189 protein-coding genes, 4 pseudogenes and 1 riboswitch are annotated in these 210,733 nt (G+C 44.8%); of the genes and pseudogenes, 100 read left to right on the top strand and 93 right to left on the bottom strand.

Annotated elements, in window-relative coordinates; genetic code table 11:
- The 4 genes from ACU01J_RS10685 to ACU01J_RS10670 all read left to right on the top strand — a co-directional run.
- On the top strand, positions 1-2,604 hold a 2,604-nt coding region (locus ACU01J_RS10685), incomplete at its 5' end, for a Tn3 family transposase (RefSeq protein ID WP_481084707.1).
- A gap of 195 nt (positions 2,605-2,799) precedes the next feature.
- The gene (locus ACU01J_RS10680; protein WP_481085686.1) at positions 2,800-4,002 is read left to right on the top strand and encodes an OFA family MFS transporter; all 1,203 of its coding nucleotides are present in this window, start codon (positions 2,800-2,802) and stop codon (positions 4,000-4,002) included.
- A gap of 303 nt (positions 4,003-4,305) precedes the next feature.
- Positions 4,306-4,965 (top strand): NAD(P)H-dependent oxidoreductase, encoded by a 660-nt coding sequence (locus tag ACU01J_RS10675; RefSeq protein ID WP_481085685.1) that lies wholly within the window; start codon positions 4,306-4,308, stop codon positions 4,963-4,965.
- A 32-nt stretch (positions 4,966-4,997) separates the two neighbouring features.
- Positions 4,998-5,288 (top strand): putative quinol monooxygenase, encoded by a 291-nt coding sequence (locus tag ACU01J_RS10670; protein WP_481085684.1) that lies wholly within the window; start codon positions 4,998-5,000, stop codon positions 5,286-5,288.
- 114 nt (positions 5,289-5,402) lie between these two features.
- On the opposite strand, the gene ACU01J_RS10665 is transcribed toward ACU01J_RS10670, so the two are convergent.
- Positions 5,403-6,251 carry a pirin family protein gene (locus tag ACU01J_RS10665; protein ID WP_481085683.1) on the bottom strand — a complete coding sequence of 283 codons (849 nt, stop codon included), beginning with the start codon at positions 6,249-6,251 and terminating at the stop codon, positions 5,403-5,405.
- A gap of 145 nt (positions 6,252-6,396) precedes the next feature.
- Entirely contained in the window at positions 6,397-6,981 is a 585-nt protein-coding gene (locus ACU01J_RS10660) for a CatB-related O-acetyltransferase (protein WP_481085682.1), read from the bottom strand.
- 192 nt (positions 6,982-7,173) lie between these two features.
- Between ACU01J_RS10660 and ACU01J_RS10655 the strand changes: the two genes are divergently transcribed.
- The 3 genes from ACU01J_RS10655 to ACU01J_RS10645 all read left to right on the top strand — a co-directional run bounded on the left by ACU01J_RS10655 (position 7,174) and on the right by ACU01J_RS10645 (position 9,975).
- Complete coding sequence (locus tag ACU01J_RS10655) at positions 7,174-8,469, top strand: alpha/beta fold hydrolase (protein WP_481085681.1); 1,296 nt, start codon at positions 7,174-7,176, stop codon at positions 8,467-8,469.
- Positions 8,470-8,746: 277 nt separating this feature from the next.
- Positions 8,747-9,244 carry a fasciclin domain-containing protein gene (locus ACU01J_RS10650; RefSeq protein WP_481085680.1) on the top strand — a complete coding sequence of 166 codons (498 nt, stop codon included), beginning with the start codon at positions 8,747-8,749 and terminating at the stop codon, positions 9,242-9,244.
- A 71-nt stretch (positions 9,245-9,315) separates the two neighbouring features.
- Positions 9,316-9,975, top strand: a complete 660-nt coding sequence (locus ACU01J_RS10645) for a flavin reductase family protein (protein ID WP_481085679.1) — start codon at positions 9,316-9,318, stop codon at positions 9,973-9,975.
- A gap of 6 nt (positions 9,976-9,981) precedes the next feature.
- Here the strand turns inward: ACU01J_RS10645 and ACU01J_RS10640 are convergent.
- Positions 9,982-10,212: pseudogene (locus ACU01J_RS10640) on the bottom strand (dihydrofolate reductase family protein); the annotation flags it as partial.
- Between the two features lie 101 nt (positions 10,213-10,313).
- Between ACU01J_RS10640 and ACU01J_RS10635 the strand changes: the two are divergent.
- The 3 genes from ACU01J_RS10635 to ACU01J_RS10625 all read left to right on the top strand — a co-directional run bounded on the left by ACU01J_RS10635 (position 10,314) and on the right by ACU01J_RS10625 (position 12,038).
- Positions 10,314-10,880 carry a TetR/AcrR family transcriptional regulator gene (locus ACU01J_RS10635; RefSeq protein ID WP_481085678.1) on the top strand — a complete coding sequence of 189 codons (567 nt, stop codon included), beginning with the start codon at positions 10,314-10,316 and terminating at the stop codon, positions 10,878-10,880.
- 40 nt (positions 10,881-10,920) lie between these two features.
- The gene (gene arfB / locus ACU01J_RS10630; RefSeq protein WP_134836501.1) at positions 10,921-11,334 is read left to right on the top strand and encodes an alternative ribosome rescue aminoacyl-tRNA hydrolase ArfB; all 414 of its coding nucleotides are present in this window, start codon (positions 10,921-10,923) and stop codon (positions 11,332-11,334) included.
- A gap of 62 nt (positions 11,335-11,396) precedes the next feature.
- The gene (locus ACU01J_RS10625) at positions 11,397-12,038 is read left to right on the top strand and encodes an START domain-containing protein (RefSeq protein ID WP_481085677.1); all 642 of its coding nucleotides are present in this window, start codon (positions 11,397-11,399) and stop codon (positions 12,036-12,038) included.
- Positions 12,039-12,119: 81 nt separating this feature from the next.
- Here ACU01J_RS10625 and glgB read toward each other — a convergent pair whose 3' ends face one another.
- From glgB to ACU01J_RS10610, 3 genes are all read right to left on the bottom strand, one after another.
- Positions 12,120-14,297 carry a 1,4-alpha-glucan branching protein GlgB gene (gene glgB / locus ACU01J_RS10620; RefSeq protein ID WP_481085676.1) on the bottom strand — a complete coding sequence of 726 codons (2,178 nt, stop codon included), beginning with the start codon at positions 14,295-14,297 and terminating at the stop codon, positions 12,120-12,122.
- A gap of 214 nt (positions 14,298-14,511) precedes the next feature.
- Positions 14,512-16,692 carry a 4-alpha-glucanotransferase gene (malQ, locus tag ACU01J_RS10615; protein ID WP_481085675.1) on the bottom strand — a complete coding sequence of 727 codons (2,181 nt, stop codon included), beginning with the start codon at positions 16,690-16,692 and terminating at the stop codon, positions 14,512-14,514.
- A gap of 102 nt (positions 16,693-16,794) precedes the next feature.
- Complete coding sequence (locus tag ACU01J_RS10610; protein WP_481085674.1) at positions 16,795-19,248, bottom strand: glycogen/starch/alpha-glucan phosphorylase; 2,454 nt, start codon at positions 19,246-19,248, stop codon at positions 16,795-16,797.
- Between the two features lie 525 nt (positions 19,249-19,773).
- Between ACU01J_RS10610 and malT the strand changes: the two genes are divergently transcribed.
- Positions 19,774-22,482, top strand: coding sequence for an HTH-type transcriptional regulator MalT (malT, locus tag ACU01J_RS10605; protein WP_481085673.1), 2,709 nt, complete (start codon positions 19,774-19,776; stop codon positions 22,480-22,482).
- A 64-nt stretch (positions 22,483-22,546) separates the two neighbouring features.
- Here the strand turns inward: malT and napH are convergent.
- The 3 genes and pseudogenes from napH to ACU01J_RS10590 all read right to left on the bottom strand — a co-directional run.
- Positions 22,547-22,749, bottom strand: a pseudogene (gene napH, locus ACU01J_RS10600) (quinol dehydrogenase ferredoxin subunit NapH); the annotation flags it as partial.
- Positions 22,750-22,765: 16 nt separating this feature from the next.
- Positions 22,766-24,553, bottom strand: a complete 1,788-nt coding sequence (locus ACU01J_RS10595; protein WP_481085672.1) for a cation:proton antiporter — start codon at positions 24,551-24,553, stop codon at positions 22,766-22,768.
- A 169-nt stretch (positions 24,554-24,722) separates the two neighbouring features.
- On the bottom strand, positions 24,723-25,475 hold the full coding sequence (locus tag ACU01J_RS10590; protein WP_481085671.1) for a phosphatase PAP2 family protein: 753 nt from the start codon (positions 25,473-25,475) through the stop codon (positions 24,723-24,725).
- A 384-nt stretch (positions 25,476-25,859) separates the two neighbouring features.
- On the opposite strand from ACU01J_RS10590, the gene ACU01J_RS10585 reads away from it, so the two are divergent.
- A complete protein-coding gene (locus ACU01J_RS10585) occupies positions 25,860-26,051 on the top strand; it encodes a hypothetical protein (protein WP_481085694.1) in 192 nt (63 codons plus the stop codon).
- Positions 26,052-26,085: 34 nt separating this feature from the next.
- On the opposite strand, the pseudogene ACU01J_RS10580 reads toward ACU01J_RS10585, so the two are convergent.
- Positions 26,086-26,313: pseudogene (locus tag ACU01J_RS10580) on the bottom strand (thiaminase II/PqqC family protein); the annotation flags it as partial.
- A gap of 16 nt (positions 26,314-26,329) precedes the next feature.
- Positions 26,330-27,160, bottom strand: coding sequence for a bifunctional hydroxymethylpyrimidine kinase/phosphomethylpyrimidine kinase (thiD, locus tag ACU01J_RS10575; RefSeq protein WP_481085670.1), 831 nt, complete (start codon positions 27,158-27,160; stop codon positions 26,330-26,332).
- Positions 27,161-27,261: 101 nt separating this feature from the next.
- Positions 27,262-27,371: riboswitch (TPP riboswitch) on the bottom strand.
- A gap of 152 nt (positions 27,372-27,523) precedes the next feature.
- Between thiD and ACU01J_RS10570 the strand changes: the two genes are divergently transcribed.
- Positions 27,524-28,414, top strand: coding sequence for a LysR family transcriptional regulator (locus tag ACU01J_RS10570; RefSeq protein ID WP_481085669.1), 891 nt, complete (start codon positions 27,524-27,526; stop codon positions 28,412-28,414).
- Between the two features lie 49 nt (positions 28,415-28,463).
- Here the strand turns inward: ACU01J_RS10570 and ACU01J_RS10565 are convergent, their stop codons facing one another.
- From ACU01J_RS10565 to ACU01J_RS10545, 5 genes are all read right to left on the bottom strand, one after another.
- Positions 28,464-28,616: a hypothetical protein gene (locus ACU01J_RS10565; RefSeq protein WP_481085668.1), complete on the bottom strand. Its 153-nt coding sequence runs from the start codon at positions 28,614-28,616 to the stop codon at positions 28,464-28,466.
- Positions 28,617-28,990: 374 nt separating this feature from the next.
- On the bottom strand, positions 28,991-30,910 hold the full coding sequence (mrdA, locus tag ACU01J_RS10560) for a penicillin-binding protein 2 (protein ID WP_481085667.1): 1,920 nt from the start codon (positions 30,908-30,910) through the stop codon (positions 28,991-28,993).
- Between the two features lie 201 nt (positions 30,911-31,111).
- Positions 31,112-32,989, bottom strand: coding sequence for a PhoX family protein (locus ACU01J_RS10555; RefSeq protein WP_481085693.1), 1,878 nt, complete (start codon positions 32,987-32,989; stop codon positions 31,112-31,114).
- 475 nt (positions 32,990-33,464) lie between these two features.
- Positions 33,465-34,298, bottom strand: a complete 834-nt coding sequence (locus ACU01J_RS10550; protein ID WP_481085666.1) for an arginase family protein — start codon at positions 34,296-34,298, stop codon at positions 33,465-33,467.
- A 5-nt stretch (positions 34,299-34,303) separates the two neighbouring features.
- Positions 34,304-35,029, bottom strand: a complete 726-nt coding sequence (locus tag ACU01J_RS10545) for an IclR family transcriptional regulator (protein ID WP_481085665.1) — start codon at positions 35,027-35,029, stop codon at positions 34,304-34,306.
- Positions 35,030-35,311: 282 nt separating this feature from the next.
- On the opposite strand from ACU01J_RS10545, the gene ACU01J_RS10540 reads away from it, so the two are divergent.
- Positions 35,312-35,680, top strand: a complete 369-nt coding sequence (locus ACU01J_RS10540; RefSeq protein ID WP_481085664.1) for an MmcQ/YjbR family DNA-binding protein — start codon at positions 35,312-35,314, stop codon at positions 35,678-35,680.
- A 39-nt stretch (positions 35,681-35,719) separates the two neighbouring features.
- Here the strand turns inward: ACU01J_RS10540 and ascB are convergent, their stop codons facing one another.
- The 4 genes from ascB to ACU01J_RS10520 all read right to left on the bottom strand — a co-directional run bounded on the left by ascB (position 35,720) and on the right by ACU01J_RS10520 (position 41,488).
- Positions 35,720-37,111: a 6-phospho-beta-glucosidase gene (gene ascB, locus ACU01J_RS10535; RefSeq protein ID WP_481085663.1), complete on the bottom strand. Its 1,392-nt coding sequence runs from the start codon at positions 37,109-37,111 to the stop codon at positions 35,720-35,722.
- Between the two features lie 114 nt (positions 37,112-37,225).
- Positions 37,226-38,329 (bottom strand): sulfate ABC transporter permease, encoded by a 1,104-nt coding sequence (locus ACU01J_RS10530; protein WP_481085662.1) that lies wholly within the window; start codon positions 38,327-38,329, stop codon positions 37,226-37,228.
- Positions 38,330-38,332: 3 nt separating this feature from the next.
- Entirely contained in the window at positions 38,333-38,794 is a 462-nt protein-coding gene (locus tag ACU01J_RS10525) for a hypothetical protein (RefSeq protein WP_481085661.1), read from the bottom strand.
- 33 nt (positions 38,795-38,827) lie between these two features.
- Positions 38,828-41,488 carry a hybrid sensor histidine kinase/response regulator gene (locus ACU01J_RS10520; RefSeq protein ID WP_481085660.1) on the bottom strand — a complete coding sequence of 887 codons (2,661 nt, stop codon included), beginning with the start codon at positions 41,486-41,488 and terminating at the stop codon, positions 38,828-38,830.
- A gap of 200 nt (positions 41,489-41,688) precedes the next feature.
- On the opposite strand from ACU01J_RS10520, the gene ACU01J_RS10515 reads away from it, so the two are divergent.
- Together ACU01J_RS10515 and ACU01J_RS10510 are read left to right on the top strand one after the other, a co-directional pair.
- Positions 41,689-42,108 (top strand): universal stress protein, encoded by a 420-nt coding sequence (locus tag ACU01J_RS10515; RefSeq protein ID WP_481085659.1) that lies wholly within the window; start codon positions 41,689-41,691, stop codon positions 42,106-42,108.
- A 207-nt stretch (positions 42,109-42,315) separates the two neighbouring features.
- Positions 42,316-42,810 carry a peptidylprolyl isomerase gene (locus ACU01J_RS10510; protein WP_481085658.1) on the top strand — a complete coding sequence of 165 codons (495 nt, stop codon included), beginning with the start codon at positions 42,316-42,318 and terminating at the stop codon, positions 42,808-42,810.
- Positions 42,811-42,813: 3 nt separating this feature from the next.
- On the opposite strand, the gene manA (ACU01J_RS10505) is transcribed toward ACU01J_RS10510, so the two are convergent.
- From manA (ACU01J_RS10505) to malX, 3 genes are all read right to left on the bottom strand, one after another.
- A complete protein-coding gene (manA, locus tag ACU01J_RS10505) occupies positions 42,814-44,001 on the bottom strand; it encodes a mannose-6-phosphate isomerase, class I (RefSeq protein ID WP_481085657.1) in 1,188 nt (395 codons plus the stop codon).
- 1 nt (position 44,002) lies between these two features.
- Positions 44,003-45,205 (bottom strand): MalY/PatB family protein, encoded by a 1,203-nt coding sequence (locus ACU01J_RS10500; RefSeq protein ID WP_481085656.1) that lies wholly within the window; start codon positions 45,203-45,205, stop codon positions 44,003-44,005.
- An 84-nt stretch (positions 45,206-45,289) separates the two neighbouring features.
- Positions 45,290-46,861 carry a maltose/glucose-specific PTS transporter subunit IIBC gene (malX, locus tag ACU01J_RS10495; RefSeq protein WP_481085655.1) on the bottom strand — a complete coding sequence of 524 codons (1,572 nt, stop codon included), beginning with the start codon at positions 46,859-46,861 and terminating at the stop codon, positions 45,290-45,292.
- Between the two features lie 236 nt (positions 46,862-47,097).
- Here malX and malI point away from each other — a divergent pair, with 236 nt between their 5' ends.
- Complete coding sequence (gene malI / locus ACU01J_RS10490; RefSeq protein ID WP_481085654.1) at positions 47,098-48,120, top strand: Mal regulon transcriptional regulator MalI; 1,023 nt, start codon at positions 47,098-47,100, stop codon at positions 48,118-48,120.
- Between the two features lie 30 nt (positions 48,121-48,150).
- On the opposite strand, the gene manA (ACU01J_RS10485) is transcribed toward malI, so the two are convergent.
- From manA (ACU01J_RS10485) to ACU01J_RS10465, 5 genes are read right to left on the bottom strand one after another with little or no spacing between them, the layout of a single operon-like run.
- Positions 48,151-49,338, bottom strand: coding sequence for a mannose-6-phosphate isomerase, class I (gene manA, locus ACU01J_RS10485; protein WP_481085653.1), 1,188 nt, complete (start codon positions 49,336-49,338; stop codon positions 48,151-48,153).
- Positions 49,339-49,347: 9 nt separating this feature from the next.
- Positions 49,348-49,944, bottom strand: a complete 597-nt coding sequence (locus ACU01J_RS10480; protein WP_481085652.1) for a fructose PTS transporter subunit IIA — start codon at positions 49,942-49,944, stop codon at positions 49,348-49,350.
- Positions 49,945-49,956: 12 nt separating this feature from the next.
- Complete coding sequence (locus tag ACU01J_RS10475; protein WP_481085651.1) at positions 49,957-51,660, bottom strand: alpha-amylase family glycosyl hydrolase; 1,704 nt, start codon at positions 51,658-51,660, stop codon at positions 49,957-49,959.
- A gap of 11 nt (positions 51,661-51,671) precedes the next feature.
- The gene (locus ACU01J_RS10470; RefSeq protein WP_481085650.1) at positions 51,672-54,293 is read right to left on the bottom strand and encodes a glycoside hydrolase family 38 N-terminal domain-containing protein; all 2,622 of its coding nucleotides are present in this window, start codon (positions 54,291-54,293) and stop codon (positions 51,672-51,674) included.
- Positions 54,294-54,353: 60 nt separating this feature from the next.
- The gene (locus ACU01J_RS10465; RefSeq protein ID WP_481085649.1) at positions 54,354-55,757 is read right to left on the bottom strand and encodes a PTS fructose transporter subunit IIC; all 1,404 of its coding nucleotides are present in this window, start codon (positions 55,755-55,757) and stop codon (positions 54,354-54,356) included.
- Positions 55,758-55,933: 176 nt separating this feature from the next.
- Here ACU01J_RS10465 and ACU01J_RS10460 point away from each other — a divergent pair, with 176 nt between their 5' ends.
- The gene (locus tag ACU01J_RS10460; RefSeq protein WP_481085648.1) at positions 55,934-56,581 is read left to right on the top strand and encodes a MurR/RpiR family transcriptional regulator; all 648 of its coding nucleotides are present in this window, start codon (positions 55,934-55,936) and stop codon (positions 56,579-56,581) included.
- On the opposite strand, the gene ACU01J_RS10455 is transcribed toward ACU01J_RS10460, so the two are convergent.
- Positions 56,578-57,423 (bottom strand): DMT family transporter, encoded by an 846-nt coding sequence (locus ACU01J_RS10455; protein WP_481085647.1) that lies wholly within the window; start codon positions 57,421-57,423, stop codon positions 56,578-56,580. The genes ACU01J_RS10460 and ACU01J_RS10455 overlap by 4 nt on opposite strands.
- Before the next feature lie 68 nt (positions 57,424-57,491).
- Complete coding sequence (locus ACU01J_RS10450; RefSeq protein ID WP_481085646.1) at positions 57,492-58,157, bottom strand: DedA family protein; 666 nt, start codon at positions 58,155-58,157, stop codon at positions 57,492-57,494.
- 225 nt (positions 58,158-58,382) lie between these two features.
- Here ACU01J_RS10450 and ACU01J_RS10445 point away from each other — a divergent pair, with 225 nt between their 5' ends.
- The 4 genes from ACU01J_RS10445 (at position 58,383) to nifW (ending at position 61,590) form a co-directional block, all read left to right on the top strand.
- Positions 58,383-59,543 carry a winged helix-turn-helix domain-containing protein gene (locus ACU01J_RS10445; protein ID WP_481085645.1) on the top strand — a complete coding sequence of 387 codons (1,161 nt, stop codon included), beginning with the start codon at positions 58,383-58,385 and terminating at the stop codon, positions 59,541-59,543.
- Positions 59,544-59,681: 138 nt separating this feature from the next.
- Positions 59,682-60,581, top strand: a complete 900-nt coding sequence (locus ACU01J_RS10440; protein ID WP_481085644.1) for a homocysteine S-methyltransferase family protein — start codon at positions 59,682-59,684, stop codon at positions 60,579-60,581.
- Positions 60,582-60,693: 112 nt separating this feature from the next.
- Positions 60,694-61,308 (top strand): 3'-5' exonuclease, encoded by a 615-nt coding sequence (locus tag ACU01J_RS10435; RefSeq protein WP_481085643.1) that lies wholly within the window; start codon positions 60,694-60,696, stop codon positions 61,306-61,308.
- A 6-nt stretch (positions 61,309-61,314) separates the two neighbouring features.
- A complete protein-coding gene (gene nifW, locus ACU01J_RS10430; protein WP_481085642.1) occupies positions 61,315-61,590 on the top strand; it encodes a nitrogenase-stabilizing/protective NifW family protein in 276 nt (91 codons plus the stop codon).
- 5 nt (positions 61,591-61,595) lie between these two features.
- Here nifW and ACU01J_RS10425 read toward each other — a convergent pair whose 3' ends face one another.
- From ACU01J_RS10425 to ACU01J_RS10350, 16 genes are all read right to left on the bottom strand, one after another.
- Entirely contained in the window at positions 61,596-63,275 is a 1,680-nt protein-coding gene (locus ACU01J_RS10425; protein WP_481085641.1) for a DUF342 domain-containing protein, read from the bottom strand.
- 120 nt (positions 63,276-63,395) lie between these two features.
- Positions 63,396-65,093 (bottom strand): ATP-binding SpoIIE family protein phosphatase, encoded by a 1,698-nt coding sequence (locus tag ACU01J_RS10420; RefSeq protein WP_481085640.1) that lies wholly within the window; start codon positions 65,091-65,093, stop codon positions 63,396-63,398.
- Positions 65,094-65,109: 16 nt separating this feature from the next.
- Complete coding sequence (locus ACU01J_RS10415) at positions 65,110-65,409, bottom strand: STAS domain-containing protein (RefSeq protein ID WP_053439357.1); 300 nt, start codon at positions 65,407-65,409, stop codon at positions 65,110-65,112.
- Between the two features lie 34 nt (positions 65,410-65,443).
- Positions 65,444-66,610: a methyl-accepting chemotaxis protein gene (locus ACU01J_RS10410; protein WP_481085639.1), complete on the bottom strand. Its 1,167-nt coding sequence runs from the start codon at positions 66,608-66,610 to the stop codon at positions 65,444-65,446.
- A gap of 28 nt (positions 66,611-66,638) precedes the next feature.
- Positions 66,639-67,688 (bottom strand): protein-glutamate methylesterase/protein-glutamine glutaminase, encoded by a 1,050-nt coding sequence (locus ACU01J_RS10405; protein WP_481085638.1) that lies wholly within the window; start codon positions 67,686-67,688, stop codon positions 66,639-66,641.
- On the bottom strand, positions 67,688-68,338 hold the full coding sequence (locus tag ACU01J_RS10400; RefSeq protein WP_481085637.1) for a chemotaxis protein CheD: 651 nt from the start codon (positions 68,336-68,338) through the stop codon (positions 67,688-67,690). The genes ACU01J_RS10405 and ACU01J_RS10400 overlap by 1 nt, the downstream gene beginning before the upstream one ends.
- 9 nt (positions 68,339-68,347) lie before the next feature.
- Positions 68,348-69,205 (bottom strand): CheR family methyltransferase, encoded by an 858-nt coding sequence (locus tag ACU01J_RS10395; RefSeq protein ID WP_481085636.1) that lies wholly within the window; start codon positions 69,203-69,205, stop codon positions 68,348-68,350.
- Positions 69,190-71,586 (bottom strand): aerotaxis transducer Aer2, encoded by a 2,397-nt coding sequence (gene aer2 / locus ACU01J_RS10390; protein WP_481085635.1) that lies wholly within the window; start codon positions 71,584-71,586, stop codon positions 69,190-69,192. The genes ACU01J_RS10395 and aer2 overlap by 16 nt, the downstream gene beginning before the upstream one ends.
- A 70-nt stretch (positions 71,587-71,656) precedes the next feature.
- On the bottom strand, positions 71,657-72,127 hold the full coding sequence (locus tag ACU01J_RS10385) for a chemotaxis protein CheW (protein ID WP_481085634.1): 471 nt from the start codon (positions 72,125-72,127) through the stop codon (positions 71,657-71,659).
- Positions 72,124-72,672, bottom strand: coding sequence for a chemotaxis protein CheW (locus ACU01J_RS10380; RefSeq protein ID WP_481085633.1), 549 nt, complete (start codon positions 72,670-72,672; stop codon positions 72,124-72,126). Before ACU01J_RS10380 ends, ACU01J_RS10385 begins: the two co-directional genes overlap by 4 nt.
- A 9-nt stretch (positions 72,673-72,681) precedes the next feature.
- On the bottom strand, positions 72,682-74,757 hold the full coding sequence (locus tag ACU01J_RS10375) for a chemotaxis protein CheA (protein ID WP_481085632.1): 2,076 nt from the start codon (positions 74,755-74,757) through the stop codon (positions 72,682-72,684).
- Positions 74,758-74,802: 45 nt separating this feature from the next.
- A complete protein-coding gene (locus ACU01J_RS10370; RefSeq protein WP_481085631.1) occupies positions 74,803-75,162 on the bottom strand; it encodes a response regulator in 360 nt (119 codons plus the stop codon).
- Positions 75,163-75,166: 4 nt separating this feature from the next.
- Positions 75,167-75,448, bottom strand: a complete 282-nt coding sequence (locus tag ACU01J_RS10365) for an STAS domain-containing protein (RefSeq protein ID WP_481085630.1) — start codon at positions 75,446-75,448, stop codon at positions 75,167-75,169.
- Positions 75,449-75,795: 347 nt separating this feature from the next.
- Positions 75,796-77,784, bottom strand: a complete 1,989-nt coding sequence (locus ACU01J_RS10360; RefSeq protein ID WP_481085629.1) for a tRNA(Met) cytidine acetyltransferase TmcA — start codon at positions 77,782-77,784, stop codon at positions 75,796-75,798.
- A 92-nt stretch (positions 77,785-77,876) separates the two neighbouring features.
- On the bottom strand, positions 77,877-78,848 hold the full coding sequence (locus tag ACU01J_RS10355) for a ParB/RepB/Spo0J family partition protein (RefSeq protein ID WP_481085628.1): 972 nt from the start codon (positions 78,846-78,848) through the stop codon (positions 77,877-77,879).
- 7 nt (positions 78,849-78,855) lie between these two features.
- A complete protein-coding gene (locus tag ACU01J_RS10350; protein ID WP_481085627.1) occupies positions 78,856-80,073 on the bottom strand; it encodes a ParA family protein in 1,218 nt (405 codons plus the stop codon).
- A gap of 1,230 nt (positions 80,074-81,303) precedes the next feature.
- On the opposite strand from ACU01J_RS10350, the gene ACU01J_RS10345 reads away from it, so the two are divergent.
- Positions 81,304-83,274: a replication initiator protein RctB domain-containing protein gene (locus tag ACU01J_RS10345; protein WP_481085626.1), complete on the top strand. Its 1,971-nt coding sequence runs from the start codon at positions 81,304-81,306 to the stop codon at positions 83,272-83,274.
- A gap of 332 nt (positions 83,275-83,606) precedes the next feature.
- Here the strand turns inward: ACU01J_RS10345 and ACU01J_RS10340 are convergent, their stop codons facing one another.
- From ACU01J_RS10340 to ACU01J_RS10330, 3 genes are read right to left on the bottom strand one after another with little or no spacing between them, the layout of a single operon-like run.
- Positions 83,607-84,095 carry a transcriptional regulator gene (locus ACU01J_RS10340; RefSeq protein WP_481085625.1) on the bottom strand — a complete coding sequence of 163 codons (489 nt, stop codon included), beginning with the start codon at positions 84,093-84,095 and terminating at the stop codon, positions 83,607-83,609.
- Entirely contained in the window at positions 84,092-85,024 is a 933-nt protein-coding gene (locus ACU01J_RS10335) for an ATP-binding cassette domain-containing protein (RefSeq protein WP_481085624.1), read from the bottom strand. The genes ACU01J_RS10340 and ACU01J_RS10335 overlap by 4 nt, the downstream gene beginning before the upstream one ends.
- Positions 85,021-85,869 (bottom strand): ABC transporter ATP-binding protein, encoded by an 849-nt coding sequence (locus tag ACU01J_RS10330; protein ID WP_481085623.1) that lies wholly within the window; start codon positions 85,867-85,869, stop codon positions 85,021-85,023. The genes ACU01J_RS10335 and ACU01J_RS10330 overlap by 4 nt, the downstream gene beginning before the upstream one ends.
- 358 nt (positions 85,870-86,227) lie before the next feature.
- On the opposite strand from ACU01J_RS10330, the gene ACU01J_RS10325 reads away from it, so the two are divergent.
- Positions 86,228-86,425, top strand: coding sequence for a PA3496 family putative envelope integrity protein (locus ACU01J_RS10325; protein ID WP_053439339.1), 198 nt, complete (start codon positions 86,228-86,230; stop codon positions 86,423-86,425).
- 129 nt (positions 86,426-86,554) lie between these two features.
- Here the strand turns inward: ACU01J_RS10325 and ACU01J_RS10320 are convergent, their stop codons facing one another.
- The gene (locus tag ACU01J_RS10320; protein WP_481085622.1) at positions 86,555-87,286 is read right to left on the bottom strand and encodes a substrate-binding periplasmic protein; all 732 of its coding nucleotides are present in this window, start codon (positions 87,284-87,286) and stop codon (positions 86,555-86,557) included.
- Positions 87,287-87,538: 252 nt separating this feature from the next.
- On the opposite strand from ACU01J_RS10320, the gene ACU01J_RS10315 reads away from it, so the two are divergent.
- The 5 genes and pseudogenes from ACU01J_RS10315 (at position 87,539) to ACU01J_RS10295 (ending at position 90,068) form a co-directional block, all read left to right on the top strand.
- A complete protein-coding gene (locus ACU01J_RS10315) occupies positions 87,539-87,748 on the top strand; it encodes a DUF3283 family protein (protein WP_053439338.1) in 210 nt (69 codons plus the stop codon).
- A 93-nt stretch (positions 87,749-87,841) separates the two neighbouring features.
- Positions 87,842-88,558 carry a YebC/PmpR family DNA-binding transcriptional regulator gene (locus ACU01J_RS10310; protein WP_481085621.1) on the top strand — a complete coding sequence of 239 codons (717 nt, stop codon included), beginning with the start codon at positions 87,842-87,844 and terminating at the stop codon, positions 88,556-88,558.
- Positions 88,559-88,914: 356 nt separating this feature from the next.
- Positions 88,915-89,182, top strand: a pseudogene (locus tag ACU01J_RS10305) (SDR family NAD(P)-dependent oxidoreductase); the annotation flags it as partial.
- A gap of 147 nt (positions 89,183-89,329) precedes the next feature.
- Positions 89,330-89,485, top strand: a complete 156-nt coding sequence (locus ACU01J_RS10300; RefSeq protein ID WP_004418246.1) for a hypothetical protein — start codon at positions 89,330-89,332, stop codon at positions 89,483-89,485.
- Positions 89,475-90,068 carry a Fic/DOC family protein gene (locus ACU01J_RS10295; protein ID WP_481085620.1) on the top strand — a complete coding sequence of 198 codons (594 nt, stop codon included), beginning with the start codon at positions 89,475-89,477 and terminating at the stop codon, positions 90,066-90,068. Before ACU01J_RS10300 ends, ACU01J_RS10295 begins: the two co-directional genes overlap by 11 nt.
- A 6-nt stretch (positions 90,069-90,074) precedes the next feature.
- Here the strand turns inward: ACU01J_RS10295 and ACU01J_RS10290 are convergent, their stop codons facing one another.
- The 3 genes from ACU01J_RS10290 to ACU01J_RS10280 all read right to left on the bottom strand — a co-directional run bounded on the left by ACU01J_RS10290 (position 90,075) and on the right by ACU01J_RS10280 (position 92,116).
- Complete coding sequence (locus ACU01J_RS10290; protein ID WP_481085619.1) at positions 90,075-91,322, bottom strand: leucine-rich repeat-containing protein kinase family protein; 1,248 nt, start codon at positions 91,320-91,322, stop codon at positions 90,075-90,077.
- A 107-nt stretch (positions 91,323-91,429) separates the two neighbouring features.
- Entirely contained in the window at positions 91,430-91,801 is a 372-nt protein-coding gene (locus tag ACU01J_RS10285) for a hypothetical protein (RefSeq protein ID WP_481085618.1), read from the bottom strand.
- A gap of 9 nt (positions 91,802-91,810) precedes the next feature.
- Positions 91,811-92,116: a monooxygenase gene (locus ACU01J_RS10280; RefSeq protein ID WP_481085617.1), complete on the bottom strand. Its 306-nt coding sequence runs from the start codon at positions 92,114-92,116 to the stop codon at positions 91,811-91,813.
- A gap of 127 nt (positions 92,117-92,243) precedes the next feature.
- Between ACU01J_RS10280 and ACU01J_RS10275 the strand changes: the two genes are divergently transcribed.
- The 3 genes from ACU01J_RS10275 to ACU01J_RS10265 all read left to right on the top strand — a co-directional run bounded on the left by ACU01J_RS10275 (position 92,244) and on the right by ACU01J_RS10265 (position 94,487).
- Positions 92,244-93,140 (top strand): LysR family transcriptional regulator, encoded by an 897-nt coding sequence (locus ACU01J_RS10275; RefSeq protein ID WP_481085692.1) that lies wholly within the window; start codon positions 92,244-92,246, stop codon positions 93,138-93,140.
- Between the two features lie 172 nt (positions 93,141-93,312).
- Positions 93,313-93,870, top strand: coding sequence for a sugar O-acetyltransferase (locus tag ACU01J_RS10270; RefSeq protein ID WP_481085616.1), 558 nt, complete (start codon positions 93,313-93,315; stop codon positions 93,868-93,870).
- A 107-nt stretch (positions 93,871-93,977) separates the two neighbouring features.
- Complete coding sequence (locus ACU01J_RS10265) at positions 93,978-94,487, top strand: DUF2301 domain-containing membrane protein (protein WP_481085615.1); 510 nt, start codon at positions 93,978-93,980, stop codon at positions 94,485-94,487.
- A gap of 52 nt (positions 94,488-94,539) precedes the next feature.
- Here ACU01J_RS10265 and ACU01J_RS10260 read toward each other — a convergent pair whose 3' ends face one another.
- A complete protein-coding gene (locus tag ACU01J_RS10260; protein ID WP_481085614.1) occupies positions 94,540-95,439 on the bottom strand; it encodes a DMT family transporter in 900 nt (299 codons plus the stop codon).
- Between the two features lie 120 nt (positions 95,440-95,559).
- On the opposite strand from ACU01J_RS10260, the gene ACU01J_RS10255 reads away from it, so the two are divergent.
- Complete coding sequence (locus ACU01J_RS10255; RefSeq protein WP_481085613.1) at positions 95,560-96,042, top strand: MarR family winged helix-turn-helix transcriptional regulator; 483 nt, start codon at positions 95,560-95,562, stop codon at positions 96,040-96,042.
- 71 nt (positions 96,043-96,113) lie between these two features.
- Here ACU01J_RS10255 and ACU01J_RS10250 read toward each other — a convergent pair whose 3' ends face one another.
- Positions 96,114-96,551, bottom strand: coding sequence for a GlcG/HbpS family heme-binding protein (locus ACU01J_RS10250; protein ID WP_481085612.1), 438 nt, complete (start codon positions 96,549-96,551; stop codon positions 96,114-96,116).
- Between the two features lie 56 nt (positions 96,552-96,607).
- Complete coding sequence (aceB, locus tag ACU01J_RS10245) at positions 96,608-98,236, bottom strand: malate synthase A (protein ID WP_481085611.1); 1,629 nt, start codon at positions 98,234-98,236, stop codon at positions 96,608-96,610.
- 313 nt (positions 98,237-98,549) lie between these two features.
- Between aceB and gcl the strand changes: the two genes are divergently transcribed.
- The 9 genes from gcl to ACU01J_RS10200 all read left to right on the top strand — a co-directional run bounded on the left by gcl (position 98,550) and on the right by ACU01J_RS10200 (position 109,189).
- Positions 98,550-100,325 (top strand): glyoxylate carboligase, encoded by a 1,776-nt coding sequence (gcl, locus tag ACU01J_RS10240; protein ID WP_481085610.1) that lies wholly within the window; start codon positions 98,550-98,552, stop codon positions 100,323-100,325.
- A gap of 22 nt (positions 100,326-100,347) precedes the next feature.
- The gene (gene hyi / locus ACU01J_RS10235; RefSeq protein WP_481085609.1) at positions 100,348-101,124 is read left to right on the top strand and encodes a hydroxypyruvate isomerase; all 777 of its coding nucleotides are present in this window, start codon (positions 100,348-100,350) and stop codon (positions 101,122-101,124) included.
- A 48-nt stretch (positions 101,125-101,172) separates the two neighbouring features.
- Positions 101,173-102,072, top strand: coding sequence for a 2-hydroxy-3-oxopropionate reductase (locus tag ACU01J_RS10230; RefSeq protein WP_481085691.1), 900 nt, complete (start codon positions 101,173-101,175; stop codon positions 102,070-102,072).
- Positions 102,073-102,417: 345 nt separating this feature from the next.
- On the top strand, positions 102,418-103,560 hold the full coding sequence (locus tag ACU01J_RS10225; protein ID WP_481085608.1) for a sugar diacid recognition domain-containing protein: 1,143 nt from the start codon (positions 102,418-102,420) through the stop codon (positions 103,558-103,560).
- 137 nt (positions 103,561-103,697) lie between these two features.
- Positions 103,698-104,963 carry a GntP family permease gene (locus ACU01J_RS10220; protein WP_481085607.1) on the top strand — a complete coding sequence of 422 codons (1,266 nt, stop codon included), beginning with the start codon at positions 103,698-103,700 and terminating at the stop codon, positions 104,961-104,963.
- A 9-nt stretch (positions 104,964-104,972) separates the two neighbouring features.
- Positions 104,973-106,109, top strand: a complete 1,137-nt coding sequence (locus ACU01J_RS10215) for a glycerate kinase (protein ID WP_481085606.1) — start codon at positions 104,973-104,975, stop codon at positions 106,107-106,109.
- Between the two features lie 405 nt (positions 106,110-106,514).
- Positions 106,515-106,658, top strand: a complete 144-nt coding sequence (gene tnaC / locus ACU01J_RS10210) for a tryptophanase leader peptide (protein ID WP_481085605.1) — start codon at positions 106,515-106,517, stop codon at positions 106,656-106,658.
- Positions 106,659-106,900: 242 nt separating this feature from the next.
- The gene (gene tnaA, locus ACU01J_RS10205) at positions 106,901-108,325 is read left to right on the top strand and encodes a tryptophanase (protein WP_481085604.1); all 1,425 of its coding nucleotides are present in this window, start codon (positions 106,901-106,903) and stop codon (positions 108,323-108,325) included.
- 249 nt (positions 108,326-108,574) lie between these two features.
- Positions 108,575-109,189, top strand: coding sequence for a TetR family transcriptional regulator C-terminal domain-containing protein (locus tag ACU01J_RS10200; protein WP_481085603.1), 615 nt, complete (start codon positions 108,575-108,577; stop codon positions 109,187-109,189).
- A gap of 19 nt (positions 109,190-109,208) precedes the next feature.
- Here the strand turns inward: ACU01J_RS10200 and ACU01J_RS10195 are convergent, their stop codons facing one another.
- Entirely contained in the window at positions 109,209-110,108 is a 900-nt protein-coding gene (locus tag ACU01J_RS10195) for an AraC family transcriptional regulator (protein WP_481085602.1), read from the bottom strand.
- Between the two features lie 160 nt (positions 110,109-110,268).
- Positions 110,269-112,257 (bottom strand): U32 family peptidase, encoded by a 1,989-nt coding sequence (locus ACU01J_RS10190; RefSeq protein WP_481085601.1) that lies wholly within the window; start codon positions 112,255-112,257, stop codon positions 110,269-110,271.
- Between the two features lie 194 nt (positions 112,258-112,451).
- Between ACU01J_RS10190 and ACU01J_RS10185 the strand changes: the two genes are divergently transcribed.
- From ACU01J_RS10185 to ACU01J_RS10175, 3 genes are read left to right on the top strand one after another with little or no spacing between them, the layout of a single operon-like run.
- A complete protein-coding gene (locus tag ACU01J_RS10185) occupies positions 112,452-112,823 on the top strand; it encodes a GntR family transcriptional regulator (RefSeq protein WP_134834898.1) in 372 nt (123 codons plus the stop codon).
- Positions 112,820-113,689 carry an ABC transporter ATP-binding protein gene (locus tag ACU01J_RS10180; RefSeq protein ID WP_481085600.1) on the top strand — a complete coding sequence of 290 codons (870 nt, stop codon included), beginning with the start codon at positions 112,820-112,822 and terminating at the stop codon, positions 113,687-113,689. Before ACU01J_RS10185 ends, ACU01J_RS10180 begins: the two co-directional genes overlap by 4 nt.
- The gene (locus ACU01J_RS10175; RefSeq protein ID WP_481085599.1) at positions 113,689-114,516 is read left to right on the top strand and encodes a hypothetical protein; all 828 of its coding nucleotides are present in this window, start codon (positions 113,689-113,691) and stop codon (positions 114,514-114,516) included. Before ACU01J_RS10180 ends, ACU01J_RS10175 begins: the two co-directional genes overlap by 1 nt.
- A gap of 93 nt (positions 114,517-114,609) precedes the next feature.
- On the opposite strand, the gene ACU01J_RS10170 is transcribed toward ACU01J_RS10175, so the two are convergent.
- The 5 genes from ACU01J_RS10170 to ACU01J_RS10150 all read right to left on the bottom strand — a co-directional run bounded on the left by ACU01J_RS10170 (position 114,610) and on the right by ACU01J_RS10150 (position 119,194).
- The gene (locus ACU01J_RS10170; RefSeq protein ID WP_481085598.1) at positions 114,610-115,392 is read right to left on the bottom strand and encodes a helix-turn-helix domain-containing protein; all 783 of its coding nucleotides are present in this window, start codon (positions 115,390-115,392) and stop codon (positions 114,610-114,612) included.
- Between the two features lie 22 nt (positions 115,393-115,414).
- Positions 115,415-115,948, bottom strand: a complete 534-nt coding sequence (locus ACU01J_RS10165; RefSeq protein ID WP_481085597.1) for a YbhB/YbcL family Raf kinase inhibitor-like protein — start codon at positions 115,946-115,948, stop codon at positions 115,415-115,417.
- A gap of 269 nt (positions 115,949-116,217) precedes the next feature.
- Positions 116,218-116,805 carry a sugar O-acetyltransferase gene (locus ACU01J_RS10160; protein WP_481085596.1) on the bottom strand — a complete coding sequence of 196 codons (588 nt, stop codon included), beginning with the start codon at positions 116,803-116,805 and terminating at the stop codon, positions 116,218-116,220.
- 151 nt (positions 116,806-116,956) lie between these two features.
- Entirely contained in the window at positions 116,957-117,820 is an 864-nt protein-coding gene (locus tag ACU01J_RS10155; RefSeq protein ID WP_481085595.1) for a MurR/RpiR family transcriptional regulator, read from the bottom strand.
- Positions 117,821-117,931: 111 nt separating this feature from the next.
- Positions 117,932-119,194: an amino acid deaminase gene (locus ACU01J_RS10150; RefSeq protein ID WP_481085594.1), complete on the bottom strand. Its 1,263-nt coding sequence runs from the start codon at positions 119,192-119,194 to the stop codon at positions 117,932-117,934.
- 180 nt (positions 119,195-119,374) lie between these two features.
- Here ACU01J_RS10150 and ACU01J_RS10145 point away from each other — a divergent pair, with 180 nt between their 5' ends.
- The 8 genes from ACU01J_RS10145 to ACU01J_RS10110 all read left to right on the top strand — a co-directional run bounded on the left by ACU01J_RS10145 (position 119,375) and on the right by ACU01J_RS10110 (position 130,210).
- Positions 119,375-120,808 carry an N-acyl-D-amino-acid deacylase family protein gene (locus ACU01J_RS10145; RefSeq protein WP_481085593.1) on the top strand — a complete coding sequence of 478 codons (1,434 nt, stop codon included), beginning with the start codon at positions 119,375-119,377 and terminating at the stop codon, positions 120,806-120,808.
- Positions 120,809-120,874: 66 nt separating this feature from the next.
- Positions 120,875-121,267 (top strand): RidA family protein, encoded by a 393-nt coding sequence (locus tag ACU01J_RS10140; RefSeq protein ID WP_053439282.1) that lies wholly within the window; start codon positions 120,875-120,877, stop codon positions 121,265-121,267.
- 216 nt (positions 121,268-121,483) lie between these two features.
- Positions 121,484-123,004, top strand: coding sequence for a sodium:solute symporter family protein (locus tag ACU01J_RS10135; protein ID WP_481085592.1), 1,521 nt, complete (start codon positions 121,484-121,486; stop codon positions 123,002-123,004).
- 59 nt (positions 123,005-123,063) lie between these two features.
- Positions 123,064-124,005: a sugar kinase gene (locus ACU01J_RS10130; protein ID WP_481085591.1), complete on the top strand. Its 942-nt coding sequence runs from the start codon at positions 123,064-123,066 to the stop codon at positions 124,003-124,005.
- A 21-nt stretch (positions 124,006-124,026) separates the two neighbouring features.
- A complete protein-coding gene (locus ACU01J_RS10125) occupies positions 124,027-124,656 on the top strand; it encodes a bifunctional 4-hydroxy-2-oxoglutarate aldolase/2-dehydro-3-deoxy-phosphogluconate aldolase (protein WP_481085590.1) in 630 nt (209 codons plus the stop codon).
- A 36-nt stretch (positions 124,657-124,692) separates the two neighbouring features.
- Positions 124,693-127,140, top strand: coding sequence for a beta-N-acetylhexosaminidase (locus tag ACU01J_RS10120; RefSeq protein ID WP_481085589.1), 2,448 nt, complete (start codon positions 124,693-124,695; stop codon positions 127,138-127,140).
- Positions 127,141-127,213: 73 nt separating this feature from the next.
- Positions 127,214-128,296, top strand: a complete 1,083-nt coding sequence (locus tag ACU01J_RS10115; RefSeq protein WP_481085588.1) for a lactonase family protein — start codon at positions 127,214-127,216, stop codon at positions 128,294-128,296.
- A 309-nt stretch (positions 128,297-128,605) separates the two neighbouring features.
- Positions 128,606-130,210: a BCCT family transporter gene (locus tag ACU01J_RS10110; RefSeq protein WP_481085587.1), complete on the top strand. Its 1,605-nt coding sequence runs from the start codon at positions 128,606-128,608 to the stop codon at positions 130,208-130,210.
- A 75-nt stretch (positions 130,211-130,285) separates the two neighbouring features.
- On the opposite strand, the gene ACU01J_RS10105 is transcribed toward ACU01J_RS10110, so the two are convergent.
- The 3 genes from ACU01J_RS10105 to ACU01J_RS10095 all read right to left on the bottom strand — a co-directional run bounded on the left by ACU01J_RS10105 (position 130,286) and on the right by ACU01J_RS10095 (position 132,232).
- The gene (locus tag ACU01J_RS10105; protein ID WP_167489417.1) at positions 130,286-130,438 is read right to left on the bottom strand and encodes a hypothetical protein; all 153 of its coding nucleotides are present in this window, start codon (positions 130,436-130,438) and stop codon (positions 130,286-130,288) included.
- Between the two features lie 157 nt (positions 130,439-130,595).
- The gene (locus tag ACU01J_RS10100) at positions 130,596-130,814 is read right to left on the bottom strand and encodes a hypothetical protein (RefSeq protein ID WP_481085586.1); all 219 of its coding nucleotides are present in this window, start codon (positions 130,812-130,814) and stop codon (positions 130,596-130,598) included.
- A 26-nt stretch (positions 130,815-130,840) separates the two neighbouring features.
- Positions 130,841-132,232, bottom strand: a complete 1,392-nt coding sequence (locus ACU01J_RS10095) for an MATE family efflux transporter (protein WP_481085585.1) — start codon at positions 132,230-132,232, stop codon at positions 130,841-130,843.
- A gap of 302 nt (positions 132,233-132,534) precedes the next feature.
- Between ACU01J_RS10095 and ACU01J_RS10090 the strand changes: the two genes are divergently transcribed.
- Entirely contained in the window at positions 132,535-133,962 is a 1,428-nt protein-coding gene (locus tag ACU01J_RS10090; RefSeq protein ID WP_481085584.1) for an NAD-dependent succinate-semialdehyde dehydrogenase, read from the top strand.
- Between the two features lie 65 nt (positions 133,963-134,027).
- Here the strand turns inward: ACU01J_RS10090 and speB are convergent, their stop codons facing one another.
- Together speB and speA are read right to left on the bottom strand one after the other, a co-directional pair.
- Positions 134,028-134,954, bottom strand: a complete 927-nt coding sequence (gene speB, locus ACU01J_RS10085; protein ID WP_481085583.1) for an agmatinase — start codon at positions 134,952-134,954, stop codon at positions 134,028-134,030.
- The gene (gene speA, locus ACU01J_RS10080) at positions 134,955-136,865 is read right to left on the bottom strand and encodes an arginine decarboxylase (protein WP_481085582.1); all 1,911 of its coding nucleotides are present in this window, start codon (positions 136,863-136,865) and stop codon (positions 134,955-134,957) included. It abuts the gene before it with no gap.
- A 286-nt stretch (positions 136,866-137,151) separates the two neighbouring features.
- Between speA and ACU01J_RS10075 the strand changes: the two genes are divergently transcribed.
- Entirely contained in the window at positions 137,152-137,673 is a 522-nt protein-coding gene (locus tag ACU01J_RS10075; protein ID WP_481085581.1) for a DUF2058 domain-containing protein, read from the top strand.
- A gap of 156 nt (positions 137,674-137,829) precedes the next feature.
- Here the strand turns inward: ACU01J_RS10075 and cspE are convergent, their stop codons facing one another.
- Together cspE and ACU01J_RS10065 are read right to left on the bottom strand one after the other, a co-directional pair.
- Entirely contained in the window at positions 137,830-138,042 is a 213-nt protein-coding gene (cspE, locus tag ACU01J_RS10070; protein WP_004744614.1) for a transcription antiterminator/RNA stability regulator CspE, read from the bottom strand.
- 269 nt (positions 138,043-138,311) lie between these two features.
- Positions 138,312-140,168, bottom strand: a complete 1,857-nt coding sequence (locus tag ACU01J_RS10065; protein ID WP_481085580.1) for an ABC transporter ATP-binding protein — start codon at positions 140,166-140,168, stop codon at positions 138,312-138,314.
- Between the two features lie 312 nt (positions 140,169-140,480).
- Here ACU01J_RS10065 and ACU01J_RS10060 point away from each other — a divergent pair, with 312 nt between their 5' ends.
- Positions 140,481-141,458: an arginine deiminase-related protein gene (locus ACU01J_RS10060; protein WP_481085579.1), complete on the top strand. Its 978-nt coding sequence runs from the start codon at positions 140,481-140,483 to the stop codon at positions 141,456-141,458.
- Between the two features lie 94 nt (positions 141,459-141,552).
- Here the strand turns inward: ACU01J_RS10060 and ACU01J_RS10055 are convergent, their stop codons facing one another.
- Together ACU01J_RS10055 and ACU01J_RS10050 are read right to left on the bottom strand one after the other, a co-directional pair.
- Positions 141,553-142,050 (bottom strand): hypothetical protein, encoded by a 498-nt coding sequence (locus ACU01J_RS10055; RefSeq protein ID WP_481085578.1) that lies wholly within the window; start codon positions 142,048-142,050, stop codon positions 141,553-141,555.
- The gene (locus ACU01J_RS10050; protein ID WP_481085577.1) at positions 142,038-142,907 is read right to left on the bottom strand and encodes a winged helix-turn-helix domain-containing protein; all 870 of its coding nucleotides are present in this window, start codon (positions 142,905-142,907) and stop codon (positions 142,038-142,040) included. Before ACU01J_RS10050 ends, ACU01J_RS10055 begins: the two co-directional genes overlap by 13 nt.
- A gap of 846 nt (positions 142,908-143,753) precedes the next feature.
- Between ACU01J_RS10050 and ACU01J_RS10045 the strand changes: the two genes are divergently transcribed.
- The 7 genes from ACU01J_RS10045 (at position 143,754) to ACU01J_RS10015 (ending at position 150,902) form a co-directional block, all read left to right on the top strand.
- On the top strand, positions 143,754-144,359 hold the full coding sequence (locus ACU01J_RS10045; RefSeq protein ID WP_481085576.1) for a fimbrial protein: 606 nt from the start codon (positions 143,754-143,756) through the stop codon (positions 144,357-144,359).
- 5 nt (positions 144,360-144,364) lie between these two features.
- On the top strand, positions 144,365-146,710 hold the full coding sequence (gene pefC / locus ACU01J_RS10040; RefSeq protein ID WP_481085575.1) for a PefC/AfrB family outer membrane usher protein: 2,346 nt from the start codon (positions 144,365-144,367) through the stop codon (positions 146,708-146,710).
- Complete coding sequence (locus ACU01J_RS10035) at positions 146,700-147,404, top strand: fimbria/pilus periplasmic chaperone (protein ID WP_481085574.1); 705 nt, start codon at positions 146,700-146,702, stop codon at positions 147,402-147,404. Before pefC ends, ACU01J_RS10035 begins: the two co-directional genes overlap by 11 nt.
- 25 nt (positions 147,405-147,429) lie before the next feature.
- A complete protein-coding gene (locus ACU01J_RS10030) occupies positions 147,430-147,930 on the top strand; it encodes a DUF5462 family protein (protein ID WP_481085573.1) in 501 nt (166 codons plus the stop codon).
- Between the two features lie 116 nt (positions 147,931-148,046).
- Positions 148,047-148,922, top strand: coding sequence for a hypothetical protein (locus tag ACU01J_RS10025; protein WP_481085572.1), 876 nt, complete (start codon positions 148,047-148,049; stop codon positions 148,920-148,922).
- 206 nt (positions 148,923-149,128) lie between these two features.
- The gene (locus tag ACU01J_RS10020; protein WP_481085571.1) at positions 149,129-149,890 is read left to right on the top strand and encodes a F4 family fimbrial subunit; all 762 of its coding nucleotides are present in this window, start codon (positions 149,129-149,131) and stop codon (positions 149,888-149,890) included.
- A gap of 37 nt (positions 149,891-149,927) precedes the next feature.
- Positions 149,928-150,902, top strand: coding sequence for an OmpA family protein (locus tag ACU01J_RS10015; RefSeq protein WP_481085570.1), 975 nt, complete (start codon positions 149,928-149,930; stop codon positions 150,900-150,902).
- Positions 150,903-150,996: 94 nt separating this feature from the next.
- On the opposite strand, the gene ACU01J_RS10010 is transcribed toward ACU01J_RS10015, so the two are convergent.
- Complete coding sequence (locus ACU01J_RS10010; RefSeq protein ID WP_481085569.1) at positions 150,997-151,917, bottom strand: polyprenyl-phosphate transporter; 921 nt, start codon at positions 151,915-151,917, stop codon at positions 150,997-150,999.
- A 642-nt stretch (positions 151,918-152,559) separates the two neighbouring features.
- Between ACU01J_RS10010 and gltS the strand changes: the two genes are divergently transcribed.
- Positions 152,560-153,786 carry a sodium/glutamate symporter gene (gene gltS / locus ACU01J_RS10005; protein WP_481085568.1) on the top strand — a complete coding sequence of 409 codons (1,227 nt, stop codon included), beginning with the start codon at positions 152,560-152,562 and terminating at the stop codon, positions 153,784-153,786.
- 61 nt (positions 153,787-153,847) lie between these two features.
- Here the strand turns inward: gltS and ACU01J_RS10000 are convergent, their stop codons facing one another.
- Positions 153,848-154,585 carry a flagellar brake protein gene (locus ACU01J_RS10000; protein ID WP_481085567.1) on the bottom strand — a complete coding sequence of 246 codons (738 nt, stop codon included), beginning with the start codon at positions 154,583-154,585 and terminating at the stop codon, positions 153,848-153,850.
- Between the two features lie 321 nt (positions 154,586-154,906).
- Between ACU01J_RS10000 and ACU01J_RS09995 the strand changes: the two genes are divergently transcribed.
- The gene (locus ACU01J_RS09995) at positions 154,907-155,878 is read left to right on the top strand and encodes a phosphotransferase (RefSeq protein WP_481085566.1); all 972 of its coding nucleotides are present in this window, start codon (positions 154,907-154,909) and stop codon (positions 155,876-155,878) included.
- A 36-nt stretch (positions 155,879-155,914) separates the two neighbouring features.
- Here the strand turns inward: ACU01J_RS09995 and ACU01J_RS09990 are convergent, their stop codons facing one another.
- The gene (locus ACU01J_RS09990) at positions 155,915-156,412 is read right to left on the bottom strand and encodes a GNAT family N-acetyltransferase (protein ID WP_481085565.1); all 498 of its coding nucleotides are present in this window, start codon (positions 156,410-156,412) and stop codon (positions 155,915-155,917) included.
- Positions 156,413-156,628: 216 nt separating this feature from the next.
- Between ACU01J_RS09990 and ACU01J_RS09985 the strand changes: the two genes are divergently transcribed.
- The 3 genes from ACU01J_RS09985 to ACU01J_RS09975 all read left to right on the top strand — a co-directional run bounded on the left by ACU01J_RS09985 (position 156,629) and on the right by ACU01J_RS09975 (position 159,211).
- Positions 156,629-157,807, top strand: coding sequence for an MFS transporter (locus tag ACU01J_RS09985; protein ID WP_481085564.1), 1,179 nt, complete (start codon positions 156,629-156,631; stop codon positions 157,805-157,807).
- A gap of 238 nt (positions 157,808-158,045) precedes the next feature.
- Complete coding sequence (locus ACU01J_RS09980) at positions 158,046-159,047, top strand: Gfo/Idh/MocA family protein (RefSeq protein WP_481085563.1); 1,002 nt, start codon at positions 158,046-158,048, stop codon at positions 159,045-159,047.
- 5 nt (positions 159,048-159,052) lie between these two features.
- Positions 159,053-159,211, top strand: coding sequence for a hypothetical protein (locus tag ACU01J_RS09975; RefSeq protein ID WP_481085695.1), 159 nt, complete (start codon positions 159,053-159,055; stop codon positions 159,209-159,211).
- A gap of 166 nt (positions 159,212-159,377) precedes the next feature.
- Here ACU01J_RS09975 and ACU01J_RS09970 read toward each other — a convergent pair whose 3' ends face one another.
- Positions 159,378-160,289, bottom strand: coding sequence for a LysR family transcriptional regulator (locus ACU01J_RS09970; protein ID WP_481085562.1), 912 nt, complete (start codon positions 160,287-160,289; stop codon positions 159,378-159,380).
- A gap of 98 nt (positions 160,290-160,387) precedes the next feature.
- Here ACU01J_RS09970 and ACU01J_RS09965 point away from each other — a divergent pair, with 98 nt between their 5' ends.
- The 4 genes from ACU01J_RS09965 (at position 160,388) to ACU01J_RS09950 (ending at position 164,410) form a co-directional block, all read left to right on the top strand.
- On the top strand, positions 160,388-161,602 hold the full coding sequence (locus ACU01J_RS09965) for an argininosuccinate synthase-related protein (RefSeq protein ID WP_481085561.1): 1,215 nt from the start codon (positions 160,388-160,390) through the stop codon (positions 161,600-161,602).
- A 10-nt stretch (positions 161,603-161,612) separates the two neighbouring features.
- Positions 161,613-162,356, top strand: a complete 744-nt coding sequence (locus tag ACU01J_RS09960) for a 2OG-Fe dioxygenase family protein (RefSeq protein ID WP_481085560.1) — start codon at positions 161,613-161,615, stop codon at positions 162,354-162,356.
- Between the two features lies 1 nt (position 162,357).
- On the top strand, positions 162,358-163,263 hold the full coding sequence (locus ACU01J_RS09955; RefSeq protein WP_481085559.1) for a DMT family transporter: 906 nt from the start codon (positions 162,358-162,360) through the stop codon (positions 163,261-163,263).
- A gap of 148 nt (positions 163,264-163,411) precedes the next feature.
- Positions 163,412-164,410, top strand: coding sequence for a succinylglutamate desuccinylase/aspartoacylase family protein (locus tag ACU01J_RS09950; RefSeq protein ID WP_481085558.1), 999 nt, complete (start codon positions 163,412-163,414; stop codon positions 164,408-164,410).
- A 63-nt stretch (positions 164,411-164,473) separates the two neighbouring features.
- Here ACU01J_RS09950 and ACU01J_RS09945 read toward each other — a convergent pair whose 3' ends face one another.
- The 4 genes from ACU01J_RS09945 to ACU01J_RS09930 all read right to left on the bottom strand — a co-directional run bounded on the left by ACU01J_RS09945 (position 164,474) and on the right by ACU01J_RS09930 (position 170,014).
- Positions 164,474-165,508, bottom strand: coding sequence for an FAD-binding oxidoreductase (locus ACU01J_RS09945; protein WP_481085557.1), 1,035 nt, complete (start codon positions 165,506-165,508; stop codon positions 164,474-164,476).
- Positions 165,509-165,581: 73 nt separating this feature from the next.
- Positions 165,582-167,243 (bottom strand): hydroxylamine reductase, encoded by a 1,662-nt coding sequence (gene hcp, locus ACU01J_RS09940; protein WP_481085556.1) that lies wholly within the window; start codon positions 167,241-167,243, stop codon positions 165,582-165,584.
- A gap of 188 nt (positions 167,244-167,431) precedes the next feature.
- Entirely contained in the window at positions 167,432-168,961 is a 1,530-nt protein-coding gene (gene norR, locus ACU01J_RS09935; protein WP_481085555.1) for a nitric oxide reductase transcriptional regulator NorR, read from the bottom strand.
- 114 nt (positions 168,962-169,075) lie between these two features.
- Entirely contained in the window at positions 169,076-170,014 is a 939-nt protein-coding gene (locus tag ACU01J_RS09930; RefSeq protein WP_481085554.1) for a helix-turn-helix domain-containing protein, read from the bottom strand.
- A 124-nt stretch (positions 170,015-170,138) separates the two neighbouring features.
- Here ACU01J_RS09930 and ACU01J_RS09925 point away from each other — a divergent pair, with 124 nt between their 5' ends.
- From ACU01J_RS09925 to ACU01J_RS09890, 8 genes are all read left to right on the top strand, one after another.
- Positions 170,139-170,561 carry a rhodanese-like domain-containing protein gene (locus ACU01J_RS09925; protein ID WP_481085553.1) on the top strand — a complete coding sequence of 141 codons (423 nt, stop codon included), beginning with the start codon at positions 170,139-170,141 and terminating at the stop codon, positions 170,559-170,561.
- A gap of 81 nt (positions 170,562-170,642) precedes the next feature.
- Entirely contained in the window at positions 170,643-170,822 is a 180-nt protein-coding gene (locus ACU01J_RS09920) for a hypothetical protein (protein WP_481085552.1), read from the top strand.
- 9 nt (positions 170,823-170,831) lie between these two features.
- Positions 170,832-172,043, top strand: a complete 1,212-nt coding sequence (locus ACU01J_RS09915) for an MFS transporter (protein WP_481085551.1) — start codon at positions 170,832-170,834, stop codon at positions 172,041-172,043.
- Between the two features lie 100 nt (positions 172,044-172,143).
- On the top strand, positions 172,144-173,400 hold the full coding sequence (locus tag ACU01J_RS09910; protein ID WP_481085550.1) for a DASH family cryptochrome: 1,257 nt from the start codon (positions 172,144-172,146) through the stop codon (positions 173,398-173,400).
- 20 nt (positions 173,401-173,420) lie between these two features.
- Positions 173,421-174,965, top strand: coding sequence for a cryptochrome/photolyase family protein (locus tag ACU01J_RS09905; protein ID WP_481085549.1), 1,545 nt, complete (start codon positions 173,421-173,423; stop codon positions 174,963-174,965).
- 103 nt (positions 174,966-175,068) lie between these two features.
- The gene (locus ACU01J_RS09900; protein ID WP_481085690.1) at positions 175,069-175,797 is read left to right on the top strand and encodes a sulfite exporter TauE/SafE family protein; all 729 of its coding nucleotides are present in this window, start codon (positions 175,069-175,071) and stop codon (positions 175,795-175,797) included.
- 35 nt (positions 175,798-175,832) lie between these two features.
- Positions 175,833-176,126 carry an antibiotic biosynthesis monooxygenase family protein gene (locus ACU01J_RS09895; RefSeq protein ID WP_481085548.1) on the top strand — a complete coding sequence of 98 codons (294 nt, stop codon included), beginning with the start codon at positions 175,833-175,835 and terminating at the stop codon, positions 176,124-176,126.
- Between the two features lie 20 nt (positions 176,127-176,146).
- Positions 176,147-176,575: a YccF domain-containing protein gene (locus ACU01J_RS09890; RefSeq protein ID WP_481085547.1), complete on the top strand. Its 429-nt coding sequence runs from the start codon at positions 176,147-176,149 to the stop codon at positions 176,573-176,575.
- A 57-nt stretch (positions 176,576-176,632) separates the two neighbouring features.
- Here ACU01J_RS09890 and ACU01J_RS09885 read toward each other — a convergent pair whose 3' ends face one another.
- The 3 genes from ACU01J_RS09885 to glgX all read right to left on the bottom strand — a co-directional run bounded on the left by ACU01J_RS09885 (position 176,633) and on the right by glgX (position 181,484).
- Entirely contained in the window at positions 176,633-177,499 is an 867-nt protein-coding gene (locus ACU01J_RS09885; RefSeq protein ID WP_481085546.1) for a glycerol kinase, read from the bottom strand.
- A 116-nt stretch (positions 177,500-177,615) separates the two neighbouring features.
- Positions 177,616-179,319: a sensor domain-containing diguanylate cyclase gene (locus ACU01J_RS09880; RefSeq protein WP_481085545.1), complete on the bottom strand. Its 1,704-nt coding sequence runs from the start codon at positions 179,317-179,319 to the stop codon at positions 177,616-177,618.
- A gap of 215 nt (positions 179,320-179,534) precedes the next feature.
- Positions 179,535-181,484, bottom strand: a complete 1,950-nt coding sequence (gene glgX, locus ACU01J_RS09875) for a glycogen debranching protein GlgX (RefSeq protein WP_481085689.1) — start codon at positions 181,482-181,484, stop codon at positions 179,535-179,537.
- Positions 181,485-181,929: 445 nt separating this feature from the next.
- On the opposite strand from glgX, the gene lamB reads away from it, so the two are divergent.
- The 4 genes from lamB (at position 181,930) to ACU01J_RS09855 (ending at position 186,292) form a co-directional block, all read left to right on the top strand.
- Entirely contained in the window at positions 181,930-183,153 is a 1,224-nt protein-coding gene (lamB, locus tag ACU01J_RS09870; protein ID WP_481085544.1) for a maltoporin LamB, read from the top strand.
- Between the two features lie 149 nt (positions 183,154-183,302).
- Positions 183,303-184,136: a MalM family protein gene (locus ACU01J_RS09865; RefSeq protein ID WP_481085543.1), complete on the top strand. Its 834-nt coding sequence runs from the start codon at positions 183,303-183,305 to the stop codon at positions 184,134-184,136.
- Positions 184,137-184,458: 322 nt separating this feature from the next.
- Positions 184,459-185,469 (top strand): porin, encoded by a 1,011-nt coding sequence (locus ACU01J_RS09860; RefSeq protein WP_481085542.1) that lies wholly within the window; start codon positions 184,459-184,461, stop codon positions 185,467-185,469.
- Positions 185,470-185,677: 208 nt separating this feature from the next.
- Complete coding sequence (locus tag ACU01J_RS09855) at positions 185,678-186,292, top strand: fumarylacetoacetate hydrolase family protein (protein ID WP_481085541.1); 615 nt, start codon at positions 185,678-185,680, stop codon at positions 186,290-186,292.
- A 180-nt stretch (positions 186,293-186,472) separates the two neighbouring features.
- Here ACU01J_RS09855 and ACU01J_RS09850 read toward each other — a convergent pair whose 3' ends face one another.
- The 3 genes from ACU01J_RS09850 to ACU01J_RS09840 form a co-directional block, all read right to left on the bottom strand.
- Positions 186,473-186,781 carry an AzlD domain-containing protein gene (locus ACU01J_RS09850; protein WP_481085540.1) on the bottom strand — a complete coding sequence of 103 codons (309 nt, stop codon included), beginning with the start codon at positions 186,779-186,781 and terminating at the stop codon, positions 186,473-186,475.
- Positions 186,778-187,497 (bottom strand): AzlC family ABC transporter permease, encoded by a 720-nt coding sequence (locus tag ACU01J_RS09845; protein ID WP_481085539.1) that lies wholly within the window; start codon positions 187,495-187,497, stop codon positions 186,778-186,780. The genes ACU01J_RS09850 and ACU01J_RS09845 overlap by 4 nt, the downstream gene beginning before the upstream one ends.
- A gap of 90 nt (positions 187,498-187,587) precedes the next feature.
- On the bottom strand, positions 187,588-188,412 hold the full coding sequence (locus ACU01J_RS09840; RefSeq protein ID WP_481085538.1) for an AraC family transcriptional regulator: 825 nt from the start codon (positions 188,410-188,412) through the stop codon (positions 187,588-187,590).
- Positions 188,413-188,634: 222 nt separating this feature from the next.
- Here ACU01J_RS09840 and ACU01J_RS09835 point away from each other — a divergent pair, with 222 nt between their 5' ends.
- The 6 genes from ACU01J_RS09835 (at position 188,635) to ACU01J_RS09810 (ending at position 193,617) form a co-directional block, all read left to right on the top strand.
- Positions 188,635-189,267 carry a LysE family translocator gene (locus ACU01J_RS09835; protein ID WP_481085537.1) on the top strand — a complete coding sequence of 211 codons (633 nt, stop codon included), beginning with the start codon at positions 188,635-188,637 and terminating at the stop codon, positions 189,265-189,267.
- A gap of 79 nt (positions 189,268-189,346) precedes the next feature.
- Positions 189,347-189,766, top strand: a complete 420-nt coding sequence (locus ACU01J_RS09830; RefSeq protein WP_481085536.1) for a GNAT family N-acetyltransferase — start codon at positions 189,347-189,349, stop codon at positions 189,764-189,766.
- A gap of 72 nt (positions 189,767-189,838) precedes the next feature.
- The gene (locus ACU01J_RS09825) at positions 189,839-190,213 is read left to right on the top strand and encodes a hypothetical protein (protein WP_481085535.1); all 375 of its coding nucleotides are present in this window, start codon (positions 189,839-189,841) and stop codon (positions 190,211-190,213) included.
- Positions 190,214-190,298: 85 nt separating this feature from the next.
- Complete coding sequence (locus ACU01J_RS09820; RefSeq protein ID WP_481085534.1) at positions 190,299-192,407, top strand: protein-disulfide reductase DsbD family protein; 2,109 nt, start codon at positions 190,299-190,301, stop codon at positions 192,405-192,407.
- Positions 192,407-192,907 (top strand): protein disulfide oxidoreductase, encoded by a 501-nt coding sequence (locus tag ACU01J_RS09815; protein ID WP_481085533.1) that lies wholly within the window; start codon positions 192,407-192,409, stop codon positions 192,905-192,907. The genes ACU01J_RS09820 and ACU01J_RS09815 overlap by 1 nt, the downstream gene beginning before the upstream one ends.
- Positions 192,908-192,918: 11 nt before the next feature.
- Positions 192,919-193,617 carry a DsbA family protein gene (locus ACU01J_RS09810; protein WP_481085532.1) on the top strand — a complete coding sequence of 233 codons (699 nt, stop codon included), beginning with the start codon at positions 192,919-192,921 and terminating at the stop codon, positions 193,615-193,617.
- 94 nt (positions 193,618-193,711) lie between these two features.
- Here ACU01J_RS09810 and aqpZ read toward each other — a convergent pair whose 3' ends face one another.
- Both aqpZ and ACU01J_RS09800 read right to left on the bottom strand, forming a co-directional pair.
- Positions 193,712-194,407, bottom strand: coding sequence for an aquaporin Z (gene aqpZ / locus ACU01J_RS09805; RefSeq protein ID WP_481085531.1), 696 nt, complete (start codon positions 194,405-194,407; stop codon positions 193,712-193,714).
- Positions 194,408-194,650: 243 nt separating this feature from the next.
- Positions 194,651-196,357, bottom strand: coding sequence for a phospho-sugar mutase (locus ACU01J_RS09800; protein WP_481085530.1), 1,707 nt, complete (start codon positions 196,355-196,357; stop codon positions 194,651-194,653).
- A gap of 373 nt (positions 196,358-196,730) precedes the next feature.
- On the opposite strand from ACU01J_RS09800, the gene coxB reads away from it, so the two are divergent.
- Genes coxB through ACU01J_RS09780 form a run of 4 tightly spaced genes read left to right on the top strand, consistent with a single transcriptional unit; the run spans position 196,731 to position 201,009 of the window.
- On the top strand, positions 196,731-197,855 hold the full coding sequence (gene coxB, locus ACU01J_RS09795; protein WP_481085688.1) for a cytochrome c oxidase subunit II: 1,125 nt from the start codon (positions 196,731-196,733) through the stop codon (positions 197,853-197,855).
- Positions 197,852-199,516 carry a cytochrome c oxidase subunit I gene (gene ctaD, locus ACU01J_RS09790; RefSeq protein WP_481085529.1) on the top strand — a complete coding sequence of 555 codons (1,665 nt, stop codon included), beginning with the start codon at positions 197,852-197,854 and terminating at the stop codon, positions 199,514-199,516. The genes coxB and ctaD overlap by 4 nt, the downstream gene beginning before the upstream one ends.
- Before the next feature lie 9 nt (positions 199,517-199,525).
- Positions 199,526-200,128, top strand: coding sequence for a cytochrome c oxidase assembly protein (locus ACU01J_RS09785; RefSeq protein ID WP_481085528.1), 603 nt, complete (start codon positions 199,526-199,528; stop codon positions 200,126-200,128).
- Positions 200,125-201,009: a cytochrome c oxidase subunit 3 gene (locus ACU01J_RS09780; RefSeq protein ID WP_481085527.1), complete on the top strand. Its 885-nt coding sequence runs from the start codon at positions 200,125-200,127 to the stop codon at positions 201,007-201,009. The genes ACU01J_RS09785 and ACU01J_RS09780 overlap by 4 nt, the downstream gene beginning before the upstream one ends.
- Before the next feature lie 16 nt (positions 201,010-201,025).
- Here the strand turns inward: ACU01J_RS09780 and ACU01J_RS09775 are convergent, their stop codons facing one another.
- Positions 201,026-201,277 carry a DUF2909 family protein gene (locus ACU01J_RS09775; protein ID WP_481085526.1) on the bottom strand — a complete coding sequence of 84 codons (252 nt, stop codon included), beginning with the start codon at positions 201,275-201,277 and terminating at the stop codon, positions 201,026-201,028.
- On the opposite strand from ACU01J_RS09775, the gene ACU01J_RS09770 reads away from it, so the two are divergent.
- The 4 genes from ACU01J_RS09770 to cyoE are packed head-to-tail and all read left to right on the top strand — an operon-like array spanning position 201,276 to position 204,501.
- Entirely contained in the window at positions 201,276-202,013 is a 738-nt protein-coding gene (locus ACU01J_RS09770; protein ID WP_481085525.1) for an SURF1 family protein, read from the top strand. The two genes, ACU01J_RS09775 and ACU01J_RS09770, sit on opposite strands and share 2 nt — an antisense overlap.
- Complete coding sequence (locus tag ACU01J_RS09765; protein WP_481085687.1) at positions 202,013-202,561, top strand: hypothetical protein; 549 nt, start codon at positions 202,013-202,015, stop codon at positions 202,559-202,561. Before ACU01J_RS09770 ends, ACU01J_RS09765 begins: the two co-directional genes overlap by 1 nt.
- 15 nt (positions 202,562-202,576) lie before the next feature.
- Positions 202,577-203,608, top strand: a complete 1,032-nt coding sequence (locus ACU01J_RS09760; RefSeq protein WP_481085524.1) for a COX15/CtaA family protein — start codon at positions 202,577-202,579, stop codon at positions 203,606-203,608.
- A complete protein-coding gene (cyoE, locus tag ACU01J_RS09755; protein WP_481085523.1) occupies positions 203,605-204,501 on the top strand; it encodes a heme o synthase in 897 nt (298 codons plus the stop codon). Before ACU01J_RS09760 ends, cyoE begins: the two co-directional genes overlap by 4 nt.
- 24 nt (positions 204,502-204,525) lie before the next feature.
- On the opposite strand, the gene ACU01J_RS09750 is transcribed toward cyoE, so the two are convergent.
- The 4 genes from ACU01J_RS09750 to ACU01J_RS09735 all read right to left on the bottom strand — a co-directional run bounded on the left by ACU01J_RS09750 (position 204,526) and on the right by ACU01J_RS09735 (position 207,874).
- Positions 204,526-205,437 carry an amino acid ABC transporter permease gene (locus ACU01J_RS09750; RefSeq protein ID WP_481085522.1) on the bottom strand — a complete coding sequence of 304 codons (912 nt, stop codon included), beginning with the start codon at positions 205,435-205,437 and terminating at the stop codon, positions 204,526-204,528.
- A 71-nt stretch (positions 205,438-205,508) separates the two neighbouring features.
- Positions 205,509-206,348, bottom strand: coding sequence for a transporter substrate-binding domain-containing protein (locus tag ACU01J_RS09745; RefSeq protein ID WP_481085521.1), 840 nt, complete (start codon positions 206,346-206,348; stop codon positions 205,509-205,511).
- A gap of 11 nt (positions 206,349-206,359) precedes the next feature.
- Complete coding sequence (locus ACU01J_RS09740; RefSeq protein WP_481085520.1) at positions 206,360-207,154, bottom strand: amino acid ABC transporter permease; 795 nt, start codon at positions 207,152-207,154, stop codon at positions 206,360-206,362.
- Between the two features lie 3 nt (positions 207,155-207,157).
- A complete protein-coding gene (locus ACU01J_RS09735) occupies positions 207,158-207,874 on the bottom strand; it encodes an amino acid ABC transporter ATP-binding protein (protein ID WP_481085519.1) in 717 nt (238 codons plus the stop codon).
- A 309-nt stretch (positions 207,875-208,183) separates the two neighbouring features.
- Between ACU01J_RS09735 and aroG the strand changes: the two genes are divergently transcribed.
- Both aroG and ACU01J_RS09725 read left to right on the top strand, forming a co-directional pair.
- Positions 208,184-209,239 carry a 3-deoxy-7-phosphoheptulonate synthase AroG gene (aroG, locus tag ACU01J_RS09730; RefSeq protein ID WP_481085518.1) on the top strand — a complete coding sequence of 352 codons (1,056 nt, stop codon included), beginning with the start codon at positions 208,184-208,186 and terminating at the stop codon, positions 209,237-209,239.
- Between the two features lie 152 nt (positions 209,240-209,391).
- Complete coding sequence (locus ACU01J_RS09725) at positions 209,392-210,723, top strand: IS4 family transposase (protein WP_481084253.1); 1,332 nt, start codon at positions 209,392-209,394, stop codon at positions 210,721-210,723.
- Positions 210,724-210,733: the final 10 nt, after the last annotated feature.

The raw sequence follows: 210,733 nt of genomic DNA, 5'->3' as shown, positions 1-210,733 counted from the left end.
TATCCCAAGTATATTTTTGATGAATGCTTAGCCTTCTTTGGCCAAAAACGCATTGGCTTAGCCGCTTATTCAACATTACAAACCATGATCACGTCCGTCCTAGCCAGTGAGAGGAAGAGGACAGAGTCCATTCTCTCAAGCTCCATGTCAGACACCACTCATATGCAACTTAAAAAAATACTGCATACCAAAGGGCGCTTGAATCAACTTTCTGCGCAGAAAGGCTCAGCGAAAGACTTCACCCCATCGGAACTCATGCGTGAAATTGAAACGCACAATACAATAAGAAGTGTGTATCAGGAGATAAAAGGACTCATCAATGAACTAGGGTTATCGCAAGGAAACTTAACGTACTACGCGTCTATTATTCGACACCAATCTATCTATAAGATCCGCCGTTCTCCTGAATGGCAAGGGATGCTATACATCGTGTGCTACTTGTTTTTTCGTTATCAAGAAACGAATGATAAGTTAGTCACTGCTTTTCAATATGTGACCAGAAAACTAAGGGAATCCGCCTCTGCCGCCGCTAAACAACGGATTGCAGATGAGCTTGAAGTGGTCAGAGACAAGTTGACCCACGCCGGTCACCTCCTTGGACTATTTGTCGATGACTCCGTCAGTGACCAGACTCAATTTGGTGATATTCGGCAAAATGCCTTTGAAAAGCTCTCCAAAGATGAAATCCAGCTCATTAGTCAGCACTTAAATAAGGAAAATTTTGATAAGCGACAATACGAGTGGCAATACATTGACAGCCAATATAGAAAGATCTCAAACTCGATTAGACCCCTTTTTCTAGCGATAGATATTGAATGTGAACCCGGTCAGACATTACTTTCTACGCAATTACAAGTAGCAAAATCAGAGCTTCAAAAAGAAAAGCACCTTTGTACTGCAGACCAAAGGTTACTTCTTAAGCAGGACAAAGACTATATCGTTGATAAGGAAGGCGTTAACTATCGACGTTTTGAACATTACTTGTACCAGAAAGTCTCTCGAATGCTTGATAGCAACCATATATTTGTTAATGAAAGTGCGAAAAACAAACGTCTCGAAGATGATCTTATCCCTATAACTGAATGGAAAAAGAATGAAAATCTTGTTGCCAATACAGGGTTAGATAAGTTGATTGCTCCTATCGAGCAAACCCTTGCGACATTAACAAAATCCGTACGTCACAAAATGTCTCAAGTCAGCCGTAATATCAATGATGGAGCCAATGATTTTGTTATCCATCAACCTCGCACCAACCAGCTCACTTGGAAGTTAGCCAATAAGCGTTGGAAAGACGATCTTGATAACCCGATTTACAACCAACTTCAACATATGGGCATTATCGAAATTATGGATTACGTAAATCAGAGAACCGGTTACTTAGATGCCTTCAAAAGTATCGGAACTAAGAAGCTAGGGAGTAAGGCGAGAGAAGAAGACTTACTCGCTTGTATCTTTGGCAATGGCTCTAATTATGGATTGCATCATATGTCATCGATATCTGATCGAGCCATTGGTGTTCTGAGGGCCGTAAATGATGGGTATATTCGGCCGGAGACGACAAGCGATGCCAATGATGTGATTTCAGATTCGCTGGCAAAACTTCCAATCTTTAAACATTACACAATCAATGAGTCCACCCCCTTTGGTAGTATTGATGGTCAAAAGCATGCCTGCCGTATCAATACATTCAAAGCTCGATTTTCAGCAAAATACTTCCGTAAGGGTAAAGGGGTATCCGCCCTAACGTTGGTGTCAAACCATGTGCCAATCAACACCAAGATAATTTCAGCTAACGAGTATGAAGGACATCATGCTTTTGATTTGCTCTATAACAATAGCAGCGATATTCAGCCTAAAGCGTTAGCAACCGATACTCATGGGGTCAATAATGTCAACTTTGCGATCCTTGACTTATTTGGTTACCAATTCGCTCCACGATACGCCAAGTTTAAATATGTCTTCCATGATTTGTTCGAAATAGAGCATGGAGAGGCCGTATCATTAAAGCTGCGCCGACCGTTTAACACCTCACTAATCAAACGTGAGTGGGAAAATATTCAAAGGATCATTTGCTCGTTAAGTCGTAAGACAACGACACAAAGTACGATCATTACCAAGCTGTCGAATGGTAAACAGAACAGTCGAACATTAGCCGCACTTAGAGAGTATGACCGAATCATTAAGTGCCTTTATGTACTCGATTATGTTGACGATAAAGTCCTGCGACAGTTTGTCCAGCAAGCTTTGAACCGTGGCGAAGCCTACCACCAACTACGTCGAGCTATTGCTTCAATCAATGGAAATCAATTCCGTGGAGGTAATGATTATCAGATAGATCAATGGAATGATTGTGCGAGAATTATTGCTAACTGCATCATTTATTATAACTCGGCCTTGCTATCCAGTCTGATTGATAAGTTTGAGCAAGAAGGTAATCAGGAGGTGGTGAATCTGATAGCGGGTTTATCTCCAGTCGCATGGCGTCATATCCAACTTGCCGGTAATTACACCTTTGGTATTCAGAAAGACAATATTGTTCTAGAGAAACTGCTTGAGAACTTAGAGCCTTGGAGAGAGGAGAGCATGGTCGAACTGGTGGCCTAAGAAGGGTGTTAGAAAATAAGCCATTCCCTACAGCCCTTATAAATAAAGAGCTGTAGGCTCACATTGGACTTTTCGCTGAAATGGGCGCAAAACCCCTAACAGAAGACAATTGATTTTCTATTCACCATAGAGCATTGAAGCTCAGTAGTGAGTTCCATAAATTAGCGGGCAACGTTAATTTATAAGGCACTCAATATGAGCACAACTATTCGACCTTGGGACAAATGGTCTACTCTAATCGGCACAGTTTTAATCGAGTTTGCACTCGGCTCGGTTTATACATGGAGCCTGTTCAACGCCCATTTGGCCGACAAGTTAGACCAACCAGTAAAGCAAGTCGCCTTCTCTTTTGGTCTATTGAGTTTGGCTCTTGCTGTTGCTTCATCTTTATCTGGTAAATTGCAAGAAAAGTTTGGTGTCAAAAAGGTCATTGCATTCTCTGGATTACTATTAGGAGCGAGTCTTCACTTAACCTCAACCGCATCAAGTTTGACCACTTTGTATATTTTTGCCGGATTTTTAGTTGGTTTTGCCGACGGCACCGGTTACCTATTAGCACTGACTAACTGCATTAAGTTTTTCCCGAAAAACAAAGGAATTGCGTCCGCATGTGCCATTGGAGCCTATGGTTTAGGTAGCCTGGGTTTTAAATACATCAACATGTATTCCTTAACGCATTTGGGGCTGACAGACGCATTTGAGCTTTGGGGGGCGGTATCAATGGTGCTGGTACTCATTGGTGCGATGTTAGTAAAAGAAGCACCTAAGCAAGAACTGCAAGTAAGTGAACACGTTCAAGCTGTACAAAACTTCACCTTAAAACAAGCGATGAGTAAACCTCAGTTTTACATGCTGGCACTGATGTTTACAACTGTATGCATGTCAGGCCTGTACGCTATCGGGATCGCCAAAGATATCGGTCAAAACTATGTAAACCTCTCAGCTGAAATCGCCGCAACTGCGGTATCTGTAATCGCAGTCGCAAACCTCGGAGGTCGAATCGTACTCGGCGTACTATCAGACAAGATTGCCCGTATGCATGTTATTACCATCGCACTCGTGATTTGCCTTGCTGGTGTCAGCGCACTGCTGTTTATCCCACCCACACTGTATAGTTTTTATCTATCTCTGGCCTGCATCGCATTTAGTTTTGGAGGCACCATCACCGTCTATCCATCTCTTGTGAGTGACTTCTTTGGTCTCGAAAACGTTGCGAAGAATTACGGTACTATCTATTTAGGCTTTGGGATTGGAAGTTTCGCAGGCTCGCTGATCGCTTCGTTGTTTGGTGGCTTCTTGGCTACGTTCCACATCATACTTGCACTGATCCTGGTTTCAATTGTGCTGTCCGTCGTAATAAAAAAACCTAGCCAATCTTTCGTCGCTCAACCACTGTAATCGTCTCTCTCGCTCATTCTCTGATTAAACGAAATCATTGTTCTGTCCCACATATAAGCCCTAGACTAAAAAGCCTAGGGCATATCTGCAGATCTATATATTGGAGAAGCGATTTAATTATGGACATTTACTTCCATAGTCATTGGTGTAATCTGCCATTTTTTTTCGTCTACGAAATGTTTACATTGGCGCCATAGACACGCACTACAATCGATACTAGCCGAAAGACACGCTCTGTTATGCTTTGAATAACCGAGTTTTGCCCTTCTGTTATTCACTATCATTATATCGTTAGGTATTCATATGACTCATCCAATTATCAAAGACTTAAACACTCGTTATACAACCAAAAAGTACGATGCAGAAAAGCGCATCTCTGCTGAAGATATGGATGTTATCAAACAAGCACTGCGCCTATCAGCTTCTTCAATCAACTCTCAGCCGTGGAAGTTTATTATTGTAGAGAGCGATGAAGCGAAACAAAGATTCCATGACACTTTTGCCAATAAGCACCAATTCAACCAGCCTCATGCAAAAGAAGCGTCTCATACCATTTTGTTTGCCTATGATCCTAAGTTTACTAAAGAGAAATACGCAAAACGTGTCGATGCAGAAGTGACATCTGGCCATTTACCGGCAGAACGTTACGACATGATGCTCAATGGTGCGTATGGATTCGCAGAAGCAAATACCGATGAAACAGGCTTTAATGGTAACTGGACTAAAGCTCAGACCTACATTGCACTAGGTAATATTCTGCACACTCTTGCTCGACTAGGTATTGATTCAACACCGATGGAAGGTGTCGATGGTGAGCTTATCGGCAGCATTTTCTCTGAAGAGCTGGAAGGCCATGTTTGTGAGTTGGCATTGGCAATCGGTTATCACAAAGATGGCGATGACTACAATCACGGTTTGCCTAAGGCACGCCTAACACTTGACGATGTTGTTACGACGCTTTAAGTCCACGTCATTCAACCAGTTGAGGAAAATAAATGAGTAAACTAACGATTTTTGCCAATATCATTGCCAAAAAAGACAAAATCGACTTAGTCCAAGCAGAACTGATTAAATTGATCGAAAAAACGCGTGCTGAAGATGGTTGTATTAATTATGACTTACACCAAGATAACAGCAACCCAGCTCATTTTGTTTTCCATGAAAATTGGCAATCAGAAGCGGCACTCAATGCGCACCTTGCCAGCGAACATATCGCTGATTACATTGCTGCAGTTGAGGGGGCTGTTGAAACATTCACTATCAATCGAATGACTCACATCGCCTAACTAAATTTCAATTCATTGCCTTTCAAGCCCTGCTTTCCCACAGGGCTTTTTTCGATCTGAAGACTCTGTGGAGTTTAACCACTATGATCAAGCTCCATAACCCTCCTCACAGAATCAATAGGTTTCAAACACACCAGAGTTGTAATCTTGAATCGTCTGCTCGATTTCCTGCATACTGTTCATCACAAAGGGACCATAGTGCACCACAGGCTCGTCAATCGGTTGACCAGAGAAGATCAGCGCACCACTTTGCTCCTGTGCCTCTAATGTCAGTAGCTCGCCTTTGCTTAGCAGTGCCAATTCACCTCGCTTTAGACGCTGCTCACCAATAACCAACTCCCCTTTATATGCATAAACCATAACGTTAAATTGTCCCGGCAGTTCTAGGTTTGTTGTTTGGCCTTGATTCGCCCGCCAATCAGAGACACTGAGATCTACACCAGTTTTATCAAGTGGGCCACGTAGCACTTGTGCATCAGTAATGATTGATCCTGCTAAAACACGCAAAAGACCAAGCTTGTCTGAGGAGTACTCTGTGATAGTTTCTGGCTGGAAATCGAAGTACTGTGCAGGTTTCATCTTGTCGCGCGCTGGCTGATTAATCCAAATCTGAAAGCCATGCAATTCGCCCTCTTCCATGATTGGCATTTCGCTATGAATCACGCCTCGCCCTGTTGCCATCCATTGCGCACCGCCTGAGCGAAGCTCACCAACATTGCCCATGTGGTCTTTATGCTGGAAGTGTCCTTTCATCATATAAGTGAGCGTTTCAATACCACGATGAGGATGCGGAGGAAAACCACCAACGTAATCTGCTCGTTGATCCGATTTTAGCTCATCAACCATCAAGAATGGCGAAAACTGGGCGTTATTGAAGCCCGCTACTCGTTGGATTTTTACGCCATCACCATCAGAAGTCGCATGCGCTCGGATGATTTGATTAATTGTTCTCACATTGCTCATAACAAAGCTCCTTGGTGTCACTCTTGACTGAATGAACTCAGTTTAGCGCTTTGATTGAGCAATATGAGCGGAGGGATTAGAGCTAGTCGTTCGAAAAAATTGAATGAGTCAATATTACTCTTGCCTCGGCAATAATATGCACTAGTTAACCAATCTTCTGTTGCCAATAATCATATAACCCATCGATGTCAGCACTACTCAGCAGCTTCATCGCTCCGGCAAGCTGTTCATCAGACCAATGCCACCACTGCATTTCACTGAGCTTGTCGATCTGCTGTGGGGAGAAGCGAAATTTAATGTGTTTGGCTGGGTTAGAGCCAACAACCTCATACGACTGCACATCTTTGGTCACTCCGGCCATGATCATTGCCTCTGAACCAATCCAGACATCATTGCCGATTACCGTATCGCCTGAGCGCTGAAAGCCATCTTCTGCGCCCACAAAATGTTGGTTATCTTGATAGAAAAATGGGAACGTGGTTATCCAATCAGAGCGGTGGCCTTGGTTGCCTGCCATCATAAATACCGCGCCTGAACCAATTGAACAGAAGTTGCCAATGATGAGTTTATCGACATCATCTCTGTCTGGAGTCAAGTAGCGAGCGCAGTCATCAAAGCAGTGACCGTGATAATAGCCCGAGTAGTAACTGTGGCGTCCGACAATAATATTGGGGTTGGTCACTTGCTCAACCAAAGGTTTGCCAGCAAATGGCGATTCAAAGTAGTTCATAGTTTCATTCTTTTAGTTAGTCTCTTTGAGGTCTAGCGACCTAGCTATTTAGGATATGCCTAAATTTGAGACTCGTCACTCTACTTTCTCTGCCTCTGCACCAAGCCCACACAACATAAAACTTACGTTGGTCTCAGTATGTCATCAGGTTAAGATAAGCCGTCTAATAGTCATGGAAGTTAAAACATAAAAATGAACGCTCAAGAATTTATTGATGCGGGCGTCAAATACACCCCGCACACTTTCCAGTTGCCGCTGGACTATAAAAACAAAGATGCCGCTACCATTGAAGTGTTTGCCCGCGAGCTATCGCTGGTTGCCGATGATGATAGCAACAAGCCTTGGTTGGTCTACTTTCAAGGTGGTCCGGGCTTTCCGTCACCGCGCCAAAACGGCCACAGTGGTTGGGTGAAACGTGCCCTGCAAGAGTACCGAGTATTGCTACTCGACCAACGTGGTACGGGTAATAGCAGTGTTATCAACCATCAAACACTGGCTCATCTAACTGCCGAGCAACAAGCTGAGTATTTAAGCCATTTTCGCGCGGATAACATCGTGCGTGATGCCGAAGAAATTCGTAAGCAGTTTGGTGTTGAGCAGTGGTCTATTTTAGGCCAAAGCTTTGGTGGCTTTTGCTCGCTGACCTACCTTTCGCTGTTTCCTCAAAGTCTCGCGCGTAGCTTCATCACTGGCGGTGTACCTTCAACGACTCGCCATGCCGATGATGTGTACCAAGCGACGTTTAAACGCACGCTACAAAAGAACCAAGCCTTCTTTCAGCAATTTCCAAAAGCGCAGCAGCTATGTAAACAGATTGCCGATCATCTGATTGAGAATGAAGAACTGTTGCCAAACGGTCAGCGTTTCACAGTCGAGCAGTTCCAACAAATTGGCATCAATTTCGGTATGAGCGATACTTTCTTGCCAACTTACTACGCGCTTGAAAATGCCTTGATTGATGTGAACGGTAAGCCTCAACTTAGCTATGAATTCCTAAATAGCATGTTGATGGAGCAAAGCTTTCAGACCAATCCTATCTACGCGATTTTGCATGAGTCGATTTACTGCCAAGGCTTCGCCTCTAACTGGAGTGCGCACCGCGTCCGTCAAGACAACCCAGCATTCAACTACGACCCAAGTAAGCCGTTCTTGTTTACTGGCGAGATGATCTTCCCGTGGATGTTTGACCAATACCAATGCTTGAAGCCACTCAAAGAGGCCGCTGAATTACTCGCAGCAAAAGAAGATTGGACACCACTGTACGACGACAGCGTACTGGCGCAAAACAAAGTCCCAGTTAACTGCGCCGTCTACGCCGATGATATGTTTGTGGAAATGGACATTAGCCGTGAAACGTTAGCGAAAATTCCAAACTCAAAAGCATGGATCACCAACGAATATGAGCACAACGGCCTGCGCGCTGACGGTGAACGTATTCTCGATAAGTTGATTGCAATGGGTAATCAAACTGCGGTGACTTTGGCGTAGATAAACGCCATCTAAAATGTAAAAGCCCTGGACTTGGTTCAGGGCTTTTTGTATCTGCTGCTCACTTAGGACGAATCACCAGTGATAAACCAATTAAATTCATAACTGCCTTCTTGAAGTTCCCTACTTGCACATTCGTCATCCTAAGAACTGACCACCACTAGAATTAGCGACTGAAAGTTTCAAAAAATGATCTGTTTACAAATCCTTTGCGTAAACATTAGCGAGCAAGACAACAGCTAAATGGAGCACAGCTCCTCACCTAAAGGATGGACTCATGTTTAAATATACAATTTCACTAGCGGTAGCTTTAATCGCATTATTTACGTTTATTTTGCCAGTACAAGCACACAACCACAGTATGAAAGCTGACATTGTTGATGTAGCAGTCGAAAATGGCTCATTCACTACGCTTGTCGCGGCAGTCAAAGCAGCTGGCTTGGTCGACACTTTAAAGGGCGATGGCCCATTCACCGTCTTTGCACCAACGGATGAAGCGTTTGCTAAGTTACCAAAAGGCACAGTGGAATCGTTACTTCTACCAGAGAACAAAGATAAGTTGATAGCCGTGCTTACTTACCATGTCGTTGCAGGAAAGGTAATGGCGGCTGATGTTGTCAAGTTGGACAAAGCAACCACAGTTCAAGGGCAAGATGTGATGATCAAAGTGGTGGACGGTAACGTCATGGTCGACAATGCCCATGTGGTTGCGACTGACGTCAAAGCTAGCAACGGTGTCATTCACGTTATTGACCAAGTTATTCTTCCTAAGTAAGTCTCGAAGCTAATTCGTTATTCAGGGCAGAGCAGAGCTTTGCCCTTTTCTTTAACTGAACGGTAGAAGCCATGCAGCAACACAAAATCAACAGTCAGCAAATCGCTCGGATGGAAAACCGCTATCGCGCGAGATTGATCAACAGTTTGAGCGGATTCAAAAGCGCTAATCTGGTCGGCACTGTTGACACAGATGGGCAGCCAAACCTCGCTATTGTCAGCTCGGTAACACATATCGGCTCTAACCCTCCATTACTTAGTTTTGTAAGTCGCCCCAATTCAGTTCAACGCCACACGTTAGAAAACATTCTCCAAACAGGCGTGTTTAGCTTAAATTCGGTAGAAGCAGATTTTGCTGCTCTCGCTCACCAAACGTCGGCGCGCTATCCTAAGCACCAAAGTGAATTTAATGCCGTCGGCTTGACTCCGCAATTTGAGAGGGGCTTCGCCGCACCATTTGTTCTTGAGAGTAGTATTAAGATTGCTTTGAACCTTAAAGAACATCACATTATCAAGACCAATAATACGGAGATGATCATTGGTCAGATCAAGCAAATTCACCTGCCAGAAAACGTCATCATGCCAGATGGGTATCTCGATATTGAATCGATGGACTGGGTAACGATCAGCGGCTTAGACAGCTATCACGTGACTCAACGACTATTTCGTTTGCCCTACGCCAAGCCAGACAAAATGTTATTTCCTCTTTCAGTGTCGGGACATAAGGTCTAGGTTCGGGGTGTTACTTAGCACAAACACAGGTTTGGAATATGGCCATTCAACGCCGAAGCTGAGCACAACCTCTAAAGTATTGCGTCCCATCACTAAGGCATCAACTCGTTCCATTAACGGCGCAAAGCCCATATCAATATTGTCTGGGTTAGGCACCGACTGTAACCAATCTAAACCACCATTTTTGTCAGCAATGTAGACATCTAAACTGGTTGCGATAAATACGATATTCGCCATCAGGAACTCCTCACATTGAGTATTTGGACTTGGAACAAAACTGGGTTACAATTTAATTCTACACCGTAGAATTTATATTATTAGATTAAAAAGGATCAACCATGTCTGTCAAGGAAAAGCGTCGCGGTCGACCAAAAGGCAGCCAAGTGCAGCTCAGCGCAGAAGCGATCTTAAGCCAAGCTAAAAGCATGATGCTTGAGCTGGGTAAAATGCCGAGTGTGCGTGCCCTCGCCACAGCGTTAGAAGTTGATGCGATGGCGATTTATCACTACTTCGATAACAAAAATGCACTACAAGAAGCGATGGTTATTTCCTTGATTGAAGAGATTTATCAGCCGCAAGAAAAGGGCCAGTGGCAACAAGAACTCAGCCAGCTGTGTTATAGTTATGTCTCGCTGCTTGATCAATATCCGGGGTTACTAGAAACGCTATTGAAGATGGAAACAAGCGGGCCGGCAGAAGTATTCATCGAACGCTTTGATCAGATTGTCGAGCCACTTTCATTAGCAAGTGAAACCAAGAAAAGTGCTATTGATTTGCTCGCGGACTACCTGCACGGTTTTGCATTAGCACTCAACTGTCAGCCCGGATGTGAATTAACCCTTGAGATGATGCAAAAGCCACTCAATTTCTACTTCCAAGCATTTCAGCCCGCGCCGCAAAGCTAAATCGTTTACAATGGGGCTAAGATAGACAAGAGTTACTACAATGCTGAAGATTTCAAACACCGTTACCCTACAAGCTTGGGAGATCCAACTTACGGCAATTCGAGCTCAAGGGGCTGGCGGACAAAACGTCAATAAGGTCTCTTCAGCGATCCACTTACAGTTCGATGTAAAACACTCAACGCTGCCTGCCATCTACAAAGAACGTATATTGGCACTGAAAGACTCGCGCATCTCAAAAGACGGTGTTATCACCATTAAGGCGCAGCAGTTTCGTACTCAAGAGCAAAATAAAGAAGATGCCCTCAACCGCCTAGCAGAGATGATCCAAGCAGCAATGGTCGTGCAGAAGAAGCGTCGTGAAACGAAACCTACCCGAGCCTCTAAGGAACGCCGCCTAAAAGGTAAGAGCATCAAATCTCAGACAAAATCTTTGCGTGGTAGAGTCAGCCACTGACTGTTTTTAATCATCAATTTGTATATGCTAGAGACAAGGATGATTTCAAGATAGGAAAGGAAATGACGAACTTAGGGAAAAGTACGTTACTGATTGGATTAGTGACTTCATTCCCCATTTGGGCAGACGCCTTTACGGGCTGGCAGTTTGAAGGGGATAACGGCGGTATTTCAATCTACTCTCGTGAGCACAGTGACGGGCTTGTCGAAGTGCGCGCTCAGATGTTCACCCCCACCAGCTATGGCGCGTTTCTGACCTTGCTTGAAGACAGCGAAAATGTACCGAACTGGATTGATAACGTCAGTCATAGCCGGGTGCTTACTCAGCTTTCCGCCAATGAAAACATCGTGTATACCCAATTTGCTGCGCCATGGCCTGCCCTCGACCGAGATATGGTCACCTACTCAAAATACACCCTTGATGAGATCGGATTTACACTGCAAATTGAAGATGCCCCAAGCTCTGCTCTGCCCGAGCAAGATGGCTACATTCGGATTCGCAACGTTGACGCGACTTGGTCTCTGCAAAAGCTCACCAATGGCACTACCTTGATTGAATATACTGCTTTCGCCAACCCCGGAGGTATTCTTCCCGATTGGATCATCAATAACCTGACCAAAGAGAGCGCAAGGAATACCTTTGAAAACCTGCGCCAGCAGCTTCCTCAGTATCAGCAATATCGCCACCCGAACATCAGTGAATAATCGCGATAACAAAGGTTTCAGCCAAAGAAAAAGGCCAGCATATTCGATGCTGGCCTTTTCAATTGAGTAGAAACGAGTTCACTACTTAAGTTTGTAGAATACCGTCGCCAGTGGCGGCAGACTTAGTGATAACGACTGGCTCAGCCCTTCACTTTCAACCTGCTGTGATTCGACAACCCCATGAACTTCATAACCACTACCATGATATTTGCTGTCATCAGTATTCAATAACAGTTCGTAGCTACCTTCTAGCGGTACGCCTAAACGGAAATCATCGTGTGGTACAGGTGTAAAGTTGCTCACGACTAAAATGCGTTCACCATTATCACTCAAACGCTCATGGGCCAGAATCGAAGCTTCAGCGGCATCTTGTAGTCGCCATTCAAAACCACGTGGTTCACAATCTAGCTCATGCATTGCCTTTTCTGAGCTGTAGAGCTTGTTCAAGTCACGAGTCAGCGATTGCACGCCTTGATGGCGTTCAAAATCAAGCAAGAACCACTGCAGTTGATCGTCATGATTCCACTCAGCGGTTTGACCAAACTCAGCCCCCATAAAGTTAAGCTTTTTACCCGGCTGCGCGTACATGTAGCCAAGGTAAGCACGTAAGTTCGCAGTTTGCTGCCACTCATCACCCGGCATCTTGTTATGGATAGAGCCTTTGCCATACACCACTTCATCATGGGAGAGCGACAATACGTAGTTCTCACTGTGGGCATAAACCAGCGGGAAGGTAATCGTGTCGTGGTGGTATTTACGATGTACAGGATCTTCTTGAATGTACGACAGAGAGTCATGCATCCAGCCCATATTCCATTTAAAGCCAAAGCCTAAACCGCCCATAAAGGTCGGCGCTGAAACACCAGGGAAAGCGGTTGATTCTTCTGCAATGGTCATCGCGTTAGGGAAGTGTTTGTAAACCTCTTCATTCATCCACTTCAATGTCGCAATCGCATCGTAGTTTTCGTTGCCACCGTCAACATTAGGGATCCATTGGTCATGGCTGCGCGAGTAATCGAGGTACAACATGGAAGCCACCGCGTCGACGCGAATACCATCAATGTGGAATTGTTCAAACCAGTACAAAGCATTCGATACAAGGAAACGGCGTACATGCTCACGACCTAAATCGTAAATATACGAGTTCCAATCTTGATGCCAACCGCGACGCGGGTCTGGGTCATGAAATAGCGGTGTACCATCGAAGTTAGCCAAACCGTGATCATCCGACGGGAAGTGCGCTGGCACCCAGTCCAGTACCACGCCAAGACCTGCTTGGTGACACTGGTCGACGAAGAATTTGAAATCATCTGGTGAGCCAAAACGGCTGGTTGGCGCAAATAGGCCAACAGGTTGATAACCCCATGAACCATAGAATGGGTGCTCAGAGACTGGCATCAATTCAATGTGGGTGTAGCCCATATCGACAAGGTAAGGAATCAACTGCTCTGCAAGCTCACGGTAGTTAAGGAAATCACCATTTTCATTACGGCGCCAAGAACCTGCGTGTAACTCGTAAAAAGAAAGCGCTTGTTTGCCTTTCTCGGTCACTGGGCGTGTTTGCCACTTAGCGTCTTGCCACTGGTAGCGGCTGTGATCGTAAGTCACCGAAGAGAATGAAGGGTATTGCTCAGCGTAAGCGCCCCACGGATCAGCTTTATGTGGTAAGCCTTCGCCATTTGGCCCTTTCAGTTCAAATTTGTATTGTGTGCCTTCTGGCAAGTTCGGGATGAAGATACCCCAGATACCATAATCAAGGCGCTGCATTGGCGTGCGGCGGCCATCCCACTGGTTAAACTCACCCACCAAACTACAAGCAGTCGCGTGTGGCGCGTAGACTAAAAAACGCGTACCGGAGATTTGCTTACCACCACGTTCAAGGGTCATGAACTGAGCGCCCATCTGCTTGTACATCTCTTTTGGTGTATGCAGATCATCATACTCAGCATAGATAGTGTGGTACTGGTATGGGTCATCCACTAGTTGCTCAGTCTCACCCCAGTTGACGGCAAGCAAGTAGTGAGTAAGGTGTAGATCTTGGCCTTGCTTTAAAACGAAGCCCGATGCGTCTTCACGCTCAAGTTCAATGCGCTCATCTTCAATAACTAGCTCGACACTTTCTGCTCCCGGCATCCAAACACGCAGTGCACCTTGCTTAGAATCGATAAATGGACCAATAAAGGAAAATGGGTCAGCAAACGAAGCGTGTGAAAGTTGGTTATATGTCTTAGTTGCCTTATCTAACATTTTGGTTTTCAAGTTAATTCTCTCCCTAACCTCACTTTCTCTAATCCGATTTTCTCGGTTGTTATTCCCTATCAAGACAGTTTTTTGCTCAATGGGTATAGAAGCCAATGACCCCAAAAGCCCGCAATGTGCGGGCTTATACAGTATTGGGTAAGTTTATCGAATTACCGCTCTACTTAGAGTGACCAATTCGATCATTTTCTATGTACAAAATGCAACTTGATGTTTACTTACTCACCTTTGCACGCACCTCGGTCAACTTATGCGCAATGCGGTTAACGCCTGCTTGAGCAAAAACTTCATCAAGGTTCATCGATAGCTTACGACGCCAGTTTGGATACTCATCAACAGTGCCTGGAATGTTGACTGGTTGATCCATCTCTAGCCAATCTTCAAGCTGAACACTAAGCAATGTCGATGAACCCGCCGCAACGTGCATTTGTAGCGCTTCCGCTAAATAGGAATCCATCGGAACATATTGAGCATCACGGCCGACACCTTCTGGTAGGTAGCCATGCCAAGCAACAGAGTCCAAAATACCTTGCTTCGATTCTAAACGGTCAGCAAACAGGCCTTTTAACTGCTCTGCATCAGGGTAGAGGCCTAGTTCTTCACCCATTTTCAGGTCATCACAATGCCAGAAGCCACGCAGTGTCGGCATATCGTGAGTACACAGTGCAGACATGGATTGATCCGCGTAGTGCTTAGGTGAAATGTAACCACCGTCATCTTCTGATGTTTCAAAGAAGAACACCTTGTATGAGTGGACACCTGCATCACGCAGAATATCGACGATTTCGTCAGGCACTGTACCTAAATCTTCACCGATAACACTACATTGATGACGATGAGACTCTAGCGCCAATATTGCTAGCATATCCTCTACTGGATAGTAGATGTAAGCGCCTTTAGTGGCGTTTTCGCCTTTTGGAATCCACCATAAGCGCAGCAAGCCAAGTACATGGTCAATACGTAATGCACCGCAGTGCTTCATGTTGGCACGCAGTAGTTTGATGTACGCATCGTAGCCCGTTGCTTGTAACACTTGCGGGTTGAGTGGTGGTAAACCCCAGTTTTGACCTAGCGGACCAAGTACATCCGGCGGCGCACCAATGCTCGCATCCATGACTAGATTGCCATTGTCTGCCCATGTTTCTGAACCTGAATCAGCCACACCAACGGCAAGGTCGCGATATAGACCAACAGACATGCCTTTCTCTTCTGCGAGTGCCTGTGCTTCTTTGATTTGCACATCAGCTAGCCACTGCAGATACATGTAGAGGTGAACTTTATCTTGGTTCTGCTCGATAAACTTCTGCACCGCACTAGAGTCAAAGCGGCGGAACTCTTCTGGGAAGACAGGCCAGCCCCAGACGCTTGAATCTTCGGCGTGCAGTGCCGTATGTAGGGCATCAAATGCTGCTTGGTGAACTAAGCTTTCACCACCTTCTTCAACGAAAGCAAGGAAGGCTTCAGCACGTTCAGTATTCTTGTCTAAGTGACGCTTTTTAAACTCTTCGAATAGCTGTGGCAACACACTAAGCTTAAGGTCTGCCACTTCGCTGTAATTCACCCAGTGTGAATCACGTGCTTTTTGCAGACGCTGCTGGAACTCCGCACTGCCGACTTTTTGCTGCGCTTCAATGCTCAAAGCAAATTCAGGTACTGAGCTGACATCGATATAAAGAATGTTCAACCAACGACGTGAAGATGGGCTGTAAGGACTCGCCCCTTCTGGGTTCGCAGGGAACAGTGAGTGGATCGGGTTAAGGCCAACAAAGTCGCCGCCGCGTGATGCGATATCAGCCACAAGCTGTTTTAGGTCACCAAAGTCACCAATACCCCAGTTGTGCTGAGTACGCAGTGTGTAAAGCTGGACACTTGGGCCCCACATTTTTTTACCGTTTAAGATGCCTTCTTGCTTATAACACGCTTTCGGTGTCACGATCAGCGTCATCTCATATGGCGCTTTGCGACGCTTACGGGTAATCGTCAGTTTGTGGTAACCCCAAGCGATATCACTTGGTAATGCAAACACTAAAGGGCCACCCTCTTTGCGCTCATCACGTACGATTTGCGACTGAAGATAGCCTTCAAGTACCTCTCCCTGTTCGGTATCTAAACGCCAGTTGAACTCACTTTCGCGAGCGCTTGCGCCAAGGTTCAGTGCAATTTCAACAGGTTCTCCATCTCGAACCACCAGCACAGGATCTAGCACGTCTTTTTTATGCTTTTTCTCTGCTGACTTAAGAAGAGTTTCATCATTGGTTGTGTCATAGCCCAAAGACGCAAGTAAGTGACGGATTGTTTCGTCTTCTACCTTAGCTTCATCTCCCCACGCGCTAACGTAGCTGTCGGCAATTTTCGCCATTTCTGCGACTTGTTTTAATGCGTTATTCTCTTTCATCGCTCTCTCCGAAGGACTGCAATACCTTCAAAATAGTAGGGTTTTAATTGGTTCTTAAAGTATTGAGCCAAGACCCGAAGGCCTTGGCTATTTGTCATGAAATTAGCGTTTAACTGTCTCTAATTTCCAAATATTGTTTACATAATCTCGAATTGAGCGATCCGAGGTAAACTTGCCAACCAAAGCGGTATTAAGAATGGCTTTCTTAGCCCAACCTGCTTGGTCTTGGTACTGCTTGCCCATATCTTCGTGAGCTTGAACATAAGAAGCAAAGTCAGCCAAACATAGGTATGGGTCACCACCATCAAGCAAGCTATCAAATGTTGCTCGTAGTAGGCCCGGTTGACCCGGTGTAAATTCATCACCTACTAGAAGGTCTAATGACGCTTTTAGCAATGGGTCTGCATGGTAGTAATCGTATGGGTTGTAACCTTGTGCTTTCAGCGCTTGTACACCTTCCACGTCTAGACCGAAGATGTAGATGTTCTCGTCACCGACTTCTTCACGGATCTCTACGTTTGCACCATCCATCGTACCGATAGTCAGAGCGCCGTTTAGCGCCATCTTCATGTTACCTGTACCTGACGCTTCTTTACCCGCTAGCGAGATTTGTTGAGAAACATCTGCCGCAGGAATGATGATTTCTGCCATGCTTACACGGTAGTCAGGAATGAAGACCACTTTCAGCTTATTGCCGATGCGTGGGTCGTTATTGATCTTCTCTGCAACCTTGTTCACCGCAAAGATGATCTCTTTCGCTAGATGATAGCCCGGCGCTGCTTTCGCTGCGAAGAAACATACGCGAGGCGTACATTCGAACTCTGGCTCATTGATGATGCGGTGGTACAGAGAAAGAATGTGTAGCAAGTCTAGGTGTTGACGCTTGTACTCATGTAGACGCTTGATTTGAACGTCAAAGATAGCGTTAGTATCCAGCTCGATACCCATGTTCTCTTGAACCCAATCAGCAAGGCGTTGTTTGTTCTGCTTCTTAACTGCCATGAATTCTTTTTGGAATTTCGCGTCAGTTGCAAACTGAGCAATACCTTCTAGCTGCTCTAGTTTTGCTGGCCATTCTGTACCAATCTTGTCTGAGATTAGCTTTGATAGACCCGGGTTACAGAACTTCAACCAACGACGTGGCGTAATACCGTTTGTTACGTTGGTCAGCTTACCTGGGAAGATTTCATTAAATTCAGGGAAAAGATCTTTCTTAACTAATTGAGAGTGAAGCGCCGCAACACCATTCACCTTGTAAGAACCAATCACACATAAGTTAGCCATGCGAACCATGCGGTTGAAACCTTCTTGGATGATAGACAGCTTAGCTTGTTTCTCACCATCACCCGGCCACATCTTACGAACTTCTTGCAGGAAGCGGTGGTTGATTTCAAAGATGATTTCCATATGACGAGGAAGTAGACGCTGGATTAGCGATTCAGGCCAAGTCTCTAGTGCTTCTGGTAGTAGCGTGTGGTTCGTGTAAGCAAAGGTATTTGCACTAATTTCCCACGCTTTATCCCAAGATAGACCTTTCTCATCGATTAGGATGCGCATCAACTCAGGGATAGCAATCGTTGGGTGAGTATCGTTAAGCTGAATCGTTTCTTGTTTTGGAAGATCGGCTAACGAGTAACCTGCGGCTTCGTGACGACGTAGAATATCGCGTACCGATGCAGCTGAGTGGAAGTACTGCTGCATTAAACGCAGAGTCTTACCTTTCTCGTGGTTGTCATTCGGGTAAAGAACTTTAGTAATATTGCCAGCATCGATTAGCGAGTGCTGCGCTTCAAAGTAATCACCGTTGTTAAAGCTTGCTAGTGAGAATGGTGCAATTGCCTGACATTCCCAAAGGCGCAGCGGGTAAACCGTATCTGACTCATAACCTACAATTGGCAAATCCCAAGGCATCGCTTTTACTGTCATGCCTGGTACCCATTTACGTACTTCTTTGCCGTTAACGTATTCAACGTCAACATGACCGTAGAAGCCAATCTCTTGAGCCAGTTCAGGTCGAGCTACTTCCCATGGGTAGCCTTCTACACCGCGCCATGCGTCCGGCGCTTCTTTCTGACGACCTTGTTCGAAAGATTGCTTAAATAGGCCATATTCGTAATGCAGACCGTAGCCCACCGTTGGGAATTCTTGTGCGGCACATGAGTCCATGAAACACGCAGCTAGACGACCTAGACCACCGTTACCCAGTGATGGATCGCGCTCTTCTTCTAATAGGTCAGTTAAGTTGTGACCTAGCTCTTCCATCGCCTGTGTGATTTGCTCGTACAAGCCCATGCTAATTAGGTTGTTACCAGTTAGGCGACCGATAAGGAATTCTAAAGATAAGTAGTTAACGCTTTTTGCGCTTTGAATTTTAGGATCTTGTTCAGTCTTAAGAAGATCTAACGTGGTTAGCTCAGCCAGTGCGCGCCCCATCGCTAAGTACCAATCACGCGGTGTTGCGGTTGCTTCTGTCTTCGCGTAAGTAGTCGATAAGTGTTGCTTTACACTTTCTTGGAATGCAGCTTTATCAAATTTTTTCTGTTGCGTAGGTTTCATCAGAGAAATCTCACTTATTAGTTCTAATCCATCTGTGACATATCGTGCATGGATATAATCTTCGAAACATCCTCCTACCTAGACGGCATATTGGGAGGAGGACACAGGGCGTAGAGGGCGTACAACCCAAGACTCAGTGATCTAACTCTCATTAAATTTTTAACAAGCTTGAGCTTGGGTGATCGAGATCACGCCACCAACGAATTTACCCTACAACTGATGTATTAAAGTTCCGTGTCTTACAAAATACTCAATTGATGAATATGCACACTCGATCACATTAAGATTCACGTTCTGATGAAAATTTCATAACTTTTGGTGCAGGCATGTGTTTAAACCCCATTATCAGACAGCAAAATGAGTGATAGACCTCACATTTATGGGGCGTAGTTCAGCGCAAAATGTGAATTAGTCAAAAATCCCACCCTTGGCCGATAACCGAGGCTTGGCTTCTCAAGTAACATTCCTACCCATCAGCGATTACGGTCGTTTTTTGTACACTATGGTGAAATAGGGAATAGAAATATGTGGATTCCTTCGAAATTGACGCGTCCAGGGCGACTGCATAACGCAATTGTTCGTCCAAGAGTTTTAGATCTACTGCAACAAGCCCCTTGTTATAAGCTCGTACTGTTCCGCTCTCCAGCGGGTTACGGCAAAACAACCATGGCGGCTCAATGGTTATCTGATAAATCACATGTTGGTTGGTACAGTATTGATGAAAGCGATAACGATTCGTTCCGCTTTATGAACTACCTTCTACAAGCCCTCAATAAAGCAGCGGACGGCAGTTGCCCAAACTCACAGAAGCTTGCCGAAAAGCGTCAGTTTTCTTCCCTTCACTCTCTGTTTGGTGAAGTCTTTACCGAAATTTCTAGCTTTCACCAAGAGTGCTACCTAGTGCTGGATGACTACCATCTGATTCATGATGATGAAATCCATGAAGCGATGCGCTTTTTCTTAAAACATATGCCTGACAACTTAACTTTGGTTGTGACGAGTCGTGCAGCACCACCGCTGGGGACCGCTAACCTGCGTGTACGCGATCTAATGATAGAAATTGGCAATGAGTTACTGGCGTTTGATACCGAAGAAACGACGCGATTTTTCAATCAACGCGTCGCCGATGGTATTGATGACACCACCGCAAATAACTTACGCAACTATGTTGAAGGCTGGCCTTCTGCGCTGCAATTAATTGCCCTGCAAGCGCAGCATCAACATAAAACCTTAGCGCAATCTGCTGAGTCGTTCTCTGAGTTCAACCACGCTCACCTTTGGGATTACTTAGTCGAAGAAGTGTTTGATTTACTCGATCAAGAAACACGTCAGTTTTTACTTCAGTGCTCGGTGCTGGACCACTTTAATGATCATCTGGTCTCAGAGCTGACCAAGCGTGAAGATGCACTCAGCATGATTGAGTCATTAAACCGCTTTGGTCTGTTTATTCACCCGCTTGAAGGCGAGCACAACTGGTATCGCTTCCATAATCTGTTTGCAGAATTTTTAGCCCACGAGCGTATTGCTCGTATTCCGCAACAAGAGACTCAACTACATCAGTCTGCGGCAAAAGCTTGGCTGAAACTCTCATCACCACATCAAGCATTGCGCCATGCTCAAGATGCGAAAGATAGCCAACTCACAGCAGATATTTTAACTCAATATGGCTGGAAGATGTTTAACGGTGGCGAGCTGCAATCGCTTGAAAAAGGCATCAACACACTAACGCCTGAGCAACTTTATAGCGAACCTAAGTTGTGTATGCTGCAAGCATGGTTAGCACAAAGCCAACACAGATATAACGATGTCGGCGACTTGCTATCAAAAGCCGACGAGCAGATGTCCAAATTTAATGTCAGCTTGAGCACCAAAGAACAAGGGGAATTTAATGCCCTGCGCGCGCAAGTAGCGATTAACCAAAATGAGCCGGAAAAAGCCCTCGAACTAGCTGAGCTAGCCTTAAGCCAAGTTGATAGCACGGTGTATCGCAGCCGCATTGTCGCAACATCAGTTGTTGGCGAAGTTAACCACGTACTTGGCCATCTAAGCCGCGCTCTACCTATGATGCAGCAGACTGAGAAGCTTGCACGCCAATATCAAGTCTACCATCAGGCGCTTTGGGCGATGCTGCAACAAAGCGAGATTTTAATTGCTCAGGGCTACGTACAAGCAGCGTTTGAGATTCAAGATAACGCCTTTAAGTTGATTGAAGAGCAGCAATTACAACAAGTTCCACTTCATGAGTTCCTGCTACGTATTCGCGCGCAGATTTTATGGTGCTGGAACCGCCTCGATGAGGCGGAAGAGTGTGCTTACAAAGGGTTAGATATTCTTGGCAATCACAGTCCAAGTAAACACCTTCACAGCTATTCAATGCTGGCTCGTATTGCGATTGGCCGCGGAGAACTCGATAAAGCGGGTAAGTTCATCGAACAGATCACTCACTTGCTCAAGCAGTCAACCTACCATGTCGACTGGACAGCCAATGCTTCACTGTCATTGATTCTATTCTGGCAGGCGCGTGGCGAGCATGATGAAATTGCCCAGTGGCTTGAAACCACGGTTCACCCCGAGCAAGCTTGTAATCACTTTACTCAGCTTCAATGGCGCAATATTGCCCGTGCTCAAATCGCACTCGGAAACTACGCCGAAGCGAAAGAAACCCTGACGTTCTTACAGCAGCAAGCGAGCGACAATGAACTGATTACTGATACCAATCGAAACCTGATTGTCGAAGCGATTTTAGCAACTTCTCAAAACGATGATACGTCTGCTCTTCGCTACCTAAAAGAGGCGATTTCTCTGACTAATCAGACCGGTATCATTGGTAACTTCTTGGTTGATGGCAGCAAAGTTGGGCATATTTTAGAGTCACTAAGTAAAAGCAATGAGCTCAGCGATTTAGAGCGCCATCGCACCCAACAACTACTGAAAGATATCTCCATGACACAGCGTAGTAGTTCAGTGCACTTCGATGAGGATTTCATTGAAAAGCTGGTCAATCACCCGAACATTCCTGAACTTGTACGCACAAGCCCACTGACTCAACGTGAATGGCAAGTATTAGGTCTTATCTACTCGGGCTTCAGCAATGAGCAAATTGCACAAGAGCTTGATGTGGCAGGTACTACCATCAAAACTCATATTCGTAATCTGTACCAAAAGCTCAATATTGCCAACCGAAAAGAGGCGGTTAAAACCGCTGAAAACCTTCTTCAATTAATGGGTTACTAACCCTTACCTAGACTCACACCTTGGTGAAAACAAAAAGCCGCGAATAGGTTCGCGGCTTTTTCGTTCAATCGGTCTTAATTCTCAGGATAGTTTTGTACTCAAGAACATCTTCAAGACAAACATCATACAGCGACCACAACTCATGCAATTCTGATCCATCACTCGCCTATCGCCTTCTTTGAGTGGCTGACACAGCACCACAGGCTCTGGGCAGACGTTATAGCAGTCCATACACTTGGTGAATGCTTCTCGGTTGGTGGCCGTAATGCCAATCAGCAAAGCCTTAGCTCTCTTTGACCAAAGAGACGACAATATCACCGCTAGTTGGTGCAGTGTCATCAGCTTGAGCAAGCATTTGAATGTGTTGCTTGCTATTAACCGTAAACAGTGGCACCACTGTTGCCGACTTATACTGCTCTTGGTAATCCTCGTAACCAAAGCTATCACTTAGCTTGGTGTGTTTAATTTCAGCACCCTGACTAATTAGACTCGCTAGCTTTTTGTAACTGGTGCTCCCTCCGAGCAACAAGGAGTAGGTATGTTCCGAATTATGGCTATGCTTATCTAACCTCTCCTGATCCTTTTTATCTTGTAAGCTAAACACCTTACGATGGCCAAATTCATTGGAGAAATGCACACTCGCCACCGAATTTAAGTGCTGATCGGGCGTAACTGCCAACACTTGCCCTATCCCTATCAAATCAAGGTATTCGTCAGCATGGCTTGAAGTGGGGTTACCGTAATAGCTATCAAAACCACCCATTCTCGCTTTACTTACGTAGTCCCAGTTGGTATCTGACATTAGTACGCGGCAATCGTAAGTCTGAATCGCTTTACCTAAGGCTCTGGCGACATCATTCGCGCCAACGATTAAAAAGCCTCTTGGTGCAGGCTCAGCAACTCCAAGTAGATTGGCAATCGGACGAGCCGTAGCACTTTGCAAGACAACGGTGCCGATGATGACCATAAAGATAAGTGGTACCAGTAGATTGGCTTGCTCAACATTTTGCTGCGTTAACTTAATGGCAAATAGAGACGACACCGCTGCTGCAACAATACCTCTTGGTGCTACCCAAGCAAGAAAGGCTTTCTCTTTAACCTCTAGATTGCTGCGCAAGGTGGATAAGAAAATCGAAACAGGGCGCGACACCAACTGAATCACCATAAACAGCGCTAAAGCCGCCCACCCAAGCTGAGCAAAGTCACTCAACTCAACCCTTGCGGCAAGTAAAATGAATAAGCCAGAAATAAACAAGATGGTCAGGTTTTCTTTAAAGTGAAGGATATGGCTGATGTTAACGCCCTTAGCGTTTGCCAACCAAATCCCCATCACGGTTACCGTCAATAGACCTGATTCATGTTCTAAATAATTCGATAGGGCAAACACACCAAGCAAGATAGTCAGCACCGCAAAAGGTTGTAAGTATTCAGGCAACCAGTGGCGACGCATCATGGCCGCGACCAACATACCTGCAGCGATACCAACAGAAAAACCAATCACCACAATCAGACCAAATACCCCCAAGCTGTGAACTTGACTATGGGAGACAATAAACTCGTACACCATCACCACGAACAGTGCGCCCAGAGGATCTATCAGTATCCCTTCCCAACGTAAAATATTGGCAAGCTTGGAGCTCGGTCTGACGGTTCGTAGCAACGGGACGATCACGGTCGGCCCAGTAACCACTGTCAAACTACCGAATAAGAAAGCTAGTGACCAATCTAAACCTAATAGATAGTGCGTCGCGACGGTGGTAATACTCCAAGACACCACAGCGCCAAGCGTTACTATGCTCCAGACACTCTTACTGATCCCTTTAATCTGCTTAAAATTGAGGGTTAAACTACCTTCAAAAAGAATCACTGCAACCGCTAAAGAGATAACTGGAAAGAACAAATTCCCCAGCGCTTCTTGAGGCGAAAACAGACCCAATACAGGCCCCACCAACAAACCTGCGATGAGTAAAAATAAAATAGCGGGAAGTTTTAACTGCCATGCAACCCATTGGCAAATCAAACCGAGTAAGCCAACACTAGCCAAGGTTAGCGCGATCGTCTCCGAAGTCATTGAGTATCCTTATAACGAGCGAAGTAGAATTTCCCACACTAAAAAAGTGGGTAAGAATTGGACAATAATGTCAAATGAAGCCTAACCAAACCATTACTGTTTATTTATAGACAGTTAAATAAAAAAGGGCTCTAAAATTAGAGCCCTTCATAAATATTAATGGCATCGACTAGCGATGAATATGAGCGGGATGTTTTAACTTCTCCATCACCCACAGTCCCAACTGAGAAAAGCTTGGCATCAAAGTATAAACAGCAGCGACAAACAGAATCGAGCCAACAAGATCCATAGGTCTATGCATGCCTAACCATAGACGGCTATAACCGACACAAACCGCCCACAAACCAACCATTAACACCAAACCGTAGCGCTTATGTTGCATAAATAGGCCTCCAAAGAAAGCCAAGCAGATTGAGGCAAAAATGGTGTGTCCCGATGGGAATGAATAATCTTTCTCACCTTGCCAGTGACTCGTGCGCCAAGGTGATACTTGCTGAGAGATTTCGTTAATCACCTCTTCTTTCTGGATCGCATCTAATTTATAGAAATGTTCAGGATTAGGAATCAGAAGTTGATGAGTAAGCAATTCAGTGTAAGGTCTTGGACTTTCTGTTACATGCTTAAGACCGGTCTTAGCCGCGAAGCCGATAACAAGAATCAACCCAAGTTGGAAAAGCTTGGCCAAAAAATCACGGTTGAAACCAATAATTCTCCAGCTAATGCAAACAAGAACAGATAAGGAAATCAGGAAGCCTTTCGAACCTGCAGATTCCGTCATTGCGGTAAAACTAAACCCAACCACGTCACTGACTTCCGAGAGCAGATCGATATGACTGACAAGCAGCGACATAGGCGCAATAATAAGCAAAAAACCTGCGAGTAGCAGTAAACCTTCATGTTTATCTCGTAGTAATGTCTTCACAATATTGATCCACGGCAACAAAAAACTCGATGCAGCATATTAGACGATGAAGTATGGAAAATTTATCAACTTTATGTCAATTTGCTGAAAGATAGCGCACTGAGTTCGCTCAAATCACAAAAATATATTTACTCACAGATCTTTAGCGGCTTGTTCGATTTTCAGTAAGTGGCTGAAATTCTCCGTAGCCCTACTAAGCGAATGCCCAGTATCGCAATAATTTCATTTTTAGTGACTAGTGAAACATCTAAACACAGATGCCTTATTTACACTATAAGTATGATTGTATAACGAGGCTAACTCCTTTAACCTCACAGCAGTAAATAAGCAAGAATGTCGTTTTCGTTGCACCAAAAACCTGATGGCTAGGAGGATGATACTGTGATGAAAGAACATGACTTTGAAAACATTCTTCAGTGCATCCATGAACTGAGTCCGCGACAGAAAAAGCGTCTGTCTTTAAAGTTAAGCGCGCTAACGGGTGAGAATACTACCCATCATGCCTATGAGCTTATCACTCAAGAAGAGTTAGATTTGTTAGCAAGGTGTGGGCTCACCGAAGAAGAAAGGAGCTAACATTCACACGCTGCTAACTCCTTCTATTTGACGCCTATTTATTGGTGTCTAACCCCTGCTGCCAAAACGCCACTTCCATGCGAGTCGCAGTCTTAAACACATGGATTAGATTCTGGCCTCTCTGACTATTAAGATCTACCTCTTCAAGTAGCTGATTAAAGTGCTTTGCGCCCTCAGCCACACCAGACTGAAACTCGTCACTAGCGTAAAGCTCTATCCAGCTTCGATAAAGGTTTCCTTCTAACCGAGTATCAGAACTTGAAGTTGCTGATTGAGTACTAACGGACATTGGTGTGCCCACAAAAGAAGTGGTGCACAGGCCCATGACCTTTGCCCACCTTTAGCTTGTCAGCATTGGCAATAGCCTGAGAAATGTACTGCTTACCAAGATATACCGATTTGTGTAGGCGGTTACCTTGAGCCAAGTACGAAGCGATCGCCGAAGACAAAGTACAACCCGTACCATGGGTGTTATTCGTCACAACGCGTTTAGCGCTAATCAACTCGCTACTTTCAGCCATAATGAGTAGATCATTACTGTTGTCATCTTTCTCTAAATGGCCGCCTTTAAGCAGCACAGCCTTGGCACCTAAAGCACGCAGCTCTGAAATCATTGCTCCCATTTGGTCTTCATTTTGCGGTACTGCGCCACCAATCAAAGCGGCACCTTCCGGCAAGTTAGGGGTGATTAGATCAGCAAGTGGAAGTAACTCTTGTTTGAGAGTAGAGATTGCATTGGTTTCAAGCAGAAGATCGCCGCTGGTCGCCACCATGACAGGGTCAACCACAAGGTGCTTAGGTTGATACTGACGAATTTTGTCGGCAACCACTTTGATGATCTCTGAATCTGCCAACATGCCAACTTTGACAGCAACAATATTGAGATCGGTGAACACCGCATCCAATTGGCTTTCAATATGCTCAAGGGGAATCGGATGAATAGCAGACACACCAAGGGTGTTTTGCGACGTGATAGCGGTAATCACCGAGCATGCATAACCGCCCGTGGCAGAGATTGCTTTGATATCGGCTTGAATGCCTGCACCGCCGCCGCTGTCAGAGCCCGCGATGGTTAATACGATTGGAGTTGTGTCTTGTGAATGTGGCATTGTTGCTCCTACTACAAGACGTACAGGAACTCTCGGCCACGAAAGAAGGGATCAGAAAATGAGGCGATCAATCCATCGAATACGAGTACACCAAACCAAGAGGTTGAGTGCGCATAGTTCCCTACGTCAGTGCTAACTGAATCAGGTTCAACGGGTCTCGCATTGCGATCTCAGCCCTTTCCGTAATGGTTAGGCTCCCCGACTATTTCCCGCTGATGATAACAATAAAATTAACCAAATTGCATCATTTGCTCGCAAAAATACATCTTGAGTCGTTTCAATTTGTGTTTAAAACCTTCTCTTCCTGAATTTTTTGTTATCGTTTAAACTCACTAAGATAATTTTTTCTTATGGTCAAAAGCTATGTTGAATCCAATCTGGTTAAAGACGTTTGTCACTCTCATCGACACATGTCACTTCACCAAAACCGCCGACAAACTATTTATGACTCAGCCAGGTGTCAGTCAGCATATTAAGAAACTCGAACAAGCCTGTGGGCACGCTTTAATTAAAAGGCATAACAAAAGCTTTGAGATTACTGAAGCGGGGAAAACCGTTTACGCTTATGCTAACGAGTTAGAAACTCAACAAACGCAGATGCTGTCATCACTCAATCAAGATGACCCACATTCAGGCGATGTTTCTTTAGCATGCTCAGGCTCTTTAGCCCTATTGCTATACCCTCAACTGCTCGATTTACAATGTAAATACCCCAACCTCATACCACACTTAGAGGCAGCACCTCATCATAAAATCATTGCAGAGATTATTGCTGGAGAGGTCGACTTAGGTATCGTCACAAACGAACCATCAGACCCTAGAGTCGAGTCGGAACAATTTGGACAAGAACCTTTATGTTTGATGATGCCTAAGACAATGGCAACCAAATCACTTAATGAAGAGCAGCTAAAACAGATGGGGCTTATTCGCCACCCAGATGCCGAACACTACTTAGCACTCTACTTTTCTCGCTGTGGAGAACCAACACTGGAATCCATCAATATTCATCAACTTCCAGTTAAGGGTTATATCAATCAGCTCAACCAAATATTACTGCCAGTGGCACAAGGCCTTGGCTTTACCATTCTGCCAAAAAGCGCATTAGACACCTTCCCATACAAAGAAGAGATTGCGATTTACCAACCAAAACAAGAAGTCATCGAGACGCTTTACTTACTCACTAAGCGTCACCGACAACTTCCAGCAAGGCTTGAGACTGTCAAACAAATCGTTAAAATGCAGTTACATGGATAAAAACTAAAAAAGGAGCCAAATAAGGCTCCTTTTTCTTTGTTTTGCGTTGTTATGCTTCTAGAACATCTTCACCAGACATTTCTGAGATGAGTAGTAGATCAGCTTCATCAAGCTTCATACCTAATACCGGTAAACCGTGTTGAACAATCCAACAGCCTACGAATACGAATGCACCTAATGCGAATAAACCTAGTGGTAACATAGCCAAACCTCCTCCATGGTTATCAGACAATGTATCGATAACTAGAAGATGCGACTATTTAAAGAGGGGAAAAGCAAAAGGCCTTTGAAAATACTTAATTCTTATACGTTTTTGATGGCACTCTTAGCGGGTTGGACGCTAAGCCCTGTGTCTCTCTGCGTTCAGTTTGTTCGTATTCACTCTGGGAGTTTACTCAGTCTCTACACCTTAAAGTTATGTGGGATACCCTTTTAATATAGTTATACCGTACATATGAAGCAACTATATTTAGTGCTTAATTGTCTAAAGATCACAAATTTTATGCCTTTGAGCGCATAATTATCCTCAAACCGTCTGTAGAACTAAAAAAATGGGGTACAACACCCCATTTTTATCTACTCAGTCTTTCCTCTCGAGGTGTGAGCCAGTTTCGATTTACTGTCGTTACCTATTTCAAGGTAGTCAAACACCTTTCGTATAAACGGAGCACCAACCCTTGAGCCACCATTACCATGTTCAATCACCACAGTCGCGACATATTTTGGCTGTTCACATGGAGCGAAAGCAGTGAATAAACCATGGTCGAGTAAGTCATAACTCAGTTTTTTGGAGTTGTAGACCTGATCTTTCTTAAGACCAAATACCTGCGCGGTGCCTGATTTTCCCCCACTGCAATAACTCGCTCCTTTAAATGCTCGTCGACCAGAACCACGACTACCCGAGTTCACCAAGCGCATAGCATTGATAGCAATATCCCAAGTAGCGTCACTCACTCCTTCAATCTGACTAACCGCTTTCACCGCTTTAGGCACTTCTTGATGAAAAGGAACTCCGTGCTGCAAAGTATTGCGGAATAGATGTGGAGCGATAACCTCACCATGATTGACCAATACAGATGTCGCTTTAGCGATTTGCAACGGCGTTGCTGTCCAATACCCCTGACCAATGCCAATCGGTACTGTATCGCCCTTGAACCATGGCTGACGATAGCGTGACTCTTTCCACTCCCTTGTGGGCATATTTGCTCGTGTTTCTTCTGGGATATCGATACCAGAAAGACGGCCAAAACCAAACATATTCATCCAGTAGGAAATGCGGTCAATCCCTAAGTCATAGGCAATATGATAGAAAAACGAATCGACAGACTCTTCAATTGCCAAAGTGACATCAACTGGCCCATGCCCCCAACGTTTCCAATCACGCCATACTTTGGTCTGCTTGGTTAAGCCTGGGATGCGCCATACACCGTGGTCATCACGCACAGTATCGGGGTGAATAATACCTTCGCTTAAACCTGCTACCGCCATAAAAGGTTTCACAGTGGAAGCTGGCGGGTAAACCCCTAACGTCGCTCGATTGACTAATGGGTGAAATGGGTCATTAAGCAGCTTGCTGTAAGCTTTACTAGAAATCCCTTCAACAAACAGATTCGGGTCATAGCTCGGACTTGAAGCCATAGCAAGCACACTATTATCGCGTGGATCAAGCACGACGGCACTTCCCTCCCGATGATCCAACAGATTGAAGACAAACTTTTGCAGCTCAATATCAATGTTAAGTACTAAGTCTTGCCCAGCGACAGGAGGAACATATTCGATGGTACGGATAATACGACCACGGCTGTTTACCTCAACTTCTTGATAGCCTTGTTTACCATGAAGAATCTGCTCATAGTACTTTTCGATGCCCAATTTTCCGATGGTTTTGGTCGCACGATAATTTGCCAGTTCACCATTTTCTTCTAGCTGTTTAAGGTCTCGATCATTGATATGTGCAACATAGCCTAATACATGAGTCAGTATCTCGCCATATGGATAGTCTCGCTTCATATCAACATCAATTGAAAAGCCCGGAAGCTCATACTGATGTACGGAAAACTTGGCGACCTCTTGCTCCGTTAGGCCATTTTTTACTACGACCGCTTTGAAGCGTTTACTATGAGGCTTTATCATCTTCTCGACTTGAGAGTCAGATAGCTGCATAACTTGTTTAAGCTTAGCGATAGAACCATTTAGGTCTTTCACCTTTTCCGGGATCATCTCAAGTACGTAAACGGGGAAGTTGTTAGCAAGTACCTTGCCGTTACGGTCGTAGATCAACCCACGAGTAGGGGCGATCGGCAGCACTTGGATACGGTTGTCATTCGCTCGGGTGGTGTAGTAATCAACTTGCTTAACTTCTAGTCGATATAGGTTGGCGATCAACACGCCAAGCAGAACCACCATTCCGATAAACGCTGCAACAGCGCGATTTCGAAATAACTTTGCTTCATGAGCATGATTGCGCATCTTGTGGTTGAGGTGATGATTATTCATAGGTGCTAGCAGTAAAGAGTAACGAGCTTTACTTATTTATATTTAGTTACAGTTAGCACGCACGGTATCAATAACCCGATGCCACTATGTACGAGCAATGTAAACAAAGTCAGAGAAAACCCATCTAAAATAAAAAGCCCCGAACATCTCTGTTCAGGACTCAGCCTTTATCTCTTTATTGTTTTATGCACCAACTATAAATTATGCACCAATCACGCCGCCATCTTCACGAGTAATCGCCATAATGGTTGAACGTGGCTTACTATCACCGCCTGCAGGGAAGTGCGACGGCGCGCCTTTTTCACCCGGGTGCTGCACACCAACAAACATGGTCTTGTTGTCTGCTGAGAAGGTTAAACCGGTAATCTCACAAGCAACTGGGCCTGTTAGGAAACGGCGAACTTCACCCGTCATCGGGTCGCCACACAGCATTTGGTTATTACCCTGCCCTGCAAAATCCCCTTTGTTCGAGTAGTTACCGTCAGTTTGAATCCACAAACGACCTGCCTTATCAAAACCAATACCGTCAGGGCTATTAAACATGTTGTCCGCAGTAATGTTCTCACTGCCCGCGTACAAATTGCCTTTATGCACTTCAGGGTTACCCGCAATTAGGTAAAGGTCCCAGTTAAACTCATCGCTGCTATGGTCATCATTCTGTGGTACCCAACGAACAATCTGACCATAGTGGTTTTCTTTACGTGGGTTTGGTCCACCAACTGGTTGGCCCTCTTTCACGCCACGGTTCTTGTTGTTGGTTAGTGTGCAGAACACATGTTTGTTGTTTGGATGAACTGCAACCCATTCTGGGCGATCCATCGTTGTCGCGCCCACTTGTGTTGCAGCACGACGCGCGAAAATCATCACTTCCGCTTGGTCATTGAAGCCATTTTCTTTGGTTAAGCCATTCTTACCATGAGTCAACTCTAACCATTGGCCTTTGCCTTTTAACTCTTGGCCATCAAACTCGAACTTAGCGACATACAGCGTGCCTTCTTCTAGCAGATCACGATTCGCTTTGTCATTACCCGGCTGGTATTTGTTCTTCGACACAAACTTGTAAAGGTGTTCACCGCGCTCATCATCACCAAGATAAACCACCACATGACCATCGCCATTAACCAGCAATGCTGCATTTTCATGCTTGAAGCGGCCAAGCGCAGTGCGCTTAAGTGGCGTAGATGTTGGGTCATTTGGATCAATCTCAACAACCCAACCAAAACGATGCGGTTCATTTGGGTGTTTAGCGACATCGAAACGTTCGTCGGTGTCATGCCATTGATATTTACTCTTGGCTGCTTTCACGCCATAACGCTTGTGATCGTCAGAAACGTCAGCACTACCACTGGTACCAAAGTAACCGTTGAAGTTTTCTTCACAGGTTAGGTAAGTGCCCCAAGGCGTTTGACCATTGGCACAGTTGTTAAATGTCCCGAGTGGCTTCATACCTGATGGATCAAGTTTGGTTTTCATCAAGTCATGACCCGCCGCTGGACCCGTTAACTGCATTTGCGTGTTAGCGGTGATGCGGCGGTTTAGTTTACCGTTAATATCCAGTTTCCATTGCTCACCAGAGCGAACAATTTCAAATACCGTGACACCATGAGCAGCTTGTGCTTTGACCACGTCATCAGCCGTCATCGCTTTGCCGCCATGGTCAAACAGTAGCTCGTAGTTGGTGTACTCGTTGTTCACTGCGATAACCGCACGATCTTCACTGATTGGGAACAAACTCATACCATCGGTGTTATCACCAAACTGACGAAGTTGAGCTTTAGAGTCTTGTTTTCCACTTGGATCAAATGCTGGCGCATTTGGGAAGATTGGATCACCCCAAGAAAGTAGTGGTGTCGCCTTGTAGCCCTTCGGGACAATAAATGCGTCTGCCGTTGATGCTGGTACTGCTTCAAAATTGAGTAGTGAACTTTCGCTTGGTGCAGCAAAAGCTTTAGTAATGGGGTTTAACGATAAGAATGCACCTGCACTTACCGCCGCTGTACCTGCCAAAAATCGACGACGAGATAATCGAGCATCAATCATTTGACTGAATTCAGAATCTTGCTCATCACGCTTACTGATTGAAACTGGGCACATTGCTGACTCCTTGCTGAGTATTTTTATAAAAATGCTTGCAAATCGTAGAGTCGAAAAATGACAAATACGTTAACTTACTGTTTCAAATGAATTAATTATCTACGACAGAAATAATCCACTTACATGTCAGGCTTATTAAACTGCGCTATAGTTCACTTTTTATGCATATAGAACGACGTACAGGCAAAAAAACGTGATCAAAAACCTAGATCTTTGCGAAATTGATGGCTACATTATTCCCTGTTCATGAGGAACTTAATTCACATAAGCTCAAGAAAGAGTAATTTTCTATAAACGTGAGGGATTATCATGAAGAAAATGAGAAAAGCACAATTGCATCGCGTACGCATTCAGTACTGGAAAGAGTCGAACAAAGACGCAAGCAAAAATTAATTATGTGCAATACAACCGTACTAAGCTGGCTTAATCGCCAGCTTTTGTGTTTTTGGGGACCTGATTTTTAAGCAGCGCAGTTATTTGATGGGAACATTTGTGTTAGCTCATGCAAAACCGCCTGAGTCTGCTTCGAGTAAAGGTGTTTGTCTTTGTAACCAACTAGTTGCACTTGACGCACCTTACCTGAGATCAATAGCTGACGAATCATCCGACTTACCACTTGTACATCAAGCGCGCTACCTCTCTCTAGGCGAGAAACTGGGTATAAGCTCGGCAAATCAATATTTAATACGACTTCATCGCAATGAGACAGGTAATTGGCGAGCTGGTGCTTAACCTGAAAACGCTGGCTAAAACTGCACTCTGATAGCGTCATCCAGTCACAACCTAAATCTTCGGCATATTCGAAAGTACGTTCATCTTGCTGAGCTTGGTCTATCCCTAAGCAAAATAGACGGCTTTCATTGTAGCGTGACAACGCAAAATGAAACGCGCTGCCTTGAACAGGTTCCAGTGAGGCCTTTAACTCAAACTGACGTCCAATATGTATGATACCGAGCTCTTTGTGTTGAGAGTTCAGTAATGGAAGGCTATGCAGCAAAGTTTCGCTGTTGTTGGTCAGCACCACAGGTAAGGCTTCTGAGCCAAGAAAACGACTTAGATGAAGTTGATATTGGCCTGTAGGACTATTGGAAAGATCATAATGGCCACCATTGACCCAACGGTAGCCATCTAAATCAAAAATCCATTCATACATTTCTTCTAAGCTTTGATCGGCCATTTCGAAATCAACTTGTCTCATCGGTTTCAGTTGCTCACTGACACTGAGTAAAACAAGGCGGTGTGACAATACACCAGTGAGACTTTGCACTTTATTGCGTCGAAATAGCCCGAACATATCCGTTACCTTTCTGGGGGCAATGCCCTCGCTGCTTGAAGAACGTGCAGAATGATTTTCTGCTGATTCATTTGAACTCGGTGCGCAGGAGCCATAACTGAAATAGCACCAACCAATTTAGAGCCTTTCATCACAGGAGCACTGATACCTGAAACGCCGGAATCAATCTCTGACGTACTGATGGCGTACCCTTGATTACGAATTTGCTCTAGCTCTTTATGCCATTGCTCGATTCGAGACTCTTCACCGAAATAGCGAAGAATTTTTTCGCATCGTGCGGCAGGCAAATACGCCAACATCACTTTTGATGACGCACCTCTGAGCAGTGGCTGACTTTGGCCCTGCACATAGCTACAACGAAGTGCTTGCATACTTTCTTTGCGGCTCACACACAAGGCTCGATAACCGACAGGCACCATATAGGCTGCCATTTCTCCCGTTTGCTTTTGCAAGCGGTTAAGCACTGAATCGACCATATCGAGATCATGCTGGCTCGTCTCATAGCTGCGCATTAACAGCAAAGCTGCCGGACCTATGATCAAGGTTTTGTCATTTGGACTTTCCTCAATCAAGTTCCACTCTCTCAGTAACTTCAAATGTCGATAAAGGCTACTGATTGGCGTACCTAGCTGCTCACTTAACTGCTTGGCCGTAACAGGTTCATCATTGACGGCCACTTGCATCAAAAGTTGCAGTACTTTCTCATTTACTTGCCCGCTATTTTGCTTCATAGAGTTCACACTAATGTTGTATCGCCATATCAAAGTAACAATCAAATTGTATTCTTATAGAATAGGAATTTATAAACATTTTTAATTTTCAATTCTTATATGTTGAGAATTTCAATTAAATTAAGCTCTCAACAACCTCTATTTCATAGCACTAGATTACCCCCCAAACTGTTCAATAAGCGTCCAAAAAAACCAACCTCAAAAGTCTCATCTTTGGCTATTGAATAGCGCTAGGTTCATTGCGACAATTTCTTTCTCCCGCTTCTCTGAAAGGCGTAATGTATGACCCATGATCAATTCAATCAGTTCTGCGACTCTCTTGCTGCCACGACCTATGTCATGCAATGGGGTAACTCTCATGTTTGGAAGGTAGGAGGTAAGGTTTTTGCGATAGGTACAACCCAAGAAGGTGGTAAAGAGGCCTATACCTTTAAGACATCTGATCGCAATTACGACTTTCTCAACGATAATGACGGTTATCGTCCCGCGCCTTATTTTGCTACGCGAGGTATGAAGTGGATTCAGCAAATCGGAACGGACGGTGAGTTAGCTGATGAACTAAAATACTACCTAACCGAGTCACATCGAATTGTCGCTTTAGGTCTAAGCAAACGAAAGCGTGCAGAATTAGGGCTAACAGAAGCCGACTAATACAACAAAGGAGCCTATTTAGGCTCCTTTGTGATTGCGTTAGACTTCTAAGCTCGCGCCATTGGATTCAATAACATCTTGGTACCAGTAGAAGCTTTTTTTACGTTTACGCTCAAGCGAGCCTGTCCCATCATCATGGCGATCAACGTAGATGTAACCGTAACGCTTGCTCATTTCTGCGGTTGAGTTGGCCACTAAGTCAATTGGCCCCCAACTGGTGAATCCCATCAGTTCAACTCCATCTAAGACTGCCTCTCGCGCTTGTACAAGGTGGTCATTGAGATAAGCAATTCGGTAATCATCAATAATCTCACCATTCTCGTTAACTTCATCACGAGCGCCTAAACCATTCTCCACGATAAATAAAGGCTTCTGATAACGGTCGTACAGGAAGTTGAGCAAAATGCGCAACCCTTTCGGATCAATTAACCAACCCCATTGGCTCTTTTCAAGGTAAGGATTCGGCACACTATCTACAATGTTCCCGACCTCTTTCTGCTTTGGATCCGCGCTTGCACAACCGCTAGCGTAGTAGCTGAACGAAATGAAGTCGACACTTGCGCTGGCTAGCTCTTCAACGTCACCGGGTTGCATCTCGATCTCAATGCCATTTTCACGGAAATAACGCAACATATAGCCTGGATACTTGCCACGCGTCTGTACATCACCGAAGAACAGCCACTTATTGTTTTCGTGCATAGCTGCGATGACATCATCAGGGTCACATGTGTATGGGTAGTTCATCGCCCCTAGCAACATGTTACCAATCTTGGCATCGGGAATGATGTCGTGACATAGCTTCACCGCTTTAGCATTGGCGACCAATTGATGATGAATGGCTTGATAGATTGCTTGTTCGCTCGCTTCCTCTTGCAAACCCACACCAGTAAACGGGGCATGCAAAGACATGTTGATCTCGTTGAAGGTTAGCCACAGTTTAACTTTGTGTTTGTAACGCTCAAAAACCGTTCGCGCGTAACGCTCAAAAAAGGTAATTAATTCACGGCTTGCCCAACCGCCATAGTTCTCCACTAATGCATAAGGCATCTCATAGTGAGAAAGCGTCACAAATGGCTGCATATCGTGTTTAGCAAGCTCATCGAAGATCTTATCGTAATACGCGAGACCTGCTTCATTCGGCTCAAGCTCATCACCATTAGGAAAGATTCGAGTCCAAGCAATGGAAAGACGTAAACAGTTAAAGCCCATTTCGTTAAACAGTTCAATGTCTTCTGGATAACGATTGTAGAAATCGATGGCGAGATCTTTAATGCCGTCGGTGCGCTCTTCACGGGTTTGGTGTGGACTTAAAATCCCATGGGGTAACATATCTGAAGTCGATAGCCCTTTGCCATCTAGAAGAAATGAACCCTCTACTTGGTTTGCTGCGATAGCGCCGCCCCACAGAAAGTTATTTGGAAATGTTTTCATTGTCGATCCCTAAATCAGCTTCGATATCTATTGCTGATTGTAGATCTGAAACGAGGAACAAATGAGGGCCAAACTCCCAGCATATTGTTCCTCGTTTTAATAGGCTAAAGCGCTCTAGAAGACGAAGTTAATCATCAAAGTGTATAAGTGCGCATCATTATCGTCAGGTGTCGTCCCTATTGGGGCTGTCACAAAGGGACCATTGCTTTTCGACACTTCAAAGTATTGCCACTCAGCATTCAATGACAAGTTATCCAGCAAGTCATATCGTGCGCCAATAAGATAGCTATCGCCTTCCTTATGCTCATTGTGGTTAAACTCGATACCATACGTGATGTAAGGTGTTATGCGACCAAAATGATGCTCACCTGTCGCATACAATGAGGAAGATAAATCGTTAATCTGCCCTTCAGCTCGCAACGTAGATTGACCAAACTCATACTCCAGTCCCAAAGACCATAACTCTATATTTTGATCTTTCGTTTCAGTAACAATTTTCGGTATCGTTATTGAACCTCCCGAAGGCAAGCTTTGCACCACATCATACATCGTCAGGGTTTGGTCGTAGTCAGCACTAACATAGGCAAAATGCCAACGGTATCTATCACCAAACAGATTCAGGTCAAGCCCCCACAACCATTTCGATTCAAATTCAAACTCGCTCTGCTGGTTGTAGTCAATTTTATTGGTGTCTTTAAAACCAACAAATGGGGTAACCAAAGCGGTCGATGCATCTGATATTTCGTAATTCCAACTAACACTAAATCCGTTGTACGCGGTGATACCTAACACGCTGTCATACACATCAGATACAGGGCGAGCCGAGGTGTACGCTTGCCCGACATAGTAGTATTCTGAGGCTAAAAATAGTGGCAATCGTAAGCGGCCAGCTTTGAATTCAAACGTCTGCCATCCATAGCCCAAATAAGCCCATTCTAGTTCTGGTTCATTCCAATGATCTTGAGGACGTTTCACTACCTGAACGGATGCTTTAAAAGCATTGTGGAAGTAATCGAGTTGCAGACCAAAGATGGTGTCACAATCATAACAACTCTCATCGGTAACATTGCGATGCACCATTAGTGGATCTTGATTGTCTGACTTGGTCCATGATGTCGATCCAAAGCCACTGACCGAGACATTGTCCGTCACTTCGATCGCTCCTAAAGCAGGCCAAGAGAACACGCTAAGCACGGCCAGAACTTTCATCTTATTCATGCGTTATTTCTCCCTATTGACCACATGCAAAACAGTGGCATTCTCCGGTAGTTGGTTAAGTGGCGCGTAGCCAATTCGATGTGGTTTTTCAGACATCCAAGCCAGAAGTTCTTCAATATCGGAATTCGCTATCTCTTTTGGAGGCCTTGCTTTGCCAGAAAACGATAAGCTCGCCCAATGGGCATTCATTTGCGCGGCATTCTTGCCAAGTAACGCTTGATAGAAGACGGATCGCTCTGCACTATTTTCAGGCCAATCCGCGAGTTCAATGCGCTTTCCATCCAAAAGCTTGGTTTTGCCTCGGTATAATTTGCGCGCTTTCGACTGTGACAGCTCTGAAAAAACAGGGTCTATCGAAAAAATCGCTATAGGTAGATTGTCGGGATCTTGATTCGCATTGATGGGGATTGAAAATAGGCTAAACCCAACAATCAATACACCCACAATGATTTGGCTGAAGTACATGCTAGAAACACCTCTTCACTGACTGATCTGGCATCACGTTACATTGGCAATTTCGTGGAGTAGTTTTTCCTTCTTCACTGGTTTTGCTACATAGGCATCCATCCCTGATTCGAAGCAACGCTGTATATCATCGTCAAGTACACTCGCCGTCAAAGCGATAATTGGTGTTTTAGTTAAGCCAAATTGAGTCTCTATCTGGCGGATTTCTCGAGTTGCGGTAAAACCATCCATCACCGGCATCATGCAATCCATCAAAATCAAATCGTAATGTTCGTCACTTTGGAATTTGTCGAGTGCAATCTGGCCATTATCGGCAATATCAAATTGATAACCCGCATTAGCCAATAGCAAGGAAGCCACTTTTTGGTTCACTCGATTGTCTTCCACAATCAAAATTTTGCAGTTATGTAAGCTCTTGAGGGAATCGGAAAACTTGAAGCTACGTTTAGGTATTACATCACAGGCTTTCACGCCTCTAAGCAGCCTCTGGCCTAATAGTGGTCTAGTAACTAATGAGCGAATTGAGTCCCCAAAATTGTGGCGTTTAGCAAGGAAGTGGCGAACTAAACAGACTTGGAAGCCTTGCTTCTTAGCTTGCTGAAGTTGAGTCTCGCTGACAAATATAGCGTTCTTTTCACACTCAGCGACCAGCAAAATTGGCTTATCTTGTTGAGCAAAGTGACGCTCAAGACCGTTAAGGTTAGAGAACCTTTCCCCGACAGTTAAACCATAGAAGCGCAGCTCATTTTCGAGTAACTCGGCTAGACCGTCATCTTTACAGACCACAGAAATAGGAACGTCAACCTTATCGTCTTCTTTGGTTGGGTAGTGATAAACATCAATTGGCAACGTCAGAGTGAAATAGAATCGGCTGCCTTCTCCTTTTGTCGACGTCAACTCAATCTTACTGCCCATTAGCTCGACCAATTGGGTACTGATCGCAAGGCCAAGTCCTGTCCCACCGAACCGTCTGGTGGTAGAGTCATCTTCTTGTGAAAAAGGTTCGAAAATCTTCTGCTGTTGCTGCTCATCGATACCGACACCGGTGTCTTGCACTGCAAAGGTCATCTCAGTGATATTTTCACCCACATGCTTACTTGATAGCTGCAGCGACACCACACCGCTATTGGTAAACTTCACCGCATTGGACATAAAGTTCATTAACACCTGTCTTAAGCGGTGGTCATCCACCATCACCCGATAAGGGGTTTCAGTGCTGATCGACACATGAAGATCGATACCCTTCTCTTTAGCCTGAGGGGCAACAATAGAAGCAATGTCATAAATGGATTCACGCACACAAGTAGAGTGCGGGCTCACCAACAACATCCCTGATTCAATTTTCGAGAAATCAAGCACATCATTGATCAAACCAAGCAGCAGCTGCGCAGAGGTTTCAATCGTATCAACGTAGTCTTTTTGGCTTGGGTTAAGGTCGGTATCAGCAAGCACCTCAGTTATACCAATAACACCATTCAGGGGGGTTCGAATCTCATGAGACATATTAGCTAAGAAGCTACTTTTTGCTTTGCAGGCCAAAATCGCCGCATCTTTGGCTTTCTCAGCATCCTCTTTGGCTAACGTTAAACGCTCTTGAGCTTGTTGCCTTTCAATCGTGAGTCGTTCAACTTCAACAGCAAACTGGTTTAACTCGTCACTACCTTGAACAGATTTGCTTAAACTTGGTAGCGAAGTGGCGTCATCGTGACTTAAAAACTCTAACACCGCCTTTAAGTTACTGGTGAGGCGCTGAGCAAGTTTAATCGCAAAGACCATAACTAAAATTGTCAGTAAAGAGACTAAACCGAGTGAAATAAGTCGCTGTTTTTCAGCCTGGCTGATCGCATTATCCACCGCAGAGCTTAGTTGCAGTTCGATTGTCGAACCAACTTTTTCCAATAAATTCAACCTAGCAGACAGTGCTGCCAATCCTTGGCTAAGCTCCTGAGCTGAAAGGGTGCTGATAGAGGTTTTATTGGCAAAACGTTGACGAAATTCTTGGCTCTGGCTAAACGCCTTGTCGCTGAATACTTCCAACATCATGCCGACTTGTGCCTCGTCAGCATTTAGGGTCACAAAACGCTCTAAATAGAGTTGCTGATTTTGTACCAAAGCAAGAGTTTGTTCATGAACCTCACTATCAAACTCCTCGTGCTGATTCCATATATCAATCAGCCCCTTAGTGATGCGAGTCTCTTCTGATGACCAAAACATTAACCATTCTAGTTGTAATAAGGCAGACAAATGCAGGGCAACTTCTGGTTTCACTCCGGAAAAACTTACTCGCTCAAGCTTGATGAGCAGTTGCTTATAAACATCTGCACGCCACTCTTCATTGTCTAGCTCGTCATATACATCACTATTTCTTAGTAGTTGTGAGCGAGCATCTTGCAACTCAAAAATGAGATTATTTACCGATATTTCCTGTTCAACACCAAAAACAAAAGGGGATAGGGTTTGCAAAGACTCTGAGGTCGGGATAACGAGATAAGAACCTTCATCAGCTTGATACAACTGACTACTTTTGGCCAAAAAATCCACATATTTTTTCGATTTTTCAAGACTTGCCATCTGTCCAGATAGAAGGTGGACTTGCCAGCCGACAAACACCAACAACAGCAAGACCGGCATTGCAACCAGTATAAAGAGTTTGTGCCTAACAGAAACATTGCGCGCAAATGAAGTCCTAGCCATATGTAACATCCATGTTTTTATTATATGAAAAGCGTAGCACACCATTAAACACTTCATACGCTCAAAACTGTCTACACTTTGAACAAGGCATAAATTAAATAAATAAGTAAAAAACTTATAAGGATTCGCGACCCAGTTAACACCCTTTTGCCCTTGCAATGATTAAGGTTATAACAGGTACTGACAATGAGGACTCGATCATGAGATATACGCACATACTAGTTGCACTTGAACGCACTGATGAAAGTAAGATGCTCATAGACAGGGCATCCTATCTAGCCGAACTTACCAACGCTTACGTCTCTTTTGTGCACATCGACGGCACCCACGGTGAAATTTACCCAGAACTGATTGATATTCAACTCGACAGTGATGAGCACCCCCTCGGTGAAAAAACCATCAAAGAGATCCGAGAGTTTGCAGCCTATAGTGAACGACCGATCAAGCACATCCTAGTTGGTACCGGAGATTTAGCAGAGAAACTGCAAGAAACGATAGAAAAAAATCATATTGACCTGCTTATCTGCGGCCACCACCACGACTTTTGGAGCAAAATCGCATCGTACTCAAAACACCTCGTAGACAAGTCGCCTGTCGACATTTTAGTCGTGCCTATGTAGGGTAAGCGGTCTCACCTCGTCTAGCGGCCCCTTCCCGCTAGACTTTGCTATCCATACTATCGATTCGCCCGCTTTATTATGTGAATTTTGTTCTTATCCGTGTCCTCACCACAAACCCCGATTAACGTTGAGCTAAAGCCAATCTCAGATTAAATCCCATTTAAACCTGCTACAATCACCCGATTAACATACACCCGAGAGAAAACCATGATTATCTTATCCACCACCTATGGCGACATTGAAATTGAACTGAACATGGAAAAAGCACCTGTCAGTTCAAAAAACTTTCTTCGCTACTGCCAAGAAGGCTTCTATGAAGGGACGATTTTTCACCGCGTCATTGATGGTTTCATGATTCAAGGTGGCGGCCATACAGAAGATATGACCGAGAAAGAGACCCATGCGCCTATCGCCAATGAAGCGAATCGTGGACTGAAGAACAAAACCGGAACTATTGCATTTGCTCGCACTGATGCACCTCATTCAGCAACTGCGCAGTTCTTTATCAACTTAGACGACAATAACTTTCTCGATCATACCGCTAAAACCAATAATGGCTGGGGCTACGCCGTATTTGGCCAAGTGACAGCAGGAATGGAAGTGGTCAACAACATCGGTAAAGCAATGACGGGCACCAAAAAAGGCCATGATGACGTACCGCTTGATACCATAAAAATCAATAAAGTGACTATCACTGAATAATAGCTAATTATAAGCACGGGCTAAAATGCCATTGCCTTGGTATTGGTAGACTCCTGAGTCATTACTAATAAATACTGACTCTCCAGGTCGCAGCAGTAACTTTTGCTGCTCGACTTCGATTGTTACCTCGCCCTCAACGCAAAACAGTATCTCAGCGCTGCGCAAGTACTGCTGTTTAGCGACATCGCTCACCGTCACAATGTCAAAGCCAAAATCGTCTACGGGAATCGGGTAACTGAGCTTGCCCTCTTTCTCGATTGGCAACAGTTTGATCTTGTCTGGATTAGTCGATTGAAAGCGCGTGTTATCAATTAACTCATCCACATCAATATGCTTAGGCGTCAGTCCTGCACGCAGTACATTGTCTGAGTTGGCCATAATCTCAAGCCCTGTGCCTTGCACATAAGCATGGGGCGTCTCGGCATGAAGAAACATTGCTTCTCCCGGTGCTAGTTCTACCGTATTCAAAAGCAAAGGCGACAGTAGCCCAATATCATTGGGATAGTGCTTGTTAAACTCCGCCACATATTCAAACACTTCACGCATTAAGGCGGTTTTAGGACCACGAACCAACGCTTGATCGAGCTGTTCTAATGCGCTGGTTTTTCTCTGTTCATCCAAAGACATAATGACAGTGAAAAACTCACGTAAGCCATCACTGTTTGGTTTGCTTTCAAGTGCACTAACCTCCGCCGACAAACTCTCGATACCCGCTTGCTGAAATAGGCTAACAATCTGATTAATAGGGCGAAAGCCATTCATTGCCTTATAAAACGTCAATGCATAGACAAGCTCAGGTTTATGGTTCGGATCTTTGTAGTTGCGGCATGCAGAATCAAGCGCAATACCTTGCTCATTTTCGCGAGCAAAACCAGCCTCGGCTTTGTGTTTACTAGGATGAACCTGAATTGAGAGTGGCGTCTCTGCCGCGAGTACTTTGAATAAATACGGCAGCTCGCCAAAACGTCTTGCCGTATAGTCACCAAACATGTTTTTACTGTCCTGAGCAATCACATCCGACAACAACTCACCTGTTGACGCGACTCGTGAGCAGCCATTCGGGTGTGCCCCCATCCAGAGCTCAGCCTGAGGTTGATGCTCGGAGTTATCGATACCAAACAACTTTGAAATCGACTCTTTGCTGCCCCAAGCGTAATTTTGGATAACGTTATTGAGTTTGAATAAAGACATGTCACTCCCCTCCCAGATTGATGACTGGGCGTTGCAAACCAATCGCTTTGATGAGAGCTGTCAATCCTTGCTCGATTTTGGATCGTGGACAGCCAAGATTGAGGCGAAGATACCCTTTCCCTGTCTCGCCATAAACTTCCCCCGACATAATCGCGACATCGAAGTGTTCGATTAACGCCTGATTAAGCTGCGACATATCGAGGTTCAAAGGGGAAAGATCTAACCAAGCTAGGTATGTTGAATCTGGCACTGTATAACAAAGCTCGGGAAAGGCTTGTTCTAGCACCGCTTTGACATATTCATGATTGGCGCGTACATATTGATTGAGTGCATTGAGCCATGGCTCCCCCTCGTTGTAAGCAGCCATCATCGCCAAAACGCCCAAGATAGAAGGGGAAGAAAGCCCATCAACTTCTTTTAGCTTATGTAGGTACTTCGCTCTGGTATTTTGACAAGGGATCAACGCATAAGCCCCATTTAGAGCAGGTATGTTGAATGACTTCGACGCCGAAGTAACCAATGCCCAATCTGAAGCGTTGCCAAAGCCGGTATACGGCGTATGTGGCTTGAAGCTAACGTCCATATGGATCTCATCAGAGATCACCTTAACCCCATGCTTTTCACATAAGCGCGCTAGCCTCTCTAGCTCATCTCTGCTCCAGACTCTCCCCGTTGGGTTATGAGGGCTGCAGAGCAATAACAGCGTATTGTTGCTATCTGCCAGCTTATGCTCTAAGTCTCGCCAATTGATTTCAAATCGATGCTTCGCTTTAATTAAAGGTGAACGAATACACTTTCTTCCCTGCCCCTCAATCATTTTGTCGAAGGCATCATAAGCAGGAGTGTGAAAGATCACCCCTTGCCCCGGTGTTGACCATTGCTCAATCAGTTTTGAGACGATATAGATAACTGAAGGTCCGTAAACCAAACACTCTTTATCGATTTCGCAATCAAAGCGAGTTTGATACCAATGACTGATTGCACGCTTAAAGTCATCATGATTCCAACGACTGTAGCCTAACACTGGGTGCTCTAGTCTATGTTGCAGTGCCTTAATTACTGATTCAGGGGCCGCGAAATCCATATCTGAAATGGTGAATGGCAACAATCCCGGCTTGCCAAATCTATCTTGAACATAATCCCATTGGGTACAGTAAGTACCAGTGCGATCAATAGGAGTATCAAAGTCAAAGTTCTGAGTCATAACAATTATCCAAGGAGAGAATTCCCTCGGCACTGGGGGAGTTTATTAGTGTGCCGAGGGAGGAGCAAAATATCGAAGTAATGATTAACTTGCTGACATGATGGACTGCATCTCATTTTTAACGAGGTGCACCTGAGTACCGATCACCACTTGCAGGTTATGCTCATCCAACTTCACCACACCTAAAGCGCCGTGTGCTTTTAGTTTGGCGTCATCGACTAAGCTCATATCATTCACTGACATACGTAGGCGAGTAATACAGTTATCTAGTGCGGTAATGTTCTCTTTACCACCAAGCGCTGCTAGCACTGCTGCACCTTTGCCTGATTCATTAATAAATGTCGCTTCGAGCTCTTTATCCACTTCTGCCGTATCAACTTCGCGGCCTGGTGTTTTCAAATTGAACTTAGTGATAGCGAACTTGAATACAGAGTAGTAAACCGCGAACCAAATACCTGCCACAAGAGGAACTAAGTACCACTTAGTTGCAGTGCCTTGCAGAACACCGAAGACTAAGAAGTCGATAATATTACCGTCGGTATTACCAATCGTCACACCCAGCATACCCATTACCATGAAACCAACACCGGTTAAGATGGCATGGATGAAGTAAAGCACTGGTGCAACAAACAAGAACAAGAATTCTAGAGGCTCAGTAATACCACCCACTACACAAGCGACCACACCTGAGATAAGTAACGCTTTGATTTTCGAACGATTTTCAGGTCGAGCACAATGATACATTGCTAGTGCTGCACCCGGTAGGCCACCAAGGAAGGTTGGCATTTTGCCCTGTGATAAGAAAGCCGTCACTTCTGGGGTGAACGCTGTAGTCTCTGGACAAGAAAGCTCTGAGTAGAAAATGTTCAACGCGCCAGAGACCGTTTGACCACACACGTCCATCGTACCACCCGCTTCGGTGAAGCGAATCAGAGCGACTAAGATATGATGAAGACCGACAGGCAGCAGTAGTCGCTCACCAGTACCGAATAGCATTGGGCCAAAAGCACCCGCTCCTTCGATCGCGTAACCAATACCGTTGATGCCAGCCGCGAAGTAAGGCCATACAAACGGAATAAAGACACCAACCACACCCAATACGATTGCAGAAATGATTGGCACGAAACGCGCACCACCAAAGAAAGCCAATGCATCTGGCATTTTAAATGTGTAGTAACGCAGGTGAAGCTTGGCCACGATGATACCCACCATCACAGCGCCTAGGATCCCTGTGTCGATCGATTCAATGCCAATAATGTTTTTCACACCGTACTCTAAACGCAGCGCTTCATCACCTAGTACACCGGCAACGGTTAAGAAAAAGTTGATGGCTAGGTTGAACGCGGCGTATCCGACGAAACCCGCAAAGCCAGCAACGCCTTTTTCTTCACGAGCCAGACCAAGAGGAATCGCGATAGCAAACATCACGGGAAGATAGATAAAGGCAACCAGACCAATCTTGGTCATCCACATGAATAGATATTGAAGCAAAATATTGTCTAAAAGAGGGATCGCTTCTTTGATTGCTGAGCTCGATAATGAGCTGCCGACACCAAGTAAAATACCTGAGAACGCCAGTAGCGCAACGGGCAACATGAACGTCTTGCCGAGGCTTTGCAAGAACTCCCACATAGTTGATTTATTAGTATTGGACATAACACGTCTCCGGAACTTGAGAACTTGTAGGGCTCATACACATCATGATTTGAGTGCATGAATTTCTTTATTTATGTGCTCAATATACGCCGATAAAAAATTGATAAAACGTTTTATCAAAATATCTGTGATCAAGTTAAACAAGTTTTACCGCACTTAATGCAGGGCTTTTAAAATCATGCCAATAGGGGTAAAGTTTCCTGATAAAACGTTTTAATAACCTATAAAGTGAAACTATGTCGTCAAAGAAAGTGACCATTACAAAAGTCGCTAAACACGCTGGAGTCTCTGTCACTACTGTTTCGATGGTACTGAGCAACAAAGGCAGAATATCTCCTGACACTATCGAAAAAGTCACTTCAGCTGTTGAAGAGCTGGGGTATATTCGTAATCGTGCAGCCGCAAACCTACGATCTAATTCAAGCGAAATCATAGGCTTAATTCTTAAGGACATTAGTGACCCTTATTACGCTGAAGTTGCCGCTGGTTTAAGCGAAGAGATTGAGCAACAAGGCTATATGCTGTTTCTCGCGCAAAGTGGTGATAGCCAAGAAAAGTTTGAAAAGTGTGTTCTTACCATGGCCAGGCAAGGTGTAGGAGGGATTGCATTTTGTCCAATAGGTGAAAGCCAACAGTTCAATGTCGATAATCTAAGAGAGCATAAGCTACCGATAGTGTGTATTTCCCGAGCATCCGTCGATAAACAAATTGATTACGTTGGTCCTGATAATATGTATGCGGCCAAGCTAGCGACAGAACATCTAGTTAAGCAAGGGCATCGAAGAATTGCCTATGTGGGCGGTAAAAGTAGTTCTCTTTGTCGAGCGGAGCGCATTGGCGGCTACTGTTCTACACTGATGCAATTTGGCTTACCCTTTAAACCTGAGTGGGTGGTTGAATGCGACAAAAGCCAAGCTTCCGCCGCACAAACTGTTCAGCAATTGTTACTTGAGCATCCTCAAATCACCGCGATTTTATGCCACCACTCCTCTACCGCTTTAGGCGCAGTTTACGGAATAAATCGTACTGGACGTTCAATAGGCAAAGATCAGTTTATTGGCGAACAAGTTTCAGTGATTGGCTTTGACGACGTTGAAGAAGCAGAGCTCACCGAACCATCGCTCACCTTTATCAACTCCAATGCACGAGAGATGGGAAGACAAGCCGCTAAAAGGCTGATTAATCAACTGAAGCAAGAAGATCCTCAGCCTTATAGTTTGATTCTGCCGCCCGAGCTAATCGTACGTGATTCTGCTTAACCTGCAATCCGTTCACAATGCGAGAGTAAGCTAATTATACGCACGTGCTAAGGTGCCATTGCCTTGGTAACTGTACATACCCGAATCATTACTGATAAACACTGACTCTCCCGGTTTTAGTCGCAACGCTTGCTGGTTCACTTCGACCTGAACATCCCCCTCAATACAGAACAAAATCTCAGCACTGCGAAGATATTGATGCTTAATAGCATCATTGGCAGTCAAGATATCAAAACCAAAGTCATCCACGGGAATGGGGTAACTCAACTTGCCTTCTTTACAGATCGGTGTCAGCTTTATTTGCTCCGGATTGGTCGAGACAAACAAGGTGTTATCAATCAACTCATTCACATCAATATGCTTAGGCGTTAAGCCTGCACGCAACACATTGTCCGAGTTAGCCATGATCTCTAAACCTGTACCTTTAACATAAGCGTGCGGCGTTTCAGCGTGAAGGAACATCGCCTCGCCGGGCGCTAACTCAATCGTGTTAAGAAACAGCGGAGAGAGTAAACCAATATCGCTCGGATAGTGCTTGTTAAACTCTGCCACATACTCAAACACTTCGCGCATTAAGGCGGTTTTAGGACCACGTATTAATGTTTGATCGAGCTGTTCTAATGCGCGTTTTGTTTTCTGTTCATCCAAAGACATAACAGCGGTGAAAAACTCACGTAAACCATCACTGTTTGGCTTCGCCTCAAGCGCGCTCACCTCAGCATCTAAGCTTGCAATACCCGCTTGTTGAAACAAGTCAATGATCTGACTAATAGGTCGAAACCCATTCATCGCTTTGTAAAAGGTTAACGCATACACCAGCTCAGGCTTGTGGTTCGGATCCTTGTAGTTACGATGGGCAGCGTTAAGTGCAATCCCCTGTTCATTTTCACGAGTGAATCCTGCTTCCGCTTTGTGTTTACTTGGATGAACCTGAATCGATAATGGCGTTTCTGCCGCAAGCACCTTAAATAGATATGGCAGCTCACCAAAACGCATCGCAGTGTAATCACCAAATATACTTTTGCTGTCTTGGGCAATCACATCCGAAAGCAGCTCTCCCGTCGCTGCGACGCGCGAGCATCCATTGGGGTGTGCGCCCATCCAAATCTCTGCTTGCGGTTGGCAGTCCGAGTTATCGATTCCAAACATTTTAGAAATCGACTCTTTACTGCCCCACGCGTAGTTTTGAATCACGTTATCCAGTTTAAAAACAGACATAACGCACCATTAAAGTAATAGGAAGAGGAATGCTGAAATCAGCACACCCGCCCCAATCACCAGCGGGTAAGCAAAACGACTAAGATCTTGCGCCAACTCTTCGGTTGAATTTGGATCATCTTGAGCAGATTCAACTGGCTTTTCTGCATCTTGCTCTGCACCAAACAACGCCATCACTTGTTGCGTAGAGTTTGCCGCTTGCAGTTGCTCACGGAATTCATCATCCACTAATGAAGAAGTCAGTGTAGTGAGCACTTCCATATGAGTCGAACCCGCTTCTGCTGGCGGTATCGCCAATAGGAAGATCATGGTCACTGGCTCATCGCCATCGAGACCTTTCCACTGCATCTCATCTTTAACAAACGCACAAGCAAACACCGGCTCTTTGACTGCTGATGACTTACCATGTGGCACCGCTAAGTATTCACCGAGGGCTGTTGGGCCTTCGTCTTCACGTTTAAGCACGGCCTCAAGGAACTGATTACGATCAGTTAACTTGCCCTCTTGATCAATTTTGTCGACCAAGGCATTGATTGCGGCGAAGCGTCCATCAAAGGTAGCATCGAGCATGATTAAATTTTCAGACGTTAAGTTAGCTAGTTTCATCATAAACTCCTACTACTGAGCTTGCGGCTGAGTCAGCCATACAAATTGATATGGTTTAAGTGTAAATTGCGCATCGAACTCGCGCTGTGAAATCAGATCCAAACCACCTGTTGCTAGCGACACATCAGCCGCTTGATGCGATAGGTTGACCACAAATTGAATCGCACTTTCACCTTCACCGCGTGTAAGTCCAAACAGTCCATGACCTAGTTCTAGCACTTGCTGAGATGAGCTAGGTGAGAAGGCTTTTTGCTGTTTACGCAGTTGGAGAAGACGATTCATTTCACTGTAAACACGGTGACGTAACGAGCCTTCTTCAGCCAGCTCAGTTTCTAACTTAGCTAAGTCAAACTTCTCACGGTTGATACGACGATTAATGCCCGAATCCAGCATGCCTTGTACATCGTTTTCACTGCCGAGTAAGCTGTGATAGTAAACCGCGGGCACACCGATAAACGAGAGCAAAATAGATTGTGCGGCTAGGAACTTACTCGCTTTTAACTCGTCACTATCATTAGGCTCTGTCACCGCACTCAGGTAGTTGATATTCAACTCATAAGGCGATTGAGTACCGTCACCGTTATTCTTGTAGTTAACTCGTCCACCTTTGCGTTCGACGTGCTGACACATCATCTGACGGTCTTCATCGCTCAAAATGCCTTCTGTTGGTCGCACGCCAATCCCATCATGGCTAGCAAGGAAGTTGAAGTAGGTTGTCTTGCATCCCGCCTTGAGAGACTCCATCGCCTCTGCCGTTAGACCTTTAGCCCAAGTTGTTAATACTTGGCTATCTTGGCTTAAGAAGGCGTGCAAGGTTAATGGTGGCAATGGGAACTGATACACCATGTGCGCTTCATCGCCTTGACCAAAGTAAGATATGTTCTCTTTATGCGGTACATTGGTTTCAGTGATCAGCAGAGAACCCGGCATCACCTCGTCGAGCACAATGCGCCACAACTTAATGATCTCGTGAGCCTGTTCTAAGTGGATACAGGTTGAGTTCAACACTTTCCAAATAAAGCCAATTGCATCTAAGCGAATCGAACGACCACCGTTTGCTGCGTACATCAGCAAGATATCGATGCTTTCTAGCAGGACTTGTGGGCTCTTAAAGTTAATGTCGATCTGATCTTCTGAGAAGGTGGTCCACACATGAGTTGTCTCACCCGAAGCCTTGGTAAACGGAGTTAGGAGCGGCAATGCGCGGGGGCGCGTAACACTCGAATAATCAAGGCTTGGGTCAGACTCAATAAAGTAATCTTGATAGGCTTCATCACCCGCTAAAAAGCGCTGAAACCAGTCACTGCTTTTAGAGATGTGATTAATCACGCAGTCGTACATCAAATCGAAGTTTTCAGCTAGTGCGTTAAGCTCGCTCCAGTCGCCTAAGTTAGGATCGACTTTACGATAATCAACCACACTAAAACCATCGTCTGAGGTGTATGGGAACATTGGCAAGATATGAATATTGCTTAGTGCCCCTTTCAGATACTTATCAGCAAAGATTTTCATCGTCGCTAAAGTTGGCTGGCCTTGCTCTTGTACGCTGTCTCCGTAAGTGATGAGATAAGATGTCGTCTCATCGACCCAGTTGGCGTACTGCGGTGCTTTACCTTGCCACTTTCCAATCAGAGCTAAGATAGCTTGGGTGACACTTTCCGCTTGCTCGTCACCGTAGAGCAAAGCGACTTTTTGGTAAATTTTCTCGTTGTTCATACTCTGCTCCATTAGATTTTAAAGCCAATGCGTAGGTCGATTGAGTTGTTCGGCTTGACTGACCACTCTTGTTCCATGCTCTGCTCGCGGTAGTTCACACGTTCCACCTGAGCAAAATGGACAAACGCCATGGTATCAAGTTGCTGCACATCCTCTGTGGCATTAAACAGGCGCACAATAACGGCATTATCTTGATAGAAGGAGTGACCAATACTTGAAAGCGTCAGTGGCTGATTCACTTCAAATAGGCTGAATGACTTCACCGTTGAACGCGCATCAAAGCGAACTTGGAATCGTTCGAGACGATTTTCAAAGCTGTTGAGTGATTGCTTCTGGTAGCTAAACGGCATATCGAGATATTGGCTTTCTAGGGCTCGCAGCGTTTGATGACTGGCATCTTTCGGCATCGCAATCGAGAAAGCAAAGCTCATCGATTTTTGCAACTGAGCATCTGGCGTGTAAACCACGGTGTTGTTGATACCAGAAGCACGCCCCGGACGCCACAACAGATCATCTTTACCTAGCTTACCCGTCGCCTTAAACAGCGTCAGCGCAATCACATCACTCTTTTCACCTGGCAAAACTTGGAACTCTTTCAGGCCGCGACCATTTACCACAATCGCCTTACCTGCTTGCTCAATAGCAACCGCACCATCAGTGGTTTCAATATCAATCGGGCACTCACGGAAGCGCTCTTTCCAGCCTTCAACGCTCGGTGCAATTGGACGCGTCATCACAGCAAATGGCTGGGTGGCGACAGACTCCTGGCTTTGTACATCGGAGTTAATCAGTACACGAACGCGGTGGTCGCACGCCTGATTTACAGTGTGAATAGACACTTTTAGCTGCTCATCGTTAGCATCTAGTATCAATGTAATTTCAAAACTGGCTTGGATCTGCTCATTGCCTACTTGACGCGACTCTAGATCTGAAGGCACTGGCATTGTTGCTATCAGCGTCATCGTCTGCTTAGTCTCACCGACTTGGCTTGATAGCCAAGTTAACTCATTGAGGTAACGTGGCTCGTCCCCTTCTAAAGGTGAAAAGTCGTAAGAATCCCCATCATCAGCCTGCTCTTCAAAACGTAGCAACTGCTCAATCACGCGACCAGTCACCTTGTTGGTTAAGCTCAGTTCGCCATCTTTCAGCGTGACGGTTAACGCGGCATTTTCAATCGTTTGAACATCACTGTTCTGCGTAAGCATGGCTGACTCTGACGCAATCACTTGGAACACTTGGTAGCCCATTGCAGGCAGGTTGGATACTTTTACATTCAGTTCAAAGCGGTAATAAGGCGGCACGGCAACTTCTTTCTCGCCATCTTTGGTCACTTCAATCACCTTGCCACCATCTAAAGTTTCGCGTGCTATTATTTCGGTCGCAAGCAGGACTTTGCCATCTGAAAGAGCAATCGACGGGTGCTGAGAGAAAGCGGTGACTTTAGCAACACCGTTAAATGGTGTGATTTGGCCGTTAAAGATCATCACTTCATTGTCATCACATGCGCTACTAGCGATCTCTTTCACCACTAGGTTGTATAAGCCGTGACAGATCTCTTCGGCTTGCTTTAGACGATGCATGATGTCAGCGTTGGTGGCATCGCTATTACACCCACCCATACTGTCATGGGCGTGACATTCAAGAATCTTCTTCCAAGCCATATCCACCAGCTCAGTGTGTACAGTGATGCCTTGTGCTTTAGCAATCGCAATCACGACTTCAAGCTTCTTGAGTAAGAACTGCTCAATCTCGAAGTTAAGTTTTTTAATGTCGTAGCGAACAGAGCCAATCGTCTTATGGATACGAGTGTATCGCGGTGCTTTGAACTCACCTTGGTAAGTCTCAAATTCACTGCTGTTGCGGCGAAGAAAATCAACAAAGCTTTCCATCGATGAAATGGTGTAGACATCACCAGCAGGCGAACGCTCACTGGCTGCTAGTAAGGTTTCCGGAAGATTCGGATCAATGTTGACCTGGTCGCCACCTGATGGGATCAGCACTTCATCTAGACCTGACAGCGACTTAATCTTGTCAATCATCGGGAAGATTTTTTTGTCTAGATGGTCTGCATCAGGAACAATGTTTTTCGCCGCGCCGTAACCATGAACTAGGTTGTAAGCGTAGATTGAATCGCCACCTTGCGACTTCCAGAAGAAGTGCGACTTTTCTACGTGTTGATCGTAATCAATGCCACGCCAAAATACGATGTTATCGATCCCCATTCCCTTGAACAGTGTTGGCATTTGCGCGTTATGACCAAAGGTATCCGGTAGGTAACCAACCTTCATGCTGTGGCCGAGTTCTTCTGCGATATGCATGCCGTACTTTAGGTTACGGATAATCGACTCGCCTGCCACATTGTAGGTATCGGTCTGAGTATACCAAGGGCCGATAAAGAGCTTTTTATCGCTCACCAATTTTGCTATGCGCTCACGCATGTACGGCAGCACTTTCAGGAAATCTTCAACAATCGCTGATTGACCATCTAAGTGGTAGCAGCTGTAGCTTGGTTGATTCTCCAACGTTTCAATTACTTTGGTGAAGTTATAAGTTGCCAGAACGTCACTGTCTTGCTGAGTAAAATACCACTCACGATCCCAGTGAGTGTGAGGAATGACATGTACTTTTGCCATGGGGAAACTCTCGATATATTCTTGATAGTTTGGGGAGGCGAACCTCCCCGTTAGACGTGTTTAGGCTTTTGCGTGGTCTGGTTTAGTGCACAGCAGTAGAGCTATAGCGATAAACATTGAACCCGCTATAACAGAAATGGTGTAGCTGATTGGATCAGAAGATAGGAACCATCCCCAAACGGCTGGTAGTGGTAGGCTTTGCCATACGTTGAGAACGACAGCCAGTTGAGTACCGATAATTGAACCCAGAATCATGATTGGAATCATCTTCGGATTTTTCAGAATGAATGGAATCGCACCTTCTGAGATACCGATTAGGCCCAGCATCAGAGAAGTTTTACCGACTGTGCGCTCTTCACTTGAGAACACTGGTTTGCGGAACTTGCCATCTAGCAGCGCTGCGATGCCCACACCGATTGGTGGAATAACGATACCCAACTCACGAGCAATCAGGTCAAACCCTTCACCCATGCCATTCAAACCAAGCGCAACCGAACCTGCCGCTTTGTTGATTGGACCACCTAAGTCAAAGGCTGTACCTGCGGCAATCACCATTGAGTAGATACCTCGCCCGGCATCACCCGCTTGGGTAAACAGCTCAATCATGGCTAGGTTTAGCGCACCGAAGAATGGATTGATCGCATACTCCATGGTCAATACCATCACTACTCCCGTCACTGCAGGGACAAGTAGCATCGTCTTGAGCGTGGTCAGCTCAGTCTTCACCTTAATCACATCATTAAGATAGCGAACCAGATAACCCACAAGGAAGCCAATCGCAATCGCACCAAAGAAGCCAGATGGAGCCCAGCCTTCTAAATCAAAGAAGCGCTTATAAGGCTCATCGGTCATCAAGCCGCCGATAAAAGCAGGGATCAACGCTGGTTTTCCAGCAATCGAATATGCTAGGTAACCGGCAAAGATTGGATACATAAACTTGATGGTCATGAAACCAAGTTTATCTAGGGTTTGGATAGGCGTACCTGAGATATCAATGAACTCACCAGTGATTTTCGCCACTGCCATCAGCAGGCCACCCAGTACCACGACTGGCAGCATGTAGCTGATACCCGTCATGATATGACCGATAGCGACTTGGTAAGCAGAGCGCTTTTCATCATGCACTTCTACACCCCCATCTGATTTCTCTTTGCCACGCAAAAATACAGTTGGAAGCAAATCATCAACGCGTTTAATCAGCTCTTGAGTGCGAACCTTAAGTGGATTAGCGTTATCAAAACGTTCCATGTCCATAATAGGTACATCAACCGCCAGAACAACGCCGTCTGCGGTTGCAATATCATAAGCAGTTAGTTTGTTTTTAACACCATCACTTCCCTGCGTTTCGACCTTCACTTCATAGCCTTGCTTTTCAGCCCAAGCTTTGATTTTTTTAGCCGCCATAAAGGTGTGTGCAATGCCGGTAGGGCAAGCGGTCACTGCAACGAGTTTTTTCTTACTCATGGTTTTTCACCGTTATACTTATCAACTGCGGCAAGTATATTTAGCGGTGATGTATCAAGGTACAGTTTTCTCGTACAAGCCATGTATGACGATACTTTTGTGATAACTATCAAGGTAATTCCCCGCATTTTAACGCCTAATAATAACCATTCTGTTATTAAGTCTTAGTGTAAGCGATGAATACCTTTAAAGGGATCGAACGAGTCATATATGAGTACCTGATCAGCCACGCTAAAGAGCTAGATTCAGTCTCAGCCAAGACGATAGCCAACAAGGCCTTGACCACAACGACATCGGTAAATCGGGTGTGTAAAAAGATGGGGTATGCGAGCTACACTGAGCTCAGATATAAACTTTCTGATGACCTTAATAAAGATGTCGCGCCGACAATTCAGGGGGACGACCAAGCTCAAAGAGTAGACAAGATAGCTCAATCACTGATTCACTCTCCGGTGGTCTATCTATACTCACGTGGGGCGTCGATTGTAAGCGTTTCGTATTTGTCGCGTTTTCTTTCTCTCGCCAATATTCCTCATCTAGTGATCACTGATATTCACCAGTTAGCTCGCGCGGAATCAGGCACCGTAATCCTCATTAGTAAATCAGGAGAGACTCAAGCTGTAGTCGATATGGCCCACAATGCAAAGCGCAAAGGATTAAAAGTTTTTGCAATTAGTCATTTAGGATCAACATTGGCAGGTATAGCAGGTATCAACCTCGACTTGGAAGAACAGGTCGATGGTATCTGTCCATATCATCGCGAATCTCAAATCCATATTTTAGAGCTAGTCGATTTGATCGGACGAGAGCTGTTAGCGGGTTAGTTCTTCACTCGGGCCGTGAAGATTAGCGTAATTCCACCCAAAGCCAGTAATGATGAGATAGCAGCGGTTAGCGTTATCGACTCACCGAGTCCTATACTTCCTGCGGCAAAAGCAATCACAGGCACCGCTAACTGAGAGACCGACGCCTGAAGGACTGAGATATGTTTAACAACTTGATACCACAAAATGTAGCCAAAGCCGGAAGCAAAGACACCCGACAATAACGCCCACAGAACGCCATCTGCTGTGATAGTCTCTATTGAAACAAGTAGTGGGCTAGCAGCAAAAGCCAATACACTTGCAAGCATAAATCCTTGGGTAATAGACACCGAAGCAACACTATTTTGTCGCCCTAACAGGGTAAAAATGCCCCAACAGACGCCAGAAACAAGCATTAGAGCAGCGGCACTCATACTCGGAGCCTCAGCCGACGGTAGCATTAAAACAGTAAAGCCAGATAGAGCCACTCCGATACCTAGCATCTCTTTCGCACTTAAGCGATTGCCTGAAACAACATGAAACACCACTAAGGTCAGCTGCACCATACCAAACAGAATCAAAGCGCCGGTCCCTGTACTGAGCTGGGTGTAAGCATACGAAAAGCAGAGTGCATAACCAAAAAGAGAGATGCCCGACCACCAACTGTGTTTATCAGTAAAGAAGCGATAGCTCATTTGGCCACGCCAACTTTGAATAAGCAGCAGTGTAACCGCACCAGAAACCAGTCGCAGCCATGTGAAAGAACCCGGATCGATAGCGTGATTCGCCAATGCTAGGCGACAAAAAAATGAGTTGGCGGCGAAGGCAATGAGCGCGACGACGAGTAGTGAAATAGTGTGCATGACTCTCCCTTTTAGCAACAAGAGTGTAGTGGGTAATCAAGCGCTTGTAATAGCTTTAATCATTCTGGTTAAGACGGATTAGCTATAAAGAACCAGACATAAAAAAGCCAGTCAATGAACTGACTGGCAAAGGACAGAGTTGCGTCATAAGCCCCCCTTAACAACGTTTTAGTAATCAATTTGTTCACCAGCCACATCAGACACAGCCCCATAGGAATCAATAACCAGCTGTATTGGCTTTGCGCAATCCATTGACTGCTTCCGAGCTGAAAAAATGAACCGAATATCACCGCCGTCCAAAGCGAAGTTGCGGTAATCACGGCGATAAAAAACTGCCATTTGGGTACATCAAGAAACCCACTAAGCGAAAAACCGAGTGTTCTTAAGCCGGGGATAAAGCGAATAATAAACAAGCTCATAAAGGCATTTTGGCGTAGCTGACGCTTTACTCTTCTCGCTCGTTGATAGCGAAACAGTCGATAGCGAAGAAAGCGAATCCGCTGCGCCGCTTTACCAAGAAGATAAAGACCAAAATCACCGCTACTGATGCCGATAAAGATCGCGACTAACGCAAGGCTGGCAGGCATCAGCTGCTCTACTGCAAGCACTGCAGCAGAAACAATCGCAAGATCTTCGAGTAGATAAGAAAGCAAAATGACGCCGATAAACATCATCGACAAAGACGTTCCACTATCAAATAGCCATTCTCTAATCGTCTCTGCTAATTCGATCATCCTACCTACCAAGTTCACCGCAGCGCCGAATTAGCGATGCATTCGTAATATGTATAAAGATAGATTAATCAATAGAAAAATTTCACAGAGGAGATATTTTTATCTTTTCGCCTTAAGAACAACCTAACTGCTATGAACAGTAATGGGATCGCGCTCCCTTGTGCACAAACCGAAGTAATGCAACCCTATAAAACAAGCGCAGCCAGCAAGGAAACAAGCATCAAGATGACATCACTCTCACAGGCACAAGCACAAAAACTGGCGTTGTTTTCTCAGCAGCTTCCAAATGGCATCAGCAAAGGCAACAGTTACGCTAAAACCCTCGCGACATTTGAGCAGCTTGGCTATGTGCAGATTGATACCATTTCAGTAGTGCAACGTGCGCACCACCACACGCTTTGGACCCGCAATCCCAGTTACCAACCCAAACACCTCGATCAACTTGTCGCAAACAAACAGGTTTTCGAATATTGGTCCCATGCTGCGGCCTATTTGCCAATGTCCAACTACCGCCATAGTTTGCCCAGAAAAGCGGCGATCAAATCCGGCCAGCAGCGTCATTGGTACTGTAAAGATAGAGAGTTGATGAAAAACGTCTTTGCGCGGATAGAAACGGAAGGACCACTGATGGCCAAAGACTTTGAGTCCAAAGCAAACAAAACCCAAGGCTGGGGCAGTAAGCCAACCAAGATGGCGTTGGAGAATCTCTACATGCAGGGAGATTTGATGATTGCTGAGCGACGTGGTTTCCATAAAGTCTACGATCTGACCGAACGTGTACTGCCTGATAACATTGATATCTCAATGCCAAGTCGTGAGGAACATGCTGAGCACCTAGTGATGAATTACCTCAAAGCACATGGCTTTGGCAGCTTGCCTGAAATGATTTACCAACTCAAAAACGTCAAATCTGATGTGGTCCACGCGTTGGAAAATCTAACCAGTAACAAACAGATCGAGCTGATAGAAGTTAACGGTGGAGCTTACTACGCCACTAGCCAAGCTTTGAGTTTGTTAGACAAACGCCTCAATCGTAAACAGGCTAAGATCCTCTCTCCATTCGATAACTTACTGATTCAACGTAAACGAGCTAGCGCAGTGTTCGATTTTGATTACTTAATCGAGTGTTACGTGCCTCAGGCCAAAAGACGGTTTGGCTATTTTTGTTTGCCGATTCTTTGGGATGGTAAATTAGTCGCGCGAGCAGACTGTAAGGTAAATAAGCACAGCGCAACACTTGAGGTATTACACCTAGTGACCGAACCTTCAATAAGGCACTCAGATACCTTTATCTCAGCGCTTGAGAAAGAGCTTCAAGCCTTCGCTCAGTTCAATCAATGCGAACAATTTACTATTTTAAAATGCTCTGAAAACCCTGCTAAATAGTCACTACTACTCGACTCAAAGATCATGCATATCAGCTGATGTAGAGGGTTTTGAACTAGGCTATTAAGAACCATTTGATCTCTTTTCTAAGATGGTTAACTATCAGCATAGTTATTGTTGTCGCTTTGAAGTTTAAACATGAATAAATTAACTATTCTCGACGGTGGTATGGGTCGAGAACTAAAGCGCATGGGCGCACCGTTCTCGCAGCCTCTGTGGAGCGCTCAAGCCTTAATCGAATCTCCTGAAGTCGTGACGCTTGCTCATAAAAATTTCATTCACGCAGGTGCAGAAATCATCATTGCCAATAGCTACGCGTGTGTCCCTTTTCATTTAGGCCAAGAGCGGTACGAGTCTGATGGCGCTCGCCTAGCTCAAGAAGCTGCGATACTCGCTCAAGAGGCTGTAGCTCAAACAGCAAAACAGGTTAAAGTCGCAGGCGCGCTGCCACCGGCGTTTGGTAGCTATCGACCAGACCTGTTTGATGCTGTCGAAGGCGAGACAATCTTCCACACTCTGTTTGAAGCACAAGACCCATACGTCGATATTTGGTTGGCAGAAACCATCTCCAGTATTGAAGAGTTTGATGTTATTCAATCAGTTTTATCGCAAACACCGAAAACCTGCTATTACGCATTCTCCTTGCAAGACACGCCAAGTAGTACAGCTTTACTTCGCTCTGGCCAAAGTGTTCGAGAAGCGACTAAGCGAGTGTGTGAGTCTGGTGGTCATGGGGTGTATTTCAACTGCTCAGTCCCTGAAGTGATGGCACAAGCGATTCGAGACGCTAAGCAAGTGATCGATGAGTTAAATGCTGAGGTCGAAATTGGTGTCTATGCTAATAACTTTGCGCCGATTGGTAGCGATCATGAAGCTAACGACACTATGCAAGCAATGCGAGAGCTTTCTCCTCAAGATTACCTAGTCTACAGCAAACAATGGCATCAATTAGGTGCGACAACCATTGGTGGTTGCTGTGGCATTGGACCGGAACATATCCATGCGCTCAGTGACTGGAAACTGAGTCAATACGGATAATCGCGGCGTTGGTTGCGAATCAATGATAAACTTGCGCGCGCCCTAAGGCCCTAAGGTAGGCGCGACGCTTATTCATCTATCTACACCCTCTTTTATCTTTCAGGAATACTTCATGGCGGCAGCAAACTCAGTTATTGTCCTCGACTTTGAGACCACAGGACTTTCTCCGAATATGGGCGATCGCGCGATTGAAATTGGTGCGGTAAAGCTCATTGATGGTGAGGTGGTCGATACGTTCCAGCAACTGATGAATCCTGGGTTTCGCGTCAGTTCATTTATTGAAGGCTATACAGGGATCACCAACAATATGTTGGCGGGCGCTCCAAGCTGTGCGGAAGTAATGGCTGATTTCAACGACTTTATCGGCAGCGACAATTTGGTTGCCCACAACGCCTCATTCGATAAACGTTTTCTCGATGCTGAATTCGAACGCATTAATCGCAGCTATCAAGGGGAATTCGCCTGCTCTTTATTGGTATCACGTCGATTAAATCAAGAGGCTCCGAGCCACAAACTGGGCGATTTAGTTCGTTACATGAACATTGACAATGATGGCGTATTTCACCGCGCTTTAGCGGATTCACAAATGACCGCCAAACTGTGGTTGTTAATGCTTGAAGATATGCAGCAGCAAGGTATCCACCAGCCTTCATTCTCATTGATGCAGAAAGTCAGTAAAACCAGCAAAGCGGCTGTTGGAAAGTTACTTCAGCAACACACGGTATAACCAGGAATGGGCCAAGCTGATATTCAACAAAAGATCGCCAGCTTTACATCCATTGAGCAGGCGTTAGATTATTTTGAGATTGGCTACGACAGTAAGTTTATTGCAGAGTACCGCTCTGAACTGATTAAGCGCTTTAACGGTTACGTAATTCTGGAAAAGCCTGATGATTGGTTTTCGGCTCGTCGTGCGCTGAAAAATGCCTATTGTAAAATCCAGCGCGGGCGACTCGATAAGCACACCCGTTCAGCCTGTCGCGGGTGTACTTCGTGTCAACGTCGGTGAAGTGATTACACTTCTTGTTCTAGATCCTCATCTTCGAACATCGATGAGTATTTGATTTCAAATTGATTAAAGCTGAATACACTCGGGCCATGTGCTCGCTTGGTAATCACTTTTTCTTCCCCATACTGAACCGTCACATGCGTGTACACTTTGCTCTTTACTTCAACGTTACACTCTTCAAGCGCTACCTCTAACTCATGTTCGTGATGGTCACGAGCCTGTTTGACTTTTTCTAGGTGAGCATTGGCTTTCTGCTTATCCGCCTCTAACGCTTGCTCTTGCTCTTCAGTACGCTCTGCTTTTGGTGTCTTTTTGAACTCGAGCTCACGGCGAATAATATCCATGGTCTGTTCTTGAGCTTGCGTATATTGCTCTTTGAGCTTCGCTTGTCGGTCTTTAAACATTTGGAAGCGCGCGAATGCATGCACGTAGGTTGCGGTGTCCCCTTCTACCCCTAAATTAACGCACGTAACTTTACCGCCCACTTTGGCATGACCACCACTCAGTGTGCCTTGCTTTTCCGCCGCGTCTACCACTACAAGGTCATGACCACAACGCAATTCATTATTCAAACAATGGACACTCAAATGGATATCATTAGCCGCTTGTAGTTCTGAAAACTGTGCATAGTTAGCGGTAATTGAACCACCAGATTTCACAATACAGCTTTTCGATTGATCTTCAGACACATTATGTCCGATGATTCCTTTCGCAACCTCAATATCACCTTGCACTTGGACATCAGCAGATTCAATAAAACCACCGACCGTCAATGAACCCGTGACACGAACCATCATATCAGACTCAATATTTCCGAGAACAACCACATTACCTTTGAACTTAACATGACCCGTCGCTACACCAATGGTCGGTAAACAGAGCGCATCTTCCACGTCGACTCCGTGCTCTTTAATGATCGGCATACCGGAGACTTCTGCAATTAACAGGTTTGGATCATCTAGAGAGATTTTTGTCCCTTTGCCCTCTTTGAGCATGGCGTCATTGCCTGGTTTCGGCGGTATTACCTTACCTTGAACAGTCAGACCCGGTGTCCCTTTGGTTGCCGGAATGCGTTTCATCAGAGGAGCATTTTCAGAAACCGTAATGGTTTCACCAAGGTTGAGCATATCAACCTTACCGTCCGGTGCGGATTCTTTCGGAGCAAGCACTTGCTTGGTTGGATCTTTGACCAGTGGGATAAACTTAGCATCGACACCTTGAATAGGGTTTTTGCCTTTCGCGACGGGTTGAGAAAAGGTTTCACCCGGTTTGAGTTGATGACTCATCACCAGAACTTTTTTTAGTGCAAGCTTATTGATGCCTTTGGTCACATACGCCTGAGCCAGCGCATGAACGATTTGTGGACCTTTAAGAGGCGAACCTTTATAAGCCCCAGTCACTACCATACTTGCCAGCATATCATTATCGGAGAGAACAACTTCAACAGACGCGTCCCTAACCTCAGCAATCGTAATGCCAACATACGCTTCGCTTTTCATCTCTTTTGCTAAGTTGATAAAGCGTAATACTTCATCTTCCATCAAGAAGTAATCCTGACCTCCGATAGAAGTTAAAGCGTCGTCAAGCCCTCGCGTATCAAAGTTGCTATCGACTACAATATCTGTGGCCAACTTTGCGATTACTTGGCGACTATCCTCAGAAAAAGCGACAAATTTATCCCACATGCCATTCTGCCTTATGTACATCCTAGAATGAGTGTATATAAATAATTCTAATGGCTGTATCACAAGTATGACAAATTAAGGCGTACATCACTCCCAGACGTTTTTACACTGTAAATAACGTTAGCTAGAACTCGGAAAGTGATGCTCTGCTGCTAATGAGTATACCGCTGTGACACTTCGCCCCTGTTTAGAATATTCCAACGAATCACATAATTCTGAAGCAAGAACGATACCACGCCCATGGGTCAGGGATTTATCAGGAGAGTCATAACGTCTCTGATAATCAAACCCTTCGCCATTATGTTCAAGCTCCATAACCAATTGAGCCCGCTCTGGACAATACTCAAGATTCAATTCGATATACGCAGAATCAGATAACTCTTTAAGTTTTTCTTCTCGCATTTGATAAAACAGAAAGAAACCGTCCGGCTCTTCTTTTATGGATGAGTCCAAGCACAATAATCCATGCTCAATCGCATTAGCAAACAGCTCTGATAACACCGAGCAAACCAAATCTAGGTGCGCTCCGCTGTGCAAAATACCAGTCAAGAACTTACGCACCTCAGTCATGACCGTTACACGTTTAATCACCTCCCCATTGAGTCTTAAGCTAGATTGAATCGGGATCTGATTTAATATTTCTTGATTTGGCGGCACTTCTTGAGCATTGCCATTAGAGATAGGGAAAGTCATCGCCAGTATGGATAAATCATCACCCACCGATTTATGAGCAAAACTACGCACTGACTCATAAAGTGTAGGGATAATCGCCTGCTGGCTATGAAATGCGCTTTCTAGTCGCTCTTGGCCAAACTGTTCACCCTCTTCATTCATCGCTTCTATGACACCATCGGTATAACAGATGATTTGCTGATCAGGTTCGAGTTTAAAGTGCTGTATGTCTGCCTCAAACTCGTGAGTCTTTAATACCCCAAGCGGCATGTGATTCGAAGTTAAACGGCGCACAATGGTGCCGTCACGCTCGATAAGATAACCATCAGGTAAACCACCGCCCCACCATGAGACTTCAAAGCCATTGGCTCGCACTTCAAAAACGCTCGCCGCCAGCATCATTCCCATGGGTAAGAACCGCACCAGCACTTCGTTGATCTCTTGTGCTATTTCACCTAATGACAACCCCTTAGCCGCCATACTGAAAAAAGCCCGAGTAGCAGGAATTGCCGAAATAGCTGCAGGTAACCCGTGACCAGTCGCATCGGCAATCATCACATAGACACCACCATGAGGCCGATTAGCCACTACGATAAGGTCACCATTAAATACGGTAGATGGCGTTGATAAGTAATTAATACCGTAGATATTTTTCACCTGAGAGCTCATTTCAAGCATTAGGTTAGAAAAGATCGATTCTGCTATGGCGTAGTCATAGCGGACCAGCTCATGAAAATGGCTCAACTCATCGCGCTGCTCTTTCACTTCATTGTGCATACGGACAATGCGATAGTGCGCTTGAACTTTGGCAAGTAAAACGCTGCGCTCGACAGGTTTGAGAATAAAGTCGTCACCATAGGTTAAACAGCGCTCAAATGAAGCGTGATCATCGAGTACAGTCAGAAAGATCACCGGAATATGTGCATCCGGAAAGGCTTGTCTTATTTCTTGCGCAGTAGTAATACCGTCTTTAATTGGCATCATCACATCCAGCAAGATCACATCAGGCAGGCTGTCCATCTGAACCATTGCTTCAACGACGCCTTGACCATTTTCAAAGGTTGTTACCGTTTCAGCTAAGTGACTTAGCATAAAGCGGCACAGCTCTCGATTGGTCGCATGGTCGTCAACAATCATTACATGCATAAGAGCTCCTTAGCTATCACTCGATGGCAAACTTCTTATCGAAGCGCGAAATCGTAAGAATTTTGCGTACTTGAGGTAAGGTATTGGTGATACGAATCATGCCATCTTCTTGACCAAGATAATTGTGCATATTGAGTAGCATCCCCAGTCCAGCACTATCAATGTAATCGACCTTACGTAAGTCGATGGTGAATCGAAACTCCTGCCGATCGTTATAGCAACGACGAAACTCTTGTACTAAATTGAAGCCAAACGCTCCTTCAATCAGAATCGTGATATGTTTTGCTGCTGCGTCCATTTGTGCTTCTACAGTCATACTTTTTCCCTCACATTAATCCAGTTTGAAAGAGTTAAAACAGTTCGACCTCTCCTTCATCGATACTTTCTTGGGATGCTGCTGGTGCATCTCGGTTCTGTACTTGGCTTTGCAGTTCAATCACAGCCACTGTAAATTGATCGAGGTCCATATCCCCCTCCCCCCACAACTGACATAGCTGGGCAAATTCTTGCAGGTAGCCAACAGATGTTTTAGCGTATTCCCCTTGCTGTACGATAATGTCCGCAAACTGAAGTGCGCGAATACCGTTATCAACCTGCGAATGTATTAAGTCACCACTAGAGCGAATCTTGTGCACTTCTTGCTCTACTGTCACGTTGACGGCTTGGACGCCACGTAACATGACATCAACTTTCTCTTTCGACTCTATCGCCTCAGTCATATCAATCGACGCCATCTCACCCACGGTTTTATTCGCTTCTTTCACCGTTTGCTGCGCAACATTAATTTCCGTTTCAATCTGGTCATTAAGTTCTTTAGCTTTAACAGAGAGATCGCGAACCTCTTGAGCAACGACCGCAAACCCGCGTCCTGCGTCACCGGCTCTGGCTGCTTCAATAGCCGCATTAAGCGCCAATAGGTTGGTTTGTTCAGACAGACCTCGCACTCGCTCTAATAGCTTAAACACGGTATCAAGCTTATCGGACATATCATGAATACTGTGTACCGCTGAGATACTTTTCTCTGAAACATTAACCAAGGTATCGACAAACTGGCGAATGATAGCCTCGGTCTTAGGCAGCACATGACTAATATCATTACTGCTGTCTTTGTTTCCGAGTAGAGTTTCAACCAACTCTGAAGTGATGTGGTTTTGCTCCTCGGCAAGCTTTTGTAACTCAAAGTAGCTTTCGTTGAGCGTTTCTACTGACTCATCGACAACACTACGTTGGTGATCTAACGGCTCTATTAGCTGATGAGAGATGCTCGATAGCACCGGATAAACTTCTTTCGGCGGGATCTGCTTATCTACGACATGCGTTGGAGCAGTTTCACTTTGATTGTCCCTCACCTTGCGCACGGCTCTCGGTAAAACAAACCAAGGGACAGCTGCAGCCATCACCATCAAAGCGACATGCAATGCTGACGACGACATGCTCATTGCAGTCGATAGTAGAATGATTTGTAAGCCTATCGCGATGAAATATCGGGTATTATTTACGTTTTTTTTAATGTTCATCGATTCTTCCCTGACGTTGTAGGCCTGACTATGAATCAGGAGATAAATAGTGGCATATTTGTCCGGCCACACTATGTAAATCAACCACTGAAAGGGCGGCGCCCATTTCAGTCGCGACACGAGGCATCCCCCACACCACCGATGACGCCTTATCCTGAGCAATCGTCTTGGCTCCAAGTTCCTTCATTCGCAGCATACCTTTTGCTCCGTCTTGGCCCATTCCTGTAAGAATGACACCGATAGCTCTAGCACCGACAGTTTCAGCGACCGTATCGAACATCACATCAACGGAAGGTTTGTGTCTATTGACCGCAGGTCGGTCATCCAATTGACAATAAAGATGCGGCCCGCGACGAACGACAACAAGGTGCTTGTCCCCCGGAGCTAAATAGGCACAACCAGCCACTAAAGGCGCTCGGTTGGCGCTGAGCTCTTTCACTTGAATATCACTATTCTCATTTAGCCTTTGAGCGAAAGAGGTCGAGAACATCGCGCTGATGTGCTGAGTAATGATAATTGGCGGCATGTTAGCGGGTAACATCGACAGCACTTGCTTAACGGCTTCAGTCCCTCCCGTCGATGCGCCAATCGCAACGACTTCAATATGGTTATTGTGTTTGGGTACACTTAACTTGCTTTGAGTGCTCGACTTTGCAACGGCTGTACCTGAAGTCACGTTAGCGCCCGCTGCCATCTTAATTTTTTCAATCACTCGCTTCTTGTCGCTGGCAATCTCACCAGTGCGGTCCACGGATGGCTTAGGAAAATAATCTACTGCACCATATTCTAAGGCAGCGAGGGTTGCCTCAGCACCATGTTGTGTCAACGTCGAAATCATCACGACAGGCATTGGTCTAAGACGCATAAGATTTTTCAGAAACTGGACGCCATTCATCTTTGGCATCTCAATATCCAAGGTAAGAACATCAGGATTATGAACTTTGATCAACTCTCTTGCTTCAAATGGATCTTCAGCCGTGGCAACCACTTCAAGATCGGGGTCAGAGTTGATCAATTCTGATAGCAAAGCTCGATAAACGGGAGAATCATCAACTACCATTACTCTTATTTTTTTCATTAAAATAGCTCCACGCCATCATCATGAGGACGATGACTTTCTCTATCCAACTGACGGGCATATTTTTCTTCTTGATTTTGTAGCAGGTGAACCTCAGTAAAAGGAATTCGCTTACGCCAAGCTTTTCCAGTATATGGGTCAAACATCACCTTGCGCGGTTCTAAACCGCCTAGGTCCTGAGCAACGACATCGAGGCCTTCTTGTTTTACATAGTTAAGAATAAAGGCGACGTTTTTTTCACCGATCATAGATTTACGCCCTAGCATTTGCGCACCTCCAAACAATTTCACCTGTAATGACGAACGCTGTGCGCCTCTTTCTATCATGGCGTTTATCAACATTTCCATGGCATAGCTGCCATAACGAGACGCCGTAGAAATAACTTCTTCTGGATTCCATGATTTGAGCTGGCTTTTGTTATCAAAGGGCAAAAGAAAGTGGTTCATCCCTCCAATATGCTCATGACAATCCCAAACACACGCCGCCACACATGAACCAAGCCCTGTCGCAATAAGCTCATCTTGCTTTGATGAGCAGTAAACCCCACCCGGCAGTACTTTAACGATGTGCTTATCCTTGGTCGGATGGTAAAAGCGATTAAAGTGTTGGTTTTCATATTTTGGAGCAATGCAGCCCCTAACCTCGATCATGCGTGATCCCTATTTCTTTACGTAGATGGTGTGGCCTAAGTGATGGAATAGATCCAAACTAGCAGGCACGCTTTCCGAATGCCCTATGAACAAGACACCACCGGGTTTCAATTGCTGGTAAAAGCGCTTGATTAGTTTTTCCTGAGTGTTTCGGTCAAAATAGATCATCACGTTGCGGCATGAAATCAGATCAAATGGTTTGTCAAAGTTCCACTTTTCCAACAAGTTAAGCTGGCGAAAATCAATAAACCTCTGCAATCCAGATTTACACTTCACATTCCCTGCCTGCTGACCTGCCCCTTTAACAAAACAGGGCTTTAAGTACTTACTTGGAATACTGTTTAGCGCTTCTTCGTTATAAATACCTTGCTCAGCATGCGCCAAAACTTTTGTGTCAAGGTCTGTCGCTGTAATTTGAATACTTTCAAACAAATCAAACGCTTTTTCCCAGTACAACGAGGATACGATGCTATAAGGCTCCTCTCCTGTTGAACAACCAGCTGACCAAATACGCAACTGTTTGAGGTTTTGACTCTTCCATTCAGACATCAATACTTTTTCAATAAACTCAAAATGGTGGTATTCACGGAAAAACTGCGTCTTGTTGGTCGTTAGACAATTAATGAAATTCACCTGCTCTTGCGAGTCGCCTTCCATCAATTGTCGATATTGGCTAAAACGCTTCAGGCCCAGCCTCCTAAGTTGACGGCTGATTCGGCCATACACCATGGTTTTTTTGCGATCAGAAAAGAAAATGCCGACGTTCTTGTGCATGAACCATTGGATAAACTTAAAGTCTTTATCCGTTAGCTCAAACTCATTCGACTCAGGCACTGATCGCTCTGTCCTGGCTAGAACTCTTCCCATTCGTCTCCATCCTCTTCAAGCTTGAAGCTAGAGTTAGCGACTTTTGGGGTGCGAATATCGCGAACGTTATTGCTCGCAACCTTATCCATCGCTTTCGATTCAAACGTAGTCACATTGTTGTCATCGCTGAAGAAGTTCATCAATTGCAGTAGCTGTTTACCTTCATCTCGCAGCGACTGACTCGCAGCAGAGGTTTCTTCAACCAAAGAGGCATTCTGCTGAGTCATTTCATCCATGGTCGCAATCGCTCGGTTGATTTCATCAATCCCCGTTGACTGCTCTAAGCTCGAAGACGCTATTTGCGCAATCAGCTCTGTTACCTTAGCAACGGCATCAACAATTTCATTAAGGGTTTCACCAGACTCATCGACCAATCGAGAGCCTTCATCAACCTTCTCAACACTATCTTTGATAAGTCCTTTTATCTCTTTAGCTGCTGCTGCACTACGTTGTGCTAGGTTTCTTACTTCCCCTGCTACAACCGCAAAACCACGGCCTTGCTCGCCAGCCCTTGCAGCCTCAACGGCTGCATTCAGCGCTAATAGGTTAGTCTGGAAAGCAATCTCATCAATCACACCTATGATGTCTGCAATTTTCTTACTTGCGGTATTGATTTCAGCCATCGCAGATACAGCTTGGCCTACCACTTCACCACCTTTGCTGGCTTTCTTCGTCGCATCATCGGAGAGCTCATTTGCCCCTTTAGCGTTATCGGCATTTTGTCGAACCGTCGCCGTCATTTGCTCCATGCTTGCCGCTGTTTCTTCTAGATTAGAGGCTTGCGCTTCAACACGCTGGCTTAAATCGTTGTTGCCTTCAGCAATTTCCGTTGACGCCGTCGCGACACGAGCAGACGATTGAGTGATCTTATCCACCATATTGCGAATGTTAACAATCGACGTGTTCACCGCATGAGACAGTCTTGCGAACTCACCCGTATTGTCTTCTGGCATGGTGGTATTTAAGTTGCCATCCGCCACTTGACTCATGACATCAATACACTGACCGATAGGTGCTACCATGGTATCAAGCAAGTTGTTAATGCCATCACCAAGCTCTTTCATAAAGCCGTTATAAACGCTGGTGTCGATGCGTTCATTAAGCTCACCGGCAATCGCTTTTTGAATCAGAGCTTCAACTTGACGTTGGCCATCTTGTTGCTCTGTAATATCCACCCACTGCAGGGCAGGGCCGATGTAATTGCCTTGACCGTCTCGCATCGCGATACAGGTTAAATTGAACTCTAAGCCACCAACCGCGATATTCGATGAAAACGGTAGTCGATCAGGGTTGGCAATAATGTTGCGCTGATGACCCGGGTTCTTATGGAACACGTCAATGTTTTTGCCCACTAGGTTACTGGCATCAAAACCCGGGATAGCTTGCTGCAAGTCGCCCTCACGACTTTTTAGCAATGTCGCAAGTGATGGATTTAAATAAGTAATGATGCCATCTTTATCAGCCATCATTAGGTTAGTCGTCATCCCAGAGACCGCTGAAGCTAAGCGACCAATTTCTTCTTCTTTCGCACGCTCTTCTGTCACATCTCGCCACTCTAAAGTATTACCGATATAGTTGCCTTGAGCATCATTGATGGCTGCTACGTTGAGCTCGATCTTCAAATCTTGAATTGAAATATCGGTGCTATACGGCAAGTTACTAGGGTCAGCCAGCAGTTGGCGTTGGTGCGCTGGGTTTCGGTGGAACTCGTCGATACAACGCCCGAGTAGCCACTCTTCGCTGGCAGTAAAACCAGCCCACACACTACGCATCGTCCCTTCATGCTTTCTAAACAGACTAATAGTTTCATGGTTGGCGTAGGTAATATTCAGGTCTCGGTCGATCATGACCATGGCAGTTTGAGCTTGATCAACAGCCGCTTGTAGACGAGTTATTTCATCCTTCTGTTTTATCTCGCTCGTCACATCCGACCATTCCAGTGTATTGCCCACGTAGTTTCCACTCGCATCGATAATAGCGCCAACATTCAGCTCTATCTTGACGTCCTTAACAGTAATGGTTGTGGTATATGGCAAATTAGAAGGATTAGAAAGCATCTGTCTTTGATGACTTGGGTTAGCATGAAACAAGTCTATACAGTAGCCAAGCAGGAACTCTTCCGTGGCTTGAAAATTTGGCCATACCGATCGAAATAACGTCTCATGTGTTTGCAAGAGATCCATCGACTTCTGATTAAGGTAGGTGATATTGAAATCACGATCGATCATCATCAGTGCAGTTTGCGCGGCGTTTAGCGCTGAAAACAGCTGCTCTTTCGTCACTCCCTGCTCTTGCTCTGACTCAACGCTTTCCGTCAGCGTATCTTGCGTTGGTGCTACAAATTGAGCTGAAGGCTCCGTTCTTCTATTCCAAAATGCCATGAGTTTCCCCTCACTGGTTGCTTCATCTGACGTTATCTACCGACACGAAAACACCACGTACGTAACGGTCTTATGCCCAACTCTCTTCCTCTTGGTTGGGTAGAACTAGCTCTGCTGCATCGAACAGAGTTTCAAGATTAATTAAAATGAGATGTCCATTGGCTACTGAGGCAATTCCTCGGACGTAGCTGTGATCGACATCAGCAGAGACATATGGCGATGGTTTAATCTGTTCTTCACTCAGTGGATAGACTTCAGATACACCGTCAACAATGATGCCTAGTGGATGTTTTTGAGCATCATTGAGAACGATCACCACCGTAGTTGCCCCGATATGCGCAGGAGACAAACCAAATCGCATTCTTAGGTCAACAATCGGCACATACTCGCCGCGAATTTCCAGAACCCCTTTCATATACTCAGGGGAGTTTGGAACTTCTCTTACCGCGCTCCAGCCACGTACTTCTCTTACTTCAAGGATCGGAACGCCATACTCTTCCCCTTCAAGGACAAAGCTTAAAAACTCTTGAGTCAGGATCATGAGTGCGCCCTTAATATTCGTTCAATATTGAGTAATTCTTCGGTGTCCAATAACGACATCACTTGTTCACCAACATTAATCAGTCCTTGCAAGTATGGCGTGACAAGCGATTCACCCACCGCAGGGTAGAGTTCATTTTGTCCTTGGCTAACCACATCGCTAACCGCATCGACAACGAGCCCCATCAATCGCTCTTGCTCGCCATCACTAAAGCGCAGCACGATCACGACCGTAGTCGGCAAATACTCTCGAATACCAACAGCAAAACGTAGTCTAAGATCGACCACTGGAACGATCATCCCGCGTAGATTGATCACCCCACAGACAAAATCTGGAGCGCGTGGGATCGGAGTCGGACGCTCCCAAACGCGAATCTCTTCGACATCTTTTATTTCAACGCCATACAGCTCTTCGGCAAGTTGAAAACTTAGAAAGTCGGCACTTTCACTGGCTTCATCACTCATGTTCTCAAGCAAGGCTTCCGCTTGAGCTTCTATATTTTCTCTCGACTGCGCGCCAAATTCGTTTGTTGCTACCACTTCCATATGAGCCCCCTACGCCGCTAGGCCGTTGTTAGAAGAGTCAGAGGCGCGATTTAAGAAGTTGGTAATCAGCCCTTGTACATCAAGAATCAATGACACCGAACCATCTCCCAAGATGGTGGCTCCGGATATACCCGCCACTTTGCTGTAGTTAGACTCCAAGCTTTTAATCACAACCTGTTGTTGATCGAGCAGTTCATCAAGCAGCAAACCAACACGATTTCCCGCAGCTTCAACAAAACATAGGATTCGCTCATCTAAAGCGCCGCTGCTACCCATCTCCAACTCTTCTTGTAAACGTAAGATTGGGATGTTCTCTTCTCTGAGTCGATATAGCTCGATACCTCCAGAAGCAAGCTTGATGCATTGAGGGTCAATCTGAATCGATTCAACAATGGTTAACAATGGAATCACGTAGACTTCCCCTGCGACTCTCACTAACTGGCCATCCAGGATTGCTAGTGTCAGTGGCAAGCTAATGGTAAATCGGCTCCCTTTGCCTAACTCAGATTCCACCTCAATATGTCCACCTAACTCCTCGATGTTTCGTCTCACCACATCCATGCCGACACCACGTCCAGAAATATCCGACACTTCTTCTGCGGTCGAAAAGCCTGGAGCAAAGATGAGGTTCATAATCTGTTTATCGCTATATTCTTCTCGGCGAGAGTCCTGCGATAGCACCCCTTTCTCTAGAGCTTTATTCCACAACTTGTCGCAGTTTAGACCCGCACCGTCATCTCGGATTTCGATAACAATCGCGCCACCTTGATGGTAAGCATTAAGTTCGATGACACCGATTTCTGATTTGCCGCTTTCTAAACGCTGCTCTGGCTGTTCAATACCATGATCAATACCATTTCTTACTAGATGTACTAGGGGATCGACAATTCGCTCCAGAACGGTTTTATCTAACTCGGTTTGCTCACCTTTGATTTGCAGATCAACTTGCTTCTCAAGACGGCTTGATAAATCACGAACCAAACGAGGGAAACGACTAAAAGCAAAGCTCATCGGTAACATGCGAATGTTGAGTACGTTTTCTTGCAAGTCTTTACTGTTTTGCAGCAATTGATCTAAGCCTGATTTAAGTTTCTCAAGCTTATCGATGGAAAAATCATTGCCAATCTCAGTGAGCATAGACTGGGTAATCACCAGTTCACCCACCAAATTGATTAAGCTATCAACTTTGTCGATGTCGACACGAATGGAACTCACGCTTGAGTCAGACTTGGCGACCTTGGTCGATTTTGTTTCATTCTCTGGAGCGGGTTTCGTCTCTGTGGTTGCAACAGTTGTAACAGGTGACGCGATTTGTTGGTCATTTTGAGCGGGCTGCTCTATATCAGGTTGGCTCAACTCAATGGTTAAGTCACACTCATCTTCAACCCATTCAAAGATCTCTTTAATCAGGTCAAGTTCGAGCGCACCAGTTATCGTCGCATTCCAAGATAAGAAGCAAAGTTCAGATTCAATCTCTTGTACTTCAGGCAGAGCGGAGGTATCGATATGGATTTGGCATGAGTCATCTAACTCGCTCAACTCTCTTAATATTCTTAATGGATCATTGCCGCTAAAGAACATATCCTGATGTGGGGCAAAAGAGATATTCCAGACTTGCTCGGAGTTTGGGGAAGAGTCGATGACCGCTTCACTTTGATTGGCGTTTGCATTTTCGTCAGCTTTTGCATCGCTAGATTCACTGCCGAGTAATAGAGCTAGCCTCTCACTGACCTCTTGCTTGAGACCCAGATTCACATCGGTTCCCTGCTCATGCCCTTCAAGCATGCTGTGGATGCAGTCGCCACTCTTAAGCAATAGATCGATACTATCAGCGGTAAGCGTTCGCTCTTGGTTTCGCACCAAATCTAGGTAAGCTTCAACATTATGAGTAAACTCGCTAATGTCGAGAAGGTTAAACGTCCCTGCGCCACCTTTAATTGAGTGTGCAGCTCTAAAAATAGTGTTGATTGACTCATCTTCGATATGAACCACATCTAAATTGAGCAATACCTCTTCTAGCACCTCAAGATTTTCACGACACTCCTCGTAAAACATCTTGCGCAGCTGCTCCATGTCTAAAGCCATATTATTGCCTCACCAATTGACGTTGCAGTGTGCGAAGAAACCGAACTAGATTACGCGTTTTAGTGTTTTTAGTAGCGTATCGGGATTGAACGGTTTCACTAACCAGCCTGTTGCTCCTGCCGATTTACCTTGTTGTTTCTTATCAGTACTGGTTTCAGTCGTTAGCATTAGGATGGGAATAAATTTGTATTGGGGTTTCTCCCTCAAAGCTTTAACTAACTCAAAGCCCCCCATGTTTGGCATGTTGACGTCTGAAATCACAACATCAAACTTTCCAGTGTTCACTTTGGACAAAGCGTCTCGTCCGTCATTGGCGGTCTCAACATCGTAACCAGCATCACGTAATGTGTGGCTAACCATTTGACGAATTGACACCGAATCATCTACAGCCAAAATTTTTGTCATTTTGTCACTCTCCAACTGAGTTGCTCTTTTCAAACTGTTCTTTCAGCCCAAGGGTCGAAATGCCTTCGAGCAGTGAATTGGTTGGGTTGATGAGTTGAACCTCAATCTGATTGCATTTCGCGGTCAGGAATAAAGCGGTGAGTGCTTGAATACCTGCAGCATCAACACGAACCACTTCAGAAGCGTCAATATGGAGTTCGTTAGCTTGGGTAAGCCAATTTTGGTATTGAGTCGTCGTGTCGAGCACAGTCGATATATCAAGAGACTCAGGTAATAAACAGTCCATGTTTTCACCTTGTTAATTATTCCTAGCCGATATTAAGCAAGTTGCTCAATATTGAGTGTAGGAAGGAATCATTAATTCGCAAGGCAGCTCCATACAGATTTTGTATGAAGAGAATAGAAATGCAGTTGGGGAAAGAATGATTATTCTTTATTTATTAGCTAATTAGGAAGTTAAAATATTCCTAGAAAAATACGACTCAGGGGGGGAGTGTTTAACTATCTCTAAGTTTTTCAATATCTTTCAGATCCAATTTACACTGTAAAAGCACCACTCTACTTTACAGTGTAAATTAGCTTAACCAGGTTCTAACTTGTCGTTTTACAGTGTAAATCAACCAAGTATATGATTTATAGAAAAGGCTTTAATGCGTCTCGTAATGCCAGCTCTGTTTGCTTACGACCAGAAAAATTAAACGCCTTAGCACATTGGGCCCAATCCCAACGTTGAATGATTTTTCTAATTAACAGATCATCCATCTCATTAACCAAATGAGGCGATTGTTTCCACCACTCATCAAGAATGTGAGCAACGCTATCGAAGCTTGAACCACCAAGAGAATAGAACTTAACTAAGCTGCCGACGCCACTGTTTTCAACGGAAGCATTATTTTCTCCCAGTAAACTACGGACAAGTTCAATCTCAAGTTGTTGGAATCCGTTACTCAACGCGTAATGAAAACTCTGCTGGAAAAGATTCTGTGCTTGTTCGACCCAATTGTCAGCGCCTAGAATCATCACAAGTGAGTGTGTTCCACTCGCTTGGTCTCGTTGACTACCTAGTCTTACTGGCTGGAATCCGACGCTTTTCCAGAAAGCGACAAGGTCGGAAGTCGCGCCAAAGCTGGTGGAGTAAAAGTCGAAATCGGTCATCTCTTGTAGCTGACGTAGAACCTGCTGACCGTAGCCATTTTTTTGCAGTTGTGGATGAATCGCAATACGCATTACTCTTAAGCTTGATTGAGTGGCCGCTTGCTCAATGCCTAACTGGCCCGCTAACACAATCGGAACAAGATGCCCGCGTGGGCGACGTTTACCAAGCTGAATATCATAGATCAGTTCTGGTGACAGTTTCCCCTCTTCGACAGTCAAAATACAGCCTAAGCATTGCCCGTTCTGCTGCCAAACATAAAGCTCAATTGCCGGGTCGCTCAGCAACAACATAAGGTCATTAGGAGAGGTTTGATAATGGGCATTGACCAGTAGAGCAAAACAAGAACGCAACAGATCGGGTTGTTCAACAAGACTTTTTTTATCAATTCTACTTAGACTAGGTTTGCTCACCGAACTTGGCGCTTCAACCAAATCAGCATTTAGCAGAAAGCTATCAAACAGCCAAGTTTCGAGCGGGTCTGCACTAGCCCAACGAATCGGCTGATCGAGGTGATAAAATACCGAGCCTGGACGTTGCTCTTTAAGCCAAGTTTGGAACTTAACCGTAAACCCTCTACCGCAACCTTCATAACCATGAACCGTGGTAGAAAACACAGCGCGGTGATGCATCTCAACCATTTGCTTGAGCATAGGGATTGGTATGGCAGACGCTTCATCAACAAACAGACAGTCAATCGCTTGGGTGCGTTTTAACAATTCATCAGGCGCAACAAACTCTAATATCGAGTTGTGCCATTCGATCATATTCTTGCCGCACTTAGCGTCAGGCATTATACGACTCGCGTGTTCAAATACAGGAGCAACGGTCGCCGAACTTGGCGCCGTCAACACGATATGAATAGTTCGGCTTTGCATCAACTGAGCGGCGGCAATCCCTAACGCGCTGCTTTTGCCACGGCCTCGGTCAGCAGTCATCACTAAAGGACGCTTACGATGCCCTTCAACCACCTTAATGATTTTCTCGACCGCAGTACCTTGCTGTTCAAACGGTGACATCTCGGCAACGTCGATATTCGGTAATGCTGGAAGCTCACGGCCCTGCTCTATGACCAATAGCTGTTGCAATGCCTTATTGAGCCAAGCAGCGTCGTAACTCGACTCCTGCTTTAGCGCATCAGACAAAATCACAACCAATCCACCGCCCTTAACGCACCCTGTCGCTGCGCTAAAACTGTTAGCATCAAAGCCATCTCTAAAATCACAAACGAGCAACTCGCACTCTTGACCAAGTAGCTGCTGACCTTTGGCAAACTTGACGATTTTTGTTGCTGGCAGCGTTAATGAGCCTCCAAGCTGGTAGAGACTCTCCGACTTAACAGCCTGGCATAATTGCGCAATGGACGCGTCTTGCCAGTCGCTCTCACCTGACAGAACCACACCAAATCGATGGTGACGCTGCGTTGCAATATGGATAAGTTGCTGAAAGTAGTTGTTGATTGCAGCCATGTGAGATCTAAAGCCTAGAGTTACGTTTGTGGCTAACATTATGACATAAAAAAAGCCGCTAATAAGCGGCTTAATCAATTTCGAATTAACGATTAATTGAGTTTGGTTGCAACCAAATCTAAGATTTCTTGCATTAACTCGTCGTCAACTTTCTTAAGATTTAGAGTTAAATTGGAGCCCTTACGAGTATAGTTCGCACGCCCTTTCACCAGTTCTTTCTTAGCCGAAGGCGATTTCTTCGCAGGAGATAACTGCTCAACCCAAGCTTCGATCGTTTCTGTCACTTCTTTAGTGATACGCGCAACACCCTGAGACTCGCTACGTTGCCAAACAAAGCCCTCTTCCGAGCGACACTTCTCAAGCAACTGAGTACGCTTATCTTCCACCAGACCATTAAACTGTTTATGCAACTTAACGATCGTTGGTCGACCAAGCTCTGCAACATTCGGGTACGCTTGAAGAAGCTCTAGTGGGAGATCTGCCGCTTTTAATGCGCCGCTCACCAAGGCTTCACTGCACTGGAACATTTTTGCTAACGCCTTTTGGTCTTCTGCTTCACCACTCTCAAGCTTGGCTTGCATCTCTTTACCCTTCTCATAAAGAGAGAGTGGCTTGTGCGCGTTCGCAACGTCAGAAAGGAACTTAGCGTGTTGAGTGCTAATATTCTCACCGACGTAAATCAGAAACTCTTTATCCGCCAGAATACACGACATGCGACGACGGCTACCATCGAGAACCTCGATTTTGCCATCTTCACGCTTACGGCCGACCGCTGGGTATTGCTGACCACGCTCTTTCAGCGTAACCAGTACATCTGACAGTGCATGCTCATTTAGGAAAGATTGTTCACGTGCGTTCTCTGCAAAAACAACCGTTTGTTCAGTCACTTTATCGGCAGGAATTCGAACTAATTCGAATTGCACTTTTTCCTCACCTGCAACCGAAAGTTCAATAACCTGAGCTTGGTCTTTAGCCGCTTGTTGTGCTTCTTGTGGTGTCGTAACGTGGCGTTTGTTCGCCTTACCAAATAATCTTGCGTTTAAATCTGAAGTCTTAATCGCCATTGTCTAGTTACCCCTGATTTAATGATGTCCAGTGACTATGCAGTACACGCTCAACTTCAAGCGCACTCTTTTGTACTGCATCTTGCGCGGTCGCGAGTGTTTTCTTACCGCCTTCAAAATCACCTGTTGTCAGGTCAAATACCGTACTGTAGGTATCTGCACAGGTTTCAAATGCACGACTACGTGGAATGGTCGCCATTGTTACCTGATCACCAAGTAAATAGTTCATTTCCGTCAATACCGCGACTTGCTTCTTATTGTCATCTTCAAACATGGTTGGCATCAGACGAACGAACTCTAGCCCTTGCCAGTCTTGAGGGAACATCTCATACACTGTCGGTAAATGTTGGAAGAAGTTAACCGTTGATGCCCAGTCCAAACGCTTAGCAGCACAAGGAATTAATAGTGCATTCGATGCGTACATTGCATTCCAAACGAGTGGGTCTACGTGCGGACCCGTATCGATCATAATGATATCAAAATCATCAGCAATCTTATCAATCAGCTTCTCTTTTAGTAGCTTAACAATGTCCAACGATTGATTCTGAGACAGATGTTGCCACGCTTCAGCGTTAAACATCGCATCTTCAGGGAATGCCGACACAGTCTTGAGGTTTGGATACTGAGTTGGCAACAACACATTCTTGTTAAGGAATTCATTGTCGACCTCTACCCCTTCCGGCACGTTATCAAGCATAACGTCAACGGCAGAGTAGATATTTTCATGATCAGTGAGGCTGATTTGCGGATTAAGGAACAGACGCAAAGAGCCTTGTGGATCTAAATCTATCAAACAAATACGGTAGCGCTTATCTAGATTTAGCGCGAGACATGCCGCCAAATGTACCGCTGTCATTGATTTCCCCGTACCACCCTTCTGGTTCTGTACGTTGATAATCCAAGGTTTGTTGTCACCATTTTTCTTACGTTGATGGAATTTAGGGACACCCGCAGCATCCATCAGCATATGCGCTTCTTCTAGAGAAATGGAGTAATGGTTAGCATTGTTCTTAGTGAACTGATGACCTGACTCTTCTAACTTGCTAATTGCATCATCCAGCTTACGTCGCGTTAAACCAGAACGTGTTTCCATCAATGCTTTCGACATCGGTGGGAAATGTTCGTCGCTGCGCTCTTCTAAAACTATCTCAATGCGATCTGCTTGAACCTGAGCTGTTTTTTCAGCGAGTTGAATGAGACTCTCTATCGTATGTTCTCGTTTCATTTGCCAAATTCCGTTATTAATGACTTAGTTACGATTGTACAGCATTTCAAATCATAGACAATAAAAAGGTGCACACTCAGTTATAGATAAACATCACATAAAATTGAGTTTTTACATTAATTTGATTGAATTGAGGATTAAACAAGCAAAAAACTTACTCAAATTTACATTGATAATGCGCGACAAAGTAAAAAACATTAAAAATGTCACAGTGTCACTTATTTACAATGTAAACATAGTTCTCTGTTAATGAACCTCGGAACGATTAAGATAAGCCACTAATTTACGGACAGTGTAATTTTGATTTTAAAAATGAGATTTCGTCACTCGCTTATCTCATCATGAACAGCGAATGAGCCGTACATATATGCGTGGCTGGTGTTTTCGTTAGGAAACATGATCAAGGAAAGCTTCATGATCATGCTTCCATATCAAATCGCCTCTTTAGGAACGATGATCAAGGAAATTTCATCGCATGTCATAGCCTTCATGATAACAAATTGAAAAGATCCAAGATCGGAAAAATGATCAAGTGTAAATAACCACCGGAAGCATGAAGATTTCAGGCTAAATTACGGAAGAATGTATATGGAGTGGGAGATTAGGGCAAATTCAACTAATTAGGTTACCCATATTGGTCTACATAGGAAGAACACGCCTTGCTGCCCCAATCATCATGATCATGCTTTCGAAACTATCGTGACAAGCTTAGGGATGTGGACAAATTCAATCACGTGTAAATTGAATCTTTGATTCGAGTACTATTTCACCACTTATCCGATATCAGACCTTGATCCTTGATCATTCTTTCGGGACAATATCGGTCAGTTTAAGTTTAAATGACTAAACAGAACTTCCTCTTCTCATTCTGCTTGTGGATAAAGTGTTAGAAGATGATGATCATGCTTTCATTAGCTCATTGATCATTGATTCGAGTTCACTATGATCATCGTTCTTACGATTTTTGATCATGCTTTCAATGGTTTATTGATCATGCTTTCGCTTCAGCCATGATCATGCTTTCCAAGCTTAAAAAAAATAACTCTTTATAAACAGTCTATTACAAGCAATCTTACGCCCGGATCAATAGATCATATAATCAATAAAGATCAGATTAATCAAAAAGATCAGTTATTTAAAAGCAATAAATTTTCCTTTATTTATGATCTTTTTTTCTTTATTCTTTCGGAACTATAGCGATATTACGGCTAGTGTGACACGGATCTAATAATGAGCTCAGACGAAAAACTGCTGATCAAAGCGCCAAGAAGCCACAAAGATGGACACTTATTTGAAGTTTCTGAAATGGCGGTGAACTGGATTGAACAGTACCAACACTTCAAAGGCGTTACGAAAAGTATCGTTGAACTTCTCAATCTAATCTCACTTAGAGGCTTTAGCAGCAAAGACGGTTTAGTTTCTACCACAGAGCTTATTGACGCCACTGATGGCCAAGTAACTCGCGCTGCAATCCAGCAACGTTTACGCGCTGCAGTAAATATTGGATTATTTCAACAGGTTCCCGTTCGCTTTGAAGAAGGGCTCGCCGGTAAAACCATGTTGCACCGCTTCGTAAACCCTAATCAGCTTATTTCAGTATTAGGGGCGACGAGCTTAGTTACTGAGACCGTCAAGCAAAACGCTAAACAAAAGCGCTCAAAGGCGTTGGCACAAACACAAGTCAATAAGCGCCTGCTTAACGAATATGGCTTGAATACACCACCCGCTATGCGTGACGAAGCGGATCAGTTTGTTGTATCTCCGACTAACTGGGCGGGCATCATCGATCAAGCATTGGCTCCACCACGTACGCGTAAAAGTTATCAAAAAAGTATGGTGTCAATTTCCGGCACTCGTGCAGTGATCGAGACACGATCTTCCAAAAGCATCATGACCGTGGATGATCTGATGACACTGTTTGCTCTGTTTACGCTTACCGTGCAATACCATGAGCACCACCAACATCAATACCAACTTGATGGCACGCATGTACCGAATAAAACGCCGCTCTACATCACGGATATTCTTTCATTGCGTGGCAAGAAAGACAGTGGTCCTGCTCGCGATTCAATTCGCGATAGTATTGATCGTATCGAGTTTACTGATTTCCAACTTCATGAGTTAACAGGACGTTGGTTAAGTGAGAACATGCCAGAAGGCTTCAAGAGCGATCGTTTTAGATTTTTGGCCCGTACCATCACGGCATCGGAAGAAGCGCCTACAGAGGGTGCTGACGGCGAAATTCGCATTAAACCGAACCTATACATCCTTGTATGGGAACCGTCATTCTACGAAGAGCTGCTTACGCGTGATTATTTTTTCCTATTTCCGCCAGAAATTTTGAAGCAGCACACCTTGGTATTCCAACTGTACAGTTACTTCCGTAGCCGTATGTCTCGCCGCCACAGCGATGTTATGTTGTTGAGCGAGTTAAACCAGAAGCTGGCCCGTAACATCGAATGGCGTCGTTTCTCAATGGATCTGATCCGTGAACTGAAGAAACTGTCCGAGAACAAAGGAACTGAAGAACTTTTCGTTGTGAATTTATGGGGATATCACCTAACGATCTCGAGCATGGTTGAGAACGGAAAGATCAAAGATTATCAATTCGACATCAAGTGTGATGCTGAAGAAGTCTTGCGTTACTCGCGAGCACGAACCACCAATGCGGGCAAGCGCAACATGGCGCCAACTCTGCCGAACCCACTGCGCAATGAAATGGTTTCTAAGAAACAGCTAGAAGAGATGTCGCAGATCATCGATGGTGAGTTTGAGCCAATCCAGCGTAAAGAACGTTCGCCTAAGGGCAATTTGGGCCGTCGAGTGAAGCAACGTAAACACCTAGTAGAGATCAACGCAGACGAAATTACCATTACTCTATCCAAATATACCTCCTCAGAGGCTCTAGAACGCTCTATAACGGCTTTGGCTGCGATGACAGGGCATTCACATAGCCTAATTCAAGAAGAGTGTCTGGAGCTCATAGACAAGCTCGATTTCTTGAGAGTCGGTGAGCAAGTCATCCCTTACGAAACATTAAGTAAGTTGATTGAGCTCTACAACGCTCAAAGTGAGAATAAGCACCTGTCGATTGAGCGTTTGATTGCGGGCTTGGCAGTTCGACGTAAAGTCTGTAAGCAAGTGTTTGAAGGCCATTTGGATGAGACTGTATTCCGGGCGCTGGATGAAGTTGCGGTTTAGCGATAAAAATCATTGAGATCGAAAAAGCCAGCGTGAAAATGCTGGCTTTTTGTGTTTGCCTAGGTTGTTAAATACCCTGTTACATTGTAGTGACAACAAAACAAAGTTACTACATTCCCCTGACAGTTCACTGACATTGCAGATAGGGGAGTTGGATAATATTTATCCCGAATAGACAACCTTTTGTCCTTTCTGATTAATGGGGGATAGGATTGTCCCCGATAGATTGGCTCATATTGTTACATTCATTCTGAATATTTTGCGAGTTCTCTGAACTCGCTTTTTTTTGCCTAAAATTCAGTAGTTATTGCTCCGTATATTAACATTTTGAGCTAATGGAGCGATGATCTACCTTGATCATAGTTCCTAAGATCACTACTTTGAGATTCATTCCATGCGTGGCTCGCCATAAATTGCACATGGCTTTCGATGAGTTGATGGGATTCTTGCTGCCAATGTGAGCGTGTTTGTTGATTACAGAACTCTAGGCTCAGGACAGCAAGGTGTTGTAAGCGTTTCATGCACCAATCTTTTAGCTCCAATTCACTTGCCGGTTTTGATACAACCTGTTGAAGCTTGCTATAGGCTAACTGAAGATATTGGAACGCCTTTTCAGGGTCAATATATTGAGCGTGATGAAAGATACGCAGGCAACCATCTAACCAGCAGGCGATCGCCTTGCTCTGAAGATCAGTGATCACAGGGCCCCATACACTGTCAGGTACAGATAGGATCAATGATTCCAATTGATTACCTTGATCATGCTTTCGAGTTTCATACCACTGACTTATCTGCTCTACCCACGTACCCAGTTCACTCATGCTGCTTTAACCCAATGTTTTACAAAGTGGTTTGGACCAACCTGATCAAATTCTTCTTGTACAATAGCACTCTGCTCACGAATTTGATCAGCATCTAATGAATAGTTTGGTTCACTTTTGACTAAGTTACCAAATGGCAGATCAGGATCGGGTACGGCAGAGATCAGCAGCTGAGTATAGGGATGTTGCGGATCGGTTAAGATCGCTTGGGTGTCACCCCATTCAACAATTTGTCCTTTGTACATCACGGCGGTTTCCTCTGCGATGTAGTGGGCGGTGGCTAAATCATGGGTGATATACAAAAAGCCGATTCCAAGCTCTTTTTTCATCCGCTGCATCAGATTAAGCACACCCAAGCGAATAGAGACATCCAGCATTGAGGTTGGCTCATCGGCTAAGATGACTTCCGCTCCTACCGCCAATGCTCTGGCTAGGTTAACTCGCTGTCTCTGGCCTCCACTCAGTTGATGTGGGAATTTTTCAAGGGTATCGGGGGCAAGTTCCACCAGCTCAATCAATTCTTTCAGTTTAGCTGGAATATCGGCATTACTGGCGACTTGATTGTGGATCTTAAGCGGACGGGTAAGGTGGTGAGCGATGGTGTGAGTTGGATTGAGGGAACCAAACGGGTCTTGGAATACCATCTGAACTTTACTGCGATACTCTCGAAGATCTTTGCGGTTGGTGATCTCATTAATATTTCGCCCATTGAATAGGATCTCGCCTGAAGTTGCCGGGTGAACCTTAGTGATCAATCGAGCGCAAGTGCTTTTGCCACAGCCAGACTCTCCCACCAGCGCAAGCGTACGCCCCTTGTAGAGGTTTAACGTGATCCCTTGCAGAGCTTTGAAAGTATCGACTGAAGAGAACCCACCGCCAATGGTGAACTCTTTAACTACATCGTTGAGTTGAATGATGGGTTCGCTCATGCTGTGACTCCTTGGGTTTGATGCTTAGCTTCATGGATATTTGGGAAAGAGGCCCAAAGCTTCTGTGTGTAGGCGTGCTGTGGGTTATTACGAATGTTATTTGACTGATTCACCTCGACAATCTCACCATTGCGCATGATGGCAATACGGTCACACAGCTGACTCATCAGCGCTAAATCGTGGGTAATGAACAGCACGGAGAAACCAAATTCTTCACGCAACTGGTAAATCTGCTGTAGGATTTCACGTTGAACGACGACATCAAGTGCTGTGGTAGGCTCATCCATGATAATAAGTTTAGGGTTCAATGACAGCGCGATAGCGATGACTAAGCGCTGACGCATTCCACCACTAAACTGGTGTGGGTACTCGGTTAAACGTTCGCGCGGAATATTAACAAGGTCGAGTAGCTTTTCAGCGCGATCTTTTGCCTGTTGGTCGCTCATGCCGCGATGATGACGTAGCACGTCGGCAAACTGTTCTTGAATTGGAAGTACCGGATTGAGTGAGTTCATGGCACTTTGGAACACCATTGCAATTTCACTCCAGCGGATAGCTGCAATCGCTTTGTCCGACAGGCGCAGTAAGTCTTGCCCTTCAAAATGGATTTGCCCCCTAGAGATAAACGCTGGCGGTTTATGAAGGCGGTTAATTGCGAAAGCGATGGTGCTTTTACCGCAGCCAGATTCACCGGCTAGGCCAAAAATCTCACCTTTACCGATATCAAAACTCACCGAATTAACGGCGCGAAAGTCACCTTTGTCTGTAATGTAATCAACGCACAAATCCCGTATTTGAATGATCGGATCCGGGTGAAAAGCATGTTGCTTTGAAAATTCACTCATAACTCTTACCTAAAATATAAAAGAGAATGATTATCATTAATGCTTATTTTGTGAGTGGAAAGAAGTTAGGTTGAAAAGGGTGAACTCACTCGAAAAATCTTGCTGTAACAAAGAAAGCCACTGCGGGGAGAGAGGAATCTTAGTGGAAAAATGAGAGCCGGATCGACTTCATTTGTTAGTGGGTAATCTTTTAAATGTACTTCGCTCCATAGTGCTGCGCAAAAGTTATTTATACAAAAAACAGTAAGAGTTTCGGAACTATTAGCGCAATCACATTCTCGGACTAAAATTCTTAACAAGGGGCGAAGAGTTTTGCTACAGATTAGTCGTCCCTAGCATGGTTTTTTCGGAGGTATTTATGTCCATTAATTCTATTGACCATGATGAAATGAGTAAGATTGCTGGCAAGTGGGACTTCACGGAAGAAGTTGAATCACAAGCGCCAACAAAGGGTGTTAAATCTGCTGAAGCTCGTCGTCGTATCGAAGCGTTAAGAGAGATTCGTGAAAGCGGTTTAAGCATTGAAGAAGCGAAAGAGCTGGGCTTATTACACTAGTCTAGTTTCACGATAGCGATTACCTAAGGGTGGGACAGGAATGCCACCCTTTATTTTGCCTTTCAACCACCGATATTTCTTGATGAATTACTGTATACCATCAAGTTTTTTCAGCACATCTAGCTTTCTCTATTCATATTGCTCAATCAAAACTGAAATACGCCCAGATTCCTGAAGTGATTTCAGTCCAGCATTGAAAGCGGAAATGATACTTTCTTTTCTGGGATGATCTCGACTGATAGCGATGTACAATGGGTTTTCAGCCAGTGGTTGTGTTACCAATTCAAAGTCGTCCATGTTTAGATCATTATTTTTGATAAACCAGCGGAAAAATATCTTATCGACTATCAAGGCATCAATCCGACCCACTTTTAGCTTTTTAATGTTAGTGGCGATATCATCTGCGTCCAAGCGATCAAACTCGTTAGAGTTCATGAAAGCGTCGTCGTAGGCATAATCTCGAAGCACACCGATCCTTTTTCCTTCTAGGCTCTTCAAACCATGGTAATCAAATGAATTGCCATTCAGAGTGACAAAAACCAAAGAGTTGATCAGGTAGGGCTCACTGAAATAGAGATATTCGAGTCGTTCGCTGCTCTTCCATACTGTAAGGGCAATGTCGTAGCGTTGAGTCGACACTTCTCTCAAGGCACGACTCCATGGCTTTATGGTGTGTTTCAACTGGTATCCTTGGGCGGAAAAAGCGGCGGAAACTATTTCGTGGGCGATGCCCTTGTCTTCTTGAGAATCAATGATATAGGGTGGCCACTCATCCTGAATAGCCCAAATGACTTTGGCATGTAGCGTATCATTGAAAGTTGCTAGGTACAGGGTCAACATAAAAAAAATACCAGATTTCATGATCTCAACCTCAATAAAATTACTAGTAAAATTGTAGTCAATAAACGACGAAGCTAAATCTAGATTTGTTTATGGTTCGTAAATAGATCTGGTATCTATGAGCGATAGCATTTTTGTGATTGCGTGCAAACGACGACTTCAATTTGCTATTTTTTTTGCACTATTCCGTCCCACAACCTCGGTTTCTCTCTCTACTTTGCTTTTTGGTGTGGTATATTCCCAAACCATATTTTTACAGATTTGAGCTTTTGCATGTCGATCAACCTATCAACGCTTCCAGCGAGTGAGAAAAACAAGATTGAACTTGATAAACAAGCTTCGTTTTTAGTTTGGAAATTACGTGAAGCCAAGGCCGTGCCTGACGAGATTGATCAGCAAGCCGCTAAAATTGTAGATGACGCAGAGAAAGCCTCATTTTTAGAGTCTGTAGACAAATATAAACGAGTAATGGGCGTAGCTTAATACGTCTCTTTCCTCTGCAAAGGTGAGAAATTGAAAAGCTCACACGTTTTGCTAAAATCCTTCGCAACAAATTGAATTAGAGAGAACATCCCGATGGGAAGAAGTTTTGAAGTGCGCAAAGCCTCAATGGCGAAAACTGCAGGCGCAAAAATTAAAGTTTATTCCAAATACGGTAAAGAAATTTACATGTGTGCGAAAAATGGTGGTTCAGATCCAGATATGAACTTGTCGCTTAAGCACTTGATTACAAAAGCGAAAAAGGACCAAGTACCTGCGCACGTTATCGATAAAGCGATCGATAAAGCAAATGGTGGCGGTGGTGAAGACTACGCACCAGCACGTTACGAAGGTTTCGGCCCTGGTGGTACAAGCGTGATCGTTGACTGTCTAACAGACAACGGCAACCGTACTTTCCAAGATGTTCGCCAATGTTTTGTTAAATGTGGCGCGAAGATTGGTGTTGAAGGTGCAGTTTCTCACATGTTCGATCACCAAGCGGTATTCCAGTTCAAAGGCGAAGACGATGAAGCAATTCTAGAAACGCTGATGATGGACGACGTTGATGTGACTGACGTTGAACTTGAAGATGGTGTGATCACGGTATTCGCTCCTCATACTGAGTTCTTCAAGACTAAGACAGCACTGAACACAGCATACCCAGACCTAACTATGGATGTTGAAGAGATTACTTTCGTACCTCAAACTCATACTCCAGTAGCAGGCGAAGACGCGGAAAAATTCCAGAAGTTCTTGGATATGCTAGATGATTGTGATGACGTACAGCAGGTATATCACAACGCTGAGCTATAATTGACAGCCAAAAATTAGAAAACCGAGCCTTAATGCTCGGTTTTTTTATGCCTGAGAAACAGAGTTAGGTCCGGCAAGCCAGTTGGAGTGCTTACGGCATGTGGCGTCGTGGAGAAAGGTTTAGGGGGCCTCATTACCCTTTTCGACATGTGCATAATGACATGAATATTGTCCGTGTGTTACCGCAATATCAACGCAGCGTTCGCGAAGCACACATTGTTTATAAGCAGAGACAGTATCAACCTAATTCGCTGACATTGTTAGTAGAACGGATACTTGAAAGTACAGAAAAAATGAAAGAGCCCACGAGTTTTACAGTGTAAAACGCTACTCAAACTAAGGGAGAAAGCATCAATATGGGAAAAGTGGTCATTGTGACAGGGGCCAGTCGAGGTATCGGCGCTGAAACGGCCAAATTATTAGCCTCGCAAGGCTATCGCGTATGTGTCAATTACCTCAGACAGCATCAACGTGCCGCGCAAGTCGTCGATGAGATTGCCACCGTTGGCGGTGACGCATTTGGTTAATAATGCAGGTATCCTCTTCACTTAGTCGAAATTATGCGATATTGGTTTAGAACGTTTTCAAACCGTCATAAATGCCAATGTGACGAGCTGCTTTCTGATCTGGCCTCTTATGTGACTGGTAGTTTTATCGAGTTAGCGGGCGGGCGATAGCTCCCTCGCTGAGGTATGAGCTGCTCTTTGCGTAAAGTAGAAGCGGCTCATATTGTGGGTTACACTTGAGACAGATTAATAAGCAGAGGTAAGCATGTCCAACTCATCTTCTGAATCGGTGACTCGAACAAAAAAAACGTTCGTCCCTAAAGCGGATAACTTTAAAGTGAGCCTTAAGTACGAGGGGATGTCACTCAAAGAAGACAAACGTCATTCTATTGAAGAACTGAAAAGGAAATATGCACGATAAGTATGGTGTCTTTCATGATAAATACTGTTACGCAGGCACGGATGTTTTAATTAACCGATTAAACCTACGTGATGGTGAGGAGCTGATAGAAGCGGAAATCGCTTTTACGGCGGAGCGCTATCGTACTTATCAAAGTCACGCCACTAAGATCGAAGACTTTACCCTTTCTCATTTTAAGTACCTTCATTTCTATCTTTTCCAAGACCTTTTTGAATGGGCAGGCGACATTCGAGAGGTTGATATCTCCAAAGGGAATACTCGTTTCTGTACTGTACCAAGAATCGAAGTGGAAGCGGAGAAACTGTTCCAGCTAATCCCCAAATTGAAGTTAATCCAAAATCGTGATGAGCTGATTAATCAGGTCGCATCACTGTTTTGTGAAATGAATTTGATTCACCCTTTCCGCGAGGGAAACGGGCGAGTACAACGGTTTTTCTTTGAAGAAATGCTGTTTGTGCTTGGGTACGATTTGAATTGGCCGAACATCACTCAACAGCAGTGGGTAGAGGCGAATATTGCTGGTGTCTATCTTGATCTTGAACCACTCAAAACCATTTTTCGCCAAGCAATATCCGAACTTTAGTCTAGTTTAACGAGCCATTAAGGCTAAATTGCGTAAGGCTTTGTAAGCGGCCGTTTGCTGCTCTATTGGCTTACAAACCGACAGTAAGTCATCAATAAAGTGAGACAGAGCGCGAGCTTCGACTTTACGCACGCCACGTTGCTGCGCTTCGCTTAGGTAGTCATACACTGACGCTGCCCCGAAATCACCAAAAATCATTTCACCTTGATCATTGATCAAAACATTATGCGCGTATAAGTCGCCATGACAGACCTTATTGGTGTGCAGGTGATTAAAAACATCCATCATTTGATCAACGATCTTTTCAATTTGCGTCACTGACAGCGTAAAGTCTGGTTTGAACACATCACGAGTGCAGGTTTCCAGTGTCGGTGGCAAACCTAGATTAAAGTAATTGTCTGGGATGAGTTCCATCACCAATGCTAGGTAATTCTCTTCATTCACTTGGCCAATCGATTTAACCAAATTGTTGTGTTCGCCCGTTTGCAAACACGCTTGTAGCTCATCTTGTGGATAGCCATCGCTGGTCACTTCGCCTTTAAAAACTTTAATCGCCACTTCGCTCGGAAAATCAAAGTATTGATTGGTCCAGTTTGCATGAGAGATCACCCCAGATGCGCCTTGACCCAATACTTGGTTCAGTTGGTAGCTATCAGACAACACCATCGGCACCGAACTGTTGTGCGTTAAGCGTTCACAGAAAGGATTACCGGCAAAGGCCATCCACGCAAGCTTAGGTAGCTCAAGCAGCACCTCAGGGAATTGTTCCAATTGGTTAGCCGATAAACGCACAAGCTCAAGGTTCACTAGGTTAGCGAAGCTCTTAGGTAGCGCCTTAATCTTGTTACCCGCTAAGGCAAGTTTTTGTAAACGTGGGCGAAGGCCTAGTGATTCTGGCAGTGTTTCAATTTGGTTGTCGGTTAAAATCAGCCAGCGAAGATGCTCGGGCAATGACTCTTCTGCCACACGAACAATCTGGTTACTTTTAAAACCGACCATTTCCAATGCACGACAGCGACCTAGAACCAATGGCAGACGAGTAAAGCGGTTGTTGGAAGCAAACACTATCTTAAGTTTTGGTAACTCAGTGAGCCATTCAGGCAGGTCTGTCAGCAGGTTATCTGACAAATCTAATATCTCTAACGAATCGGCTAAAGTTAGAATCTCGCGTGGAAGCTCCGTTAACTGCTGTGAAAGCTTCAGGCGCTGAATACCCTTGAGCTCACCATTGTTAAGTTGTTCTAGTGTGTGCAAACCGTCTGCCTATCTCTACTCGTAGATGAAAAAGAGAGCGCATTCTACTTAGGTTGGCTGAGAAAGGCGAGGGGGGATTTTGCGCTTCAAAGGGGAAGCGCAAAACATTATTGTTGTTTGAGCTGACGATAACTCAGCAGGGTTAATAGGGCGAAGAATGCCGGATCGCTCCATCCGAAACCGACGAAAATTCCGGTGATTCCTGCGTACCCGGTAATGATCACGCCGAGCCCGTTGGCGACAATTAGGGCTTTGAGTAACTGCGTTACTGTCTGTGAGTGCTGTATATCTCTAACAAACAGGCTTATCGCCGCCATGCCACCGAGAAAGATACTGGTGTGCTGCGACAAGAAGTAAGCGTACTGATCATTAATTTCTACGCCGTACATTGGCCACATCAAGCTCGGAATGAAAAACAGTGCGAAGGCAAACACGGTGTAGATACTGCCATGCAATGTAAAAAAGGTTTTGTTGGTCATGGTCGCTCCTTAACGTCCGATTGGACCTTGGTTGATTGCCGTCAGTGGTTGGTTTACATCAAAGATAATCCCTCTTACCTCAGATACTCCCATCGCTTTAAGTCGAGTGGCGTGCATCTCTAGATAGTTTTTTGCACTCACTTCATCTTCAAATAGGTAGATACCACCGCCTAATTTTTCTGACTCGCTTTCAGTCCAAATTTTCCACACTAAACCGGGCTCGTGGTTGATGGACTCAGCCAGCTCAACTAGTGCGCTAGACATCTCTTCACCCATAGGACCGTGATATTCAAAATCGACTTGTAGTAGTTTCATTTCATCTTCTCCATTGTTTGTCGTGAACGCGTATTGCTGTTCAATGGAGAGATTATTACCTGTATGAATTGAACAAAAAAGTTCATAATATTGCGTATATATGTCTAAAAAACTGACAGGTTTAGCGATGAGATTGAAAAGCACGCTAGAGCAATGGTTGACGCTTCAAGAGGTCGACAGCGAGGGGAGTATTCAAGCGGCAGCGGCTGCACTGAATAAAAGCCATACCACACTCATCTACGCGATTAAAAAGTTGGAAGAGCAGCTAGGGGTCAAGCTGGTGGAAGTGAAGGGTAGGCGAGCAGTGGTCACTGAGCATGGTAAGTCTTTACTTCGCCGCGCGAGCAGTATGCTAGATCAAGCCAGAGAGCTAGAGGAGCTGAGTAAGCAAATCTCTGCTGGTGTGGAATCAGAGATCACCGTTGCGATGGATCACTTATGTAATCCGAGCCTGCTGTATCAACCGATGGCGCAATATCTACAAGGTAACAGCATTACGTCCATTCAAGTAGTTGAAACCTCACTCAGCAAAACTACCGAGATGGTCACTAACGAACAAGCCGATATTGCGATCATTACGTTACCAGTGACCAACTACCCAGCACAGGCGTTTGCGATGACGAGCATGGTGCCTGTTGTTTCAAGTAAGCACCCACTTGCGCAGCAAAGCAATGTATGCATGGCTGATTTTGCTACGCTCAGTCAGATTGTGGTGCGAGATCTTGGCGCAAGCAGCTTAGACAGCCGCGAACAAAATGTAGGTTGGTTAAAAGCAAATCAACGAATTACCATCGACAACTTTGACCATGCATTTAGGGCGGTTGAGCAAGGCGTTGGCTTTTGTCGCCTTCCTGAGCATATCATCGAGCAAAGGAACCGTGGTCAACTGACGGTGTTAAAGGTAGAACAAAATGGCAAATATCAAGTACCTTTGCATATCACTCTGCCTAAAGGCGCTAAAACCGGCCCAGCTGCCAAATGTTTTTATGAGCTACTGCTAGAAAATGTAAAGCAATCACAATAGAAACTGCACCAATCATAGAAGTGAGTAATTACTGACAACCCTCTATTTACGATTGAACTGCGCAAAAAGTGATGGACCACACGAGACAATCATTTAGTTGTTTTAGGCGAACACAAAACGAGATTGATATGCGATATTCGCCCCCAAATAGTCAATATTTTTGGTAACAGTGATGAGAACTGAAAAAGAGAAGATGCTAGCAGGTGAGCCTTATGACGCGTGGGATAAGCAACTGTATAGCGAGCGTATTCAATGTCGCAAGACGTTACAACAGCTTAATAACAGTATTCCTGATAGCGATGAGTGGCGAGCTGCCATTGATCGCTTAATGCCGGATTCGCAAGGCGCTTATCTTGAGCCGCCATTTCGCTGTGATTACGGCTCAAACATCAAGGTAGGCAAAAACTTCTACGCCAACTTCAATTGTGTTGTCCTTGATGTGGCAGAAGTGCATATTGGTGATAACGTGCTGTTTGCACCTAACGTACAGATTTATACTGCGGGTCACCCGTTAGATGTAAAAGGCCGAGTAGAGGAAGGTGTCGAGTTTGGCACACCAATAACCATAGGTAACAACGTATGGTTAGGTGGCGGCGTAATGGTTTGCCCAGGTGTCACCATTGGTGACAATAGTGTGATTGGTGCAGGTAGTGTGGTGACTAAAGATGTGCCAGCTAACGTAGTCGCAGCTGGGAACCCATGCCGAGTGATTAAGCCTATCGAGCAATAAGCTTGTCTGAATGGTATGGGCTAGCGACTGAATATTAGACGCGCGAGCTTTACAGTGTAAAACGACAATTTAAGCTTAGTGAAAATAGACATACGTAAGGAATTGTAATGGCTGACCCACATATTAAATCCCCCATGGATGCACTGGATCATGTTACGGTCATCGTATATCGACTTGGCTTTACACTCGCGTTTCCTGTTATTGCACTGCTTCCGTGGAACCTTGATTTCCCGATTGAGAAGCTTGTCTTTTTGAGTGCGGTAATGTGCGCCTCATCGTTGCATGTCTATAGCAAACCGTTTCGTTTATTACTCCAGTTCGCAACTTGGATAGGTATACTTTGTTTTGTGTTTGGTTGGACAGCGATCGGTATAGGCGGCGCTTTTATTACCTTAGGTGGCCTCTGTTATAAAGAGTACTTCTGCTTCAAGGTTCCTGGCTTACAGCTGCAACCTCTGATCCTTATGGGGCTATGGTTTTGCATGATGTTTGATGCCGATGTTGCTGCAAAGATACTCGGCGCAATATCAGCTCTGCTTTTCTTGGTCACGAGTGTTTATAAATGGAGAATGCCACGCTATTTCGATATTGGTGATAAAGCAAAATATGATGTCTAACAAAAGAATTTAAACGATAAGAGAGCCGCACTAATGAGTGCGGCTTAGTTGTTTACTGGGTCTGACATTCGGCTGGAGCGGGTCGGTTTTGTCTCAGAGCAAGTATCGCCTGCGGCAGTAATGACATCACAATCATGCCAATCATCAAGCTGTACTGGAATGGGGTGAATGACTCTCCAAGTAAAACCAAACCAGTGACAATTCCCGCGATTGGGTTAGCGATGCCGCCGAACGTGAAATCAACTACTGACATACGTTGTAGTAGCCACACATACATGCCGTAGCCAAGTGCAGTGTTCAATCCGACCACCCAAAGTAGGCCAGATAAGTTTCTCATCGAGAAGTTGTCTGCGAGCGCTAGGTAAGTAGCTGGTTCTGATATCGCTTGTACAGAGGCTGCGATCGACAGGATTACGCCACCTAAAATCAGCTGCCAAGTCAGTACCGTCCACCAGTGCATACGATCGCCAAGTGACTTGGTAATCGAACTGCCCACTACAATACACATGATTGCGGCGAGCATTGCGCCTAAGCCAATAGGATTTAGGCTGATAGAGCTCGGATCAAACAGCATCCACGCTAGGCCAATGAGTGCAGCCCCACTGACTGCTTGAATAATGCCTGGGCGATGCTTGTTGATCAGCCAGTTATAAAGCATGGCGAACACAGGTACTGAGATCATACCGACACCAGAAATCGCTGAAGGCAGTGTCAACGCCATCACAAAGATCAAACCAAAGAAGGTCGCGATGTTGATCAAACCTAGGGTAAAGAGGATTTGCCAATCGCCCTTTTTCGGTAGGCTTGGTCTAAATGCCAATAGCAGCAGTCCCGCTGGCAGTGCACGAATTGCGCCCAGCAGTAGGGGAGGCCAGTCCGCAAGAGTGTATTGCGTGACAGCATAGGTGGTTCCCCAAAAGAACGCCGGTATCATGGCTAATAAAATATTCATAGCTACTTATCTTTACGTTAAGATACTTTTGTGGTGAATGTACGCCTAAAATCGATGTTTGTAAAGTATCTTTATGTTAAGGTACTTAGAACGACATTTTGTTACTGGAGACAAATTTTCATGGACGCTATTGAAAGAGTAGTTGAGCAGTGGGCTAAGGAAAAGCCAGAGTTAGATACTGAGCCAATGGCCATTATGGGCCGTTTGATGCGTATCGCTAAGTATATGGAGACGGAAGTTGCTCAGTTACACAAGCGTTATGATTTGAAGCTAGGGGAATTTGATGTCCTGGCGACGTTGCGTCGTAGCGGAGAGCCTTTTTGTCTTACCCCATCAGAATTGATTAATTCGATGATGCTGACATCGGGCGCAATGACCAATCGACTCGATAAGCTGGAAAAGAAACAGCTGATTGTCCGTGAACACAGTAAAGAAGATCGCCGCAGTGTGACCGTTCAACTGACTCAAGATGGTTTCATTCTGATCGATAAGATTATTGAAGAGCACGCCGCTGTGCAGGCCAAGCTTGTTAAAGGAATGAACGCAAACCAGAAAAAGCAGATCAATACCTTACTAAAGGGTTGGTTGACTCAATACGAGTAACACGGAATCAAGATTAATAAAACGCCCTCAATTGAGGGCGTTTTTGTTGGTCGGTAGACACTAGGAAGTTACTAACAGAGCGTTTCATCGCAATAGAGCTCAGCATGGTCGATGCCACCAAGCGCGCAGCTCTCATCAATATCAGATAGATCGCCACTTACCCCCACGGCACCCAAGATGTTTTGCTCGGCATCTCGAATCAATAAGCCTCCCGGAACAGGCACCATATTACCGTGTGCGAGAACATTAACAGCAGAGATGAATGCTGGTCGGTTATCGGCATCTTGCGCCAGTTTACGTGAAGAACAGCCAAGTGCGAGTGCTCCCCAAGCTTTGGCGATAGCGATATCTGGGCGCATCATACTGGAACCATCTTGACGTTGGAGAGAGATGAGCTTTCCGCCACTATCAAGGACAGCAACTGTCAGTGGTGCGCTTTTGGTTTTTGAACCCGCTTGAAAGGTGCCGTCAATGACGGACAGTGCTTGTTCTAGAGTTAAACTTCCCATGTTATCTCCTGTTAACGTTTACCCGTCTGGCTCACACGGCGCAAGGCAGTAAGGTATTACTCAGCTCCTTGAAGAAGCTGATAGCTTGGTAAGGTCAGGAAGGTGGCGAACTCTTCTGCGGTAGACAACTCGAAGAAAAGGTCAGCAGTTTGTTCAAAGCGGCCTGCTGCATAACGAGTATCACCCACTTCCTGTTTGATAGTGTCGAGCTCTTGGTATAACCAAGTGTGGAACAGCTCTTTAGTAAAGATTTGGCCATCATCGAGAGCCACATTATGGTGGATCCACTGCCAGATGTTGGCGCGCGAAATTTCTGCGGTAGCGGCGTCTTCCATTAAGCCGTAGATAGGTACGCAGCCGTGACCTTGAATCCAAGCCTCGATGTAGTAAAGCGCGATACGTATGTTCTTACGTACGCCCGCTTCATCACGAGTACCATCACAAGGTTTGAGTAGAATGTCGGCGCTAATTTCATGTGAAGGGCTGACAAAGTCTAATTGGTTTGGCTTGCCATCAAGGTTCTTCTCAAACACCGACATAGCTAAGTCAACCAACGCTGGGTGCGCGATCCAAGTACCATCGTGACCATTGCGAGACTCGCGCTCTTTGTCTTCGATAACTTTGGCGATCACTCGCGACATTTCAGCGGGCTCTTTAGCCGGAATAAATGCCGACATACCACCCATTGCGAGAGCGCCGCGCTGGTGGCAGGTGCGAACTAGCAGTTGGCTGTAGGCATTGAGGAACTCTTTATCCATACTGACCACATGACGGTCAGGCAGAATACGATCGGCATGATTTTTCAACGTTTTAATGTAGCTGAAGATGTAATCCCAACGACCGCAGTTCATCGCGACAATATGATCACGCATGGCGTAAAGCATCTCATCCATTTGGAAAACTGCTGGCAAGGTTTCGATTAGTACGGTCGCTCGGATTGTGCCGCGTTGAACGCCAAAGTAGTCTTCGGTAAACGAGAAAACATCATCCCACCACTGGGACTCTTCCATGCTTTCTAGTTTTGGAATGTAGTAATACACGCCCAACCCCTGCTCAGCGCGGGTCAGGTAGTTGTGATAAAAGTAGAGCGCAAAATCCATCAAACAGCCTGGAATAGGCTTGTTTGCGTACTGAATTGATTGCTCCGGCAGGTGCAGGCCTCGTGGACGGGCAATCAATAGAGCTGGGTCATCACTAAGCTGATAATGTTTGTTTTTCGCTTGGTCGTGATAACTGATGGTTCTTGCATTGGCATCGCGCAGGTTGATCTGTCCCTCAACCATATTCTCCCAAGTCGGAGAAGAGGCATCTTCGAAACAGCACATAAATACTTTCGCGCCAGAGTTAAGCGCATTGATCACCATTTTACGGTCAACAGGACCGGTGATCTCTACGCGGCGATCCAGTAACTCAGTTGGTGGTGTTGCTACTTTCCAGCTTTTGTTGTCACGAATCGCTTGGGTATCAGAGCGAAAGTTAGGTAATTCACCCGCATCATAGCGTTGTTGTTGTTCTTTGCGGGCTTGTAGTAGGGCATCTCTACGCGGGGCAAACTTCTCGACCAGTTTGGTTAGGAAAGAGAGTGCCTCTTTAGATAGGATGGTTTGGTATTTTGGGTTGTCCATATTACCGACTACGCGCAGACAAGCAGTTTCTTCTTTTTCTGCTACATCGTTCAGACTCATTGTTCGTCTCCTTTAAACAATACCGAATGATTTTGTGTACAAAATCTACCTTTCGCGAATACTTATATTTCAATTTATGTAAACAATCAAAGGGTATTTAACATTTATTTTTCATTTGTTCTTCTGGGAAATTATTTTTACGTGAAGATATTTTATGTAAAGCAATGATTTCTAGGGTTTTCAGGGTTAGTGATCACTTAGAGTAACTATTCGATGTTGAAAAAATGTTGCATTTAGGGGTTGCCAAATTCTGAATATAATTCATAGTACACAAAGTATCTTTGAATTGTATACAATCGAAATGGAGGTTCACATGGCAAAGATGAAGGCAATTGAAGCAGCGGTAGAAGTGTTGAAAAAGGAAGGTGTAGACATTGCCTTCGGCGTCCCTGGCGCAGCCATTAACCCTATGTACGCAGCAATGAAAAAGCTTGGTGGTATTGATCATGTATTGGCGCGTCACGTTGAAGGTGCGTCGCACATGGCGGAAGGTTACACCCGTACAAATCAAGACAATATTGGTGTTTGTATCGGTACATCGGGCCCTGCAGGTACCGATATGATCACGGGTTTGTACTCAGCGTCGGCTGACTCAATTCCAATCTTATGTATTACCGGTCAGGCGCCGCGCGCTCGTTTACATAAAGAAGATTTCCAAGCGGTAGACATTGAATCTATTGCTAAGCCTGTCACTAAGTGGGCAACAACTGTTCTAGAACCCGCTCAGGTACCACGCGCATTCCAGCAAGCGTTTCATTTGATGCGCTCAGGTCGCCCTGGCCCTGTACTTATCGACCTTCCGCTTGATGTTCAGCTAACGGAAATCGAGTTTGATATCGATACCTATGAACCACTAGAAGCGTATCAACCAAAAGCGACTCGCGCTCAAGTTGAGAAAGCGCTGGAAATGATGTGTGAGTCAGCCAACCCACTGATTGTTTCAGGTGGTGGTGTCATTAACGCTGGCGCTGAAGAGCTGCTGCAACAGTTCGCTGAAATCACGGGCGTACCTGTTGTACCGACTTTGATGGGGTGGGGTTCTATCGCGGATGATCACGAACTGATGGCAGGTATGGTTGGTCTGCAAACGTCGCATCGTTACGGTAATGCGACCATGTTGGAGTCTGACTTCGTATTTGGTATTGGTAACCGCTGGGCGAACCGTCATACCGGTTCACTGGATGTGTACACCAAAGGGCGTAAGTTTGTTCACGTTGATATTGAACCAACGCAAATTGGTCGCGTGTTCTGTCCTGATTTAGGCATCGTGTCTGATGCTAAAGCAGCACTAGAGCTATTAGTCGAAGTGGCGCGTGAATGGCGTGACGCCGGCAAGCTACCAAACCGTAGCGCGTGGGTAGGTGAATGTCAGCAGCGTAAAGCAACCATGCTACGTAAAACGCATTACACAGATGCACCAATCAAACCAATGCGTGTTTATGAAGAGATGAACAAAGCGTTCGATCGCGATACGTGTTATGTCAGCACCATCGGTCTATCACAGATTGCCGCTGCGCAATTCCTACATGTCTACAAGCCTCGTCACTGGATTAACTGTGGTCAAGCAGGTCCATTAGGTTGGACGACACCTGCTGCACTTGGTGTGCGTGCCGCAGATCCTAATCGTGACATCGTAGCAATTTCAGGTGACTACGACTTCCAGTTCATGATTGAAGAGCTAGCGGTCGGTGCGCAGTTCAACCTGCCTTACATCCACGTATTGGTGAACAACTCTTACCTAGGTCTGATTCGTCAAGCGCAGCGTCAGTTCGATATTGATTACTGTGTTCAACTGGCATTTGAAAACCAAAACGCCCCAGAGCTAAACGGCTACGGTGTTGACCACGTAACGGTTGTTGAAGGCTTAGGTTGTAAAGCGATTCGTGTCACTGACCCTGAGCAGATGCAAGCGGCGTTTGCAGAGGCGAAAGAGCTGATGAACAAGCACAAAGTACCAGTAGTAGTTGAAGTGATTCTTGAACGTGTAACCAACATTGCAATGGGTGTTGAAATTAACGCAATCAATGAATTTGAAGCATTGACTGAACACGCAGATGACGCGCCAACCGCACTGATTCATCGTAGCTAATTAGAAATTAAAGGAAATCACAATGGCAAAGTTTGCAGCAAATTTATCCATGTTATTTACCGAACTGGAATTTGAAGAACGCTTTGAAGCCGCAGCAAAAGCGGGCTTTCAAGGTGTGGAGTACCTGTTCCCTTATGCGCTGGATGCAAAGCAAATTAAGGAGAAGCTAGATGAAAACCAACTTACCCAAGTACTGTTCAACCTTCCGGCCGGGGATTGGGAAGCGGGCGAGCGCGGAATCGCTGTGGACCCAAAGCGAATTGAAGAGTTCCAAGCAGGGGTCGTCAAGGCGATTGAATACGCCAAAGTATTGGGTAATACCCAAATCAACTGCCTCGCAGGGATCGTTCCACAAGGGGTGAGTGAGCATGATGCCCACGCTGCGTTCGTCATCAACTTACGTTATGCCGCACAAGCGTTGCAAGAAGCGGGTATTCGCTTGGTGATTGAAGCGATCAACACCCGTGATATTCCGGGTTTTTTCCTCAATACCACAGAGCAAGCCAAAGCAGTGATTAATGAAGTCGGCAGCGATAACTTGTTTATCCAGTATGACATCTATCACATGCAGATCATGGAGGGGGACCTTACCCCAACCATGACGGCAAATATCGACCAAATTGCGCACGTTCAATTGGCCGACAACCCAGGTCGTCATGAGCCGGGTACGGGTGAAATCAATTACCCGTTTGTTCTAAAGCATTTAGATGACCTTGGTTATCAGGGCTGGGTGGGCTGTGAATACAAGCCAAAAACCACCACGACTGAAGGTCTAGATTGGATCAACCTATACCGCTAATGCGGTGAATGCCCATCGACAGAGGTGGGCAAACGTTACGGAGAACAGATTATGAAAATTGCATTTATTGGTACAGGTATCATGGGCCGCCCAATGGCCGCTAATCTACAAAAAGCAGGCTATGAACTGGTGCTGTCTGACCACTTTAACCCAGCGCCACAAGATCTTGTTGCTGCCGGTGCTCAGGTGGTGAATTCTGCTCAAGCTGCAACAGAAGCGGCGGATGTAGTTATTTTAATGGTACCAAACACGCCACAAGTTGAAGATGTGTTATTTGGTGACAACGGTGTCGAAGCGGGCCTGGCATCAGGTGGTGCGCAAGGCAAACTGATTATCGACATGAGCTCTATCTCACCAATGGCAACCAAAGCGATTGCAGCTCGCGTTAATGAAAGCGGCGCACAGTACCTTGATGCACCGGTATCTGGTGGTGAAGTTGGTGCGATCAATGCGGCACTAAGCATCATGGTTGGTGGTTCACAACAAGCATTCGATAAGGCTCGTCCACTGTTCGAGGTGATGGGGAAAAACATCACACTAGTGGGTGAAAACGGTGCGGGTCAGACGTGTAAAGTCGCTAACCAAATCATCGTAGCGCTAAACATCGAAGCGGTATCGGAAGCATTAGTCTTTGCTTCGAAAGCAGGTGCTGATCCAGCACGTGTTCGTCAGGCGCTATTGGGTGGCTTTGCAAGCTCTAAGATTCTAGAAGTACACGGCGAGCGTATGATTGAAGGAACGTTTGATCCTGGCTTTAGAATCTCTCTTCACCAGAAGGACCTTGATTTGGCCCTAACTGGCGCCAAAGAGCTCGAAGTCGCACTACCAAACACGCAAACGGCACAAGAGCTGTTTGAAGATTGTGCAGCGCTAGGTGGCCAAGATTGGGATCACTCTGCGCTTATCAAAGCAATCGAGAAGCGTTCAAACCACTCAATACGAGACTAAGGTTTGGGCGCTGAAATTAACTGTTGAGGTTAGTTTCCGTCTGGGGTGGTTAGGACTCCTCTCCCTACCACCTCAATAACTGTATCAATCATAGTGACTCCACTGTAGGAATGTTCGTTAGGTTGATATCAAATCGCGTAGTTTTTCGTCTCCTTTTGTACGCGTTCCCGTTGTAAGACAATAGGTAGGGGTATCCTCGGGCTCCGTCTTAGCAGGCACCTAGCGGGCTTACTTCGGGATTTTTTCTTCGTTACTCTAAGCCATACCCTGTTGGCGCAATAAAACGCTTGGGCAGGTGTGCTATGTTAACCCTAGTGAAGAGTAGGGCTCCGAGAAATAAAAGAGATGCAGTTAAATACATTAATCGCAAGACAGATCGTTGAGCGTGCGACAAAGATAATCCAGTTTCCCGTCAACGTGATGGATGAAAATGGACAGATAATTGGTTCAAGCGACCCCACTCGTTTACATCGCACTCATGAAGGGGCATTGCTAGCGATTCATGATAACCGCACGGTTGAAATTAACCATACGGTTGCGAGTACTTTGATTGGGGTAAAAGAAGGTATTAACTTACCAATTTTGCATCAAGATACCGTCATTGGTGTGGTCGGTATTTCTGGCAAACCAGAAGATGTTAGGCGTTACGGTGAACTTGTTAAGATGACGGCTGAATTGATTGTCGAGCAAGCTGATTTAATGGCTCAAATTCAGTGGAACAAACGTCATAGGGAAGAGTTACTGCTTCAGCTAATACAGGGCTCTACATTAAATGAGACCCAGCTATTGTCGATTGCCGAGCGATTGGATTTGGATTTAGCTCAGCCAAGAATTGCTGCTACAGTCAAGGTTATACCTAAACAGGGTCAACCTTTGACCTTAGAGCAATTACAAAAGTTGGTGCACTTATTGGAATACCCTGAGCGAGACAACATCGTTGGTATTGTTTCGGTTTCTCAGAACGAAGTTGTGGTCCTCAAGCCTGTGACTTTAATTGACAATACTTGGAGCAAAACCGAAGAGAGAAAGCGGGTCAAACGCTTGTTTAACCGGATCGCTCAAGAGGCCGACTTCAGCGTCAAAATAGCCATGGGTGAGTACTTCCCAGGTCTTGCTGGATTATCGCGCTCCTATGAAACGGCTAAAGCGACCTTAGCTTGTAGTGATGAAACGAAAGAGGCGATTTTGTTTTATCAGGAACATAAGCTATCTGTTTTGATTGATAACTTAAAACAAGATGAATGGCGACGAAAGCAAATAAGCCATCCTATTGAGGTTTTGCAGCAGCATGACAGTAAAGGTGTTTTGGTTAAGACATTAATAGAATTTTTTGCTCAGGATTGCGATCTAGCTCAAACTTGTGCGGCACTCCATATTCATCGTAATACGTTGCGTTACCGTATTGATAAAATTGAAGAAGTTACAGCATTAAAAATCAATAAGTTAGATCATAAAGTTCAACTGTATTTAGCCCTCAAATGTGTGTGATTATTTGATGGTTTTGTGCAAGTGCACAAACCAATCTATTTAAAAAAACAATAAATCTGTCATTTTGCATAAAGAATTTATTTGTCTCTGCTCTTACTCTTCAGGCAGTTCACAGAATAATCGGAAATAACAACAAAATGATAGAAGTCACTACCCTTGGTGCGTTGACCGCTTTGGTCGTCGCTATTGCCCTTATTTTGAAAAAAGTGCCACCTGCCTATGGCATGATCATTGGTGCCTTAATTGGTGGTGTCGTCGGTGGGGTGTCATTGACTGACACGGTTGCGCTGATGATTGGCGGTGCGCAAGGCATCGTAACAGCGGTACTACGAATCTTGGCTGCTGGTGTATTGGCGGGTGTCCTGATTGAGTCGGGTGCGGCAACTTCGATTGCCGAAACCATAGTGAAAAAAGTGGGTGAAACACGCGCGCTTCTCGCACTCGCTATCGCGACGATGATTTTGACTGCAGTTGGTGTGTTTGTCGACGTTGCAGTAATCACGGTAGCGCCAATCGCTTTGGCCATTGCGCGTCGTGCTGATATCTCTAAAACCGCGATCTTGCTTGCCATGGTTGGTGGCGGTAAAGCTGGTAACGTGATGTCACCAAACCCAAATGCGATTGCAGCGGCTGATGCGTTTAACGTTCCGCTAACGTCAGTGATGGCTGCGGGTGTTATCCCAGGTTTATGTGGTCTGGCTCTGGCTTACTTTCTTGCTAAGAAGCTAGTGAACAAAGGTACAAAGGTGGATGCATGTGAAGTGGTTGAAGTGGATCATTCACGCTTACCGTCATTCAATGCCGCTATTGTTGCGCCGTTAGTAGCGATTGCATTGCTTTCGCTGCGTCCAATCGCGGGCATTAACGTTGACCCGCTGATCGCCCTTCCTTTAGGTGGCTTAATTGGTGCGGTGGTAATGGGGCGTTTTGCTGACACTAATCACTTTGCTGTTGCAGGTCTTAGCCGCATGGCTCCGGTCGCTGTGATGTTACTTGGTACAGGAACTTTAGCAGGCATTATTGCCAACTCAGGTCTTAAAGATGGATTGATTGATGTCTTGACCGCATCTGGCTTGCCGTCATTCTTACTAGCACCAATTTCAGGTGCAATGATGTCTTTAGCTACTGCGTCTACAACAGCCGGTACCGCGGTCGCATCAAGCGTATTTAGCGGCACAATCTTAGGGCTTGGTGTGCCAGCATTAGCCGGCGCAGCAATGATTCATTCGGGTGCTACGGTTCTGGACCATATGCCACATGGTAGCTTCTTCCACGCAACAGGTGGTGCAGTGCATATGGATATTCGCGAACGTTTGAAGTTGATTCCATATGAGTCAGCGGTTGGTCTAATGATCGCCTTTGTCTCTACCATGATGTTCGGCGTGTTTGGTTTATTTGTTTAAGGATTCAAGATGAAAATTGTAATTGCTCCAGATTCTTACAAAGAAAGTTTAACCGCTATGGAAGTGGCCACTGCGATTGAAAGTGGTTTTAAAGAAATCATGCCGGACGCAGAGTACATTAAACTGCCAATGGCTGATGGTGGTGAAGGTACGGTGCAATCGTTAGTTGATGCCACCGGTGGCAGTATAGTGACAGCCACAGTCACTGGACCCTTAGGTCAGCCCGTTGAAGGTTTCTATGGTTTATTAGGTGATAGCTCTACCGCTGTGATTGAGATGGCCGCCGCTTCGGGTTTACACCTTGTTGAACCCGCTAAGCGTAACCCTTTGCTGACGACTACTTATGGCACTGGTGAACTGATTAAAGCCGCGCTTGATGCGGGAGTGAAACACATCATTGTTGGTATTGGTGGTAGTGCGACCAATGACGGTGGTATTGGTATGGCACAGGCCTTAGGGGCGCGTTTGCAAGACGCTAACGGTGTAGATTTAGCCTATGGTGGTGGTGCGCTTGAAAAGTTGGCAAGCATCGACCTGTCAGGTTTAGATCCTCGTCTAGCGAGTATTCAGCTAGAGGTCGCGTGTGATGTAGACAACCCATTGTGCGGGTCGAAAGGTGCTTCACATGTGTTTGGTCCGCAAAAAGGGGCAACACCTGAAATGGTTGAGCAGCTAGATGCCAACTTAGCGCACTATGCTGGCGTGATTCGTCAAACTAACGGTAATGATGTCATTGACCAAGCTGGTGCAGGTGCGGCAGGTGGTCTTGGCGCTGCACTATTAGGTCTGTTCGATGCAACGCTTCGCCCAGGTATCAGCATCGTGATGGATGCTGTTAACCTTGCTGAAGTGGTCAAAGATGCCGACTTGGTGATCACCGGTGAAGGCCGCATAGATAGCCAAACTATTCATGGCAAAACACCGATTGGTGTGGCGCGTACGGCGAAGCTATATAACCTTCCAGTAATTGGCATTGCGGGAAGTACAGCGCAAGATTGCCGAGTGGTGCATGACCACGGATTAGATGCTGTCTACAGTGTGGTGCTCGGTGCAACCGACTTGCCAACCGCACTGAAGGAAGCGGCGTTTAATGTTGAGATGACGTCACGCAATGTCGCTGCAGCCTTGGCGATGACCTTTAAATAATCTTTCTTTTTACAGTGTAAACGGCCGCTATCTAGCGGCCGTTTTTGTATTGGTTGACCAAAAAACGTTTACTAGAGCACGGTTAAAACGACCTCATTGCTATTATCCCCCTATACTGTGTTATCTCGTGATATCACGTTATTGCCTCCAGAAGAAATTAAAGCGATGGAAGTTTGGATTACGATAGTAAAAGGTCAATTAGTGTTTGAATATTAATGGTTTTCAAAATTAAAATTAGCCTTATTTGCTAGTATGCACCACTACTTATGTGCTCAATTTTATATTTGATTTTTATTAAGTAGGGCATTACTTGCTCTTGAATAGAAGATGGATGACTTAGTTGTCGCTATGTTTTTCTAGCTGGCTAATATTTCGTCGACAGGGTCACATTTGATGAACTAAAAGATGATTAAATATATAACTTATGATTATCTTATACTGGTTACCGTGGCATTTTATTATCAACAAGGAGGTAGCATGAAAACATATAATAGTTCTAGTGTTTGGTTTACCCTTGATTATAAAATCGCACTGTTCTTCCCTCATTAAGTCATAGCTTTGCACGTCCTGTGCGCACTACCCATTGCATTTGCGTTTTTGCTTCACCTTTCTAAACTCAACTATAGGTGCGGAGTTGACGATCAAATTCATGGGGTCATTTTCCAGTTAAATTATAATTTTTGGTTTAAATATCCAAGATTTTGTTTTTCCTGGAAATAATAAAATCAATCTTTACTGAAATAATTATTTAGTGGAGAGGGATAGCTATACTTATAATTAGGAAAACCATCATGGAAAATTTCAAACACCTTCCAGAACCATTTCGTATTCGTGTTATCGAACCAGTAAAACGTACCACGAGAGAATATCGTGAGCAGGCAATATTAAAAGCAGGAATGAACCCGTTTCTTCTTAATAGTGAAGATGTGTTTATTGATCTTCTCACTGACAGCGGCACTGGCGCGATTACTCAGGAAATGCAAGCGGCAATGTTGAGAGGCGATGAGGCGTACAGTGGCAGTCGCAGTTACTTTGCTTTGGCTGATGCGGTTAGTGATATCTTTGGTTACCAGCATACCATTCCAACTCACCAAGGTCGTGGTGCTGAGCAAATCTATATTCCAGTGCTGATTAAAAAGCGTGAAAAAGAGAAAGGGCTTGATCGCAATAAAATGGTTGCACTGTCTAACTACTTCTTTGATACCACGCAGGGACATACGCAAATTAACTGTTGTGTCGCTAAAAATGTTTATACAGAAGAGGCGTTTGATACTGCAGTGAGTGCCGACTTCAAAGGTAACTTTGACCTAGAAAAACTGGAGCACGCAATACTAGAAGCCGGGGCTCAAAATATACCTTATATCGTTAGTACTATTACATGTAACTCTTCTGGTGGACAGCCGGTCTCGATTGCTAACTTGAAAGCTGTGTATGACATTGCACAGCGTTACCAGATACCGGTGATCATGGATTCGGCCCGCTTTGCGGAAAATGCTTACTTTATTCAACAGCGCGAGCCGGGCTATCAAGATTGGAGTATCGAGCAGATTACTCGTGAAAGCTACAAGTATGCGGACGCATTAGCTATGTCGGCAAAAAAAGACGCCATGGTGCAAATGGGGGGCTTATTGTGCTTTAAAGATGACACATTGCTCGATGTTTACAACGAGTGTCGCACGCTGTGTGTTGTCCAAGAAGGTTTCCCGACTTACGGAGGCTTGGAAGGCGGCGCAATGGAGCGTTTGGCCGTTGGCTTATACGATGGTATGCGCCAAGAATGGCTAGCCTATCGTATTAGCCAGGTGAAATACCTTGTGGAAGGCTTAGAAGCGATCGGTGTGGTTTGTCAGCAAGCGGGTGGTCACGCGGCGTTTGTTGATGCGGGTAAATTGCTTCCTCATATTCCATCACACCAATTCCCAGCACATGCATTGGCTTGTGAGCTATATAAAGTGGCCGGCATACGCGCGGTAGAGATTGGCTCGCTATTACTTGGTCGCGATCCTGCAACGGGTGAGCAAATGCCTTGTCCTGCTGAGTTAATGCGTTTAACTATCCCACGTGCAACCTACACACAAACGCACATGGACTTCATCATTGAAGCCTTTGAGCAAGTAAAAGCAAATGCTGAAAACGTCAAAGGGCTCGACTTTGTTTATGAGCCGGAAGTGCTTCGCCACTTCACTGCACGTTTAAAAGAAGTTGATAGTAAGTAAACGTCCCAAACGCAGCTCCTCACGAGCTGCGTTTTTTATCTCTTTCATTGGGTGAACCACTATTACCCAGTGGACAGAGAGACGCTTCACTCGACGTTAGAACATTACGGTTTAAGTGATAAAGTGCTCATTCCTCAAGGTGGTGAAATTATAAAATCGTAAAGATTTGACCAGAGTGATTGATAGAACTTGTCTTCGATAACATAATGTTTACACTGGAATAGCGTAAACATTTATAAAGGATGAAGAATGACTCGCATTAGGCAGAAGAATCAACAATTGATTATTGAAGTCGCCAGTGAACAGTTTGCGTTGCAAGGATACGCTGCAACTAAGATGATTGATATCGCAAAAGCGGCTGACATTGCCAAAGCGAACGTGTTCTATTACTTCAGTTCCAAAGACAAGCTTTACTACGCGGTATTACAAACCGTGACACAGCCCTTGCTAGAAGCGTCTCGCCCGATTGAAGAACTCACCGACCCGGTTGAAGCGCTCAGCCAATATATCCAAGCCAAACTGCGAATTTCTCAAGAGCATCCATACGCCTCAAAAGTATTTGCCAATGAAGTGATGTCAGGGGCAAAAGTGTTGCCGGAAGATATTGCTCAAGAATTGTTTAACCAAGCACAAATGATCATCGATAAATTTGCTACATGGTCGCAGCAAGGTTTGATGGACGATGTTCCCCCTCATCACTTGATGTTTAGCATCTGGGCAGCAACACAAACCTATGCGGATTTTGGTTGGCAGATTTGTAATGTGATGCAAAAAGAGCAGCTCGATGATACTGACTATCATCAAGCGGCTCAGTTTCTCTCTCAGTTAATTATCAAAGGGTGTGGTGTAAAAAGCCTTCGTTAGAAGCTAGGTAGACTTTCTGTTACTTAATCGCGGTACAAAAGCTGACATCGGCGTGCTGAGTTTGCGGATCGTAGCTATGATAGAGCTCAAAGCATGGGCGATCATCGTTTTCAACACCAGTTTCAATCACCTTGCTCATCAAATCATCCCACGCTTTGGCATATTGGTTATGTTCGGTGATGTTTTGACGCATGACCGCATATTGCCCACCAGGAAAATCTTGCAGTTCAATCCCGCTTGGCACTTGTGTATCTGCTGGGACCATCAAACAGATATCGGTGCGACATTTGTCATTGGGTGTGACTTCTGGGTTGTCGTGATAGATAAAGATGCAGGTATTACCCGCCAAGTTTTTCATTCCAGCCCATTGATACAAACGGTTTGAGGGGGCTTCATAACCTTCACCATAAGGGCCTGTGACTCTGACGTAGGCGAGTTTAGTTGCGTCAAATTGTTGCATTTCCATTGTCTTTCTCCATGTCGTTGGTTCAGGGCCAGTATATGGAGTTGTCATCTCGCTTTCGTTTCCAATCTTGCGCAAGGTGTGTCCAATCTTGCTGTTTTGTGCCAGCGTTGAAAACTCTTGATAGTTTTTACAATCACGAAAAGCGGTCGGGGTAACACCGTAATGTTGTTTGAACGCCTTGGCTAAACTTTGAGAAGAAGAAAAACCAAACTCTAACGCAATGTTGAGGACGGGCTGTTTGGTTTTGAATAATTCATCGGCTGCTGCTGCGAGTCTTAAACGGCGAATGAAGTCGGCCAATGTTTCTCCTTGCACTGCTTTAAATGTGCGATGAAAGTGATAGGGAGAAAGGTTCGCTAATGCAGCCACTTCGGGTAGGTTGAGAGGTTGATTATAGTTTTGTTCGAGGTAACGGATGACCGGAATCAACCGCTTTTTATAGTCTACACCCATTTATGTTCTCTTTATTCCCTGAATTATCATCTCAGGCTAACCGATTGAGGCAGAGTTTAAAACCTGGGCGTAAAAAGATGAGTTGGTTTTGGCGTTCTAATTGTATAACGATAACGAAAAGGCCGCGAACTCTCGGCCTTTTTTGTCGATGTGCTCTTATTTAGAGTCCTTTCGAATATTGGGCATTGGTCGTTGGTTGAATTACTGAATGAAGTGACTGACTATTCTCTTCATTGTGGTTATCAAGCAGGGTTAAGAATGCCTGAATCAGATCTGATTTCTCTATGTTCACTTGCGTTTCAGTCTGAATGTCTCGCAAGTCGATCAAAATGTCACTGAATAGGTTCGGCAGTTGCTCTAACACCTCTAAGTTCAAGACGTTGTGCTCGCTGTAAATCGCGTTGTGACTGCCTTTATGTTTCTGGATGACATAAGGGTTGTCTTTCAAGTTGATGATTGATGTGCGTTTCTCACAGCGCTTCAAGCAGCCTTTGTTTACTTTAATCTTGCGGCAGCCTTCCGTTTGTTGGAACAAACATTGGCGGCTTGTCAGTAGCGTATTCGGGTGATAAATACTGTAGAACAGCTGCATCTTGTCACTGCGCTTAATGTGGCGCATCTGCTTCATGTTGAGCTCATTAGAAATAAACGCACCGGCACAAGCGAACTCTTGTTCAAGGCAAGCAAGAGCATAAGAGTTGGTGATGTTCATTTGTGGACCGGCAACCCAGGGAAGTCCAAGCTCTTTGGCAATGATGCCAACGCCAGAGTTGTTGGTTACCATTTGCTTTGGCCTAACCGCCTGCAAAAATCGTTTTGCGGCCGCAAAGTCATCACCAATCAAAATAGCAGGGAACCATGGCATAAGGTCGGGGTTGGCACTGAACAGTTCAATCAGGTTATCGCACTCTGCTGCTAGGCCCATCGGGAGCTGGTAATAGAAATTTGCATCAGAGCAGTTGATCAAGCCTAAGTCATCTGCTGATGAGAGTAACACCGACAGTGTCGCTGTATCGACAGGTTCAGCTTGCGGCAGAGCTTTCAATTGAGGAACATCAATCGCCCCTTTTAGGCTCGCACTATTGTCTTTGGCTGGCGTGAGAACCATTGCATCGGTCTTTGAAGCTACTGTTTCAATAATGGCAGTTTTGTCATCGTAGAGCTTCTTCTTCACCTGCTGAACTTGCTCAGTGCTGGTGCATTGATACACCTTAGAGAAGTGCTTAACGGCGTGATCGCGAGGGTTATCGATGTACATCGCTTTACCAAACTCACCCTGCAAGAACGCATTGGAGAAATCACGGTTAAACACGGTATAAAGCTCAGTGGTATCATTCGACAACTCGACACCATCGCAGAAGCGATCTATTTGCTTACGCCAGTTATCAACAACAGTGTAGACGTAGTGAGACTTCTTAATTCGACCTTCGACTTTCAATGAGTAAACGCCCGCATCGACTAACGCCTCGAGATCGCCAAATGCCGAGTTATCTTTCATATTTAGCGGGTAGCTATTGCCTGTTTTGGTCGTTTCATACTGCTCACGACAAGGCTGACTGCAGCGGCCACGGTTACCGGATGCGCCATTACGAGCTGAGCTGATGTAGCAAATACCCGAGAAACCAATACAGTAAGAGCCGTGAACAAACACTTCCATTAACACATCGTGCTGCTTGCCGAATTGAGCAAGGTGCTTGATTTCATTGATGTTCAACTCACGAGAGAGATTAACGCGGCTGGCTGTTAGCTGGTTGAGAAACAGGATCTGGCCTTCGTTGTGAGTATTGAGCTGAGTAGAGGCATGAACATCCAGATCAGGAAAGTAGTTTTTCAAGATGTACGCTAAGCCAAGGTCTTGCACGATGACACCATCAATGGCTGTGGTGTTAAGTTGGCTAAGTAATCGCACGATGGCAGGAATTTCACTTTCTAGAATCAACACGTTTAAGGTAAGGAAGATTTTACAGTCGTGCTGATGTGCCAGTGCGAGAACGCCATTTAAGTTATCTAAGGTGAGGTTGGTTGCTCGGTTGCGGGCATTGAATCGATCTAAGCCACAATAGATAGCATCGGCACCCGCTGCAATCGCTGCTTTAATAGAATCTAAATCACCACCTGGAGCCAATAACTCAAATTGATCACGTGTCACTGCTGTTCTCTTACTCAAATTAGGAATGAGCACGTATTCTACGGGGTTCAAAAGTGTGATCTAGTTCTAGTTAACCTTTTATTAATCTGAGTCAATAAGAATTTGTCGATGCTCATAACTACTTGCAATATCTTCTAATTGCTTTAGTGTTATACCTATGTATAACACTAAAGCGAATCGATGAGGGCGACACCATGACAGAATGGAATGATAACCAGCCTATCTTTCGCCAATTAGCAGACCGAATAACAGAGCAGATTTTGCAAGGAATTTGGTGTGAAGGTGAAGCGCTTCCGTCAGTGAGAAGTGTGGCTGCCGATCTGAAAATTAATCATCTAACGGTGATGAAAGGTTATCAGTTACTGGTTGATGAAGGCTTAGTCGAGAAAAAACGTGGGCAAGGAATGTTTGTTGCTGATGGTGCCATAGGTCAACTTAAGAGTAACCAACGACAAGACTTTATTGAGCAGCAAATCCCTTCCATTGCGAGCAAACTGAAGCAGTTAGATATCCCACTAGACGAATTTATTAATCAGCTTAAACAGCATGCTGAGGACAAATCATGAGTGTATTAGTTAAAGCGACTCAAGTGTCAAAGCAGTACTCTGGCCAAGCGAAAGGGCAGGGTGAGGCACTAAAAAACATTAACCTAGAACTAAAAGCAGGCCAGGTGCTTGGTTTACTTGGTCACAATGGTGCAGGTAAATCTACCCTAATTAAAAGCCTGTTGGGCGCCCATGATTATCAAGGTGATATTCAAGTGCTCGGTATGGAGCCAGTGAGGGAAAGAGCCAAAGTGATGGCGCACCTCTCTTATATTTCAGATGTCAACGTGTTGCCTGATTGGATGAAGGTCAATCAACTGCTACGTTATACCGACGGGGTACACCCAAGCTTCGATATTGAGAAAGCATACCGTGTGCTTGAGAAAACCAATATCAAACTGAACAGCAAAATTAAGTATTTATCGAAAGGGATGAAGGTGCAGCTTCATTTGGCTTTGGTTATTTCAACAGACACCAAGGTGCTGATTTTAGATGAACCTACACTGGGTCTAGATTTGGTTTATCGCGACACGTTTTATCGCCATTTGCTTGAGTGGTTCCACGATGGTGAACGAGCCTTAATTATCGCTAGCCACGAAGTGTCAGAAATTGAGCACCTGCTGACTGATGTGCTTATCTTGAAGCAAGGTAAATCGTTACTGCAATCTTCGATGAGTGAGATTGAAAACGAATATGTCATCGTCGAAACTTGCGACTCACAAGCAGAGAAAGTCCAACACCTCAATCCGCTATCCAGCGAAAAAGCACTGGGCAGCACGCGTTGGTTATTGCGTGCAGAGCAGGTGGAACAACTGGATGATGTCGAGCGAATTTACAATGTAAAACTTGCTGATCTGTTCTTAGCCTTACAAAAAGGAGCAGCGTAATGAATGCCAATATCTACATGTTAGAGAAAGAGTGGTTAGAGCATAAGATGGTCACTCGAGTGCCACTGGCGCTGCTTATCTGCGGTGTGGTGTTTCTGTTTAGTATCATCATGAATACGTCAATTCAAAGTAATGTGACTTACGAGCTGACCTACAGTGACGGTTTTGAATCGAACTTCGCGTTGGGCAAGCAGCTAAGTCACTTGGTGTTTGGTTTTGCCGGAATCCTGTCTTTGATTCTTACGGGGCTCTACTTTCCGAAGACTTTGCGCAAAGAGCGCCAAGAAGGCAGTTTGATGTTTTGGCGCAGTATGCCAGTGAGCGATATTCAGATTCATTTGGTTAAGCTGTGCTTTGGTTTGTTGGCAATTCCAGTGATCTGCTCAATTTTGGTGCTCAGTGCTGATTTTCTTATGTGGGTGATTAACTCGGTTGTAGGGGATAAGTTTCCGCTATTCGCTACGGGAGAGTCAGTATTGTATGTGCTTACTAACTGGCTAGAGTTTATTGGACGTATGTGGTTGATTGGCCTAGCGTTGATCCCAATGGCGACGCTATCACTCGCGATCTCGCAGAAAGTGAACTCGCCGTTATTGGTGATGTTAGTTGCTTTGTTTGTGATTCAACTAGTATCTAAGTCACTGCTAGGCGCACATGGTGTAGGCCACTTTATTGAAGCGATTTCTATCTTGCCGTTCGAGTTACTAACAGCAGAGAACCCGCTCAGTGCGTTTGCCAATATGGGTATATTCAACCTATTGACATACGCATTACTGGGCGCGCTAGGTTTAGTGATCAGCTTAAGGTTTGCTAAATACGCAGACTAACGTTTGTGACTTGTGAAAATAAGAAAAGCCACCTTTAAACTCGGTGGTTTTTTGTTTTAACAGCTCAAATCATCGTAAAAGAGAAATACGACTTTAATCGTTCGTGACTGTTTTAATGTAATCACTTGGGGTCAGGCCAAATTTACCCTTAAAGCGCTGACTAAAACGTCCTTCAGACTGATAGCCACACAGTTGCGATAGCAGTGCGACATTAGTGTGGCCATTTTGCATTAAGTACAAGGCATGATTTAAACGTACTTCTGCTAATACTTCCCGGTATTGAGTCCCTTCTTGTTTGAGCCTTCTTATCAGCGTGGCTCGGCTCATGGCAAAACGCTCGGCTACCTTCTCTAGTGGGTGATCTTCGCTAGGTGCGTAGGCAAGATAACGGCTGACTTTTTGGCTAAAGGCCGCGTTTGAATTGGCAAAAAGATGATGTAATACCCCGCGCTCGGCTAATTGTTGATAGAGACCTTGTACCCAGTAGGATTGCGTCTCTTTGCTCATGCTTTGTTGGTCAAATGAGAACAGCGCATTAAGCGTATCTTGCGTTGCTTTATCGCTGGCCAGCAGTGGACTTAGCTCTTTAGCCTCATTATTTCTGCTTAACTCAAGCATTGAATCACTTGGTGAGTAATGAAAACTGTACACGCGGGAAAGAAAGCGTCCTTTCTGTGGCAGGTTTTCGAAGCTCAATGATGCTGAAGCTTCGCAAAGTAACAGTTCTGATTGGGAAAGCTCCAACGCTGAACCTTTCCAAAAAAGACGTTTACTGCCAGTAATGATCTGAATGATACTCGGGGAATGAATCCTCACGTTTCTGAGCTTTTGCAGTTGCTCGGCGCGAAATATCGTCACCTGATATGGATGGTTCATCATTTCTCCTTGCTGATTCAATTTAACGAGTATACGTCGCGGTTAGTTTGGCTTTGTCTAGCGCCAAGCTGTTCAATGTAAAGCCTACTACTGCAGCTGGCGTATCTTTAGTGAGTTCGAGTTTGTCAGCCGGTAACGCCCACACAGTAAATTGGTAACGGTGCATACCATCGGCTTCAGGAGGACAAGCGCCACCAAAGCCAACGCTGCCGTAGTCAATACGTGACTCCATTCCACCTAGCTTTTCAATGTTCACACTACGTGGTAGCTCACTTACGCTTGCGGGAATATTGAATGCGACCCAGTGCCAGAAGCCGCTGCCAGTTGGTGCATCAGGGTCATAAGCTGTGATGGCAAAACTCTTAGTCCCTGCAGGCGCATCTTTCCACATCAGTTGTGGTGACTGGTTGCCGCCATCACAGCCCCAGTTATTGTATTCAAACGTCTTAGCCATAGGGTGGCCTTCTTGAATATCGTTACTGGTCAGTTCAAATGAGTGTGCAGAGCCAACGGCTAATAAACTAAGTGCCAATACTGATTTAGTGATTACTTGCATAGTGGTGATCCTTTTCTTAAGTTCGAAATCAGTTTACGCCTATCACTAAGTTGTAGCATCACAGTAAGTATCTCATGGTGGTAGTTATTAGTTAATATTGATACTTTTGGTTTTTTTGCGAGTGTCATGGAGCGACAAAACCTCCATGGACGTATCCGCATGGGAACAAGGGAAGTGTATAAAGCGAAAGCCTCTATGGGGATAGAACTTCCACAACGCTGTTACAATAAATGTTCTGCGGTGCTGAGTAGAAGGCATGCTTGATCTAATTAATATTGTGACTCAATATTGGGTGTTAAGTCGTTTTCTCGATTTTCCAGCTTACGAATCAATCTCGCTGGCGTGCCGCCGTAAAGGCAATCTGGCGGGACATCACTGTTGACCACCGAGTTAGCCGCAATGACAGAGCGAGCACCAATCGTGACACCTTGATTGATGACGCTATTACCGCCAATCCACACATCGTCTTCGATGGTTATCGGTAGACAGTAGGTTTCCCACTTCCGGCGACTTAAATGATTAAGAGAGTGTGAGGCCGTATAGAGTTGCACGCTTGGTCCGATAAGAACGTTGTTACCAATGGTGATTGGTGCGCCGTCAAGCATAACAACATTCATGTTGATGAAGGTATCATTGCCAATCGAGATGGTTTTACCAAACTCACAATGAAAAGGTGGTCGGATAATACTCTGCCCAACCTGTCCAAACAGCTGTTGTTGGAGTTCAGCTCTTTGGTTTTCATCCACACAGGTATTGAATTGTTGCAGAGTGCGGGTAGCTGCAGTGCGAATCGAGTCAATCTCTTGCGCTGCGCCATCAAACACTTGGCCTGACATCATTTTTTCTAGTTCATTCATGGGCGAATTTTGCTTTAGAAGTGATGGGCTCAATATACGCCGAGTAGGGCAAAGAAAAAGAGAAAAACTAAGTCGCGATTACTTCCTCTTTATTACAGCAGTCGATGCGAAAACGCCAACAGAGATAGTTGGCGTTAGGATAGTGCGAGTTTTAATCACCTAGTGGCTGACGATCTAGTCCGCCACGGTAGGAGTCGAGTGCTAACTTAAGACGACGGAGCTTATCGCGAGAACGGCGTTTATGATTTACTGCCAGTGCCATGGATAACACGTCGACCAGCGCTAACATGGCGTAACGCGATGCCGAAGGCTTGTAGATAAAATCAGTTTCTTGGTGCTCAATCGGTAGAGTTAAGTCCGCGATGTCAGAAAGCGGTGTCGACTTAGGTGTAATCGCGATCACTTTCACGCCATATTCTTTGGCAAGTTCAGCGGTTTCAACAATTGTTGGTGTGTAGCCTGTCGCCGAGAGCATAACTAGAACGTCATTACTGTCGGCGGTTGAGGCAACCATACGAGACATCAGGCCGTCGTTGTATGACACCACAGCATAACCAAGGCGGAATAAACGATGCTGAATCTCTTGTGAAGCAATGGTCGAGCCGCCCCCCATACCGATGGAAATAACCTGTCTTGCACCGTGCAGCCACTCTACTGCTGTTTCAATGTCAACTTCATTGACCAGATTACGGTTGATATCGAGCGATTGCTTAATTGATTCGTATATTCCTTGGTAACCACTTTGATCGGGTGGCTCAAGGATAAAACGCTGACCAACGGTTAGAGTTTGAGCGAGTTTGATTTTCATATCACGAACGTTTTTACAGCCTACCGCTTTGGCAAAACGGGTAATGGTCGCTTCACTCACTTCTGCGCTTTCAGCTAGTTCGGTAATGCTAGCGTTCGCGGCGGTCTCTATATCGTCCATGATCAATTTGGCGACTTTCTTTTCCGCATCTCGTAGTGCGCTGAATCGCTCGGTAATTCGCGAAATAATATCGACTTCTAAACTCAACGTATTTTCCTATTCTTTTTGCTGGTGGCGAATAGCCAAGGCGAGGTCATACGCCACCAAAACTTTGCTGATTAGTATACCCAAAAAGCAGGGTGACTAAAGCGAACTGGGTTAGAAACGAGTCTCTACCCAATGCGTGACGTTATATTCGTCGTCGCAAATCGCTATTGAGCGCCATTTGTCGATAGTTAGGCATGGGTGTGAGGTAGAAAATGCGATGATGTCACCGACATTCAGTTTGCTATCAGCGTCAATTTCAATAAAGGCATGTTGGTCCATAACCGCTGTCGTCACTGCCTTACCCACTTCGATTGACTGACCATCTCGATAGGCTCTTTCTGGAATAGGAAGCCCTGCATCAAAAGCGACATCACGTTTGCCCAATCCTGCAACAATTTTATTCGGTTCAGGGCGTGAAATTACGTGAGCCCAAACCTCCAATGAAGACTGCAAGTCGCCGCCGAGATCGCACGCTGCGCCTTGGTTCTTTTTCGCGCGAGCAATGACTTTGTTTTGCGCTTCGAGATAGATCCCTGTGTCATGGATGGCGTAACAGCCTGGGCGGATGATGGCCTCAACATCATCTAGATTGGCTAAGCATTCTGATACCACATCATACCAAGCCGAGCCCGCACCAGTGACAATTGGCTTGTGCTTGATTAATTGATCATTTTGTAATGATCGCGCCATGGTGAGTGATTGAGTCAAGAAGGCGCGAATGGTTTGTTCCGCATTCTCGCCACTGATCACGCCTTCATAGACTTCGATGCCGCGTAGTGACAGATAATCATGTTGAGCAATTGTGTGAGCCAGTTCAGCCACTTGGTTTTCATTACGGCACCCACAGCGGCCACCTTCGACGCCAAACTCAATCAATAGATTCAGCGTTACTTTACGCTGAGCAAAAAAGTCACCCAGAGTATTAACGTTGAGCTTGGAATCGACGCTGATGTAGATCTCAACATTTTGTTGCTCAATTAGGTTAGCAAGGATCGCCATGTTGGCTTTGCCCACCACTTGGTTAGCAATAATGATCTGTTTTGCACCAACCATAGCCGCCACTTGAGCTTGTGCCGCTGTTGCAACGGTGATTCCCCAAGCACCGTGCTCTAACTGTTGACGGAAGAAATCTGGCGTCATGGTGGTTTTGCCATGCGGGCAGAGTTTGACCTTGTGCAGAGCAGCAAAACGCTGCATCCAATCGAGATTGTTCTTAAGTCGTGATTGCTGAATCACAGCCGCCGGTAAGCTGATCTCATCATCAATTAAGCTGAAGGTATCACCCGTAGAAGACCGAAAAGGTTGAGATTTTTCTCCACTACCCGGCAGGCCGGTGTGATAGTTTTTATCACGATTTTTGTATTGATTTGTCATCGCAAGCTCACTTCTAACATTATCTAAGTGTTTGATTTTTAGTGTTTGTTGCTATCTATACTAATGCCGATGTTAGAAACTATCAAACAAATCTGTATTTTTTGTGTGTTTTGTCACTGTTATTACTGTGGGAATTATTAATATTGAACTCATGCAAACGAGAGACGAAAAAGGTTAATAATGTTGTTCGATACCATTATCAAAAGTGTAGAAGTCTTTGACGGTACCGGCGCCGAGTCATATGTGGCTGATATCGCGATTCGTCATGATCGAATTGAACAAATTGGCCAGCTAGGTGCAGAACAAGCTAAGCGTATTATTGATGGCCAAGGGCTCGCTATCGCGCCTGGATTTATTGATGTTCATACTCATGATGATACCAATGTGATTCGTTTTCCTGAGTGTCTACCAAAGATCAGTCAAGGTGTGACGACAGTGATTGTCGGTAACTGTGGCATTAGCGCCAGCCCAGTTGTGCTCGCAGGTGACCCGCCTGATCCAATGAACCTATTAGGTAGCCAGCAAGATTTTAAATACCCAACTTTTGCTACTTATGCCAAAGCGGTAGAAGAAGCGAAGCCTGCGGTCAATGTGGCGGCGTTAGTCGGGCATACTGCACTGCGTAACAACGTGATGGATGATCTCCTGCGCACTGCGACCGACGAAGAGATTGCTCAGATGCGCGCTGCACTAGACCAAGCAATGTCAGAAGGGGCATTGGGTTTGAGCTCTGGCTTAGCCTATGCCAGTGCCAAACAAGCCAACGCCGATGAGGTCATGCGCTTAGCACAGATCCTTGGTGAACACGGCGGTATCTACACCACTCACATGCGTACCGAATTTGAAGAAATCATCTCAGCGATGGAAGAAGCATTTGAAACGGGTCAGTTCGCTAAAGTACCTGTGGTTATTTCCCACCTTAAGTGTGCTGGAGCAGGGAACTGGGGACGCACGGTTGAAGTATTGGATGTGATGGACAAAGTGTCTCAGCACCAAGATGTGTCATGTGACTGTTACCCATATTCAGCAAGCTCATCAACGCTCGATCTTAAGCAAGTGACGGAAGATTTCGACATTTTCATCACTTGGTCTGAATCTCACCCAGAGCATGCAGGTAAAATGCTGAAGCAAATCGCTCAAGAGATGGACTTACCGATCATGGAAGCATCTAAAGCGCTGCAACCAGCCGGTGCGGTTTATCACTGCATGGATGAAAACGATGTTAAGCGCGTACTCAAGTACAAACTCACTATGGTCGGCTCTGATGGTCTACCTAATGACCCGCATCCGCATCCACGTTTGTGGGGAACCTTCCCGAAAGTGTTAGGCCACTATTGCCGAGAGGAAAAACTGTTCTCGCTGGCGGAAGCGATCCACAAAATGACGGGAATGTCGGCGAAACGATACAACCTTCAAGGTCGTGGTGAAATACGTGTTGGTGCATTTGCAGACTTAGTTTTATTTAATCCAAATACAATTAAAGATACCGCAACTTTTGAAAATCCTATTTCAATGGCAAAAGGTATTGAATCTGTATTTGTCAATGGCGAGTTGTCTTATTTTGAAGGCAATGTTAGCGAAAATAGAAATGGTACGTTTATTTATAGAAGATAAACAATACCTAAAACAAATATCAAATATTACTTATATTAATTAAATTTTTAAATACTGGAGAAAAATATGTCTATTAAGCGTTACGGTGTAGAAGGTGGAACAGGTACAGGTGGTCAACATCTTCCATTTGCGCGAGCAACAGAAGCGGGTGGTTTCCTATATGTATCTGGCCAAACCCCAATGACGGATGGTGAAGTTGTGGAAGGGGGTATCGTTGATCAATCTCGCCTAGCCATTCAAAACTGCGTCGACATCATGGAAGAAGCAGGCTATACACTAGCAGATGTTGTGCATGTAAAAGTAGTGCTGACGGACTCTCGTTACTTCCAATCGTTCAATAAAGTATTTAAAGAGTTCTTCGGCGAGCACCCACCTGCACGTATCTGTATGGTTTGTGATCTTGTGGTCGATGTGAAAGTTGAAGTTGATGTGACTTGCTACCGTGAAGATCGTAGATAAACATCACAAATAATTAGTATCAAGTGTCGGGGTGTTTCTTATCCCTGTTAGAATTATCCCGTCACTTCCTCTCCTACAATATAAAATAAGCAACAGCGCTATAAATGGTTAGTTAAAATATATATTTTATTTCTGACTGTTTATATAGGAATAATATTTAATTGCTGCTGTTGTAATAAATCGAAATTAATACGGATTTTTCCCAAGAGGTGTTCGATGAATAGCACACTGTTTCTTACTGGCTTTGGCGTATATGTCCTGTTTTTAATCTGGCTTGGTTGGTTTGTTTCTCGTAACCAAAAATCAGGTGAAGATTTTCTATTAGGTGGTCGTGGCCTTCCTCTGTTTCTTGTTTTAGGTACCACGGTTGCAACCATGGTTGGCACGGGCTCAAGTATGGGCGCGGTTGGCTTTGGTTACGCCAATGGTTGGGCTGGTGCACTGTATGGTATTGGTGGTGCCATCGGTATTTTGTTGCTCGCGCTATGGTTTGCGCCAGTGCGTAAACTCAATTTTATGACAATGAGTGAAGAGCTTGCTTACTATGTGGGGGCAAATCGCATTGTCAAAAACGTTGTTGGTCTACTTATTTTCATTGCATCAATTGGTTGGTTAGGTGCGCATATTCTCGGCGGGGGTATGTACCTAGCATGGATTGCGAACATTGATCTCAGTACTGCCAAAATTGTGATTGCAGCAGCATTTACGATTTACGTGGTTATTGGTGGTTACACTGCGGTAGTGTGGACCGATACTATTCAAGCCATCATCTTATTTGTTGGCTTTATACTCATGGCAGTGCTTTCAGTGCAGCATATTGGTGGCCTAGACAACCTATATGAAGCAATGGACCCTGCGGCAACTAGCTTCCTAGCGATTGAAAAACTAGGCCTGTTACCAGCTATTTCTCTTGCAGTTGTGATTGGTGTCGGTGTACTGGCTACTCCATCGTTCCGCCAGCGTATCTACTCTGGTAAAGATGTGTCTACGATTCGTCGTTCCTTTGTTGGCTCAGGTATTCTGTACCTATTCTTCTCAATTATACCTGCAATCATCGGTATGGCTGCACATGCGATTGACCCAACACTTGAGAACCCGAATTTCTCATTCCCATACATTGCAGCAACGGTGCTACCTGTTGGTGTTGGTATGATTGTTCTTATCGCGGGTCTTTCTGCAACCATGTCGAGCGCGAGTTCTGACGCAATTGCGGGTGTATCAATTCTATTGCGTGATGTCTACGTGATGTTTACAGGTCGCGTACCAAATAAAGAGTCAATGCTGAACTATTCGCGCCTGGCGTTAGTTGTGGTGATTGGCTGTGCACTACTGTTTGCTTTGACATCGAATGACATCATTGGCTACATCACGAAAATGATTTCTACGGTTATGTCAGGCATGTTTGTGTGCGGAATGCTAGGTCGCTTCTGGAAACGTTACAACTGGCAAGGTGCGTTGGCGACACTAGCGGGTGCGTCCGTAGCGTCATTCACGGTAATGCTAAGCGCTGACCTAACAGCCTTCTGGGGCAACCCTGTTATCCCATCATGTCTGTTTGCTCTGACACTCGGTGTAGTAGTGAGCTTGCTGACTCCGGCAAACCAAGTCACACCAGAGATGGCACGCGCAATTCTTGATGACGAACGCGCTCTGATGGAGATGGAATTATCAGACAAAGGTCAGATAGAACAAGATCCTTCTCTTGAAAATCGTAAAGCCGCACAAAGTGCATCATAGTTAAACACTCAAACTGGGTGGCTCAATGAGCCACCTTATCTGACAAGGTTAGCCTCGCAATGACACATCCTCTTCATATCGCATTCTTTGGTGAGTGCATGATCGAACTTAGCGGCCTTCCTCTCAAAAAAGGGTTTGGCGGCGACACACTTAACACCGCACTGTATTTATCCCGCTTAACTGAAAACACCCCCGTTTCTGTTTCTTATGCGACAGGGTTAGGCGAGGATTCTCTTTCTCAGCAACTTATCTCTGCTTGGCAACAAGAAGGCATCGACACCGCATTGGTTCAACAATATCACGACAAGCTACCGGGTTTGTACATGGTTGAAACGGACGAGCAAGGTGAACGCAGCTTTATGTATTGGCGAGACAGCGCGGCAGTGAAAAACTATTTCTCTGGCAGTGAGTTGAGCAAGCTGGAGCGTGCGATGGCTCAAGGTGAGCTCCATGCTGTTTACCTCAGTGGTATTAGCTTAGCGATTCTTGATGATGAGAGTAAAATGCGGCTTATTGAGGCATTAAACGTGTTTTCACAGGCGGATGGCCAAGTCATTTTTGACAACAACTTCCGTCCACAGCTGTGGAGTACCCAACAAGCGCAGCATTGGTATAGCCAACTGTTACCTACCGTCGATATCGCGCTTATCACAGAAGATGATGATCGGCTAGTGTGGGGAACCGACGAAAGCGTTGAGCAGCGCAGTACCCGTTTCGGTTGCAAAGAGACAGTCATTAAACGTGGTTGTGAACCGTGCAAAGTGATTTGGCAACAAGATCGCGAGTTTGAGTATGCCTACGTTAGCGCTGAGCGCGTGGCAAATGTGGTCGATACTTGCGCGGCGGGTGACTCTTTTGCTGCTGGCTACTTAGCGGCGCGCTTAAATGGTCAAACTCCAACTGAGTCAGCGATATTAGGCCACCAATTGGCATCAACGGTAATTCAATATTCAGGCGCGATCATTCCTAAATCGGCAATGGCGCACCTTACTCTTTCTTAAATTTTTTGATTGGCAAAAACAATGACAAACGAAATGATCAATAAACTAAAGCAGTTCAAAGTAATTCCAGTAATTCAAATCAACAAGGTTGAGCACGCAATCCCGCTGGCGAAGGTGCTGGTCGACAACGGCCTACCTGTTGCTGAAGTGACCTTCCGCACTGAAGCTGCAGCGGCATCGATTAAGGCGATGAGTGATGCATATCCTGAAATGTGTGTCGGCGCCGGTACTGTGCTAAATGCTGAGCAAGTTGACCAAGCGAAAGCCGCGGGCTCTGAGTTTGTGGTTGCACCAGGCCTTAACCCAAATACCGTGCGTTACTGCCAAGAAATCGGTATGCCAATCGTACCTGGGGTGAATAACCCAAGTCAGGTTGAGCAAGCGTTAGAGCTGGGTCTTAACTTCCTGAAATTCTTCCCAGCTGAAGCGTCTGGTGGCGTGCCAATGGTCAAATCTCTGCTAGCTCCTTATGTGGATGTTTCTCTCATGCCAACCGGTGGTATTGGCAAAGGTAATGTGAATGACTACCTAGCGATTGAGCGCGTGGTTTGTTGCGGCGGTACGTGGATGGTTGCCCCAAGTCTGATTGAAAACGAGCAGTGGGATGAGATTGGCCGCTTAGTGCGTGAAGCTGTCGAGCTAGTCGCATAACCGAGTTAAAAAATTTAAAATTAAAGGAATACTCGTATGAAAAGAACGACTCTAACTCTATTGATTTCTGGACTGTTAAGTACTAACACGATGGCTATGGCTCCTAATACTGACCTTAACCTTATGCCTTACCCACAAGAAGTGGAGTTAGGTTCAGGCACTGTCAGTATCGACAAAGAATTTAGTATTTTTATTAAAGGGTACGATTCAGACCGAGTGCAATTCAATGCGAAACGCACCATGGAACGCTTATACCGTCAGACAGGCCTGCCAATGCTCCACTGGCAGGCAGAATCTGAAAAAGACGCCACTTTGGTGATTGATATTCAGCAGGGGCCAAAAGACGAAGTACAAAACCTCGACAGTGATGAGTCCTATCAGCTCGAAGTAGCTAATGGCCAGGTTCGTATTTCATCACAGCGTCCATATGGCGCATTTCATGGCCTAGAGACCTTCCTTCAGTTGGTGAAGACGGATGCGAATGGATATTCTGTTCCTGTGGTATCGATTCAAGATCAACCTCGCTTTAAGTGGCGAGGTGTGTCTTATGATACGTCGCGCCATTTCATTGAACTGGATGTGATTTTACGTCAACTTGATGCGATGGCTTCCGCAAAAATGAATGTGTTCCACTGGCATATTTGGGATGACCAAGGCATTCGCATTCAGCTTGATCACTACAAAAAGCTTTGGCAGGAAACGACTGATGGTGATTATTACACCAAAGATGAAATTCGCTACGTGGTTAACTATGCACGCAATCTCGGCATTCGAGTGATTCCTGAGATCTCACTCCCGGGACATGCATCAGCGGTAGCACATGCTTATCCTGAACTCATGTCGGGAATGGGAGAGCAAGCCTATCCGCAGCAGCGTGGCTGGGGCGTCTTTGAACCATTAATGGATCCAACCAACCCAGAACTTTACACCATGTTAGAAAGCGTGTTCGATGAAGTGGTTGAGCTGTTCCCTGATGAGTATGTCCATATTGGCGGTGATGAGCCTAATTATAAGCAATGGAAAGAGAATCCAAAAATTCAGAAGTTCATTGCTAGCCATCACCTCGATGGTGAACGTGGCTTGCAATCTTACCTCAATACTAAAGTAGAAAAGATGCTCGAAGAGCGTGGAAAGAAGATGTCTGGTTGGGATGAGATTTGGCATAAAGACCTACCTAAGTCGATCGTTATCCAAAGTTGGCGAGGTCATGACAGCATTGGACGTGCAGCAAAAGAGGGTTACCAAGGTGTGCTTTCAACGGGTTACTACTTAGACCAAGCGCAACCGACCAGCTATCACTACCGCAACGACCCAATGCCAACCGGTATTACGGTTGATGATAAACTGCACAGCGGTGAAAAGTTTGAAACTTACAACTGGGTTAAACCGCGGACTAAAGGCGGCCCACGCAAAGGTAACCTAACCATTATTGAAGCAAAAGACGGCACATTCCGCGCTTTTACTGACTATAATGGTAAGTCGCGTGAAGAAGTGCATATTATTGAGTATGTGCCAGGCGTGAAATTCCGTGGTTATTTTGACAATTTTATGTCGTATACCGAATTCAACTATGAGTTTGCAAGCGGAAAATTGCAACAGGGCAGCTATCAGCTTATTGGTAATGTACGATGGCCAACAACAGGTGAGCTGATCGCGGGCAGCGCAATTAAAGGTAGCGTGATTCCAGAACCTAATGGTGGTTACCCTGCGGAGTTAAAAGGTGATGAGAAAAACCGCATCTTGGGTGGTGAAATCACGATTTGGGGTGAGAACTTAAACTCAATGACGATTGAACAACGTCTATGGCCGCGCAGTTATGCCGTTGCGGAGCGTTTATGGTCGAGCCAAGAGCTAACCGATGAGCGCAGCATGTATCAACGTATGAATGTGATGGATACTTGGTCTGAGATCTCATTGGGCTTACGTCATCATGCTGATGCAACTATGATGCTAAAACGTCTTGCTAATGGTGCTGATGTGACGCCATTGCAGACATTAGCGAAGTATATTGAGCCTGCTCAGTATTACGCTCGCCACTGGGAGAAATGGAATTCAACACCGACTAAAGGTGATCTCTACAATCAGTACGAACGTTTAAATCGATTTGCGGATGCACTGCCAGTTGAAAGTTTAGCGGTCTACGAAATGAATGATTTGGTGGCTGAGTTTGCCAAGGGGGATAAAGCCGCATTGGATAAATTGGCGCAACATTATCAAACGGTAGCGATAGCCGCACAACAAGCGGAGCCTATTTTTGCCAATAATGTGGCCTCGGTTGACACAGTTAAGGTAGCACAAGCCACGATGAAAGTGGCCAAGTTAGCCACCACTTTGATTGACTTTGCGAAAAAAGATGAGTCTGTTGGAGCGGCAGAAGCGGCTGAATATCAGCGCGTCATTGATGAGAACGCTATCATTCTCGACGAAACCATTGTCGCGATAGTGAAACCAACTGAGAACCTACTCCACACTTTAGTTAAATAGCGTTGAAACTGATTGCCGCCAGTTGCTGCTGGCGGCATTGTGTTTACAAAGATATTTGATTGGGAACATCATTATGCAAGCAAGTGGTCACTTACGCTTTCTCGTAGGTACATACACAGACTCACCGAGCCAAAGCAGAGGAATCGCTCAGGTTGGGTTAAATCAACAAACAGGTGAATTGATTCGCCTTGATGACTACTATCCTCTGCGCAATCCTTCCTACCTGCTTCAATCTCAGCAACTGACCTATAGCTTTAGCGAAGTGGCGCAACAAGATGGCGCTCAACTGGTTTGTTTGGATGGGCAACATGCACATGCTATACCGATTGCTGGTGACTATCCGTGTCATTTGGCTATCTCTGCTGACAAAAAGTACCTTGCCGTTGCCAACTATGGTTCAGGTAATGTGAGTATTTACTTACTCGACAGTCAAGGTATTCCAATACGCTCAGTGACAGATTTGTTTGAAGATGGGCAAGGACCAAACCAAGGTCGTCAGCAGTCACCTCATGCCCACCAAGTGGTGTTTCAACAAACTGAGTCAGTGCTCGTCAGTGTGGATTTAGGCTGTGATGCGATTGGTTTTTATCAGATAGAAAATGACACGTTTACTCTTGTACAACAACTGGCGATGCCTGAAGGTTGTGGTCCGAGACATTTGGTCTTTAATCGTGCTGAAGACAGGGCGTATGTAGTGTGTGAGCTTAGTGAAACTCTTGTCGTATTGAACAAGACTGAGCTAGGTTGGCAAGTGCTACAACAACTGGACTTACTTCCGGATGCTGACAAAGGCGAGGCCGCATCAGCGATAAAATTGTCTGATGATGAGCGTTTCGTTTACGTTTCTTGTCGCCATCACAATGCCGTGAGCTGCTTTGAGGTATCAGGCGAAGAGATCAAATGGCTTAGCATGACTGACGCTGGTGGTTTGTTTCCAAGAGACTTTATCATCACCTCGTGCGGTGAATGGCTGATTGTCGCGAACCAACATTCCAATAACCTTGTCAGTTACCGCCGTAACGAAATCACCGGCAGCCTAGAAGTGAGCGGCTATCAATGCCAAATAGATGCGCCAGTCTGTCTAGTAGAACTCGCGGATCCAAACCTCTTGGTTGAGATGGCATTTGTCGCTGCTGCGGGTGAAAAGTACCAATAATCAGTGGAATTGAGCAACTTTTACAAAAATCTAACAAAGTTGCTAAATCGCTTATAGGCCAGATAGTTATGTCCTGAAAGGGGCGCTAGTACTTGTTTCCCCGAGGGCGTAAACGCGCTGTGCGGGCAAAAATGAATCAACTCTGTGTTAGAATACCGTACCGGGGATAAGCAATAGAGCCAAAAATACCTTATTGGAAAGGGTATTTTTCGTCAGCATGATGTGAGCTTTTTTATTGCTAATCAAACTTTAACTAACATGGAGTTGGTCTTTATATCCGTTGAGTCGGATATGTAAACCTCATGATATATGAGCTTTAAATCAAAAAAATACAGTATTGAATCTACAGACTATCAAGTCGGTCAGGATAACGTTAGTAAGTGGGGTATGGATGTCCACAACACGGTTTTCACTGCTTCTGTCGGCTTATCTCTTCTCTTCATCATCTCGTTACTGCTACTCTCTCCAGCAGATGCAAAAGCGGCCATCGATTCGGTAAAAGGTGCCGTTCTTTCTTACTTTGACTTCCTGTTTATGTGGGGAGCAAACATCCTACTTGTGTTCGCCATTGTTATCGCTCTTTCTCCATTCGGTAAAGTCCGTTTAGGTGGTGAAGGCGCAACGGCGGATTATTCAACGATTTCATGGATTACCATGCTATTCGCCGCGGGTATGGGTATTGGTCTTATTTTCTGGGGTGTTGCGGAGCCTACTGCTTTCTACACTGGTTGGTACGGCACACCGCTGAATGTGGAGTCGCATACGCTAGAAGCTCGTGAGCTCGCGTTAGGTGCAGCGACTTTCCATTGGGGCTTCCACGCTTGGGCTGTTTATGGTGTGACGGCACTTTGTTTAGCGTACTTTTTTTACAACAAAGGCCTGCCGCTTTCTATGCGTTCGGTATTTTACCCGCTACTTGGTGACAAAGTTTGGGGTAAAACTGGTGATTTCATTGATATTATGACGGTACTGGTGACTCTGTTTGGTTTAGCGACATCGCTAGGTTTAGGCGGGACACAAGCCGCCAGCGGTATCAGTCATGTGTTTGGCTTAGATAATAGCTTACTGCTGCAACTATCGATTATTGTATTGATTATGGGTCTGGCGATCCTATCGGTACTTCGAGGCATGGACGGTGGTGTCAAGCTGCTGAGTAACCTCAATATGGCGATTGCTTTTATCTTCCTTGGACTGATGGCGGCTTTGAACTTCACCACTGTACTTGATTCAATCAAGACATCGGTCGTAAGTTACGTGGAAAACATCTTGCCACTGAGTCAAATCTCAGGTCGTGAAGACGAAACCTTCTTACATGGTTGGACGGTGTTCTATTGGGCTTGGTGGGTCGCTTATGCGCCGTTCTTTGGTATGTTCGTAGCGCGTATTTCTAAAGGCCGTACGGTTCGCGAGTTCCTAGCTTACGTTCTTATTATCCCAACACTAGTCACTACTGCTTGGATGTCTACCTTTGGTGGTATCGCGATCCAGCAAATGATCGACAAGGTGGGTCTGCTAGGTGTTCAGCAGCAGTTGAGTAATGTTTCTCTCAGCTTGTTCTACATGCTTGAGGCTTACCCAGTAGGCAATATTTTATCGATTATTGCTGTTGTTCTGATTATTGTTTTCTTCGTAACGACACTGGACTCTGGCTCGATTGTGATTGATAGCATGACGGCAGGTGGCAAGTTAGAAGTGCCAATGAAGCAGAAAGTCGTTTGGGCGATTATTTCAGGTTTGATTGCGATCGTGATGCTGTGGATTGGTGGTACTGAGTCTATTCAGGCGCTGCAATCGATCACCATCATTGCTGCTATGCCGTTTACGATTATTTTGCTGCTGGGCTGTGTTAGCTTGGTCAAAGGCTTGTTTACCGAAGTGGACCAGCCGAAAGAGGCAGTAAAGCTTCCACGATAAACGATTAGATCGTACTTAAAGCAAAGCCCCGACAACATCGCTGTTGTCGGGGCTTTTTTGTGACTGTTTGGGCGATTAAGCTTTCTTCAGGTCTTGTGCTGGGTAAGTTAGCATCATGCCGTCTACAGTAACACGCACGTAGTAACCGCCGCTGCTTAGACCTACAACAACCATCTGACCTAAATCAACGCCTTTACTTGCTACAACTACATCATCAATTGCAAACATGGGAACACCTTGAAGTTAATTATTCGATTATAAAAAATCTCTCGGCGCGGATTAAAACAGCAATAGTGCAATTGGACTAATCGAGTATTTTGTCATGATGATTAAATTTTTTTCTGATTGATCGGTTAAGTACTTCACACAAAAAAGAGTTCAATTGTCATTCTTCTTTGCGTTGTTCTTTTTCATGATCATAGCCCAAGGTGCGAATGTGCTGACCATGAATAGTGTTTTGCATTGCTCGCCACAATGAGGCAAGAAAGCGCTTATGTGCCGCGTGGTGACGGATATATTTAATATGAATGAACAGGTATAGGGTGCAGAATAAACCCAGTGCGGCAGTGACGCCGTACACTTCATATAAGCTAAGAATATTCATAGAAAGGCCTTAATAAACAAAGAAAGTTATGAGGCTAACCACTTGATCCAACGTTTGGATTTAAAACGGTAAATACACGCGACCCATTTAAACAAGGTTTCCAAAAAGAAGCAGGCAAAGACAAGGACGGGCGATAGGCCAAAAAACATCGCCCCAAGCGCTGCAAGTGGAATCCCAAAAAACCATTGTGTGGTGATATCTTGGTAAAGGCAGAACTTCACATCGCCTCCAGCTCTTAAAATGCCGATGACCATAGTGGTTGGCAGTGAGCGCAACACAATGCCAAAGCAAAGAATCAAATAGAATTGGTCTGCGAGCTGTCTGGTTTCGCCGTCTAATGCACTAAATAGGTTAAGCACGGGCTCTCTGAGTAGAAATAGCATAACAGCGACGAAGATTGTTACTAGGATGGCAAGCACAACAAACCCTATCGCTTGTTGATACGCTTGGTCTGAGTCTTTGGCGCCGAGATGGTTGCCTACGATGACAGCAGAAGCATTAGCAATGCCTGTTAAGAAGCTGAGTGAGAAGGCTTCAATAGGAGAAATCACCGACAGTGCGACTAAGCCTTGCTCTCCTGTTTGGCCCATAATGGCGGTATAAGTAAACAGGCCTGCTGCCCAAAGTAAGAAGTTGGAGGTTGTTGGTATGGCCAAGGCTAAAAATTGGCGGATGTGTTTTATGCTGAAAGCTTGTCGAATCGCCTGATAATTTGGGGCCAGGGTGTGTTGTTTTGTGCGTAGATAGATGATGGTGACTAGTACTTCGAGTGTGCTGCTTAATGTTGTGGCGATGGCCGCTCCTTTAAGCCCTAAAGCGGGAAGCCCCATATGACCAAAAATCAACAACCAATTTAGGACTAAGTTAAATAGGATGCCTAACCCACTTAACCAAGTACTGGTGCTTGCTTGGCGCGTTGAACGTAAGCCAGCTGCAATCGCGCCACTAAACGAGGCAAAAAATAAACTCGCCGCAGTATAGCTAAGGTAATCATGTCCTAGGGCTTGTATAGCCGGAGAATGTGTTGATAGTGCGATGACCTTATCTCCAGCAAACCAGAATAAGAGGGCTGGTAACAAGGCAAAGAGTGTCGCAATAAACCAGCTTAATACTATAGTTCTGCGTATCGCATTGGTCTTTTGGGCCCCAAAATATTGAGCGATGAGCACTGAGCCCGCGGCGGAAATGCCAGAAAGTAAAATCATTGCCACGAATAAGGCCCGGCTCGCGACGCCTGCTGCCGCAACGTCGTTTTCAGACAGTTGGCCGATCATCAAGATGTCGGTTAACCCTTTTGAGGCAAAAAGGATGGTTTGCAAAGTGACTGGAATGACGATGGCAGCAATAGTAGCTAGCTGTGCTTTATCGAAAGGAAAAAAAGCCCAAGTCGGCTTGGAGGTTAGTGAACCAGTACGCATATTTAACACTTGTTCGAGCAAAGAAGTTGCGATTATGAACTTTAACTATCGACATAACAAACTGAACTTTTCTTTTTTCATTTCAAGGCTAATTCGGACTCGCCACACCTTTATTGGCAGAGCCGAGCATTTGTTTATTTGTTTGGACCTGATTCATTGCTTTTATGTCTTGAATTATATCTAGACATAAGCTGAAAGATGAATAAGGTTTTCTTGGGCAGAAACGATATACTGGGAACTCTTACCAGAGTGTATAGCCCTGCTTTCTACCGGCTTTGGTATCGTTATTTAAAGGAATCACCATGCAACATATTAATAATCAAAACCTTGTCTCATTTATGGTGTCAGAAAAAGAACCAGGTATCGAAGTGTTCAACCCCGCGACGGGGGATATGCTAGGTTATGCTCCTATTTATTCTGAACAGGCGATCAGAGACCGAGTCCAGCAAGCACAGTTAGCACAAAAAGAGTGGGCGGCTCAGCCTGCTAAAACTCGCGCTCAACTACTCAATCGCTGGTATCAGCTATTAATTGAAAATAAAGATGACTTGGCTCGGTTGATGACTCTTGAGCAGGGGAAACCATTGGCTGAAGCTCTAGGTGAAGTCATGTATGGTGCGAGCTTTGTTGAATGGTTTGCTGAAGAAGCTAAGCGTACTTACGGTGAAACCATTCCTGCGCCTAGTGGTGATAAGCGTTTGGTGACAATCAAACAGCCAATTGGTGTTGCGTGCGCGATTACGCCTTGGAACTTTCCTATTGCGATGATTACCCGCAAAGCAGCACCTGCCCTTGCTGCTGGTTGTAGTTTTATTGTCAAGCCTGCGGAGCTTACACCGCTGTCTGCTTTTGCTGTGGTTGAACTTGCTTATCAAGCAGGAATTCCGCTCCAAGTGCTTCAAGTTGTATTGGGAGAGAGTGCTCCGCTGGTGGGTGATATCTTTACCTCACATCCATTGATTCGAAAGCTTTCGTTTACTGGGTCTACTCAAGTCGGTCGTCTATTGATGCAGCAAAGTGCCGATGACATTAAGCGTACCTCAATGGAACTTGGTGGCAACGCTCCGTTTATCGTGTTTGATGATGCAGATATTGATGCGGCAGTGGTTGGTGCAATGGCTTCTAAGTTCCGCAATGCGGGTCAAACGTGTGTATGCGCGAACCGATTCTATGTACATAGCAAGGTGTATGATGAGTTCGTGACTAAGTTTGATGCTGCGGTTCAAAAGCTAAAGGTTGGAAATGGTCTGGAGCAAGGGATCAATGTTGGTCCGGTAATCAGTGATTCAGCGAAACAGAATATCCAAGCTTTGATTGACCACGCCATTGAGCAGGGTGCGCAGCCTGTATCTGAACTGACATCGTTAGATGGACTGTTTGTACAGCCGGTTGTGCTTAAGAATGTTACCCATGATATGGATATCGTCTCTCAAGAGATTTTTGGCCCTGTCGCCCCTGTGATCGAGTTCGACAGCGATGAGCAGCTAATTGAAATGGCCAATGACACCATCTATGGCTTGGCTTCATACTTTTACAGCCAGAATATCCACCGAGTGTGGAAGATTGCGGAAGCGCTCGAATACGGCATGGTTGGCATCAATGAAGGTATTATTTCGACCGAAGTTGCGCCTTTTGGTGGCGTAAAACAATCGGGTATTGGTCGTGAGGGAGCTAAGCAAGGTATCGACGAATATCTCGATGTGAAATACCTCTGCTTTGGTGGCAACTAACCCGATAACAAATATAAAAAAAGCTGACCTAAGTAGGTCAGCTTTGCTTTTGAATGGCTATTTAGTTAGTCATTGCTGCGGTTTGATGCCCATGCGTACATAAGCTCAAGCGCCACAGTTGCCCCTGCTAGGGCGGTAAGGTCGCTGTGGTCGTATGGGGGTGATACTTCCACAACGTCCATACCAACAATATTTATACCTGCAAGTCCGCGTAGAATCTTCAGAACTTTGTCTGAGTTTAATCCGCCGCAAACTGGTGTGCCTGTGCCCGGCGCAAATGCTGGGTCAAGACAGTCGATATCAAACGTCACGTAAACTGGCTTGTCACCGATAATGTCACGGATACGTGCAACGATGCTTTCCGCTGAAAGCTCGTTCGCTTCCATAGCATTGATCACGTTGAAACCATGATCGTCTTTTTCATACTCAGTACGAATGCCGATCTGTACCGAATGCTTGGCAGAAATTAGACCTTCATTTGGCGCATGGTAGAACATGGTGCCGTGATCGTAGTTACTGCCATTCGCATAGGTGTCAGTGTGGGCATCGAAGTGAATCAATGCCATTTCACCGTGGTGCTTCGCGTATGCGCGCAGAATTGGCAGAGTAATGAAATGGTCACCACCTAAAGCCAGCATGGTTTTACCACTTTTTAGAATCTCGCTTGTTGCAGCTTCTAGTCGGTAAGTAAAGTCTTCAGCGTCACCACAGTCAAAGACTAGGTCACCTGCATCAATCACTTTTGCGCGGTCAAAGACATTGAAATCCCAAGGGAATTTTTTACCTTCCCATGCAAGGTTCACTGACGCACGGCGAATCGCGTCTGGGCCCATTCGCGCGCCTGGTCTGCCTGAGGTTGCCATGTCTAGCGGTACACCAAGTACCACTAGGTCAGCGTCCGCTGATACAGGGTTGCGCAGGTAAGGTCTGCGCATAAAGCTCATTGAATTCGAGTAAAGCGAATAATCAGTTTTCGTAAACAAATCATTCATTTAGAAATCCTCTAAGTAGGTGTAACCGGTTAGGCCACCTTCTAATTCTTGTAGTACAGTTTGCTGCTCGCTAGAAGCGACACGCTCAGCGACCAGTTCACGATAGTTGCTACGAATCTTATCTACATCGATGTGTACATAGCGCATCATATCTTCAACGCTATCACCTTCATCAATACGTTCAATGATCGCTTCGCCATTTTCATCAACAGTGACGACCGCGCTGTGCGTATCACCAAATAAGTTATGCATATCACCAAGGATCTCTTGGTATGCACCAACGAGGAAGAAGCCCATTAGGTATGGTTTATCTTTATTCCACGCAGGCACTGGCAGCGTCGTTTCGATGCCTTGACCTTCAACATACTGCTCGATTGCACCGTCTGAGTCACAAGTGATGTCTAGCATAACAGCACGACGCTCCTCGACTTCTTCCAAACCAGATAGCGGTAGGACAGGGAACACCTGATCAATACCCCATGCATCTGGTAGAGACTGGAATAGCGAGAAGTTCACAAAGAACTTGTCTGCTAGACGCTCATTTAACTCATCCAAAATAGGACGGTGGAAGCGGTTCTTGTTGCTCATTTGGCGGCTTAGTTCGAAGTAAATTCGCAGAGAAAGCTGCTCAGCCCACGCGCGTTGTTGCAGGTTTAATACCCCTGTAGCAAACTGCGAGTGCACTTCCGCCAAATCGCTTTGTGTATCGTTGTAAATCTCAATCAATGCACGCGCATCGCTACCGTCTTGTAAGTTCTCCCAGTTGCGCCACATGTTTTGTAGCAGCGTTGGGTCTTCAGCGCTTGGCTCAACCACCGCTTCTGGATGGTAAGCTTCCGTACCAATCACGTTAGTGATCAACACTGCGTGGTGCGCCGTCAATGAACGACCCGATTCCGAGATAATCACAGGAACAGGTTGTTCGTATTGTTGGCAAACATCACCAACAGTGCTGACGATATTGCGTGCGTACTCAATCAAACCGTAGTTCATTGAGTTTGAAGATTGGCTACGTGTACCGTCATAGTCCACTGCAAGGCCGCCACCGATATCGAAGTACTTAATGTCCGCGCCCATTTCACGCAGTTCACAGTAGAAACGCGCAGACTCGTTAACACCATTACGGATATCACGAATGTTCGCCATCTGTGAACCAAGGTGGAAGTGCACAAGCTGCATTGCGTCTAGCTGTTCTTCTTGTTTCAGACGCTCGATAACGGTTAGAACCTGCGACGCTGCTAAACCAAACTTCGATTTCTCGCCGCCGCTTGATTGCCATTTACCTGCCCCTTGTGATGCAAGGCGAATGCGAATACCTAAGCGAGGTTTTACACCTAAGCTTTTTGCTTCTTTCAGTACCAGGTCAAGCTCGGAAAGCTTCTCTAGTACGATAAATACTTTATGACCTAGTTTTTCACCGATTAGCGCAAGACGCACGTATTCACGGTCTTTGTAGCCGTTACATACAATCACTGAACTCGCTTTTTGCGCCAGTGCCAGTACCGCTAACAGTTCAGGTTTACTACCCGCTTCTAGGCCTAGTTGTTTTGTTTCTAGCTGCGCTTGGCTTTCTAGAATTTCATCAACCACTTCTTTTTGCTGGTTAACTTTAATTGGGTAAACCAGTAAGTAGTTGTTTTGATATTGGTATTCTTCAATTGCTTGGTTGAACGCTTGGCAAATACCGTGCACGCGTTGGTGCAGGATCTGTGGGAAGCGAACCAATACCGGTAAATTAAGCTGCTTTTGTTCTAGCTTAGAGACGATATTGCTCAGAGGCACCTGATGTGCGTTATCGCTACGAGGTGACACATACACTTCACCTTGGTTATCGATACCGTAGAAGCCTTGGCTCCAGTAATGAACATTGTAATCAGCACGAACACGATCAAGTTTGGAATTGTTTTCCACTTCAAATCTCACAAAGATAGGGAGAGAAATACATGACCCAGTGGAGCTGAGTCATACCTGACACGGGTCTGAATTTGGCTCTCTAAGCTTCCGCGTCGAGCGCATTAACGGATAAAAAGGTAGCGGAGTCTAACAAAATAGTTTTGTCATCACGACAAGGTTTAGGGGGCTTTGTTTGAGATGATTTTCTATGCAAATTTGTTGATGATTTTATCTTGTTTGTAGCCTTTATTTGCTTGGTTTGAACCGTTAAAATGAGGGCAAATTGATTACCTTTGGAACTACGATGGCAAAACTGACACTTCAAGAGCAAATGCTGAAAGCGGGCTTGGTAAACGAGAAAAAATTAAAGAAAGCCAAAAAGGGCTCGAAGAAATCTCGTGTGCAAGCACGTGAAGTAAAAGCGGCGGTTGAAGAGAATAAACGCCAACAGCAAGAGCGTGATAAAGCGTTAAGCGAAGAGCAAAAAGAGCAGCGTCTATCGCAAGAGATCAAAGCGCAAATCAAACAGCTGATCGAAATGAATAAGATTGATCAAAAAGATGGCGACATTAAGTACAACTTCACCGATGGTACGCTTGTAAAGTCACTGTATGTTGAGCAGTTGATTCGCGACCAGTTAGCAAAAGGTATTCTATCGATTGCGCGCACTGATGACACTTACGTGGTAATTCCAAGCAGCGTAGCGAAGAAAATAGCGATGCGTGACGAGAGTGTGATCATCGAGCAAAATGCACCTGCTGAAGATACTCCAGCAGAAGATGACCCATACGCGGACTTTGTCGTACCAGATGATTTGATGTGGTAATTACGCATTAGGTAGTTTAGAAAACGCTCTACTTTGGTAGGGCTTTTTTTTGTAGCGGGAAAACAGATTACAGCGGAAAATGATAGACATAAAAAAACCAGCCACTAGGGCTGGTTTTTAGAAATCTTAGTAATCGACGCTTAGGTCGATCTAAAATTAAGCTGGTACTACGTTAGCAGCTTGTGGGCCTTTTTGACCTTGTTCAACTTCGAAAGAAACCTGTTGGCCTTCTTTCAGAGTTTTGAAACCTTCAGAAGCGATAGCACGGAAGTGAACGAATACGTCAGCACCGCCGTTTTCTGGAGTGATGAAACCGAAGCCTTTCTCTTCGTTAAACCATTTTACGATACCAGTAGTTTTGTTAGACATGATGTGTCCCTTATATAAAAAATTAAATTGTAGTGCGCTGAAAAATCGAACTATTTAATGTAACAATGAAGCTAAGGGAAACACTGGGATAACAACGGTAACGCAGAATCTAAGGCTTTACTTACTTGCAGTTTCACAAATAACCCTGTCTTGCAGAGCGATCTAGATAGTACCTGATTACCGTGCGATGTAAAGATATATTTTTGTTTCCTTTCGCCAAAATAGTCAGGACGGAATTAACCTCCCTAACTATTTTATAGACTTACCACCTAAGTGCTTTGTTTTTGGTCGTGTTGATCCTTGCCAATGAAGCCTCCAGTTTGATGCGCCCATAGCTGAGCGTATATTCCGCCGCTTTGCACTAGCTCTTGGTGAGTACCTTGTTCAACCACTTCACCTTTATCCAATACGATCAAACGATCCATAGCCGCAATCGTTGATAGTCGGTGAGCAATGGCGATTACCGTCTTGCCTTGCATTAGCTCGTTCAAGCTTTCTTGAATTGCCGCTTCGACTTCTGAATCGAGCGCGGAAGTGGCTTCATCAAGAATTAGTAACGGCGCGTCTTTGAGTAGTACACGCGAAATCGCGATACGTTGACGCTGGCCACCAGAGAGTTTAACGCCGCGTTCGCCGACTTGAGCGTCGTAGCCAACGTTGCCAAATGGGTCATTCAGCGTTTCGATAAACTCATGAGCATGAGCTTGCTTAGTCGCACGCAGCAAATCTTCTTCAGAGGCATCAGGGTTGCCATACAAGATGTTGTCGCGGATTGAGCGGTGTAGTAATGACGTGTCTTGCGTAACCATACCAATCTTACTGCGCAGAGAGTCTTGCGTAACATCTGAGATGACCTGACCATCAATCTTAATCTTGCCGCTCTCAACGTCATGGAAGCGCAGCAATAGGTTAACCAGTGTTGACTTACCTGCGCCTGAACGCCCAACTAATCCCACTTTTTCGCCTGGTTTGATATTGAGGTTGAGGTTACTGATTACCCCTTTCTCTTTATCTCCATAGTGGAAGCTGACATTATCAAACTCAATACCACCTTGTTCTACCACGATAGGTTTAGCGTTTGGCTTATCTTGAATGTCGATGGGTTTAGATAGGGTTTTCATCCCGTCGACTACCGTACCCATGTTTTCGAACAGAGCGCCGACTTCCCACATGATCCACATAGACATACCGTTGATACGCAGAGCTAAAGCGATAGCAATGGCAATCGCCCCAACGCTGATTGAGCCATCCATCCATAAGAAAATAGACAGAGCACCAATAGAGAACACCAAGATGTAGTTGGTGATTTCAACCGCGACATCAAAACCAGTAACCAAGCGCATTTGGCGATAGACAGTATCTAAGAAACCATTCATGCCTTTTTCTGCGTATTCGGTTTCCCGCTTACTGTGCGAGAACAGTTTCACAGTGGCGATGTTGGTATAACTATCAACGATGCGACCCGTCATGGTCGAGCGAGCGTCCGCTTGTTCTGATGCTACGCTCTTTAACTTAGGTACAAAGTAAATCTGGATAGCGATATAACAGCACAGCCAAACTACCATTGGAATCATGAGACGCCAGTCTGCTTGAGCCAGCAGGACAACAATGGAAGTAAAGTAGACTGAGACGTAAACAAATACATCCATGCTCTTCATTACGGTTTCACGCACTGCCAGCGAGGTTTGCATCACTTTCGTGGCTACTCGACCTGCAAAGTCATCTTGGTAAAAGTTGAGGCTTTGCTTAAGTAAGTAGCGGTGCGCTAACCAACGGATAGACATCGGGTAGTTGCCAAGCAGCGTTTGGTGAATCAGTAGAGAGTAACCAATCACCAATATCGGCATCACAACGAGTAAAAGAGTACCGTAAAATAGGAGCTCGCTTTGATTTTGCTGCCAAAAGGTTTCTGGGTTGCTGTTTGACAGCCAGTCAACAAGGTTACCCATCGCACCGAATAGAGACACTTCTACAATCGCGACAATCGTCGACATGATAGACATGATGATCAGCGGAACTTCAAAGCCCCGCGTGTAATGGCGACAAAAAGCAAACACCCCAGATGGCGGCTGGGTTGGCTCTTGCTCGGGAAAAGGCTTGGTAAAGCCTTCAAATTTTTTAAACATAGGTTATTTCCTAAACACACAAAAGACAGGATTTATGCCGTGCGGCATAGGTGTACGTCCATAAATAGGAAGGAAAACCAATGGTATAACGTTAATGTGTGAAATGTAACCAGTTTATTACTCCTGTCGATGCATAATATTCAATGGCTTTTGCTTCAAAGTTATCGTGACAATAAAAAACGCTGCAATTTTGCTTCTATACACTCCATTTAACTGTTGCAGTGAGTATTTGGTAGGTTATTTCAGTAAATCTTGTTTTAACATTATGTCTACAATTAGCCCTATTGAGTGAGATTAATTGAGTTTGTCCTAATGTTGAAACAGCAAGCCCTACTACAAAAAAAACAATCAACAGTACAAAACGCTAACTGTGTGGTGATGGTGCCACCTAAAGAGTTTGCGTTTAACGCAGAAACTGCACAAGACAACGAATTTCAGCATCACGTGACTGAGTCAACGAGCCAAGTTCGTCTTGCAGCGATGGAAGAGTTTAAAGCGATGGTGGCTTCTTTGCGCCAAGCTGGTGTTCAAGTGGTTGAGTTTGATTACCCTCTAGGGGACGTTGAAACACCAGACGCAGTTTTCCCAAATAACTGGTTCAGTACTACAGCGAAAGGCGAGCTATTTACTTTCCCAATGGCATGTAAGAACCGCCAACATGAAGTGAAAGTCGACGCATTGGCTGAAGCGCTGCAACAAGCTGGTCGTACGATTACCCTTCAAGACTCTTTGACTGACTATTTGCAAGAAGACGCGCATTTAGAAAGCACGGGTGTGATGGTTAAAGACCACGTCAATAAAACTGTTTATGCCGCCTTGTCACAGCGCTGTGATCGTGAAGTATTGGAAGATTACTCAAAACGAATTGGTTATGACCGAGTTGTCTCGTTCCAGACTGCGCTTCCTTCAGGTAAGCCGATTTACCACACCAATGTGATGATGGCGATAGGTGAAAGCTTCTGCGTGATTTGTGATGAAGTGATCCCTGAGTTTGAGCGTCGCTTTGTGATCAAATCTCTGGCGAAAGATAAGCAAGTGATTTCCATTTCACTTGAGCAGATGCATAACTTCTGTGGCAACATCCTCCAACTTGAAACCGTTAATGGCGAGAAGGTTATTGCGATGTCGCAGTCTGCCTATGACGCCTTCTCTCCAGCGCAACGTGCACAGCTGTCTAGTCACGGTAAATTACTGCCATTCAATGTGAAGACGATTGAAAACATTGGTGGAGGCAGCGTACGCTGTATGTTGGGTGAGGTATTTTTGCCAAGTCGTCAGAAACAGCTTTAATCGACTTTAGAGAGAACAAAACGCCCCTGTGACTGAATATAGAAAGTCACAGGGGCGTGAGTTTATGGCAGTTAGTAAGAGTCAATCACAATGCTCACTGTTTCGCAGCAAAGCAAGACAAAAAGTCGTCACCTCGTTCTTTTAAACAAAGGGTGCTATGATCTTGAAAGGTTATCTTATATTCTAAATTTCTCACATCACTGTTAGGGAAAATAATCTTTTTTATCAAAGGGTAGGGAAGATCTGTATTAACGATAATATCTTGGACGACTTTACTACCCATTGTCGAATGAATAGATTGGAGTTCAATTTGTAGGTTTTTTCCAATTTTATAGTTATTATCGGGTGAATAATTTAAGAGTCTACCATTAAAATAAATTACATCTATCTTATTGTGGTTTTTATTCCAAAAGCTTATTTTTCCTACTAAGTTCGGATCAAGGTTATCAGCAATTAATTCCACCTTATAGGTGTAGATTTCTTGGTTGTGTAGTAATTCTACTGTTTTAACGAAGTGATTCTCTTTTTGAATCTCACTTGTAAGGGCTTTGGCAGGCAATACTAAAATTAGAAATAAGGTTAGTAGTCGCATTGTCCACCTTTTATATTTAGGGTTGAAATAAAATTCCTAGGTAAATCACTCGGATCGGAAAAAATTACTTGTCTAACTTTCTCTGATGAAGTTTCATTCAGTTCACTTATAGTATCAATCGAATATACTCCATGAGCTTTACTAATAATAACAACACACTTTTTCTTGCTAAATATGCCCTGTAAATAGTCTGTAATGTCCTCAGTCATTAGTTTGCTATCATTTAGCGTAGCTAAACCAACTTCTTCAAAGGGAGCAGTGCTGATAATACTAAAGTCATCTGATTCATATAACCAGTAGCTATAAGTATTGGTGAATAAATCATTGAAGTTAAGCATTTTATTCAACATCACAGTAATCAAAATTATAAAAGTAGAAGATGCGACTATTTTGTAACAGAGTGCATTGCGAAAGTAATACTTCTTAGTCACCCTTTTATTAGATTTACTGGGCTCATTGATATTGTTATCTTTATTGGGCCTTTCAATATTATCATCTTCATTCGCTTTACTAAGTCCATTCGGCTCATTGGCTGCGTCAGACAAAGAGGAAGGAAGGCTTATTCGATACCCCACTTTTGGAGTGTTGATAATCTCACCACCAATGCTCTTTAGCGCTTTCCTTAAGTTAGAGATCGCTACAGGCAAGGAGTTCTCTCCTAAATGCGCAATACGTCCCCAGCCAGCAATTAATAGTTGTTCTTTTTCAACTACCTGGCCTTTGTTTATTAGCAAAACTTCAAGAATATTACTTTCAGGAAAAGTAATTGAAAAAGCTTGCTGTGTTGTTTTTAGATGAACAGTTGGTGATGAACCACTTCTATCTATCGATATTATTTCGTTTGCGAAATCATTCACTTTTTTTATCCATTGTACTTATTATACAAATCATAATTTAACGTAAAATGCTTCAAAATCCCTTGTTGCTTCAGAGATAATTAACATTAATTAACATTAATTGTTGTTAATTAATGTTAATTGCGCCTTTCTCACTTTGAATTTAGGTCAAGCTTTAACTATTAAAGGTAGAAAGCCCCTGATGGTATTGCTGGAAGGCGAATCCAGCTTCAATTCATATTAAATAATCCCCCTTATAATTGATTGCAAGAGTGCTGTGTCCTCCGGCTTTTTTCTTAAAACCACCTCTGCATTGTACTTCTCTGTGGACAATTTTTAGTGATGAATACAATCACAACCTTAGTGAGTATGTTGGATTTTATCTTAGTGTGGCTACTAAATAGAATGTCCGAGAGTTATAAATTAAGTGTAAATTAATTGATGGATTGACGGCGTTTTGGCTTAATTTACTTAGCTCACTAAGGGACAGTGACACAATGACGCAATCGTTACACTCATTGACGGTTGCGTGTTGTAAGACTTGTTTAATGAAACAATCACGATGTCAGAGAATACGCAGTTATGTCAGAGAATACGCAAGATTTTCTTATTCAACAAAGAGAGTATCTAAAGCAAAGCCTAACTTTGTATCAGATCGCATTAAAAAATGGTTTTGATCGAGAGGCTAGGACTTTACTTAAACTTGTTAATGTTAACCAGCGCCGTTTTGAGCTCGTTTATGAACAATCTAAATACAATTTTCTTGTTAATGATAATAGTGACTAGTTGGTTGGTAGTATCAATAGTTATTAATTTTTGATGCTTTATTAGTTTTTGCGTCAAAATTTTAATTGAGCTCATTTAGTGATGCGAATTTTATTAAACTTATTAGTGATGTTGTCCAAATTAGGAATCAAGAACAATCATACTGTTCTTGTCTTAATTAGCTTATTCGGTATGACGAGAGCTTTTGCTGCGTCAGAAATATTATTTAGGCATCAATTTGATGTTAGTGGAGTCATTGTCGCTTCTACGTGTTCGATCACTGTAAAAAGTGATTCGTCACCAGACGGGATAATTGACTTCGGTGAGTTTAACCTAGCTACTTCTCAAGGTGTAGTGACCCGGGAGTTTTCTGTTGTGTTATCTGAATCTGTCTCTTCAGATCCGGGATGTAGTGCCTTTTTAGCTGGTTCGGGGTTCGTAAAATTTAGCTTTGGTGATCCAGGCCAGCTCGATCACGAGGGAGTCGTCACTCGAGGTGCTGGTGATGGCATTCGTATTGCTATCAACTCAATGGATCACGAGGCAAGTAATCAAGAGATTCTTACTTCAAATAATTCAGTTCTTAAATACCCCAAGCATTTTGCATCGAAAGGCGTATTTAGGTTTAGTGCTACTACAATGGAGTTAGATTCCGCGAGTGCAGGCCAGTATCGCGGCTCACTAGCATTGGTCGTGTCATACAAATGAACATAATGAAATTGACCGATGCCACCGTTGGTATTGTATTACTAATATTTACTGCTGGAGTAAGTGCCGAAGAGTTTGATTTTAGCTTTCTTCAGGGGGGGATGCAGCTAGAGCCTTCGGTAATTGAAAGCCTTAGTGGAAGCTTAGTTCCAGGCAAATATTTGGTTGATGTGGATTTAAATGACCACGTTATAGGGAAGCGAATTCTTACAGTAACAAACCAAGATAAAAAAGAACTGTGTTTAAGTGACGCATGGCTAAAAGATGCCGGTATTGCTATTGCCCCTGACTTTTATGCGGAGCAATTTGATAGTGGACGTCAATGTTATGTAATTGGTAACGAACCAAACAGTCAGGTTGACTTTGACTTTTCGTCTCAGACTATCAAGTTCATGGTTCCACAAAAAGGTCTTGCAAAAAAAGAAGTCCAACTCGACGACTGGAACTACGGTATGAGTGCCTTTCGTATGAATTATAGTGCGAACATGAACGTCAACGACGTCGGTACAACTGTATATGGCTCTGCAGGTATGAGGGCGAATATAGGTAAGTGGCTGGCAATGTCATCGATGAGCATCGGTGAAGATGATGTAAATGTTTCTATGATCACAGCAACCCGTGCACTGCATGACTTACAAGCAGACTTAACTCTAGGTAAAACGTACGTTGCTAACTCACTCGTAGGTGGGGTTGGGTTAATTGGTCTAGGTCTAGTTAGTAATAATAGTATGTCAGCAAACGACCTTGGCTATAGGCCAGTCTTCTCAGGTATTGCTAATTCACATGCGCGTGTAACGTTGACGCAAAATGGCAATACAGTGTACTCGGAAATGGTGCCACCGGGTCCGTTTGAAATCACCGATGCTAATTTATTAGGCAGCGGTGATGTGACTATGACTATTACAGAGCGAGATGGAACAAAACGAACACAGCTATTTCCTTTAACAATTATGCCTAACATGGTTGACCCTGGTCAAAGTGAATACAGTATCTATGCGGGACTTCGTGATTCGACAGGCAGTGATCTAGACGGACTATTTGTAGCAGGCTCTTTTGGTTACGGTTTTAGTGATTACACCTTAAAGAGTAGCGCTCTATTACACACCAATTATGCCGCTGTGGGTATGGGGGTAGTGCGTAGTTTAGGTAATTGGGGAGCCGTTTCCTTTGATGGCTCATCTTCTTATGCCGAGTATGAGGATGCAAGCACGCTTTTTGGTAGTAAGCTCTCCTTAACTTACTCTAAGGCATTTAATGATGACACTCACCTTCAACTGCTTGGTGCTCAATATACGTCAAGGGAGTATGTAGAGTTTTCCGAGTTTTTACCTTCGAAGGCAATGAGTAATAAAGTGGTAACTAAGAACCAATATGAGTTGAGTGTAAGTCATCGTATTAATAAGCATATAAGTTCGGGGCTTTCTTTATGGCATCGTATTTATTGGGGGAATAGTGATACCAGCACTGGTGGGCGTCTTAGCTTGTCTTCAAGTTTTAACTATTTTAGCACCTCATTGGGCGCAAGTTACAGCGAGAATAATGGAAACCAAGACTATGCCTTTTCTTTATCGGTATCAGTGCCATTCGATGCCTTTGGTCAGAAATTCTCATCATTTGGCAACATGAATATTTCAAAAGATGGTAGTCAAAGTTATAGCACGGGCATTTCATCGAATATAGGTAAACGTTTTAGCTACTCAGCGAGCATGGGGTGGAACAATTCGAGCCGTGATAAGAGCTACTCGTTGAGCTCTAACTATCAAGGTGAGCGAGCATCATTACATGGTCAGCTATCGAGCAGTAGTGGCAATTTGACAGGTTTTGCATCGGTAACAGGATCGGTGATTGTACTGCCAGAGCAGCGTGACGTTCTCTTTACACGAGACGCTAGCGACACAATAGCAATTGCAAGTGTCAGGGATGTAGAAGGTGTTGAATTTTCTGCTTCACCATACCCAACAGACGACAAAGGTAATGCTGTCGTCCCGATATCGGCTTATACCAATAACAGAATCACCCTAGATGGTTCGACACTGCCTCTGAATATGGAGCTGTTAACAACTGAGCAGGAAGTAGTACCAACTGCCGGAGCTGTAGTCTACATGCCATTTAAGTCAGTTGAAGTTAATCGCTACCTGTTCCAAGTGCGTTTACAGAACGGAGAGTTTGTGCCAAGTGGTACTTGGGCAACATCTATGTCGGATCAGCCACTGGGTTTTGTTGCACCAAATGGAGTGTTGTTTGTTAACTCGGTGGATAAATTAGACGGTTTGAAATTGGATGATTGTGTTATTTCGCGTTCATTTATTAGAGATACAGATAAGTTACAAGAGGTAGTGTGTGAAAATTAAAACAAGAGTATTGGCAGCGATATTTGTTTTCCTACTAAACATAAATAGCGCGTTTGCGGCGTTGTCCCTCGATGCTACCCGATACATATTAAAGGGGAATGAATCAGTGGTATCTCCTATCGTCGAGAATGAATCAAGCCGAGACTATGCTGCCCAAGTTTGGCTAGATAACGTTGTTGGAGATGATACTCATCCAACGTTTATTGCTACGCCTTCATTTTTCAAAATAAAGGCTAAAGGCCATCAGGTATTTCGAATCATGAAGGCAACGGACCAAATGCCAACAGATCAAGAGTCAATTTACTGGTTGAATTTGCAGGAAATTCCGCCAAAGAAAAAAGGCAATGGTATTGCAATGGCAATCCGTACCAGAGTGAAAATGATTTACCGCCCAGAGTCCATTATTGAAGGGCGAAAAGGAGCAGAAGCAAATCTATCGATGTCTCATTTGCCAGGGGCAACCTGGTTAGAAAATACCACGCCTTACATTTTTGCGATTGATTCGGTGATTGATAGCAAAGGCAATGAGATTGAGTTTGAGAGTAAAGAAACAACAAACCTTGCGATGTTTATGCCAGGTGACCGGGTGAACGTAACGGGTCACATGGTGAAATCAGTCAAAGCGATCGATGATTTCGGTGCACTAAAGACATTTGTTTTAAAGCAGTACCGTAAAAATGATGAATCTAAGTAAGCACTTAGCACAATAGGTCGAAGCAATGAAAATAAGATTAGCGATGTTTTATCTAATGCTTATATCTAGTGGTGTGTTAGCGCAGCCGATAGATATGAAAACAACGCCGATTGAATTGGGGGTTATTAATGGTGAGGTGGAGAATGACCGCGTACACCTTCATAAGGTATTGAAAAACCCGATATTAGTCACTCTCCGTAAGGGGGACTATGCTCAGTCTGTCAGTCAATTGCTTATTAAGAATGCCCAATTACTAAAGCATTCAACTACAGAAATAGTCATCAGTCAGATTCACACGTTGGAAAATGGTTCCGACATGACAACACAGCTTACTCTGGGGCTATGGACTGATGGAAAGCGAGGCTTGATTGACGCGAAACAGTTGGCAGGTGAGGTGGCCATTAGTCTAGGTTCTAAGTTTAAGCATCTGGAGCTACGAGCGGTTGAGCCTGTCACCATGATTGCGCCACGAAGCTACCGAGGTCAGTTTAAGTATTCAATTGAAGTTGTAGGAACGGCTAGGTAGTCGTTGCTATTACACTTCAGTTTAAGGTCTGGAGTCTTTAGGCAGGGGACTCTAAGTAAAATGATGTTCAACACAACAGAGAGCATCACACATTCTAAAGTAAGTATGGAAAAATCATGAAAAAAACACACATTGCAATGGCATTAACAGCAGGACTTATTGCGGGCACTGCGAATGCATCTATGAGCTCGATGGAAAACGGTGGTGGTGGAAACATTATTATCGGTGGTACTTTTGAACATGCTAATACCACATGGGTTCTAGGTCTCGATGCTGCCCCTGCATGGAGTGGAAAAACCATTGAAACTACTGAATGGCATCATGAACAAGGTGGAGCGTACGTAGAAGTTTTGTCACTAGGTGAGGCGAATGACCCAGTAATGCTGCTTGCGAGTAAGGGCTCACAACAGCACGACGAAAGAATCCCTCTTCCTATGGTTTCTATTACAGCCGCTGACGGTGAACATAGCCTGATGATCCCTAACGTTGAAGATGAAAGTGGAGTGCTAAGTTTCCCTACGGTACTCAACGGCGCAGTAGTGCCGAATGCAAAAACCATTATCACGATGAGTGATATGGGTGAGATGGTCCAAGAACACACTGATGGCAGCGCTGATAATGTATATGTCATGCATCAAAGCGTGGCTAACAAAAAATACTCAAGGGAAGGCCATAAAATGGCCCCAACCCATGCTGTTAAGGAGTCTCGTGCTCAGGCTATTGATAACTTCATAGTTGCGAATAACAATGCAATTACAAGCACATTTAACCATTCCGATGCGTCTTTTAAAGACTCTATTAAAAACTCTTTCGCTACAATCGGTTTGGTTGCAGATCAGATAGGCGAAGCTCCACAAGGACACGACACAGCGACAGGCTCATACTACGGACTTGGTCTATGGTTTGAGAGCGTAACGGTTGTAAATTCTGCGGATACCCCTCTGGTGGGCCAGTGGACCACGACTATTCCGGTTACGGTTACGTACCGCTAAGCTGTGCGTCAAATGTTATTTTGTCTGTTTTTCCTTTTCTTCTTGCAAGATAACACCTTCTCAATATTGCCTGCTCTAAGCAGGCAATATTCGTATTTATCAATAGAGATAAAGCGGTGTTTTACATCGTTTGAAACGTATGCGCGATAGTAAGATCGCTGTTAAACATCGATCAATCAAAGTTATTTGCACAGTTGGTTTGTCGTATGAAAAAAAATGTTATGTTGCTCGCCATTGCTTGTTCATCGATCGGCTTGGTGGAAGCAAAAGAATTTAAATTAGATCAAGACATGCAATTCGTCGGCACAGTAATAAGCGGTTACCCGCAATGGCAATGGCAAGTTGGTACTGCGCAGGGGAGTCGTATGACTACATGGGATACCGATACTGACACAGCAATTAAGAGAAATGGTGAATTTGTCTTCACTTACTCTAGTCAAAACAGTGAAGGGAGTATTCCTTTTGTGCAGGGCTTAATGTTGTCTCCGGCTGCAAAAGGGGCGATAAGTTTAGCTCCTGTCGTAACGATAACGAATGCAAGGGGTAAACCATTGGTGCTAAATGGAACTGGTGAACCTCAAAACTTTGAGGTAGATGCAATGGGTGAGTTAAGGGGCGGAGGAGTCACTACCGGTGTCGTTTCTTTGACTGTAGAGTCAGCGAATGCCGTGATTTACCGCACAGGATCGACTTGGGTTGCGGAAGGTTACAAGGGAGAGGCCGCTCAAGAGGCGTTTGCCTTACTGGATACTAAGGAAGCGCAGTTTTATGACACTCCAGTGCCAGGAGTTCGTTTTAGGCGTGATAGTGATCATGACGTATTCGCTGTATTAAGAGGAACATCGATGCCGAAGGCCTATACAATTTTAGGAGCATTTAGCTCACGATTAAAAAATGTAACCACAAAATGGCAGGTTATTCCAAAAAATTGGAATGCGACGATCAATGCTCAAATTACATTCCAGTAGAAATAATACATTTACAGCTGAATAGTATCTATAAATCATGAAATTAACCTATTTACAATGGACAGTAATATTAGCACTGAGTGGCTCTTCGCTGGCTGCTGAGATTGACACTGGTAATGTTAAACAAGCAGGCTATTGGGGGCAGATTGGTTTAGGCCTTGGATATTTAGATGATGCTGATCCTGTCAGCTCTATTAAAGAGCACAGTACAGGATTTAGTGCCAAACTCAGCGGTGGTTATGATTTTAATGAAAACGTTGGTGTATATGGCAGCTATGATTTTTACCAAAATCGACTCATGAATGACAATATCCAATTGGGTTCGATTGGCGTAGTGGGTAAAACGCTGTTGACTAACGAATTGAAACTGGTTGGTAAAGCTGGTGGCACTATGGTGTCCGGTAGCAATAACAGTAATGGCTTTGCGGGTACTTTCGGTCTAGGGGTTGAGTATGAACTGACGCACCGTGTATCTACAGTAATGGGAATAGACTATTACAATGATATTCAGTTCAGTCATAAATATCCTGGTGATTTATATCAAGCTTACTTAGGTATAACTTACCGCTTCAATCAGCCAGATATGCCATTAGAGATCATTAATGACAAAAAAGTGATTGAGGAAAAGCCCACTGAGGTAGCTAAAAAAGTGGAAGTTGTGAAAAAAGAAGTCATGCCTTCGTTAGGAGTAAGGGGGACGTTGTTCGAAACGAGTTCAAGTGCCTTGTCGCTAACGAGCATGAGCACTTTGCATCCGTTTCTAGATAGATTGAAAATGTTCCCATTGTCTCATATTGATATTGTGGGCTATGCAGACAGCACAGGTAAAGCCTCGTACAACTTAAGGTTATCGAAGCAACGAGCAAAGTCGGTAGTCGAGTACTTTGTTAGGAATGGCATTGATAAGTCACGTATTACCTATTCTGGTAAAGGTGAAGATTCTCCTGTCGCAAGTAATGCAACGGTTGAGGGGCGAGCTCAAAACCGCCGTGTAGAAATATCGATTAATTAGTCGAAGCCCAGTCCAGTAGGTCTGGGCTTTATTTTACTCTTCATTATTTATAAAAGCTGCTTATCTAGCCGCTGATTATCCAATTTCTTCTTATTTACACATCGCGCTTATTCGCAAACTTCTCTAACCCAAGCACGAACGTAATTGCGCAGAGCATCATCACAACCGCTAAGCCAAGCTGGGCTGGCTGAGCACTAATAGCCTCAAAGTCAGACGGCATTAGATTGTGCTGGATTAATGGTACTTGCTCGCCGTGTGAGTTAGTTCTCCAACTGATCGTCTCTTTCCATGGCCAAATCTTTGGCAGAGTACCGAGCATCAACCCAGTTAGAAATATCAAAGTAAGGTCTCTAAAACGTTTAAGTAACCAAGAAAGGAGATGAGAGAAAGTCAATAGCCCAATCACACAGCCTGATAAAAATAGCGTAAGAATTTCTATATCAAATGACTTCACTGCGGCCAGTACCGGCGCATACATACCAATCAGGAGTAAGATAAAGCTGCCTGAAATGCCAGGTAAAATCATCGCACAAATAGCAATACCACCTGCCAATAGCACATTAATGCTAGTGGGCTCTAATTGCAGCGGGTTAAGGACGGTGATGCTGTAGGCAAAAGCGACCCCTAACAGTAGGAAGACAAGACGACTTAGGCTTCTTTGTTCTATTTGCTTGAGCATGTGGAAGACCGAAACCAAAATTAAGCCGAAGAAGAATGACCACAATGGAATAGGGTGAGTCACTAACAGCCACGAAATCAGTTTTGCGAGAGTGGCAATACTGGTAAGTACACCGCCAAACAATGCGATAAGGAAAAAACCATTGATATGTTGGAAAGCGGCTTTAAAACCATCACGTTTCCAGATACCGAGAACTGACGGGTTAATGCGTCGAATGCTTTCAAGCAGGGTGTCGTAAATACCAGTAATGAATGCGATGGTGCCGCCCGAAACGCCGGGTACCACGTCAGCAGCACCCATCGCCATGCCTTTTAGAAATGTAGTTAGGTAGTTCATTCTTGTTGATATGTAAATTAAAGTGCAGTGAGTATATCGACTCTAACGTAAAAAAAGTATGAAAATCATTCTTTGATAAATGTATCTATAAGAATCGAGTTTAATATATATTTGCAAATATTTGCAAAATGCAATTTTCAAATTGCATTTTGAGAGGTTGAAATAGCAAAAAAGTGCATATGAGCACAAAAAAATCGTGGTTTTAAAGTTGGCACGCTACCTGCATTATTAAAGGTGACCCTTCTTAAGCCGAGGGTCACCTAGCCAACTGACGTTGTTAGTGAATACAATTTGTTCACACAATATATAAGCCAATCGCACTGTTGCGGTTGGCTATTTTTTTGCGTGTTGGTTAAACAAAAATTCTCTTCTCTTACCTCAATTTACGGACATTTATTCGGAATACGACAGGATTTTTCCCTTGAAACTCGACAAATAGGGTCAAGATTATTAATAATGGCCGCTTTCTTTTCTAAACCCTAGCTTAAATTTATAGGGTTAACTGTTGAAACGAGCATCTTGAGGCTGTTTGTATAAGGACTAATTTCAATAGAAAAAATGAATCTATGAGCATTGCTCATCAGAGCCTGTAGGGCTTTGTACTCGTTAAGGAAGATGAGTTAATAACTAATAAGAGGTTATATGAATCAGATAATTTCAGTCGGACCGCTAGAATCTTTCTTGATCGCAATCAGTGTTCTTTTTTTAGGACATTTTGTAAACGCAAAGCTTCCCATCCTTAACAAGTTCAATATCCCTGAACCTATCGTTGGTGGTCTTATTGTCGCGCTCATCATAACGCTAATGCATTTTTATGGTATCGACTTAGAGTTTTCTTTACCGCTTCAAAAAATCTTTATGTTGATGTTCTTCAGTACTGTTGGACTCGCTGCGAACTATACCCAGTTAATGAAAGGTGGCGCGAAGGTGCTTGTTTTCCTCGCCGTTGCTTCTTTCTATATCATCATCCAAAACGGTGTCGGCGTCTCAATGGCAACAGCGCTAGGGTTAGACCCTTTGATGGGATTGATCGCAGGATCAATCACGTTATCTGGCGGGCATGGCACAGGTGCTGCGTGGTCACAAACGTTTTCAGAGACATATGGATTGTCCAATACGCTTGAGATAGCAATGGCTTCAGCGACGTTTGGTTTGATTATTGGCGGTATCATTGGCAGCCCTGTGGCTCAGAAGTTGATCAACAAAAATGGCTTTGAGTCTGAATACGGTACAGGAACAAAAACGCACGAACGCTTCCCTGAAGTGGTGACGTATAACGAGTATGAAGAAGATAAGGTAACGGCTAAGAAAGTGGTTGAAGTCCTGTTTATTCTTCTGATCTGTGTTACCGGTGCGAAGTACTTAGAGCAGTGGGTAAGCAGTTTTAATATCAGTTGGTTGATGATCCCAGACTTCGTTTATGCGCTATTTATCGGCGTGTTTATCACCAATGTGATTGAGGTGACTAAGGTCCATAAAGTGGATACCGAAACGGTCGATATTCTTGGTACAGTTTCTTTGTCTCTGTTCCTAGCGATGGCACTAATGAGTCTAAAACTATGGAACATCTTTGATCTTGCAATTCCATTCCTCATCATTCTGGCGGTTCAGTCGGTGGTGCTTGGTGTGTTTGCTTACTTTGTGACATTCAAAGTGATGGGGTCAAACTATGATGCGGCGGTTATCTCTGGCGGACATTGCGGGTTTGGTTTAGGTGCGACACCAACGGCGGTGATGAATATGGGTTCTTTAGTGAATCGATATGGTCCATCACCGCAGGCGTTTATGGTAGTGCCTATTGTTGGCGCTTTCTTTATCGACATCGTTAATCTGATTATCCTTCAAGGCTATATTTCCTTTATTGGATAACACTAGATAGTTAAAAAGCCTCGCTCATATTATGTAGCGGGGCTTTTTTATGTCTGGAAAATCACTTTAAAGTGAGCTTAGTGCCATTGAACTTGAGGTGACCAAGCAACACCTTCGCATTATTTTTGCCATGCTCATTGAAGGCGATCCCGTAGCGAGCATAGTGAAGAGAACGCTGCAAATTACATACGGTGCCAAACAACGGTTCAAAGTGACCATCTTTGTTTGTTGCGAGTCGTACATGCAGTGCGATTTCGTCACCCACTTGAAATGGTCGGCTTAAAGGTGCGGTGACAAAACGGCAGCCGCCTTTGGATAAATCTCTAATTTCACATTCCAGCTTATGGCTATCTGCGACCACTTTCGCGCCAAGGTTTACATCAAAGCGCGGTTCTTTTCGTAGTTGAGTGACCTGCATGGTTTGAGGAACTGATAGAGCAACCATGCTTACGGGTGATTTAAGCACGTGCTGAATTTGGCTTCTGAAGGAAATGATAGCCCCTTCGCCACGTGGAGATATTGCGCGAATCGCAATCCAAAAGCCTTCTTGAAAGAAAAAGCTCAGATCATCTTCAGAGATCTTAGGCAACTCGATAAGAATGACGTTGATGGAGTGCGTGCCGATAAAAGAGGACTTACAACGGAAGGTTGTACCAACCGGTGTAGAGATACCTAGGGTAAGTTCTCCCCCATGCTCAATCATCGCAAGTGCATCAGTGCTATTAAGTGTTGAGACACTTCTATTATTAGAATGAGAGCTCGCTGGCTGCGCTTTCACTGCGACCGCTTGGGTATTCATCTAGCCTCCGTTATCCCCACCATGTTATTGTTTTAGAGGTAGGTTGATGTATATATTTCGAATATCTATGTGTCTGATTCGAGTATTATGAATTTTATGTGTGCTTTGATGTTTATTCAAACGCCAATATATCGTATTAACATGATCTGAGTATCATTTTTGGGGGCTATTGTGTCGCATCCACTGATTATTGATGAAGTAAACTCACAAATTAGAGTCCATTTAAAGGCTGATCATTACGCAGTAATAAAGTTCGTGGATAAAAGAAGCAAGTATGCAATTACCTAGAACGTTCTCAGCATGGACTCACCTTAAAGCACAATGACGAAACCATACGACTATCAATCACTACTCGATTCTCTAGGATTTGACACATTAACCCATACCGATGTACTGCAATCTCTGTGGGGTGGTTATGGGGAGCTTGTTCGACTGCATAGTGCTGGTGGAAGCATTATCGTTAAGCATATTAAGTTGCCTAAGCCTGAACATCATCCACGAGGCTGGAACAGTGAGCTATCACACCAAAGAAAACTTCGTTCGTATCAGGTTGAATTGAACTGGTATAAATCAGCGGCCAATCTCTGTAAAGCGAAAGTACCGGTCGCTATTAAAGTCGAGCAGCAAGGGCAAGAGCTGCTGATTGCAATGGAAGATTTGTCGACACTTGGATACACCGGTGTGGTTACCGAAGCCACTCACGCCCACCTAAGTGCTTGTCTAGAATGGTTAGCATATTTCCATGCTCAACATATTGGGCACCAAGGAGAAGGGCTGTGGGAGTGCGGCACGTATTGGCATTTAGATACGCGCCCGGATGAACTGGCAGCGCTTAACGATGAGTCACTCAAACAAGCTGCGCATAAGATCGATAGAGTTCTCACAGAAGCGCCGTATCAGACATTGGTCCATGGTGACGCCAAGTTAGCGAACTTTTGTTTTTATCCGGATGGCACGCGCGCTGCGGCAGTCGACTTTCAATATATTGGACGAGGCTGTGCGATGAAAGATGTGGCGCTGTTTATGAGCAGTGCAGTAAAGCCTGAGCAATGCCAAGTGATGGAAAATTGGATTTTAGATGAATACTTTGCTCACCTAAGCCGAGCACTTGATAAGTACCAACCTTGTATTGATGCGGCTGATGTTGAAGATCAGTGGCGACCACTGTTCTCCATTGCATGGGCAGACTTTCAGCGCTTTGTTAAAGGTTGGAGTCCAAACCACTGGAAGATCAACCCATATACTGAAGCGCTTGCGGTTCGTGCGTTAGATAAGTTAAAGGCTTACCCCTAGAAGTAAGCCTTATTATCACTCTTGAGGTGTTTTGGGCTATAAGCCAGGTTTGATGCGAGCCATATAGTAAGTGTTGATGAACTCACCATCACGGAACGAACCAAATTTTGACTCGCCTTCTATTTCAAAGCCAAACTTCTTATAGCAAGCGATTGCCCCTTCGTTGTCAGTATTGACTTCGATTTGTACACGTTTTATTTGCAACCAATTGTCTGCCAAATCTAGAACCGTCTCAATCAACTTATTTCCGATACCTAGCCCGTGGTAATCGTCATGTACACCAAGACCAAAGCTACCACAGTGTGCCGTTCTTGGACGTTGTGAGTGCTCGAATCCTATATTTCCGACGACGTTTCCATCCACTTCTGCAACAAAGCTATAAACACCTTGAGGCATGTTTTCCAGTCGTTGTGTCCACATTGCTACCGATGGTTTTGGCAGTTGGAGTGTCTCGCGCTGTGCTTTCGGTTGTGAGTATATTTCACATAATGCGGCTGCATCGCTCACTTGTGTCGGACGTACGATTATTTCCATTTTTCTTATTTCTCGACTGGTTGAACATAAAAACACCATAACGAGAAGTTAACGATATTTAAAGCATTGTTTTTAATGTTTTTACTCACTTAGTTTTTTACACCAGAGGCAGCGAAAATTCTTAGAATCTTTAATGCTAGGTATAAATTGTAAATAAGTTTGTTTATTGGCAAGAGGCGTTTTATTGTAACAGGCTATTCACATAAGGATCGAAACATGAACCACTCAGCGAGTTGGAAAACGCCACAAAATTTCCTGATGCTCATTTCTATTGTTGTGCCTATCGCTTTTTCAAGTTGGATGGCACTTCTGAATAACTTCGTGATTGAACGTGCCAACTTTGATGGTTCTGATATTGGCTTGCTTCAGAGTGTGCGCGAAATTCCTGGCTTTCTTGCGTTTACCGCGGTATTCGTCCTGCTGTTCATTCGTGAGCAACGATTCATGTTGCTTTCATTAGGGGCATTAACCCTAGGTACAGCCATTACCGGTTTCTTTCCCTCAATGATGGGACTACTGCTGACAACGCTATTGATGTCGACAGGCTTTCACTACTTTGAAACCTTGAAACAGTCACTGTCTTTGCAGTGGCTGACAAAGGATGAAGCGCCAGAGATGCTCGGCAAGTTTATCTCGGTTAGCGCATTAGCGTCGTTGCTGACATATGGCGCGCTATGGTTCTGTTTAGAAATTCTAAAAATGGACTTCGAGTGGGTTTACCTGACTTTTGGTGGAGTAGGTTTTTTATTGGTCACTTGGATGGCCTTTGCGTTTCCTCAGTTCGAAACTCATGTACAGCAAAATAAAAAATTGGTGCTTAGAAAGCGTTATTGGCTTTACTATGCACTCACATTTATGAGCGGAGCCCGTCGTCAAATCTTCACTGTCTTTGCCGGATTTTTGATGGTTGAACGTTTTGGTTATTCGGCGGCAGATATTACCCTGCTGTTTCTAATCAACTATTTATTTAACTTTTTGTTTGCGAAACGTATCGGACGCTTTATAGGTAAAGTGGGCGAACGTAAGGCACTAACATTTGAATATGTCGGCTTAATAGGTGTGTTTGTTGGTTACGCTTTGGTTGAAACCGCAGAGTGGGCTGCAGCATTGTATGTGATAGACCATCTGTTCTTCGCCTTAGCTTTGGCAATTAAAACCTACTTCCAGAAAATTGCCGATCCGGCGGATATGGCATCCACTGCGGGAGTGTCGTTTACTATTAATCATATTGCAGCGGTGTTCATACCGGTTTCGTTTGGTTTGATTTGGTTAGTGTCGCCGGCAGCGGTTTTCTACATCGGTGCCGGTATGGCAATGGTGAGCCTATTACTTTCACTCAATATCCCAAGAGTACCAGAAGAGGGCAATGAAGTTCGAGTATTGAAGTGGAGCTAACATTGATCGTAGGTCTTAGCTACGTTATCCACACCTTCCGTGAAAGAATGAAATAAGGCGTGTTGACTTCCAATGCGCCTTTAACTTTTGCTGATGACTTCATGTTAATGGTCTTTGACCGACTTAGTTTGTTGCTTTCACCAATAAACCATGAACAGATTTGAAAGTTTGTACTCTATTTAGTTTTATTCTGCCTCTGTATGCTCTTTAGTCCAAGATAAGAGCAAAAGGATAAACAATGAAAAGAGTTAAATGGGGCATTGCTGGTTTAGGGAATATTGCCCAACGTTTCGCATCAGCATTGACCCAGTTTTGTGAGCATGGCCAGTTACACGCTGTCGCAGCGAGAGATTTGCAGCGCGCTCAGGCCTTTGGAGAACAATTTGGTGCCTCGACGAAGTATGGTGCGTACCAAGATATGGCCGAAGACCCTAACGTAGAAGCTGTTTATATCGCCACGGTGCATCCTTATCACAAGGCTTTAGCTGAGCTATTCCTTAGCCATAAAAAGCACGTTCTTGTTGAAAAACCAGCATTTACGAACCTTAAAGATTGGTTAGAGATGAAAGCGTTGGCTAGGCAGCACGGTGTATTGCTGCTAGAAGCAATGAAGACAGTGACTTTTCCCGCGTACCGAGAGCTAAAATCCTATCTCAAAGAGAATAATCTTAAGCTCACCTCGATAGAGGCTGGGTTCGGCAACCATAATGATTATGACCCCAATGTGTTTATCTTTAATGATCAACTTTCAGGCGGTTCAACCTTAGACGTAGGGGGGTATAGCTTATGGCTCTACTATGATTTATGTCATTTCATGAAGGTAGAAGCAGCAAAGCCGACCGTGACAATGCACAGAATGCTAGATCAATGCCATGTTGATACTGATGCTAGTTTTATCTTCTATGGTGAGATAAAAGGCAAGATGTCTTCTTCAATCACAACAGACCTACTGCGCAGTGCGGTATTAAAAGGTGAGGACTTGACCATTACGATTCAAGATAAGTGGTGGAATCCGCAGGTGATTGAGATCGAGCATAAAGGCATCACCACTATTATTGAGTCGCGAATCAAAGGGAATGGATTCGAGTTCGAAATCGATCACTTTTCGCGATTGGTGAGTAACAATGAACTCAAGTCAGATGTACTTTTACATCAAGTAACGGAGCGTGTACTCACTACGATGGAGCAAGCGTTGATAGACAATGGATTTGGTCATTTAACGCGTCTGGAGAACTCATAAACTAAATGAAGAACCTTAAGCGTAAGCTAGAACTTTATGAACAGCTGTTTTGTCTGTTTGGTCCGGGAGAGTCCCGTTGCCAGGTTAGTCAGCTCGCTTCATTGTGGCATGTGACTGAAAGGTACGTGTTTACTTTGCTTAAAGCGATGGAAGAAAGCCTTTAAGCCTGCTCAACGAATTTGGAATATGGCTCAATGAGCAACGAATCATTACTGAGCTAAAGCAAGAGAACTTTCGTCTTGAAGTCTCTGAACGTATTAAAGGTAGTACAGTCGATGGCTTTGGTTGGTGTCAGTTGGGCAAGCTTTGGATAAACCAAGGTTAAAAGTGCTAAGCCTGAAACCTTTGTTGTAGGTACTCGACAAAGGTTTTGATTTGCCCAGGAATGAATTTCGATTGAGCGTACTGAGCAATGACCTTCCCTTGATAGTTTCCGCCTACATGCCAGTCTTTTAGTACTTCGACCACTTCCCCTGCATCTATATATGAGCGAATCGCAAATTCGGGGAAAACCGAGATGCCGACACCGCGAATCACCGCTTCGCGTCTTATTTCGCTGTGGTTGACAGCAAACGATCCGCTGACGTTAATTGATACCTTTTTTAAGTTATGGGTGAAATCCCAGACTCGATCGCGTGGGTTCTCACCCAAACATAAGCAGTTGTGCTGGGCAATGTCGTCAGGGTGAATTGGCATACCATGTTGCTCGATATAGTTGGGACTTGCACATAGGATCAGGCGGCATTCGTCGAGGGTCTTAGCTATCAAGCCTTCGGTTGGTTTGTCGGTAATATGAATAATTACATCGACTTCGTCGCCAATAGGATCAATATAATGGTCTGCAACCTTCAGCTGTAGAGCCACGTTGGGGTATGCATCAATAAAGTCGAGAATCATCGGCATTAATACTTGGCGAGAGAGGGCTTTTGGCGCAGCCACTCGTAAAGATCCAGACACTTCACTTTTGTCAGCTTGCGCGGCAGAAACAGCCATCTTGGCTGAGTTCATCATATCACTACATAAGCTATAGACTCCTTGCCCTGTTGTACTCAGTCGCATTTGACGAGTCGTGCGTTCTAGCAGTTTTTCTTCTAGTGCGTTTTCCAGTCGCGTGATTGAGCGACTGACTGAAGAAGGTGATAACCCAAGCTTCTTAGCCGTTTTAGAAAAGCTACCAGACTCGACCACATTAACGAAGATTGCCATCTCTGAAAGCAGAGGAATAAGTCTATTTGTGTCCATGGTGCAAAAATCCTTTGCAAAATCGCAGTATTGTTTCGTTTAAGTTACTTATGGATACTAAATAAGTCAATGAAAGCGAGACTAATGGAAAGGACCCCATGAAAAAGCTAAGAAGTATTGAAGATATTCAAACCATCTCAAAGTCCGTTGACCACGTACTTACTCTGTTTAGTGGCGGTTTAGATAGTACCTATCTACTGGAGCTGCTGAAAACGTCAAATGTGAAAGTGACCGCCATTGCGATTGATTTAGGTGAAGGGGTTGATGAAGAAAACCTAACACTGATTACCGATCATTATGGTGTTGATCTACGCATAATCGACGCAAAACAGGAGTTTGTAGAGCATAGCCTTGTTTCGGCAATTCAGGCACAGGCGCTTTACCTTGGTGACTACCCGGTTAGTTCGTCGTTATCTCGCCCTATCATTGTCCAAAAAGCGGTGGCTCTAGCTGAAATGCTCGGCTGCGGAGCGATCATTCACACCGCAAACCAATCGCAAAACAGTTTAAGGCGCTTAAATGGTGCTATCGAAGCGAGTGGTTATCAAGGCTTTTACGGCTCGCCGTATGAATACTCAGCATTAACTCGAGAAGAGAAAGCGGCAGAGCTGTTTCACTCAGGCTTAGTTGGCTTTAAGTCACGCAATGTCAGCGGAGATGCAAATCTGTGGTGTCGTGAGTTTGAGTCAGGCGTTCTTGATGATCCTGAAGCCTTCACTTTGTCTGAATCACTGTTTACTTGGTCGCAATGGAACACAGAAAAACAACTCGACAATGACCAAGTAAAAATTGGATTTCGCAAGGGATATCCGGTGACAATCAATGATTTACCGATGCCTCTTGAAGACCTAATTGCTTTCATTAACAACCACGTTGGCGCGTATGAAATCGGTCGATATGTAGGGTTCGACCACCTAGATGAGGATGAAAAAGTCTTAGAGGTGCGAGAAGCACCCGCTGCACACATCCTTATGAAAGCATATAAGTTGTTGGAAACAGCAACGCTACCTACTGATGTTCTCAAAGTAAAAGCAATGCATAACGACATTTGGACCCAAGAAGCTGTTGAAGGCCGATGGGGAAGTTTGTTGCAAAGCTCGAGCTATGCGTTCATCGCCCACACTGCCGAGTCTATCTCTGGCAGTGTTTTATTCAGTCTCTCGCGCGGTCAAGTATTGGCGAGCAGTATCAAAGCTGATAAGCCGAAATACATACGTGATAGAGACCATTGGGAGATTAAAACCGCGAAGCAGAGAAGTCTGCGCAGGTTGGACTCCGTGACTAAAGCCCAAGTTCATCAAATGACCAAATAGAGAGGTCGGTATGGATATAATCAAAACGCCAGTCGATAGACATGCTTCTGTTATTTCACGCCTTTTAGTACAAAACCATTATGTGTTTATCAGTGGCAAGCAGATGACGAATATGCTTTCGACCAACGTCGACGAAGTGATTCGCTTCAAACATTTTTGGAACCAACTAGAGCGAGACCGCTATATGGCGGATGGTGGGACTTATCGTTATCGCCGCTATGGCCAGTTCAATAAGCTTGGCCAAGGACGACAGATAACAATATTGCCCCATGAACCGTATGTTCAGCCTGCCTATATCAACACTCTTAATGGTGATATTGAACGTCACTTTGAACCGTTGACCAGTAAGTTTGTTACCTCTCCGATATTGGAAAAGTTGTTGTTACTGATGAGTGATGTCTACGACGCATCTGAAGGTAAAAAAACAGATTGGAATATTCGTCTTCATCCTTACCGAATTGTGGCTAACCAATCGGAAGTGGGACAACCCACACCGGAAGGGCTGCATAGAGATGGGGTGACCTACATAGCTTCCTTGTTGATCAATAAGGTCAATATGGTCGGTGGAGAAACAACCATCACTGATGACCGACAGCAGACACTAGAGCGGCTTACTCTAGATAAGACACTGGATATCGTCATGGCGGATGATGAAAAAACCATGCACGAAGTATCACCGATAAAACCACTAAACCCAGAAAAATGCGCGTACAGGGACGTACTCGTTATCGCGTTTACAAAAATAGGAGAATAGGATGTCAACGGCTACGGGATTACTAAAAAAAGGAAGTTTTAAGTTTCCGTTAACCGAATCATTGCTGCTGTTAGTAGCGGTATTTTGGGGAACAAGCTACGGCTTAACAAAGAGTGCATTGGTTTACACCAGTGTGCTGGTATTCATTTCGATTCGTTTCTCGATCACTTTTCTATGTATGCTACCTGTAGTGATCCGAGACTTTCGCCGAGGGTTAAATAAAGACTGGAAGATCGCCATACCGACCGGATTTATACTCTCGGCGATTTTTTTCTGTGAAGTGTTTGGGGTCTCACAGACCTCTGCATCGAATGCCGCGTTTTTAATAAGCTTGTCTGTCATCTTGACTGCGTTTGCTGAGCTAATCATTAATAAGAAGCGCGTAAGCAATACGCTTTGGATGCTCACTCTATGTAGTGTAGTAGGGGTGTTGCTGCTGACTAGTAATACGGGTATTGAGTTGTCATTGAATACTGGCGATTACTTTATTTTGGCCGCTGCTTTACTGCGTGCGCTGATGGTCACTTTAACTAAGCGCTTTACGGAAGGAAAAGAAATCACCACCAGTACGTTGACGTCATTGCAGTCGTTGGTGGTTGCCTCGGTCGCGATTGTTTGCGCGGTGACTTACTTACCAGCAGCAGAATTTGTTATTCCAACCAGTACCGAATTTTGGATCACTGTGGCCTACTTGGTACTGTTCTGTACTCTGTTTGCGTTCTATGTGCAAAACTACGCAGTACGCCGCACATCGCCAACGCGAGTTTCACTATTGATGGGCAGTGAACCTTTATTCGGGGCCATATTTGCCATGGTCTGGTTACAAGAATCGCTCAGCGTTGTACAAGTTATCGGGGGGGCTTTGATCTTGTTTAGCGTGGTAGTGACCTCAACTAAAGAAAGTTAACCACGTACTGTCATGTACTCAATTATAAAGCGGGCGATATTGCCCGCTTTTATCGTTTATCGCAGTCACGTTTTTTCTATTTGGCGTTGCCTCCGGTTAATTGCCATGTTTGAATCAGCTTGACTGTAAGTAGGCTCGAAGGTGAAAAATGACCAAACCATTAAACGAATGCATCGTGCCGATGTACCCAACCATTCAAGCTCTGGATGTGGATGCGCTTGAAGCAGGGGAGCACAAATTTTGGTTTGCTGTTGCCACCGATGCGATTGGTCATCCCCAAACCCTTCCTGTTCGAGTGTTTAAAGGTGCTAAACCGGGTAAGCGTATCGTGATCACCGCGGGTGTTCATGGTGATGAGCAAAATGGTATATTAAGCGCGCAGAAAATCGCTCGCGAGCTTGAAGGGCAGGATATTTCAGGTTGTATCACGATTGTTCCTGCTGTGAACTTGTCGGGTATCGTTCGTCATAGCCGAGATTTTCATTCTGCTGCGCCAGACAGCTCATCGGCGAACCTAAACCGAATTTTTCCCGGCAATCCACAAGGGGATGATGCCAGTCGTTATGCTTATAGCCTGTGGGAAAACCTACTCAAACCCAATGCGGACTTAGCCATTGATCTTCATTCTCAAACCAGTGGTAGCGCGTATCCTTTGTATGCTTTTGCTGATTACCGAATTGAGGATGCGATTCGCATGGCGAGGCTTATTAACCCTGACGTTATTCTTAACGACCCTGGTGATCCAGGTATCCTAGAAACCGTTTATAACCGCGCAGGTATTCCATCGATCACCATTGAGGTCGGTGTGGGTCGTTATACTGATTTAGAGATGGTAGAACGTGCCACCGCTGGGGTAGTGAACGTCTTACGTGCCTATCAACTGCTTGCAGGTGACGTGATTACTCCTGAGCAAAACTGTGTTGAGGGTAATAGCATCACCAGTGTTAGAGCTGAGCAAGGCGGATTTGTGATTTGCCACGTTGAGTTAATGCAGCCTGTTGAAACGGGTCAGAAGCTTGCAACGCAATACAACAGTTTTGGTGATGAAATTCAAACCTACTTTTCTCCTACGCAAGGTACGGTGATCAGTCACAATGTTGAATCGGTACGAGCTCCTGGCTCGCTGGTGGTTCGACTGATTCATTAGTCATTGATGGATACCTGACTTCAGCGGTACTGAGTTACACAGCTAACTCAGTGCCAATTTAATCTAAACCAGTTCGACTTCTACATCAGTTTGGGCTTGGCTAGAGCAGGCTAGCGTGTAACCATTGGCAATATCTTCTTCGCTCAAGGTTTCTGTGCTAGTGCGCAAGACCTCGCCTTTGGTCACCTTACATTTGCACGAACCACACATACCGCTGCGACAAGCGATGATGATTGGCACGCCGTTCTCTTCCAATACGTCCGCTAGGGTAGAGCCTTGAGCGACTTCGGTTGCGACGTCAAATGCCGGCACTTCAAATTGAACAACACCACTTGATACGTTTTCCGAATGAGCCTCGATAGGTGTGAAGCTCTCTTGGTGGAATTGCTCAGGATCGACACCCAGCGCTAAGGCATTGCTTTCCATATCTTGCATAAATTGAGTTGGGCCGCAAAGGTAGACAGTGCGCTCAGCAATATCTGGGCTAAGTGTATTTAGCCACTCTTTGTCGAGGCGTCCCTTAGGGTGACGTGTACCACTATTATCTTTGAGCAGTAACTTGAAATCGAAGTTGTCATTGGCAGCATCCATCGATTCTAGCTGATCAAAGTAGATCGTCTTGTCTGCGCTTTTCGCCATATGGATAAAGGTAATATCGATACTCTCTTTATCACGTAGCCAAGTTGAAGCCATCGACATCACAGGGGTGATACCACAGCCTGCACTAAGCAAAACGACCTTTTTCTTTGGTGGGCAATCGACACTATTAAATGGTCCTGTAGGCGCTAATACATCGACAGCGTCGCCTATATTAAATTGGTCGATGACGTGATTCGACACAAGGCCACCGTCAACTCGTTTAATCGTAAGTTTAAGGTGGTCATCGCCGGGCATTGAAGAGAGGGAATAAGCGCGGTATTCCATTTTGCTATTCAGCTCAAAGCCGAGTGATACAAACTGTCCGGGCTTAAAACCACTAAAGTGAAGGTGGCTGCCATCGGCCGCCTCAAGTTTGATGCTAACCGTATCGTCTGTTTCGTTCCATTTATCGACGCAACGCATTTTTGCCGGTTGATTATTTTGCCATTCAATAAACATCGTTTCTCTCGTACAAAAGCGCCCAATACCAAAAGCAAAACACTCTAAGCATCGGGCGTGAGTAGTGAAGGGATTAAGCCGCTAGGATAGTTTTTAGGTCTTCTTCTACGCTGCCAATGCTGCGCATATCGAACTTATCTTGGATTACCTTGATTAAGTTGTCAGTTAAGAACGCAGGAGCTGTTGGACCGGTGTAAATGCCTTTTACGCCTAGAGCAAACAGAGTCAGTAGAATCACGATCGCTTTTTGCTCGAACCAAGATAGAACCAAGGTTAGCGGTAGTTCGTTGATGTCGCAGTCGAACTCTTTAGACAGAGCAAGAGCGAGTTGAATTGCTGAATACGCATCGTTACATTGGCCAACATCAAGAAGACGTGGAATACCGTTGATGTCGCCAAATTGATTCTTGTTGAAACGGAACTTACCACACGCAAGTGTTAGGATGACGCTATCTTCTGGAGCTTGTGCTGTGAAGTCGGTGTAGTAGCTACGCTCTGATTTGTCACCGTCACAACCACCCACGAGGAAGAAGTGTTTGATGTTGCCCGCCTTAACTTGTTCAACCACTGCAGGAGCCGCTTGCATCAGTGCGTTGCGACCAAAGCCGACAGTGATCATCTGTTCGATTTCATCATGTTGGAAGCCGTCTTGCGCAAGTGCACATTCGATCACTTGGCTGAAATCATCACCTTCAATGTGCGCCACACCAGGCCAGCCAACAATGCTGCGAGTAAATAGACGATCGGCGTATTGACCCACGTTAGGGTTAAGCAGACAGTTTGACGTCATCACGATCGCGCCAGGGAAGTTTGCGAACTCTTTTTGCTGGTTTTGCCAAGCGCTACCGTAGTTACCTACTAAGTGAGGGTACTTCTTAAGTTCTGGGTAGCCGTGTGCCGGTAGCATTTCACCGTTAGTGTAAACGTTAATGCCTTTGCCTTCTGTTTGTTGAAGGATCTTTTCTAGGTCGTGCAGGTCATGGCCTGACACTAAGATTGCTTTACCTTTGACTGTCTTGACGTTAACCGCCGTTGGCTCAGGGTGACCAAAGGTCGCCGTTTCACCGTGATCAAGCATCTCCATCACTTTGTAGTTCATTAGGCCGATTTGCATTGAACACTCAAGCAGTGCGTTTAAGTCTTCAGGATCGGTACCTAACCAAGCCATGATGTGGTGATACTCGGCAAAAATATCATCATTCGTTTGTTCAAGAACGCGAGCGTGCTCCATATATGCTGCTGCACCTTTTAGGCCGTAAAGGCAAAGTAGACGTAAACCAATCACATCTTCACTGATCGTTTCGTAGCCACGGTTTACCGCCACTTGTGGAGCATAAGTTAAGATGGCCTCTGCTGTTGCTGGAAGCTCAAAATCAGCGACGCTTGGTGCTTGTTCTAGTTCAACGTTACCCAGTTTCGCCGCCGCAAGTGTTTGCTCTTTTAGGCGCGCTTTAAATTGTGCTGCTTGCGCAGATAGCTCAAGAATACGCTCAGGGTCGAAGTTAACATTGGTCAATGTCGAGAAGAATGCACGTGGTGCCCACTGGTTGATTTGGTCATCGATGATATCGAACTTTTTCGCTTGTTCTGCCCAGTAAGAGACACCTTGTAGCGTGTAAACCAATACATCTTGTAGATCTGAAACTTCAGAAGTTTTACCGCACATACCTTGTGCGAAAGAGCAGCCTTTAACAGTAGGGGTTTGAATTGTCTGTTCACATTGAATACAGAACATAGCGTGTCTCCAGTAGTAATAGTTATTAGTGGGATAGACCCATTAGTATTATTTGAGACTACTAGAGCAGGTTGCGTGCCAGTGTTTAACTTGTTGATTTTTATTGTAATATAATGATTTCGTTTAAGTGGTTAATGTAATAAATACAACGCGTCAGTTGTATTTATTACATCGTGCTGTGGGCAGGTTTAGTTTTCTATCGCAAATTTTTTACCCATTCGATAGAGATTGCCGCGATCCATCTGTAAAAATTCCGCCGCTTTTGACCAAGTTCTATCCGATTTATCAAGAGCATGGATGATTAGGTCTTTTTGATATTCTTCGACCAAGGAGCGCATACCTTGACTTTGGTGAGGAAAATACTTTGATGTGCTTTTAACATCGTGCTGTTTGGTGGCAGGATCAAAATGTTCGATGTGGATAATATGCTCGTTAGCTTGAATTGCTCTAAGCGCTGCTCTAGTTAAGGTATGTTCCAGTTCACGTATGTTGCCGGGCCAGCGTTGGTTCTCCAACTGAACTAACGCTTTAGGATGCAGGTGCAGGTTTGGAATATTGAACTGACTGCGAACTTTTTCTAATAAATAACCAGCTAGCACTGGAATGTCACCTTCACGCTTGCGCAGCGGAGGAACGGAAATAGGGAACACATTGAGGCGATGGTAAAGGTCGGCGCGGAAGGTTCCTTCTTCGACTTCTCTTTCTAAGTTACGGTTTGTCGCAGCAACGATTCGTACGTTAACCAAGAGGTGCTTATCACTGCCGACTCTCTGTAATTCACCTTGCTGAATCACGCGCAGTAACTTAGCTTGTAAAAGGAGCGGGAGTTCTCCCAGTTCGTCTAAGAATATGGTACCGCCATCGGCTAATTCAAACTTACCTGCGCGTGAGCTATTTGCGCCAGTAAAAGCCCCTTTGACGTGACCGAACAATTCACTTTCTGCCAGTCCTTCAGGCAGCGCCGCACAGTTAACGTAGATCATTGGCTTGTTATTACGATGAGATTGCGCGTGGACACTGTGAGCAACTAACTCTTTACCCACGCCAGTTTCGCCGGTGATCAGTACCGCGTAGTCAGACTGGGCAACGGTGGCGATGTTATTGCGCAGTTGGTTAATCTGCGCGCTGAGTCCAACCATCTCGCCTTCTTTCGAGCGAGCTTGTTGGATAAGTGTTTCGGTTACATGTTTCTGCTTTTTGTTTTGCGCTTTCAGCACTTTGATTTGGCCGATATTACGCAAGGTAGCGGCCGCCAGAGCAGCAAAGGTTTCAATGGTGACGGGCTCAATGGCATCAAAGGCTCCGACGGTCATTGAATCAAGCGTCAGTATCCCAACCAACTGACCATCGACGTGTAGGCTACAACCTAAACAATCATGAACATCTAATTCGGCTTCTTCACTGAGTAGGACGCCACTAAACGGATCCGGCAGCTCACAGTTGGCGTCAAACCGCACAGGTTGTTTACTTTGCATTATGGCTTCAAGCCGAGGATGAGTTTTTGGAAAAAAACGTCGGCCAAGTACACTACTTGATAGCCCTTTCACCGCAACAGGGGTTAAGAAGCCGTCTTCATCAAAAATAAACAACGCACTCGCATCACAGGGAAAGACCTGATCAATTCCATCAATCAGATGTTGATACTGTTTTTCACTGGTTAGATTCGAGCTTAAGTTCAGTGCGATATCAAGCAGCACTTTGTTCATATTCTGGTGCATTGAAGAAGCCTTGCGGTCGAGGGTTGCAGGCATCCTAACAAGCGGTTGTCATTATTACATCGCACTAAAGGGTATAAACGCCATACGCTTGATTTGGGTCAAGAAGTGTACGAGCTAACGAGTTTTGAACTGCTGCCGATATTGGTTTGGCGATACCCCAACCATGCGTCTAAAGTGGTGGCGTAGTGTTGTTGCATTCTCAAACCCAGCGAGGCTCGCAAGTCGCTCGATAGAATGATTGTCACCTTCAAGTAGTCCTTTCGCACGTTCGATTCGCTGTTGAATCAGCCACTCTTTTGGTGATAAATCAAAACTGGCGCGAAATTTACGATCAAAGGTGCGGCGCGACATATTGGCTTTGGCCGCTAGCGCATCCACATTGATACTCTTATCCAAATTTTGGTTTGCCCAATCTAAAGCATCAGAGAATTGGTTCGGCACTTCTAATATTGGCGTTTCGACGAACTGCGCTTGCCCACCTTGCCGATGTGCAGATACCACTAAACGTTTCGCTACTTGGTTAGCGACGTTATAGCCATAGTCTTGACGAATTACGGCTAAGCCAAGATCTAAGGCAGACGCGCTACCAGCAGAGCAACCAATATTGCCATCAAAAACGTACAGGACATCAGATTGATAGTGAATAGTTGGAAACTGTTCGCGAAAGGCTTTTTCATACATCCAGTGTGTTGTGGCGGTTTTTCCATCAAGTAAACCTAACTTAGCGGGTAAGAAGGCCCCAGAACATAATGTCAGTAACCGTTTACCTGCAGAGATGAAATTGGATACTTCACGTTCAATGATAACTGGGATGGGGTAGTCCCAGGTTGGCCAACCGGGAATAATCAGAGTGTCATAGCTCTCAAGGCTCTCGGTGTATTGAGTCGACATCACAATACCACCAGTCGTGGTGACTGTTTTATCTTCCATATTGATTACGTCAGTTTGATACCAGTCCTCAAATTCAGGTCTAGGCAGAGCAAACAGTTCGACGGCACACGACATCTCGAACAGCGTAACGTGCGAGTGAGCAAGAATAGCGACACGATTCATTTTCCGATCCTTGGTTGAATACAATGCTGGCTTAATATTAACGAACCTTGTCTATTAAGCCAATTTTCGTGGTTAAGTTTCGCTTGCATAATGAACCTTGTTCACTAAGACAAGGAGATAGAACATGGGAAGTGCAGTATCAAGAGTCGCAGCCGCAAATAGCCAAGAGGCACTAGCGCATTTTGAATCATTACTGAAATTTGAAACTGATTGCTGGGATGTTCACCACGCCCTAACCAATGGTTTGCAAGACTTTGTGCTGGTGGATGTGCGTGGCGAAAGCCTATTTGAACAAGGCCATGTGGACGGTGCGATCAATATTCCTCATCCAAGGCTCAACGAAAAGAGCTTGGCTGAATTTCCTCAAGATACGTTGTTTGTTGTCTATTGCGCAGGTCCACATTGCAACGGTACGGAAAAGGCGGCTATTCGACTGGCAAAATTAGGTCGACCAGTGAAGAAGATGATTGGTGGAGTAACGGGCTGGTTAGATGAAGGGTTCGAATTGAAGCAAGAATTCGATGTATGCAAAAAACGCATAGCCTAATTGATTAAATGTCATTTGAGTCATTGCGTGGAGATCTCTACACTTCGCGCTCTTTTTCACTACATGCTGAGATATAGAACTATGTTTTCTCAATCACTTTTTGCTCAGCTGATGAGAATGACCTTATTGCTCGTGCTATCGCTTGTTGTGGTTCACAACTCTCCTAAGCTGTTGGATTTGTTAGCACAACAAGCAATCAATAGCGGCTGTCACCAGACAACAGGTGATGGACACGATCATTCTCACCACCATCATCACTAAGGTTACCTGATGAGCATTTTTCGATTTCCAATCATTGTTTGGCTAGGGATCGCCATCTTAATTACCTGTCTGGGTATCAGACAATCTTTTGGCATTTTCATGATGCCGATTTCGGACCACTTCCAAACGGGGCGTGAGTTCTTTAGCTTTGCGATTGCATTACAGAACCTTTTGTTTGGTGTCTTCCAGCCATTTGTTGGTATGGCTGCTGACCGATTTGGCGCTAAGCGTATCATCATTATGGGTGCTATCGCATACGGGGTAGGCTTATACCTAACATCTATCGCGGTAGAGCCAAGCATGTTGTACCTATCACTGGGCGTGTTAGTAGGTCTTGGTCTAAGTGCGACAAGCTATGTGATTGTTCTTGGCGCAGTCGCGAAAGTTGTTCCTGCTGAACATGCAGCGAAAGCGTTCGGATTGACTACAGCTGCTGGTTCATTTGGCATGTTCGCGATGATCCCAGGGGCGCAAACCATGTTGTCTGAATTTGGTTGGCAAGGTGCATTGCAAGGCTTTGCAATTCTTTGTTCGACTATGATTGCCTTTGCACTGTTTATGCGTTCGCCTAAGCCGTCAGAATCTAGTGCAGCAGCGCAAGGTGCGGAGCAACAACAAACGCTTAAGCAGGCGTTAAAAGAGGCATTTAGCCACAAAGGTTACTGGCTTATTCATGCGGGTTTCTTTGTATGTGGCTTCCATGTGATGTTTATTGCGACGCACTTACCAAGTTACTTAGCTGATAAAAACTTGTCGGCACAGACTGCGGCAATGGCGTTAGCTTATGTGGGTATCTTTAATATCTTTGGCTCGTACTTCTGGGGCGTGATGGGTGATAGGTACAGTAAACGCCACGTGATGTCTGCTCTATACCTGATGCGTACGGTTGTGATTGGTGCTTTTGTCACGCTACCAGTAACGGAGCATACTGCTGCTATCTTTGGTGGTGCGATTGGTTTCTGTTGGCTCGGTACAGTGCCGTTAACATCAGGCTTAGTTCGTCAGATCTTCGGCGCGAAGTACTTATCGACCTTGTATGGTTTGGTATTCTTTACTCACCAAGTTGGCAGCTTCCTAGGTGCTTGGGCAGGCGGTCGTATTTATGACTACTATGGCTCATACGATCCAATCTGGTGGTCGACGGTTGTACTGGCATTTGCTGCAGCCTTAATTCATTTACCGATTAACGATCAACCAGTTCGCCGCTTGGCCACGGCGTAATACGGCATAATATTGTTCTAATCGATGAGCTATCTGCTCCTGTCATCTCGTATTAGTTAAACAAGAGTTTTAGTTTATCGACGAATGAGAGGAGCAGATTTTGCCAACAACAACGGGACTGTATTGGTTTACCAATGATTTGAGAGTGTCAGATAACGACTTGCTGCATCAAGCCAGTGAAGAGGTTGACGTTCTTATTTGTTTATACTGTTTGCCCACTCTTACCCCCTTTCTTTGCGATTTCTCGCTTCAGCATCAACTTGGTGCACCCAAACAAAGGTTTGTGGCTCAGTCAGCCCATGACCTTAACGTCTCTTTGCAGCGCTTAGGTCAACAACTGTGGCTATTCGAATCTGAGCCAACTTCTATTCTTGATCAGCTAATTCGTCAGCACAAGGTGACGCATTTTTATTGTTCCCACACTGCGGGCAGTGATGAGCAACAGGTGATCTTGGACATCGGAGCACAGTTTCCTAACCTAAATGTGACCCAGCGTAGCGTTGGTTCACTGTTTCAGTTGGCGGAATTGCCGTTTGATATAAAAGACTTGCCTAGCACATTCACTCAGTTTCGAAAGAAAGTTGAGTCGCTCACTTATGCTAAGCCGAAGACTGTGAGATCACTACCCAGAAAGCTCGAGTTAACGCTCACTTCACTGTCGATTACATCGTTAGAATCATTGCAGTATGACGACTTTATAGGCGGCGAGAGTGCTGGGAAAAACCATTGCGATCGCTATTTCTCGACTCATTTAGCCAGTAAGTATAAACAAACTCGCAACGGTTTAGATGGAATGAATTATTCAACCAAATTCTCTCCTTGGCTCGCGTTAGGCTGTTTGTCTCCTCATTATATCCTGCAGAGACTGAGCACTTATGAGCGTCAACATGGAGCCAACGATTCAACCTATTGGATCTATTTTGAGTTGCTGTGGCGAGAGTATTTTTATTGGTACGGCAGAAAGTACCAAAATCGATTGTTTTGTTTTAACGGAATTACTGAGCAAACACCAAGTGGTTCTTTCGATAAACAGCGCTTTGAAGCCTGGGTACACGGCGAGACACCTTATCCGATAGTGAATGCTTGTATGAAACAGCTTAAACGAACCGGATATATGTCGAATCGAGGAAGACAGTTAGTCGCAAGTTGCTTGATTCATGAATTGGCTCTAGATTGGCGTTACGGTGCTGCTTATTTTGAAAGCCAACTGATCGATTACGATGTTGGCTCTAACTGGGGCAACTGGCAGTACCTTGCTGGTGTTGGAGCGGATCCACGTTCATCACGCCAGTTCAATTTGCAAAAGCAAACCGAGATTTATGACCCTGATGGTCGGTTCATTCGCAAGTGGACTTAAGAAGACGGCGAGGACAATTGATGAACTACAAAACACTTCGTCTAATCCTTGGTGATCAGCTCAATCACAACCATTCTTGGTTCTCTAATATTGATGAGTCGGTACTGTATGTGATCGCCGAGCTTCCCCAAGAGGCTGAGTATGTGCGCCACCATGGCCAAAAGATTTGCGCTTTTTTTGCAGCTATGCAGAGTTTCGCCTGTGAGCTTAGAGAAAATGGCCACCAAGTTCTGCACTTGAAGCTCGATGACACAGCAGAGTTTGAAAACCTAAACGAGTTGATATTGAGCTTAGTGAAGCAATACTGCGTTGGTAAGTTCGAATACCAACTCCCAGATGAATATCGACTGCAACAACAACTCGGCTCATTGACGCTGACACGATGCCAGATATCGACCATTGATAGCGAACACTTCTTGTTACCTCGTGAGCAGTTCAGTGAACATTTTGCAAAAGGTAAGCATGTGATGATGGAGCACTTTTATCGCCGCATGCGTAAACGTTTTAATATATTGATGGAAGGTAACAAGCCGCTTGGAGGAAAGTGGAACTACGACGCTAATAATCGCAATAAACTAAAACCCGCTGATGTCGCCGGTTTACCCATGCCGCTGATGTTTGAGAACAACGTCACTGAGTTTATCGCTAGGTTAGACCGGCATAATGTTCAAACCATTGGAAGTGTCAGTGAACGTTTACTTTGGCCGATAAACCGTAATCAGAGCTTGTCGTTGTTGGCTCACTTTTGCCGAGTATGTTTACCCAACTTTGGTCGTTTTCAAGATGCAATGACTGACCAACACCCATCTCAGTGGAGCCTGTATCACAGTCGTTTGGCTTTTTCTCTCAATAGCAAAATGTTGAGCCCATTAGAGGTGATTAATGCGGCGCTGTCTGCTTATGAGAATAACCCTGACATCGATATTTCTCAGGTTGAAGGGTTCGTCAGGCAAATCCTTGGCTGGCGAGAGTATATCCGTGCGGTTTACTGGACCAACATGCCGGAATACGCTGAAAAAAATCACTTATCCGTAAGCAATGCACTGCCAAAGTTCTTTTGGACTGGGAAAACACAAATGAACTGTATGCAGCGTGCTATCGGCCAATCCTTAGAATATGGGTATGCTCATCACATACAACGCTTAATGATTACTGGTAACTTTTGCTTAATTGCGGAGGTGAACCCAGATCAAGTCGATGAATGGTATCTGGGTATATACGTTGATGCGATAGAGTGGGTCGAGATGCCAAATACCCGAGGGATGGCGCTGTTTGCTGATGGCGGCATTGTTGGTACTAAACCTTATGCGGCTAGTGGAGCTTATGTTCACCGAATGAGTGATTACTGTAAAAGTTGTCGCTATGACCAAAAGCGTAAAAGTGGCCGTGGCTCATGTCCGTTGAACAGCCTATATTGGCGATTTATGGTCAAACACCGAGATCGCCTCTCTCAGAACCCAAGAGTTGGTGTGATTTATCGATCTTGGGATGCTATGGATGTCGATGGTCAGCGAGCGGTGTTAGATACTGCTCAATCCTATTTGAACAATCTTGATGAGCTTTAGTCGAACGCAGTAAAAATCTCCGCGAAATTGCATGATTATTTCTTTAAAAGATAGGTATTTACATTATGATGAATGCCTACTTTGTTACCAAATGAAAATAAATATGCTTGCTGAATGGATGACTCCAGAAGCATTGATTGCGGCCTTGCTCATTTTTCTAGGCTCTTTTGTTCAGACTGCAATCGGCTTTGGATTGGCAATTGTTGCCGCACCACTTTTGTTTCTGGTTTCTCCAGATTATGTACCAGCGCCGATTTGTCTTGTCGCGTTGTTTATTTCCATTCTTAATGCGATGAGGCATCGCGATAGTGTTGAGATTGGCGGGCTGAAAATGGCAATTATCGGGCGAGTTCCTGGCTCGATTGCTGGTGGCGTGCTGCTAGTTATGGTCTCAACTGACTTGCTGGCTCTATGGCTGGGCGCGTTGGTGCTGTTTGCTGTTATCGTAAGTCTACTGCCGTTTCGTATTGAACCGACGCCAGCGCGCATGACGGTAGCCGGGTTTTTCTCTGGTTTCTTTGGGACCAGTTCGGGGATTGGTGGCCCGCCGATGGCGCTACTCTTGCAACATCAAGAAGCGAATCAGCTGCGTGGTAATTTATCCGCATTCTTTGTTTTCAGTTCGATGATCTCGTTGATCATTCAGATGCCGGCTGGCTTTTTAACTATGCACCACGTGTGGATTACCGTTCCTTTAATTCCTGCGGCTTGGTTGGGGTATAAACTGGCAAGGCTTACTACACAGACATTACCTAAAGAGAAGATCCGTATTGGTGCGCTGCTGCTTTGTTCGATAAGCGGAGCAACCGCAGTGTGGCAAGGTCTGCAATAAATTTGGATATATTCATCTTACGTTAAGGAAAGATCATGATACTGGAAGTCACAATCTTAGATGTAAAGCCAAACCTAGAGACAGAGTTTGAACATAATTTTGCAAAGGCACAGAAGATTATTTCGAGTATGAAAGGCTATGTGTCGCATCAGCTACAACGCTGTATTGAAAACCCAAGCCGCTATATTTTGTTAGTAAACTGGGAAACACTAGAAGATCACGAGCAGGGTTTTAGGCAGTCTGCTGAGTATCAGGAATGGAAGGCTCTTTTACACCATTTTTACGATCCATTCCCAACTGTAGAGCATTATAAGCCGGCCTACAGTTAGACTTTGATAGGAGAAATAGAGTGCTTAGAGTTCTCGGTAATATAATTTGGTTTTTGTGTGGTGGCGTGATCATGGGGCTAGCTTGGTGGCTAGTTGGCTTGATTTGCTTTATCAGTATTATCGGTATTCCTTGGGGACGAGCGTGTTTCGTGATTGGTAACTTCTCTTTCTTCCCGTTTGGTCAAGAAGTCGTTAGTCGTGATGAGTTAACCAAAGAGATGGATATTGGTACCAGTCCACTTGGGACGATAGGTAACATTGTTTGGTTCATACTGGCTGGTATTTGGCTTGCGATTGGCCATATCATGTCTGCTGTTGCATGTTTTATTACCATCATCGGTATTCCATTCGCGCTACAGCATTTGAAATTGGCGTACATTTCATTGGCACCCATTGGTAAAACAGTGGTGTCGAAGGAAGAAGCGGCTATCGCGCGCTACAGTAAGTAATTTAAAAGTATATAAAAGCCCGCTTGGAGCGATCTAAGCGGGCTTTTTTGTATCAATTTAGTAGGCCTTAATACCAAATGCTTTTAGCCGCGTAGGTAGCACATCATCCAATTGGGATACTTCTTCTGGCAGAACTTCAATTAAGGCGAAGTTGTGTTGCTCATAGATTTGTCGAATGGTCTGTCGCTCGGTTTCAGGTACCTCTCCGCTATCACTGCCCCAATATTGCAAATAGACTTTCCCGCTTGATAGGTAGAAATCGCTCAATACATCTTGTTCGATCGGAAGTTGTCTATCGTATGCGTGGACGATGCCATTCATATACAGCCAATTGTCGATGATGAGTTCCCCTTTGGAACGAACATAATGGCCGTCTAAGGTGCGGTGCTTCGCTTCAAACTTTTGTCTGAAGCTAGAGATGGACTTGTCGGTAGCATGTGCTTCGGCATCTTGTCCTGAGAACTCGACCACAGATTGGCGTAATCGCTTGTTACGCACAATAGAGTCATGCCAAACAGCGAACTTTTGACCACTCTCTTTGTCTTCGCGTTGGTAGCCGCCAACAGTAAGCCCAGAGGGACTGACATGCCAACCATCTTCGGTTTTTTCTATCCAGCCGAGTTCTTGCAGTAGTTGGTTGATCTTCTTTGCGTTTAAAGAGAAGCGTTGGCCAATTTGAGTGGCACTTAGCGTTTTACCGCTGGTGGCATCAGTATCGATCAGCAGGTTCTCAGGCCAAACAATAAATTGACCAAACTTGGTGTGATGAACGTATTCGCCGCCAAACTTACTGCCTAGTTCGGTAAGCACCCAGCCGTCTTCGCCACGATTAATGTAACCAGCGATTTTTAACTTGTTGAAGAGTTCTTTTGCTTCTAGGCAACGCAGCTTGGCTAAAGCCGTGGTCGAGATTTTGTCAGACATGGATACCTCCGATTCAATATCGATATTGTTGAAGCAAAGGCCAATTTAATCAAGCAGATGAGTGCAAATATTGGAGAGGTGTAGATCCAGTTTACTGCTTGATGACAACCTGTACTTCACGCTTGGAAGGTATTTAACACCACCTGGTTTCGGCCTAATCCTTTTGCTTGATAAAGTGCTTTATCAGCTCGACCAATCGAGATGTGTTGGCTATCTTGGTTGAGTGTAATACCGATACTGACGGTGTATTGCACAGGAACATCATCACAAATAAGCTTTGATTGCTCGACTAAGCGTCTAAACATTTCGCATTGCTCATACGCATCATTTTCATCATTAGCTCTAAACAGCACACAGAACTCTTCTCCGCCAAAGCGTGCCACACTCAATGAGCTGGGTTTTGGAAAGCACTTCTTCATTAAGTCTGCAGTGTGGATGATCACCTGGTCGCCAACCAAATGACCTAAGCTATCGTTAATTCGTTTGAAGTGATCAATATCAATGATTGCTAAGTAAACGTCTTCTTTGTCTATGTGCTTATCAAGCTTTTCTCTCAGTGTGAGTTTGTTATCTAAGTGAGTCATAACATCTTTACTGCGCAGCTTTTTGTGCAGCAGTAAATTGGTTAGCGCCACTTCTGAGTAATCGCGGATCATACGTAAAATGCTGCGATAGGTCGGAAAGGTAGTTTTCATGTAGATAACCCCAATCAGACTCTCTTTATCGAACAGTGGAATGGTGTAGTGGCGTGAGTTAATCTGCAGCTTTTTCGCTAGAGGATCGGCGTATCGCTTCCCCGTGTAGATTAAGGAGCTTGGTGAAAAGTGTTTAGCAAGGTCGCGATCTCTGAGGATGATATTGGTGTTGCCATGATAGTCGACGGTCGAGAAGTGTCCGTAATCAGCATCATAAAAGCAGAGCTGGACACCTTTATGGTGGCAGAAGCGATCTAAGATCTCTCTTAAGTTGTGTTTAAAGTCGACCAGCTCTTCTTTATTGTTAAGTTCGGCCAAACTAGTGTTTAGCTGATAGGTTAAGTAGTTGATGACAATCGCCAAAAACAGAAGTGACGCAATAACGATGGCAGTCAATGAGAACTGATAAGAAGAAGAGAGAATATCTGAGCGATCTGTGCCTGAGATGAACACCCACTTGTATGGGTTATCACCATCATAGACAGACATTTTGAACTGGCCTTTGTAGTAGTACTCATACTTGCCAAACAGCAAGCCGTGGTTGATTTGTTCACTGATCCCGGCGTGGTAGCTGACTGAAGGAGTACCTATTCGGTTAGGATCTGGATGGAAGACGAGTCTGCCAGTGGTGCTATCCACGACGAAAACGTAACCCTCATTTAATGTACGTAGCCCACGTAAACTTTGCGTGGTGTACTTTAAGTCGAACTCCAACCAAATTTCGTTAGCGTTGTTTTGGGTATATTTGACCGCAAAGACCCACTCTTTGGGGGCTTTTTGATAGATGGATGATACGGCTAAATTTTTAGTGATACCATCGAGAGGGCGCCAAGTAATATCAGGATTTTTTTCAGCTTCAGTGGAGTGGAGTCGCGCAGAACGATATTGATTCGTTTCACGATTGATATAAATAATGTCACTGTATGCGGGTGTGTATTTTAATATCTGTTTGGCGATAGAGTCGAACTCTGAAAGTGAAGATGCGCTGTCCAACAAATAGAGTTTACTTGAAGCCGCTTCAACTTGGGAAAAGATAAGCTCAGAACCAGTTTTGAGATTGGAATAGGATTGTTGATAAGCGATGTGTTCTGATTTATTGAGCTGTTGATAGGCTGCGTAAATCATTCCTATCAAAAGCAGTATGATACACGGCATGAGCGTGCGAATAAGAAACTTGGGTAAAGCCATTGTGTGCCAACTGATTGATCAGAAAGTATTGTAATTATGCGCCGTATAGTAAACTGATGTCGCAAGCACATCAATGCATATTAATCTAGCGAATGGGCTTTCTTTATTCATAAATTGAGTGATATATCACCATATCACTCAATTTTGTGAAGTTAGGCGTTGGCGAAAAAGATCGCTAATGAAGATGGAGCAACAAGAACTTGTTTGTTGTCGATGGTTTTATGCAGCTCGTGATCATCGGTATTACAGATCATTGTCCACTCTTTACCTTCTGAGGTAGGCAGAGTAAAGCGCGCGGGAGCATTGGTTTGGTTGATGCAGTAAAACAGCTCACTACCTTGCTTACCAATCCCTAGGTGCAATGCGACAGAACTTAAGCGATTCCAGTCATCATGTTCCATGAAGCTACCATCAATTCTGCGCCAGAATATACGGTTGTTATTGCGACTTTCGCCACTGAACGCGCGAATAAATGGCACCATAAATTCTTGACGAGCTTTGACCATCTCGGCCAACCAAGCTTTAAACGTCTCTTTCGATTCTGAATTAGACCAGTCTAACCAGCTGAGTTCATTATCTTGGCAGTAGGCGTTGTTATTACCTTGCTGACTATGAGAAAGAACATCTGCAGTCAAGATATGTGGAATACCAAAAGCAAAAAGCAGACTCGCCATAAAATTTCGTTTTTGCTTTTCACGTTTTTCTAAAATAACGGGGTTTTCCGTTGCTCCTTCAATACCATAGTTATCTGAGCGATTATCGCCATGGCCGTCGCGGTTTTGTTCTCCATTTGCTTCGTTATGTTTATGCTTGTAAGAAACTAAATCTTGCATGCAGAAGCCATCATGATAAGTGATGTAATTGACAGTAAGCTTATAAGGCCAATTTGCTGCGCTATAGAGATCGCGAGAGCCCATTATTCGAGTCGCAAACTCTTTTAGGAAGCCTTGATCACCACGCCAGAAACTACGTGTTATATCGCGTAGACGGTCATTACACTCGTTCCAGCCAAACGGGAAGTTACCCACTTGATAACCATTTGGACCGATATCCCAAGGCTCTGCAATTAATTTAACTTCACGTAGAGTTGGGTCTTGCGCCACGGCTTTAAAGAACGCTGATTCAGGACTAAAGTGCTCACCATGTCGGCCTAGAGTAGCCGCTAAGTCAAAACGGAAGCCGTCGACTTTATATTCATGAACCCAGTAGCGAAGTGTATCCATCACGAGGTTTAGTGAAGGTTGGTATGAAAGATCAACCGTATTACCACAACCCGTATAGTTAGCGTAATGTTCGCCATGTTTGATGTAGTAATGATCGTCTAGAGCTTTTAAGTTGAAGATCGGGCCATCAGCACCTCCCTCCGCAGTGTGGTTGTAGACGACGTCGAAAATAACTTCGATGCCGTGGCGGTGGAGTTCGCGAATCGCAGTTTTTAGCTCGGTGACCGCATCTTTCTCTGCATACCTTGGGTCTGGCACCATAAACAGGTAAGGGTTGTAGCCCCAGTAGTTTACCTTGTCCATTGTAAGTAGGTGAGGCTCATGCATACACGCTGCAACAGGCAACAATTGTAGTGTATTGATGTTCTGTTGTTTGTAAAACTTAAGCATTGCAGGGCTGACAAGGCCAAGGTAGCACCCTCGTTCTTGTGCCGGGACTTCTGGGTTGCGCTTTGAAATGCCTTTTACATGAGTCTCAAATAAGACCATCTCTTCACGAGGACGGTTCGGTTTCTTTACTCCTTGCCAATCAAAACGATCATCTACGACGACACACTTTGCCAAGCTAAAGCTGGTTTCATTGTCAAAAGGGAGAGTGTAGTGAAGCGGTTTGTCGAGTGCTTTGGCATAGGGGTCAGCAATAAGGAGTGGTTTGCCGTTTTCCTCAACAACATAAGCGTATTTCTGGCCAGCTTTAATATTTGGCAAATAGGTGAATCGAACGCCTGCGTATTCTTGCTCTAATGGGAAGGTTTTGAATTCTCCATTATCGTCAAAAATAGCGAGTTGGATGTCTTTAGCCTTTGGAGCGAATATGGAAAAGTTACATCCATGACTATCTGGTGTGGCACCCAAAGGGTAGGGACGAGAGCACTGCATCATTATGGCTTACTAATAATTTAATTTATTACTTTAGCTTTAGTTAATAGGTTTGCTAACAGTAGGTCAAGCACCATTCTAAAAAAGAATAACTGTAATTTTGTTTCACTAATTTGATGTCATTTATATAAATAGTGAGCTGCTTGGCATTTTGATCGAATTAATTTTCCTCAGGCGTTCGAACTCACCCCTATTATTGTGATTTAGTGCTTAAAAACAACGTGCTGTATATTTTCTCATCCCTTCTCATCCCCCTAAATTATTTCTCATCTGGAGGAGTCAGTTTTTCTACTCCCCAGTTAATCTGGCTGCAGTTGAAACAGAGAGGGACTAAGTCATGAGCCCTAGTCCCGCCTTACCTCTCTTTAAGCACCACTCTGTTACTGCCTTACAGAATGGACCGAAAAGAGAGCAAAAAAATAAAAATCTCTAAATGGAGTTAATAATGAAAAAAGTAAGTGTAATAGCTGCTGCAGTGGCCGCGACTTTAGCTGCAGGTTCAGCTTTCGCCGTGGATTTTAATGGCTACTTCCGTGCTGGTACTGGTATTAGTGGTAATGGTGATTCTGATCTGGCAGTCAACAAAGCAGGTGTTGGTCGTCTAGGTAATGAAAACGACAACTACTATGAGTTTGGCTTTGCTGAAGAGCTGAAAACAGGTGATCAAACTTGGCGCGTAGAGTCGATGATTGCACAGGGTAACGATGGTGCAAGCGGTTGGGAAGATGGCGACTTCAACGTTGCTCAGTTCGCGGTTAAAGCAAAAGGTTTAATTGCGGCTGATAAAGACGCAACAATGTGGGCGGGTAAGACATACTACCAACGTAAAGATATCCACATCACTGACTTTTACTATCTAAACACGTCAGGTACTGGTGGTGGTATCGAAAACCTATCGATTGGTGAACAAAAGCTTTCTCTAGCTTTAGTTCAAGACGGTGAAGATAGTAACGGATCTGGCTATATTTTTGATGCGCGCCTAGCGAACATCGGTTTATGGTCGGATGCTTCACTAGAGTTGGCACTTGCGTATAACTTTGCGACAGAAAAAGATGGTAAGAACTACGACGGTGACGATGGCGTTCTTGCGACAGCGATTGTTCATCAAGGTATGAGCAATGGTTTTAACCAGACTGTATTCCAATATGGTACAGCGGGTTACGGTGTTCAAGCGGCTAATTTCTGGGGTGCAGGTACTTACTACGATCGTTCAGGCGCTCATAATGACGCGACGGGTTTCCGTATTATTAACTGGGGTGTAATGAATCTTGGTGAAAGCTGGGAAATGGGTCATCAGCTAGCGTATCTAGCAGGTTCTGATATCGGCGGTACTGACAAAAATGGCAACATCACAGGTCAAAAACTTAATATCGACCAGTACTCTGTTGTTGTTCGCCCAATGTACAAGTGGAACGATACAATGCGCACTGTCTTTGAAGCGGGTTACAACGCAGGTGAGAAGATTGCGGAAAACGGTGTAGATAAAGAAGATTTCGGTAATACTAAACTGACTGTTGCTCAAGCATGGGCAATGGGTGACAGCTTCTGGGCTCGTCCTGAACTACGTGTTTATGGTTCATACATTACTGATACTGAAAACGACGATGCATTTGGTACTGGCGAAGATTCTGAGTATGTAGTAGGTATTCAGGTTGAGGCTTGGTGGTAATAGGCGGATTACTGTCCTAATCATCTAGTCTATAACTCTTTAGCCGGCCCTGAACAGCCGGCTATTTTCCTAAGTATTTACTGGTAGGGTTTGATTTTTAGAGGTTGGCCTTCCTTCAAGTTCTTAGCAAAATAATAAAAGGACAAACTATGTATTTACGTGCCCTCGTTCTTAGTAGCTGTGTTGCGTTAACGGCTTGCCAAACTGCCCCGATTCCTGAACATGTTCAGCTATCTCAATCTGAACAAGTGAGTTCTATTTCCAATTTGCAGTCTGTCGTAATGAAGCTGCCAAGCTCTGCAACGGTAGAGATAACTGACAATTCTCAACATTTTAAAGGTATTGGCATTGATAGCCCGGTTGCCGTTTTTGAGTTGCCAGCAAACCGCGGCGAGTTTTCGATTGAAATCACTAGCCAGATCGGTGATACGGCATTCTCTCCAAGAGCTGTTATTGTCGATAAATCGGGTAAGGTGCTCGAAACCTACGACAAGAACCACTTTGTTTATGAGAAACCACGCTTAAATTTAGGTAATCGTCTGGTCGCTGATTTTGACTTTTTCCCACCGACGGGAACTGAATCGGTATATTTAGTGGTTTACAGTGATGATTCTGAATTAGGCAAGTTTACTAATGTCATTCACCCTGCGCGATTGGATGCAGAAGGTCGCGGTAACTATTTACCTGAAGTCAAAGACATCGCTATTCCAAACGCGTTGGTGGGTAAAATAGAAGTTTCCATTGATCGTGTCAGTTTGTTTTCACTCTCTAGGCCGACAACAGATGATGCACCACTTAAGCCGTCATTAGCGTCCACTCCAGAAGTTATTCAGCCTGAGACACAAACCTATTATCACAACGCGATCACTGCCGCAGTGAAATCGAATGATTTAGACAAAGCTTTGGCTCTACTTGAAGAAGCAAAAGCATTAAAAATTGATGATGCCCAACAAGTGTTTATTAAAGCAGTCAATGCTCAATAACGTATGAAAAATGTGGAATATTGAGTCGTGAAATTGATTTGTTGCGACTCATATTCTAGGAAAGTTCCAATAAAATAATAAAAACGTGACATGTATCACTTTTTGTTTTTGATGCAAATATGGCTTTAAAAATCATAGATAATTCATATGGTTAAAAAATACTGATATTTTTGCTGATTGGGTTATTTTGCGAAATAACCACCAATAAGCACTTGGTTGCACTTCATTTTTCTTGTTTCCGTACTACGTTTTAGTTGTTCGTGCAGTTTTCGGTCGTTAGCGACTGATTCGAACGTGGTTAAACCAAATACGGACATTAAAAATGAATATTAAATTATTAGCCGCAACCATCGCGGCAACAGCATGTGGTACAAACGCTTTCGCAGCCGAAATCTACAACAGCGAAGGTTCAACAATTTCTCTTGGTGGTTATGTCGATGTGGGTATCGGTGAATACGGTAGCAGCGACGAAGTTGAAGTCCACCAAGTGTCACCTCGACTGAATGTGTCTGGTACACAAGATGTTGGTAACGGCATCACGGTTGATGTAAAAGGTGAATGGGCGCTGGACTACTTAGATGGTGGCGATACCTCATTCACAACTCGTCTTGGTTACATTGGTATGACGCATGATCAGGCGGGTCGACTAGCATTGGGTACACAATGGGCCCCTTACTATGACGTCGCAGGCGTGGCTGATATGCCAATCGCGTTTGCTAATGACTTTCTTTATGTGAACCACGGTAACCTTGCGACAGGGCGTGGTGACAAGATGGTCACTTACCGTAAAGGCCTTGCCTTTGGTGAAGATATGTCACTGGACTTTGGTCTGGGTTGGCAAGGCAAGCATACTGAGACGGGCACCAACGCTGGCGTTTATGACGCTCGTGGCCAAATCGCGGTTTCATTTTCAATGATGGGTGCTTCTTTAGGTTACGTTTATAACGGCGGTGAAGTGAACAACGTGGATGCTGAGTCTAATGCTGTCTCACTCAAGTATGGTAGTTATGGTGACGGTATATACGCTGCTCTGGTCTATGCGATGAACGACCAGTTTTATGATGGCCTGTACGAGTCAGACCAATATGAAGCGTTATTCGCGTATGGTTTAGGTAACGGTCTGAACCTGAGCGTGAACTATGAAAATGTTGAAGCAAAAGCGTTGTCATCTTCAAGCAAGCAAACCCAGTATAGTCAAAGCGCGCTTCAAGCTGAATATAACTTCACACCTAAACTGGTTGGTTTTGCTGGTTACCAGATTGATTTAGGTGATGACGACCCAGCGACCGAAGACGATGATAAATGGACGATTGGTGCACGTTACTTCCTATAACAACGATTCTACTGCCTTAACACAATAATCGTGTTGACGCCTATCCACATTTGGGTAGGCGTTTTTCTATCTAGAGGCAAAGCTTATCTTGTCGCGATAACTATCAATATTGTTGGCATAGCTCTTAATTTTATTCCCTAAAGCAACACTTTAACGTTTAGTTCGATTAGAATACGAGCAATTTATTAGTGACATCAAGGATGGTGAGATGACTTCAGTTAAACTTGGAAATACCCATGTTACGCCGACAAAAATAGTTTGTGTTGGCCGCAATTATCTAGAGCATATCCAAGAGCTGAACAATGCCATTCCTGAGCAAATGGTGGTGTTTTCTAAACCACCGACATCTATTTCCTCTCAGCTAAATGCCTTCCATCATGAACGCCTACACTATGAAGCCGAGATCTGTTTTATTGTTCAACAAGGCGAACTCGCAGCCGTTGGCTTAGGCTTAGATCTGACCAAGCGTGAACTTCAGTCGAGCTTGAAATCGAAAGGGTTACCGTGGGAGCGAGCAAAAGCATTTGACGGTTCTGCGGTATTTAGCCGTTTTGTCCCGCTCGATGGGATTGATATTGAGTCACTCGAAATCGAACTCTTCATTAACTGTGTTCGAGTACAAAAAGGCTCGGTGAAACAGATGATGTACCCACCGCAAGCGATCCTAGATGAGTTAAAAACCTATACTACTCTTTGTGATGGTGACATTATCATGACTGGGACACCACAAGGTGTCGGCGAAGTACACACCGATGATGTTTTCTTAGCGCGTTTAAAGTTAGCCGACACCGCGTTGATTGAAATTGAATGGGTCGCGCAGTAAATTCCGCTTTACCTTCCCCTATGGTTAAGCTTTATCTTTAAAAAAAACATCAATCATAGGAAGCAGAAAAATGGGATGTTGCAATCAAGCGCCTAAAGGTGGAAGTACTAATCTTGGTTTGTTGATTAAAAGTATCGCAGTGTTGGCCGCGATACTTTTTTTATTGGCCGCACTCTTTGGCTAGAGCAGTTTTAAGCATAAAAAGAGTACCATGCTGACAATTGTAGTGAGCAGAACGTTCTGGGTTTTCCAAGCCAGCAGCGCAGCCGCGATCGCGCCAATAAGATAGGGGTTTGATGGTGCCAGCCATAGCTCTTTTTCTGGCATAAATACGATGGGTGCCCAAATAGCCGTCAGTACGGCTGGGCTCGAGTATGCCAGCAATCTTTGAGCAGCTGGATTTAAGCGTAAAGGCAGCTTGGGTTCAAGAAACAGGTAACGGCTTAAAAAGACCAACACTGTCATGGCAAGAATCGACCACATGATCATGACTGCTCTCCTTTTAACTGTTCAGCGCAGTAGCCAGCCAACATGCCAGCGACACTTGCTATCATTAATCCTGATTCAATCCCCTGAGCGAAACAAAATACCGATGTAACCAATGAAACAGCGACTGCAATCAGGGTGGGAGAGGTTTTTACATTCGGTACGACAATGGCAATAAAGGTCGCTGCAACTGCAAACTCAAGCCCTAGTTCATTGAGGGCAGGGATGTAACTGCCGGCAACGATCCCGGCAAAGGTCGCCATGTTCCAACACAGATAAAAGCTCAACCCGGCGCCTAATGCATACCAACGATTAAACTGTTTTTCTGGTTGCTGGCCGCATATGGCAAATAGTTCGTCTGTCAGAAGAAAGCCCAGTCCTAATCGCCATTTTAACGGTAAGGGGGCGATGCGATCTCGCATAGAAACGCTATAAAGTAGATGACGTGAAGTAATAAACAGTATCGCAAGCAACATGGTGGCAAGCGATGCGCCCGCTTTGAACATTCCTGTGGCGACTAATTGTGCTGAGCCAGCGAAGAGAATCGCCGATAGTGCTTGGCTCTCGACAATGGTTAGCCCTGACTCAATGGCAAAAGAACCCGCCAGTAATCCCCAAGGAATGACTGCGACACTTAACGGCACCATCGCGAGCGTACCTTGCCAGAAGAGCTGTGAGCGGCTTAAGGATAGATTGGATTCAATAGTCATGGTGCTCATAATTATCTTCAGAGTTAGTGAGTGGTCAGGATATTTACTCACGGAAATCGTTTGTGGGCTTGTACATTATTGCCCAGCCACTATCGATGTTTAGGTGCCGATGAACTGTTTAGGGGTTACCCCCATAGCGCGCTTGAAGTGTCGATGAAAATGGCTTTGATCATGAAATCCACATTCTTGCGCGACATCTGAAATCGTTAATCCTTTGCGAAGGAGCTGTTTGGCGACTCTTAACCTCGCTTGGATCTGATAAGCGTGAGGAGGCAACCCAAAGGCTTGCTGAAAGCTTCGAGTGAGATAATACGGGCTTAGCCCTGCGAGCTTTGACAGGTCATCTAGACTGACATCCGCTTGAGGGAAGTCATCAATAAAATCCTTAACCAATAGCAACTGCTTTTGACTGTGAGTCTTTGGCTGCCAATCAAGCTTGGTTTTACTGTGGCGAGAAACAAGTTTGACGAGCGTGCCGTAGATTAAGGTCTCTCTGAGTAATTTATTGTCAGATTGCGCAAGCGTATCGAACACCAGTCGAAGCTGCTGGGCAAGTTCTGGATCATAGACAACAGGTTCCGGAAAGTAAGGGATAGATGACCCTGGGGTAAGCCCTTCAGTTATTTTTTCAAACTGCTCGGGTAAAGGGTACATGGCTTTGTATTCCCAGCCCCCTTCAGTTGCCGTCTGTCCATTATGCACTTCGTCGGCATTAACCAGAATGATGCTATCTTGCGGAGCAATGTGGTTCCCACCGGTTCGATAAAAGCGCTGAGCCCCTTTTTCGATTACCCCAATGGTATAGCCTTCGTGACTATGACGAGAAAAGTTCTGATTCGTGTATTTGGCATCAAGCAATTCAAGCCCACCTAGCTCATTGGCTAACTGAAAGCTGGCTGACTCTTTCTTACCGTGATTTGTCATGAGCTCTCCTTGCGCTTTTCACATTACTCGGTGGACTGTTCAGTTTAGCTTAAAGCGAACCGTTATTTTTGTACAAAATTGCTCAATGTGACTGAAGTGATTTTAATTATGCGTATCGATTTATATACCGATTTAGTGATGTTGTTTTTACTGTTTATCATGGATTTTAATGTTTTGTTGAACTAAAATCCTGCCCCTTCCTGTTTCTGTGAAATTATAACGATGATTGATTTTTCTGTGCTGCCGGTCTACCTCACCGCAGTCATCGCGCTCCTTTTACTGCCGGGGCCTGATATGTTATTGATTGCTAGCTCAAGTATGAGCTACGGTCGTAAAGTAGGTATTTTTGCTAGTTTAGGTAACGCAACGTCGGGCATCATCTTAACCTTACTTGCTGCATTAGGAGTCTCTGCTCTTATCGCCATGAGCCCTGTTGCGCTAAAAGCTCTGCACTTACTTGGTGGTGCATACCTGTTGAAGATGGGTTGGGACTGTTTACGTGCAAGTGCCGCCGATGCGCCTGAAATGGACGGAAGCAGCAAAGTTGCCACAACCTTTTATCAGCGCGCCTTGGTGAGTAATCTACTGAACCCAAAAGCACTGGTATTCTTTGTCATGTTCTTGCCTCAGTTTGTATCGAGTAATATTGCTGCCAGCTCGGGTGAGCAGATGCTGGCGCTAGGCTTGTTGCTTAATGTGTTAGGTTTACTGTTCAACTTCTTATTGGTTGCGTTAGTTGGAACATTAGGTAAACCTTTGTTAGAAAACGCAAAGTTTCGAACTTATCAGCATAAATTTATGGGGGCGGTATTTGTCGTTCTAGCCCTTTGGATGCTAAGCTCATTTGCGAGCTAACTCAGCCTGATACAGTTAAATTGAGCCAGCGTTCGCTGGTTTTTTTGTGTCTAAAGGATAGGAAGTAAAGGAAGTAATTATGAATGTGCAGTTTACCCTCAACCCGCCAAAGAACATTAAAGATGTCATCTACAATGGGCTTAAAGCATTCAACTTAAAGCATTTTCCAGATGAAGATGTGACGAGCCTTGCTTGCTATATCGAAGATGAAGCAGGGGATTTTGTCGGTGGATTAACCGGTGAGATATTTACCAATACCTTGTTTGTTGAGTTTCTTTGGGTTGATGATCGCAAGCGTCATGCGGGTATCGGCTCCATGCTTATGGAACGATTAGAAAAAGAAGCGGTCAAATTCGGCGTAACGGATCTTTATCTTGATACTTACAGCTTCCAAGCTCCTGATTTTTATAAGAAGCTTGGTTTTGTCGAAGTGGGTCGATACACCAACTTTCCGACATCAGATATCGATAAGGTTTTCTTACAAAAGAAAATTGTGTAATGCGATTCTTGCAATACACTAACAATGTTTCTTATTAGCTTGTCATAATCCGCAGGCATTATTAACTGGCGATTGATTACTTTGCTCAAACACTTTGCTACGACTAAATCGGCGAAAATCACTCTGATGCTTATCGGATGGGTTTTTGCTATCTGTTTGTCGCAAAATGCAGGCTGGCAATCCGTATGCGAGTTTAAATATTCCGCGCTTGCTGACCTCGCCCATATCTCTAAATCTCCTTCTGATATTGGTGAACAATGCGATTTGACTGAAAAGCTGTTGAGCAGCGCACAAGTGAACCTAGAGCATGTCGTCATCTCTATGTTTGTTGTTGTTCTAATTGTCGTCGCATGGTTTGTCTTAACGCGAAGCGCCACACCTCAATTTACCGAGCCGATTGTCCCTCGGCGACGGCTACATTTAACTTTTTGTGTGTTTAGAGAATAACGATAGTTCCAACTAACTTTTTGTTAGGGCACTGCTCTATCTGTTATTTTTTCACCCGCTTTGGGTGATGTAATTGGACACATAAATGAATAATCGAACGAATTCTTTACTTCGTGCCGCTCAGCGCATGTTGCTGCTGATGAGTGCACTACTGTTTTCTGTGGCGTCTTTCGCTCAGACGGAAACGGGCTGGCTAACCAACCCTAATCATCCACCGGTGAAAACACGGTTTGTTTTAACCGGGCAAATGAACCCTGCCGATAAAACCGTTGAAGGCTTTTTAGAAGTCGACCTTTCAGGAGACTGGAAGACCTACTGGCGATCTCCGGGAGAGGGCGGCATTGCCCCAAGTATTAATTGGGATAAATCCACTAATCTTAACAACGTTGATTGGCATTGGCCTCACCCAGAGCATTATAGCCTGTTGGGTATTAACACCCTTGGCTACAAAGGCGATGTCGTTATCCCAATGACGCTGCATGTCGACGACTTAAATCAACCAGTATTGATTGATGCCAAGTTGACGCTGTCATCGTGCACCACGATTTGCGTGTTGACTGACTATCCGCTTTCACTGTCATTTACACCCAATGAGTTAACCGTTTCTGAACAGGCGATGTATATCCATGCTCAAGCGATTAGCATGGTACCTAAACCATCACCGCTGATTAGTGATCAAAAAGCGAAGTGGGATAAACGCACCAATCAGCTTGAAGTGACGTTGACCAAATCATTAGGTTGGCAAAAGCCAGATGTGATCATTGATAGTAGTGAAGAGGCGATCAGCGACTACAGCTATAAGCTCAAAACGATAGATGTTGAAGGTGATACGCTGACCGCTATTTTCGAAGTATCGACTTGGCTGGGCGATATCGATCTGACCGAACAGTCGATCAACATTACGATTAAAGATACGGACTTTATCGCTGAACAGACTGCGCCAGTCTCTATCGGTGTCATTTCTAATGTTTCGGCCGACCTCAGCCTTATCGAAATGATCGGATTTGCAGTGCTTGGCGGTCTAATCCTTAACGTGATGCCTTGTGTACTACCGGTATTAGGTATGAAGCTCAGCGGAGTCATTGCCGCGCAAGGTCTGGAGCGTCGTAAGATTCGTTTGCAGTTCTTAGCCTCGTCCGCGGGCATTTTAACTTCGTTCTGGCTACTGGCTGCGTTCCTATTGATCTTAAAACTAACCGGCAGTGCGATTGGTTGGGGTATTCAATTCCAAAGCCCATGGTTCATCGGCTTTATGGTGATGGTCACTGCGTTGTTTGGCGCGAATATGCTTGGCTTGTTTGAGATTCGACTCTCTTCTGGTACCAACACTTGGCTCGCGTCAAAAGGTGATAACTCTTACGGTGGTCACTACCTACAAGGTATGTTTGCAACGCTATTGGCGACGCCATGTTCGGCTCCTTTCTTAGGTACAGCGGTTGCTTTCGCTTTAGCGGCTAGCGCGTTAGATATGGTGGCAATTTTTACTGCGCTAGCAATCGGCATGGCACTGCCTTGGATTGTGGTTGCGCTGTTCCCAGGCCTGGCTTCTTACCTGCCTAAGCCAGGTGTGTGGATGAACAAGGTCAAGTTGCTGTTTGGTGTAATGATGCTAATTACCAGTGGCTGGTTGGTTTATCTTCTTGCTAATCACTTGCCTATCTTCTGGATAGTGATGATTGTGGCCATGGCATTCGTATGGATCTTGGCGCGAATCAAACAGGTCTACGGCAATAAAGCGCTGGCTATTTCTGGTTCGGTTTCTTTGGGGCTTTTAGCTGGTGGATTGATCCTGGGTAGTGTCACCACTGATCATTGGTCAACACCACTCCCTGACGATCTACCGTGGAAGCCTTTGTCGAATGAAGCTATCGAAAACTCTGTCGCGCAAGGCAAGACCGTGTTCGTCAACGTGACGGCGGATTGGTGTGTGACCTGTAAAGCCAACAAGATTGGTGTGATTTTACAAGACCCAGTATACAGCGCACTACAGCACTCAAATGTGGTGACGATCGAAGGGGATTGGACGCATCCAGATGGTAAAGTCACTGACTACCTAAGAGCCAATGGTCGTTTTGGAGTGCCATTTAACATTGTCTATGGACCTAACGCTCCGGAAGGCATTCCACTGCCTGTCATTTTAACATCGGATGCGGTGATGTCTGCGTTGAAAAGCGCAAGTGGAGAGGGGAGCTAATGAAAACTAAAGCATTGCGCTGGGCAAAAGAACTCTCGCTCTATTTGTTGCTAGCTATAGCTATTACCACTGCGGTTGATATTTATCGCAGTCAAAATGTGCCTATGGATAAAACGCCCGATCTTGTCGGTTATGACCAAAACGGGGAAATGGTCGATGTGATCGAGATGAGTTACGAATCACCCGTGGTTGTCTATTTTTGGGCAACGTGGTGTTCGGTTTGTCGCTTTGTTAGTCCAACCGTGGACTGGGTTGGCCAATATTACCCCGTAGTAGCGGTATCAGGAGCTTCCGGTTCGACCGCTAGGGCAGACGCTTTCAAGACCGCAAAGGGATATCAATTTACCAATATCAATGACGAAGACTCATCGCGTTTTAGGCAGTGGGGTATCACTGTCACGCCAACCATATTCATAGTCAAAGATGGAACAATCCAATCCGTTACTACAGGCATTACGACTCCGCCTGGATTGTTGGCTCGTCTTTGGTTAAATCAATAGGAAAAGAATTCATGTTAAAACAACTTACGTTAGCCTTAGCTATCAGCTCGCTTATTGCTCTGCCGGCGTTTGCGGCTCCACAAGACAAAAAGATTGCTGAAATAGTCGAGATGTTAGAAGGCAACCCTCAGGTGGTGGATGCATTGCACGAGAGCCTAGGTATGTATATCAAACAGCAACAGCAGTTTAGTCAGCTATTGGAAAGCAGTGACAAGTATCTTAACGACCCTAGTCATACTTATATGGGCGCTGAGAATGGTGACTTTACGTTGATTAATGTCACTGACTTTAGTTGCCCATATTGTAAGAAGCTAGATGCCGAACTAGAAAAGCTGGTTGAGAACCACCCTAACATCAAAGTGATTAACCTCTATGTTCCGCTGAAAGAAGGGACTGATTCACTTAGCTCATCGGCTTATGCGCTTAATGTTTGGAAAAATAATCGAGACAAGTTTGAGCAAGTTAATGATTTATTGATTGCCAAGCCGGGCGTACACAATATGACATCACTGATGAAAATTGCGCAAAAAACCGGAACAACCGATCAGCTAAACGTTAGTGATGAGGTTAAAAAGCAACTTGAGAACAACTACACAATGTTTAATGCTTTAGGTCTTCGTGGTACGCCAGCCTTAATCTATGGCGAGCAAGTTATTCCGGGTTATTTACCTTACCCACAGTTGGAAGAAATACTGAAAGAAGAGCTGTAATCATATGAAGTTGCCGTTGGTTACTCAGTAACGGAACAATAAATCCCTACTAAAATAAGTAGGGATTTATTGTTTTATAAAGACTTATTTGTGATTAATCTTCAGCAGAACCCGCCATTGCTTTATAAACAACCGCGCCAAGCAGAGCACCAATAATTGGCGCTACCCAGAATAGCCACAGTTGAGATACTGCCCAATCACCGACAAATACCGCTACACCCGTACTACGTGCTGGGTTTACAGAAGTATTGGTTACCGGAATACTGATTAGGTGAATAAGCGTTAGACCTAGGCCGATAGCAATAGGAGCAAAACCTTGCGGCGCACGCTTATCTGTTGCACCTAAGATGATTACTAAGAATGCCATTGTCATTACAACCTCAGTCACCAACGCTGCGGTCAAAGAGTATTGGCCTGGTGAATGTTCGCCGTAACCATTTGACGCAAAGCCTGAAGCCGCTACGTCAAAGCCCATTTGACCGCTAGCAATCACGTAAAGAACGCCGCCTGCGATTACGCCACCAAGTACTTGAGCGATGATGTAAGGCGCTAGCTCCTTCGCTTCAAAGCGACCGCCTGCCCATAGACCGATACTAACTGCTGGGTTTAAGTGACAGCCAGAAATATGGCCAATCGCGTAAGCCATCGTTAGAACGGTTAAACCGAATGCGAAAGAAACGCCTAGCAGGCCAATACCAACATCTGGAAATGCAGCAGCCAGTACAGCGCTACCACAGCCACCGAGAACCAGCCAAAATGTGCCGAAACACTCGGCGATATATTTGTTCATAATCGTTCCTAAACAAAAAGAAAAAACAATAAAAGACTGATAGTTATCAGCAATGCTTGATCAGTTAAGTTCACTCTTATGAATTCTGTGTCGCTTGATTGTTATTTTCTTGTAAGGTCTCATTTATTGGTCATATATACAGCAATAAACTGACTATTTTGGATAAGCATTACATTTATTGAGCGGGTAAATGTAGGATTTGGCTGAATGCCCCTAGTAGCAGGGGCATTCCTTGGTGAAGGGCTAGATCAAGCTATGTTGATGTTCAGAAATCAGCATTCCCATTGACTCAGACGCTTTATCTTGAACATGTTCAAAACTGTCTGATTCATCGAAAGACTCAATGACTTCGTAATAGCATTTAAGCTTAGGCTCAGTCCCTGAAGGTCGAACAATAACGCGAGCGCCACAAGAGAGATGGTAGATCAATACATCACTAGCAGGTAAGTCGATGCTTTCACTGCGGCCATCAGAGAACTGACGAGTGAGTGATTTAAGATCTTCGGTGACCACTACTTTACTGCCTGCAATCATACTTGGAGGATCGGCACGAAGCTTGTCGCCTACAGGCGGTGCTTTAGGATCTAGAGCAATACTACGTTGAGCATTAAGATACATACCATGCTGGCGATAGAGTGCTTTGAGCTGATCCCAAATGGTTTTACCTTGGCTCTTTAGCTCTGCGGTCAACTGCGCAAACGCGACTAGGGCAGACAAACCATCTTTGTCCCAAACTTTACTCCCAACGGTATAACCAAGCGCTTCCTCATAAGCGAATAAGAACGCGCGATCCCCAGTTTGCTTTTGCATCGCAATGTTGGTCAGCCATTTAAAGCCGGTCAAAGTTTGGTAGTACTCAGCGCCATGGGATTGCGCAATTTTCTTAAGCAGAGTGGATGAAACAATGGTATTACCAACCAGTGACTTAGCTGCATCAGATTTCGATAATAAGTAATGGCCAAACAGTGAGCCCACTTGGTCTCCAGTGAGCATTTGATAGTCGCCATCTGGTTTACGGACTGCGACAGCAAAACGGTCTGCGTCGGGATCGTTCGCGCATGCTAGCTCTGCACCGTATTGCTTGGCGAGTGCCATCACCATATCCATTGCGCCGGATTCTTCTGGGTTAGGGAAGTTAACGGTTGGGAAGGTGCCATCAGGCTCTCTTTGCTCTTTGACGCTATACACTAGAGTAAAGCCCGCATCAGCAAGCAGGGTTTCAGCCATGTCAGCCCCAACTCCATGCATTGCTGTGTAGGCGATCCCAATCGACTCTGGTTGAGTGTGGTTGGTAAGCAGAGTGTTGCTATTCATTGTTTGGCGATAAGTTTGGTAATAGTCCTCTTTGAGCCAAACAAGTAGGTCGTGTTTTTCCGCGTCATCCAGTGCCATTAAAGGGATAGGCTTGGTCGCCGCGGTATCGATCTCGGCGGCAATGCCCGAATCATGCGGCGGAATAATTTGTGCACCGTTTTCCCAATAAACCTTAAAGCCATTATATTCTGGTGGGTTGTGGCTCGCTGTCACCACAACAGCTGCTGCCGCATTCAAGTGGGTAACGCCAAATGCCACGATCGGTGTCGCTGCTACGGCGTGAGTTAAATATACTTTGATACCCAGTGCAGTAAGAACCGAGGCGGTATCATGAGCAAATTGTTTTGAATCAGTACGGCCATCATAGCCAATCACAACGCCACGTGATTGAGCGTTACTCACTTGCTTAATCAGGTAGTGACCAAGCCCTGTCGCGGTTTCTTGGATTACCAATCGGTTCATTCTGTTTGGGCCACAGCCGACTTTTCCTCGTAGCCCAGCAGTACCGAACTCAAGTCGTTGGCTGAATCTATCTTCAAGTTCAGTAAATGCTTTTTCATCAATAAGGTGTTGTAGTTCTTCTCTTGTATGCGGGTCGGGATCTTTTTCTAACCAGTTGGTCACTATGTCTATCATGATGTTCTTACCTTTTCATGCCTCAAGTCAGCTTTAACTTAAGTCTATGTTAATTACACAAAGTTGTTAGATTTTAATTGATATTGATTATCATTTGCGAGAGCGCAATCGCTAAAACTTACTTGCTTAGGAGAGTTGTCATTTCTAATTGGACTTTCTTGCACAATTGAAAAACGCCAACTAGCTTTTATTAACATAAATATAACAAATTACATTAAATTTGCTGTTTGAAAGGAAATAAATAAGTCCAAAGGCTGATTGGTACTTTCTTGCGTATTTAGGCACTCCGAGCGGGAATGAGTACTAGCATCACGGTTGATGACTCTGGCATAGGAGAAGTCTTTTGAAAAGTTCACCCGTTTCACTGTGGCGATTGAGTAGTATCTTGTTGGTTGGTTTTACCGCTTCTGTTGCTGCAGAAGAGAGCGCCTACAACATGACGCAAGGTGTGACCGACATCAGCGAAAAGGTCTATGACCTTCATATGCTGATCTTTTACATTTGTTGCGTCATTGCGGTCATCGTATTTGGTGCGATGTTCTATTCCATGTACCACCACCGTAAATCGAAAGGTGCGGTCGCTGCTCATTTCCATGAAAGCACCAAAGTCGAAGTCATCTGGACTGTCATCCCGATCATTATCTTAGTCTTGATGGCCATACCTGCGACCAAAACCTTGGTGGCGATGGAAGATACCTCCCAATCTGATCTGACGGTCAAAATCACTGGCTCTCAATGGAAGTGGCACTACAGTTACTTCGGCGAGGATGTGGAATTCTTTAGTCTACTTGCGACCAGCCAAAAAGCCATCGACGGTATTGAAGAAAAAGGCGCACATTACCTACTCGAAGTGGATAACCCACTCGTGTTGCCAATCAATCGAAAAGTGCGTTTCTTGATGACGTCTGATGATGTTATCCACTCATGGTGGGTGCCAGATTTCGCAGTTAAGAAAGATACGATCCCTGGATTTATCAATGAAGCTTGGACACGTATTGATAAGCCAGGCGTGTATAGAGGTCAATGTGCTGAACTGTGTGGCCGTGCTCATGGCTTTATGCCGATAGTGGTTCACGCTATGGAAGAAAGCGAATATGACGAATGGCTATTGGCGAAGAAAGCCGAGTTAGAACAAGCCAAGCAAGAGGCCGCCGCATCTTTGACTGCTTCGTTGTCGATGGATGAATTGATGGCAATAGGAGAGAAAGTTTATGTCGATCGATGTGCCGTTTGTCACCAAGTGAGTGGCGCGGGGATTCCAGGGGCGTTTCCTGCCATTAAAGGAAGTAGCGTCGCGACAGGCAGTGTCGACGGCCATATCGATATTGTAGTGAATGGACGAGCAGGAACCGCGATGCAAGCCTTCGCAAACCAATTGACGGAAAAAGAGATTGCTGCGGTAGTGACTTACCAACGTAACGGTCTAGGAAATAGTGTCGGAGATATGGTTCAAGCATCGGATGTGAACCAATTTAAGGCGTCTAAGGAGGGGCAATGAAAACGTCCAAACCTGATTCTGTAGTTGAAGATAAAACCAAATCAGCACCTGTCACCGACGCTGATATTGCTCGCGCCAACAGCTCAATTGCAGCTGATGTGGATGAGCATGATCACCATGAGCCGCCAAAAGGGATAACGCGCTGGCTCTATTCCACTAACCATAAAGATATTGGGACGCTTTACCTATGGTTTAGCTTCATCATGTTCTTAACTGGTGGAGCGATGGCAATGATCATTCGCGCGGAACTATTCCAGCCCGGTTTGCAGTTGGTGGAGCCGCAGTTTTTTAACCAGATGACCACGGTTCATGGCTTGATCATGGTGTTTGGTGCGGTGATGCCTGCCTTTACTGGGCTAGCCAACTGGATGATCCCAATGATGATTGGTGCGCCAGATATGGCGTTGCCGCGGATGAACAACCTTAGCTTCTGGATTCTGCCGTTTGCTTTTGCCATTTTACTGGCTTCGTTATTTACCGAAGGTGGCGGCCCCGATTTCGGTTGGACTTTTTACGCACCGCTTTCTACTACCTATGGACCTGACAGTACCGCCTTGTTTGTTTTCTCAGTGCATATCATGGGGATCAGCTCGATCATGGGCGCAATCAACGTGATCGTGACCATCGTTAATATGCGCGCACCGGGTATGACTTGGTTCAAAATGCCAATGTTTGTTTGGACATGGCTTATTACCGCTTTCTTACTCATTGCCGTGATGCCGGTACTCGCCGGGGCCGTCACCATGGTGTTAACTGACAAATACTTTGGAACTTCATTCTTCGATGCGGCGGGTGGCGGTGATCCGGTGATGTTCCAGCATATCTTCTGGTTTTTTGGTCACCCGGAAGTGTACATTATGATTTTGCCATCATTTGGAATAATTTCAGCGATTATCCCAGCATTTAGTGGCAAAAAGCTCTTCGGCTATCACTCGATGGTCTACGCGACCTGTAGTATCGCATTGCTGTCATTTTTAGTCTGGGCTCACCATATGTTCACCACTGGGATGCCAGTGTTTGCTGAACTCTTCTTTATGTATTGCACCATGCTTATCGCCGTGCCCACTGGGGTTAAAGTGTTTAACTGGGTAGCGACTATGTGGCGCGGGGCGATGACGTTTGAAACGCCGATGTTGTTTGCCATCGCCTTTATCATTTTGTTCACCATTGGTGGTTTCTCTGGCTTGATGTTGGCGATTGTTCCGGCTGATTTCCAATACCATGATACCTATTTTGTTGTGGCGCATTTCCACTATGTATTGGTGTCGGGGGCAGTGTTCTCGATTATGGCGGCGGCGTATTACTGGCTACCGAAATGGACCGGAAATATGTATGACCACAAACTCAGCCTGTGGCACTTTTGGTGCTCGGTGATTTCAGTCAATGTGTTGTTTTTCCCAATGCATTTCTTAGGACTGGCGGGTATGCCAAGACGAATACCCGATTATGCGATTCAGTTTGCCGATGTGAACCAGATTGTCTCGATAGGTGGTTTTGCCTTTGGATTGTCACAGCTGATCTTCTTATGGCTGGTCATCAAGTGCATCAAGGGCGGTGAAAAAGTGTCTGCTAAACCTTGGGAACGAGCAGAAGGTTTAGAGTGGACAGTGCCGAGTCCAGCTCCTCATCATACTTTCTCTACGCCACCAAAAGTGGACTAGGTGGCGACCATGGATGGACAAGCGAAATCAAATCATAAATTGACCTTAAAACTGTGCGTTGCGGTGCTAGCGATGTTTGGTTTTGGTTTCGCCCTTGTGCCTCTTTACGATGTGATGTGCGATGCGCTTGGCATTAATGGTAAGACCAACAGTGAGTCGGTTCTGCAACCGCAAGGTATGGTGCCTGATACCTCTCGGCTGATTCGAGTTGAATTCATGGCCCACAATAATCAAGGCATTCCTTGGTCATTCACGCCAGCACAAACTTCAATGGACGTTCATCCAGGCCAAGTGATCCAGACGGCTTACTTGGCGAAAAACCTTTCCAGCCAAGAGATTGTTGGCCAAGCTGTGCCATCGGTTTCACCCGGTTTGGGGGCGAGCTATTTTAATAAAATCGAATGTTTTTGCTTCAACCAACAACCGTTGCAAGCGAAGACAAATGCTGAAATGCCTCTGATTTTTTATATCGAACCTGATATTCCCGAATCCATTCATACGCTAACGCTGTCTTATACCCTTTACGACATTACCGATAAGACAGCCCCGCAAGAGATAGCGAACACTTCACCAGCAATTGCAAGTGAAGTGATGCAAGGAGCAACACAATGAGTTCTAAACATCAGCCTTATTACGTTCCCGCTCAAAGTAGTTGGCCAATTGTTGGCGCGATATCTTTATTCCTTATCGCGGTCGGTGCCGGACTGACGGTACAAAACATGGCAGAAGGAGGCGATGGGAGCGTCTTCGGTAAGCTGATTTTGTTATCAGGCTTTCTGTTCTTGCTGTATATGTTCGCAGGTTGGTTTAGTAACGTGATTACCGAATCGATGAGTGGTAAATATTCGGCTCAGATATCACGTTCATTTCGCCAAGGAATGAGTTGGTTTATCTTCTCCGAGATTATGTTCTTTGGTGCATTCTTTGGTGCCTTATTTTACGCGCGAATCATTTCGGTGCCTTGGCTAGGAGGCGCTGGTAATAATGAAATGACGCATGAGGTGTTATGGCCAGCTTTTGAAGCATTGTGGCCGCTGACGTTGACTCCCGGAGGCGATACGACCACGGCAATGTCTTGGAAGGGAATTCCGCTGATCAATACGCTGTTACTATTGGCGTCGTCAGTCACACTGCACTTTGCCCACGTTAGCCTAGAAAAGAACAAGCGAATGGCGCTCATCGTCTGGTTGGAAATCACCATTGTTCTCGCGTGTTTCTTCTTGTATTACCAAGGAGTTGAGTACGCTCATGCTTATCAAGATTTAGGGCTGACATTGCAATCAGGCGTTTATGGCAACACCTTCTTTTTATTGACGGGTTTCCATGGCATGCACGTATTTTTGGGTACGACTATTTTGATTGTCTTGCTGGCTAGGGTCGCTAAAGACCACTTTACGCCCAAAGACCACTTCGCTTTTCAAGCGGGGAGCTGGTACTGGCACTTCGTTGATGTGGTATGGCTGTGTTTATTCGTCTTTGTTTATGTGATTTAACGTTAGGGTAAGCCGCTTAATATGGCCGGACATTCGGTTCGATAAAACCAGAAAGTAGAGCAACAACCATTAGTACGACAGCGAGGGCTGAAAGAAATACGCGACGACCTAAATAGAAACTCATTGGTTTGTCATCTTCTAGTGAGTCGTCGGACTCTTCTTCATCGTTTGAGTTGGGGCCTTTGACCATTTCAAACATTGCTCGGCCAAGGTTGATTAGGATGAAAAGCAGTAGCAGCACTAATACCAGTTTAAAAATGAATACCATGAGGAGCTCCTTTTTTGCTCAGCTCAATACCAGACGTGTTTGGGTTGTTGTTCTTTTAACTGTGGTTGCCTTTTCAATATTGGTCAACTTGGGGTTGTGGCAGCTTTCGAGAGCTGAAGAAAAAAGATTAATAGAACAGCAGGTTAGTCAAAGGAATTCGCAAAAATGGATTTCGCTAGGGCAAATATCGGCAGATCAGCTAGCGATACCAACTGGCGTAAAAGTCGAGTTTCAAGCGCTGCCAGTGAAAGATAGATATTTGTTACTCGATAATCAGAACTATCAAGGTGAGGTCGGTTATATCGCCTTGCAACTGGTCAAAGCTGAGGGTGGTGAATGGGTATTGCTGGAAAGAGGTTTCATTCACGCCCCTAGGTTAAGAACTCAATTACCAGAGGTGGATTGGTTGGTGAAACCAATGAAGGTGCAAGGGCGTTTATATCGAAAGTCGCCGAATCCACTTAGTCAGGATTTGTACCTAGAGCCGGGCGTCCCAAGTCGGATTCAGAACCTAAACTATGCCGAGCTAGAGAAGAGTTGGGGTATCGAACTAGCAAGATATGTTGTACAGCCGCAAGCCGACAACTGGCCTTACCCGCAACCTTGGCAACCTGTTGCGATGAAGTCGGAAAAACACCATGGATATGCGGTGCAATGGTTCTCAATGGCTGCTGCCCTATTACTGCTAAGTAGCATTATTTTGATTCGCTTGTTTAAGCAAGGAGCGCAAAGATGATTAATAACCCAGTCTATCGTGGCCGCATCATTTTCATCAGTCTTGTCGTGATGTTCGCGCTACCAGCTATTATGGCGAAAACAGTCCTTAGCCAGCATTGGTATAACTCTGGAGTGACCAATAAAGGTGAGCTAATTGAGCCACACTCGACACTCGACTCTTTCGGGTTAACTAATCCTTATCAGCAACAGCAGTGGCAACTGGGCTACGTTATTCCTGAAAAATGTGATGAGTTTTGTGAGCAGCAAATTTATCTGCTTGGGCAAAGCCACATTGCGTTAGGCAAGTATCAGCAACGTGTTCAACCTGTGCTTCTCATTACCCCAAATAGCGATTCGATTGAGATACCTCAAGGCAGCTACCAGAGACTGGAAGTCAATCAAGAGTTTGCCCAAGTTGTCGGTCAGTTTGAATTTGTGATTGTCGATCCTTTAGGGCAGTTGGTGATGCGTTACCCAAAAGTTGATTCGCAATCGGAGTTGGTTCCTCAGAGCAAGGGCTTACTGGCAGATCTACGTAAGCTTTTAAAACTATCGCGTGTTGGGTAAGGGAGGAGTTTAGGTATGAAACTGATTAATCTTATTCGTTTTAGCCTGTTCCTCACCTTTGTTGTGGTGATGCTTGGAGCATACACAAGACTTGCTGATGCCGGGTTGGGTTGTCCTGACTGGCCCGGTTGTTACGGACAACTTACCGTACCGAGTGAGCAACATGAGATTGCTCTAGCCAAGACACTTTATCCCGCCTTGATAGTCGAAGCAGACAAAGCTTGGCTTGAGATGATTCACCGCTACTTTGCTGGCACCCTCGGGCTTGTCGTTTTTGTCATCACCTTAGTTGGGATTCGCACTCGGATGCTTTCAACGATACTGGCGACGTCGCTTTCAGTTGTGGTGGTTTTTCAGGCGTTACTTGGAATGTGGACAGTCACCATGAAACTGATGCCCTTGGTGGTGATGGGGCATTTACTGGGTGGTTTTACCTTATTCAGTTTGTTAGCGCTTGCTTACTGGTCAGTTAAGTCGAATCAAGATTCAAAAAATTACACCTTACAGAATTTGGGACGGATTAAACCACTCGCGATAATGACGGCCCTTGTGGTTATTGGTCAAGTGGCCTTAGGTGGTTGGACATCATCTAACTATGCAGCGCTGATGTGTACCACGTTACCGATTTGTCAGGGCGATTGGGTGTCCCACTTAGATTTCAAACATGCTTTCGATTTGATTCAACCTGAAAAAGAGAGCTATGAATTTGGCACACTCGATTATGGGGCGAGGATGACCATTCATGTTACCCACCGTATTTGGGCCGTGGTGGTGACACTTTTCACTGTGGCACTGGCGATACAGTTGATTCGATATGGGAGCAATGTTGTTCGTCGTAACGGTCAAATCATCTTAGCGCTGTTAACGTTACAAATCGCACTAGGCGTTGGTAACGTGGTATTGAGCTTACCGCTGGCCATTGCTGTGGCGCATAACCTAGGTGCTGCGATGTTGCTACTTTCAGTGTTGAGGGCAAACTACCTAATCTGGCAACTCTCTAATGTGTACTCGACACGATCTGTGGAACAACAAGGAGAATACTCATGAGCAAATCGATAAGTGTTACTTCTATCCCCCACAAAGCCTTATGGCGAAGCTATTTATCACTGACGAAGCCGAAAGTGGTCGCCTTGATGTTGCTTACCGCGCTGGTTGGTATGTGTTTAGCGGTTCCGGGAGCAGTGCCGATTCAAGGTACCGTTCTTGGCTTGCTAGGGATTGGTTTGATGGCAGGTTCAGCGGCTGCGTTCAATCACCTGATTGACCAAAGAATCGATGCGATTATGGCGCGTACTTACAAGCGTCCACTGCCTTCCGGTGAGATCAAATCAAGCCATGTGTTTGCTTTTGCTTTAGCTATCGGGGTGGTTGGGTTCGTTATACTCTATGCTGGCGTCAATGCTTTAACTGCTTGGCTCACGTTCGCGAGCTTACTGGGCTACGCCGTGGTTTACACGCTCTACTTAAAACGAGCAACGCCGCAAAATATTGTCATAGCGGGGATTGCGGGGGCGATGCCGCCGTTATTGGGCTGGACTGCTGTGACAGGTGAACTGCATGCTCATGCTTGGTTGTTGGTGATGATCATCTTCATTTGGACGCCACCACATTTTTGGGCGTTGGCAATTCACCGTAAAGATGATTACGCCAAAGCCGACATTCCGATGTTGCCTGTGACGCATGGTGTTGAATACACCAAAACATCGATTTTGCTCTATACGATCCTGTTGTACCTAATATGCCTGTTGCCTGCTTTGGTTGGAATGACTGGGATCTTCTATCTTACTGCCTCGACAGCACTATGTTCGTTGTTTGTCTGGCATGCATGGAAACTGAAGTACACCAATGACGAGAGTCGAGCGATTAAGACATTTGTCTTCTCCATCTACCATTTGATGTTGCTTTTTGTGGCTTTGTTGATCGATCACTACATTATGTAGCCAGCTCTTACCAGCTTAAGCATCTTATCGTTGTAGGTGCTTAAGGCTACGTTTTTCAATGCGTTTAAAGATAAAAGAGAGTATTAGGCATAGGATTAGATACGCGAGCCCGACGATGAGCCAGATTTCGAAAATTAACCCAGACGAGTTTGCCATTTCTGTGCCAACAAACGTCATTTCTTGAATCGAAATCAGTGACACAATTGAGGTGTCTTTTATTAGTGATATCGCTTGTCCTGCGAGGGCCGGAGTGATTGCCGCCAATACTTGAGGAGCAATAACATAACGGTATTTCACCCAAGTGGATAAACCTAACGAGTCTGCCGCTTCCCACTGGCCTTTCGGGATGCTCGTTAAACCAGAGCGTACCACTTCTGCCACATAGGCAGAAGAAAGTAACCCGACACATAAGATCCCTGAGAGTAGATTTTCCCATAGGTTGGCTGGACCAAAAAGAACGCTTTGAATACCGTTAATTTCACCATTGTGATTGCGCAGTAAATCGTTGAGGCCAAGCAAAGGGATTAGTTGGTTCGAGATGAAAAAGTAGAAAATAAACACAAATACCAGCGGCGGTATATTACGAATGAGCTGGATGAATGCATTGGCTGGAAGGCGCAAAATGGCGATGTCCGATTGCCTTGCAACTCCGAGCGCAGTCCCCAAGCTTAACGCGAGTAACATCCCCCAAATGCTGATGCGTAGTGTCGAAATTAACCCTTGGATAAAGTATGGCAGTGAGCCATCAGAGCGAGGTGTAAAAATTAATGTCAGCGCGTCTTGCCAGCGCCAGTTGTAGTTTACTCCCACGTCAGACCGACCATATAACCAATATGCCACGGCTAACAGAATCAGAATGAGCACAGCATCGAGTTTATTGAGTGTGCGTTTTGATTCATTTGATGTTGGATGAGGGAGTAATTTAGCTTTTGACACGTTGAGTGATTTCCTAGCGTGATTTCTTAGCAGCATGGCCCTACCCATTTTACTGGGTAGGGCGACCGCAATTATTGACCAGAGGCGATTTGATTTTGCCAATCAAGGGTAGAGAACCAGTATTCGTAGCGCTCTTTCAACCAGCCATCGTCGGTACGGGCTTGGATCCAAGCGTTGAAGAAGGCTTCTTTGTCAGTTTCGCCTAAGCGTACTGCAAACGCTTCGTTACCTTGAGATAGGCGTTCAGTGAAAGGAATAAACAGTTTATCGCTGTTTTTCACTGTTTCATGTTCTGGCTTAGGGCTAGAGGCGATAACCGCATGAGCGTTGCCATTTAGCACTTCTTGAAATGCTTGTGCATCGTCGTCAAATTGAAGAATTTTTGCTTTCGGGAAAGTTTCACGAGCCACTTGAACAGTATGAGCACCTCGGCGAGCGGCAATCTTTACACGGCGTGAGTTAAAGTCACTAAATTCGGAGAAACCATTCGCTAGTTCTTTATTAGCAGCAATTTGAACACCTGAATGAGAGTAAGGCGCTGTAAATAGTACGCTCTTAGCGCGCTCAGGGGTAATACTCATACCACCGATGATCACATCAAATTTTTGCGCCAGTAGCGCTGGAATGATGCCGTCCCAAGCGGTTGGAACAAACTCTACTTTCCAGCCGGAGTCTTTTGCTAGCCTTTTCGCTACATCAATCTCAAAGCCGATTAAGTCACCTTGCTTGTCTCTCATTGCCCAAGGGACGAAGGTCGACATTCCTACTCTTAATGTTCCACGATCATTAATTTTATCGAGGTTAGGGGTTTCAGAGGCGATGCTCGGTAAGCTGATCGCCAAGCCTAATAATGCGGTAATAGCGGCTTTAAAACCTTTACCCTTTAACAAAGCTCTTCCTAAGTTTTGCATAGTTATTTCCTTTATTGTGTGCGCCAACTAGCGCCAAGTTTATGTTCCATCCAAGCAGAAAGTCCTGACAACATCAGCGTCAGAGAAAGATAAATAGCGGCCACAGTGAACCAAATTTCAAAAGGCATCGCGGTTTCTGAGACGATGTTACGTCCCTCAGTGGTTAAATCAAAAATGGCCATCACACTTACTATTGAAGAGTTTTTTATTAGTGACACCACTTCGTTGGTGAGCGGCGGTAAAGTTCGTTGTAACAGCTGCGGGAGAATGACATCATAGAAAGTATAAAATGGGTTGAGTCCAAGTGACTTTGCTGCCTCAAATTGCCCTTTAGGAATACTATTTAGACCACCACGGAATATTTCAGCGGTATACGCGCCCTGGAAAAGAGAAAGGGCTAATACAGCTGTCGAAAAACGGTCAAGACCAATCACCGGCCCAAATACGAAATACAATAGATAAATTTGCACTAGCAGTGGTGTGTTGCGAATTAGCTCCACGTAGACGTTCGCGATACCTCTACCGACCCTCGAATCAGATAGTTTGAGCGCGGCGGTTGTTAAGCCAATCAATAGCGTAAAGCAGAGACTTAAAGCCGAGATCTTAATAGTCACAATAAGGCCATCTAACAGTTCAGCCGGCCACCACTCGCCATCTTCAAAAAATAGGATGTAATCTGGCACACGCTCCCATTGCCACTGGTAGCCCATGCTTTTTGCGCCGGAATCTAACAGCCACACAATGCCAATCGCTAACAGGGCGATTTGCAGTAGCGCAGATAAAACAGGCTTAAATACGTTCATCATGGTTTAATGGCTCAAAATCTGTTGCAGAAACTGCTGAGTTCTTGGGTGGCTCGGGTTAGAGAACAATTGTTGTGGTGAGTTGATTTCGAGGATCTCTCCTTGATCCATAAAGATGACTCTATCGGCCACTTTGCGGGCAAATCCCATTTCGTGAGTAACACACATCATAGTGATGCCGTCATTAGCCAAATCAACCATAACATCTAAGACTTCTTGAATGGTTTCTGGATCCAAGGCAGAGGTCGGCTCATCAAACAGTAAAATCTCTGGCTGCATACACAGAGAACGTGCAATAGCGACGCGTTGTTGTTGGCCCCCTGAAAGTTGTATCGGGTACTTATTGGCCTGCTCTTCGATGTTCACGCGGCGAAGGAAGTGCATCGCTCGTTCGGTTGCTTCCGCCTTAGATAATCTGAGAGTGCGAATTGGTGCGAGAGTTAAATTCTCGATAACAGTGAGGTGCGGGAACAAATTAAAGTGTTGAAAAACCATCCCCACTTTGCCTGCCTTAGGTGCAAAATCGCTACTGCCAAGCACGGAAATGCTGCCGTTAGAGATTGAATCCAGCCGATTAACTGTACGAATTAAAGTGGATTTTCCAGACCCTGATGGACCACAGACTACGAGTATCTCTCCCTTCGATACTCTTAGGTTAATTCCTTTTAGCGCTTGGAATGTGCCGAACCACTTGTCGACATTATTAAATTCAATGGCGTTCATGCCCAATCTTATTTTGATTCTAGTTATATGCATACATTAGCAATATCAGCAAGATATTGCATCTTGCGTGCTGGCATTGTGCGTAAATCCTACTAAGAATAGTTAAATTATCTCGTGTGTAATGTTTTTTTTACACAATGCGTAAATCGTAAAAATATGGGAAATGTTGCCTTTTATTCAAAATAGTGCTTGCAAGCTAAGTTTTTGCTAGATAAGTTACACAGAACAGGAACAATAATGCATGAGCGTTTTTTCACCACCTCATTTCGGTGTAGCGCTCAAGTCGAGAGAAATAGGAAGAAGTAAGCGATGTTTCAAACTGATGATGTACGAATTAATAAATCAAAAGAATTATTACCACCAGTTGCGGTTTTAGAGAAGTTTCCAGCAACTGAATCTGCTTCTTCAACAACATTTCGTTCAAGAGAAGCTATCTCAAATATTTTAAAGGGTGATGACGACCGCTTGCTGGTTATCATTGGTCCGTGTTCAATCCATGATCCAGAAGCTGCGATTGAATATGGTAAGCGCTTAAAAGTTCTTCGTGATGAGCTTGGTGACCGCCTTGAAGTTGTTATGCGTGTTTACTTTGAAAAGCCGCGTACAACCGTTGGTTGGAAAGGTCTGATCAATGACCCGTACCTAAACGATACGTTTAAGATTAACGACGGTCTTCGCATGGGTCGTAAGCTACTGCTGGATCTGACAGATATGGGCATGCCAACGGCAAGCGAATTCCTTGATATGATTACCCCTCAATACGTAGCGGATCTGATCAGTTGGGGTGCGATTGGCGCACGTACGACTGAATCGCAAGTACACCGCGAGCTGGCATCGGGTATTTCGTGCCCAGTAGGTTTTAAAAATGGTACAGACGGCAATATCAAGATTGCATCTGACGCGATTCGATCTGCAGGCGCTTCACACCATTTCTTGTCGGTAACTAAGTACGGTCACTCTGCTATTATTGAGACTGCAGGTAACCCAGATTGCCATATCATCCTTCGCGGTGGTAAAGAGCCTAACTACAGTGCAGATCATGTTGGTGCCATTAAGCAAGAACTTGAAGCATCTGGCTTACCAAAAAAGGTGATGATTGACTTTAGCCACGCGAATAGTTCAAAGCAATACCAACGTCAGATGATTGTTGCAGAGGACGTAGCTGGTCAAATCTCAGGTGGTGAGGACTCGATCTTCGGTGTTATGATTGAATCGCACCTTGTTGGAGGTCGTCAGGACCTAGTTGCAGGTGAAACACTTACCTACGGTCAGTCTATCACTGATGCATGTATTGGTTGGGATGACACAGAGAAAGTACTTCGTCAGCTAGCTGATGCCGTTGCTGAGCGTCGTAACAACAAATAAGTGCGCTGTTAAGTAAATCCAAATCCTAGTTATAAAAATTAAAAGCTCCTTCGGGAGTAATGCCGATCAGTTAAGAAAAATTTTTGAGATCATTTGACCGATCCTCAAAAGGCTTCAAAATCCGATATTAGGAAACTAATATCGGATTTTTCATGTCTTTAGAAAGCCAACTTGCGAATACTTTTCGCTCATGCAATACCTTCCATCACTTTGACAAATACTCTGAGATCCTTAGTCCAGAGCTTATCCAGCAAGGTTTTGAAAAAGCTGGTGTAGCAACAGTGAGAAGAAGACGCTTACCCTTGGAAGCAGTACTTTGGTCCGTTGTAGGAATGAGTCTTTTTCGGCAACAATCTGTTTGGGATATCGCTAACCAACTTGATATTGTCCTACCAGACAAACAGCGCTTTGTTGCGCCAAGTGCTGTTGTCCAAGCGAGGCAGAGATTAGGCGAAGAAGGTGTTAAACAAGTCTTTAAGACGATGGCGGCTCAGAGTTATCAATCTTCTAAGTTTGAAACTTGGTGTGGACTCAATCTTCTATCTGTCGATGGTGTCGTTTGGAGAACGGCAGATACACCTGAAAATCATCAAGAGTTTAAAGCACAGCGTAATCAGTCATCTGAAAATATTTACCCTAAGATACGCATGGTTTGCTTGATGGAGCTTACAAGTCATCAGCTCATCGATAGTGCATTCTCTGACTATCGAACCAACGAAATGCGGCTTGCAGAAGAACTCATAGAACAAACGCCAGACCATTCTCTGACTATTTTTGACAAAGGATATTACTCTCTGGGACTGCTTAACCGATGGAACAAAGTCGGCCAAGAGAGGCATTGGATGCTCCCTGTGAGAAAAGACTTCCAGTATGAAGTCGTTCATAGGTACAGCAAGAGTGATGCAATCGTTGCGATTAAAACAACACCTCAGGCAAGAAAGAAGTTTAGTGAACTTCCTGATGTAGTTGAAGCAAGGTTAGTCTCAAAAATCATTAAAGGTAAGGAGTATCAGGTGCTTACATCAATGCGTGATGGGTTACGTTTTCCTGGCGAAGAAATCGTAGAGCTCTATCGTTATCGCTGGGAAATCGAATTAGGCTATCGGGAAATGAAGCAGACCTTACTTGACAGTGAGTATACATTGCGAAGCAAGCGTCCAGATATGGTTAAGCAGGAGCTCTGGGGTATTTTACTCGCCTATAACCTTATCAGGCAGGTTATGACAAAAGCGGCAAGTAGGTTAGATAGCGTCTGGCCAAATCAACTGAGCTTTACGAGTAGCGCTATGGCTGTGACGCAATACTTTGCAGCGTTGCCTTTAACAAGCCCAGGAAAGCTCCCTAAACACTATGAGGTATTACTAGAGCATGTATCCATGTTTATCTTACCGCCTCGAAGAGAAGATAGAAGTTATCCTCGATGGGTGAAGTTGAAACCCAAGAAGTACGCAACAAATAGAAAAAATGCCAGTCAGCTTAACTGACTGGCATTAC

This window comes from Vibrio sp. 2433-A1 (genome assembly GCF_056726085.1).
The sequence above is the reverse complement of the archived record's forward strand: the minus strand, read 5'-3'. Positions and strand labels throughout refer to the sequence as shown.

Coding starts and splice junctions, on each gene's coding strand:
- ACU01J_RS10645 (WP_481085679.1), top strand. CDS start 9,316: ATGCAGCAACACAAAATCAACAGTCAGCAAATCGCTCGGATGGAAAAC.
- ACU01J_RS10650 (WP_481085680.1), top strand. CDS start 8,747: ATGTTTAAATATACAATTTCACTAGCGGTAGCTTTAATCGCATTATTT.
- aqpZ (WP_481085531.1), bottom strand. CDS start 194,407: ATGAACAAATATATCGCCGAGTGTTTCGGCACATTTTGGCTGGTTCTC.
- ACU01J_RS10625 (WP_481085677.1), top strand. CDS start 11,397: ATGACGAACTTAGGGAAAAGTACGTTACTGATTGGATTAGTGACTTCA.
- ACU01J_RS10000 (WP_481085567.1), bottom strand. CDS start 154,585: ATGAATACCCAAGCGGTCGCAGTGAAAGCGCAGCCAGCGAGCTCTCAT.
- ACU01J_RS10330 (WP_481085623.1), bottom strand. CDS start 85,869: ATGAGTGAATTTTCAAAGCAACATGCTTTTCACCCGGATCCGATCATT.
- ACU01J_RS09780 (WP_481085527.1), top strand. CDS start 200,125: ATGAGTTCTAAACATCAGCCTTATTACGTTCCCGCTCAAAGTAGTTGG.
- ACU01J_RS10655 (WP_481085681.1), top strand. CDS start 7,174: ATGAACGCTCAAGAATTTATTGATGCGGGCGTCAAATACACCCCGCAC.
- ACU01J_RS09745 (WP_481085521.1), bottom strand. CDS start 206,348: ATGCAAAACTTAGGAAGAGCTTTGTTAAAGGGTAAAGGTTTTAAAGCC.
- ACU01J_RS09860 (WP_481085542.1), top strand. CDS start 184,459: ATGAATATTAAATTATTAGCCGCAACCATCGCGGCAACAGCATGTGGT.
- ACU01J_RS09845 (WP_481085539.1), bottom strand. CDS start 187,497: ATGAGCACCATGACTATTGAATCCAATCTATCCTTAAGCCGCTCACAG.
- ACU01J_RS09855 (WP_481085541.1), top strand. CDS start 185,678: ATGACTTCAGTTAAACTTGGAAATACCCATGTTACGCCGACAAAAATA.
- ACU01J_RS10310 (WP_481085621.1), top strand. CDS start 87,842: ATGGGAAGAAGTTTTGAAGTGCGCAAAGCCTCAATGGCGAAAACTGCA.
- malT (WP_481085673.1), top strand. CDS start 19,774: ATGTGGATTCCTTCGAAATTGACGCGTCCAGGGCGACTGCATAACGCA.
- ACU01J_RS09850 (WP_481085540.1), bottom strand. CDS start 186,781: ATGATCATGTGGTCGATTCTTGCCATGACAGTGTTGGTCTTTTTAAGC.
- ACU01J_RS10425 (WP_481085641.1), bottom strand. CDS start 63,275: ATGTGGGATAAATTTGTCGCTTTTTCTGAGGATAGTCGCCAAGTAATC.
- ACU01J_RS10250 (WP_481085612.1), bottom strand. CDS start 96,551: ATGGGAAGTTTAACTCTAGAACAAGCACTGTCCGTCATTGACGGCACC.
- ACU01J_RS10340 (WP_481085625.1), bottom strand. CDS start 84,095: ATGAGTGAACTGGGTACGTGGGTAGAGCAGATAAGTCAGTGGTATGAA.
- ACU01J_RS10140 (WP_053439282.1), top strand. CDS start 120,875: ATGTCTATTAAGCGTTACGGTGTAGAAGGTGGAACAGGTACAGGTGGT.
- ACU01J_RS09880 (WP_481085545.1), bottom strand. CDS start 179,319: ATGATTTACGCAGCCTATCAACAGCTCAATAAATCAGAACACATCGCT.
- ACU01J_RS09985 (WP_481085564.1), top strand. CDS start 156,629: ATGAACCACTCAGCGAGTTGGAAAACGCCACAAAATTTCCTGATGCTC.
- ACU01J_RS09975 (WP_481085695.1), top strand. CDS start 159,053: ATGAAGAACCTTAAGCGTAAGCTAGAACTTTATGAACAGCTGTTTTGT.
- ACU01J_RS10515 (WP_481085659.1), top strand. CDS start 41,689: ATGAGATATACGCACATACTAGTTGCACTTGAACGCACTGATGAAAGT.
- ACU01J_RS10130 (WP_481085591.1), top strand. CDS start 123,064: ATGACACATCCTCTTCATATCGCATTCTTTGGTGAGTGCATGATCGAA.
- ACU01J_RS10090 (WP_481085584.1), top strand. CDS start 132,535: ATGCAACATATTAATAATCAAAACCTTGTCTCATTTATGGTGTCAGAA.
- aer2 (WP_481085635.1), bottom strand. CDS start 71,586: ATGGCATTTTGGAATAGAAGAACGGAGCCTTCAGCTCAATTTGTAGCA.
- malQ (WP_481085675.1), bottom strand. CDS start 16,692: ATGAAAGAGAATAACGCATTAAAACAAGTCGCAGAAATGGCGAAAATT.
- ACU01J_RS10280 (WP_481085617.1), bottom strand. CDS start 92,116: ATGAAACTACTACAAGTCGATTTTGAATATCACGGTCCTATGGGTGAA.
- ACU01J_RS10015 (WP_481085570.1), top strand. CDS start 149,928: ATGAAATTAACCTATTTACAATGGACAGTAATATTAGCACTGAGTGGC.
- ACU01J_RS10465 (WP_481085649.1), bottom strand. CDS start 55,757: ATGAGTAAGAAAAAACTCGTTGCAGTGACCGCTTGCCCTACCGGCATT.
- ACU01J_RS09740 (WP_481085520.1), bottom strand. CDS start 207,154: ATGATGAACGTATTTAAGCCTGTTTTATCTGCGCTACTGCAAATCGCC.
- ACU01J_RS09915 (WP_481085551.1), top strand. CDS start 170,832: ATGAGCATTTTTCGATTTCCAATCATTGTTTGGCTAGGGATCGCCATC.
- ACU01J_RS10440 (WP_481085644.1), top strand. CDS start 59,682: ATGAATAAATTAACTATTCTCGACGGTGGTATGGGTCGAGAACTAAAG.
- ACU01J_RS09840 (WP_481085538.1), bottom strand. CDS start 188,412: ATGACAAATCACGGTAAGAAAGAGTCAGCCAGCTTTCAGTTAGCCAAT.
- ACU01J_RS10400 (WP_481085637.1), bottom strand. CDS start 68,338: ATGATCGAGGTTAGGGGCTGCATTGCTCCAAAATATGAAAACCAACAC.
- ACU01J_RS10545 (WP_481085665.1), bottom strand. CDS start 35,029: ATGAAGCAAAATAGCGGGCAAGTAAATGAGAAAGTACTGCAACTTTTG.
- manA (WP_481085657.1), bottom strand. CDS start 44,001: ATGTCTTTATTCAAACTCAATAACGTTATCCAAAATTACGCTTGGGGC.
- ACU01J_RS09995 (WP_481085566.1), top strand. CDS start 154,907: ATGACGAAACCATACGACTATCAATCACTACTCGATTCTCTAGGATTT.
- ACU01J_RS10135 (WP_481085592.1), top strand. CDS start 121,484: ATGAATAGCACACTGTTTCTTACTGGCTTTGGCGTATATGTCCTGTTT.
- ACU01J_RS10595 (WP_481085672.1), bottom strand. CDS start 24,553: ATGACTTCGGAGACGATCGCGCTAACCTTGGCTAGTGTTGGCTTACTC.
- ACU01J_RS10380 (WP_481085633.1), bottom strand. CDS start 72,672: ATGGAAGTGGTAGCAACAAACGAATTTGGCGCGCAGTCGAGAGAAAAT.
- malX (WP_481085655.1), bottom strand. CDS start 46,861: ATGTCCAATACTAATAAATCAACTATGTGGGAGTTCTTGCAAAGCCTC.
- ACU01J_RS10450 (WP_481085646.1), bottom strand. CDS start 58,157: ATGATCGAATTAGCAGAGACGATTAGAGAATGGCTATTTGATAGTGGA.
- ACU01J_RS10530 (WP_481085662.1), bottom strand. CDS start 38,329: ATGAATAAGATGAAAGTTCTGGCCGTGCTTAGCGTGTTCTCTTGGCCT.
- arfB (WP_134836501.1), top strand. CDS start 10,921: ATGCTGAAGATTTCAAACACCGTTACCCTACAAGCTTGGGAGATCCAA.
- ACU01J_RS10270 (WP_481085616.1), top strand. CDS start 93,313: ATGAGAACTGAAAAAGAGAAGATGCTAGCAGGTGAGCCTTATGACGCG.
- ACU01J_RS10415 (WP_053439357.1), bottom strand. CDS start 65,409: ATGACTGTAGAAGCACAAATGGACGCAGCAGCAAAACATATCACGATT.
- ACU01J_RS10160 (WP_481085596.1), bottom strand. CDS start 116,805: ATGAATGAACTAGAAAAAATGATGTCAGGCCAAGTGTTTGATGGCGCA.
- ACU01J_RS09925 (WP_481085553.1), top strand. CDS start 170,139: ATGGGAAGTGCAGTATCAAGAGTCGCAGCCGCAAATAGCCAAGAGGCA.
- ACU01J_RS09950 (WP_481085558.1), top strand. CDS start 163,412: ATGACCAAACCATTAAACGAATGCATCGTGCCGATGTACCCAACCATT.
- ACU01J_RS10660 (WP_481085682.1), bottom strand. CDS start 6,981: ATGAACTACTTTGAATCGCCATTTGCTGGCAAACCTTTGGTTGAGCAA.
- ACU01J_RS10675 (WP_481085685.1), top strand. CDS start 4,306: ATGACTCATCCAATTATCAAAGACTTAAACACTCGTTATACAACCAAA.
- ACU01J_RS09760 (WP_481085524.1), top strand. CDS start 202,577: ATGAAACTGATTAATCTTATTCGTTTTAGCCTGTTCCTCACCTTTGTT.
- ACU01J_RS10520 (WP_481085660.1), bottom strand. CDS start 41,488: ATGGCTAGGACTTCATTTGCGCGCAATGTTTCTGTTAGGCACAAACTC.
- ACU01J_RS10550 (WP_481085666.1), bottom strand. CDS start 34,298: ATGTTCGGGCTATTTCGACGCAATAAAGTGCAAAGTCTCACTGGTGTA.
- ACU01J_RS10385 (WP_481085634.1), bottom strand. CDS start 72,127: ATGATCCTGACTCAAGAGTTTTTAAGCTTTGTCCTTGAAGGGGAAGAG.
- ascB (WP_481085663.1), bottom strand. CDS start 37,111: ATGAAAACATTTCCAAATAACTTTCTGTGGGGCGGCGCTATCGCAGCA.
- ACU01J_RS09835 (WP_481085537.1), top strand. CDS start 188,635: ATGATTGATTTTTCTGTGCTGCCGGTCTACCTCACCGCAGTCATCGCG.
- cyoE (WP_481085523.1), top strand. CDS start 203,605: ATGAGCAAATCGATAAGTGTTACTTCTATCCCCCACAAAGCCTTATGG.
- ACU01J_RS09800 (WP_481085530.1), bottom strand. CDS start 196,357: ATGATAGACATAGTGACCAACTGGTTAGAAAAAGATCCCGACCCGCAT.
- ACU01J_RS10375 (WP_481085632.1), bottom strand. CDS start 74,757: ATGGCTTTAGACATGGAGCAGCTGCGCAAGATGTTTTACGAGGAGTGT.
- ACU01J_RS09895 (WP_481085548.1), top strand. CDS start 175,833: ATGATACTGGAAGTCACAATCTTAGATGTAAAGCCAAACCTAGAGACA.
- ACU01J_RS10480 (WP_481085652.1), bottom strand. CDS start 49,944: ATGAAACTAGCTAACTTAACGTCTGAAAATTTAATCATGCTCGATGCT.
- ACU01J_RS10320 (WP_481085622.1), bottom strand. CDS start 87,286: ATGAAATCTGGTATTTTTTTTATGTTGACCCTGTACCTAGCAACTTTC.
- ACU01J_RS10170 (WP_481085598.1), bottom strand. CDS start 115,392: ATGAACCATCCATATCAGGTGACGATATTTCGCGCCGAGCAACTGCAA.
- ACU01J_RS10180 (WP_481085600.1), top strand. CDS start 112,820: ATGAGTGTATTAGTTAAAGCGACTCAAGTGTCAAAGCAGTACTCTGGC.
- glgX (WP_481085689.1), bottom strand. CDS start 181,484: ATGCAGTGCTCTCGTCCCTACCCTTTGGGTGCCACACCAGATAGTCAT.
- ACU01J_RS09885 (WP_481085546.1), bottom strand. CDS start 177,499: ATGTCTGACAAAATCTCGACCACGGCTTTAGCCAAGCTGCGTTGCCTA.
- ACU01J_RS10095 (WP_481085585.1), bottom strand. CDS start 132,232: ATGCGTACTGGTTCACTAACCTCCAAGCCGACTTGGGCTTTTTTTCCT.
- ACU01J_RS10510 (WP_481085658.1), top strand. CDS start 42,316: ATGATTATCTTATCCACCACCTATGGCGACATTGAAATTGAACTGAAC.
- ACU01J_RS09735 (WP_481085519.1), bottom strand. CDS start 207,874: ATGAACGCCATTGAATTTAATAATGTCGACAAGTGGTTCGGCACATTC.
- ACU01J_RS10175 (WP_481085599.1), top strand. CDS start 113,689: ATGAATGCCAATATCTACATGTTAGAGAAAGAGTGGTTAGAGCATAAG.
- ACU01J_RS10460 (WP_481085648.1), top strand. CDS start 55,934: ATGAATACCTTTAAAGGGATCGAACGAGTCATATATGAGTACCTGATC.
- aceB (WP_481085611.1), bottom strand. CDS start 98,236: ATGAGTCTGAACGATGTAGCAGAAAAAGAAGAAACTGCTTGTCTGCGC.
- ACU01J_RS10225 (WP_481085608.1), top strand. CDS start 102,418: ATGCAGTTAAATACATTAATCGCAAGACAGATCGTTGAGCGTGCGACA.
- cspE (WP_004744614.1), bottom strand. CDS start 138,042: ATGTCTAACAAAACTACTGGTATCGTAAAATGGTTTAACGAAGAGAAA.
- ACU01J_RS10570 (WP_481085669.1), top strand. CDS start 27,524: ATGTTGAATCCAATCTGGTTAAAGACGTTTGTCACTCTCATCGACACA.
- ACU01J_RS10410 (WP_481085639.1), bottom strand. CDS start 66,610: ATGAACATTAAAAAAAACGTAAATAATACCCGATATTTCATCGCGATA.
- norR (WP_481085555.1), bottom strand. CDS start 168,961: ATGCACCAGAATATGAACAAAGTGCTGCTTGATATCGCACTGAACTTA.
- ACU01J_RS09930 (WP_481085554.1), bottom strand. CDS start 170,014: ATGAATCGTGTCGCTATTCTTGCTCACTCGCACGTTACGCTGTTCGAG.
- ACU01J_RS09920 (WP_481085552.1), top strand. CDS start 170,643: ATGTTTTCTCAATCACTTTTTGCTCAGCTGATGAGAATGACCTTATTG.
- ACU01J_RS10260 (WP_481085614.1), bottom strand. CDS start 95,439: ATGAATATTTTATTAGCCATGATACCGGCGTTCTTTTGGGGAACCACC.
- ACU01J_RS10100 (WP_481085586.1), bottom strand. CDS start 130,814: ATGAATATTCTTAGCTTATATGAAGTGTACGGCGTCACTGCCGCACTG.
- ACU01J_RS09810 (WP_481085532.1), top strand. CDS start 192,919: ATGTTAAAACAACTTACGTTAGCCTTAGCTATCAGCTCGCTTATTGCT.
- ACU01J_RS09830 (WP_481085536.1), top strand. CDS start 189,347: ATGAATGTGCAGTTTACCCTCAACCCGCCAAAGAACATTAAAGATGTC.
- ACU01J_RS10010 (WP_481085569.1), bottom strand. CDS start 151,917: ATGAACTACCTAACTACATTTCTAAAAGGCATGGCGATGGGTGCTGCT.
- ACU01J_RS10185 (WP_134834898.1), top strand. CDS start 112,452: ATGACAGAATGGAATGATAACCAGCCTATCTTTCGCCAATTAGCAGAC.
- ACU01J_RS10370 (WP_481085631.1), bottom strand. CDS start 75,162: ATGACAAAAATTTTGGCTGTAGATGATTCGGTGTCAATTCGTCAAATG.
- ACU01J_RS09865 (WP_481085543.1), top strand. CDS start 183,303: ATGTATTTACGTGCCCTCGTTCTTAGTAGCTGTGTTGCGTTAACGGCT.
- ACU01J_RS09905 (WP_481085549.1), top strand. CDS start 173,421: ATGAACTACAAAACACTTCGTCTAATCCTTGGTGATCAGCTCAATCAC.
- ACU01J_RS10680 (WP_481085686.1), top strand. CDS start 2,800: ATGAGCACAACTATTCGACCTTGGGACAAATGGTCTACTCTAATCGGC.
- aroG (WP_481085518.1), top strand. CDS start 208,184: ATGTTTCAAACTGATGATGTACGAATTAATAAATCAAAAGAATTATTA.
- ACU01J_RS09945 (WP_481085557.1), bottom strand. CDS start 165,508: ATGTTTATTGAATGGCAAAATAATCAACCGGCAAAAATGCGTTGCGTC.
- ACU01J_RS10120 (WP_481085589.1), top strand. CDS start 124,693: ATGAAAAGAACGACTCTAACTCTATTGATTTCTGGACTGTTAAGTACT.
- manA (WP_481085653.1), bottom strand. CDS start 49,338: ATGTCTGTTTTTAAACTGGATAACGTGATTCAAAACTACGCGTGGGGC.
- tnaC (WP_481085605.1), top strand. CDS start 106,515: ATGATTAAATATATAACTTATGATTATCTTATACTGGTTACCGTGGCA.
- ACU01J_RS09980 (WP_481085563.1), top strand. CDS start 158,046: ATGAAAAGAGTTAAATGGGGCATTGCTGGTTTAGGGAATATTGCCCAA.
- ACU01J_RS10395 (WP_481085636.1), bottom strand. CDS start 69,205: ATGGGAAGAGTTCTAGCCAGGACAGAGCGATCAGTGCCTGAGTCGAAT.
- ACU01J_RS10145 (WP_481085593.1), top strand. CDS start 119,375: ATGTTGTTCGATACCATTATCAAAAGTGTAGAAGTCTTTGACGGTACC.
- ACU01J_RS10475 (WP_481085651.1), bottom strand. CDS start 51,660: ATGAACAACGAGAAAATTTACCAAAAAGTCGCTTTGCTCTACGGTGAC.
- ACU01J_RS10585 (WP_481085694.1), top strand. CDS start 25,860: ATGAAAGAACATGACTTTGAAAACATTCTTCAGTGCATCCATGAACTG.
- gltS (WP_481085568.1), top strand. CDS start 152,560: ATGAATCAGATAATTTCAGTCGGACCGCTAGAATCTTTCTTGATCGCA.
- malI (WP_481085654.1), top strand. CDS start 47,098: ATGTCGTCAAAGAAAGTGACCATTACAAAAGTCGCTAAACACGCTGGA.
- ACU01J_RS10420 (WP_481085640.1), bottom strand. CDS start 65,093: ATGCATGTAATGATTGTTGACGACCATGCGACCAATCGAGAGCTGTGC.
- ACU01J_RS10025 (WP_481085572.1), top strand. CDS start 148,047: ATGAAAAAAACACACATTGCAATGGCATTAACAGCAGGACTTATTGCG.
- ACU01J_RS09785 (WP_481085528.1), top strand. CDS start 199,526: ATGGATGGACAAGCGAAATCAAATCATAAATTGACCTTAAAACTGTGC.
- ACU01J_RS10470 (WP_481085650.1), bottom strand. CDS start 54,293: ATGGCAAAAGTACATGTCATTCCTCACACTCACTGGGATCGTGAGTGG.
- ACU01J_RS10565 (WP_481085668.1), bottom strand. CDS start 28,616: ATGTTACCACTAGGTTTATTCGCATTAGGTGCATTCGTATTCGTAGGC.
- ACU01J_RS10030 (WP_481085573.1), top strand. CDS start 147,430: ATGAAAATAAGATTAGCGATGTTTTATCTAATGCTTATATCTAGTGGT.
- ACU01J_RS10200 (WP_481085603.1), top strand. CDS start 108,575: ATGACTCGCATTAGGCAGAAGAATCAACAATTGATTATTGAAGTCGCC.
- ACU01J_RS10405 (WP_481085638.1), bottom strand. CDS start 67,688: ATGAAAAAAATAAGAGTAATGGTAGTTGATGATTCTCCCGTTTATCGA.
- ACU01J_RS10525 (WP_481085661.1), bottom strand. CDS start 38,794: ATGTACTTCAGCCAAATCATTGTGGGTGTATTGATTGTTGGGTTTAGC.
- ACU01J_RS10125 (WP_481085590.1), top strand. CDS start 124,027: ATGACAAACGAAATGATCAATAAACTAAAGCAGTTCAAAGTAATTCCA.
- ACU01J_RS10360 (WP_481085629.1), bottom strand. CDS start 77,784: ATGGCTGCAATCAACAACTACTTTCAGCAACTTATCCATATTGCAACG.
- ACU01J_RS09775 (WP_481085526.1), bottom strand. CDS start 201,277: ATGGTATTCATTTTTAAACTGGTATTAGTGCTGCTACTGCTTTTCATC.
- ACU01J_RS10540 (WP_481085664.1), top strand. CDS start 35,312: ATGACCCATGATCAATTCAATCAGTTCTGCGACTCTCTTGCTGCCACG.
- ACU01J_RS10060 (WP_481085579.1), top strand. CDS start 140,481: ATGTTGAAACAGCAAGCCCTACTACAAAAAAAACAATCAACAGTACAA.
- mrdA (WP_481085667.1), bottom strand. CDS start 30,910: ATGAATAATCATCACCTCAACCACAAGATGCGCAATCATGCTCATGAA.
- ACU01J_RS10165 (WP_481085597.1), bottom strand. CDS start 115,948: ATGCAAGTAATCACTAAATCAGTATTGGCACTTAGTTTATTAGCCGTT.
- ACU01J_RS10325 (WP_053439339.1), top strand. CDS start 86,228: ATGTCCATTAATTCTATTGACCATGATGAAATGAGTAAGATTGCTGGC.
- ACU01J_RS10635 (WP_481085678.1), top strand. CDS start 10,314: ATGTCTGTCAAGGAAAAGCGTCGCGGTCGACCAAAAGGCAGCCAAGTG.
- ACU01J_RS09900 (WP_481085690.1), top strand. CDS start 175,069: ATGCTTGCTGAATGGATGACTCCAGAAGCATTGATTGCGGCCTTGCTC.
- ACU01J_RS10105 (WP_167489417.1), bottom strand. CDS start 130,438: ATGTTTGCAATTGATGATGTAGTTGTAGCAAGTAAAGGCGTTGATTTA.
- ACU01J_RS10365 (WP_481085630.1), bottom strand. CDS start 75,448: ATGGACTGTTTATTACCTGAGTCTCTTGATATATCGACTGTGCTCGAC.
- ACU01J_RS10300 (WP_004418246.1), top strand. CDS start 89,330: ATGTCCAACTCATCTTCTGAATCGGTGACTCGAACAAAAAAAACGTTC.
- ACU01J_RS09725 (WP_481084253.1), top strand. CDS start 209,392: ATGTCTTTAGAAAGCCAACTTGCGAATACTTTTCGCTCATGCAATACC.
- lamB (WP_481085544.1), top strand. CDS start 181,930: ATGAAAAAAGTAAGTGTAATAGCTGCTGCAGTGGCCGCGACTTTAGCT.
- tnaA (WP_481085604.1), top strand. CDS start 106,901: ATGGAAAATTTCAAACACCTTCCAGAACCATTTCGTATTCGTGTTATC.
- ACU01J_RS09820 (WP_481085534.1), top strand. CDS start 190,299: ATGAATAATCGAACGAATTCTTTACTTCGTGCCGCTCAGCGCATGTTG.
- pefC (WP_481085575.1), top strand. CDS start 144,365: ATGAAATTGACCGATGCCACCGTTGGTATTGTATTACTAATATTTACT.
- ACU01J_RS10500 (WP_481085656.1), bottom strand. CDS start 45,205: ATGACTCAGAACTTTGACTTTGATACTCCTATTGATCGCACTGGTACT.
- ACU01J_RS10220 (WP_481085607.1), top strand. CDS start 103,698: ATGATAGAAGTCACTACCCTTGGTGCGTTGACCGCTTTGGTCGTCGCT.
- ACU01J_RS10255 (WP_481085613.1), top strand. CDS start 95,560: ATGGACGCTATTGAAAGAGTAGTTGAGCAGTGGGCTAAGGAAAAGCCA.
- ACU01J_RS10265 (WP_481085615.1), top strand. CDS start 93,978: ATGGCTGACCCACATATTAAATCCCCCATGGATGCACTGGATCATGTT.
- ACU01J_RS10215 (WP_481085606.1), top strand. CDS start 104,973: ATGAAAATTGTAATTGCTCCAGATTCTTACAAAGAAAGTTTAACCGCT.
- ACU01J_RS10350 (WP_481085627.1), bottom strand. CDS start 80,073: ATGAAACGAGAACATACGATAGAGAGTCTCATTCAACTCGCTGAAAAA.
- ACU01J_RS09815 (WP_481085533.1), top strand. CDS start 192,407: ATGAAAACTAAAGCATTGCGCTGGGCAAAAGAACTCTCGCTCTATTTG.
- ACU01J_RS10355 (WP_481085628.1), bottom strand. CDS start 78,848: ATGGCGATTAAGACTTCAGATTTAAACGCAAGATTATTTGGTAAGGCG.
- ACU01J_RS10435 (WP_481085643.1), top strand. CDS start 60,694: ATGGCGGCAGCAAACTCAGTTATTGTCCTCGACTTTGAGACCACAGGA.
- ACU01J_RS10455 (WP_481085647.1), bottom strand. CDS start 57,423: ATGCACACTATTTCACTACTCGTCGTCGCGCTCATTGCCTTCGCCGCC.
- ACU01J_RS09770 (WP_481085525.1), top strand. CDS start 201,276: ATGAGGAGCTCCTTTTTTGCTCAGCTCAATACCAGACGTGTTTGGGTT.
- gcl (WP_481085610.1), top strand. CDS start 98,550: ATGGCAAAGATGAAGGCAATTGAAGCAGCGGTAGAAGTGTTGAAAAAG.
- ACU01J_RS09960 (WP_481085560.1), top strand. CDS start 161,613: ATGGATATAATCAAAACGCCAGTCGATAGACATGCTTCTGTTATTTCA.
- ACU01J_RS10670 (WP_481085684.1), top strand. CDS start 4,998: ATGAGTAAACTAACGATTTTTGCCAATATCATTGCCAAAAAAGACAAA.
- ACU01J_RS09990 (WP_481085565.1), bottom strand. CDS start 156,412: ATGGAAATAATCGTACGTCCGACACAAGTGAGCGATGCAGCCGCATTA.
- ACU01J_RS10195 (WP_481085602.1), bottom strand. CDS start 110,108: ATGGGTGTAGACTATAAAAAGCGGTTGATTCCGGTCATCCGTTACCTC.
- ACU01J_RS10055 (WP_481085578.1), bottom strand. CDS start 142,050: ATGCGACTACTAACCTTATTTCTAATTTTAGTATTGCCTGCCAAAGCC.
- hcp (WP_481085556.1), bottom strand. CDS start 167,243: ATGTTCTGTATTCAATGTGAACAGACAATTCAAACCCCTACTGTTAAA.
- ACU01J_RS09970 (WP_481085562.1), bottom strand. CDS start 160,289: ATGGACACAAATAGACTTATTCCTCTGCTTTCAGAGATGGCAATCTTC.
- ctaD (WP_481085529.1), top strand. CDS start 197,852: ATGAAAACGTCCAAACCTGATTCTGTAGTTGAAGATAAAACCAAATCA.
- ACU01J_RS10285 (WP_481085618.1), bottom strand. CDS start 91,801: ATGACCAACAAAACCTTTTTTACATTGCATGGCAGTATCTACACCGTG.
- ACU01J_RS10110 (WP_481085587.1), top strand. CDS start 128,606: ATGAGCTTTAAATCAAAAAAATACAGTATTGAATCTACAGACTATCAA.
- ACU01J_RS10065 (WP_481085580.1), bottom strand. CDS start 140,168: ATGTTTAAAAAATTTGAAGGCTTTACCAAGCCTTTTCCCGAGCAAGAG.
- ACU01J_RS10610 (WP_481085674.1), bottom strand. CDS start 19,248: ATGAAACCTACGCAACAGAAAAAATTTGATAAAGCTGCATTCCAAGAA.
- ACU01J_RS10665 (WP_481085683.1), bottom strand. CDS start 6,251: ATGAGCAATGTGAGAACAATTAATCAAATCATCCGAGCGCATGCGACT.
- ACU01J_RS10150 (WP_481085594.1), bottom strand. CDS start 119,194: ATGACAAATCAATACAAAAATCGTGATAAAAACTATCACACCGGCCTG.
- ACU01J_RS10020 (WP_481085571.1), top strand. CDS start 149,129: ATGAAAAAAAATGTTATGTTGCTCGCCATTGCTTGTTCATCGATCGGC.
- thiD (WP_481085670.1), bottom strand. CDS start 27,160: ATGCCACATTCACAAGACACAACTCCAATCGTATTAACCATCGCGGGC.
- ACU01J_RS10445 (WP_481085645.1), top strand. CDS start 58,383: ATGACATCACTCTCACAGGCACAAGCACAAAAACTGGCGTTGTTTTCT.
- ACU01J_RS09965 (WP_481085561.1), top strand. CDS start 160,388: ATGAAAAAGCTAAGAAGTATTGAAGATATTCAAACCATCTCAAAGTCC.
- ACU01J_RS10275 (WP_481085692.1), top strand. CDS start 92,244: ATGAGATTGAAAAGCACGCTAGAGCAATGGTTGACGCTTCAAGAGGTC.
- hyi (WP_481085609.1), top strand. CDS start 100,348: ATGGCAAAGTTTGCAGCAAATTTATCCATGTTATTTACCGAACTGGAA.
- ACU01J_RS10315 (WP_053439338.1), top strand. CDS start 87,539: ATGTCGATCAACCTATCAACGCTTCCAGCGAGTGAGAAAAACAAGATT.
- ACU01J_RS10335 (WP_481085624.1), bottom strand. CDS start 85,024: ATGAGCGAACCCATCATTCAACTCAACGATGTAGTTAAAGAGTTCACC.
- nifW (WP_481085642.1), top strand. CDS start 61,315: ATGGGCCAAGCTGATATTCAACAAAAGATCGCCAGCTTTACATCCATT.
- ACU01J_RS09955 (WP_481085559.1), top strand. CDS start 162,358: ATGTCAACGGCTACGGGATTACTAAAAAAAGGAAGTTTTAAGTTTCCG.
- ACU01J_RS10345 (WP_481085626.1), top strand. CDS start 81,304: ATGAGCTCAGACGAAAAACTGCTGATCAAAGCGCCAAGAAGCCACAAA.
- speB (WP_481085583.1), bottom strand. CDS start 134,954: ATGAATGATTTGTTTACGAAAACTGATTATTCGCTTTACTCGAATTCA.
- ACU01J_RS10075 (WP_481085581.1), top strand. CDS start 137,152: ATGGCAAAACTGACACTTCAAGAGCAAATGCTGAAAGCGGGCTTGGTA.
- ACU01J_RS10045 (WP_481085576.1), top strand. CDS start 143,754: ATGCGAATTTTATTAAACTTATTAGTGATGTTGTCCAAATTAGGAATC.
- ACU01J_RS10115 (WP_481085588.1), top strand. CDS start 127,214: ATGCAAGCAAGTGGTCACTTACGCTTTCTCGTAGGTACATACACAGAC.
- ACU01J_RS10295 (WP_481085620.1), top strand. CDS start 89,475: ATGCACGATAAGTATGGTGTCTTTCATGATAAATACTGTTACGCAGGC.